Source organism: Bradyrhizobium sp. USDA 4011, from assembly GCF_054063415.1.
In genome coordinates this window covers 114,936-332,193 of sequence record NZ_JBSSGG010000001.1, presented here as the reverse complement: position 1 = coordinate 332,193, position 217,258 = coordinate 114,936, and the positions used below count along the sequence as shown (strand labels likewise).

General features: G+C 63.3%; 248 protein-coding genes, 2 tRNA genes and 5 pseudogenes (1 of these 255 running past the window's edge). 137 read left to right on the top strand and 118 right to left on the bottom strand.

Features of this window, described 5'->3' with window-relative positions; translation table 11 throughout:
• Window positions 1-91: 91 nt before the first annotated feature.
• Window positions 92-985: a dihydrodipicolinate synthase family protein gene (locus ACVW1C_RS01770; protein ID WP_456756905.1), complete on the top strand. Its 894-nt coding sequence runs from the start codon at window positions 92-94 to the stop codon at window positions 983-985.
• Window positions 986-1,120: 135 nt separating this feature from the next.
• Window positions 1,121-1,543: a chorismate mutase gene (locus tag ACVW1C_RS01765; RefSeq protein WP_456756904.1), complete on the top strand. Its 423-nt coding sequence runs from the start codon at window positions 1,121-1,123 to the stop codon at window positions 1,541-1,543.
• 249 nt (window positions 1,544-1,792) lie between these two features.
• Here ACVW1C_RS01765 and ACVW1C_RS01760 read toward each other — a convergent pair whose 3' ends face one another.
• The gene (locus ACVW1C_RS01760; RefSeq protein ID WP_456756903.1) at window positions 1,793-3,370 is read right to left on the bottom strand and encodes a M23 family peptidase; all 1,578 of its coding nucleotides are present in this window, start codon (window positions 3,368-3,370) and stop codon (window positions 1,793-1,795) included.
• 157 nt (window positions 3,371-3,527) lie between these two features.
• Window positions 3,528-4,094, bottom strand: a complete 567-nt coding sequence (gene efp, locus ACVW1C_RS01755; protein ID WP_456756902.1) for an elongation factor P — start codon at window positions 4,092-4,094, stop codon at window positions 3,528-3,530.
• A 539-nt stretch (window positions 4,095-4,633) separates the two neighbouring features.
• Here efp and epmA point away from each other — a divergent pair.
• From epmA to ACVW1C_RS01735, 4 genes are read left to right on the top strand one after another with little or no spacing between them, the layout of a single operon-like run.
• Entirely contained in the window at window positions 4,634-5,686 is a 1,053-nt protein-coding gene (epmA, locus tag ACVW1C_RS01750; RefSeq protein ID WP_456756901.1) for an EF-P lysine aminoacylase EpmA, read from the top strand.
• Window positions 5,683-6,774 (top strand): lysine-2,3-aminomutase-like protein, encoded by a 1,092-nt coding sequence (locus tag ACVW1C_RS01745; RefSeq protein ID WP_456756900.1) that lies wholly within the window; start codon window positions 5,683-5,685, stop codon window positions 6,772-6,774. The genes epmA and ACVW1C_RS01745 overlap by 4 nt, the downstream gene beginning before the upstream one ends.
• Before the next feature lie 7 nt (window positions 6,775-6,781).
• Window positions 6,782-6,994 carry a hypothetical protein gene (locus ACVW1C_RS01740; RefSeq protein WP_456756899.1) on the top strand — a complete coding sequence of 71 codons (213 nt, stop codon included), beginning with the start codon at window positions 6,782-6,784 and terminating at the stop codon, window positions 6,992-6,994.
• 22 nt (window positions 6,995-7,016) lie between these two features.
• Window positions 7,017-7,277: a hypothetical protein gene (locus tag ACVW1C_RS01735; protein WP_456756898.1), complete on the top strand. Its 261-nt coding sequence runs from the start codon at window positions 7,017-7,019 to the stop codon at window positions 7,275-7,277.
• Window positions 7,278-7,343: 66 nt separating this feature from the next.
• On the opposite strand, the gene ACVW1C_RS01730 is transcribed toward ACVW1C_RS01735, so the two are convergent.
• From ACVW1C_RS01730 to ACVW1C_RS01720, 3 genes are all read right to left on the bottom strand, one after another.
• Window positions 7,344-8,429: a 3-deoxy-7-phosphoheptulonate synthase gene (locus tag ACVW1C_RS01730; RefSeq protein WP_456756897.1), complete on the bottom strand. Its 1,086-nt coding sequence runs from the start codon at window positions 8,427-8,429 to the stop codon at window positions 7,344-7,346.
• A 235-nt stretch (window positions 8,430-8,664) separates the two neighbouring features.
• Window positions 8,665-9,237, bottom strand: a complete 573-nt coding sequence (locus ACVW1C_RS01725; RefSeq protein ID WP_092113902.1) for an HdeD family acid-resistance protein — start codon at window positions 9,235-9,237, stop codon at window positions 8,665-8,667.
• A gap of 65 nt (window positions 9,238-9,302) precedes the next feature.
• Window positions 9,303-10,340: a PrsW family glutamic-type intramembrane protease gene (locus tag ACVW1C_RS01720; protein ID WP_456756896.1), complete on the bottom strand. Its 1,038-nt coding sequence runs from the start codon at window positions 10,338-10,340 to the stop codon at window positions 9,303-9,305.
• A gap of 491 nt (window positions 10,341-10,831) precedes the next feature.
• On the opposite strand from ACVW1C_RS01720, the gene ACVW1C_RS01715 reads away from it, so the two are divergent.
• On the top strand, window positions 10,832-11,776 hold the full coding sequence (locus tag ACVW1C_RS01715; RefSeq protein WP_456756895.1) for a sulfite exporter TauE/SafE family protein: 945 nt from the start codon (window positions 10,832-10,834) through the stop codon (window positions 11,774-11,776).
• A gap of 552 nt (window positions 11,777-12,328) precedes the next feature.
• Here ACVW1C_RS01715 and ACVW1C_RS01710 read toward each other — a convergent pair.
• Window positions 12,329-12,817: a YciE/YciF ferroxidase family protein gene (locus ACVW1C_RS01710; RefSeq protein ID WP_173643407.1), complete on the bottom strand. Its 489-nt coding sequence runs from the start codon at window positions 12,815-12,817 to the stop codon at window positions 12,329-12,331.
• Between the two features lie 95 nt (window positions 12,818-12,912).
• The gene (locus ACVW1C_RS01705) at window positions 12,913-14,136 is read right to left on the bottom strand and encodes a hydantoinase/carbamoylase family amidase (protein ID WP_456756894.1); all 1,224 of its coding nucleotides are present in this window, start codon (window positions 14,134-14,136) and stop codon (window positions 12,913-12,915) included.
• Window positions 14,137-14,319: 183 nt separating this feature from the next.
• Here ACVW1C_RS01705 and ACVW1C_RS01700 point away from each other — a divergent pair, with 183 nt between their 5' ends.
• From ACVW1C_RS01700 to ACVW1C_RS01680, 5 genes are all read left to right on the top strand, one after another.
• Window positions 14,320-14,670 (top strand): hypothetical protein, encoded by a 351-nt coding sequence (locus ACVW1C_RS01700; protein WP_456756893.1) that lies wholly within the window; start codon window positions 14,320-14,322, stop codon window positions 14,668-14,670.
• 72 nt (window positions 14,671-14,742) lie between these two features.
• Window positions 14,743-14,892 carry a hypothetical protein gene (locus ACVW1C_RS01695; RefSeq protein WP_456756892.1) on the top strand — a complete coding sequence of 50 codons (150 nt, stop codon included), beginning with the start codon at window positions 14,743-14,745 and terminating at the stop codon, window positions 14,890-14,892.
• A 158-nt stretch (window positions 14,893-15,050) separates the two neighbouring features.
• A tRNA-Glu gene (locus ACVW1C_RS01690) sits at window positions 15,051-15,125 on the top strand.
• A gap of 169 nt (window positions 15,126-15,294) precedes the next feature.
• Window positions 15,295-15,552 carry a PilZ domain-containing protein gene (locus ACVW1C_RS01685; RefSeq protein WP_176531167.1) on the top strand — a complete coding sequence of 86 codons (258 nt, stop codon included), beginning with the start codon at window positions 15,295-15,297 and terminating at the stop codon, window positions 15,550-15,552.
• 31 nt (window positions 15,553-15,583) lie between these two features.
• Complete coding sequence (locus ACVW1C_RS01680; RefSeq protein ID WP_456756891.1) at window positions 15,584-15,829, top strand: hypothetical protein; 246 nt, start codon at window positions 15,584-15,586, stop codon at window positions 15,827-15,829.
• Window positions 15,830-15,841: 12 nt separating this feature from the next.
• Here the strand turns inward: ACVW1C_RS01680 and ACVW1C_RS01675 are convergent, their stop codons facing one another.
• From ACVW1C_RS01675 to ACVW1C_RS01665, 3 genes are all read right to left on the bottom strand, one after another.
• Complete coding sequence (locus ACVW1C_RS01675) at window positions 15,842-16,483, bottom strand: glutathione S-transferase family protein (protein WP_456756890.1); 642 nt, start codon at window positions 16,481-16,483, stop codon at window positions 15,842-15,844.
• Between the two features lie 347 nt (window positions 16,484-16,830).
• Window positions 16,831-17,283 carry a VOC family protein gene (locus tag ACVW1C_RS01670; protein WP_456756889.1) on the bottom strand — a complete coding sequence of 151 codons (453 nt, stop codon included), beginning with the start codon at window positions 17,281-17,283 and terminating at the stop codon, window positions 16,831-16,833.
• Window positions 17,284-18,055: 772 nt separating this feature from the next.
• A complete protein-coding gene (locus ACVW1C_RS01665) occupies window positions 18,056-18,229 on the bottom strand; it encodes a hypothetical protein (RefSeq protein WP_375783207.1) in 174 nt (57 codons plus the stop codon).
• 170 nt (window positions 18,230-18,399) lie between these two features.
• On the opposite strand from ACVW1C_RS01665, the gene ACVW1C_RS01660 reads away from it, so the two are divergent.
• Both ACVW1C_RS01660 and ACVW1C_RS01655 read left to right on the top strand, forming a co-directional pair.
• Window positions 18,400-18,747, top strand: a complete 348-nt coding sequence (locus ACVW1C_RS01660; protein WP_456756888.1) for a GrlR family regulatory protein — start codon at window positions 18,400-18,402, stop codon at window positions 18,745-18,747.
• 241 nt (window positions 18,748-18,988) lie between these two features.
• Complete coding sequence (locus tag ACVW1C_RS01655) at window positions 18,989-19,174, top strand: hypothetical protein (RefSeq protein WP_298363392.1); 186 nt, start codon at window positions 18,989-18,991, stop codon at window positions 19,172-19,174.
• A gap of 122 nt (window positions 19,175-19,296) precedes the next feature.
• On the opposite strand, the gene ACVW1C_RS01650 is transcribed toward ACVW1C_RS01655, so the two are convergent.
• Window positions 19,297-20,382 carry an IS5 family transposase gene (locus tag ACVW1C_RS01650; protein WP_456756887.1) on the bottom strand — a complete coding sequence of 362 codons (1,086 nt, stop codon included), beginning with the start codon at window positions 20,380-20,382 and terminating at the stop codon, window positions 19,297-19,299.
• A 408-nt stretch (window positions 20,383-20,790) separates the two neighbouring features.
• Here ACVW1C_RS01650 and ACVW1C_RS01645 point away from each other — a divergent pair, with 408 nt between their 5' ends.
• On the top strand, window positions 20,791-21,069 hold the full coding sequence (locus ACVW1C_RS01645) for a hypothetical protein (protein ID WP_456756886.1): 279 nt from the start codon (window positions 20,791-20,793) through the stop codon (window positions 21,067-21,069).
• A 115-nt stretch (window positions 21,070-21,184) separates the two neighbouring features.
• On the opposite strand, the gene ACVW1C_RS01640 is transcribed toward ACVW1C_RS01645, so the two are convergent.
• Window positions 21,185-21,346 (bottom strand): hypothetical protein, encoded by a 162-nt coding sequence (locus ACVW1C_RS01640; RefSeq protein WP_456756885.1) that lies wholly within the window; start codon window positions 21,344-21,346, stop codon window positions 21,185-21,187.
• On the opposite strand from ACVW1C_RS01640, the gene ACVW1C_RS01635 reads away from it, so the two are divergent.
• From ACVW1C_RS01635 to ACVW1C_RS01605, 7 genes are all read left to right on the top strand, one after another.
• On the top strand, window positions 21,346-21,477 hold the full coding sequence (locus ACVW1C_RS01635; protein ID WP_456756884.1) for a hypothetical protein: 132 nt from the start codon (window positions 21,346-21,348) through the stop codon (window positions 21,475-21,477). The two genes, ACVW1C_RS01640 and ACVW1C_RS01635, sit on opposite strands and share 1 nt — an antisense overlap.
• Before the next feature lie 135 nt (window positions 21,478-21,612).
• Window positions 21,613-22,374 (top strand): SIR2 family NAD-dependent protein deacylase, encoded by a 762-nt coding sequence (locus ACVW1C_RS01630; protein WP_456756883.1) that lies wholly within the window; start codon window positions 21,613-21,615, stop codon window positions 22,372-22,374.
• Window positions 22,375-22,586: 212 nt separating this feature from the next.
• On the top strand, window positions 22,587-23,249 hold the full coding sequence (locus ACVW1C_RS01625) for a cold-shock protein (protein WP_456756882.1): 663 nt from the start codon (window positions 22,587-22,589) through the stop codon (window positions 23,247-23,249).
• Between the two features lie 122 nt (window positions 23,250-23,371).
• The gene (locus ACVW1C_RS01620; protein WP_456756881.1) at window positions 23,372-23,851 is read left to right on the top strand and encodes a DUF192 domain-containing protein; all 480 of its coding nucleotides are present in this window, start codon (window positions 23,372-23,374) and stop codon (window positions 23,849-23,851) included.
• A gap of 122 nt (window positions 23,852-23,973) precedes the next feature.
• Window positions 23,974-24,050, top strand: a tRNA-Pro gene (locus tag ACVW1C_RS01615).
• 89 nt (window positions 24,051-24,139) lie between these two features.
• Window positions 24,140-24,364: a hypothetical protein gene (locus ACVW1C_RS01610; RefSeq protein ID WP_456756880.1), complete on the top strand. Its 225-nt coding sequence runs from the start codon at window positions 24,140-24,142 to the stop codon at window positions 24,362-24,364.
• Between the two features lie 580 nt (window positions 24,365-24,944).
• The gene (locus ACVW1C_RS01605; protein WP_456756879.1) at window positions 24,945-25,721 is read left to right on the top strand and encodes a cyclase family protein; all 777 of its coding nucleotides are present in this window, start codon (window positions 24,945-24,947) and stop codon (window positions 25,719-25,721) included.
• 383 nt (window positions 25,722-26,104) lie between these two features.
• Here the strand turns inward: ACVW1C_RS01605 and ACVW1C_RS01600 are convergent, their stop codons facing one another.
• A complete protein-coding gene (locus tag ACVW1C_RS01600) occupies window positions 26,105-26,371 on the bottom strand; it encodes a hypothetical protein (protein WP_173643424.1) in 267 nt (88 codons plus the stop codon).
• A 365-nt stretch (window positions 26,372-26,736) separates the two neighbouring features.
• On the opposite strand from ACVW1C_RS01600, the gene ACVW1C_RS01595 reads away from it, so the two are divergent.
• Window positions 26,737-28,557 carry a carbamoyltransferase family protein gene (locus tag ACVW1C_RS01595; RefSeq protein WP_456756878.1) on the top strand — a complete coding sequence of 607 codons (1,821 nt, stop codon included), beginning with the start codon at window positions 26,737-26,739 and terminating at the stop codon, window positions 28,555-28,557.
• 6 nt (window positions 28,558-28,563) lie between these two features.
• Here the strand turns inward: ACVW1C_RS01595 and ACVW1C_RS01590 are convergent, their stop codons facing one another.
• The gene (locus ACVW1C_RS01590) at window positions 28,564-29,727 is read right to left on the bottom strand and encodes an OpgC domain-containing protein (protein WP_456756877.1); all 1,164 of its coding nucleotides are present in this window, start codon (window positions 29,725-29,727) and stop codon (window positions 28,564-28,566) included.
• A 242-nt stretch (window positions 29,728-29,969) separates the two neighbouring features.
• On the opposite strand from ACVW1C_RS01590, the gene ACVW1C_RS01585 reads away from it, so the two are divergent.
• A complete protein-coding gene (locus ACVW1C_RS01585) occupies window positions 29,970-30,275 on the top strand; it encodes an ETC complex I subunit (RefSeq protein ID WP_456756876.1) in 306 nt (101 codons plus the stop codon).
• Between the two features lie 142 nt (window positions 30,276-30,417).
• On the opposite strand, the gene ACVW1C_RS01580 is transcribed toward ACVW1C_RS01585, so the two are convergent.
• Together ACVW1C_RS01580 and ACVW1C_RS01575 are read right to left on the bottom strand one after the other, a co-directional pair.
• Window positions 30,418-30,915 carry an Lrp/AsnC family transcriptional regulator gene (locus ACVW1C_RS01580; protein ID WP_456762979.1) on the bottom strand — a complete coding sequence of 166 codons (498 nt, stop codon included), beginning with the start codon at window positions 30,913-30,915 and terminating at the stop codon, window positions 30,418-30,420.
• Between the two features lie 2 nt (window positions 30,916-30,917).
• Window positions 30,918-31,571 carry a TetR/AcrR family transcriptional regulator gene (locus ACVW1C_RS01575; protein ID WP_456756875.1) on the bottom strand — a complete coding sequence of 218 codons (654 nt, stop codon included), beginning with the start codon at window positions 31,569-31,571 and terminating at the stop codon, window positions 30,918-30,920.
• A gap of 192 nt (window positions 31,572-31,763) precedes the next feature.
• On the opposite strand from ACVW1C_RS01575, the gene ACVW1C_RS01570 reads away from it, so the two are divergent.
• The 8 genes from ACVW1C_RS01570 to ACVW1C_RS01535 all read left to right on the top strand — a co-directional run bounded on the left by ACVW1C_RS01570 (window position 31,764) and on the right by ACVW1C_RS01535 (window position 42,458).
• Complete coding sequence (locus tag ACVW1C_RS01570; protein ID WP_456756874.1) at window positions 31,764-32,936, top strand: isovaleryl-CoA dehydrogenase; 1,173 nt, start codon at window positions 31,764-31,766, stop codon at window positions 32,934-32,936.
• A gap of 126 nt (window positions 32,937-33,062) precedes the next feature.
• Entirely contained in the window at window positions 33,063-34,667 is a 1,605-nt protein-coding gene (locus tag ACVW1C_RS01565; protein ID WP_456756873.1) for a carboxyl transferase domain-containing protein, read from the top strand.
• Between the two features lie 14 nt (window positions 34,668-34,681).
• On the top strand, window positions 34,682-36,691 hold the full coding sequence (locus ACVW1C_RS01560) for an acetyl/propionyl/methylcrotonyl-CoA carboxylase subunit alpha (RefSeq protein WP_456756872.1): 2,010 nt from the start codon (window positions 34,682-34,684) through the stop codon (window positions 36,689-36,691).
• On the top strand, window positions 36,688-37,614 hold the full coding sequence (locus tag ACVW1C_RS01555; RefSeq protein WP_456756871.1) for a hydroxymethylglutaryl-CoA lyase: 927 nt from the start codon (window positions 36,688-36,690) through the stop codon (window positions 37,612-37,614). The genes ACVW1C_RS01560 and ACVW1C_RS01555 overlap by 4 nt, the downstream gene beginning before the upstream one ends.
• Before the next feature lie 205 nt (window positions 37,615-37,819).
• Window positions 37,820-38,563 (top strand): PAS-domain containing protein, encoded by a 744-nt coding sequence (locus ACVW1C_RS01550; RefSeq protein WP_456762978.1) that lies wholly within the window; start codon window positions 37,820-37,822, stop codon window positions 38,561-38,563.
• Window positions 38,460-39,221 carry a GGDEF domain-containing protein gene (locus ACVW1C_RS01545; RefSeq protein ID WP_456762977.1) on the top strand — a complete coding sequence of 254 codons (762 nt, stop codon included), beginning with the start codon at window positions 38,460-38,462 and terminating at the stop codon, window positions 39,219-39,221. Before ACVW1C_RS01550 ends, ACVW1C_RS01545 begins: the two co-directional genes overlap by 104 nt.
• Window positions 39,222-39,910: 689 nt before the next feature.
• Window positions 39,911-41,635, top strand: a complete 1,725-nt coding sequence (gene ilvD, locus ACVW1C_RS01540) for a dihydroxy-acid dehydratase (protein ID WP_456762976.1) — start codon at window positions 39,911-39,913, stop codon at window positions 41,633-41,635.
• On the top strand, window positions 41,622-42,458 hold the full coding sequence (locus tag ACVW1C_RS01535; RefSeq protein WP_171947562.1) for a tetratricopeptide repeat protein: 837 nt from the start codon (window positions 41,622-41,624) through the stop codon (window positions 42,456-42,458). Before ilvD ends, ACVW1C_RS01535 begins: the two co-directional genes overlap by 14 nt.
• Before the next feature lie 37 nt (window positions 42,459-42,495).
• Here the strand turns inward: ACVW1C_RS01535 and xth are convergent, their stop codons facing one another.
• Window positions 42,496-43,287, bottom strand: a complete 792-nt coding sequence (xth, locus tag ACVW1C_RS01530; RefSeq protein WP_173643439.1) for an exodeoxyribonuclease III — start codon at window positions 43,285-43,287, stop codon at window positions 42,496-42,498.
• Window positions 43,288-43,461: 174 nt separating this feature from the next.
• On the opposite strand from xth, the pseudogene ACVW1C_RS01525 reads away from it, so the two are divergent.
• Window positions 43,462-44,118, top strand: a pseudogene (locus ACVW1C_RS01525) (efflux RND transporter permease subunit); the annotation flags it as partial.
• Between the two features lie 62 nt (window positions 44,119-44,180).
• Here ACVW1C_RS01525 and erpA read toward each other — a convergent pair.
• Window positions 44,181-44,510 (bottom strand): iron-sulfur cluster insertion protein ErpA, encoded by a 330-nt coding sequence (gene erpA / locus ACVW1C_RS01520; RefSeq protein ID WP_456756870.1) that lies wholly within the window; start codon window positions 44,508-44,510, stop codon window positions 44,181-44,183.
• 137 nt (window positions 44,511-44,647) lie between these two features.
• Here erpA and ACVW1C_RS01515 point away from each other — a divergent pair, with 137 nt between their 5' ends.
• From ACVW1C_RS01515 to surE, 12 genes and pseudogenes are all read left to right on the top strand, one after another.
• The gene (locus ACVW1C_RS01515) at window positions 44,648-45,856 is read left to right on the top strand and encodes a deoxyguanosinetriphosphate triphosphohydrolase (RefSeq protein ID WP_456756869.1); all 1,209 of its coding nucleotides are present in this window, start codon (window positions 44,648-44,650) and stop codon (window positions 45,854-45,856) included.
• 9 nt (window positions 45,857-45,865) lie between these two features.
• Window positions 45,866-47,662: an arginine--tRNA ligase gene (gene argS / locus ACVW1C_RS01510; RefSeq protein WP_456756868.1), complete on the top strand. Its 1,797-nt coding sequence runs from the start codon at window positions 45,866-45,868 to the stop codon at window positions 47,660-47,662.
• A 118-nt stretch (window positions 47,663-47,780) separates the two neighbouring features.
• Window positions 47,781-49,244 (top strand): SPOR domain-containing protein, encoded by a 1,464-nt coding sequence (locus tag ACVW1C_RS01505; RefSeq protein WP_456756867.1) that lies wholly within the window; start codon window positions 47,781-47,783, stop codon window positions 49,242-49,244.
• A 46-nt stretch (window positions 49,245-49,290) separates the two neighbouring features.
• A complete protein-coding gene (gene nagZ / locus ACVW1C_RS01500) occupies window positions 49,291-50,313 on the top strand; it encodes a beta-N-acetylhexosaminidase (protein ID WP_456756866.1) in 1,023 nt (340 codons plus the stop codon).
• The gene (locus ACVW1C_RS01495) at window positions 50,310-51,131 is read left to right on the top strand and encodes a segregation and condensation protein A (RefSeq protein WP_092113984.1); all 822 of its coding nucleotides are present in this window, start codon (window positions 50,310-50,312) and stop codon (window positions 51,129-51,131) included. The genes nagZ and ACVW1C_RS01495 overlap by 4 nt, the downstream gene beginning before the upstream one ends.
• 22 nt (window positions 51,132-51,153) lie before the next feature.
• A pseudogene (gene scpB / locus ACVW1C_RS01490) lies at window positions 51,154-51,874 on the top strand (SMC-Scp complex subunit ScpB); the annotation flags it as partial.
• 335 nt (window positions 51,875-52,209) lie between these two features.
• On the top strand, window positions 52,210-52,443 hold the full coding sequence (locus tag ACVW1C_RS01485; protein ID WP_050400528.1) for a twin-arginine translocase TatA/TatE family subunit: 234 nt from the start codon (window positions 52,210-52,212) through the stop codon (window positions 52,441-52,443).
• Between the two features lie 160 nt (window positions 52,444-52,603).
• Window positions 52,604-53,107, top strand: a complete 504-nt coding sequence (tatB, locus tag ACVW1C_RS01480) for a Sec-independent protein translocase protein TatB (RefSeq protein WP_456756865.1) — start codon at window positions 52,604-52,606, stop codon at window positions 53,105-53,107.
• Window positions 53,104-53,898: a twin-arginine translocase subunit TatC gene (gene tatC / locus ACVW1C_RS01475; RefSeq protein WP_456756864.1), complete on the top strand. Its 795-nt coding sequence runs from the start codon at window positions 53,104-53,106 to the stop codon at window positions 53,896-53,898. Before tatB ends, tatC begins: the two co-directional genes overlap by 4 nt.
• 187 nt (window positions 53,899-54,085) lie before the next feature.
• Window positions 54,086-55,417 (top strand): serine--tRNA ligase, encoded by a 1,332-nt coding sequence (serS, locus tag ACVW1C_RS01470; protein WP_456756863.1) that lies wholly within the window; start codon window positions 54,086-54,088, stop codon window positions 55,415-55,417.
• A 13-nt stretch (window positions 55,418-55,430) separates the two neighbouring features.
• Window positions 55,431-56,345, top strand: a complete 915-nt coding sequence (locus ACVW1C_RS01465) for a hypothetical protein (protein ID WP_456756862.1) — start codon at window positions 55,431-55,433, stop codon at window positions 56,343-56,345.
• Window positions 56,346-56,424: 79 nt separating this feature from the next.
• Window positions 56,425-57,193 (top strand): annotated as a pseudogene (gene surE, locus ACVW1C_RS01460) (5'/3'-nucleotidase SurE).
• A 63-nt stretch (window positions 57,194-57,256) separates the two neighbouring features.
• On the opposite strand, the gene ACVW1C_RS01455 reads toward surE, so the two are convergent.
• Window positions 57,257-57,634 carry a response regulator gene (locus tag ACVW1C_RS01455; RefSeq protein ID WP_456756861.1) on the bottom strand — a complete coding sequence of 126 codons (378 nt, stop codon included), beginning with the start codon at window positions 57,632-57,634 and terminating at the stop codon, window positions 57,257-57,259.
• Between the two features lie 326 nt (window positions 57,635-57,960).
• Between ACVW1C_RS01455 and ACVW1C_RS01450 the strand changes: the two genes are divergently transcribed.
• Window positions 57,961-58,617 carry a protein-L-isoaspartate(D-aspartate) O-methyltransferase gene (locus tag ACVW1C_RS01450; RefSeq protein WP_456756860.1) on the top strand — a complete coding sequence of 219 codons (657 nt, stop codon included), beginning with the start codon at window positions 57,961-57,963 and terminating at the stop codon, window positions 58,615-58,617.
• Between the two features lie 109 nt (window positions 58,618-58,726).
• Complete coding sequence (locus tag ACVW1C_RS01445; protein ID WP_456756859.1) at window positions 58,727-60,103, top strand: peptidoglycan DD-metalloendopeptidase family protein; 1,377 nt, start codon at window positions 58,727-58,729, stop codon at window positions 60,101-60,103.
• A 90-nt stretch (window positions 60,104-60,193) separates the two neighbouring features.
• On the opposite strand, the gene ACVW1C_RS01440 is transcribed toward ACVW1C_RS01445, so the two are convergent.
• Window positions 60,194-61,177, bottom strand: a complete 984-nt coding sequence (locus ACVW1C_RS01440) for an ATP-binding protein (RefSeq protein WP_456756858.1) — start codon at window positions 61,175-61,177, stop codon at window positions 60,194-60,196.
• A 190-nt stretch (window positions 61,178-61,367) separates the two neighbouring features.
• Here ACVW1C_RS01440 and yajC point away from each other — a divergent pair, with 190 nt between their 5' ends.
• From yajC to ACVW1C_RS01415, 5 genes are read left to right on the top strand one after another with little or no spacing between them, the layout of a single operon-like run.
• Entirely contained in the window at window positions 61,368-61,724 is a 357-nt protein-coding gene (yajC, locus tag ACVW1C_RS01435) for a preprotein translocase subunit YajC (RefSeq protein WP_166295821.1), read from the top strand.
• Window positions 61,725-61,764: 40 nt separating this feature from the next.
• Window positions 61,765-63,360, top strand: coding sequence for a protein translocase subunit SecD (gene secD / locus ACVW1C_RS01430; RefSeq protein ID WP_456756857.1), 1,596 nt, complete (start codon window positions 61,765-61,767; stop codon window positions 63,358-63,360).
• Between the two features lie 10 nt (window positions 63,361-63,370).
• Window positions 63,371-64,399, top strand: coding sequence for a protein translocase subunit SecF (gene secF, locus ACVW1C_RS01425; RefSeq protein WP_456756856.1), 1,029 nt, complete (start codon window positions 63,371-63,373; stop codon window positions 64,397-64,399).
• Window positions 64,400-64,405: 6 nt separating this feature from the next.
• The gene (locus tag ACVW1C_RS01420) at window positions 64,406-64,789 is read left to right on the top strand and encodes an Mth938-like domain-containing protein (RefSeq protein WP_456756855.1); all 384 of its coding nucleotides are present in this window, start codon (window positions 64,406-64,408) and stop codon (window positions 64,787-64,789) included.
• Window positions 64,786-65,649, top strand: a complete 864-nt coding sequence (locus ACVW1C_RS01415) for a phytoene/squalene synthase family protein (RefSeq protein WP_456756854.1) — start codon at window positions 64,786-64,788, stop codon at window positions 65,647-65,649. The genes ACVW1C_RS01420 and ACVW1C_RS01415 overlap by 4 nt, the downstream gene beginning before the upstream one ends.
• Here ACVW1C_RS01415 and ACVW1C_RS01410 read toward each other — a convergent pair.
• From ACVW1C_RS01410 to ACVW1C_RS01395, 4 genes are all read right to left on the bottom strand, one after another.
• On the bottom strand, window positions 65,646-65,930 hold the full coding sequence (locus tag ACVW1C_RS01410; RefSeq protein WP_456756853.1) for a DUF1488 family protein: 285 nt from the start codon (window positions 65,928-65,930) through the stop codon (window positions 65,646-65,648). The genes ACVW1C_RS01415 and ACVW1C_RS01410 overlap by 4 nt on opposite strands.
• 75 nt (window positions 65,931-66,005) lie before the next feature.
• Entirely contained in the window at window positions 66,006-67,109 is a 1,104-nt protein-coding gene (locus ACVW1C_RS01405; RefSeq protein ID WP_456756852.1) for a serine/threonine protein kinase, read from the bottom strand.
• Window positions 67,110-67,114: 5 nt separating this feature from the next.
• Window positions 67,115-68,548, bottom strand: coding sequence for a methylenetetrahydrofolate--tRNA-(uracil(54)-C(5))-methyltransferase (FADH(2)-oxidizing) TrmFO (gene trmFO / locus ACVW1C_RS01400; protein ID WP_456756851.1), 1,434 nt, complete (start codon window positions 68,546-68,548; stop codon window positions 67,115-67,117).
• Window positions 68,549-68,658: 110 nt separating this feature from the next.
• Window positions 68,659-68,811, bottom strand: a complete 153-nt coding sequence (locus ACVW1C_RS01395) for a DUF1127 domain-containing protein (RefSeq protein ID WP_016846063.1) — start codon at window positions 68,809-68,811, stop codon at window positions 68,659-68,661.
• 734 nt (window positions 68,812-69,545) lie between these two features.
• Between ACVW1C_RS01395 and ACVW1C_RS01390 the strand changes: the two genes are divergently transcribed.
• Window positions 69,546-69,833, top strand: a complete 288-nt coding sequence (locus tag ACVW1C_RS01390; RefSeq protein WP_456756850.1) for a hypothetical protein — start codon at window positions 69,546-69,548, stop codon at window positions 69,831-69,833.
• Between the two features lie 131 nt (window positions 69,834-69,964).
• Here ACVW1C_RS01390 and ACVW1C_RS01385 read toward each other — a convergent pair whose 3' ends face one another.
• Entirely contained in the window at window positions 69,965-70,780 is an 816-nt protein-coding gene (locus ACVW1C_RS01385) for a lytic murein transglycosylase (RefSeq protein ID WP_456756849.1), read from the bottom strand.
• Window positions 70,781-71,012: 232 nt separating this feature from the next.
• Window positions 71,013-71,924, bottom strand: coding sequence for a DUF2189 domain-containing protein (locus ACVW1C_RS01380; protein WP_456756848.1), 912 nt, complete (start codon window positions 71,922-71,924; stop codon window positions 71,013-71,015).
• Window positions 71,925-72,211: 287 nt separating this feature from the next.
• Here ACVW1C_RS01380 and ACVW1C_RS01375 point away from each other — a divergent pair, with 287 nt between their 5' ends.
• Complete coding sequence (locus ACVW1C_RS01375; RefSeq protein WP_092114034.1) at window positions 72,212-72,625, top strand: DUF3597 domain-containing protein; 414 nt, start codon at window positions 72,212-72,214, stop codon at window positions 72,623-72,625.
• A gap of 102 nt (window positions 72,626-72,727) precedes the next feature.
• Window positions 72,728-73,543, top strand: coding sequence for a fumarylacetoacetate hydrolase family protein (locus ACVW1C_RS01370; RefSeq protein WP_456756847.1), 816 nt, complete (start codon window positions 72,728-72,730; stop codon window positions 73,541-73,543).
• An 11-nt stretch (window positions 73,544-73,554) separates the two neighbouring features.
• Here ACVW1C_RS01370 and ACVW1C_RS01365 read toward each other — a convergent pair whose 3' ends face one another.
• Window positions 73,555-73,776, bottom strand: coding sequence for a GNAT family N-acetyltransferase (locus ACVW1C_RS01365; protein ID WP_456756846.1), 222 nt, complete (start codon window positions 73,774-73,776; stop codon window positions 73,555-73,557).
• A 78-nt stretch (window positions 73,777-73,854) separates the two neighbouring features.
• On the opposite strand from ACVW1C_RS01365, the gene ACVW1C_RS01360 reads away from it, so the two are divergent.
• The 4 genes from ACVW1C_RS01360 (at window position 73,855) to ACVW1C_RS01345 (ending at window position 78,131) form a co-directional block, all read left to right on the top strand.
• The gene (locus ACVW1C_RS01360) at window positions 73,855-74,799 is read left to right on the top strand and encodes a tetratricopeptide repeat protein (protein WP_456756845.1); all 945 of its coding nucleotides are present in this window, start codon (window positions 73,855-73,857) and stop codon (window positions 74,797-74,799) included.
• Window positions 74,800-74,983: 184 nt separating this feature from the next.
• Window positions 74,984-75,385: an SPW repeat protein gene (locus tag ACVW1C_RS01355; RefSeq protein ID WP_456756844.1), complete on the top strand. Its 402-nt coding sequence runs from the start codon at window positions 74,984-74,986 to the stop codon at window positions 75,383-75,385.
• A 225-nt stretch (window positions 75,386-75,610) separates the two neighbouring features.
• Window positions 75,611-77,251: an acyl-CoA synthetase gene (locus ACVW1C_RS01350; protein ID WP_456756843.1), complete on the top strand. Its 1,641-nt coding sequence runs from the start codon at window positions 75,611-75,613 to the stop codon at window positions 77,249-77,251.
• Between the two features lie 4 nt (window positions 77,252-77,255).
• Entirely contained in the window at window positions 77,256-78,131 is an 876-nt protein-coding gene (locus ACVW1C_RS01345) for a PCC domain-containing protein (RefSeq protein ID WP_456756842.1), read from the top strand.
• 315 nt (window positions 78,132-78,446) lie between these two features.
• Here the strand turns inward: ACVW1C_RS01345 and ACVW1C_RS01340 are convergent, their stop codons facing one another.
• Both ACVW1C_RS01340 and ACVW1C_RS01335 read right to left on the bottom strand, forming a co-directional pair.
• The gene (locus ACVW1C_RS01340; protein WP_456756841.1) at window positions 78,447-79,532 is read right to left on the bottom strand and encodes an IS4 family transposase; all 1,086 of its coding nucleotides are present in this window, start codon (window positions 79,530-79,532) and stop codon (window positions 78,447-78,449) included.
• 155 nt (window positions 79,533-79,687) lie between these two features.
• Window positions 79,688-80,011 carry a hypothetical protein gene (locus tag ACVW1C_RS01335; protein ID WP_456756840.1) on the bottom strand — a complete coding sequence of 108 codons (324 nt, stop codon included), beginning with the start codon at window positions 80,009-80,011 and terminating at the stop codon, window positions 79,688-79,690.
• Window positions 80,012-80,094: 83 nt separating this feature from the next.
• Between ACVW1C_RS01335 and ACVW1C_RS01330 the strand changes: the two genes are divergently transcribed.
• From ACVW1C_RS01330 to ACVW1C_RS01320, 3 genes are all read left to right on the top strand, one after another.
• On the top strand, window positions 80,095-80,862 hold the full coding sequence (locus ACVW1C_RS01330; protein ID WP_456756839.1) for an AAA family ATPase: 768 nt from the start codon (window positions 80,095-80,097) through the stop codon (window positions 80,860-80,862).
• 156 nt (window positions 80,863-81,018) lie between these two features.
• On the top strand, window positions 81,019-81,558 hold the full coding sequence (locus ACVW1C_RS01325) for an SRPBCC family protein (RefSeq protein ID WP_456756838.1): 540 nt from the start codon (window positions 81,019-81,021) through the stop codon (window positions 81,556-81,558).
• 2 nt (window positions 81,559-81,560) lie between these two features.
• Window positions 81,561-82,499: a YVTN family beta-propeller repeat protein gene (locus ACVW1C_RS01320; protein ID WP_456756837.1), complete on the top strand. Its 939-nt coding sequence runs from the start codon at window positions 81,561-81,563 to the stop codon at window positions 82,497-82,499.
• Between the two features lie 67 nt (window positions 82,500-82,566).
• Here ACVW1C_RS01320 and ACVW1C_RS01315 read toward each other — a convergent pair whose 3' ends face one another.
• Window positions 82,567-82,878, bottom strand: a complete 312-nt coding sequence (locus tag ACVW1C_RS01315; RefSeq protein WP_456762975.1) for a c-type cytochrome — start codon at window positions 82,876-82,878, stop codon at window positions 82,567-82,569.
• A gap of 167 nt (window positions 82,879-83,045) precedes the next feature.
• Window positions 83,046-83,609: a hemerythrin domain-containing protein gene (locus ACVW1C_RS01310; RefSeq protein ID WP_456756836.1), complete on the bottom strand. Its 564-nt coding sequence runs from the start codon at window positions 83,607-83,609 to the stop codon at window positions 83,046-83,048.
• Window positions 83,610-83,884: 275 nt separating this feature from the next.
• On the opposite strand from ACVW1C_RS01310, the gene ACVW1C_RS01305 reads away from it, so the two are divergent.
• Complete coding sequence (locus ACVW1C_RS01305; protein ID WP_456655766.1) at window positions 83,885-84,217, top strand: PRC-barrel domain-containing protein; 333 nt, start codon at window positions 83,885-83,887, stop codon at window positions 84,215-84,217.
• A gap of 156 nt (window positions 84,218-84,373) precedes the next feature.
• Window positions 84,374-84,742: a VOC family protein gene (locus ACVW1C_RS01300; RefSeq protein ID WP_456756835.1), complete on the top strand. Its 369-nt coding sequence runs from the start codon at window positions 84,374-84,376 to the stop codon at window positions 84,740-84,742.
• Window positions 84,743-84,835: 93 nt separating this feature from the next.
• Here the strand turns inward: ACVW1C_RS01300 and ACVW1C_RS01295 are convergent, their stop codons facing one another.
• The 6 genes from ACVW1C_RS01295 to ACVW1C_RS01270 all read right to left on the bottom strand — a co-directional run bounded on the left by ACVW1C_RS01295 (window position 84,836) and on the right by ACVW1C_RS01270 (window position 92,763).
• A complete protein-coding gene (locus tag ACVW1C_RS01295) occupies window positions 84,836-85,888 on the bottom strand; it encodes a hypothetical protein (protein ID WP_456756834.1) in 1,053 nt (350 codons plus the stop codon).
• Window positions 85,888-86,235: a co-chaperone GroES gene (locus tag ACVW1C_RS01290; RefSeq protein WP_456756833.1), complete on the bottom strand. Its 348-nt coding sequence runs from the start codon at window positions 86,233-86,235 to the stop codon at window positions 85,888-85,890. The genes ACVW1C_RS01295 and ACVW1C_RS01290 overlap by 1 nt, the downstream gene beginning before the upstream one ends.
• A 117-nt stretch (window positions 86,236-86,352) precedes the next feature.
• Window positions 86,353-89,328, bottom strand: a complete 2,976-nt coding sequence (gene uvrA / locus ACVW1C_RS01285; RefSeq protein WP_456756832.1) for an excinuclease ABC subunit UvrA — start codon at window positions 89,326-89,328, stop codon at window positions 86,353-86,355.
• Between the two features lie 357 nt (window positions 89,329-89,685).
• Window positions 89,686-90,315 (bottom strand): outer membrane protein, encoded by a 630-nt coding sequence (locus ACVW1C_RS01280; protein WP_456756831.1) that lies wholly within the window; start codon window positions 90,313-90,315, stop codon window positions 89,686-89,688.
• Window positions 90,316-90,509: 194 nt separating this feature from the next.
• On the bottom strand, window positions 90,510-91,595 hold the full coding sequence (locus ACVW1C_RS01275) for an IS4 family transposase (protein WP_456756830.1): 1,086 nt from the start codon (window positions 91,593-91,595) through the stop codon (window positions 90,510-90,512).
• Between the two features lie 424 nt (window positions 91,596-92,019).
• Window positions 92,020-92,763: an outer membrane protein gene (locus tag ACVW1C_RS01270; RefSeq protein ID WP_456756829.1), complete on the bottom strand. Its 744-nt coding sequence runs from the start codon at window positions 92,761-92,763 to the stop codon at window positions 92,020-92,022.
• 443 nt (window positions 92,764-93,206) lie between these two features.
• Here ACVW1C_RS01270 and ACVW1C_RS01265 point away from each other — a divergent pair, with 443 nt between their 5' ends.
• From ACVW1C_RS01265 to gyrA, 3 genes are all read left to right on the top strand, one after another.
• Entirely contained in the window at window positions 93,207-93,701 is a 495-nt protein-coding gene (locus ACVW1C_RS01265) for a single-stranded DNA-binding protein (protein WP_097672149.1), read from the top strand.
• A gap of 256 nt (window positions 93,702-93,957) precedes the next feature.
• A complete protein-coding gene (locus ACVW1C_RS01260) occupies window positions 93,958-94,356 on the top strand; it encodes a DUF2306 domain-containing protein (protein ID WP_207840954.1) in 399 nt (132 codons plus the stop codon).
• A gap of 236 nt (window positions 94,357-94,592) precedes the next feature.
• Window positions 94,593-97,319 (top strand): DNA gyrase subunit A, encoded by a 2,727-nt coding sequence (gene gyrA / locus ACVW1C_RS01255; RefSeq protein ID WP_456756828.1) that lies wholly within the window; start codon window positions 94,593-94,595, stop codon window positions 97,317-97,319.
• Between the two features lie 408 nt (window positions 97,320-97,727).
• Here gyrA and ACVW1C_RS01250 read toward each other — a convergent pair whose 3' ends face one another.
• Window positions 97,728-97,907: a hypothetical protein gene (locus ACVW1C_RS01250; protein WP_092114072.1), complete on the bottom strand. Its 180-nt coding sequence runs from the start codon at window positions 97,905-97,907 to the stop codon at window positions 97,728-97,730.
• Window positions 97,908-98,168: 261 nt separating this feature from the next.
• Between ACVW1C_RS01250 and ACVW1C_RS01245 the strand changes: the two genes are divergently transcribed.
• Window positions 98,169-98,978, top strand: coding sequence for a transglutaminase-like domain-containing protein (locus ACVW1C_RS01245; RefSeq protein ID WP_456756827.1), 810 nt, complete (start codon window positions 98,169-98,171; stop codon window positions 98,976-98,978).
• Between the two features lie 123 nt (window positions 98,979-99,101).
• Here the strand turns inward: ACVW1C_RS01245 and ACVW1C_RS01240 are convergent, their stop codons facing one another.
• Window positions 99,102-99,581: a hypothetical protein gene (locus ACVW1C_RS01240; protein WP_456756826.1), complete on the bottom strand. Its 480-nt coding sequence runs from the start codon at window positions 99,579-99,581 to the stop codon at window positions 99,102-99,104.
• Window positions 99,581-99,778 carry a hypothetical protein gene (locus ACVW1C_RS01235; protein WP_456756825.1) on the bottom strand — a complete coding sequence of 66 codons (198 nt, stop codon included), beginning with the start codon at window positions 99,776-99,778 and terminating at the stop codon, window positions 99,581-99,583. Before ACVW1C_RS01235 ends, ACVW1C_RS01240 begins: the two co-directional genes overlap by 1 nt.
• A 119-nt stretch (window positions 99,779-99,897) precedes the next feature.
• Between ACVW1C_RS01235 and ACVW1C_RS01230 the strand changes: the two genes are divergently transcribed.
• Window positions 99,898-102,969 (top strand): hypothetical protein, encoded by a 3,072-nt coding sequence (locus ACVW1C_RS01230; protein ID WP_456756824.1) that lies wholly within the window; start codon window positions 99,898-99,900, stop codon window positions 102,967-102,969.
• Between the two features lie 98 nt (window positions 102,970-103,067).
• Here ACVW1C_RS01230 and ACVW1C_RS01225 read toward each other — a convergent pair whose 3' ends face one another.
• Both ACVW1C_RS01225 and ACVW1C_RS01220 read right to left on the bottom strand, forming a co-directional pair.
• The gene (locus ACVW1C_RS01225; protein WP_456762974.1) at window positions 103,068-104,966 is read right to left on the bottom strand and encodes a potassium transporter Kup; all 1,899 of its coding nucleotides are present in this window, start codon (window positions 104,964-104,966) and stop codon (window positions 103,068-103,070) included.
• Window positions 104,967-105,120: 154 nt separating this feature from the next.
• Window positions 105,121-105,378: a hypothetical protein gene (locus ACVW1C_RS01220; protein WP_456756823.1), complete on the bottom strand. Its 258-nt coding sequence runs from the start codon at window positions 105,376-105,378 to the stop codon at window positions 105,121-105,123.
• Between the two features lie 267 nt (window positions 105,379-105,645).
• Between ACVW1C_RS01220 and coaD the strand changes: the two genes are divergently transcribed.
• The 5 genes from coaD (at window position 105,646) to queA (ending at window position 108,788) form a co-directional block, all read left to right on the top strand.
• The gene (gene coaD / locus ACVW1C_RS01215) at window positions 105,646-106,143 is read left to right on the top strand and encodes a pantetheine-phosphate adenylyltransferase (RefSeq protein ID WP_456756822.1); all 498 of its coding nucleotides are present in this window, start codon (window positions 105,646-105,648) and stop codon (window positions 106,141-106,143) included.
• Between the two features lie 47 nt (window positions 106,144-106,190).
• Window positions 106,191-106,754 (top strand): peptidylprolyl isomerase, encoded by a 564-nt coding sequence (locus ACVW1C_RS01210; RefSeq protein WP_456756821.1) that lies wholly within the window; start codon window positions 106,191-106,193, stop codon window positions 106,752-106,754.
• 6 nt (window positions 106,755-106,760) lie between these two features.
• Window positions 106,761-107,201, top strand: coding sequence for a hypothetical protein (locus ACVW1C_RS01205; protein WP_456756820.1), 441 nt, complete (start codon window positions 106,761-106,763; stop codon window positions 107,199-107,201).
• Complete coding sequence (locus tag ACVW1C_RS01200) at window positions 107,177-107,641, top strand: peptidylprolyl isomerase (RefSeq protein ID WP_016846097.1); 465 nt, start codon at window positions 107,177-107,179, stop codon at window positions 107,639-107,641. Before ACVW1C_RS01205 ends, ACVW1C_RS01200 begins: the two co-directional genes overlap by 25 nt.
• A 70-nt stretch (window positions 107,642-107,711) precedes the next feature.
• Window positions 107,712-108,788 (top strand): tRNA preQ1(34) S-adenosylmethionine ribosyltransferase-isomerase QueA, encoded by a 1,077-nt coding sequence (gene queA, locus ACVW1C_RS01195; RefSeq protein WP_456756819.1) that lies wholly within the window; start codon window positions 107,712-107,714, stop codon window positions 108,786-108,788.
• 174 nt (window positions 108,789-108,962) lie between these two features.
• Here queA and ACVW1C_RS01190 read toward each other — a convergent pair whose 3' ends face one another.
• From ACVW1C_RS01190 to ACVW1C_RS01175, 4 genes and pseudogenes are all read right to left on the bottom strand, one after another.
• On the bottom strand, window positions 108,963-110,000 hold the full coding sequence (locus tag ACVW1C_RS01190; RefSeq protein ID WP_456756818.1) for an aspartate-semialdehyde dehydrogenase: 1,038 nt from the start codon (window positions 109,998-110,000) through the stop codon (window positions 108,963-108,965).
• Window positions 110,001-110,249: 249 nt separating this feature from the next.
• A complete protein-coding gene (locus ACVW1C_RS01185; RefSeq protein ID WP_456756817.1) occupies window positions 110,250-110,852 on the bottom strand; it encodes a PepSY domain-containing protein in 603 nt (200 codons plus the stop codon).
• A 305-nt stretch (window positions 110,853-111,157) separates the two neighbouring features.
• Complete coding sequence (locus tag ACVW1C_RS01180) at window positions 111,158-111,895, bottom strand: TetR/AcrR family transcriptional regulator (RefSeq protein WP_456756816.1); 738 nt, start codon at window positions 111,893-111,895, stop codon at window positions 111,158-111,160.
• A 96-nt stretch (window positions 111,896-111,991) separates the two neighbouring features.
• A pseudogene (locus ACVW1C_RS01175) lies at window positions 111,992-113,126 on the bottom strand (patatin-like phospholipase family protein).
• A 254-nt stretch (window positions 113,127-113,380) separates the two neighbouring features.
• Between ACVW1C_RS01175 and tgt the strand changes: the two are divergent.
• Window positions 113,381-114,514: a tRNA guanosine(34) transglycosylase Tgt gene (gene tgt, locus ACVW1C_RS01170; RefSeq protein WP_456756815.1), complete on the top strand. Its 1,134-nt coding sequence runs from the start codon at window positions 113,381-113,383 to the stop codon at window positions 114,512-114,514.
• 9 nt (window positions 114,515-114,523) lie between these two features.
• Here tgt and ACVW1C_RS01165 read toward each other — a convergent pair whose 3' ends face one another.
• Entirely contained in the window at window positions 114,524-114,739 is a 216-nt protein-coding gene (locus tag ACVW1C_RS01165) for a hypothetical protein (RefSeq protein WP_092114096.1), read from the bottom strand.
• A 227-nt stretch (window positions 114,740-114,966) separates the two neighbouring features.
• Between ACVW1C_RS01165 and cysK the strand changes: the two genes are divergently transcribed.
• Window positions 114,967-115,941, top strand: coding sequence for a cysteine synthase A (gene cysK / locus ACVW1C_RS01160; protein WP_456756814.1), 975 nt, complete (start codon window positions 114,967-114,969; stop codon window positions 115,939-115,941).
• A 3-nt stretch (window positions 115,942-115,944) separates the two neighbouring features.
• Window positions 115,945-116,190 (top strand): BrnA antitoxin family protein, encoded by a 246-nt coding sequence (locus tag ACVW1C_RS01155; RefSeq protein WP_456756813.1) that lies wholly within the window; start codon window positions 115,945-115,947, stop codon window positions 116,188-116,190.
• Window positions 116,191-116,263: 73 nt separating this feature from the next.
• Here the strand turns inward: ACVW1C_RS01155 and ACVW1C_RS01150 are convergent, their stop codons facing one another.
• A complete protein-coding gene (locus ACVW1C_RS01150) occupies window positions 116,264-117,139 on the bottom strand; it encodes a DMT family transporter (RefSeq protein WP_456655746.1) in 876 nt (291 codons plus the stop codon).
• A gap of 142 nt (window positions 117,140-117,281) precedes the next feature.
• On the opposite strand from ACVW1C_RS01150, the gene ACVW1C_RS01145 reads away from it, so the two are divergent.
• Window positions 117,282-117,680, top strand: coding sequence for a RidA family protein (locus ACVW1C_RS01145; protein ID WP_456756812.1), 399 nt, complete (start codon window positions 117,282-117,284; stop codon window positions 117,678-117,680).
• Window positions 117,681-117,771: 91 nt separating this feature from the next.
• On the opposite strand, the gene ACVW1C_RS01140 is transcribed toward ACVW1C_RS01145, so the two are convergent.
• The 6 genes and pseudogenes from ACVW1C_RS01140 to ACVW1C_RS01115 form a co-directional block, all read right to left on the bottom strand.
• Window positions 117,772-118,326, bottom strand: a complete 555-nt coding sequence (locus tag ACVW1C_RS01140) for a hypothetical protein (RefSeq protein ID WP_456756811.1) — start codon at window positions 118,324-118,326, stop codon at window positions 117,772-117,774.
• Window positions 118,271-118,631 (bottom strand): annotated as a pseudogene (locus ACVW1C_RS01135) (hypothetical protein). Before ACVW1C_RS01135 ends, ACVW1C_RS01140 begins: the two are co-directional and overlap by 56 nt.
• 194 nt (window positions 118,632-118,825) lie before the next feature.
• Window positions 118,826-119,425 (bottom strand): formyltransferase family protein, encoded by a 600-nt coding sequence (locus ACVW1C_RS01130; protein ID WP_456756810.1) that lies wholly within the window; start codon window positions 119,423-119,425, stop codon window positions 118,826-118,828.
• A 119-nt stretch (window positions 119,426-119,544) separates the two neighbouring features.
• Entirely contained in the window at window positions 119,545-120,834 is a 1,290-nt protein-coding gene (locus tag ACVW1C_RS01125; RefSeq protein ID WP_456756809.1) for a hemolysin family protein, read from the bottom strand.
• Between the two features lie 202 nt (window positions 120,835-121,036).
• Window positions 121,037-121,294 (bottom strand): hypothetical protein, encoded by a 258-nt coding sequence (locus ACVW1C_RS01120; protein WP_456756808.1) that lies wholly within the window; start codon window positions 121,292-121,294, stop codon window positions 121,037-121,039.
• 129 nt (window positions 121,295-121,423) lie between these two features.
• Entirely contained in the window at window positions 121,424-121,639 is a 216-nt protein-coding gene (locus ACVW1C_RS01115) for a hypothetical protein (protein WP_456756807.1), read from the bottom strand.
• 529 nt (window positions 121,640-122,168) lie between these two features.
• On the opposite strand from ACVW1C_RS01115, the gene ACVW1C_RS01110 reads away from it, so the two are divergent.
• The 5 genes from ACVW1C_RS01110 (at window position 122,169) to ACVW1C_RS01090 (ending at window position 124,669) form a co-directional block, all read left to right on the top strand.
• Window positions 122,169-122,360 carry a hypothetical protein gene (locus tag ACVW1C_RS01110; protein WP_456756806.1) on the top strand — a complete coding sequence of 64 codons (192 nt, stop codon included), beginning with the start codon at window positions 122,169-122,171 and terminating at the stop codon, window positions 122,358-122,360.
• 51 nt (window positions 122,361-122,411) lie between these two features.
• Complete coding sequence (locus ACVW1C_RS01105; protein WP_456756805.1) at window positions 122,412-123,350, top strand: 3-hydroxybutyryl-CoA dehydrogenase; 939 nt, start codon at window positions 122,412-122,414, stop codon at window positions 123,348-123,350.
• Window positions 123,351-123,648: 298 nt separating this feature from the next.
• Window positions 123,649-123,909, top strand: a complete 261-nt coding sequence (locus ACVW1C_RS01100) for a DUF3551 domain-containing protein (protein WP_456756804.1) — start codon at window positions 123,649-123,651, stop codon at window positions 123,907-123,909.
• An 87-nt stretch (window positions 123,910-123,996) separates the two neighbouring features.
• On the top strand, window positions 123,997-124,161 hold the full coding sequence (locus ACVW1C_RS01095) for a hypothetical protein (protein ID WP_173643509.1): 165 nt from the start codon (window positions 123,997-123,999) through the stop codon (window positions 124,159-124,161).
• 37 nt (window positions 124,162-124,198) lie between these two features.
• The gene (locus ACVW1C_RS01090) at window positions 124,199-124,669 is read left to right on the top strand and encodes a hypothetical protein (RefSeq protein ID WP_456756803.1); all 471 of its coding nucleotides are present in this window, start codon (window positions 124,199-124,201) and stop codon (window positions 124,667-124,669) included.
• 39 nt (window positions 124,670-124,708) lie between these two features.
• Here ACVW1C_RS01090 and ACVW1C_RS01085 read toward each other — a convergent pair whose 3' ends face one another.
• Window positions 124,709-125,008, bottom strand: coding sequence for a hypothetical protein (locus ACVW1C_RS01085; RefSeq protein WP_456756802.1), 300 nt, complete (start codon window positions 125,006-125,008; stop codon window positions 124,709-124,711).
• 268 nt (window positions 125,009-125,276) lie between these two features.
• Between ACVW1C_RS01085 and ACVW1C_RS01080 the strand changes: the two genes are divergently transcribed.
• From ACVW1C_RS01080 to ACVW1C_RS01070, 3 genes are all read left to right on the top strand, one after another.
• Window positions 125,277-125,471 carry a hypothetical protein gene (locus tag ACVW1C_RS01080; protein WP_456756801.1) on the top strand — a complete coding sequence of 65 codons (195 nt, stop codon included), beginning with the start codon at window positions 125,277-125,279 and terminating at the stop codon, window positions 125,469-125,471.
• A gap of 354 nt (window positions 125,472-125,825) precedes the next feature.
• Complete coding sequence (locus ACVW1C_RS01075) at window positions 125,826-128,063, top strand: NF038122 family metalloprotease (RefSeq protein WP_456756800.1); 2,238 nt, start codon at window positions 125,826-125,828, stop codon at window positions 128,061-128,063.
• A gap of 81 nt (window positions 128,064-128,144) precedes the next feature.
• A complete protein-coding gene (locus ACVW1C_RS01070; protein WP_456756799.1) occupies window positions 128,145-128,390 on the top strand; it encodes a hypothetical protein in 246 nt (81 codons plus the stop codon).
• Window positions 128,391-128,677: 287 nt separating this feature from the next.
• Here ACVW1C_RS01070 and ACVW1C_RS01065 read toward each other — a convergent pair whose 3' ends face one another.
• Genes ACVW1C_RS01065 through ACVW1C_RS01055 form a run of 3 tightly spaced genes read right to left on the bottom strand, consistent with a single transcriptional unit; the run spans window position 128,678 to window position 131,452 of the window.
• Complete coding sequence (locus ACVW1C_RS01065; protein ID WP_456756798.1) at window positions 128,678-129,388, bottom strand: class I SAM-dependent methyltransferase; 711 nt, start codon at window positions 129,386-129,388, stop codon at window positions 128,678-128,680.
• Between the two features lie 6 nt (window positions 129,389-129,394).
• The gene (rfbF, locus tag ACVW1C_RS01060) at window positions 129,395-130,165 is read right to left on the bottom strand and encodes a glucose-1-phosphate cytidylyltransferase (RefSeq protein WP_456756797.1); all 771 of its coding nucleotides are present in this window, start codon (window positions 130,163-130,165) and stop codon (window positions 129,395-129,397) included.
• Window positions 130,166-130,216: 51 nt separating this feature from the next.
• Complete coding sequence (locus ACVW1C_RS01055) at window positions 130,217-131,452, bottom strand: class I SAM-dependent methyltransferase (RefSeq protein WP_456756796.1); 1,236 nt, start codon at window positions 131,450-131,452, stop codon at window positions 130,217-130,219.
• A 209-nt stretch (window positions 131,453-131,661) separates the two neighbouring features.
• Between ACVW1C_RS01055 and ACVW1C_RS01050 the strand changes: the two genes are divergently transcribed.
• A complete protein-coding gene (locus ACVW1C_RS01050; protein WP_456756795.1) occupies window positions 131,662-132,801 on the top strand; it encodes a Gfo/Idh/MocA family oxidoreductase in 1,140 nt (379 codons plus the stop codon).
• On the opposite strand, the gene rfbG is transcribed toward ACVW1C_RS01050, so the two are convergent.
• The 33 genes from rfbG to ACVW1C_RS00885 all read right to left on the bottom strand — a co-directional run bounded on the left by rfbG (window position 132,798) and on the right by ACVW1C_RS00885 (window position 156,506).
• Window positions 132,798-133,838, bottom strand: coding sequence for a CDP-glucose 4,6-dehydratase (rfbG, locus tag ACVW1C_RS01045; protein ID WP_456756794.1), 1,041 nt, complete (start codon window positions 133,836-133,838; stop codon window positions 132,798-132,800). The genes ACVW1C_RS01050 and rfbG overlap by 4 nt on opposite strands.
• 46 nt (window positions 133,839-133,884) lie before the next feature.
• On the bottom strand, window positions 133,885-134,886 hold the full coding sequence (locus tag ACVW1C_RS01040; protein WP_456756793.1) for a glycosyltransferase family 2 protein: 1,002 nt from the start codon (window positions 134,884-134,886) through the stop codon (window positions 133,885-133,887).
• A gap of 181 nt (window positions 134,887-135,067) precedes the next feature.
• Complete coding sequence (locus tag ACVW1C_RS01035) at window positions 135,068-136,927, bottom strand: glycosyltransferase family 39 protein (protein WP_456756792.1); 1,860 nt, start codon at window positions 136,925-136,927, stop codon at window positions 135,068-135,070.
• A gap of 853 nt (window positions 136,928-137,780) precedes the next feature.
• Window positions 137,781-138,995: an integrase gene (locus ACVW1C_RS01030; RefSeq protein WP_456756791.1), complete on the bottom strand. Its 1,215-nt coding sequence runs from the start codon at window positions 138,993-138,995 to the stop codon at window positions 137,781-137,783.
• Window positions 138,982-139,350, bottom strand: coding sequence for a hypothetical protein (locus tag ACVW1C_RS01025; RefSeq protein ID WP_092114168.1), 369 nt, complete (start codon window positions 139,348-139,350; stop codon window positions 138,982-138,984). Before ACVW1C_RS01025 ends, ACVW1C_RS01030 begins: the two co-directional genes overlap by 14 nt.
• 18 nt (window positions 139,351-139,368) lie before the next feature.
• Window positions 139,369-141,072: an ATP-binding protein gene (locus tag ACVW1C_RS01020; protein WP_456756790.1), complete on the bottom strand. Its 1,704-nt coding sequence runs from the start codon at window positions 141,070-141,072 to the stop codon at window positions 139,369-139,371.
• Window positions 141,069-141,647: a DUF1643 domain-containing protein gene (locus ACVW1C_RS01015; RefSeq protein ID WP_456756789.1), complete on the bottom strand. Its 579-nt coding sequence runs from the start codon at window positions 141,645-141,647 to the stop codon at window positions 141,069-141,071. The genes ACVW1C_RS01020 and ACVW1C_RS01015 overlap by 4 nt, the downstream gene beginning before the upstream one ends.
• The gene (locus ACVW1C_RS01010) at window positions 141,644-142,552 is read right to left on the bottom strand and encodes an exonuclease domain-containing protein (RefSeq protein ID WP_456756788.1); all 909 of its coding nucleotides are present in this window, start codon (window positions 142,550-142,552) and stop codon (window positions 141,644-141,646) included. The genes ACVW1C_RS01015 and ACVW1C_RS01010 overlap by 4 nt, the downstream gene beginning before the upstream one ends.
• Window positions 142,549-143,292: a DNA N-6-adenine-methyltransferase gene (locus tag ACVW1C_RS01005; protein WP_456756787.1), complete on the bottom strand. Its 744-nt coding sequence runs from the start codon at window positions 143,290-143,292 to the stop codon at window positions 142,549-142,551. Before ACVW1C_RS01005 ends, ACVW1C_RS01010 begins: the two co-directional genes overlap by 4 nt.
• Window positions 143,285-143,653 carry a hypothetical protein gene (locus tag ACVW1C_RS01000; protein ID WP_456756786.1) on the bottom strand — a complete coding sequence of 123 codons (369 nt, stop codon included), beginning with the start codon at window positions 143,651-143,653 and terminating at the stop codon, window positions 143,285-143,287. The genes ACVW1C_RS01005 and ACVW1C_RS01000 overlap by 8 nt, the downstream gene beginning before the upstream one ends.
• Entirely contained in the window at window positions 143,650-144,480 is an 831-nt protein-coding gene (locus tag ACVW1C_RS00995) for a hypothetical protein (protein WP_456756785.1), read from the bottom strand. The genes ACVW1C_RS01000 and ACVW1C_RS00995 overlap by 4 nt, the downstream gene beginning before the upstream one ends.
• 16 nt (window positions 144,481-144,496) lie before the next feature.
• Window positions 144,497-144,898 (bottom strand): hypothetical protein, encoded by a 402-nt coding sequence (locus tag ACVW1C_RS00990; protein WP_456756784.1) that lies wholly within the window; start codon window positions 144,896-144,898, stop codon window positions 144,497-144,499.
• A complete protein-coding gene (locus ACVW1C_RS00985; RefSeq protein WP_456756783.1) occupies window positions 144,891-145,385 on the bottom strand; it encodes a zinc-finger-containing protein in 495 nt (164 codons plus the stop codon). Before ACVW1C_RS00985 ends, ACVW1C_RS00990 begins: the two co-directional genes overlap by 8 nt.
• Window positions 145,382-145,981: a hypothetical protein gene (locus tag ACVW1C_RS00980; protein WP_456756782.1), complete on the bottom strand. Its 600-nt coding sequence runs from the start codon at window positions 145,979-145,981 to the stop codon at window positions 145,382-145,384. The genes ACVW1C_RS00985 and ACVW1C_RS00980 overlap by 4 nt, the downstream gene beginning before the upstream one ends.
• Window positions 145,978-146,619, bottom strand: a complete 642-nt coding sequence (locus ACVW1C_RS00975; RefSeq protein ID WP_456756781.1) for a phosphoribosylanthranilate isomerase — start codon at window positions 146,617-146,619, stop codon at window positions 145,978-145,980. The genes ACVW1C_RS00980 and ACVW1C_RS00975 overlap by 4 nt, the downstream gene beginning before the upstream one ends.
• Entirely contained in the window at window positions 146,616-147,674 is a 1,059-nt protein-coding gene (locus tag ACVW1C_RS00970) for a phage Gp37/Gp68 family protein (protein ID WP_456756780.1), read from the bottom strand. The genes ACVW1C_RS00975 and ACVW1C_RS00970 overlap by 4 nt, the downstream gene beginning before the upstream one ends.
• The gene (locus ACVW1C_RS00965; RefSeq protein ID WP_456756779.1) at window positions 147,671-148,003 is read right to left on the bottom strand and encodes a hypothetical protein; all 333 of its coding nucleotides are present in this window, start codon (window positions 148,001-148,003) and stop codon (window positions 147,671-147,673) included. The genes ACVW1C_RS00970 and ACVW1C_RS00965 overlap by 4 nt, the downstream gene beginning before the upstream one ends.
• The gene (locus tag ACVW1C_RS00960; RefSeq protein WP_456762973.1) at window positions 148,000-148,452 is read right to left on the bottom strand and encodes a helix-turn-helix domain-containing protein; all 453 of its coding nucleotides are present in this window, start codon (window positions 148,450-148,452) and stop codon (window positions 148,000-148,002) included. The genes ACVW1C_RS00965 and ACVW1C_RS00960 overlap by 4 nt, the downstream gene beginning before the upstream one ends.
• Before the next feature lie 131 nt (window positions 148,453-148,583).
• The gene (locus tag ACVW1C_RS00955; RefSeq protein WP_456756778.1) at window positions 148,584-149,057 is read right to left on the bottom strand and encodes a hypothetical protein; all 474 of its coding nucleotides are present in this window, start codon (window positions 149,055-149,057) and stop codon (window positions 148,584-148,586) included.
• Window positions 149,054-150,487, bottom strand: a complete 1,434-nt coding sequence (locus ACVW1C_RS00950; protein WP_456756777.1) for a hypothetical protein — start codon at window positions 150,485-150,487, stop codon at window positions 149,054-149,056. The genes ACVW1C_RS00955 and ACVW1C_RS00950 overlap by 4 nt, the downstream gene beginning before the upstream one ends.
• A gap of 8 nt (window positions 150,488-150,495) precedes the next feature.
• Window positions 150,496-151,608, bottom strand: coding sequence for a PD-(D/E)XK nuclease-like domain-containing protein (locus ACVW1C_RS00945; RefSeq protein WP_456756776.1), 1,113 nt, complete (start codon window positions 151,606-151,608; stop codon window positions 150,496-150,498).
• A complete protein-coding gene (locus ACVW1C_RS00940) occupies window positions 151,605-151,928 on the bottom strand; it encodes a hypothetical protein (protein ID WP_456756775.1) in 324 nt (107 codons plus the stop codon). The genes ACVW1C_RS00945 and ACVW1C_RS00940 overlap by 4 nt, the downstream gene beginning before the upstream one ends.
• 88 nt (window positions 151,929-152,016) lie before the next feature.
• The gene (locus ACVW1C_RS00935; protein WP_456756774.1) at window positions 152,017-152,490 is read right to left on the bottom strand and encodes a hypothetical protein; all 474 of its coding nucleotides are present in this window, start codon (window positions 152,488-152,490) and stop codon (window positions 152,017-152,019) included.
• Window positions 152,491-152,497: 7 nt separating this feature from the next.
• Window positions 152,498-153,850 (bottom strand): AAA family ATPase, encoded by a 1,353-nt coding sequence (locus tag ACVW1C_RS00930; protein ID WP_456756773.1) that lies wholly within the window; start codon window positions 153,848-153,850, stop codon window positions 152,498-152,500.
• Window positions 153,847-154,434, bottom strand: coding sequence for a hypothetical protein (locus tag ACVW1C_RS00925; RefSeq protein ID WP_456756772.1), 588 nt, complete (start codon window positions 154,432-154,434; stop codon window positions 153,847-153,849). Before ACVW1C_RS00925 ends, ACVW1C_RS00930 begins: the two co-directional genes overlap by 4 nt.
• Before the next feature lie 99 nt (window positions 154,435-154,533).
• Window positions 154,534-154,707 (bottom strand): hypothetical protein, encoded by a 174-nt coding sequence (locus tag ACVW1C_RS00920; protein WP_456756771.1) that lies wholly within the window; start codon window positions 154,705-154,707, stop codon window positions 154,534-154,536.
• Window positions 154,704-154,958 carry a hypothetical protein gene (locus ACVW1C_RS00915; RefSeq protein WP_092114203.1) on the bottom strand — a complete coding sequence of 85 codons (255 nt, stop codon included), beginning with the start codon at window positions 154,956-154,958 and terminating at the stop codon, window positions 154,704-154,706. Before ACVW1C_RS00915 ends, ACVW1C_RS00920 begins: the two co-directional genes overlap by 4 nt.
• A gap of 2 nt (window positions 154,959-154,960) precedes the next feature.
• Window positions 154,961-155,185: a hypothetical protein gene (locus ACVW1C_RS00910; RefSeq protein WP_456756770.1), complete on the bottom strand. Its 225-nt coding sequence runs from the start codon at window positions 155,183-155,185 to the stop codon at window positions 154,961-154,963.
• Window positions 155,182-155,454, bottom strand: a complete 273-nt coding sequence (locus ACVW1C_RS00905; RefSeq protein WP_456756769.1) for a hypothetical protein — start codon at window positions 155,452-155,454, stop codon at window positions 155,182-155,184. The genes ACVW1C_RS00910 and ACVW1C_RS00905 overlap by 4 nt, the downstream gene beginning before the upstream one ends.
• On the bottom strand, window positions 155,451-155,768 hold the full coding sequence (locus ACVW1C_RS00900) for a hypothetical protein (protein ID WP_456756768.1): 318 nt from the start codon (window positions 155,766-155,768) through the stop codon (window positions 155,451-155,453). Before ACVW1C_RS00900 ends, ACVW1C_RS00905 begins: the two co-directional genes overlap by 4 nt.
• Window positions 155,765-156,097, bottom strand: a complete 333-nt coding sequence (locus ACVW1C_RS00895) for a hypothetical protein (RefSeq protein ID WP_456756767.1) — start codon at window positions 156,095-156,097, stop codon at window positions 155,765-155,767. Before ACVW1C_RS00895 ends, ACVW1C_RS00900 begins: the two co-directional genes overlap by 4 nt.
• Window positions 156,091-156,318, bottom strand: a complete 228-nt coding sequence (locus ACVW1C_RS00890) for a hypothetical protein (RefSeq protein WP_456756766.1) — start codon at window positions 156,316-156,318, stop codon at window positions 156,091-156,093. Before ACVW1C_RS00890 ends, ACVW1C_RS00895 begins: the two co-directional genes overlap by 7 nt.
• On the bottom strand, window positions 156,315-156,506 hold the full coding sequence (locus tag ACVW1C_RS00885) for a hypothetical protein (protein WP_456756765.1): 192 nt from the start codon (window positions 156,504-156,506) through the stop codon (window positions 156,315-156,317). The genes ACVW1C_RS00890 and ACVW1C_RS00885 overlap by 4 nt, the downstream gene beginning before the upstream one ends.
• A 138-nt stretch (window positions 156,507-156,644) precedes the next feature.
• Between ACVW1C_RS00885 and ACVW1C_RS00880 the strand changes: the two genes are divergently transcribed.
• From ACVW1C_RS00880 to ACVW1C_RS00870, 3 genes are all read left to right on the top strand, one after another.
• Window positions 156,645-157,268: an HNH endonuclease gene (locus ACVW1C_RS00880; protein WP_456756764.1), complete on the top strand. Its 624-nt coding sequence runs from the start codon at window positions 156,645-156,647 to the stop codon at window positions 157,266-157,268.
• A complete protein-coding gene (locus tag ACVW1C_RS00875) occupies window positions 157,265-158,158 on the top strand; it encodes a DUF1376 domain-containing protein (RefSeq protein ID WP_456756763.1) in 894 nt (297 codons plus the stop codon). The genes ACVW1C_RS00880 and ACVW1C_RS00875 overlap by 4 nt, the downstream gene beginning before the upstream one ends.
• A gap of 124 nt (window positions 158,159-158,282) precedes the next feature.
• Entirely contained in the window at window positions 158,283-158,714 is a 432-nt protein-coding gene (locus ACVW1C_RS00870) for a hypothetical protein (RefSeq protein WP_456756762.1), read from the top strand.
• A gap of 36 nt (window positions 158,715-158,750) precedes the next feature.
• Here ACVW1C_RS00870 and ACVW1C_RS00865 read toward each other — a convergent pair whose 3' ends face one another.
• A complete protein-coding gene (locus ACVW1C_RS00865) occupies window positions 158,751-160,328 on the bottom strand; it encodes a winged helix-turn-helix domain-containing tetratricopeptide repeat protein (RefSeq protein ID WP_456756761.1) in 1,578 nt (525 codons plus the stop codon).
• A gap of 169 nt (window positions 160,329-160,497) precedes the next feature.
• Between ACVW1C_RS00865 and ACVW1C_RS00860 the strand changes: the two genes are divergently transcribed.
• The 4 genes from ACVW1C_RS00860 to ACVW1C_RS00845 all read left to right on the top strand — a co-directional run bounded on the left by ACVW1C_RS00860 (window position 160,498) and on the right by ACVW1C_RS00845 (window position 164,972).
• Window positions 160,498-161,094 carry an MBL fold metallo-hydrolase gene (locus ACVW1C_RS00860; protein WP_456756760.1) on the top strand — a complete coding sequence of 199 codons (597 nt, stop codon included), beginning with the start codon at window positions 160,498-160,500 and terminating at the stop codon, window positions 161,092-161,094.
• Window positions 161,004-161,726, top strand: coding sequence for an MBL fold metallo-hydrolase (locus ACVW1C_RS00855; protein ID WP_456756759.1), 723 nt, complete (start codon window positions 161,004-161,006; stop codon window positions 161,724-161,726). The genes ACVW1C_RS00860 and ACVW1C_RS00855 overlap by 91 nt, the downstream gene beginning before the upstream one ends.
• 274 nt (window positions 161,727-162,000) lie before the next feature.
• On the top strand, window positions 162,001-163,464 hold the full coding sequence (locus ACVW1C_RS00850; RefSeq protein ID WP_456756758.1) for an adenylate/guanylate cyclase domain-containing protein: 1,464 nt from the start codon (window positions 162,001-162,003) through the stop codon (window positions 163,462-163,464).
• Between the two features lie 506 nt (window positions 163,465-163,970).
• Window positions 163,971-164,972 (top strand): PAS domain S-box protein, encoded by a 1,002-nt coding sequence (locus ACVW1C_RS00845; RefSeq protein WP_456756757.1) that lies wholly within the window; start codon window positions 163,971-163,973, stop codon window positions 164,970-164,972.
• 695 nt (window positions 164,973-165,667) lie between these two features.
• Here the strand turns inward: ACVW1C_RS00845 and ACVW1C_RS00840 are convergent.
• The 3 genes from ACVW1C_RS00840 to ACVW1C_RS00830 form a co-directional block, all read right to left on the bottom strand.
• Entirely contained in the window at window positions 165,668-166,486 is an 819-nt protein-coding gene (locus tag ACVW1C_RS00840; RefSeq protein ID WP_456756756.1) for an alpha/beta fold hydrolase, read from the bottom strand.
• 133 nt (window positions 166,487-166,619) lie between these two features.
• Complete coding sequence (locus tag ACVW1C_RS00835; RefSeq protein WP_456756755.1) at window positions 166,620-167,090, bottom strand: hypothetical protein; 471 nt, start codon at window positions 167,088-167,090, stop codon at window positions 166,620-166,622.
• Window positions 167,091-167,302: 212 nt separating this feature from the next.
• Window positions 167,303-168,052 (bottom strand): S24 family peptidase, encoded by a 750-nt coding sequence (locus ACVW1C_RS00830; protein ID WP_456756754.1) that lies wholly within the window; start codon window positions 168,050-168,052, stop codon window positions 167,303-167,305.
• A 117-nt stretch (window positions 168,053-168,169) separates the two neighbouring features.
• Here ACVW1C_RS00830 and ACVW1C_RS00825 point away from each other — a divergent pair, with 117 nt between their 5' ends.
• Complete coding sequence (locus ACVW1C_RS00825) at window positions 168,170-168,430, top strand: hypothetical protein (RefSeq protein ID WP_456756753.1); 261 nt, start codon at window positions 168,170-168,172, stop codon at window positions 168,428-168,430.
• Between the two features lie 8 nt (window positions 168,431-168,438).
• On the opposite strand, the gene ACVW1C_RS00820 is transcribed toward ACVW1C_RS00825, so the two are convergent.
• Window positions 168,439-168,888 carry a hypothetical protein gene (locus ACVW1C_RS00820; protein ID WP_456756752.1) on the bottom strand — a complete coding sequence of 150 codons (450 nt, stop codon included), beginning with the start codon at window positions 168,886-168,888 and terminating at the stop codon, window positions 168,439-168,441.
• On the opposite strand from ACVW1C_RS00820, the gene ACVW1C_RS00815 reads away from it, so the two are divergent.
• The 24 genes from ACVW1C_RS00815 to ACVW1C_RS00700 all read left to right on the top strand — a co-directional run bounded on the left by ACVW1C_RS00815 (window position 168,872) and on the right by ACVW1C_RS00700 (window position 186,296).
• Window positions 168,872-169,228, top strand: coding sequence for a hypothetical protein (locus ACVW1C_RS00815; RefSeq protein ID WP_456756751.1), 357 nt, complete (start codon window positions 168,872-168,874; stop codon window positions 169,226-169,228). The two genes, ACVW1C_RS00820 and ACVW1C_RS00815, sit on opposite strands and share 17 nt — an antisense overlap.
• Before the next feature lie 242 nt (window positions 169,229-169,470).
• A complete protein-coding gene (locus ACVW1C_RS00810) occupies window positions 169,471-170,082 on the top strand; it encodes a GIY-YIG nuclease family protein (RefSeq protein WP_456756750.1) in 612 nt (203 codons plus the stop codon).
• Window positions 170,079-170,678, top strand: coding sequence for a GcrA family cell cycle regulator (locus tag ACVW1C_RS00805; RefSeq protein ID WP_456756749.1), 600 nt, complete (start codon window positions 170,079-170,081; stop codon window positions 170,676-170,678). The genes ACVW1C_RS00810 and ACVW1C_RS00805 overlap by 4 nt, the downstream gene beginning before the upstream one ends.
• Before the next feature lie 20 nt (window positions 170,679-170,698).
• Window positions 170,699-170,914 carry a hypothetical protein gene (locus tag ACVW1C_RS00800; protein WP_456756748.1) on the top strand — a complete coding sequence of 72 codons (216 nt, stop codon included), beginning with the start codon at window positions 170,699-170,701 and terminating at the stop codon, window positions 170,912-170,914.
• A complete protein-coding gene (locus ACVW1C_RS00795; RefSeq protein ID WP_456756747.1) occupies window positions 170,911-171,267 on the top strand; it encodes a LexA family protein in 357 nt (118 codons plus the stop codon). Before ACVW1C_RS00800 ends, ACVW1C_RS00795 begins: the two co-directional genes overlap by 4 nt.
• Window positions 171,264-171,887 carry an MT-A70 family methyltransferase gene (locus ACVW1C_RS00790; protein WP_456756746.1) on the top strand — a complete coding sequence of 208 codons (624 nt, stop codon included), beginning with the start codon at window positions 171,264-171,266 and terminating at the stop codon, window positions 171,885-171,887. The genes ACVW1C_RS00795 and ACVW1C_RS00790 overlap by 4 nt, the downstream gene beginning before the upstream one ends.
• 26 nt (window positions 171,888-171,913) lie before the next feature.
• Window positions 171,914-172,765 (top strand): GP88 family protein, encoded by an 852-nt coding sequence (locus ACVW1C_RS00785; RefSeq protein WP_456756745.1) that lies wholly within the window; start codon window positions 171,914-171,916, stop codon window positions 172,763-172,765.
• A gap of 17 nt (window positions 172,766-172,782) precedes the next feature.
• Complete coding sequence (locus ACVW1C_RS00780) at window positions 172,783-173,343, top strand: hypothetical protein (protein ID WP_456756744.1); 561 nt, start codon at window positions 172,783-172,785, stop codon at window positions 173,341-173,343.
• A gap of 45 nt (window positions 173,344-173,388) precedes the next feature.
• Complete coding sequence (locus tag ACVW1C_RS00775) at window positions 173,389-173,577, top strand: hypothetical protein (RefSeq protein ID WP_173642664.1); 189 nt, start codon at window positions 173,389-173,391, stop codon at window positions 173,575-173,577.
• Between the two features lie 5 nt (window positions 173,578-173,582).
• Window positions 173,583-174,155 carry a hypothetical protein gene (locus ACVW1C_RS00770; protein WP_456756743.1) on the top strand — a complete coding sequence of 191 codons (573 nt, stop codon included), beginning with the start codon at window positions 173,583-173,585 and terminating at the stop codon, window positions 174,153-174,155.
• Window positions 174,152-175,264 (top strand): DNA polymerase III subunit beta, encoded by a 1,113-nt coding sequence (gene dnaN / locus ACVW1C_RS00765; RefSeq protein ID WP_456756742.1) that lies wholly within the window; start codon window positions 174,152-174,154, stop codon window positions 175,262-175,264. The genes ACVW1C_RS00770 and dnaN overlap by 4 nt, the downstream gene beginning before the upstream one ends.
• Window positions 175,265-175,267: 3 nt before the next feature.
• The gene (locus ACVW1C_RS00760) at window positions 175,268-175,477 is read left to right on the top strand and encodes a hypothetical protein (protein ID WP_456756741.1); all 210 of its coding nucleotides are present in this window, start codon (window positions 175,268-175,270) and stop codon (window positions 175,475-175,477) included.
• Window positions 175,474-175,923 (top strand): hypothetical protein, encoded by a 450-nt coding sequence (locus tag ACVW1C_RS00755; RefSeq protein ID WP_456756740.1) that lies wholly within the window; start codon window positions 175,474-175,476, stop codon window positions 175,921-175,923. The genes ACVW1C_RS00760 and ACVW1C_RS00755 overlap by 4 nt, the downstream gene beginning before the upstream one ends.
• 69 nt (window positions 175,924-175,992) lie before the next feature.
• Window positions 175,993-177,084 (top strand): DUF7146 domain-containing protein, encoded by a 1,092-nt coding sequence (locus tag ACVW1C_RS00750; protein ID WP_456756739.1) that lies wholly within the window; start codon window positions 175,993-175,995, stop codon window positions 177,082-177,084.
• A gap of 11 nt (window positions 177,085-177,095) precedes the next feature.
• Window positions 177,096-177,689 (top strand): endonuclease domain-containing protein, encoded by a 594-nt coding sequence (locus ACVW1C_RS00745; RefSeq protein WP_456762972.1) that lies wholly within the window; start codon window positions 177,096-177,098, stop codon window positions 177,687-177,689.
• Entirely contained in the window at window positions 177,686-179,005 is a 1,320-nt protein-coding gene (locus ACVW1C_RS00740; protein ID WP_456756738.1) for a DNA-methyltransferase, read from the top strand. Before ACVW1C_RS00745 ends, ACVW1C_RS00740 begins: the two co-directional genes overlap by 4 nt.
• Complete coding sequence (locus ACVW1C_RS00735) at window positions 179,002-180,429, top strand: DnaB-like helicase C-terminal domain-containing protein (protein WP_456762971.1); 1,428 nt, start codon at window positions 179,002-179,004, stop codon at window positions 180,427-180,429. The genes ACVW1C_RS00740 and ACVW1C_RS00735 overlap by 4 nt, the downstream gene beginning before the upstream one ends.
• Before the next feature lie 153 nt (window positions 180,430-180,582).
• Window positions 180,583-181,893, top strand: a complete 1,311-nt coding sequence (locus ACVW1C_RS00730) for a hypothetical protein (RefSeq protein ID WP_456756737.1) — start codon at window positions 180,583-180,585, stop codon at window positions 181,891-181,893.
• Window positions 181,894-182,038: 145 nt separating this feature from the next.
• Window positions 182,039-182,755, top strand: a complete 717-nt coding sequence (locus ACVW1C_RS00725) for a hypothetical protein (RefSeq protein WP_456756736.1) — start codon at window positions 182,039-182,041, stop codon at window positions 182,753-182,755.
• 283 nt (window positions 182,756-183,038) lie between these two features.
• Window positions 183,039-183,938: a hypothetical protein gene (locus ACVW1C_RS00720; protein ID WP_456756735.1), complete on the top strand. Its 900-nt coding sequence runs from the start codon at window positions 183,039-183,041 to the stop codon at window positions 183,936-183,938.
• Window positions 183,939-184,195: 257 nt separating this feature from the next.
• Window positions 184,196-184,480 carry an HNH endonuclease gene (locus ACVW1C_RS00715; protein ID WP_456756734.1) on the top strand — a complete coding sequence of 95 codons (285 nt, stop codon included), beginning with the start codon at window positions 184,196-184,198 and terminating at the stop codon, window positions 184,478-184,480.
• A 742-nt stretch (window positions 184,481-185,222) separates the two neighbouring features.
• Window positions 185,223-185,459 carry a hypothetical protein gene (locus ACVW1C_RS00710; RefSeq protein ID WP_456756733.1) on the top strand — a complete coding sequence of 79 codons (237 nt, stop codon included), beginning with the start codon at window positions 185,223-185,225 and terminating at the stop codon, window positions 185,457-185,459.
• Between the two features lie 2 nt (window positions 185,460-185,461).
• Window positions 185,462-185,893, top strand: coding sequence for a hypothetical protein (locus tag ACVW1C_RS00705; protein ID WP_456756732.1), 432 nt, complete (start codon window positions 185,462-185,464; stop codon window positions 185,891-185,893).
• A gap of 4 nt (window positions 185,894-185,897) precedes the next feature.
• Window positions 185,898-186,296: a DUF4326 domain-containing protein gene (locus ACVW1C_RS00700; protein ID WP_456756731.1), complete on the top strand. Its 399-nt coding sequence runs from the start codon at window positions 185,898-185,900 to the stop codon at window positions 186,294-186,296.
• Window positions 186,297-186,513: 217 nt separating this feature from the next.
• Here the strand turns inward: ACVW1C_RS00700 and ACVW1C_RS00695 are convergent, their stop codons facing one another.
• From ACVW1C_RS00695 to ACVW1C_RS00590, 22 genes are all read right to left on the bottom strand, one after another.
• Window positions 186,514-186,837 (bottom strand): hypothetical protein, encoded by a 324-nt coding sequence (locus tag ACVW1C_RS00695; protein WP_456756730.1) that lies wholly within the window; start codon window positions 186,835-186,837, stop codon window positions 186,514-186,516.
• Between the two features lie 94 nt (window positions 186,838-186,931).
• Window positions 186,932-187,144: a hypothetical protein gene (locus ACVW1C_RS00690; RefSeq protein ID WP_456756729.1), complete on the bottom strand. Its 213-nt coding sequence runs from the start codon at window positions 187,142-187,144 to the stop codon at window positions 186,932-186,934.
• A 194-nt stretch (window positions 187,145-187,338) separates the two neighbouring features.
• Window positions 187,339-187,614 carry a hypothetical protein gene (locus ACVW1C_RS00685; RefSeq protein WP_456756728.1) on the bottom strand — a complete coding sequence of 92 codons (276 nt, stop codon included), beginning with the start codon at window positions 187,612-187,614 and terminating at the stop codon, window positions 187,339-187,341.
• The gene (locus tag ACVW1C_RS00680) at window positions 187,611-187,805 is read right to left on the bottom strand and encodes a hypothetical protein (protein WP_456756727.1); all 195 of its coding nucleotides are present in this window, start codon (window positions 187,803-187,805) and stop codon (window positions 187,611-187,613) included. The genes ACVW1C_RS00685 and ACVW1C_RS00680 overlap by 4 nt, the downstream gene beginning before the upstream one ends.
• Window positions 187,802-188,299, bottom strand: a complete 498-nt coding sequence (locus ACVW1C_RS00675; RefSeq protein WP_456756726.1) for a hypothetical protein — start codon at window positions 188,297-188,299, stop codon at window positions 187,802-187,804. The genes ACVW1C_RS00680 and ACVW1C_RS00675 overlap by 4 nt, the downstream gene beginning before the upstream one ends.
• Window positions 188,300-188,376: 77 nt before the next feature.
• Window positions 188,377-190,737 (bottom strand): DUF3560 domain-containing protein, encoded by a 2,361-nt coding sequence (locus ACVW1C_RS00670; RefSeq protein WP_456756725.1) that lies wholly within the window; start codon window positions 190,735-190,737, stop codon window positions 188,377-188,379.
• A gap of 328 nt (window positions 190,738-191,065) precedes the next feature.
• Entirely contained in the window at window positions 191,066-191,968 is a 903-nt protein-coding gene (locus tag ACVW1C_RS00665) for a hypothetical protein (protein WP_456756724.1), read from the bottom strand.
• Between the two features lie 44 nt (window positions 191,969-192,012).
• Window positions 192,013-192,363 (bottom strand): hypothetical protein, encoded by a 351-nt coding sequence (locus tag ACVW1C_RS00660; RefSeq protein WP_456756723.1) that lies wholly within the window; start codon window positions 192,361-192,363, stop codon window positions 192,013-192,015.
• A gap of 140 nt (window positions 192,364-192,503) precedes the next feature.
• Window positions 192,504-192,911, bottom strand: coding sequence for a hypothetical protein (locus tag ACVW1C_RS00655; protein WP_456756722.1), 408 nt, complete (start codon window positions 192,909-192,911; stop codon window positions 192,504-192,506).
• Between the two features lie 47 nt (window positions 192,912-192,958).
• A complete protein-coding gene (locus ACVW1C_RS00650) occupies window positions 192,959-193,225 on the bottom strand; it encodes a hypothetical protein (RefSeq protein WP_456756721.1) in 267 nt (88 codons plus the stop codon).
• An 87-nt stretch (window positions 193,226-193,312) separates the two neighbouring features.
• The gene (locus ACVW1C_RS00645; protein ID WP_456756720.1) at window positions 193,313-193,726 is read right to left on the bottom strand and encodes an ArdC-like ssDNA-binding domain-containing protein; all 414 of its coding nucleotides are present in this window, start codon (window positions 193,724-193,726) and stop codon (window positions 193,313-193,315) included.
• A 283-nt stretch (window positions 193,727-194,009) separates the two neighbouring features.
• Window positions 194,010-195,107 carry a hypothetical protein gene (locus ACVW1C_RS00640; protein WP_456756719.1) on the bottom strand — a complete coding sequence of 366 codons (1,098 nt, stop codon included), beginning with the start codon at window positions 195,105-195,107 and terminating at the stop codon, window positions 194,010-194,012.
• A gap of 64 nt (window positions 195,108-195,171) precedes the next feature.
• Window positions 195,172-195,471: a hypothetical protein gene (locus ACVW1C_RS00635; protein ID WP_456756718.1), complete on the bottom strand. Its 300-nt coding sequence runs from the start codon at window positions 195,469-195,471 to the stop codon at window positions 195,172-195,174.
• Between the two features lie 8 nt (window positions 195,472-195,479).
• A complete protein-coding gene (locus tag ACVW1C_RS00630) occupies window positions 195,480-195,668 on the bottom strand; it encodes a hypothetical protein (protein WP_456756717.1) in 189 nt (62 codons plus the stop codon).
• Window positions 195,669-195,733: 65 nt separating this feature from the next.
• Window positions 195,734-195,874 (bottom strand): hypothetical protein, encoded by a 141-nt coding sequence (locus tag ACVW1C_RS00625; protein WP_173642692.1) that lies wholly within the window; start codon window positions 195,872-195,874, stop codon window positions 195,734-195,736.
• Between the two features lie 4 nt (window positions 195,875-195,878).
• Window positions 195,879-196,217: a hypothetical protein gene (locus ACVW1C_RS00620; RefSeq protein ID WP_456756716.1), complete on the bottom strand. Its 339-nt coding sequence runs from the start codon at window positions 196,215-196,217 to the stop codon at window positions 195,879-195,881.
• Window positions 196,218-196,230: 13 nt separating this feature from the next.
• On the bottom strand, window positions 196,231-196,560 hold the full coding sequence (locus tag ACVW1C_RS00615; RefSeq protein WP_456756715.1) for a hypothetical protein: 330 nt from the start codon (window positions 196,558-196,560) through the stop codon (window positions 196,231-196,233).
• The gene (locus ACVW1C_RS00610; protein ID WP_456756714.1) at window positions 196,557-196,961 is read right to left on the bottom strand and encodes a hypothetical protein; all 405 of its coding nucleotides are present in this window, start codon (window positions 196,959-196,961) and stop codon (window positions 196,557-196,559) included. The genes ACVW1C_RS00615 and ACVW1C_RS00610 overlap by 4 nt, the downstream gene beginning before the upstream one ends.
• 38 nt (window positions 196,962-196,999) lie before the next feature.
• Window positions 197,000-197,242, bottom strand: a complete 243-nt coding sequence (locus ACVW1C_RS00605) for a hypothetical protein (RefSeq protein ID WP_456756713.1) — start codon at window positions 197,240-197,242, stop codon at window positions 197,000-197,002.
• Window positions 197,243-197,336: 94 nt separating this feature from the next.
• Window positions 197,337-197,648 carry a hypothetical protein gene (locus ACVW1C_RS00600; protein WP_456756712.1) on the bottom strand — a complete coding sequence of 104 codons (312 nt, stop codon included), beginning with the start codon at window positions 197,646-197,648 and terminating at the stop codon, window positions 197,337-197,339.
• A gap of 207 nt (window positions 197,649-197,855) precedes the next feature.
• Window positions 197,856-198,164, bottom strand: a complete 309-nt coding sequence (locus tag ACVW1C_RS00595) for a hypothetical protein (protein WP_456756711.1) — start codon at window positions 198,162-198,164, stop codon at window positions 197,856-197,858.
• A 13-nt stretch (window positions 198,165-198,177) separates the two neighbouring features.
• Window positions 198,178-198,363, bottom strand: a complete 186-nt coding sequence (locus tag ACVW1C_RS00590; RefSeq protein WP_456756710.1) for a hypothetical protein — start codon at window positions 198,361-198,363, stop codon at window positions 198,178-198,180.
• A 721-nt stretch (window positions 198,364-199,084) separates the two neighbouring features.
• Between ACVW1C_RS00590 and ACVW1C_RS00585 the strand changes: the two genes are divergently transcribed.
• From ACVW1C_RS00585 to ACVW1C_RS00500, 18 genes are all read left to right on the top strand, one after another.
• Window positions 199,085-200,284: an IS256 family transposase gene (locus tag ACVW1C_RS00585; RefSeq protein ID WP_456724903.1), complete on the top strand. Its 1,200-nt coding sequence runs from the start codon at window positions 199,085-199,087 to the stop codon at window positions 200,282-200,284.
• Window positions 200,285-201,069: 785 nt separating this feature from the next.
• On the top strand, window positions 201,070-201,477 hold the full coding sequence (locus tag ACVW1C_RS00580) for a hypothetical protein (protein ID WP_456756709.1): 408 nt from the start codon (window positions 201,070-201,072) through the stop codon (window positions 201,475-201,477).
• Window positions 201,478-201,725: 248 nt separating this feature from the next.
• On the top strand, window positions 201,726-203,411 hold the full coding sequence (locus tag ACVW1C_RS00575; RefSeq protein ID WP_092114320.1) for a terminase large subunit: 1,686 nt from the start codon (window positions 201,726-201,728) through the stop codon (window positions 203,409-203,411).
• Between the two features lie 8 nt (window positions 203,412-203,419).
• Entirely contained in the window at window positions 203,420-204,712 is a 1,293-nt protein-coding gene (locus tag ACVW1C_RS00570) for a phage portal protein (RefSeq protein ID WP_456756708.1), read from the top strand.
• A 399-nt stretch (window positions 204,713-205,111) separates the two neighbouring features.
• Window positions 205,112-206,131: a head maturation protease, ClpP-related gene (locus tag ACVW1C_RS00565; RefSeq protein ID WP_456756707.1), complete on the top strand. Its 1,020-nt coding sequence runs from the start codon at window positions 205,112-205,114 to the stop codon at window positions 206,129-206,131.
• A 36-nt stretch (window positions 206,132-206,167) separates the two neighbouring features.
• Window positions 206,168-207,226, top strand: coding sequence for a phage major capsid protein (locus ACVW1C_RS00560; RefSeq protein ID WP_456756706.1), 1,059 nt, complete (start codon window positions 206,168-206,170; stop codon window positions 207,224-207,226).
• Window positions 207,202-207,588 (top strand): phage major capsid protein, encoded by a 387-nt coding sequence (locus tag ACVW1C_RS00555; RefSeq protein ID WP_456756705.1) that lies wholly within the window; start codon window positions 207,202-207,204, stop codon window positions 207,586-207,588. Before ACVW1C_RS00560 ends, ACVW1C_RS00555 begins: the two co-directional genes overlap by 25 nt.
• Window positions 207,589-207,743: 155 nt before the next feature.
• A complete protein-coding gene (locus ACVW1C_RS00550; protein ID WP_210285379.1) occupies window positions 207,744-208,079 on the top strand; it encodes a hypothetical protein in 336 nt (111 codons plus the stop codon).
• Between the two features lie 87 nt (window positions 208,080-208,166).
• Window positions 208,167-208,670: a hypothetical protein gene (locus ACVW1C_RS00545; protein WP_456756704.1), complete on the top strand. Its 504-nt coding sequence runs from the start codon at window positions 208,167-208,169 to the stop codon at window positions 208,668-208,670.
• A gap of 32 nt (window positions 208,671-208,702) precedes the next feature.
• Entirely contained in the window at window positions 208,703-209,362 is a 660-nt protein-coding gene (locus ACVW1C_RS00540; RefSeq protein ID WP_456756703.1) for a hypothetical protein, read from the top strand.
• A gap of 122 nt (window positions 209,363-209,484) precedes the next feature.
• Window positions 209,485-209,739 (top strand): hypothetical protein, encoded by a 255-nt coding sequence (locus ACVW1C_RS00535; protein ID WP_173642706.1) that lies wholly within the window; start codon window positions 209,485-209,487, stop codon window positions 209,737-209,739.
• A gap of 2 nt (window positions 209,740-209,741) precedes the next feature.
• Complete coding sequence (locus ACVW1C_RS00530; protein WP_456756702.1) at window positions 209,742-210,395, top strand: hypothetical protein; 654 nt, start codon at window positions 209,742-209,744, stop codon at window positions 210,393-210,395.
• The gene (locus ACVW1C_RS00525; protein WP_173642708.1) at window positions 210,395-210,868 is read left to right on the top strand and encodes a phage tail terminator-like protein; all 474 of its coding nucleotides are present in this window, start codon (window positions 210,395-210,397) and stop codon (window positions 210,866-210,868) included. The genes ACVW1C_RS00530 and ACVW1C_RS00525 overlap by 1 nt, the downstream gene beginning before the upstream one ends.
• A gap of 9 nt (window positions 210,869-210,877) precedes the next feature.
• Window positions 210,878-211,126 carry a hypothetical protein gene (locus ACVW1C_RS00520; RefSeq protein WP_092114341.1) on the top strand — a complete coding sequence of 83 codons (249 nt, stop codon included), beginning with the start codon at window positions 210,878-210,880 and terminating at the stop codon, window positions 211,124-211,126.
• Between the two features lie 68 nt (window positions 211,127-211,194).
• Window positions 211,195-212,676, top strand: coding sequence for a phage tail tube protein (locus ACVW1C_RS00515; RefSeq protein ID WP_456756701.1), 1,482 nt, complete (start codon window positions 211,195-211,197; stop codon window positions 212,674-212,676).
• A 171-nt stretch (window positions 212,677-212,847) separates the two neighbouring features.
• Entirely contained in the window at window positions 212,848-213,261 is a 414-nt protein-coding gene (locus ACVW1C_RS00510) for a hypothetical protein (protein WP_456756700.1), read from the top strand.
• Window positions 213,186-213,695 (top strand): phage tail assembly chaperone, encoded by a 510-nt coding sequence (locus ACVW1C_RS00505; RefSeq protein WP_456756699.1) that lies wholly within the window; start codon window positions 213,186-213,188, stop codon window positions 213,693-213,695. The genes ACVW1C_RS00510 and ACVW1C_RS00505 overlap by 76 nt, the downstream gene beginning before the upstream one ends.
• Window positions 213,655-217,258 carry the 5' portion of a phage tail length tape measure family protein gene (locus ACVW1C_RS00500; protein WP_456756698.1) on the top strand. 230 nt of this gene lie beyond the right edge of the window, so 3,604 of the gene's 3,834 nt are visible here — the first part of the coding sequence; the start codon lies at window positions 213,655-213,657; its stop codon lies off the right edge, out of view. The genes ACVW1C_RS00505 and ACVW1C_RS00500 overlap by 41 nt, the downstream gene beginning before the upstream one ends.

The following is a 217,258-nucleotide window of genomic DNA, read 5'->3' as shown; positions in this document are numbered from 1 at the left end:
GCGGAATTGGGCGCGGTGATTGATGGCGCGGCAGTGACGATCGCAATGCGATCGCGCCGCTCGCGCGGCGGTCAACGAACAGGAGCAACCGATGGTCAATCTCAAGGGGCTTTCCGCCTTCCCGATCACGCCCTCGAATCGAGATGGGCAGGTCGATGCGGGAGCGCTTCGCGCATTGCTGGAGCCCATGATCGCGGCGAAGGTGGATTCGATCGGGCTGCTCGGAAGCACCGGCTCATATCCGTATTTCAGCCGCGATGAGCGGCGGCGTGCCGTGCAGGCGGCGGCGGCCCTGGCAGGTGGCAAGACGCCGATCCTGGTCGGCGTCGGCGCGCTGCGCACCGATGATGCGGTGAAGCTGGCGCAGGATGCACGCGATGCCGGCGCGGCGGCAGGCCTGCTGGCGCCGGTTTCCTACACGCCGCTCACCGATGATGAGGTCTTCGAGCACTTTCAAACGGTGGCGCGCGAAAGCGGATTGCCGATCTGTATCTACGACAATCCGGGCACGACGCATTTTCGATTCACGCCGGCCCTGGTCGGTCGCCTCAGTCGCCTCGAAGGGATAATCGCCGTGAAAAGCCCGGCGTTGGATGCTTCGACGGTGCCGGGCCACATTGCCGAATTGCGGGCTGTCGTGCCGAGCGGCTTCTCATTGGGTTACAGCGCCGACTGGAATTGCACCGAGGCGCTGCTCGCGGGTGGCGAGACCTGGTACAGCGTTCTCGCGGGAATTCTCCCCAAGGTCTGCGTCGACATCGTCCGCGCCGTGGAAAGTGGAGATGCGGCCCGGGCACGGCAGCTCGACGCGCGGCTGCAACCGGTCTGGCAGTTGTTCAAGACATTTTCGAGCCTGCGGGTCGCTTACGCGATCGCCAATCTCAGGGGGATCTGTAGGGCCGAGCCTCCGCGTCCGATCCTGCCACTGCCGCCGGAGGCCCAAAAGAAGGTCGGTGAGGTCCTGGCCGGAATGGAGATCGGTTGATTGCATCGCGGTGTGTGACGTCGCGCATCGATCGATTTCGAATGGAACCCGCGGTCGTCCCGTCAGCGGCGTGGCTTCCATCGGCGCGCAAAATCGGCATAACAATCGCAAAGCGTGCTCGCTGGGAGGCGTTCGATGCGATTGCCGGTGTTTCTGTTGACGCTTCTGGTTCCTGCAATGGCCTGGGCCGAGGAGCCTGTGACCGACGCGCCGGCGTTGTGGGGCAGTCCCACCGTCGACCACGGCGCCTGCTGCAAGACGCTTGGCGAGGTGCGCAGCAATATCGACCGGCTCGACCGCGAGATCGTGCGCCTGATGGCCGAGCGCGGCCGCTACGTCCATGAGGCCGCCCGCTTCAAGGCCAACCCCGCGCAGGTCGAGGCACCCGAGCGTGCCGAGGCGGTGGTGAAGAAGGCGATGGCGCTGGCGGAAGCGGACGGCCTGTCGCCCAAGGTTGCGGAAGCCGCCTATCGCGCGATGGTGCGCGCCTTCATCGATTACGAGCAGGGCATCTTCGCGGCCGCCGCGTCACGCGGCGATGCCCCCTGGAAGAAGTAGGCGGCCTATCGCACCACAATGCAGCTTCCCAATCCGCGCAATGACAATGACGCGGCCGATGTGGCGCGGAGCGCCACGGCCCCAAGGGCGAACGGCGTTTGCACGATTTCGGAATAATGGAATAGTGCCGCTGATTTGCCCGACGTGTCAAGTTGTCGTGCCTGATGCCGGCAGCCGCCGGCTACTTTGCATGGGGTTGTTTTCGATATTTTGGCCGTGCGCCTCGAACCAGTGTCCGCGTCGCTCGCCCTAATTGCCGCCGCCTTCCTGGATGTCGATGCGATGCACGACGTCGTCGGGCAGGGCGTGGGCCACGGCGGCCGCAGGTCCGGGCTCCGGTCCAATCTCGCGGCCGCGGCCGCGGATCAGCCGCTCATAGGCCGACACCAGCGTGGTGTAGGGATTGACCCAGAGCCAGCCGTCGCGCGTGAACACCTGCACGTCGAAATGCAGATGCCGTGACGTGCCGTTGGGATGGTCGAGATAGTTCGAGGCCACGCCGATCTTCTCGCCCTCGCTGAGGCGGCGTCCGTTGAGCAGGCCGTCGGCATCCATCACGGACGGGTTCATGTGCATGTAGCGGAAGCGGACATGCTCGGTGCGGGTGTTGACCTGCAATGTCGCGGCCTGCTGCTGCGCCGAGCGGATCACGATACTGTCGCGCACCGCAACGACGGCCTGCCGCCTGGGGTCGCAGCCATCCGTGCTGTCGGGCGGGCAGCCACCCGGCCTGATGTCCTGGCCCTGATGCCCGTAGCCGCTGGCGCATTGCCCGACCTCGAAGCTGCGCGCCTCGCAGAAATTGTCCTGCCAGGGATACTCGTCGACCCGCCCGCGCTTCGGAAAGGACTGCGAGTGCGCGAAGGCCGGCGCCTTCTCCAGCGGAAAGCGGATCTGCGAATACACCGTGAAGTCGGCGTGCCCGCCGTGCGGTCTGCGGCCGCCGCTGCCGGCGATGATGTCGCCGCTCGGGCGATAGGTGAAGGCGGCCGACGGCGTGACCGGGCGCTCGGCGATATCGGAGGCGATGTCGCTGCGCGGCCGCGACGGTTGCCCGCCGGCGATGCGCAACGCCTTCAGGAACCGCTCGGCCACCGGATAGGCCTCGCGGCAGGCGAGCCGCTTCGGCCGCGGCGCGCTGTCGAGGCACTGGATCGAGACGACATAGGGAATCCCGAAGCGGGTGAAAGCGTAGCGCACGTAGCCTTCGCGGATGACGCGGCGCAGGTTCGGAAACTGCGCGGCCAGCGTCTTGACCGGTTCGCCCTTGGCGCCGAGCCGGTCGGCGAGGTCGTAGACCAGGATCGAGCCCGAGATCTGCACCTCGACCGGTTTGGCAAAGGTCCGCGGCGGCATGCCGTCGCCTGCGCCCGGGTCGAGCGAGAACACCGCGTCATAGCCGGACGCGCCGGCATGGAAGACATCGGCCGCGCGGAAGTCGGCCTGGTAGCGTGCGACCGGCTGGCCGTCCGGCGCGCCGTTCTGTCGTGCGTCGAGATAGCTTGCGGGGTCGAAAGGCAGCAGCACCGGGATCGGACTGCGCGCGATGCCGGGGAAGAGCGGCGATGTCACCGCATTCAGCTGCACCAGCGCGGGCGTCGCGCGCGGATCGGTGGCGGGAACGCGGCGCTGTCCGGCGAATGTGAAGCCGGAGACGATGGCCGGGCGGGTGGTGATCTCTTGCCGGAGCTGGTCGAGCACCGAGCGCCATTCGACCCGCATGGCCGAGATCGAAGGCGTCCGGAATTCGTCGGCATGAGCGCCGGGAGGAGGCAAGAGCAGGGCTGCCAGCCAGCAACTGAAGAAGCTGACGACCTTCCTGTTCACTGCACTCCCCGGGTCATGTCCGATCGCGAGAGATTAGAGCAAGTTTCGGAAAAGTGTGTAGCAGTTTTCCGGAAAGTTTGAGGTTAAACAACGACCTGATGCGCGGTGATGATTCATTACGACCGTCACCGCGCTTGGCCCCTCAATCCTCGGCCGCTCAATCCTTGGCGCGTTCAACGTAGGAGCCGTCCTCGGTCATCACGACGATGCGCGTGCCGGCGGAAACGTGCGGCGGCACGCCGGTGCGGATGCCGTTGGACAGCATCGCGGGCTTGTACGACGACGAGGCGGTCTGCCCCTTGGTGACGGGCTCGGTCTCCACCACTTCGAGCGTCACGCGCTGGGGCAGCTGGATCGCGACCGGATTGCCCTCGTGCATCGACAGCTTCACGGTCATGTTCTCCTGCAAATACGGCGCAGACGAACCGACGATCTCCTTGGAGACCTGGACCTGATCGTAGTTGTCGTTGTTCATGAAGTGGAAGCCGTCGGCGTCCTCATAGAGGTAGTTGTAGTTGTGATCCTCGACGGTGGCCTTCTCGACCTGGTCGGTGGTCTTGTAGCGCTCCGACACCTTCACGCCGTCGCCGATGCGGCGCATTTCGATCTGGCTGACGGGGGTGCCCTTGCCGGGATGAATGTTTTCGGCGGAGAGGACCACATAGAGCTTGCCATCCTGCTCGATGATGTTGCCCTTGCGGATGGAACTGGCGATGACTTTCAAAGGTGTTTTCCTGAATTTGAGAAGCGGGGGCGCAAACCGGACCGGCAGCCCCTCGGCCGTGGCGGCGATTTCGGCTGCAACATACTGATTTGTCCCTGAGATGCCAGTCTTTTGCGGCCGAATTCGGCAGTTTGCCAACCGCCGGCAACAGCCCTGGGGCGACGCTAATGAGGGTCCTTGCCGGGGAATTTTCGGGCCTTCTCGTTATGTTCGGCGAGGCTTGATCTTCGGCAAGACTTGCCGGAACCGAGAAGGTGCCCGTCTTCAGGTCGTAGAGGCAGCAACCAGCCGACCGTGGCGACATCCCACTTCCGCGGAACTGGCGATGGGACGCGCGAGCCGGCGTTCGGGTTCAGCTGTGGCGACGCATGGACAATGCCGGCATCTTTCGACAAGAAAGGACTCACTTCGCCGCGTTCCGCTGCGATTAAGGCCGTGTCGACCATGTATTTGTATGGAATCAATGATTTGTGCCCGCCTCTTAAATCGGGGCGGTGGCTTGCTGATGTTGAATCCGTAACCGTTGGATCGACCGGCCGATGACAGCCCATGACCAGCCGTCGCCCTGGTGGACGCCGTCACGCTACGCCGATCGCAGGCCGTTCCTGCAGGCGCGGACCGCGATCACACGGGCGCTCCGGGCGTGGTTCGAGGAGCAGGGCTTTGCCGAGGTCGAGACCGCCATCCTGCAGATCTCGCCGGGCAACGAGACCCATTTGCACGCCCCCCGTACCGAGCTCAGGCAGGCCGACGGCGCGCCGGTGCCACGCTATCTGCGCACCTCACCGGAGTTCGCCTGCAAGAAGCTGCTCGCGGCGGGTGAGCCCAGGATCTACGAGTTCGCGCGGGTGTTCCGCGATCGCGAGCGCGGCGACCTGCATTTGCCCGAATTCACCATGCTGGAATGGTACCGCGCCAATGCCGGTTACGACGCCATCATGGCCGACACGATCGTCGTGATCGCCCATGCAGCGCAGGCGACCGGGATCGGGCGGTTTTCATTCCATGGCAGGATCGCCGACCCCTTTGCCGAGCCGGAGTTGATGACGGTTGCCGCGGGTTTCGAGCGCTTCGCCGGCATCGACCTGCTGGCGACGATCTCGGGCGGCGAGGGCGATCGCGCGGCGCTGGCGTCAGCCGCGCGCGAGCGGGTGCGGATCGCGGACGACGACACCTGGTCGGACATCTTCAGCAAGGTGCTGGTCGAGCATGTCGAGCCCAATCTCGGACAGGGCCGCCTGACGGTGCTGTTCGAGTACCCGTCGCCGGAGGCCGCGCTGGCACGCACCAAGGCGGGCGAGCCTCGCGTCGCCGAGCGCTTCGAGGTCTATGCCTGCGGGGTCGAGCTCGCCAACGGCTTTGGCGAGTTGACCGACGCAGTCGAGCAACGCCATCGTTTGACCGCGGCCATGGACGAGAAGGCCCGCCGTTACGGCGAGCGCTATCCGCTCGACGACGACTTCCTTGCCGCGGTCGGCCAGATGCCCGAGGCGAGCGGCGTTGCGCTCGGCTTCGACCGGCTGGTGATGCTGGCGAGCGGCGCGCCACGAATTGACCAGGTGATCTGGACGCCGCCTGCAGGAGAGCCATGAACAGGATCGATCCGAAACTGGCGGCAACGCTGCGCCAGCCGCGCGAGCTGGCCGATGCCGGCCTCGTGCCGGTCGCAGCCCTTGCCGCGCTCGAACAGGTGGCTGCGCGCTACGCGGTCGCGGTGACACCGGAGCTCGCGGCGCTGATCGATCCGGCCGATTCCGCCGACCCGATCGCGCGGCAGTTCATCCCGAGCGCTGACGAGCTCGTCGAGCAGCCGGGCGAGAACGCCGATCCGATCGGCGACGATGCGCATTCGCCGGTCGCCGGGATCGTGCATCGCTATCCGGACCGGGTGTTGTTCAAGCTCGTCCATGTCTGCGCGGTCTATTGCCGGTTCTGTTTCCGGCGCGAAATGGTCGGGCCGGGCAAGGCCTCGGCCTTGTCCGACGATGCCTACCGCGGGGCACTGGAGTACATCCGTACCCATCAAGAAGTCTGGGAAGTCATCCTGACCGGCGGCGATCCCTTGATGCTATCGTCGCGCAGGCTGTCCGAGATCATGGCCGATCTCGCTGGCATCGATCATGTGAAGATTATCCGCCTGCACAGCCGTGTTCCCATCGCCGATCCCGAACGGATCAATTCCGACATGGTCGCGGCGCTGCGGGTCGACGGGGCGACGACCTGGATCGCAATCCACGCCAACCATCCGCGCGAGCTGGGCGCCAATGCCCGTGCCGCGTGCGCCCGCCTTGCCGACGCCGGCATCCCATTGGTCAGCCAGTCCGTCCTGCTGCGCGGCGTCAATGACGATGCCGCGATGCTCGCGGCGCTGATGCGCGCCTTCGTCGAGTGCCGGATCAAGCCCTATTATCTGCACCACGGCGACCTTGCACCCGGCACCGCGCATTTGCGCACCACGATCGAAGCCGGGCAGGAATTGATGCGGGCGTTGCGCGGGCGCGTCTCCGGACTGTGTCAGCCGGATTATGTGCTCGACATCCCTGGGGGCTACGGCAAGGCGCCGATTGGCCCGACCTATTTGTCGCAGTCAGCTTCCCGCGAACATGAAGATCCGCCGGAACGGCGGTACCGTATCGTCGATTATTGCGGTGACGTTCATCTTTACCCGCCGCAACCCTGAGCCTGCGATGAGCGGGGCCGGAGACGGACGGCCGGAGCCGCCCGAGGACGAGGGCCGTCGCGGCGTCGAAAATGCTGTGGTGTTCGGCTTCTTTGTGGTGCCGGTCGCGGCGGGAATCTGGCTCCTTGGCACGATGGCCGATATACGGAAGGTTCAGGATTGCGCAGCGCAGGGGCGCCGCAACTGTGCTACCGTCGAGGTGCCGGAACGGGCGCAATAGGGTTGAGAAGCGGAGACGCGAGATGCGGAAGACTGTTTTGTTGATGGCTCTGATAATGGTTGGAGCGCCCCAGGTTGGAACGTCCCAGGCATGGGCGCAGCAACAGGGCGGATCGTCCTCCATGCAGAAGAACGCGCCGCTGCCGGAGGCGCCGGTCGGACATCGTCAGCCACGCCGCGGCGACGTTCCCAATGAAAAGAATATCAGCGATCCGAACAACACCGCGAACAAGGAAGACGCTGCGCTCGACAAGAAGATCAAGAGCATCTGCCGCGGCTGCTAAGCCGCGGAAGAGACCGGCGGAGCGCGATATCCGCCCCGCCGGCAACGCTCAATCCGTTCGACCGTCTCAGGCCGAACGCTCTTGGAGGCCATCACGCCGCACGCTGCGCCTGGCGTCGACGGCATCGGCCAGCTGCTTCAAGACGTCAGCCGTCGCCGCGAGGTCGATGCAGCCGTCCGTGATGCTCTGGCCGTAGGTCAGCGGCTTGCCCGGTACGACGTCCTGGCGGCCGGCGACCAGATTGCTCTCGATCATCACGCCGATGATGCGCTGTTCGCCGCTTGCAACCTGCTGTGCGATGTCGGCGGCAACCAGCGGCTGGTTCTCCGGCTTCTTGCTGCTGTTGGCGTGGCTGGTGTCGATCATCAGCCGCGGCGCGACGCCGGCGTGGCCGAGCTCGGCGGCGGCCGCATCGACGCTCGCTGCATCATAGTTCGGCACCCGCCCGCCGCGCAGGATGACGTGGCAGTCCTCGTTGCCGCTGGTCGCGGCGATCGCCGAACGGCCGCCTTTGGTGACCGCCATGAAATGATGCGGGTGCGAGGCCGACTTCACCGCGTCCGCCGCGATCCGCACGCCACCGTCGGTGCTGTTCTTGAAGCCGACCGGGCAGGACAGGCCGGACGCCAGCTCGCGATGAATCTGGCTCTCGGTGGTGCGCGCGCCGATCGCGGCCCACGAGACCAGATCGGCGATGTATTGCGGCGTCGTCATGTCGAGGAATTCGGTGCCGGCCGGCAGGCCGAGATTGTTCACGGCCGACAGCACGTTGCGTGCAAGGCGCAGGCCCTTGTTGATGTCGAAGCTGCCGTCGAGATCGGGATCGTTGATCAGGCCCTTCCAGCCGACGGTGGTGCGCGGCTTCTCGAAATAGACCCGCATCACGATCTCGAGGCGGTCGGCGAGCTGTTCGCGCAGGCTGGCGAGACGCTCGGCGTAGTCGACGGCCGCCGCGGGATCGTGGATGGAGCAAGGGCCGACGACGACCAGCAGGCGGTCATCGGTGCCGTTGAGGATCGCGTGGATGGCGTTGCGGGCGCCCATCACGACGCGGGTCGCCGTCAGGGTGCGCGGGACCTCCCGCATCACCTCTTCGGGCGTACTCAGCTCTTTCAGTTCCTTGATGCGAAGATCGTCTGTCGTACTCAACACGGCTGGCTCCTTTGGAGTTCGGGACCTGCCGGCAAACAAAAAAGCCGCCAGGTCTGGCGGCTTGTTTTGGACGTTTGCTGCAATTCTTCAGATTGAGCGCGATCCTCCTGCCGCCAGCGAGCTGTCGTAGCTAAAGTACCAAAAATAGCTGGTGGCGACGGTGATCATGGCGGGCTCTATACCCGACGGATATCGGCCTGTCACCCCCCAAATCCGCGGGTGAGCCGCTTCGTCGTCAGGTGTTGCGCGCCGCCAACGCCATACCTATCAGCGTCGCGCCGCCGAACATCAGATTGAGGCCGACGAGGAGGCCGATCGCCCATTCCGCCGAGCCCGGCAGGCCCGCGATGATGAAGAAGGCGATCACGATATCCATCAGGCCGGCGATCAGGAGCCACGACCAGCGTCCCGACAATTCGCGGCGGTGCTCCAGCGCATACATGATGGTGGCGACGCCCTCGGCGACGAAATAGGCGCCGATGACGATGGTCAGCGTCAGCACGCCCTGCATTGGACGGGCCAGCAGCACCATGCCGGCCAGCACGGCGAGCGCGGCCGAGATCAGCGACCACCAGAAGCCCGGCATGTTGCGCGCCCAGAAGGTCACGATCAGTCCGCCGATGCCTGAGATCAGGAACATCCAGCCGAGGAAGATGGTGACGGCGAGGCTCGCGAAGGTCGGCACGATCATCGCCGCGATGCCGAGGATCACGAGCAGGATGCCTTCGAACAGGAAAGCCTTCCAGTGTTGCTTGACCGCGGCCTTCATCTCCGATCGCAGTCTGTCGAGATCGTTGGACAGGGTCATCGCGGCTCTCCAAATCTGCAACGGAAAAGTCTGCAACGGTCAAGTCTGCGAGCGTGCGGCGTATCCTAGCCCTGGCCCGGCGTGGACGGAAAGCCCTCCGCGGCGGTCCGCATCCGGTTGCGGCCGAGGAAATAGACAGCGGTGGTCGCGATCAGCAGCGCCAGTCCGATCAGGATCGAGGTGAAGCCGATCGGGACCAGGATGAACGAGGCATTGCGCTCGGGATTGACGTACCAGTGATGCAGCGAGGTGAGCAGGAAGGAGACCCCGGCAAAGCCGGTGCCGCCGCCGACCAGCAGCAGTGCCCACATTCGCCGCAGCTGGCTCAGCCGCTCGCGCGCAACGTCGGTGCGCGGCGCATGATGCCTGCCGAGGCGGCGCACCAGGCGGATTGCAAAACCGATCGAGGAGAAGCCGATCAGCACGCTGGCCGAACCGAGCAGGAGCCGCGCGGTCGGGCCGAGATCGGGAATGCGCTGCAGCGCGAGCAGTGGAAAATCGAACGCTGCATGCAGCGCGACCGGTGCGACCAGCACCAGCGACCAGTTCGTGATGCGGGCCCAGTCGCGGTGGCCCCGGTAGGCGCCGAGCGCACCACCGGAGCGCGCGATCGCAAGGTAGGCGCCGGCGATGATGCCGAGCGCACCGTGAAACGGCACCGTCAGCACGCTGCGCAACGCCGCGAGCGCCCGCCACATGTCCTTGTGCTGGACGAGATAGGCGAGGTTCTCGTAGGCCGCAAATCCGAGGCCGGCGGCCGCGCCATAGACCACCGTATCCATCGGATCGGCGAAGGCACGGCGGCGCGTCGAGATGGCGACGATGACGAGAACCTTGACGATCTCCTCCGGCGCCGCGACGCCGAACGCCGCGCGGACCGCCTGGGTCGCCCAGGGATTGTCGGGAATGGCGAGCAGCGCATTGAAGGGAATGCGCGCCAGGCCGAGCAGCGAGATGCTGGCCGCGCCGAGCACGAAGGCGAGCCACACCTGCACCGGCGGTCCGGGGCGCTCGTCGGCGGCAATCACCAGCCACAGCACCAGCAGCGCGGGCGCGATGGCGGCGGCGCCAATCACAGTCGGAAGCGACTCAAGCAACAACATGAGCCGGACGGCCCCTTTTATGGCACCAAAGCGATGCGGACCGAAGAAATGGCAGCAAGTTCAGCGGATTGCAAATCGAGCATTTGGCGGAATCGGCTCGACTGAAGCCGCTCTTGTGTCCGATATGCCACGGTTGCCGGCGAAAGCGCGGCGCGGGCCTCTATCGGCTCAAAGCAGAGGGTGACCACCGGCTGCCGGGCAGTTCCTGGCAGCCAAACGCCCCCGTGCGGCGTTCTTCAGTATCCGAACTGTGATCGGGTGACGATCTGTGGGTCCAACCAGTTTGCCTGAATGTCGCGAGCCGCGCGGCGCCGGCGTATCGGAGCGAGATCGGGGGCGCATCGACAATGCGGCTCACGCTATGACCAGATCGCCGACCCGCAGATGGGGCGAACGGCGCGCGGCTGTGGCGGCGGCAAGTTTCGGCACCGCGTTCCTTTCCGTGGGCTATAATGTCGCGGGCAAAGCGACTGATCCGGTAAGAGCCAAAGATGTCTTCGATCGATTCTGCTGTGATCGTTCTTGCCGTGATCGCCCTGTTTGCGGCGTTTGTAAACGGTGCGCTGGGTTACGGGTTTTCCTCGCTCACCGTGCCGGTCGCGCTTGTCTTCTACACCAACCGCGTTCTCAATCCCGCGGTCGTCATCGTCGAAGTCTTCGTCAATCTGTATGTTCTGTGCATCAATCTGAGCGGCGTTCCGGCCGTGTGGCGGCGCGTGCTGCCTATTCTCATCGGCATGCTGCCCGGCATCGCGCTCGGAGCCTTTGCTCTGACGTCACTTCAACCCGGCTGGACCAAATTCGCCACCTATTCGATTATTCTGCCGCTTATCCTGCTGCAGGCGGCCGGTTGGCGAAAGCCGATCCAGTCGAAATGGCTTGTCGGTCTGCCCTTTGGAACGGCGCTCGGGGTCCTGTACTCGGTCACGACCATCTCGGGACCGCCGCTGGCAATCCTTTTCAACAATCAGGGCCTTGTCAAAGACGAGTTTCGGGCCGGTCTCGCACTGGTTCGGGTGACAGAGTCCGGCTTGACTGCGATCGCGTATTACAAGCTCGGTCTGTTCATCGAAGAGAGCCGGAGCATCTTGTTCGTGCTCGTTCCCTGCGTGGTCGTCGGCATACCGTTCGGTGCCTGGCTGATCCGGCGGCTGGATGCCGAGACGTTTCGCCGGATCTGCATGAGCTTTGATGCGTGGGTCGTGGGATTCGGCCTGTCGCGCGTGTTGATCGAAGTGAAGCTGATGGAAAGCCCGTGGGCCTACAGCGTCATGGCTGGCACGTTCCTGATCGACGTCTGCTTGTTGTATGTGTTCTTCACCGCGCGGAGAGGGACCGGGCAGAGTTCGCACGCGTTGGCTCCGCTGAGATCTGGAATCGGGCCGGCCCAACCTGATGGCGACAATGCCGCAGGGCGGCGTTCGCAAGGTGGTTAACCTGCCAGCAGGCACCGGCAGGTTTCGACGAACACCTCGGCGCCGGTGACAATATCGGCGTCGTCGGTGTTCTGGATTGAAAACAGTGTTCACGCTGTTGGGCAATTCTGAACGGCGGGAGCGTCGCAGGACATTGACGAATTGGTTCGTCGGCTCATTGCCGCGGCTGAAGGTCGGGGCCTCCGCCGTCTCTGCGAACAGCTACTTCGGAGCCGGAGCCCCGGAAGGCCGTAACCAATCCGCCATCTGTACCGCGGTTTCCGCCTGGCGAGCTCTTCGGATCAACCGCTCGCGCTCAACGCCAGGATAGGTGCCTTGTGCTTCGTTCCGGAGACGCTCAGCCTGATCGCCAAGGCGAATTTCGAGAGAATCGGTCTGCTTGAACCGGCGACGCTGCATGGAACGCTGCTCCATCTTGTTGGGAGGGCGGGACCGCGTGATAGCGTTCTCGTCACCGATAGATGCTGCGTGCGGGGCGATGACGATGACCAACGGCCCGCACGGCATATGTTCCTGCAATGGGAACAATCCCCGGGCGGGCCGAGGCACAGCTCAGGCTGCTTCAGCGTTGATGGCCGCGACGGCCAGTTTGGTCAGCGCGTCGTCGGTCTTCTTCTCCTCAGCCAGGGTCTGATCGAGAAGCTTGACCGCGTCGTTCATGCTCAGCCTGCTGGCCCATGCCTTGAGCGTGCCATAGCGGGAGATTTCGTAGTGCTCGACCGCCTGTGCGGCGGCAAGCAGGCCAGGATCGAGCGCCGGCGTGTCGGCGTATTCGTCCATGATCTCCTTGCCCTCGTCGATGATCCCCTCGATCGCGTCGCATTTCTTGCCGCGCGCTGGCTTTCCCAACAACTCGAAGATCTTCTCGAGCCGGTCGATCTGGCCCTCGGTCTCCTCGTGATGCTTCTCGAAGGCTGCGCGCAATTTATCCGATGACGCTGCCTTGGCCATCTTCGGCAGCGCCTTATAGATCTGCTTCTCGGCGTAGTAGATGTCCTTCAAGGTGTCGAGGAACAGGGCGCTGAGGTCTTTCTCCGGCATCGACTTTCTCCATCGCAACGGTTGATTTCGCGATCCCAACCCGCGCGCAGATGCGATGTTCCTATTTGTGGTGGCTGGAGCTTGAGCTGAACCGATCATTGCGTCAGCAGGCGCCGGCAGGTTTCGACGAACACCTCGGCGCCCGTGACGATGTCGGCGTCGTCGGTGTTCTCGCTCCAGTGATGGCTGATGCCGCCGATCGACGGCACGAACAGCATCGCCGCCGGCATGATGGTGGCGAGGACCTGGGCGTCATGGCCGGCACCGCTCGGCATGCGGATTGATTTGCCGCCGGCGCAGGCGGCGCTCGCGGCTTCGATCGCATCCTGGAAGGCAGGCGTCATCATCGCGGGAACGCCGGTGCGGATCCGCTCGACCTTCACGCCGCAGCGGCCCTGTGCGGCGGCCATGCGATGCAGGTGTTCTTCGAGACGTGCGATCACCTCGGGATTGTCGTCGCGGATCTGGAACAGCATGTCGGCGTGGCCTGGGATGATGCTCGGCGCGCCCGGGTCCAGCGTGATGCGGCCGGTGGTCCAGACCGTGCGCGGTCCGCACAGCGCAGGGAAGCTGTCGTCGATGGCGACGCAGAACCGCGCCAGCGCCAGGCCGGCATCCCTGCGCACCGCCATCCGCGTGGTGCCGGCATGGTTCTGCTCGCCGGTGAACGTGATGCGATATTGCCAGATGCCGACGATGGAGGTGACGACGCCGATCTTGAGCCGGCCAGCTTCCAGCGTGTCGCCTTGCTCGATATGGGCTTCGAGGTAGCCGATATGGCGGCCAGATTCGGCGGTGAGGCGCGGGCGGCCGGCGAAGCCCGCATCGCGCAATGCCTGTCGCAGGGTGCGATCGCTGGAGCGGTCGCGCGCCGCATCGATGTCGGCTTCGGTCACGGCGCCGGTGAACGACCGGCTGCCGAGGAAACTGCCGAAATGCCCTTCCTCGTCGCACCATGCCGCGACCTCGACCGCGCCGTTGATGCCGGGATCGCCATTGATGACGCGCGCGGCTTCGAGCGCATAGATCACGCCGAGCGGCCCATCGAGCCAGCCTGCTTGGTTCTGGCTTTCGAGATGCGAGCCCGCAAGCAGCTTCGGTCCTGCTTTCGCACTTGTGCCGAACACATTGCCGATGCCGTCGATCGTCGCGGTGAGTTCGGCATCGGGCAGGTGGGCTGCAAGCCAGTCCAGCGAGCGCAGATGCGGCTCCGAGAATGTCGGCTTGTGCACGCCGCTCTTGTAGGCGCCGATCGCGCGCAGCGCGTTGAGATCGGCGAGCACGCGCTTGCCGTCGAAGCGACCGTTGATGCCTGGCATGGTTGGACTCCGGATGAGTTTGAGTCTTGATCTACGCCTTGATCTACGTCTTGGCGCCTCAATCCCGTCTTGATGCCGTCGCGGTTGGATGCGACGGAACAATCAGGGTGAACGATTTCTTAGCGGTTCTGCTCTTAGGTCGCAGGACTGATGTCGCGGTACGAATAGCGTGTGAGTGTGATCATGTCTGCATTCAGGAACTGGGCTCGCAAGGCCGCTGTGCTGTTTCTGCCGATCGCGCTCGGCGCCTGCGCGCAATACTCGCAACAATACAGCATGACGACCCCGCCGCCGGCAACCGGTCCGCTGGCCTGGGACGGCGCCGGGCAAGATCCGAATCAGCCGCAACCGCGACGGCATGCGCGGAATGCGTCGCCGGCGGTGGCGGAGACGCAACTGTCGGAAGCGGATGCCGACGACCGGCTGGCGCGCAAGCTCGTGATCTGCAGCACCTGCATCAAGCAGACGCCGGTGGCGGCGGCCGCGGGGCAGCCGACCAATCGTCAGGACGTCGCGAGCGTGACCAATCACTAGCGCGCTGACGCCCGAGATCGATCCGGCCTGCAGGCCTTAGTTAGGCCACGATGTCGTTCGATGCGCAGGCCCATGCCGTTCCGTAGCCTCATTGTTCCCGTCGTCGTCATCGCGCTTGCGGCCGCCATCCTGATTCATGGGGGTGGTTCGCGGGCCCATGCGCATGCGCCGTCGCATTGCGGCTTCTGGACCTCGATCGAGGCCGGATTGTCGTGCAGGTAATCTCCCGCCGGTGGCCTGGGCGGCAGTCCGGGAAAAGCGTGTCTCGACGCTTGCCCGTCCGGCCAATCGCCACTATACGTTCGCCCGTCGCGGCCGTTCGCCGGTAGCGGCCAGTACGGCACATCTCACGTCTAACGTATTGATTTGCCGGGAGTTTTGCTCCCTTCGTCTATCGGTTAGGACGCCACCCTTTCACGGTGGAGAGAGCGGTTCGATTCCGCTAGGGAGCGCCATCGGCGCCAAACCGGAAATCCAGCAGACTCAACGAATTATCGCGCAGGCGAACGCCTTGCCATGCGGTTCGGCTCGCTGTGAACAACGGCACAATCGCTGCAATCCGCCGGTTCTTCGCAACCCTTTGTAAAGCCCGCAGCGATAGGCGTGAGGCCCGGGGATGATGTGATGGCTTTAGGGTCCAAGAAGCGCGAAACGCGCAAATCGCTGCGCCAATCCGGGTGGATCACGCTCGACGGCGGATTCGCCGCACGGCCGTGCGTGGTCGAGGACATGTCCTCGTCGGGCGCAAAAATCACCGTGCAGGACAACAACACGCTGCCGGCCAAGCTGCGGCTGGCGTTTTCGCGCGACGCCCGCACCGGGCGCGCCTGCGAAGTGGTCTGGCGCGAGGGCAAGACGTTCGGCGTCAGATTCGTGCGCTAGCCTGATCCGGCCGCGCGCGATAGAAGGCCGGATGCGCAAGACCTGCTTCGCCGTCATCGCCGTCCTGCTGCCCGCCGCTGCGTTCGCGCAAGCCGGCGACCGCCGCAATTTCCAGACGCCGCGCGATGCCGGCAAAACCCTGCCGTCGAAATCCGCGACGCGGAGCAATCCCTGCTCCTCGTACGGACCGGGCTTCGTCAAGGTCGAGGGCTCCGACACCTGCGTGAGGTTAGGTGGCGCCATCAGTGTCGGTGCGGGGGTATCCGGCGGCCGCTGAGCGGCTTGCCGCTCACGACATCGGCGGCGCGACGATGCGAACGAAGGCCGGCCGCTGCGCGATCTCGCCGAACCAGCGTTCGAGATGGGGCAGCTTCGGCTTCGTGACGCCCTCGACACCGAACCAGCGCCGCGCAAAGGCGCCGAGTGCGATGTCGGCGATCGTGAACTGATCGCCCTCGACGTAGCGGCGGGTCTCAAGCTGCGCCTCGACGACGCGCCACACCACGCCCGCGGCATCGGCGTCCTTCTGGAGCTGGACCATGTCGCGCTTATCCGGTGCCGTGCGCACCAGTCCCCAGAACAGCGGGCGCTCGACCGGTTGCAGCGTCGACAGCGTCCAGTCGAGCCAGCGGTCAACGGCGGCGCGCGCCTTCGGCGCCTGCGGATAGACCGGCGAGCTCTGGCCGTAGGCCATGCAGAGATAGCGCATCACCGAATTGGATTCCCACAGCACATAGTCGCCGTCGACCAGCGTCGGGACGCGGCCATTCGGATTCATCGCGAGATAGTCCGCCTGATCGTTCTTGCCGAACTGCATGCCGGCATCGATGCGCTGATAGGGCAGGTCGAGCTCGGCGAGACACCAGAGCACTTTCTGTACATTGACCGAATTTGGCCGGCCCCAGATCGTCAGTTGCGGCTTGCTGTCCATGACGCGCTTTCTTTCCGCTGTTGTGCTTTGCGCGCGTTCTTAGCCGAACCATCGGGGAAAAGCGCGTGGTGAATTGTACCGAGCGCAAAAAAAGAGGCTCCGCCGCGATGCGGCAGAGCCTCGCCGATATCAGTCAAAGCGCGGTCAGTGACCGAACAGCAACCACAGCACGATGATCACCGGGATCGGCACACCCAACAGCCAAAGCAAAAGTCCTTTTCCCATCTCCTCGCCTCCTCGCATTCGTGTGAGGAGGCAACGTCAACTGCTGCGTCATGTTCCTCGCGATCGCTCCGCGTTTCGCCGATGGAGAAGCGCGGATAGGAACGTGTGCGCCGGCGCGGCGTTTACCAGTGCCCGGTGTTCGGCATCGAGGCCCATGGTTCGGCCGGCGCCTTCGGATCGCCCTTCTGCAGGAGCTCGATCGAGTGCAGGTCGGGCGAACGCACGAACGCCATGTTGCCGTCGCGCGGCGGACGGTTGATGGTGACGCCCATCTTCATCAGCTTCTCACAGGTCGCGTAGATGTCGTCGACCTCGTAGGCGAGATGGCCGAAATGGCGGTCCTCTCCGTATTTCTCCTCGTCCCAATTATAGGTCAGTTCGACCAGCGGCGCGCCGCGGCTTTGCGGCAGCGACTTGAGCAGATGGAGGTCTTCCTCCGCGCAGAGAAACACCAGCGTGAAGCGGCCCTTGTCATTGTCGATGCGGCGCACTTCCTTCAGCCCGAGCGCGTCCCGATAGAATTTCATCGCGACATCGAGATTGCGGACGCGCAGCATGGTGTGCAGATAGCGCATTTTCTTGTCCTCCTGGGAATTCAGAGATTTTGTTTCGGCTTGGGCGAGACGGGCGAAGAAATAGCAGCAAAACGCGGCGCGGGGCAGGGGCCTGCACGACTTTTGCGACCGCTCCGGACAACTGCGTTCTCAAGCTTTCGCGAGCTTTCGCACTGAGCGACCTGCGACATGCTCATGCCGCGCGATACGGGAAAGCTCCGCCCAGGAAAATTCTGGAACGGGGCTTTCGTGGTCGAGCCTTGGAGGCACGGTCCTCTATCTCATCGAATGCCCATCACTGCCAATCAAGGACGCGCGAGGTTTGACCTCCTCTAAAAGCAAACCCCGCGAGTGGGCTCGCGGAGTCTGATGCCGGCCGGCCTTGGGGAGATCGTGCCGGCAACCAGCCAGCTAACGGCGTTCGGACGGGCAGGTTCCAGGATCCCCAAAATAGAAAGCCCCGCAGGCTGGATGCGGGGCTTTCCCAGTTGACGGACTGGGGATCTCTCAGGGCGTGAGCCGTCAACTGTTGGGGCCAAACTTAAGGTTGAATTTATAAAATGCAACAGCGCCGCGTAGACGGAATATCCTCGTCCCACAGCGCTGCGCCAAACGCTGGGCCCTGAAATCCCCAGCGCATTTTTGTCTTGGCGCTGCGAAAAAGGTTCAAAGGAAAAACCCGGCGAGGGGGCATTTGCGGGGGCGTTCAGGGCCTGGGGGGCCGGATCACGCGCGACATGCGCGGCGCGCGCCGCCGCGCGCGCGATGCGAACGCCGTTGGCCGGTTGCGATCTCACACCTTGATGTCGAGAAGCGTCTCGACGGCATCGCGGTCGGCCTTGTTCTTGGCGGCGAAGACGTCGAGCACATCCTCGCTGATGATGCGCGGCTGCTCCTTCGCCGTTTGATCGACGACGAGCTGCACCCTGGCTTGCGTCACTTCGACAGGTACGGGGTAAACGAGCATGGCTCTCTCCCTCCGGCCGTCGAACCCTGTCAGGGCTTTCTTAACGATTTGTAAGCGCCTGAGCTCCGCGCTTTCGGTTCGAATCGGCGGCCCGGGCGGTATCGGCCCCGCTCGCCTGCCGCCCTGCTTGGCGCCATACTGCGGGCCCTTGGGACCGGACGGCGCGATCGATGAGGAACGGGCTCTATTCGATCCATATCCATATGATGGACGGCGTACGGGGCCGCGACAGTGGCGTTCTGATCCTGCGCGATGGTCTGCTGATCGGCGGCGGGCCGCATTTCTGGTCGATCGGCGCCTACACGACCGGCGAGGGCACCTGCAAGGGGCATCTCAGGACCAACCAGCATTCCCCGTTTTCCGACCCGTTCGCCCGACCGCTGTTCGCCGGCCAGGAGGTGACGAGCGGCTTCTCCGGCGCTTTCAGCAGTGACGAGGCCGAAGTGTTCGGGACCGTGCTGGTCGGAACCCGCAGCCTGAGCTTCCGGGCCACCTTGAAAAGGCTGGCCGACGCCTGATTGCGGCAAAGCTGTGGACGAGTGCGCAGCAAGCCTCGCATTCTGTTTGGCAAATCGACCTGTGGCGGTTGTGGATTTGCTGCGGACAAGCGCGGGATATCGTTGTGGATGATGCTGCTGCGGCTTCAGGCATCCCAACGGCACCTTACCGGGCCACCGCTAACCCTACCGGGTTAGGTTAAGGGCAATATCGCGTTGTCACCACCTGCGATTGCAGTAGGGATGGTTGCAGGTGACAGCCATGACGCCATCGTTCCATAGCGCTGACAGACCGACCCACCGGCGCGTGATGGTGGTGGGCTTGCTGCTCTGTTCCGCCTTTGTCGCGATCAGCTTCTGGCTTCGGCCGCAGCCGGAGAGCGGCAAGGTGCTCGTGAAAGCGGACCGGCTGGTCCGCACGGCAGGAGAGGCGCGGAAATCAAACTAGCAGTCTGCTGAAAAACCTTGAAATGGAGAGCTTTCTTGTTGTTGCGGCCGTTGTTGGGTCGGCGCGGTGGAGTTGGTTATAGTTTTCCAGGCTGGTGTTGGGTGTACCCTGACGCGGGGTGGCTAGGCGGCAAGCAGTTTGGGAATGCGGATCAGGTTATAGGCGATCAGATTGAGCAGGAAATCGGCGGCGACGCGGCCGATGCCACGATGTTTGGTCTTGCGCATGGTGCCGTGCTGCTTGCCCCATCCGAAGATGCACTCGACCATCGCCCGGCGTGATTGCGACATGCCATATCCCGGATGCCGCGTGGTTCGTTCGTCGATGGCGCTGTTGCGGGTCTTGCCGGTTTTGGTGACGGCCTGGTTCTGCGTCACATGCGGCGTCACGCCGATGGCGCGAAGATTGGCGACATGATCGACGGTATCGTACGCCTTGTCCTCACCGGCGGTGATACGGCGGCCTGCGGCTTTGCGTCTCGCCCTCAGCATGGTCTCCGAAGCCCGGCGTTCGGCGGTGCCATCGGCATGTGTGACCCTGCCGGCCACCGCCAGCCCATGCCGATTCTCCATGGTGACGTGGCCCATATAGCAAAGCTTGGCCTCCCGTCCGGCCGCCTTGCGATAAAGCCTGCTGTCCGGATCGCTGGTGCTCGCATGGGTGTCGTTCTTGCGCTTCTGGCCGTGGAAGTTGGCGCCGTCCTCATCGTCGCCGCTGCCGTCCTTGGGGCGAAAGCTCTTCTGTGAAGCCCAGGCTTCGATCAGCGTTCCATCCACCGAGAAGTGCTCGTCCGACAGCAGCGGTTTGACCTGCGGATGGTTCAGAAGCCTGGTCATGAACTTCGTGAACACATCGCCGTTCTGCAGCCGCTCCCGGTTCTTGGTGAAGGTGGTCGGGTCCCACACCGGATCGTCCGGCGACAGTCCCACGAACCAGCGGTACAAAAGATTGTAGTCCAGTTGCTCCATCAACTGGCGTTCCGAGCGGATGCCGTAGAACACCTGCAGCAGCAAGGCGCTCAACAATTGCTCTGGAGGGATCGAAGGGCGTCCCTCGCTGGCGTAGAGCCTCCCAAGGCTGCGGTTCAAATCACTCAAAACGTCCCGGACAAGTTCCCGAACCTGCCGCAGCGGATGGTTCGCTGGCACACGCTTATCCGGCGCAATGTACGAAAACAGGCCGCCCTGATCCGTAAACCTGCCGCGCATCATCATCTCCACCGAATCGAGATGATAAAGTGAATCATCAAGCCCCCTCCGTGGCGAGGGGTTCTTCAGCAGACTGCTAGAGCCGAAATCAAACTAGGGTCGTCAAGCCGCGCTCCGGCGCTCAGTCCGGCAGCTTCCCGTTCGGATGCTTGTGATACATGGCGATGCCGATAAAGCCGGCAAAGCCCATCACATTCAGCAGCAATTCCATCCATGCCGGCATCGATCCCAACCTCGCTCACCGCCAAGCTAATCTCTGAGGTTGTGTTTTTGTTCCCGCGCTAACCGATGGTAGCTTTGCGCATTAGCATGGCTGCGGAACCGGAACGCCGGGCTCCGGGACCGCCATCGCTGCAACCATCCCATTGGGCCGGCGTTACCCTTGCGGACTTACGTGAGGAGGTTGCGATGAGAAAGGTATTGGCAGTTTTGGCAACGGTCACGACGGTCGGCGCAACGATGATCAGTGCGCCGGCACAGGCGCGTCATATCGGCCCCGGTCTGGCTTTCGGTCTGGCTGCCGGCGCACTCGCCGCGGGCGCTGCCGCCGCCTATGGGCCCTACTACTACGGACCCGGCTACTATCCCGGCTATTACTACGGCCCGCGTTACTATGGCTACTACGGCCCTGGTCCCTACGCCTACTATCGCCCGTACTATCGGCACCACTACTATCGCTATTGGTGATGGCGGCGAGCCCGGAGCAGAGCGCTCCGGGCTTTCTCAATCGTGCGTCATGGTGTGATCGCGCGGAAGTGCGTTCGGGTGGTCGCTCCGGTGGGCGCACGCGATCGGCGCGACATCAAGCGCTCTTGCGCTGCAATCCACTCCAGACATTGCCAAGCGTGGTGTCGTAATATTCCTGGCGATCGCGCTCGAACTTCTGCTGCGTCGCGCGGAAGCTGGCAACGCGGGCGACGATCTCTTCGCGCTCGCGCGCGGCACTGTCCTTCTGATCGGCCATTGCCCATCCTCTTCGTCATGGTCCTATCCCCGCCGCGCATTGGCATCGGTGAATTGGGCGTCAATGCGGAGCAGACTTTGCAGGATTGTGATGAAGCCAAGGCAGCCGAAAAGGCAGCGGACGAGCAGTGAGCCTGACGCGCCAGCGGAGCAAGTCGCCAACCTAATCCGATCACGGCGGCCTCACCGCCGATCGCTCGCGTGATGGTTGCGCTCGCAATCGCGCCGACCATGCTATAGTCGCGGCGGCCAACCGGATCATTCCCAGTGATTGCAAAAGATCTGCGCAGTGGCGTCGAGCGACTCGGCAACATGATTGCCGAGGCCTCATCGATCGTGCCCTTCACCGGGGCGGGTATCTCCACCGAGTGCGGCATTCCCGACTTCCGCTCGCCTGGCGGGTTGTGGGCGCGCAACCGGCCGATCCCGTTCGACGAGTTCGTGGCCAGTCAGGAAGCGCGCGACGAGTCATGGCGTCGGCGCTTCGCGATGGAACCGACATTTGCGGCCGCCAAGCCGGGGCGCGGGCATCGTGCGCTCGCGTCACTCTACCGGGCAGGCAAGGTTCCCGGCATCATCACCCAAAACATCGACAATCTGCATCAGGCGTCGGGTTTCAAGGCCGATGACGTCATCGAGCTGCACGGTAACACCACCTACGCCCGCTGCATCGGTTGCGACAAGGATTACGACCTCGCGTGGGTGAAACTGCACTTCGACAAGACCGGTGCTGCGCCCGACTGCTTGGAGTGTGGCGATCCGGTCAAGACCGCGACAATCTCGTTCGGGCAGTCGATGCCCGAGGATGCGATGCGTCGCGCGGCGGAACTCTCTCGGCACTGCGACCTGTTCCTGGCGATCGGCTCATCGCTGGTGGTGTGGCCCGCCGCAGGCTTTCCGATGATGGCGAAGGAGAGCGGCGCGCGGCTCGTGATCATCAACAACGAGCCGACCGATCAGGACGACATCGCCGACCTGGTGATCCGGCACGACATCGGCGACACGCTTGGTCCATTCGTAGGCAATTGACGCCTGATTGATTCGCGGCTGTGCAAGCCTGTTCATAGTTCCCGCAAGAATCGTTTTTTAGCTATGCCCGGCAAGCGGGAGTGTTATCTTTTGGTTGAGAGATTCGCGCAGCGTCCAGATGATTTGTCCAAGTGAGTTGGTCATGGAGAGCAGCGTGTACAGGGTGCGCCGCAACGTCGGCGCTCTGCATTTGATGTGTGGGGTCCGGGGTCATGGGGTCGGACGGATTTGAGTCCAAGAAGCTCGGCGGACCGCCGATCGGCGGAGTTGGGCAAAGCAGGATTGCACAAGGCGAGTATGGCAGCGCGCCGCGCGATCCGGCGATGGATGCCTTCTCCGGTCTCGGCGACGCCGCGGCCAACCTCGTCGAAGTCTCCGGCGTCATCAAATGGTTCGACGCCTCGAAAGGCTACGGCTTCATCGTCCCCGACAATGGCTGGCCCGACATCCTGCTCCACGTGACGGTGCTGCGGCGCGACGGCCATCAGACCGCCTATGAGGGCGCGCGGCTCGTCGTCGAGTGCGTGCAGCGCGCGAAGGGCTACCAGGCCTTCCGCATCGTCTCGATGGACGAGTCGACTGCGATCCATCCGGCGCAGATGCTGCCGCCGCGAACCCATGTCACGGTAACCCCGACCAGTGGGCTCGAGCGTGCACAGGTCAAGTGGTTCAACCGGCTGCGCGGCTTCGGCTTCGTGACCTGCGGGGAGGGCACGCCCGACATCTTCGTGCACATGGAGACGCTGCGCCGCTTCGGCATGACCGAGCTGCGCCCCGGCCAGTACGTGCTGGTGCGGTTCGGGCCCGGCTCCAAGGGCATGATGGCCGCCGAGATCCACCCGGAGACCGGTCCGTCGGCGCTGTCGTCGCACTGAGCCCCGCGCTGGACTCCCTGACGGAAACGTGAGCCGCCGGCGAGCCGCCAAGGCTCTGGCATTTGCCGCAATCATCGGGTTAGGGTCCGCCGGAAAATCTTCCCCGGTGTGAGTATTTGTTGATGGATTTCGATCGCATGGTTGGGCGGCTTCGCCCATGGCTCGTGGCCTCCCTCATCATGATGTTCGGCGCGCTGCTGGCCCCGGCCGCGCAGGCTGCCAGCGTCCAGCCGCTCGAGATCGTCACCAAGTCAGGCGTGCACGTCTTCTCCGTCGAAATGGCGACCACCGAGCAGGAGAAGGAGACCGGCCTGATGTACCGGAAGGAGCTCGCGGACGGCAAAGGTATGCTGTTCGACTTCACGCCGGAGCAGGAAGTGTCGATGTGGATGAAGAACACCTACATCTCGCTCGACATGATCTTCATCCGCGCCGATGGGCGCATCCTGCGGATCGCCGAAAACACCGAGCCGATGTCGACCAAGATCATTCCGTCGCGGGGGCTCGCCAGGGGCGTCCTCGAGGTGATTGCCGGCACCGCGCAGAAATACGGCATCCAGCCCGGCGACCGGGTCGGCCACCCGTTGTTCGGCGGCCACTAGCTCTCTGTTCCCTTGCGGGTTTCAGGGCGGAAAACCGCCGCCGATGTCCCAGCCGGAAGTCCCGCACCGGCGCCTTGCTGGCGCTGGCTGAAGCGTGTATCCACGGGGCTTCTCGGAAATGTCGGGGTATAGCGCAGCCTGGTAGCGCGGCAGTTTTGGGTACTGCAGGTCGTTGGTTCGAATCCAGCTGCCCCGACCATTTAATTCAAGGACTTGATAGGTTTTTCGAGGCCTTTTACGTCCCAGATTTTGGGTCTGGGAAGAGCATGGAAGGAAGAGGGCGGCGTCTTGGACAAGCCCGTCGAACTTACCGATCCGGCCACCGAACTCGCCGATCTTGTTGAGCAGCTGCGATCGACGAAGCGAATGCCGACTGGATTAGAAGCAATCGCTGGCGTCATGGTCGCTCAAAACGATGCGATCTTTGTTGATCTGCTGCCGAAGCCCCGCGCTCCGCTCGTCGCAACTTCAGCCGCCCGAGCGCTGACAGATCAACGAGCCGGCGGGTTGTAGCGATCCAAGATCACGGTTCTTGAGCCGCTCTCGGACGGTCGCGGGATGGCGTCGTCGAATTTGTGATAGCGGTCAAACTGCTGCTGCTCATCGCGCAGATGTGGCGCTTCGGCGGGCGCGTAAGCTCTATTTGCACCGTTCCAGTGATCAAATCCCGACACGACGCAACCCCGTCTTGATTCAGATGCAGGTGGGTTAGCATCGTTGTAAGGGTATCTCTGTATCGCCGTGGCAACACCACCAGCAATCCGCCCGACATGAGGACACGGATTGTTTCTGTGGCTCTCTGTGCGTGAACAGGCACGGGTAACCACGCTTCGGCCGGGATGTCTTGCCTGACGCAACAACGCCGCCTGGACGGAATATGGGTCGTCCAGACGGCGTCGCCGAATACTGGGCCCTGAAATCCCCAGTGCCCATGGGTCGTCCTCGCGTGAAATAGGTTCAACGTCGCGGCGCCTTGCCGCTGTCGCCCGAGGGGCGGACCGAAACCCGATCTCGAGCGGATGTGGCTTGCCGATGGTGCGCGCGGGCTGGCAGGTTGGCTCAGCCTGACAAGACCAATCCGCGAGGAGGCACCATGGCGCGCAGACTGATCGATATCTCCGTTCCCCTGCAGAACGACGTTCCGGCCGATCCGCCGGGCAATCACCCGACCATCCAGTATATCGACCACCAGCAAGGGCTGCCGCGCATGCTGCAGTTTTTCGATGGGCTGAAGGCTGCGGATCTGCCGGACGGGCAGGGCTGGGCCGTCGAGCAGGTCTCGCTCTCCACGCACAACGGCACGCATCTCGACGCGCCCTGGCATTTCCATCCGACCATGAACGGCGGCGAGCGCTCCTGGACCATCGACGAGGTGCCGCTGGAGTGGTGCTTCCAGCCCGGCGTGAAGCTCGACTTCCGCCATCTGCCTGACGGCTACGTCGCGACCGCAGGCGATGTCGAAGCCGAGCTGAAGCGGATCGGCCATACGCTGTCGCCGCTCGAGATCGTCGTCGTCAACACCAGTGCCGGCGCCAAATACGGCCAGCCGGATTACGTCAATTCGGGTTGCGGTATGGGCTATGAGGCGACGATGTATCTGCTCGAGCGCGGTGTGCGGCTGACCGGCATCGACGGCTGGAGCTGGGATGCGCCGTTCGTCTTCACTGCGAAGCGATACGCCGAGACCAGGGACGCCAGCCTGATCTGGGAAGGCCACAAGGCCGGACGCCACATCGGCTACTGCCACATCGAGAAGCTGCACAATCTCGAGCAACTGCCGTCGACCGGGTTCATGGTGTCGTGCTTCCCGGTGAAGATCGAGCGCGCGTCGGCGGGATGGACGAGGGCCGTTGCGATCCTTGATAGCTAGAGCGTTTCAGAACCGAACCTGCTCAAGCCGTTTCGGGGTTTTTCGCCAGGTGCGGGAACCGGTGGACAAGCCCATCATTCCAGCTGGTTGTTGCGGCAAGGCTACAGCCTGAGGCAGCCGAATCTGCTCTGATACACGTCGTAGATGCATTGGGTGATCGGGCCGGCGGCTCGTCCTCGCGTCCCGATTTCTGAAGCGTTCTCTCCCGTGACTAGAGCCCCGGCGTCTCCCGGGGCTCTTTCTTGCGTGCCGGAGACGAGCCACGCCCCAGCCGGTAAACCAGTCCCAGCAGGACAACCAAGCCGCAAAAAGAAAATCAGGTGCGCCGGGACCGACGCACCTGATTCATGTCTTCAATATCGCTTGTGTCGGCCGAGCGGTTGCTACCACCGGCAAACGCGAACACCACGTGGGGTCCACCAGCAACGGGGCCCGACATAACCGCCGTAGTAGCCATAGCCGCGGCCATAGCCCCAACCGCGGCCGCGACCCCAGCCGCCGCGATAGCCATAGCCACGTCCGCCGCCGCGCCAGGCTTGCGCAGGCGAGGTGGTGGCGCCGACCAAGATGGCAGAGGTGCTTGCGACATAGACGAACAACAAAGCGACTGCTGCGAGGCAACGAGTCAGGATATTGTAGCGTTTAGTCATTCTGAAGATCTCCAGTCACTTCCAAACATCTGAACTGATGCTGGCTGTCTCGCTCAGACGCGCGAGACCGGCGTCCGGTTCGAGCATGCTAAGACAATATTTTCACTAAGGTTCTTGCGAGCTCTAACGACTCTATTGAGACCAAAAGGTAAGGTCAAGTTACAGTCCCGCCTGCAAAGGATGATGAGGTTGCTGCGCTCGTCTTGTCGTTCATCCGCCGTTCATTCTGTTCATCTTGCATTGCGCCGATATGATTGTGCATCGCAGAAGCAGAGATTTGCGAGCCGCGGAAAATGCCGTCGAGAACTTGAAGTCGACACGATCATGTTCTCTGAGCGTTTCAGAATCCTCCCTGAAGAGTGCCCATGCCGAAACAACACACCTATGTCCTAGGTCTCAACGTCTACGACCATGACGTGAGCGCCTGCCTGCTGCGTGACGGCGCGATCGCCTATGCGATCTCCAAGGAGCGCATCACCCGTGAGAAGCACGCCTCCGGCTTCTACAAGGAAGTCATCGACTACTGCCTGTCCGCCGAGGGCATCACGCTCGACGACGTCGATCTCGTGGTGCGCAACAGCTACATCCTGCCGGTGCCCGAGATGGAGGAGCGGATGCTCCACCAGGACATGCCGGGCTTCCTGCCGATCGCCGAGCGCAACGAGGCAATCAAGCATCCGCTGTTTCGAGCGAAGTCCGACAAGGTGGTGTCGATCTCGCATCACCTGGCGCATGCCTATAGCGCGTTCGCGGTGTCGCCGTTCAAGGACGGCGTCGTGATGATCGTCGACGGTGTCGGCAACTATCAGGCCGACGCGATGGAAACCTATCCGCAGGATGGGGCATCACCGCTCGCCCGCGAGTCCGAGAGTTACTACAGGTTCGACGACACCAGGCTCGAATGCCTGAAGAAGGTCTTTATGGAGCCCGCGCGCGGTCTCTTGTCGGACGAGTTCTACAACATGCCGGGTTTAGGGGCGCTGTACAGTCGGGTCTCGACCTATGTGTTCGGTGACTGGAACAAGTGCGGCGAGTTGATGGGGCTTGCGCCCTATGGCCGCCATGAGCAAGTCGGCCATCTGCTCGAGATGAAGGACGGCAGGCTGCACGTGCCGTTCTGGGGCGAGGAGAACCGGCAGCCCTTCGTGCTCGACAGCGGCAGCTGGGAGAAGAATCCCGCGATGCGGCACTGGGAGGACATCGCCTGGCGGGTGCAGGACGACACCGAGAACGTGCTGCTGGCGCGGGCGCGCTGGCTGCGCGAGACCACCGGCGCGAAGAACCTCTGCATCGCCGGCGGCGTCGCGCTGAACTGCGTGGCCAACGGGCGCATCGCGCGCGAGGCCGGCTTCGACAACGTCTGGATCCAGCCCGCCGCCGGCGACGACGGCATCGCCATCGGCTGCGCTTATTACGGCTGGCTGAAGATCCTCAAGCAGCGCCGCTCGTTCGTGATGGACCACGCCTATGTCGGCCGGCGCTACAGCGACGCCGAGGTCGCGGCCGCGCTGCAAAGCTTCCTGGTCCGCATCCAGGTCGACGCGAAGCGCAGCGACAATATCTGTCGCGATACCGCGAAGCTGCTCGCCGACCAGCGCGTGATCGGCTGGTTTCAGGGGGCCTCTGAATTCGGTCCGCGCGCGCTCGGCAACCGCAGCCTGATCGCCGACCCGCGCAAGGCCGAGATGAAGAACATCCTCAACAGCCGTGTCAAGCACCGCCAGGCCTTCCGCCCGTTCGCGCCAATCGTGCTGGCCGAGCGGATGAAGGAGATCTTCGAGGGCGAGGAGGACTCCCCCTACATGCTAATCGCCAAGCCGGTGCGGCCGGAGTGGCGCGACAAGATCCCGGCGATCGTGCATGTCGACGGTTCGGCGCGGGTGCAGAGCGTGCGGGAGGAAACCAACCCGGTGCTCTATCGCCTGCTGAAGGAGTTCGAGGCGCTGACCGGCGTGCCGGTGCTGATCAACACCTCGTTCAACGTCAAGGGCGAGCCGATCATCGAGACGCCGCAGGATGCGGTGAGCTGCTTCCTCACCACCGGGATCGACAACCTCGTGCTGCACGACACGCTGGTGTCGAAGACCGCCATGCACAAGGTCGTCACGCCCGTGATGACGACGTTCGGCGACGTCGCCACCATCGTCTCCTCGACGACGCAGGACGGCAGCCGCGGCGGCGGCTGAAGTTCGTCAGGCAGCCTTTGCGGGTGCTGCGGGCTTCTGCGCCGGCGGCTTGATCGGCTTGTCCTGCCGCTTCGACCACGAGATGTAATAGGCCACGATCGTCATGATCGCGATGCCGGAGATGCTGACGAAGATCTGCGCGAACAGCGAGCCCGAGCTCATCGAGAGCTCGAAATGTCCGACAAAGGACAGGAACACACCGACGCAGAACACCGCGAGCGACTGCTGGCCGCAGACGATCAGCGGATCGAACATCTTCCACTCCAGCGCCGACCAGTCCTTCGGGACGAAGCGGATCACCAGCACCGTGATCACCACGAAGTGCAGGAAGCGATAGGGCGCGAGGTTGGTCTTGTCGTTCGGGTTGAAGGTCGAATACAGCCAGTCCGGGAACATCGCGCCGAAGTCCGGAAATCGGCCGGCCATCGTCATGATCAGGGCGAAGATCATATAGGCGATGCAGAACCACAGCGTATAGCGCGAATTGATGATGTGCATGTTCGCGCGCGCTCCGCCCATCGCGCACCACGAGCCGAACACGAACAGCACCTGCCAGGCGAATGGATTGAAGTACCAGGTTCCGGCCGGGTAGGCGGGCAGGTTCCAGCCCATGTGCCGCGCCACCAGCCACAGCGCGAGCGAGGCCAGCATGGTCCAGTTCGGCTGTCGGAGCATGAACCACAGCACCGGCGGGAACAGGCCCATCAGCACGATGTAGAGCGGCAGCACGTCGAGATTGACCGGCTTGAACTTCAGGAACAGGCCCTGTCGCAGCGTCTCGGTGGCGTTGTCGACGAGGCCGGCGACATTGAACTCGTTGATGATCTCGGAATCGCCGAAGCGCAGCGCCAGATAGCTGATCGAAGCGATGTAGATCACGAACAGGATGATGTGGGCGACATAGAGCTGCCAGACCCGCTTGGTCAGCCTTGTGGCGCCGACGATGAAGCCGCGCTCGAGCATCATGCGGGCATAGACGAAGGATGCGGTGTAGCCGGAGATGAAGACGAACAGGTCCGCGGCATCGCTGAAGCCGTAATTCCGGGTCGTGATCCAGTTCACGATATTGTCGGGGATGTGATCGAGATAGATCGCCCAGTTCGCGATCCCGCGGAACAGGTCGAGCCGGAGGTCACGTCCTTTGTCGGGCAGGTGAGCGTGGATTTCCATGGGGCGCCACTTCCTCGAGATGATGCTGTCGAGAAGGCCGCGCCGCAGGCCCAAGGGGCTCCAAACGGAAGCCTCCCGGGGCCAGATTGTCACAGCGCGGTAGAATGACTATACCGGTCCGGCGAAGGCTCCCTCCGAGATCGAGGAATCACCGTTCGGATCGTTGAACGGTGTCTCTATACTATCCCGGCGGTTTCCTTCAAATCGCTTCCATATCGCACATCCCACGGGGCCGACCATCCATGACCGCACGCATTTTTAAGCCCGCCAAAAACGCGATGCAATCGGGACGTGCCAAGACCAAAGAGTGGCAGCTGGATTACGAACCGGAGCAGCCGCGCACCGTGGAGCCCTTGATGGGCTGGACCTCATCCACCGACATGAAGCAGCAGCTCACGCTGCGGTTCGAGACCAAGGAGGAGGCGGTCGCCTATTGCGAGCGCAAGGGCATCGCCTACCAGGTGATCGAGCCGAAGGATTCGGCGCACCGCCAGATCGCCTATGCCGACAATTTCGCGTTCCGCCGCTGGGAGCCGTGGACGCATTAGGCCAAACCGTTTCAAGACGAGTTCAATTCCGTCATGGCCGGGCTTGTCCCGGCCATAAACGTCTTTGCTGCCTGAATGAAGAAACGATGTGGATGCCTGACACGAGGCGGGGCATGACGAGTCTGGCGGAAGGGGCACCGGGTCAGTCCGCGGGGCTTGGCGCGGCGAGGGCACCCGGGATCGGCAGCGGCGCATCCTTGGAGACGCCGAGCACCGGAAAGCTTCGAATTTTGCGCACGTTGGGCAGACCCGCGAACTGCAGCAGCTGCTGACGCATGTCGTCGACGCTGGGCGCGACGCATCTCAGCATGAAATCCGCATCGCCCGAGATCCGCCAGCATTGCAGGAAGCGCGGCACGGCGGCGACCGCCGCCTCGAACGCCTCGATCGCAACCAGGTTCTGGCTGTCGAGCTGGATCAGGACGAAAGTCGTCACCTCGTAGCCCAATAGCCGTTCGTCCAGCGTGGCGCGGATCGCCTGCACCACACCGCGGCTGCGCAAGGCGCGGACCCGGCGCAGACAGGGCGGGGCGGTGATGCCGACGCGTTCGGCGAGCTCGTTGATCCTGATCCGGCCGTCCCGCTGCAATTCGGACAGGATCCGCAGATCGATGTCATCGAGCTGTGGGCTCTCTGTCACAGTCACGAGCCCGCTACCGCAGTCCGCGGGCTCTTGCTGCCGCTGCCGACCCGACCGAGCGCGGCCTGCGGTGCGACGCCCGACAGCACCAGCTTCTCATGCGCTGCGATGATGGCGTCGCGGGTCAGCCGGCCGCCGGGGCGGTACCAGGTGCAAAGACCCGTCAGCAGCGCAATGATGGCGAAGGTCGCGACCTGGATATCGCCGACTTCGAACACGCCGTCCGAGACCCCCTCGGTGAGAATCCGCGCCAGCCGCTGCTCATAGGCACCGCGCAACGCCACCACGACGTCGTAGTTCTTGGCATCGAGGCTGCGCAGTTCCGAATTGGCGATGAAGACCTCGCGCTTGCGGGTCATGTGATAGCTGACGTGGAAGGCGACGAACGCGCGCAGCCTTTCGACCGGATCGGCCTTGCCCTCCAGCGCGAGATCGAGCTCGCGCAGCAAATCGTTGATATGCTCCTGCACCAGATCGAACAGCAGGTCCTGCTTGGTTGAGATATGGTTGTAGAGTGAGCCGGCCTGGATGCCGACCTCGGCGGCGAGCTGGCGCAGGCTCATCGCCTCGTAGCCGCGCTCGAAGATCAGGCGCACGCCGGCCTTGCGGATCGCCTCCAGCGTCGTGGGGCCATGTGAGCCGATCGTGCGTGCCATCGGGGCCTCGGAGGGATGTTGGCTTGTCAGGGAGCGCCGGAAACAAGCAAACGACCGTATGTATATCGCACGAAATCCCAGTAAATTCAACGAACTGCGGATTTCACATGCGAACCATAGCACAGTCGCTTGCGAAGCCAAGAAAAAAACGTATGATCGTTTAATTGCGAGATGAATCTCATGGGAGGGATCATGGCCTCGAACCGGGCGGCAATCTTCAATTTTGACCTTGGCGAGACCGCGGATGCGATCCGCGAGACGGTGCATGACTTCTCGACCAACGAGATCGCGCCGCGCGCCGCCGAGATTGATCGCTCCAACACCTTTCCGCGCGACCTCTGGCCGAAAATCGGCGCGCTCGGCCTGCACGGCATCACGGTCGAGGAGGAGTACGGCGGATCGGGCCTCGGCTATCTCGAGCACTGCATCGCGGTCGAGGAGATCTCGCGCGCGTCGGCTTCGATCGGGCTGGCTTACGGCGCGCATTCCAACCTCTGCGTCAACCAGATCCGCCGCAACGGCAACGAGGCGCAGAAGCGCAAATATCTGCCCAAGCTGATCTCCGGCGAGCATGTCGGGTCGCTGGCGATGTCCGAGCCGTCGGCCGGCTCCGACGTGGTCTCGATGAAGACCCGCGCCGAGAAGAAGGGCGACCGCTTCGTGCTCAACGGCAACAAGATGTGGATCACCAACGGTCCCCACGCCGAGACGCTGGTGGTCTATGCCAAGACCGATGCCAATGCCGGCCCGCGCGGCATCACCGCCTTCATTATCGAAAAGGGCATGAAGGGATTTTCCACCGCGCAGAAGCTCGACAAGCTCGGCATGCGCGGTTCCGACACCTGCGAACTGGTGTTCGAGGATTGCGAGGTGCCGGAAGAGAACGTGCTCTCCGAGGTCGGCCGCGGCGTCAACGTCTTGATGTCCGGTCTCGACTATGAGCGCGCGGTGCTGGCGGCGGGACCGATCGGCATCATGCAGGCCTGCATGGACGTCGTGCTGCCCTACGTCCACGAGCGCAAGCAGTTCGGCGAGCCGATCGGCTCGTTCCAGCTGGTGCAGGGCAAGATCGCCGACATGTACACCACGATGAACGCCTCGCGCGCCTATGTTTACGCGGTGGCGAAGGCCTGCGACCGCGGCGAGACCACGCGCGAGGACGCCGCCGGCGCCATCCTCTATGCCGCCGAGAAGGCCACCCAATGCGCGCTGGACGCGATCCAGCTCTTGGGCGGCAACGGCTACATCAACGACTATCCGACCGGCCGGCTGCTGCGCGATGCCAAGCTCTACGAGATCGGCGCCGGCACCAGCGAGATCCGCCGCATGCTGATCGGCCGCGAGCTGTTCGCGAAGACGGCCTAGAGTCTTCTCCCTCGCCCCGCTCTTGCGGGGAGTGGGGTGGGGTGAGGGGCTGTCACCGCGTCGGTGGTGAAAGATAACCCTCCGCTCATCGTCCTACCGTGTCCTCCAACGAAACGTGCAACAGCGATGCCGCTTCATTCGACGATCGATCCCACATCCTCTGAGTTCGCCCGCAACGCCGATGTGATGCGCAGCCTGGTCGCGGAGCTCCGCGACAAGCTCAAGCAGGTCGCCGGCGGCGGCGGCGAGACCTCGCGCAAGCGGCACACCTCGCGCGGCAAGATGCTGGCGCGCGATCGCGTCGATCTGCTGATCGATCCCGGCACCGCATTCCTCGAACTGTCGCCGCTCGCCGCCAACGGGCTGTACGGCGGCGACGTCCATTCGGCCAGCGTCATCACCGGCGTCGGACGCATCTCCGGGCGCGAATGTATCATCGTCGCCAATGATGCCACCATCAAGGGCGGCACCTACTACCCGCTGACGGTGAAGAAGCATCTGCGCGCCCAGGACATCGCGCGGCAGAACAATCTGCCCTGCGTCTACATGGTGGATTCCGGCGGCGCCTTCCTGCCGCTGCAGGACGAGATCTTTCCCGACGAGCGGCATTTCGGCCGCATCTTCTACAACCAGGCCCAGATGTCGTCGCAGGGCATCCCGCAGATTGCCATCGTGATGGGCTCCTGCACCGCGGGCGGCGCCTATGTGCCTGCGATGTCGGACGAGAGCATCATCGTGCGCAACCAGGGCACGATCTTCCTCGGTGGTCCGCCGCTGGTGAAGGCTGCGACCGGCGAGGTCGTCACCGCCGAAGAGCTCGGCGGCGCCGACGTCCACTCCCGGCAGTCGGGTGTGACCGATCATTACGCGCAGAACGACGCCCATGCGATCGGCATCGCGCGGCGCATCGTCGGCACGCTGAAGCAGCCGGCCAAGGCGCCGCTCAACATGAAGGCGCCGCAGGAGCCGCTGTTTCCCGCCGAGGAGATCTATGGCGTGGTCTCCGCCGACGGCCGCAAGCCGTTCGACGTGCATGACATCATCGCGCGGATCGTCGACGGCTCCGAATTCGACGAATTCAAGAAGCTCTACGGCACCACGCTGATCTGCGGCTTCGCCCATATCTGGGGCTATCCGGTCGGCATCATCGCCAACAACGGCATCCTGTTCAGCGAGAGCTCGCTGAAGGGCGCGCATTTCATCGAGCTGTGCTGCCAGCGCGGCATTCCCCTGGTGTTCCTGCAGAACATCACCGGCTTCATGGTCGGCAAGAAGTACGAGGCCGGCGGCATCGCGCGCGACGGCGCCAAGCTGGTGACCGCGGTTGCGACCGCCGGCGTGCCGAAATTCACCGTCGTGATCGGCGGCTCCTACGGCGCCGGCAATTACGGCATGTGCGGCCGCGCCTACAGCCCGCGCTTCCTCTGGCTGTGGCCGAACGCCCGCATCTCGGTGATGGGCGGCGAGCAGGCCTCGATGGTGCTGAGCCAGGTGCGCCGCGACGGCATCGAGGCCAAGGGCGAGAGCTGGTCGGCGGAAGAGGAAGACAAATTCCGCGAGCCGATCCGTGCGCAATACGAGAAGCAGGGCAATCCCTACTACGCGACCGCGCGGCTCTGGGACGACGGCGTGATCGATCCCGCCGATACCCGCCTGGTGCTCGGGCTCGGCCTGTCGGCCGCCGCCAACGCGCCGATCGAGCCGACGAAGTTCGGCCTGTTCAGGATGTGACCCAGGATCTGATCATGGACCGCTCAAAACTCTATCGGCGTTTCCGCACGCTTCTGGTCGCCAACCGCGGCGAGATCGCCTGCCGCGTCATCCGCTCGGCGCGCGCCATGGGGCTGCGCACGGTCGCGGTCTATTCGGAGGCCGACCGCGAAGCGATGCACGTCGCGCTCGCCGACGAGGCCGTGCTGCTCGGGCCCGCCCGGGCGCGCGACAGCTATCTCAACATCGAACGGGTCATCGCAGCCGCAAAACAGACCGGCGCCGAGGCCGTGCATCCCGGCTACGGCTTCCTGTCCGAAAATGCCGAGTTCGCGCAGGCCTGTCTCGATGCTGGTCTGGTGTTCGTCGGCCCGACCGCCGCGATGATGACCGCGATGGGCTCGAAATCCGGCTCGAAGGCGCTGATGGAGAAGGCCGGCGTGCCGCTGGTGCCCGGCTATCACGGCGAGGCGCAGGACGAGGCGATCCTGGCGGAGGCCGCCAACCGGATCGGCTTCCCGGTGCTGGTCAAGGCGTCGGCCGGCGGCGGCGGTCGCGGCATGCGCGTGGTCAATTCGGCGGGCGAGCTGTCGGCCGCGATCACCAGCGCCAAGCGCGAGGCCAAGGCGGCGTTCGGTGACGACCGCATGCTGATCGAGAAGTACGTGCAGAACCCGCGTCATATAGAGGTGCAGATCATCGGCGACAGCCACGGCAATCTGCTCTCGTTGTGGGAGCGCGAATGCACGCTGCAACGCCGGCACCAGAAGGTGATCGAGGAAGCGCCGTCGCCGACGCTCAACGCCGCGCAGCGCGACACGGTCTGCGAAGCCGCGCGAAAGGCGGCCGGCGCGGTCAATTATGTCGGCGCCGGCACGATCGAGTTCGTTTCTGACGGCAAGGATGTGTTCTTCATCGAGATGAACACCCGTTTGCAGGTCGAGCATCCCGTCACCGAGCTGATCACCGGCGTCGATCTCGTCGAGTGGCAGCTGCGCGTCGCGTTCGGCGAGGCGCTGCCGCTGAAGCAGGACGAGATCGGGCTGAACGGACACGCGATCGAGGCGCGCGTCTACGCGGAAAATCCGCAGAAGAACTTCATGCCCTCGGTCGGCCGCATCAAGACCTGGCGGACGCCGCCGGAAGGCGACGGCCTGCGCATCGATGCCGGCTATCGCAGCGGCGACAACGTCTCGCCGTATTACGACGCGATGCTCGCGAAGGTGATCGCCTGGGCGCCGACGCGCGAAGGTGCGATCGAGAAGCTCAATCGCGGGCTGCAAGAGACCGATGTCCGCGGCATCGTCACCAACATCCCGTTCCTGTCGGCGCTGGTGACGCATCCGAAGACGCGCGCCAACGCGATCGATACCGGCTTCATCGAGCGCGAGCTGAAGAACCTGACATCAGGCACCGGTGCTGCCGGTGAGTTCGAGCTCTGCGCGGCGGTGGCCGCGATCGTCAACGACGAGCAGAAGGCGGCGCGCCGCGAGGCCAACTCGCCCTGGCAGACGTTCGGCTGGATGCCGGTCGGCCGCCGTCAGCGGGTGTTCTCGTTCCGGCAGGGCCACGAGGCGCCGCACACCATCACGTTGCACTATGGCAATGGACCGTCGACGATCTCCGTCGGCGGGCGCGAGCTTGCCTTTGCCATCTCGTCACCCGGCGATGATGGCTTCGACCTGACGCTCGACGGCCTCAAGTCGCGTGTCGCTTCGGTCATCGAGGGCCACGAGCTTTACTTGCGCACCCGCAACGGCCGTTTCGACCTGCACTGGGTCGACCCGTTCGGCGGCGAGAGCGAGGAGCAGGTCGGCGAAGACAAGATCGTGGCGCCCTTGCCGGGCACCGTGGTCGCGCTGCTGGCCGAGGAGGGCGCGACGCTGGAGAAGGGCGCGCCGATCCTCACGCTCGAGGTGATGAAGATGGAGCAGACCCTGCGCGCGCCCTATGCCGGGGTGCTGAAGAAGCTCAAATGCAAGGTCGGCGACATCGTCGGCGAGGGCGTCGAGCTTGCCGAAGTCGAGCCCGCGGCCGCGTCATGAGCGATCAGATCCACATCGTCGAGATGGGGCCGCGCGACGGCCTGCAAAACGAGAAGACGCCGGTCAGCATCGAGGCGCGCATCGCCTTCGTCGAGGCGCTGGTGGCGGCGGGGCTTAAGACGGTCGAGGTCGGCGCCTTCGTGTCGCCGAAAGCGATCCCGCAGATGGCAAGCTCCGACCAGGTGCTGCGCGGCGTCAGCCAAATCAAGGACAAGGTCAAGGACGCCGAATTCCACGTGCTGGTGCCGAACGAGAAGGGCTATGACGCCGCGCGCGCGGCCGGTGCCCAGGTCGTCTCGGTGTTCGCGGCGGCCTCCGAAGGCTTCTCGCGCGCCAATATCAATTGCTCGATCGCGGAATCGATCGAGCGCTTCAAGCCGGTACTGGCGCGCGCCAAGGCCGATGGCGTCAAGGTGCGCGGCTATATCTCCTGCGTGCTCGGCTGTCCGTTCGACGGCGAGATCAAGCCAAAGGCGGTCGCCGATCTCGCGATGACCCTGTGGGATCTCGGCTGCTACGAAATCTCGCTCGGCGACACCATTGGCGTCGGCACGCCGCTCAAGGCCAGGGAGATGCTGCGCGCGGTCGGCGCCGAGCTTCCGGTCGGCAACCTCGCGATGCACTTCCACGACACCTATGGCCAGGCGCTCGCCAATCTCTATGCCGGCATGGAGGAGGGCGTGCGCGTCATCGATGCCGCCACCGGCGGCCTCGGCGGCTGCCCCTATGCGCCCGGCGCCACCGGCAACGTCGCGACCGAGGATGTCGTCTACATGCTCGAGGGCATGGGCGTCAAAACCGGTGTCGACATGGAGAAGCTGCTGTCTGCGACGAACGAGGTCGCCGGCTTGCTCGGCCGTCCGCCGGCCAGCCGCGTCGCCTCCGCGCTGAACGCGAAACGGAAGCGGCAGAGCGGATCGTAGTCCTCCACCGCAAGGGTTCCATGAGCTGCAAGCTGGAACCCGTTTTGCAGCGCACACCTCCTTCGTTCTCTGCTCTGGGTCAAAACCCCTCGAAAGCGTTCATGGCTTGGTGACTCAAACATGCTGAGGTGAGGGGGGCTCGCAATTGCTCCAGGTGCGTCTCGCCATGTCCGGACAGGTGTCAGCTTCCCGCGGCCGAACGTTTTTGGCCGGAAAGATCGTCTTCAATTTCGGTCGGTCGGCCTTCGATTGCACGGTCCGGCAGCTCACCGATACGGGAGCGACCGTGGAACTCGAAAGCATCATTGGCATTCCCGACCAGGTCCAACTCTTGGTTGTCGGCACCAATCAGGTCAGGCCATGCAAACGGTTGTGGCAATCGGACCGCCAACTCGGCCTGGTGTTCGAGGCGCAGCAGGCGAACCCTGCGGCTCCCGCGCCTGCAGCTGTCGTGCCTGCCGCTCCTGCGCCATCAGCCGTTCCGGAGCGGCGCAGCGGCGATATTCTGCGTGGGCACATGCTGGCGCTGCGCTCAGCGCTCGATCAGATCCCGGTCGGCATCCTGCTTTTGGACGCAGAGCTGAAAGCCCTGTTCATCAACCGCGCGTTCCGGACCATGTGGCAGCTTCCGGACGCGGTGGCCGACCGCAATCCCAGCTTCACCGATCTGATGCATCACGGCTGCAAGACCATGGCCTGTGAGCTGCCGGCCGAGCAGCTTCAAGCCTATGTTGCCGAACGGGTCCGCCTCGTGAGCGCCGGCGACGCAAATCCGATCGATCTCAGGCGCAGCAATGGTGATGTGGTTCGGTGCCAGGTGCACGCCGCTGCCCGGCGGCGGCCGGATGGTGAGCTACACGCCCGTGACCGACATCGTGCGCGCATCGGACAAGTTGAAGGTGCTGACCGGCGCGCTCGAGAACGTGGAGGACGGCGTCGTCCTGCTTGATCGCGAGCTCAATGTGACTTTCCTCAACCGGCGCATGCGAGAATTCTGGGAGGTAAGCGAGGAGGAGGTTGCGCGGCATCCGGCGTACGTCGCGCTTCTCACGCGCAGCCGCCGGGCAGTTCCGACCGGCTCGTCCCCGGAGCAAGTCAGAGCCCTTCCGGCGAAGCGGATCGCGGAGATCAAGGCAGGCGATCACAAGCGCGACGTCCAGACGCCTGATGGCCGCAACATCAGGATCCATTGCTCGACCATGGCAAACGGCGGCCGGATGCTGACCTTTGTCGACGTGACCGATCTTGTCGGTAACGCGCGCCAGCTCGAGGTGCTTGCGACCACCGATCCGCTCACCGGCCTGTTCAACCGCAGGCACTTCCTGACGACGCTGGACGCGGAGTGGAGCCGGTTCCAGCGCTACTATCGCTCCGTCTCCGTCCTGATGGTCGATATCGACTACTTCAAGAGCATCAATGACCGGCTCGGTCATGCGGCCGGCGACGAGGCAATCAAGGCCGTCGCCGAGATTTGCATTCGCGGCAAGCGCAAGTCCGACGTTGTCGGCCGTGTCGGAGGCGAGGAGTTCGCGGTTCTGCTGCCGGAAACGACATTGTCGCGCGCCCGGACCGCGTTGCCGAGGCCCTCACCAGCATGCCCGGGATAGACGCGCTGATGAAAGCCGCCGATGCGGCGCTCTACCAGGCCAAGGAGCGTGGCCGGAATCGTGTCGGTTGCTGGGCGCCTCCGGCGCCGCCGAAGCTGGCGGCTGAGTAGCAACGTCTCTCCATCGTCATTCCGGGGCGTGCGAAGCACGAGCCCGGAATCCATTGTGCCGCATTATTGGTGGTGGAATGGCTTCGGGCTCTCGCTTCGCGAGCCGTCCGGTGCGCAATTGCGGGCTGAGGAATGACGGGAGGATAGCGGCGCGGCCCCATACATCTGAGTTGCCCGACGGTGCATGCCCCGCGGCAAGAAATTTCTCTTCATCCGAATTGCAACTGCGTGCGTGCGATCGGCGCCCCGGCTTTCCCTGCGCCCTCTGTCCAAGAGAGGGCGGCAATCCAATCCCCAACTCGGGCGAGTTTCGTCGCGAGACAGCAACTGCACATCTATTTGGTCAGGTACGTGTCAGGTTCCCATAAGGACCGATAATACATGGTTGCCCGAGAGCCACGATTGTTGCGTCACCGCAACAGTGAATCGACATTTAACCCTAAACACAGGCGGTCAGTAGTCGCGCCGCTTTTTGGCCACACCCTGACATGAAAGGATATTTACCTAGCTGAATAGCCAGCGCTCGCGACGACGGGACTTTTGATCGGTTCCGGCGTTGTTGAAGGGAACAGGGTCGCGATGGACGCCAAAACGAACATCAAAGGCAGGCTGCCGAGCCGCCACGTGACGGAAGGGCCCCAGCGCGCACCGCATCGGTCCTATCTTTATGCGATGGGGCTGACGACAACCCAGATTCATCAACCATTTGTCGGCGTTGCTTCATGTTGGAATGAAGCGGCCCCCTGCAACATCTCGCTGATGCGCCAAGCGCAGGCGGTGAAGAAGGGCGTGGCGTCCGCCGGCGGCACGCCGCGCGAGTTCTGCACCATCACCGTGACCGACGGCATCGCGATGGGCCATGACGGCATGCGCTCGTCGCTGCCGTCGCGGGAATGCATCGCCGATTCGGTCGAGCTGACCGTCCGCGGTCACTCCTATGATGCGCTGGTCGGGCTCGCTGGCTGCGACAAGTCGCTGCCGGGCATGATGATGGCGATGGTCCGGCTCAACGTGCCCTCGATCTTCATCTATGGCGGCTCGATTTTGCCCGGCAACTTCCGCGGGCAGCCGGTGACCGTGCAGGACATGTTCGAGGCGGTCGGCAAGCACTCGGTCGGCGCCATGTCGGACGAGGAGCTCGACGAGATCGAGCGGGTCGCGTGCCCGTCGGCCGGCGCCTGCGGCGCCCAGTTCACCGCCAACACCATGGCGACCGTGTCCGAGGCGATCGGCCTCGCGCTTCCGTATTCGGCCGGGGCCCCGGCACCTTACGAGATCCGTGACGCCTTCTGCGCCGCCGCCGGCGAGAAGGTGATGGAGCTGATCGAGAAAAACATCCGGCCCCGCGACATCGTCACCCGGGAAGCCCTTGAAAATGCTGCGGCCGTGGTTGCAGCCTCAGGTGGTTCGACCAATGCTGCGCTGCACCTGCCGGCGATCGCCCATGAGTGCGGCATTAAATTCAATTTGTTCGACGTTGCCGAAATCTTCAAAAAGACTCCTTACGTCGCTGATTTGAAGCCGGGCGGCCGTTATGTTGCCAAAGACATGTTCGAGGTTGGCGGCATTCCGCTGCTGATGAAAACGCTGCTCGACAATGGCCACCTGCACGGGAATTGCCTGACCGTCACTGGCCGAACGATCGCCGAAAACCTCAAAAGCGTGAAATGGAATCCGCACCAGGACGTGGTGCGGTCCGCCGACAATCCGATCACCGTGACAGGTGGCGTTGTCGGACTGCAGGGTAATCTCGCTCCGGAGGGTGCGATCGTGAAGGTCGCGGGAATGTCCAACCTGAAGTTTACCGGTCCGGCCCGGTGCTTCGACCGCGAGGAAGACGCCTTCGAGGCGGTGCAGAAGCGCACCTACAAGGAAGGCGAAGTGATTGTGATCCGCTACGAGGGGCCGAAGGGCGGTCCCGGGATGCGGGAGATGCTGGCGACCACGGCGGCGCTGACCGGGCAGGGGATGGGCGGCAAGATTGCCCTGATCACCGATGGCCGGTTCTCCGGCGCTACCCGTGGCTTCTGCATCGGACATATTGGACCCGAAGCGGCCGTCGGCGGGCCGATCGGGTTGTTGCAAGACGGCGACATCATCGAGATCGATGCGGTCGCCGGCACCCTTAACGTAAATTTGAGCGACGCCGAACTCGCAAATCGTAAGACCAAATGGGCCCCTCGCGCGACGAACCATACATCTGGTGCGCTGTGGAAGTACGCCGAGCAAGTGGGGCCGGCGGTGGATGGCGCAGTCACCCATCCGGGTGGCGCGTACGAGAAACAGTGTTATGCGGACGTTTAAGCGTGCGATATTTGCGTTTGCGTTAGGGGCCATCCCGGTGGCGGGCCCCGGATTCGGATTCGACGGCGCCCCGGTCAGCCCCCAGGATACCGTGCTTCCGGTGGTCGCTCCGCAGCCCGGCTCAGCCGCTGCGCTGAAGCGGGCCGCCACGCCGGTTGCCCCTGCGGCGACCTCGCCGACCTCTTCCTTCAGCACGCTGCAGTACCAGGCCGAGGGCGGTCACCCCGTGGCGCAGTGGAAGCTCGGCAAGATGTACGCCGAGGGCGACGGCGTCATCCAGGACGACATGCGCGCCTTTGAGTATTTCAGCCGGATCGCCAATGCGCATGCCGAGGATTCGCCGTCGGCGCCGCAGGCCTCGATCGTGGCCAACGCCTTCGTAGCGCTCGGCCGCTATTATCTGAGCGGCATTCCCAATTCCAAGGTCAAGGCGGACACCGAACGGGCGCGGGAGATGTTCTCCTATGCCGCGTCCTATTTCGGCAATGCCGATGCCCAGTACGACCTTGCCCGGCTGTACCTGAAGACGCCGGACGCCTCGCGGGACGATTTCCGCTATGGCGCACGCTGGCTCGGGCTTGCCGCGCAGAAGGGCCAGCACCAGGCCCAGGCGCTGCTCGGCCAGATGCTGTTCAACGGCGACCGGCTGCCGCCGCAGCGGGCCCGTGGCCTGATGTGGCTGACCCTGGCGCGCGACAGCGCGACGCCGGAAGAGGCCTGGATCAAGGAAAGTTACAACCGGGCAATCGCCAAGGCGTCCGAAGACGACCGCGCGATGGCGCTGCAGATGCTCGAGCATTGGGTGCAGGGTCGTCGCGATTAGAGGCCGCCGGGATTGATATCCCCCGCGACCGACGGGTTCAGGCGGTCTCGAAATCGAGATCGGCCCAGACCGGAACATGGTCGGATGGTTTCTCCCAAGCGCGGACATAGCTGTCGATCCCGACGTCGATCAGCCGATCGCTGGCCTGTGGCGACATCAGGAGATGATCGATGCGCAGGCCCCAGTTCTTCTGCCAGGCGCCGGCCTGGTAGTCCCAGAAGGTGTACTGGCCGGGCTCGTCGTTGACCGCGCGCAGCGCATCAGTGAGGCCGAGGCCGAGCAGCGACTGGAAGGCCTCGCGGGTCGCCGGGCGGAACAGGGCATCGTCGGTCCAGGCGGCCGGATTGTAGACGTCGCGGGCCGCCGGAATGACGTTGAAGTCGCCGGCCAGGATCAGCGGCTCCTCGGCCTTAAGCCGTTCCCGCGTGTACTCAAGAAGCCGCGACATCCATTTGAGTTTGTACGGATATTTGTCGGTGTTGGCCGGGTTGCCGTTGGGCAGGTAGAGACACGCGACCCGCACCACGCCCTGCTTCAGCGTGACGACGCCTTCGAGGAAGCGGGCGTGGGCGTCCTCGTCGTCGCCGGCGAGGCCCGACTTGGTCTCGTCGAACGGCAGCTTGGAGAGCAGCGCCACGCCGTTGAAGGTCTTCTGGCCGTGGGTGACGACATTATACCCGAGCGCCTCGACCTCGAGCCGCGGAAACGCGTCGTCGACGCATTTGATCTCCTGCAGGCAAACGATGTCGGGGGAACACTCTTTCAGCCAGGCGACCAGAAGTTCGATCCGTTGCCGGACCGAGTTGACGTTCCACGTAGCGATGCGCATGCAAATGACCGGGATTGAAGCCGCAGGATTTTACGTAAGGTCGCATACCATGGGTGATCCGCCTGTGCTAACCCTCTCCAGAAACAAGGCGTAACAATTGCCGATGGGGAGTTGCGAAGCGTCCCGGCCCTGGCGCACGTGCAAGACTTATGAAGAAACGGAATTTGGTTCTGACTCGCCGGCATCATCGAGCGCCAGCTCTCGACCATTGCCGGCATCTCCTCGATGTCCTCGAACTCCTCGCAGGGCACCAGCGTCATCACCATCCAGTTCGACCTCAACCGCAACATCGATGCCGCCGCGCTCGACTTGCAGACGGCGTTGACGATCGCGCAGCGTCGGCTGCCGATCGAGATGACGATCCCGCCGAGCTTCCGGAAGGTGAACCCGGCGGACTTCCCGGTGCTGTTCGTCTCGCTGGGCTCGGCGACGCTGCCGCTGTCGGCAGTCAATGAATATGGCGACATCACGATCGGGCAGGCGCTGTCGCAGCTGCCCGGCGTCGCCCAGGTCTTGATCTACGGCGCGCAGAAATTCGCGATCCGCGAGGCGGCGCTGCTGCGCTTCCGTCCGATCATGATGACGACGTTCGCGGCGATCTTCGGCACGCTGCCGATCGCGCTTGGTGCCGGCGCCGGCGCAGAGTTGCGTCAGCCGCTCGGCGTCGCGGTGGTCGGCGGCCTCTGCGTGTCGCAGCTGCTGACGCTGTTCATTACGCCTGTGATCTACATCTATCTTGACCGCATCGACCGCAGGCTGCGCCGCAAGCTCGATCCGCAGGCGGAGGTGGGTGGCGACGTCGAGCGGCCGCAGGTGGTCGCGGCAGAATAGTTGGCATCTCCGGCGAACCGGTCAACGGTTGGCGTCGAGAAGCTACGTCAGGCGAGGAAGCGTCAGATCGAGAAGCTGGTGCCGCAGCCGCAGGACGCGGTGGCGTTCGGATTGACGACGCGGAACGAGGCGCCGATCAGGTCGTCGACGAAGTCGACTTCCGAACCCGCGAGGAACGGGACCGAGGCGGGGTCGATCAGCACCACCGCGCTGTCGCGCTCGATCACGAGGTCGTCATCGGCCTGGCTGCGCTCGACGTCGAATTTGTACTGGAAACCGGAGCAGCCGCCGCCCTCGACCGAAATGCGCAGCTTGGCGCCTTGGCCTTCCTTGCTGAGGATCTGCCCGATCCGGCGGGCGGCCCGTTCGCTGACGGTGATGGCAGCAGTCATATCGGTCTCCGAAACCCTATTTGAGCATGGTTTGATCGGATCATGCTCGGCGTCATGCCCAATTCATTTGGTCAGCCGCCTCAGGCATAGTTAAGTGCATCGGACCATGGAATCAAATGGATAAGGACTAAAATACCGTGTCGGTCGGAATGGCTGCCCCCCGTGCGCCTTATGCCTGCGACCCCGACCGCAGCCGTGGCCGCTTGGTCGCGGAGCCGCCGAGCCGGACCCGCAGCCCGTTCCGGCGCGACTGTGACCGGGTGATCCATTCCACCGCGTTCCGCCGCCTCAAGCACAAGACCCAGGTCTTCGTCTTCCACGAGGGCGATCACTACCGCACCCGGCTGACCCATTCGCTCGAGGTCGCGCAGATCGCCCGCGCGCTGGCGCGCCAGCTTGGGCTCGACGAGGATCTGACCGAGACGCTGGCGCTGGCGCACGATCTCGGCCATCCGCCGTTCGGGCATGCCGGGGAGCGGGCGCTCGACGACTGCCTCAAGGGTGACGGCGGCTTCGACCACAATGCGCAGGCGCTGCGGGTCGTCACCTCGCTGGAGCATCGCTATCCAGAGTTCGGCGGGCTGAACCTGACTTGGGAATCGCTCGAGGGTATCGTCAAGCACAACGGCCCGCTCACCGAACGCAACGGCGCGCCGGCCGGGCGCTATCTCGACAGCGGCATTCCGGTCGGGATCGCCGACTACAACAAGACCTACGATCTCGAGCTCTGGAGCTATGCCTCGCTCGAGGCGCAGATCGCGGCCTTCGCCGACGACATCGCCTATGATGCTCACGATATCGACGACGGTCTGCGCGCCGGCCTGTTTGCGGTCGACGACCTCAAGGAGATGCCGCTGACATCAGAGATCATCGCCGAGATCGACCGCCATTACCCCGGGCTCGACGAGGTCCGGCGCGGCGCCGAACTGGTGCGTGAGCTGATCTCACATTTCATCAGCGCGGTCTTCAACGAGGCGACCCGGCGCCTCGCCGTTGCGCAGCCGCAATCGGCCCAGGATGTGCGCCACCACAATGCGCCGCTGATCGCGTTTCCGCCCGAGGTGGCCGAGCAGGAGGCGGCGATCAAGGCGTTCCTGTTCCGGCGGATGTATCGCCACCCGCGGGTGATGCTGGTCATGCGGGAGGCGGAGCAGGTGGTCCGCAATCTCTATGAGCGCTACCGGCAATCGCCGGGCGACCTGCCGGCGGAATGGATCGAGGGGAGCGTGCAGGAGACCGGCAGCGCGCGGAACAGGCGGATCGGCAATTTCATTGCCGGAATGACCGACCGTTTCGCCCTGATCGAGCACCAAAGGCTTTTTGACTCGACCCCGGATTTGCGTTAGCGCCCTGCCATGGCCGACACCCCTGCGACACCACACCTTTTTGCCGACCTGCTGGCGCGCGTGCACGCGATTTGTGCCGCTGTCGCTGCCGAGGATAATTGGCCCGCTGGCATCGATCTGTCCCGCGTCGTGGTCGAGCCGCCGCGCGATGCCAGCCACGGCGACATGGCGACCAATGCCGCGATGGTGCTCGCCAAGGAGGCCAAGGCCAAGCCGCGCGAGCTCGCCGACAAGATCGCCGAGCGGTTGCGTGCCGATGCGCTGGTGGCGTCCGTCGATGTCGCCGGGCCCGGTTTCATCAACCTGACCTTGAAGCCGCAGGTCTGGGCGGACGCGCTGCGCGCCGTGCTGGCCGCCGGCTCGGCCTACGGGCGCAGCGACATCGGCAAGGCCGAGAAGGTCAATGTCGAATACGTCTCGGCCAACCCGACCGGGCCGATGCATGTCGGCCACTGCCGCGGCGCCGTGTTCGGCGATGCGCTGTGCAGCCTGCTGCAATTCGCGGGCTTCGACGTCTGCCGCGAATATTACATCAACGATGCCGGCGCCCAGGTCGACGTGCTCGCACGCTCGGCATTCCTGCGTTACCGCGAAGCGTTGGGTCAGGATATCGGCGCGATTCCGGAGGGGCTCTATCCCGGCGACTACCTCGTGCCGGTCGGCGAGGCGCTCGCCAAGGAATACGGCGAGAAGCTGCTCGACATGAGCGAAGCCGCGTGGCTGCCGATTGTGCGCGACAAGGCGATCGCCATGATGATGGAGATGATCAAGGGCGATCTCGCCGCGCTCAACATCCATCACGACGTGTTCTTCTCCGAACGCTCGCTGATTGCATCAGGCAACAACAAGGTCGCCGAGACGATCGATTTCCTGCGCGCGAAGGGCGACATCTACGAAGGCCGCCTGCCGCCGCCGAAGGGCAAGCCGGTCGAGGATTATGAAGACCGCGAGCAGTCGCTGTTCCACGCCACCGCTTACGGCGATGACGTCGATCGTCCGCTGATCAAGTCGGACGGCTCGTACACCTATTTCGCGTCCGACATCGCCAACCACCGCAACAAGTTCGAGCGCGGCTTCACCAACCTGATCGACGTGTTCGGCGCCGACCACGGCGGCTACATCAAGCGGATGCAGGCGGCGGTGAAGGCGGTGACTGCGGGCAAAGCGACGCTCGACGTCAAGATCGTGCAACTCGTCAAGCTGCTGCGCGACGGCGAGCCGGTAAAGATGTCGAAACGGTCCGGCGAATTCGTCACGCTGCGCGAGGTGGTCGACGAAGTCGGCTCGGACGCGGTCCGGTTCATGATGCTGTTCCGCAAGAACGACGCGGTGCTCGATTTCGACCTCGCCAAGGTGATCGAGCAGTCGAAGGACAACGCCGTCTTCTACGTCCAGTACGGCCACGCCCGCGGCCATTCGATCTTCCGCAATGCGCGGGAGGAGGCGGTTCCCGATCTGCCCGGGACCGACGAGGCCCGGCTGGCATATCTGCGGAACGCCGCGGTCGAGCGGCTGACCGACCCGGCCGAGCTCGATTTGCTCAAGCGGCTTGCGCTCTATCCCCGGATGATCGAAGCCGCCGCGGTGGCACACGAGCCGCACCGAATCGCTTTTTATCTATATGATTTGGCCAGTGAATTTCATGCGCTGTGGACCAAGGGGCGCGATTTGCCCTATTTACGCTTCATTATCAATAATGATGCAGAGATCACGAGGGCGCGACTGGCAATGGTTCAGGGCGTCGTCTCGGTTCTGGCATCGGGCTTAGCTGTTCTGGGCGTCCAGGCTCCAACCGAGATGCGGTAGGCAGGGGCATTAGGCTCTCACGAGTGGGGATTTGTGAGGGCATCTGGCAGGGGCCAACTCGTTCGGACCGGCTGTGCCGGCGATCTTGGCGCTGTCCCGAAGGGGATGCATCATCACGATGGCTGATCGATATCAGGACCGACTTTTTTCCACCGACGCGGCACCCAAGGCCGAGAGCGATCCGCTCGCCGAACTGGCCCGACTGATCGGCCAGACGGATCCATTCGGCGCCGCGAACAAGCCGCCGCCGCGTCCGCTGCAGTCGCGCGCCAATGCGCGGCCGCAACAATATGATCCGCAGGCCGAGGACGAGGATGCGCCGTCCGCGGGCCCGCCGCCCTGGATGCAGCGCGCGCGGCAGGAGACCGTCGCTCCGCCGCCTGTGCAGCACACCGAGTACGAAGAGCCCGAACAGGACTACCAGCCGAAGCCGGTGCATCCGTTGCACCGCTATGCGGCCCAGCGGGCGCAGCCGCCCGCGCCCGAACCGGTCGCAACCTATCGGCCGGTCGAGCCTCCGAGGCAGCCCGAGGCCTTTGACGCCGAGCCCTATCAGAGTGGCGGCCAGGACCACGATCCGTCGCGCTATGACGACGCGCTTTACGGTCAGCTGGAAGCCGGCGAACAGGACCTGCAGCGCGAACCGGCTTACCCGGACGATCCCTATGCGTATGAGGCCGACGAGGAAGAGCCTGAACCGCGCCGGCGGAGTAGCGGCTTGATGACGGTCGCCGCGGTGCTGGCGCTTGGCGTGTTCGGTGTCGGTGGCGCGTACGCCTACCGGACCTATGTCGGCTCGCCCCGCAGCGGTGAGCCGCCGATCATCAAGGCCGACAACACGCCGACCAAAGTGATCCCGGCCCAGGCCGATGCGCCGGCCAAGACGCCGGATCGCATGGCAGCGGGTGACGGCACCGAGAAGATCGTGTCGCGTGAGGAGACGCCGGTCGACGTCAATTCGAAGACCGCCGGACCGCGCGTCGTGTTTCCGCCGCTGAACGCCAATGCGAATCCGCCGCCGGCATCAACCGTGCAGACGGCGCAGCCCGCGCCCGCGCCGATCACCGCGAACGGGACGCTGCCGAACAACGAGCCGCGCAAGATCCGCACGCTCGCCGTCAAGGGCGATTCGCCCGATGGCGCGCAGGCCGCGGCCGCCGTGCCGGCCAAGCCTGCGGCCGCTACGAAGCTTCCAGTGTCGCGCGGTAACCCGGCTGCGGCCAATGCCAGCGTGAACGCCCCAATGTCGCTGGTTCCTGGTCAGGCTGAGGCGGCTTCGGCCGCGCCTCCGACCCGGGTTGCGTCGAACACGACCGCCTCCGTTGGTGGCGGTGGATACCTGGTTCAGGTGTCGTCGCAGAAAAACGAGGCGGACGCGCAATCGTCCTATCGGACGCTGCAGGGCAAATATCGCAACGTGCTCGGTTCGCAGCCTTTGGTGGTGAAGCGCGTCGATCTCGGCGAGAAGGGCGTCTACTACCGCGCCTTTGCCGGCCCGTTCGCGTCGTCGGAAGAGGCGAGCCAGTTGTGCCGGAGCTTGATGTCGGCCGGTGGGCCGCAGTGCCTCATCCAAAGAAATTAAAGGCCGTTTCCTTGACCCGTGAGCTGCATGCGGCCTAATCGGCCGAATGACGAACCGCGCATTCATCACGGGCGTATCCGGGCTGATCCTCAACGACGCTGAACGCGAATTCATTCGCGCCGAGCGGCCATGGGGCTTCATCCTGTTCAAGCGCAACATCGAGAGTCCTGCCCAAGTGGCCGCTCTTGTTGAGGAACTCAGGTCAGCGGCCGGCCTGGCCGATGCGCCGGTCCTGATTGACCAGGAGGGCGGGCGGGTGCAGCGGCTCGGGCCGCCGCATTGGCCGGTCTATCCGCCCGGCGCGAGCTTCAGCGCGCTCTACGACATCGACCCGAAGCTTGGACTTGCGGCGGCCCGGCTCAGCTCACGGCTGATTGCGGCCGACCTGATCGATCTCGGAATTACCGTCGATTGCCTGCCGTTGGCCGACGTTCCGGTGGCAGGCGCAGATGCGGTGATCGGCAACCGGGCCTATGGAACCGAGCCGGACAAGGTCGCGGCAATCGCCCGCGCGGTCACGGACGGGCTGGAACAAGGCGGCGTGCTGCCGGTTCTCAAGCATATTCCCGGCCATGGCCGCGCTACCGCGGACAGCCATTTTCGCCTCCCGACGGTCGATACCGCCAGAGAGGAGCTGGAACGGACCGATTTTGCCGCGTTCCGGCCGCTGGCGGACCTGCCGATGGCGATGACTGCACATGTTGTGTTTAGCGCGCTGGACCCCGTCCATCCGGCAACGACTTCTGCGACAATCATCGAACAGGTGATTCGCGGCCTGATCGGGTTCCAGGGTTTGTTGATGAGTGATGACGTGTCGATGAATGCGCTGGCCGGAACAATTGCCGAGCGGACCCGCGCCATCGTCAGCGCCGGTTGCGACATGGTTCTGCACTGTAACGGCAATATCGACGAAATGCGCGAGGTCGCGCGGGAAACGCCGGAACTGGCCGGCAATGCGCTTGAGCGGGCCAAGGCGACGCTCGCCGCGCGCAAGCAGCCTGAGCCGCTCGACCGGCAGGCGGCACGGGCTGAACTGGATGCGTTGTTGAATCGGGTAGGGACGGCATGACCGCTGAAATTCTATCGTTTGAGACCGGTCGGCCGGCCGACCTCGCCGAGGGCGAACCGGCGCTGGTGGTCGACGTTGAGGGCTATGAGGGCCCGCTCGACCTGCTGTTGACGCTGGCGCGGCAGCAAAAGGTCGACTTGTCGAAGATTTCGATCCTTGCGCTCGCCGACCAATATCTTTCGTTCATCGAGGCGGCGCGAAAGATTCGCCTCGAACTCGCGGCCGACTATCTGGTGATGGCGGCCTGGCTTGCGTTCCTGAAATCGCGGCTCTTGCTGCCCGAGCCGCCGAGCGCGGAGGGGCCCAGCGCCGAGGAAATGGCGACCGCGCTTGCCAACCGGCTGCGCCGTCTGGAAGCGATCCGCGAGGCGGCGAACCGGCTGATGAACCGCCCGCAGTTCCAGCGCGATATCTTCCCGCGCGGCAATCCGGAATCGATCGCCGAGATCAAGCATCCGAAGTTCACCGCGACCCTGTACGACCTGCTGTCGGCCTATGCGACGCAGCGCGCGTCGCGCGTACTGACTTCAGTGCATCTGGCGAAGCGGACGGTGTGGTCGCTGGCCGAGGCTCGCGCCTCGCTGGAGCGGTTGGTCGGCCTCGCCGAGGACTGGAGCTGCCTCGACGAGTACCTGATGAACTACGTCGCCGATCCCAAGCAGAAGGCCACGGTGTTCGCATCGAGCTTCGCTGCTGCCCTCGAACTGGTTCGCGAGGGCGAGATGGAAATCAACCAGAAGCAGGCGTTCGCGCCGATCTATTTCCGAAAGCGTCAAGCGCAGGCCGCAATGGCTGCGCCGGACCTTTCGGTTGAGTAAGTGGAAGAAGGAGAGCAAGCCCATGGCAAGCTTGGCGGAAGTGCGCAGAGACGAGCCCGAGGAGGAGGTTTCTCCTATGGATCATCCGGTAGCGCGTCCTGAGGAATTGCGGCTCCTTGAAGCCCTGTTGTTCGCATCGGCCGAGCCGATCGATCAGGCAACGCTGGCAAAGCGGATGCCCGACGGCGTCGATATCAAGGTGGCGCTCGCGCAGTTGCAGGCGGAATATGCGCCGCGCGGCGTCAACCTGGTTCGGGTCGCCAACAAGTGGACGTTCCGTACCGCCGGCGATCTGTCGTGGCTGATGACGCGCGAGAGCACCGAGACCCGGAAGCTGTCGCGTGCAGCGATCGAGGTGCTGGCGATCATTGCCTATCACCAGCCGGTGACCCGCGCCGAGATCGAAGAGATTCGCGGCGTGGTCACGTCGAAGGGAACCATCGACGTGCTGCTGGAGACCGGCTGGATCCGGCCGCGCGGCCGCCGCAAGACGCCGGGGCGTCCGTTGACCTTCGGAACCACCGACGCCTTCCTGTCGCAGTTCAGCCTGGAAGCGCTCGGCGACCTGCCGGGACTCGAAGAGCTGAAAGGCACCGGTCTGCTCGACTCGCGCCTGCCGACCGGCTTTTCCGTTCCCTCGCCATCGGATGATGCGACGCTGCGGGAGGACGAGGAGCCGCTCGAGCCCGGCGATACGCTGGAACTGCTGCTCGCGCCGGCCGTCGAGCCGGAAGCCGAGGAACCGAAGACCGAGAGCGAAACGGCTGCCGAGGTTGGGACTGCCGAGGTCGAAACGACAGCCGAGGCCGAAACCGACCTCGAAGCGGAAGTTGCCACCGAGGTGGACGCGGCCGAACCTGACGCTGGTGAGCCGGACGAGCGCATCGACCACGCGGGCGATGACGACGGCGCCGAGGAGAAGGGCGAATAGCCCGGAATATTCCCGGTTAAGCCTAGCAATATTACGTAGCCGCGACAGCGATTTGCCGCGGCCGAGGTCCTTGTTTTTGACACCCCGCGGGCCTAACTTCCGGCAGAGTTCAGGCCGGTCCGCCGGCCATTTCTGGAGGGTTGCAGGATGGGTTCGCTTAGCATTTGGCACTGGATCGTCGTGATCGCAGTGGTCCTGCTGCTGTTCGGACGCGGCAAGATTTCGGACCTGATGGGTGACGTCGCCCAAGGCATCAAGGCCTTCAAGAAAGGCATGCAGGACGACGACAAGGTCGCGGACAAGCCGGAGTCCACCAAGGCGATCGACCACAATGCGGCGCCGTCGGCCGCGCGCCAGGACGTCGGCAGCAAGGCCGTCTAACGCGCCTGCACTGACGCATATTTCGACGTTTTTCTTTGCGCGAAACGGTGACGTCGTCGCAGAGACGCGCTATGGACGCCGATTGAGAAAAGGCGCCGGCAGCCCCGGATCCTGTCAGGACCGATGGGGCCGATGGCGGCGCGCTTAGGCGGAACAATTCATGTTCGATATCGGGTGGAGTGAACTGGTCGTCATCGCGGTCGTCGCGCTGATCGCCATCGGCCCGAAAGAGCTGCCGGGCGTGCTGCGCATGGTCGGGCAATGGATGGGCAAGGCCCGCAAAATGGCCGCCGAATTCCAGGGCCAGTTCCAGGAGGCCATGCGCGAGGCCGAGATGGCCGACCTCAAGAAAAGTTTTGACGAGGTCAGGGAAGCCGCAACCGGCATCACCAGCGGCAACATCATGACCTCGCTGCACAAGGATGTCAGCGACGCCCTGCAGATCGACAAGCCGGTTGATACGCAGGTCGCCTCCGCAATCGACGCACCGGTCACTCCGACAACACCCGCACCGCCGACACCGGAAACCTTCGTCGAGGCCGAGACGCACGCTGCCGCCGGCGAGCCGCTCGCCATCACCAGCGAGGTGAAGCCCGAGCCGGCGCCTGCGCAGGACGAGACGCCGCCACAGCCTGACGTGCTCAAGGACGCGAGGGCGTCATGAGCGCCGAAGATATCGAGGCCAGCAAGGCCCCCTTGATGGATCATTTGATCGAGCTGCGCTCGCGGCTGATCAAGGCGCTGCTCGGCTTCGGCGTGGCCTTCATCATCTGCTTCTTCTTCGCCAAGCAGATATTCAACGTCCTGGTCTGGCCCTTCATCTGGGTGGCAGGGCCGGAAAATTCCAAATTCATCTATACCGCGCTGCTCGAATATTTTCTGACGCAGCTCAAGCTCGCGTTGTTCGGCGCCGGCTTCATCTCGTTTCCGATCGTCGCGACGCAGATCTACAAGTTCGTGGCGCCCGGGCTCTACAAGCACGAGCGCAACGCGTTCCTGCCTTATCTGATCGCGACGCCGGTGTTCTTCGTGTTTGGCGCGATGATGGTCTATTTCGTGGTCTTCCCGATGCTGACCCGCTTCTCGCTCGGCATGCAGCAGGCTGCGGGCACGGAGACGGCGCAGATCCAGTTGCTGCCCAAGGTCGGCGAGTATCTCTCGCTGATGATGTCGCTGATCTTCGCCTTCGGCATCGCGTTCCAGCTGCCGGTGATCCTGACACTGCTCGGCCGCATCGGCATCGTCACCTCGAAGATGCTGAAGGAGAAGCGGCGCTACTTCATCGTGATCGCCTTCATCATCGCCGCCGTGCTGACGCCGCCCGATGTGCTGAGCCAGGCCTCGCTCGCGATCCCGCTGCTCTTGCTCTACGAGGGCGCCATCATAGCGGTCGGGATCGTGGAGAAGAAGGCCACTACCTCGAGCGCGCCGTCGGCGACCAATCCGGCCGAGTAGGGCCGCCTTCGCCTCACCCTCGGTGTCATACCCCGCGAAGGCGGGGTATCCAGTACCCCGCGGCTTCTCGGTGATACGCCGACGCCTCTGGAATACTGGATCACCCGCTTTCGCGGGTGATGACGGTCGTGGTAGTGGAGCTACATGACCGTAGTTTACCTACGCGTAGCCCTGCCAGGACTGACCCATGCACGACATCAAAGCGATCCGCGACAACCCGACAGCCTTTGACGCCGGCCTGAAACGCCGCGGACTTGGGGCCCTGTCGCCGTCGCTGCTGGCGATCGACGAGAAGCGGCGTGCGGCGATCCTGGCGTCCGAGCAGGCCCAGGCGCGACGCAATGCGGCCTCGAAGGAGATCGGCGACGCCAAGAAGGCAAAGGACGAGGCGCGCGCGGCCAAGCTGATGGCCGAGGTCGCCGAGCTCAAGACCACGATGCCGGAGCTCGAGGCCGCCGCGAAATCGTTTGACGACGAGCTGACGAAAGAGCTGTCGTCGATTCCAAACTTGCCGCTCGACGAGGTGCCGGACGGCACCGACGAGCACGGCAACGTCCAGCACCATGTGTTCGGCAAGAAGCGTGATTACGGCTTTGCGCCGAAGCCGCACGACGATCTCGGCACCGCGCTCGGCTATATGGATTTCGAGGCGGCTGCGAAATTGTCCGGCGCTCGTTTCGTCGTGCTGAAGAAGGGACTGGCGCGGCTCGAGCGCGCGATCGGGCAGTTCATGCTCGATTTGCACACTGGCGAGCACGGCTATGCCGAGATCAATCCGCCGCTGCTGGTGCGCGACGCCGTGATGTTCGGCACCGGCCAGTTGCCGAAATTCGAGGATGATCAGTTCTGGGCGATCAAGGGCGAATTGCTCTCGGCGCCGAATGCCGATCTGCGCAGCGAGCGCCTCGGCCTGATTCCGACCGCGGAAGTCTCGCTGACCAACCTCGCCCGCGAATCCATCCTCGACGAAAAAGAGCTGCCGATGCGGCTCACCGCGCTGACGCCGTGCTTCCGCGCCGAAGCTGGAGCCGCGGGACGCGATACGCGCGGCATGATCCGGCAGCACCAGTTCACGAAGGTCGAATTGGTGTCGATCACGACGCCGGAAGCCAGCAAGGACGAGCTCGAGCGCATGCTGTCCTGCGCCGAACAGGTGCTGCAGAAGCTCGATTTGTATTATCGCGTGATGACGCTGTGCGCCGGCGACATGGGTTTCTCCGCGCAGAAGACCTACGACATCGAGGTGTGGATGCCGGGGCAGGGCGATGGCGGCGCCTATCGCGAGATTTCGAGCTGCTCGGTGTGCGGGGATTTCCAGGCGCGACGCATGGACGCGCGCTATCGCGGCCCCGACGGCAAGCCGCGCTTCGTGCATACGCTGAACGGCTCCGGCACGGCGGTCGGGCGCGCCCTGATCGCCGTCATGGAGACCTATCAGCAGCAGGATGGCTCGATCGCGGTGCCCGACGTGCTGCAGCCCTATATGGGCGGGCTCAAGGTCATCGAGCACGGCATGTGAGGCGAGGGCCAGTGTGATGCCGCTCCACCGTGACATCCATTGGCTTGGTCGACAATGGGCCGTCACGGGGCACGGTCTGCAGCTGATCAATCAGAAGCAGATGGGCTATTACGACATCGAGGCCGCGCGCCTGTGGGAAGCCCGCGTGACCGAGGTGCAATCGAAGGCCTGGATCGACAGGCCCGATTTCGACAAGGCGCTGGAGATCGCGCGCGGCAAGTTCGTCCACTTGGCGCCGGCCGATCAACCCGCGCCGGCAGCCGTCGCGTTGCCGCCGCCTCCGGTCCGGGCCATGCCGCCGGCCGCGCCGCGGGCTCCGCTTGACGCGGAATCGGTGCCCTCGATCGAGGAGCTGCTGGCGAGGCTGAAATCGAAATCGGTTGCGGCCGTGCCCGTCGTAAAGCCGGCCGAAGAGGCGCCCGCGCCATCGCCAAAGCCCGAACCGCCCAAACTCGAGACGCCCAAGTCTGATGCGCCGAAGCTTGAGCCTCGCAAGGTTGAACCCATCAGATCCGAGCTCCCTAAATCGGCGCTTCCGAAGGCTCCGAGGCCCGAGCTTCTCCAGGCGGCTCCGGTCACTCCCGAGCCGCGCAAACCTGAATCTCGGAGGGGTGAACCGCCCAAGGTTGAACCGCCCAGGGCCGAAGCTCCCAAACCTGAAGCTGCCAAGGTCGAACCTGCCAAAGCTGAACCTGCGAAGACGGAGCCGCTCAAATCCGAGCCCCACACGTCCGAGATGCGACAGGCCGCGCCGGTTAAGAAACTCGAAGCGCCAGTGCTGGCGCCGGTCGTTACGGTTGTCCGGCGGCCAGCCCGACCGGCCTGGCCGGTGTTCGACCGCAAGATCGCCGGCAGCGGTCGATTCGTGCATCCATGGCGCGTCACGTCGGCGGGATGGCACGGGCCGCGTTTGCCTCCGCGGCCCTAGCCGGTTAAGACGGCAATCAGCTCAAGGCCCCGCAACTCAAGAAACCCGCGTCGTATCGGAACAAGAGGCACTTTGACGGATGCGAATTCTCTGCACCAATGATGACGGCATCCACCGCCCCCGGCCTGCAGGTCGTCGAGCAGATCGCACGCTCATTGTCCGACGACGTCTGGATCGTCGCCCCCGAGCTCGACCAGTCCGGCGTCTCGCATTCGCTGTCGCTCAACGATCCGCTGCGTCTGCGCGAAGTGGGCCCGCGTCACTTCGCGGTGCGCGGCACGCCGACCGATTGCGTCATCATGGGCGCGCGCCACATTCTCGGAGACAAGCTGCCCGATCTCGTGCTGAGCGGCGTCAACAAGGGCCGCAACGTCGCCGAGGACGTGGTCTATTCCGGCACCATCGCCGGCGCGCTGGAAGGCACCATACTGGGCTTTCCGTCGTTTGCGTTGTCGCAGGAGTTTTCGATCGAGACGCGCAACGCGCCGCTGTGGGACACCGCGCTGAAATTCGGACCCGACATCATCAGCAAGGTGATCGACGCAGGCGTTCCCCGCAACACCGTCATCAATGTCAACTTCCCGTCCTGCATGCCCGATGACGTCAAGGGCATCCGGATCACACGGCAGGGCAAGCGCAATCAAGGTTTCCTGAAGATCGATCGCCGTCACGACGGACGCGGCAATCCGTATTTCTGGATCGGCTTCGAGCGCGCGGCGATGATGGATGCGCCGGCCGAAGGCACCGATCTCGCCGCGCTTGCCGCGCGCTACGTCTCAGTGACGCCGCTGCGGCTCGACCGCACCGATGAGACATTTTCGGAAGCGCTGACCGCGACGTTGAAGTGATGCAGGGGAATCTGTAGCCCGGATTTCGCTTCGCTGCGTCCGGGCTACGAATGCCGGTGAGGTTTAAACCGGCGCGCCCCTCATCGCGCTGGAGATTGCCTGCGCCAGCGTTTCCAGCTGAAAGGGCTTTTGCAGCGCCGGACGATCGCGATACTCCGGGGGTAGGCCGGACGAACCATAACCGGTCGCGAAGATGAAGGGGCGGTTGCGGGCGTTGATCAGCTCGGCGACCGGGGTGATCACCTTGCCATTGACATTGACGTCCAGGATCGCGAGGTCGAATTCGGTCGATTGCGCGAGCTTGACCGCTTCGCCGATCTCGCCGGCCTCGGCCGCGACGCTGTGGCCGAGCTCTTCCAGCATATCGGCGACCATCATCCGGATCATGACCTCGTCCTCCACGAGGAAAACTGAACAGCCCGCCGGCCGTGTCGCTGTCATGATGGAATCCCTGCCCGTCCCTGAAATAGGCTCGCAAATAACACTATAAGGCGCAATGCAAACGTTTGGGAATTAGCCGGTTTTTGGCGCGCGCCGCGTCGCCGGATCGCCCTGACTGACGCGTTGCGTGGGATTCGTCTAGTCTCCGGCCGGGTGCGTCGCTATCGACTATATTGGAAGCTGCTGCATGGGCGCCAACACGAAATCGGGCTGCCGGTTCCTGGTCGGGAACAAAAGGTGACGGGAAATTTTTCCTTAACGCGGCATTTCGGATTTCAATGGCATCAAGCCAGAGCAAGATTCCGCGCTGCCGCCCAGAGACGCTGATGAACATGGCCGTGAAGCCCGATCCGACCGAGAAAATGATGTTTCAGCTCACCCTGCGGCGGCGAGGGGTGAGCGATCAGGCGGTATTGCGCACCATGGAGGAGGTGCCGCGCGAGGTGTTCGTCGATCCGCGCGATCGCAACGAGGCCTATCGCGACAGCGCGCTTGGGATCGCCTGCGGGCAGACCATCAGCCAGCCTTTCGTCGTCGCCTATATGACCGAGCAGCTGCAGCTGCAGAAGGACCACCGCGTGCTCGAGATCGGCACCGGCTCGGGCTACCAGGCGGCCGTGCTGTCCCGGCTGTGCAAGCAGGTTCTGACCATCGAGCGCTACCGGACGCTGGCCGACGGCGCTCGCAAGCGCCTCGAAAAGCTCGGCTATTACAACATCGAGGTGCTGCTCGGCGACGGCTTCGACGTCCCGGCCGGGGCCGGCGATTTCGACCGCATCATCGTCACCGCGGCGATGGAGCAGATCCCGGAGAAGCTGCTGGAGCGGCTCAATCCGGGCGGCATCCTGATCGCCCCGGTCGGGCCGCATCAGGGTACCCAGACCCTGGTCCGCGTGGTGCGGACGCAGGGCGGCTTCGACCGCAAGGAATTGGTCGACGTCCGCTTTGTGCCGGCGCTGCCGGGAATCGCCCGCGAATTGTAATTTCGCGATTTGCTGGTTGGCGCCAACGCCTTATTCGCAGGGTTAAGCGGTTATTTACTCGCGACGTGTTTACTCAAAACAGTCTTTTGTTGCGTACGAGTGAGTAACCATGTCTGGGGTTGTTGAGTTGCTTCGCTCGCGTCGCGTACCGCAGGCTGCGGTGCTGGCGCTGATGTCCATGGCTTTTGCCGGTTGCAGCGCCGACATGTCGTCGCGCTTCTCGCAAAACTCCTACTCGCAAAATCCGTTTGCGTTTGATCCGCAGCCGACCGGCACCGTGCAGGCACAGCCGCCGCGCGAGCTGCCGCAATACGCGCGACCGCGAACGCAACCGCAATATTCGCAGTACCAGTCACAGCCGTTGCCGCCGCCGGTTGCGGCACCGCAGTCCTACCCGGTCGCCAACGCTGGCGTCTCCGGAGGAGGGCGCGGGCTTTCGTCCTACACGCCGCCGCCTGTGCGCCCGCAAATCGAAGCCACCGGCACCGTTCCGCATTCGGTCGCCGCCGCGCATGCCGGACATAGCGGCACCACCATCATCGTCGGCACCAGCGATACGCTCGAAGTGCTGGCGCGCCGCTACAACGTCTCGACCGCCGACATCTTGCGCGCCAATGGCTACAAGGGACCGCGCGTGCTGTCGCCCGGCCAGCAGCTGGTCATTCCGCGCCCGGTGGCCGCCGCGGCAGCACCGGCGATGGCCGCGCCGGCGACGCGGCCCGTTGCCGTGGCTGCGGCGCCCGTTGGCGTCCACTACGTCAATCGCGGCGACACGCTGCACAGCATCGCGCGCCAGCACCACATTCCCGTGGCCGAGCTTGCCCGCGCCAACAATCTCGATCAGTCGGCCCGGCTCAGCCTCGGCATGAAGCTGGTGGTGCCTGGCGCCAAGACTGCGATGGCGGCTCCGGCGCCGGTCGCGCAGGGCGTTGCTGCCGCACCGGTTGCGGTCGCTCCGGCACCCGCCATGGCGGCCCCGAAGGTCGTCGCCACGGCGCTGCCGCAGCAGAGCGCGCGGCTGGTTCAGCCGACCGCGACCGTCGAACAGCCGGCGGCCGCCGCAGAAGCGCCCGTTGTCACCAAGTCCAGCGAAGCCACCGGCGCATTGCCGACGTTCCGCTGGCCGGTGCGCGGCAAGGTCATCACGGCCTACGGCTCGAAGACCAACGGCAAGGTCAACGACGGCATCAACGTCGCGGTGCCCGAAGGCACGCCGGTCAAGGCGGCCGAAGACGGCGTCGTCGCCTATTCGGGCAATGAGCTGAAGGGCTACGGCAATCTCGTGCTGGTTCGCCATTCCAACGGCTATGTCACCGCCTATGCCCACACGAGCGAAATCCTGGTGAAGCGCGGCGATACCATCAAGCGCGGCCAGGTGATCGCCAAGTCGGGCCAGTCGGGCGAGGCCAGCTCGCCGCAGCTCCACTTCGAGATTCGCAAGGGATCGTCTCCGGTCGATCCGCTCCAGTTCCTCAACGGCGCGTAGGTTCCGCGCCGGGACTTCCAAGTCTCACAACAAAGACAACGGGGGAGGCGCAAGCCTCCCCCGTTTTGTTTTGCGCAAATGCTGCCGCGATCAGTTCCCGCTCAGCCGCACGCCGAGCCGGCCGGCGAGTTCCTGCGTGTACTGCCAGGCGACGCGGCCGGAACGCGATCCGCGGGTGGTCGACCACTCGAGCGCCTCGCGCTCGAGTTCGTCCTCGGCGATCTTGATGCCGTAATGGTCGCAATAGCCCTTCACCATCGCAAGGTACTCGTCCTGGCTGCAGCGATGGAAGCCGAGCCAGAGGCCGAAGCGATCCGACAGCGACACCTTCTCCTCGACCGCTTCGCCCGGATTGATCGCGGTCGAGCGCTCGTTCTCGATCATCTCGCGTGCCAAGAGATGCCGCCGGTTCGAGGTCGCGTAGAGGATGACGTTCTCGGGGCGTCCCTCGATACCGCCTTCCAGCACCGCCTTGAGCGATTTGTACGAGGCGTCGTTGCCGTCGAAGGAGAGGTCGTCGCAGAACACGATGAAGCGGAACGAGGAGCTGCGCAGCAGCTCCATCAGGCCGGGCAGGCTCTCGATGTCCTCGCGGTGGATCTCGATCAGCTTCAGCCGGTCGGCCGGCTTGCGATCGACATTGAGGCTGGCATGCGTCGCCTTGACCAGCGACGACTTGCCCATGCCGCGGGCGCCCCACAGCAGCGCATTGTTGGCGGGCAGCCCGTTGGCGAAGCGCTCGGTATTCTCCATCAGGATGTCGCGCATCCGGTCGACGCCCCTGAGCAGGCCGATCTCGACGCGGCTGACGCGCGGCACCGGGGCGAGGCGTCCGTCCGGATGCCAGACAAAGGCGTCAGCGGCGCCGAACGACTCGGCCGGATCAGGGGCCGGGGAGGCGGCCGCAAGGCGGCTCGCAATGGTCTCCAGGGCGTTCGCGATCCGCTCGGCAGTGATGCCGTCGAGCGGCATTACCGGGCGTTTTGTCGCGGCGTTTGCGGCACGCTTGGCCGCAGCTTGAGGGGTGGTTTTGCGGGCTGATTTACTGGGAGTTTTCTTGGCTTTTTTCGGCATTTGTCCAGTTCCTGACTGCGCAGCCTTATCGGGCTGGCGGCGGTCCCGCAAGCGCCCTAAATGAAGGTCCGTTAACGTTGCAATTGGGACCGCGGCCGCTATAGTCCGCGCGAATTTGTCCGGACCGCCATACCGCCCCGAACCCGAGGGCGCTGCCGGTTCTTTCCCGTCTTATCCGAGGATCGTCCGAATGCTGATTACTCCTGCGTTTGCTCAGGCTGGAGCTGGCACTGATACCAACAGCATGTTGATGTCGCTGCTGCCATTCGCGCTGATCTTCGTCATCATGTACTTCCTGATTCTGCGCCCGCAGCAGAAGAAGGTGCGCGATCATGCCGACCTCGTGAAGAATATCCGCCGCGGCGACACCGTGGTGACCTCGGGCGGCCTCGTCGGCAAGGTGACCAAGGTGGTCGACGACGACCAGATCGAGTTCGAGATTTCGGACGGCGTTCGCGTGCGGCAGATGCGCCAGATGATCTCGGGCGTGCGGACCAAGGGTGAGCCGGCGAAGGGCGACGCCAAGGACGAGGCCTCCGCGAGCTGATTGCCGCGGAGCCTTTTGTTGAATCTGACAGGTCAACTCGATGTTGTATTTCACGCGGTGGCGAGCGCTGGGGATTATCCTGACAGCGCTGGTGGTCTGCCTGTGCGCCGTGCCCAATTTCTTCCCCGAGGCGCAGGTCAAGACCTGGCCGGCCTGGGCGCAGCGGCGCCTCGTCCTCGGTCTCGATTTGCAAGGCGGCTCGTATCTGCTGCTCGAGGTCGACGCCAATTATGTGAAGAAGGAAAAGCTCGAACAGGTTCGCGACGACACAAGGAAGGCGCTGCGTGACGCCCGGATCGGCTTCATCGGGGGCGTGCAAATCCGCAACGATGGCGTCGAGGCCCGGATCGCGAAGGAAAGCGATGTTCCGGCAGCGCTGGCCAAGCTTCGCGAGATCGCGCAACCGATCGGCGGCTTGCTCGGCTCCGGCGGCCAGCGCGACGTCGATGTGACAGATGCGGGGGGCGGCCTGATCCGCCTGACCGTGTCGCAGCCAGCGATGATCGAGCGGATGCGCAAGACCATCGAGCAGTCGATCCAGATCGTCGAGCGCCGCGTCAACGAGCTCGGCACCGTCGAGCCCTTGATCCAGCGTCAGGGCACCGACCGCATCCTGGTGCAGGTGCCGGGCCTGCAGGACCCGACCCATCTGAAGGAGCTGCTCGGCAAGACCGCGAAGATGGAATTCCGCATGGTCGACACCACGGCATCGCCCGATCAGGCCACGGTGCCCGCGGACTCGGAGCGGCTCATGAGCGCATCGCCGCCACCGGTTCCGTACATTGTGAAGAAGCAGGTCCTGGTTTCCGGAAGTGAACTCTCCGATGCCCAACCCGGCTTCGACCAGCGTACCGGCGAGGCGATCGTCAGCTTCAAATTCAATACCTCGGGCGCGCGCAAATTCGCTCAGGCGACCGCCGATAATGTCGGCCAGCCGTTTGCGATCGTGCTCGACAACAAGGTGATTTCGGCCCCCGTGATTCGCGAGCCGATCACCGGCGGACAGGGCCAGATCTCCGGCAGCTTCACGGTGCAGTCGGCCAACGATCTGGCGATCCTGATGCGCGCCGGCGCGCTGCCGGCACCGCTGACGGTGGTCGAGGAGCGCACGGTCGGTCCCGGCCTAGGGCAGGACTCGATCGAAAAGGGCGAGCTTGCGGCCTATGTCGGCTCGATCCTGGTCATCGTGTTCATGCTGATCACCTACCGGCTGTTCGGGGTGTTCGCCAACATCGCGGTGGCCATCAACGTCGCCATGATCTTCGGGCTGCTGTCGCTGCTCAACGCCACGCTGACCTTGCCCGGCATCGCCGGCATCGTGCTGACGGTCGGCATCGCGGTTGACTCCAACGTGCTGATCTACGAGCGCATCCGCGAGGAATTGCGCGGCGGCCGCAACGCGATCTCGGCGATCGACGCCGGCTTCAAGCGGGCGCTGGCGACCATCCTCGATTCCAACATCACCACCTTCATCGCTGCCGCCGTGCTGTTCTACATCGGCACCGGACCGGTGCGCGGCTTTGCCGTGACGCTCGGCATCGGCATCATCACCACGGTGTTCACCGCCTTTACCTTGACGCGCCTGATCGTCGCGACATGGGTGCGGTGGAAGCGGCCGCAAACCGTGCCGATCTGAGAGGCCTATTGTGACTCATACTGTTCTCATTGGCCTTGGCATCCTGATCGCCGTGCTGACCGTGGTCGCGGCGCTCGGGCTGATGCCGGCGCTGCGCATCGTGCCCGACGACACGCATTTCGACTTCACGCGCTTTCGCCGCATCAGCTTCCCGATCTCGGCGCTGCTCTCGATCCTTGCGATCACGCTGTTCTTCACCCACGGCCTGAATTTCGGCATCGACTTCAAGGGCGGTACACTGCTGGAGGTACGGGCCAAGTCCGGCACCGCCGACATTGCCGCGATGCGCACGACCTTGAACGACCTTGGTCTCGGCGAGGTGCAGTTGCAGCAGTTCGGAGGTCCGGCCGAAGTCCTGATCCGCGTCGCCGAGCAACCCGGCGGCGATCAGGCGCAACAGGACGCGGTGACGAAGGTCCGCGGCGCGCTCGGCGATTCCGTCGACTACCGCCGCGTCGAAGTGGTGGGACCGCGCGTCTCCGGCGAATTGCTTGCCTACGGCATGCTCGGCCTGATGCTCGCGATCGTCGGCATCCTGATCTATCTCTGGTTCCGGTTCGAGTGGCAGTTCGCGCTCGGCGCCATGATCGCCAACGTCCACGACATCGTGCTCACGATCGGCTTCATGTCGATCACCCAGGTCGACTTCGATCTCACCAGCATCGCGGCACTGCTGACGATTCTCGGCTACTCGCTCAACGACACCGTCGTCATCTACGACCGTATCCGCGAGATGCTGCGGCGCTACAAGAAGATGCCGATGCCGCAGCTGCTCAACGAATCGATCAACTCGACGCTGTCGCGCTCGATCATCACCCACGTCACCGTGACCCTGGCGCTGCTCGCGCTGCTGCTGTTCGGCGGCCAGGCGATTCACAGCTTCACCGCCGTCATGATGTTCGGCGTGGTGCTGGTTGGCACCTACACCTCGATCTTCATCGCGGCACCGATCCTGATCTATCTCGGCGTCGGCACCACGAGGCGCGACGCCGCCGACGATCAATCGGAGAAGAAGCCGAACGCGGCAGCCAAGAAGTAGCCGGTCATGAGCAATTCCTCGGACGCTCCCCATCTTCCGAGGTCGGCGCCGATCGAGGCCTACGGCAAGGGCGGCTTCGTGTTTGCCGATATGTCGCACCGCGGCTCGCTGCTGTGCCTGCCCGATGCGATCTGGGCCTGGGCGGTGACCAGGCCGCAGGAGATCGACGAATACGCGCTGCAAAAGGTATTCGCGGCCGCCAACGCGATCGATACGCTGATCGTCGGCACCGGCACCGAGGTCTGGGTGCCGCCAAGGGGTTTGCGCGAGGCCCTGCGCGCGGTGCGGGTGGTGCTCGACCCGATGCAGACGGGCCCCGCGATCCGCACCTACAACATCATGCTGGGCGAGCGGCGTCGCGTCGCGGCGGCGCTGATCGCGGTGCCATGAGCGCGACGGAGGCGCCGACCGACGGCGCGGCGTTCTGCGCCGATCTGGTGCGGACCCATGACTTCGTGCGCTACGCGTCGACCTTGTTCATGCCGGGTCCGGAGCGCCGGGCGCTGCTCGCGATCTACGCCTTCAACATCGAGGTCTCGCGCGTGCACGAGCAGGTCAGCCAGCCGCTGCCCGGCGAGATGCGGCTGCAATGGTGGACCGACATGCTGGCCGGCGCCGGACACGGCGGCGTCGAGGGCAATCCGGTCGCCGCGGAGCTGCTGTATGCGATCCGCAATCACCGCCTGCCGGTCTCGCCGTTCTCGCTCCTGGTCGAGGAGCATCAGTTCGATCTCTACAACGACCCGATGCCGTCGCTGGCCGCCCTCGAGGGCTACCTCGACGCCACGGCAGCGGCGCTGTTCGCGCAGGCCACGCGCGTGGTGGCGCGGCCATCGGAGGCGATCGATCATCTGGCCCGTCATGCCGGCCTCGCGCAGGGCATGGCGCAGGTCATCTTGGCGCTGGGCCGCGACGCCTCGCGGCAGCAGCTGTTTCTGCCGCTGCCGCTGCTGCAGCAGCACGGCAGCAGCAAGGAGGAGGTGTTTGCCGGCAAGTCGACGCCGAACATCCGTGCTGCGATCGATCAGCTTGCTGACGAGGCTCAGGGTCATCTCAAGACCGCATTCGGGCTGCTTGCCGATGTGCCGTCCGGCGTGAGGCCGATCTTCCTGCCGCTCGCTCACGTCAGGCGCGAGCTGAAGCGGGTGAGAAGGGCTGACTACGATCCGTTCCTGCCGAAGCCAGCGTCGCGCCTGCGCACGCTCTGGACGTTGTGGCGGGCTGCGCGCACCGAAGAGTTCGGTCGCTAGCTCTGTTCCTTCGAGATGTGCTTGGTGAAGATCCGGATCGTCGCGCCTTTGACCACCGGGCCGCTGTCAAAGATGTCGGATGCGATCATCTCGATCGCGTCGCGCAGCGCAATGAACTGCGCCTGCCGGGCCAGGCTCGGTGTTCCGCGCGTGCCGGCCAATTCGTCCATTGCGGCGTCGCTGATCTGACATTCAATTTCCTGATCGCCGTGCATCATGGTGAATCCGAACGCCAAGCGTTCGGAATTATATCCCCCGATACGGCCACGGGTGAGTGGCATTAAGCTTGTCCCTTGAGTGCGCTAGCTCTCACAAGATTGGCGCTTCGAGCTGCATTTGTCGAGAGTGCGCGCGCTTCAGCGCACCGGCCGATCCATCTCGGCAACTTCGAAGTTGAAGCGGTCGCGCAGATTCTTGCGTTGCTCGAGGATGTCCTTGAGGAACTTGCGATCGGCGTCGCTGCGCATCATCGGCTCGATCAAGTCGATCTGGTTCATGGCGACGAGCTGCAGGATTTCGGTGCGCGGCTTGCCGGCCGCATCGCGCGGCAATGCATGCACGATCTGGATGTGTTCGGGCGGCTTGACGCCCTTGGCGGCGGCAAGCTCGTTGCGCAGCGTCTTTTCCAATGCGGACTGGTCGGCCTCGACGAAAGCGTAGAGACCGACGCCGACGCGCCTGTCGGCAAAGGCGACGATCGCGGTGTCGCGCACATCTGGATTCCTGCGGATCAGATCGACCAGCACCGGCGCGTCGTTGACCAGCCGCCGGCCGCCGCCCTCGCGGTCGGTGAAATTGAAGATGCCGCGGGTGATCGCCTGATAGACCTTCTTGCCGGTCTTGAGCCAGACGCTGGCGACCGCGGACTTCTTCGCAAGCACCTTGCGCTCCTTCGGCGTCAATGCCTCCGGCGCGTAGCTGCGCTTGTGCTTCAACAGATGCCGCAGATCCTCATAGGCTGCGATGCGGAACAGCCGGCTTCGGCTCTTGAAGCAGGCAGCAAGCTGGAAGTCGGTGAGGTAGGCGCGGCCGTCGCGGCCGACCAGCCAGTTCTGCTCCTTGGCGAGGTCGTTGTGGCAGATGCCGGCGCGATGCAGCTTGCGCAACGCGGCCTTGGCTGAGCGGAAATAGGCGACGTCGCCATGCGGCTTCGCCAGATGCAGCGCCGCGCCGTCGATGAAGCCGCGCACCAGTGCGCGCCTGCCTGCCCACAACAGCTTGGGGCCGACGTCGAGATCGCGCGCCAGGGTCAGCGCGCGGCGTTCGCGCGAGAACAGATGCAGCGCCACGGCGAACGACCAGAACGGCACCTGATCGAGCCGGCGCAGCACGCCCTCGACCTCGCCGTCATCGGTCCGGAAACGGCCGCGCTCGACCGTCGAGAACACGTCGCGCTTAAGCAGCACGCCCTGGCTCCAGCGCGCCGACAGGGTGGCGTCGTCGTCTTCCGGCAAGCTCATGACTGTCAGGCCGCCGCCGCAACGCGCAGGTGCTCTGCGATCCAGTGGTCGAGGTCGGCGAGTGCCCGCGCGCTGATCGCCTGCTTCTTGGCGACCGTCTTCTCGTTACCGCGCAGCCGCGAGCCGTCCGGCTTCTTGGTCGGAGGGCTGGCCAGCGGCGGGAACAGACCGAAATTGATGTTCATCGGCTGGAACGAGCGCGAACCGGCGTCGATCGTCTCGATATGGCCACCGGTGATGTGGCCGAGCAGCGCACCGAGCGCGGTGGTGGCGGGCGGTGGCGTCAGCGCCACGCCGCGCATGTCGGCGGCAGCGCAGAGGCCCGCAATCAACCCGATGCTGGCCGACTCGACATAACCCTCGCAGCCCGTCATCTGGCCAGCAAAACGCAGCCGCGGCTGCGCGCGCAGGCGCAGCTGGCTATCGAGCAGTTTCGGCGAATTCAGGAAGGTGTTGCGATGCAGGCCGCCGAGGCGGGCGAACTCCGCGTTCTCGAGGCCCGGGATGGTGCGGAACACGCGTAGCTGCGCGCCATGCTTCAGCTTGGTCTGGAAACCGACGATGTTGTAGAGCGTGCCGAGCTTGTTGTCCTGCCGCAGCTGGACGATCGCATATGCCTTGACCGTCGGATTGTGCGGATTGGTCAATCCCACCGGCTTCATCGGCCCGTGGCGCAGCGTCTCCTGACCGCGCTCGGCCATCACCTCGACCGGCAGGCAGCCGTCGAAATAGGGCGTGTTGGTCTCCCAATCCTTGAAGTCGACCTTCTCGCCGTCGAGCAGCGCCGCGACAAAGGCGTCATATTGCTCCTTGGTCATCGGGCAGTTGATGTAGTCGGCGCCGGTGCCGCCGGGACCGACCTTGTCGTAGCGCGACTGAAACCAGGCCACCGACATGTCGATGGAATCCTTGTGCACGATCGGTGCGATCGCGTCGAAGAACGCCAGCGCATTCTCGTCGGTGAGCTGCCTGATGGCCTCGGCGAGCGGCGCCGAGGTGAGGGGACCGGTGGCGACGATCACGTTGCTCCAGTCGGCGGGCGGCAGGCCTGCGACTTCCTCGCGGCTGATCTCGATCAGCGGATGTTCGTTCAGCGCATTGGTGACGGCAGCGGAAAAGCCGTCGCGGTCGACCGCCAGCGCGCCGCCGGCGGGCACCTGGTTGGCATCGGCCGCTCGCATGATGAGGGAGCCCAGCCGCCGCATTTCGGCATGCAGCAGCCCGACCGCGTTGTTGGCGGCATCGTCGGAACGGAAGGAATTCGAGCAGACCAGTTCGGCGCAGCCTTCGGTCCGATGCGCCTCGGTCATCCGATGCGGGCGCATTTCATGCAGGACGGCACGGACGCCGGAATTGGCAACCTGCCAGGCGGCTTCCGAGCCAGCGAGCCCCGCGCCCACGATGTGCACGGGTTGGGAAGAGGATTGATGCGGTGTCATCGCGCAGCGTTAGCGCGTTTCGAGATCGTATGCATCTGAAACCGCACCAGAAACGAGAACGCCCGCTGTGGAAGCGGGCGTTATCCGTTCGTCAGATGGCTTACGGCCGATTAGCCGTTGTAGGTACCGGCGGCAACGCGCGGAATGTCCGAGCGGTCGAGGCCGATATCGGCCAGTTCACGATCGCTGAGCTGGGACAATTCGCTGACATTGCGCTGATAATCCCGGAAAGCCTGGATCATGCGGATGAGCGAGAGCAACATGGTAGTCTCCTAGTAATTCAGATTCAGCTTTTCCTAAGCCTCATCGTTGAAGTGAATATAGATGATATGGTGCGGCGCGGTAGTTCCAATGGTGCGATGCAGCTAGACCCAAAACGCATGGCGCCGGTAAGTTTCGATTAATTGTTTGGCGCTTGGCGAGCGGGCCCGTAAACGAAGCTTCCGTCGACACAAGGCGAATCGCTAAAATATTTATGTAATCAATTGGTTGTTGGAATTTTTGGAAGCTAGATCAGGTCGGGTATGTGGTAATTTAAGACCGCCAAATCAAGTTTTTTCGCGCCCTCGATTGCCGGATCACGTCGGTGTGTTCCATGCGTGATTCGCATGCAACAAGATGGCGTTAGAATGATTAATGGTTCATATTTTGATGCGGGCGCCCCCTGAACGGGCGGAGCGTCAATCAGTCGCATTGACGTGAGAGGTAATTCGGTCCTCTCCGCCGTGCGGATCTCCGTCGCGTCCGGCGTGTCGCGCGGAATGTGCTGAGGATTATCGGAAGTGCATTTCGATTGAAGTGAACGTTGGCAGCGGAGCTAATGCGGCGCCGCTTCCTTACCGACGTGTAATCGAAACACTATGCAACGTATGCGCGATCCGCGTGCCGCGCCGATCACATTCGTATCGCGCGAAGTTCATTCTGAATGGTGCCGGGAACAGCGAATAATTGCGCTGCAGATTCCGCAATCACGCAGGGATCTGTCCAAGAACAAGAGATGGATCATCCCATGATTAAAACATTCATCGCCGCAGCCTCCATGGCTGCCATTGCGTATGCTGTCGCTGCTCCAGCCCAGGCGGCTCATCGTCATCATATGGGCGTCGGCTGCAGCGGTGCCAATTTCGGCAAGACTGAAGCTGCCGTCGAAGCGATGGGCGATAATGAGGTCAAATTCGCGGCGGAGAAGGAAGTCTCGCTCGCCCAGGACGCGATGCTGAACAACAAGTGGGGCGCATGCGGCGCGCACCTCAGCAAGGCCGCCGAAGAGAGCATGGCGAAGTAAGCTTTTGATCATGGCGATAAGGGCCGATTGCCTGGGGCAATCGGCCCTTTTTGATTCAGCCGGAGCAGGAGCAGCGTTGATCGAAGCAGAGCCGACGTGCGGGCTTCCTGCCGCCACGTAACTCCGCCGTGCTACGGAGCCTTGGCGAGCTGGGCGGCGAAGTAGCCGATCGTCTTGGCGTATACCTCGCTCTTGTTCCATTGCTGGATGACCGCGAAATTCTCGCTGCCGGGCTCCCAGCCCTTGCCCTTCTTCCAGCCGTAGCTCTTCAGGAAGTTCGCGGTCGAGGCCAGTACGTCAGGCACGTTATGCAAGAGGTCGCGCTTGCCGTTGCCGTCGAAGTCGACCGCGAACTTGATGTAGGACGACGGCATGAACTGGGTCTGGCCGATCTCGCCGGCCCAGGCGCCGCGCATCTCCTGCGGCGCGAGATCACCACGCTCGACGATGCGCAACGCATCCGTCAGTTCGGCCTTGAACATGTCGGAGCGGCGGCAATCATAGGCCAGCGTCGCCAGCGAGCGCATAGTCGGAAACTTGCCGGTGTTGACGCCGAAATCGGTCTCCAGCCCCCAGATCGCGACCAGGATTTCACCGGGCACCCCGTAGGCCTCCTCGATTCGCGACAGCACCGATCCGTAGCGCTTCATCATGTCGGAGCCGCGATTGAGGCGCGGCGGCACCATCCGACCCGAGAACTGCTCGAAGGTCTGGCTGAACACCTGCTGCGAATGGTCGCGCGCCAGGATGGCCTTGTCCTGCGTGACGCCATTCAACCCGGCCTGGATCGCGTTCTGCGAAATGCCCTTCGTCACAGCCTCTTTCTTGAAATCGTCGAGCCAGGACTCGAACGTGCCCGTGCCGCATTGGGCGGCGAGCGCAGATACGGTCGAGGTCAACAGCCACGCCCCGACGGCGAGCGTGTGAAAGGAAAAGCGCGAGGTCATTGGCAATTTCACTCCGGAGTCTGCGATATCATCGATTGGTCGCGAAACCCGGCGGGTATGTTCGCGGCAACAGCGGCCAAAACATGGCTCGTGATCGAGCCGTTTATCTCAAGCAGTGCTGCAAATGCCACGCCAACTTCACACCCATTTGACGATCCGGAACGACAAACCGCCGGCCGATATAATCGGCCGGCGGTTGCTTTGGCGTTTACGCGTTCGGGTTAACCGGCGCTTATTCGCGATCGCTGCGCCGCCACGGGAACAGGTTGGCCGGGAAGTCGGCGGCGGGCTTGCGCTCACGCGGCTCGGGGATCACCGGCCGAGCGTTCGGGTCCTTGACGATGACCTCGCGATAGAGATGCCAGGTGGCGTGACCGAGCAGGGGGATCACGACGGCAAGCCCGAGGAAGAACGGGATCGTGCCGAGCACCAGCAACACCGCGACGATCAGACCCCAGGCCGCCATCGGCACCGGGTTCTGTGCGACGGCGCGCATCGACGTCACCATGGCTTCGCCGGCGGTCGCCTGGCGGTCGAGCATTATGGGGAAGGCGACCACGCTGATGCACAGCGCGACGAGCGCGAACAGAAAGCCGACGCTGCAGCCGACCACGATCAACCACCAGCCTAGCGGGGTGGTCAGCACGCGCGCGGCAAAATCGGGAATGTCGGCCGCGATCTGATAGCCGAACACCGCGGTGTAGATCGCCTGCGCGGTCGCGATCCAGGTCACGAACAGTGCGAACAGCAACGTTCCGACCCCGAGCATCGCGCCGAATGACGGCGAGCGGAATACCTGCATGGCGTCCCATGCGGATGCCTCACCGCCGTCCTCGCGCCGACGGCTCATTTCGTAGAGGCCGATCGCGGCGAACGGGCCGAGCAGGGCAAAGCCCGCGGCCAGCGGAAACAGCAGAGGCAGCACGGAATAGCCGTGCACGGTGCGCGCAAGCACGATGCCGAGCACGGGATAGATCAGACACAGGATGATGGCGTGACTTGGTACTGCCTTGAAGTCTTCCCAGCCGAGACGCAGCGCTTGATGCAAATCGGACAGGCCGATGGTGCGGATAACCGGCGCAGATGCGGGGCCTTGTCCGCTCTGCGTCATCGATGTGACATTGCCTTGGTATGGAGTGGCCATGGTCGTTGTCTCCCTCTGGGCGGCGCATTCTGCGCCCGCCGCGCGGGCACAAACGTACCGCCTCTCGAAGCGATCACGAGCAAGCCAGACGCGAAAGACAGAGCAGGGAACTGGCCGTGTCGCGAACTGTTGAGTGAGGGTACTCCCAAACCCCGCCAAAAGCACTCACGCTTAAGTGAATGTCGCATTGGCAAGGTACTGGGGGGGCGATACACTTGAACTGCGACCTCGGTCAGCCGGTGCGTTGCCGTGTGGCCTTCACATCTTAACTCTCTTGGGAGCGAACGATGAGCATTTTCGGAAAAATCATGGGCGCGATCTTCGGCAGCAGCGCCAGCGCCGCGCCGGCCGGCGGAACGGCCACAAGCGCAGCTCCCGCCGGTGGATCCGGTAGCGCATCGCCGTCGCCTGCCGCGGTACCCGCCGGTGCGGCGCCTGCGCAGTCCGTTGACGTCGCCCCGATCCTCGACAAGGCGGTAGCCGCGAAGGGCGAGAAGCTCGAGTGGCGGACCTCGATCGTCGACCTGATGAAGGCGCTCGACATCGACTCCAGCCTGTCGGCGCGCAAGGAGCTCGCCAAGGAGCTCGGTTACACCGGCGACACCAACGATTCCGCCAGCATGAACATCTGGCTGCACAAGCAGGTGATGACGAAGCTTGCGGCCAATGGCGGCAAGTTGCCCCCGGATATCAAGCACTGACGGGATAGTCATCCCGCACACGGCCAGGGCCCGCACCAGCGCGGGCCCTTTTTTATGGACCGGCGAGCATCTATAGATCGGCCGACAAGAAGGAGAACGCCCATGAAAACTCCCACGAAAACTCCGACGACTGATCTCGATCGCCGGACGATGCTTGCGACCGGCGCCCTCGCGCTGGCCGGCGCCGCCGCGCGATCTGTGCCGGCCCACGCCGAGGCTGCGCCGAAGGCGATGTTTGCGGTCCCGGCCGTGACGATCCCGATCGTCGGCGCCACCGAGGTGTTCCAGGTCCGCCGCATCTACTGCATCGGCCGCAACTACGCCGCGCATGCGATCGAGCGCGGCTCCGATCCGAGCCGCGAGCCGCCGTTCTTCTTCCAGAAGCCGACGGATGCGATCCAGAATGTCGCGATCGGCACGGTCGCCGATCATCCCTATCCGTCGTTGACCAAGAACTATCACCATGAGGTCGAACTGGTCGCCGCGCTGAAGTCCGGCGGCACCAACATCCCCGCCGACAAGGCGCTCGATCACGTCTATGGCTACGCGCTCGGCCTCGACATGACGCGGCGCGATTTGCAGAACGGCATGGCCGCGGAGAAGAAGCCGTGGGAGATCGGCAAGAGCTTTGACCATGCGGCGGTGCTCGGGCCCATCCACCCGGCTGATAAGACCGGCCATTTCACGCGGGGCGCGATCTCGCTCGCGGTCAACGGCACGGTCCGGCAGAGCTCGGATCTGAAGAACATGATCTGGAGCGTCGCCGAGCAGATCGCAAAGCTGTCCGAGGCCTTCGAGTTGAAGGCCGGCGACATCATCTATTCCGGAACGCCGGAGAATGTCGGCCCGGTCGTCAAGGGCGACGTGCTGCTCTGCAAGCTTGAGGGCCTGCCCGACATGTCGATCAAGATCGTCTGACGAACGCGGCGCTAGCCCGCTAGATCCGCGTATTCCGGATGCTTGTCGAGGTAGTCCACCACGAAGCTGCAGCCGGCGATCACCTTGTGGCCGTCGGCACGGATCAACTCCAGCGCGCCCTTGACCAGCTCCGATGCGATGCCGCGCCCGCGCAGGGCGCGCGGTGTCTCGGTATCGCCTCTTGGCCTTGTTGTCCGCGGACGGCAGCCATCGCAAAATCCCGGTTGCTTCACAGGCCTTGATCTAAGCCCGTGAACCCGCCGGTGCAAAGCCGCGACCAACCCGCAAATTGACATTTGTGGATTGACGAGATGCGCATTTTGGCCTGCCTGACCGCCGCATTGCTCGGCGCCGCGTTGACGCTCCCAAATCCTTCGCAAGCCGCCGCTGGCGATGATCCGAGCTGGCAGGCCTGCGTCGGCCTGACGACGGCGCCCGGCGACCGCGTGGCCGCCTGCACCACGGTGATCGACGGCAAGACCGAAACCGGCAGGCGGCTGGCCGGCGCCTATTGCAACCGCGGTCACGGGCTGACCGAGAAGCGCGAACTCGACGCCGCGCTTGCCGACCTCAACGAGGCGATCAAGCTCGATCCCGCCTATGCCTGCGCCTACACCAATCGCGGCCGGGTTTACGCCTTCAAGCGCGATCTCGATCATGCGATCGCCGATTACGACGAGGCGATCCGCATCGATCCGGCCTTCGCGCTGGCTTACAACAATCGCGGCGATGCCTGGCTCAACAAGGGCGATCTCGACCGCGCGCTGGCCGATCTCAGCCTCGCCATCAAATACAACCCGCAGCTCGCAGCGGCCTATGGCAATCGCGGCTTCGTCTATTACCGCAAGCGCGACGCGGCGCATGCGATCGCCGACTACACGACCGAGATCAAGCTCGAGCCCAACGCGCTTGCCTACATCAACCGCGGCAATGTCTATCGCGATGCCGAGCAGCTCGATCGCGCTGCCGCCGATTACGGCGAGGCGGCGAAGATTGCGCCGACCGATGCGCGCGGCTGGCGCAACCGCGGCATGATCCCGCTCTTTCAGGGCGACAACAAGGGCGGGCTCGCCGACTACGACAAGGCGCTGCAATACGATCCCGCCGACGTCTATTCCTGGAACAACCGCGGCCAGGCCAAGCTGCGGCTCGGCGACAGCAAAGGCGCGGCGGCCGATTTTCGCAAGGCGCTGGAACTGCAGCCCGATCTGAAGTCCGCCAGGAAGGCACTGGCCCGGCTCGGCGGGGTACGCTAACGCGCGGTGCCGGGCGCCCTCGATCCTGCCGCATCGCACACACGCCGATCAGGCCTTGCGGGCCGATGCAATTCGATTAGGCTTGTTCCCAGACATACGCCCCCGGATGCGGCCCAAAGGTCGTTTGGTACCGAGTGGTGAGGCCGGCCGCTGACGTATGCCCCTTGTCGCAAGGAGGTTCGTCATGTCGGACAATCGTTTCTTCGGCACACACCGCCCCTGGGAGGACTGGCTCGGCATGCTGCTCGGCGTGCTGATCATGGTCTCGCCCTGGTTTCCGATCCAGGTCAGCGACGTCGTCGATGTCGAGCGCAGCCACCTGGTGCTCAACTGCTTCGTGGTCGGCATGCTTGTGCTGGGCCTCGCCCAACTCGAATATGTCGCGCTGCATCGCTGGGAGGAGGTGGCGAGCATCGGGCTCGGCCTCTGGCTGATCGCGTCGCCCAACATCTTCGGCTATTCGGAAGACCAGGCGCTACAGCTCTGGCACATCCTGCTCGGCGGGCTGGTCGCCCTGATCGGCGCTTTGCAGCTCTGGCAGGACTGGAACCTGAGCGAGCAGGACCTGGCCAAGCATCCGCAATAGCGGTCACCGGCCAGGTATTGTCGGGCCAAGCATTGTCGGGATGGCGGCCGCCGGCGCGGTATCATCGCGCCGCGTTCGGCGGGCCTTGCCGAGGCGCGCTGCTTGGCGATAAACCGGGCGGCATCAATCCCTTGCGGCGCTTAAAGACGCCCGGTTCTGACCGAGGAAACAGCCGATGACCGTCCTGACCATGCCCTGTCTGTTGTGCGTATCGGCGGGGCGGCAATGAGCGGGACCGAGGCGACCGCGCCGCGCGGCGGGATCGCGCGGGTGTCGCGCCGGGTGATGAACCTCGCCTACATTCTGACCCAGAACGCCCGCCGCCATGGCGATCGTCCCGGCTTCATCTGGAACGAGAAGGCCTGGTCCTGGCGCCATATCGACCAGAACGTCTCGGCGCTGGCGGCGGCGCTCGCCGCGCGCGGCATCAGCAAGGGCGACCGCATCCTGGTGCATTCCAAGAACTGCGACGAGATGTTCTGGTCGATGTTCGCGGCCTTCCGGCTCGGCGCGGTCTGGGTGCCGACCAATTTCCGCCTGATGCCCGACGAGGTCGCCTATCTGGCGGCGGCCTCCGGCGCCAAGGCGTTTCTGTGCCACGCCGATTTCGCCGAGCACGCCAAGGCGGCCGCCAATCCGGCGCTCGAATTCGTCTGGCGGATTGGCGAGGAGGGCACATTCGGCGAGGCGAGCGTCGGCGACGTCATCGCCAAGCACGCCGGTGCCGCGGTCGAGAACACACCGGTCGAGTACGACGATCCCTGCTGGTTCTTCTTCACCTCCGGCACCACCGGGCGATCCAAGGCCGCGGTCTTGACCCACGGCCAGATGGCCTTCGTGATCACCAACCATCTCGCCGATCTGATGCCCGGCACCACCGAAGACGACGCCTCGCTGGTGGTGGCGCCGCTGTCGCATGGCGCCGGCGTGCATCAGCTGGTGCAGACCGCGCGCGGCGTGCCGACCATCCTGCTGTCGTCGGAGAAATTCGACATAGCCGAGGCGTACCGGCTGATCGCCAAATACCGCGTCAGCAACATGTTCACGGTGCCGACCATCCTGAAGATGATGGTCGAGCATCCCGCCGCCGACCAGCATGACCACTCCTCGCTGCGCTACATCATCTACGCCGGCGCGCCGATGTATCGCGAGGACCAGAAGGCGGCGCTGCACAAGCTCGGCTGTGTGCTGGTGCAGTATTTCGGCCTCGGCGAGGTCACCGGCAACATCACGGTGCTGCCGCCCGGATTGCACGATCCCGAGGACGGACCGCATGCGCGGATCGGCACCTGCGGCTTCGAACGCACCGGCATGCAGGTCTCGATCCAGGGCGACGACGGCCGCGAGCTGAAGCCGCTCGAGACCGGCGAGATCTGCGTGATCGGGCCCGGTGTGTTCGCCGGCTATTACGACAACCCCGAGGCCAATGCGAAGGCGTTCCGCGACGGCTGGTTTCGCACCGGCGACCTCGGCCACATGGACGAGGAGGGCTTCGTCTACATCACCGGCCGCGCCTCCGACATGTACATCTCCGGCGGCTCCAACATCTATCCGCGCGAGATCGAGGAGAAGCTCTTGACCCATCCCGCGGTCGGCGAGGTCGCCGTGCTCGGCGTGCCCGATCCGTTCTGGGGCGAAGTCGGTGTCGCCGTCTGCGTCGCGCGGGAGGGCACCGAGGCGGTCGCGGAGGCGGAGCTTGCGGCGTACCTCGCGCCGAAGGTGCCGCGCTACAAGATGCCAAAACGCTTCTTTTTCTGGGAGGCGCTGCCGAAGTCCGGCTACGGCAAGGTGCCGAAGCGGCTGATCCGCGACGAGCTCGAGGCGCGCGGGCTGCTCGAGGAGATCGCCAAATCGACAGGCGCGTGAGGCGATGCGCAGCATCGCCCAGCCTGGCGCTCCCATACCCGAGCGCATCCAATGGGTCGCCGCGCGCGGCCGCGCCTTTTCCTTCGTGCTGCAGGCCGGCATTCCCTTGCTCGAAGCCGTGCGCCGCGGCTTTGCGGCGGAGGGATTTGCCGGCGGCGTGCTGAACGCGACGGGTGGCGCGCTTGGGCCGTTCGCCTATGTGATGCCGGCGCTGTCGAAGGACGGCGTCAACGCTGCGTTCTACAGCGACACGTTCCGTCCCGACGGCGTGACACGGCTCAAGCTCGCGGCGCTGACCTTCGGCGAACGCGACGGCACACCGTTCTTCCATTGCCACGGGTTGTGGACCGAGGCCGACGGCCGCTTCAACGGCGGACACATGCTGCCGGATGAAACCATCGTCGCCGAGCCGTTCGAGGTCAGCGCGTTCGGCATCGACGGCGCGACGTTTGTGGCCGAGCCCGACAGCGAGACCAATTTCAAGCTGTTCGGTCCGGTCGCCAGCGCGCCGCGCGGGGCGAAGACCACGCGCCATGCCTTCGCGTTGCGGCTGCGGCCGAACCAGGATTTCGCCTGTGCGCTGGAAGGCTTCTGTCGTCAGCACGGCATCCTACGCGCGCGGCTGCATGGCGGCGTCGGCTCGACCATCGGCGCGGTCTTCAGCGATGGCCACAGCGTGGTGCCGTTCGCGACCGAGCTCGCGGTGACCGCGGGGCAGATCGCGCCTGACGCCAATCGTCGATTGCGCGCCAGTCTCGACGTCGCGCTGGTCGACTATCTCGGCGGCATCGCCGAGGGACGCCTGGTGCGCGGCGACAATCCCGTGCTGATGACGATGGAGCTGGTGCTGGAAGTGCTGGACGAGGCGGAGCAGCCGTAGTTGCAGGCTCAACCCCCATCGTCGTCCCGGCGAAGGCAGGGACCCATACGCCGCGGCCGGCGTTGTAGGCGGGGCTCGTCGTTCCAGCATCGCGTAACAATTTGCATTTGGGGTAATGGGTCCCGGCCTTCGCCCATAGGCGCTAAGATAGTTTGATCATTGCCTGATAGCGGCGCTTGCGTCTGGGGGGCTCGCGCAGATGTCGCCGGAGAGCACGGCTTGCTCTGCGCAGACAAGCGATCGTGGGTTGGGGAATGACGGCTTGGAGCCATGAGGCGATGAGCTGACGTAGCAGGCGCCATGCGGAAGGTCTGGTCAGGCGGCTTCGTCCAAGCGGGGAGAGTCCTCGAGTTCGTCGACCAGCGGCTCGAGCAGTAGAGTGATCAGCAGGTGAGCGAGGATATGGGGTTTAGCGGACCGCTGGTCAGTTCCGGGAGGTCCCTTCAAGCCAATCAAGCTCTTCAGCCGCTTGAAGCCGAGCTCAATCCGCCATCGCAACCGGTAGAGGGCAATGACGTCAGCAGCCGTGAAGTCCTCGCCCTTGAGCGAGGTCGCCAGGATTACCCAATCTGCGGCCTCAAGCGTTTGCCTGGAGAGTTGATGGCCTCCCTTCTGGGCTGTCCTGCGTGCCTTGCGTCGCGCCTCCGCGGCCGCATGCGCCGGCTTTTTGACCGCGACCAAGCGCACAGCAAGCGGTTGCGCACCGGACTTGCGCTCTATCCAGATCGGTCGATCGATCATGCCGCCTGCCAAGGCCTTGCGCAGCTCTGCGATGAGATCGACAAGGTTGCCGTTGCGATCCAGCCAACGCGCGCTCTTCCAGCCCGCGCGGATCACGAAGTCCGCGCCGGCATCGACCAGATGCGCCATGCGCTCTGGTTGCAGGTAGGCACGGTCGGCAAGACGGATCTCGCCGGCAGTCACGGGTATCCGATCCAGTGTCTCGCCTGCGCCCTCATCGGTCAGCTCGAAGTGCCCAAAGCGCTCTTGCGGAAGATCGAACGCACTGTGGATACGCCACACTGCGTTGTTTTGCCTGCCCTCGGTTCCGGCTTTGGGGACCGTCGTGGCGTCAACGATGCGGATCAGCCGACCGCGGCTTGCCTTCGGCGCACCACTCGCAAGTGCCTGACCTATCAGTTGCGCCAGCCAATCTCCGGACTGACGCAAGCGATACAACAGAGCCACGTTGGAGATGTCGACAAGGCCCACCGACGTCGCCCACGCCGCCGTCAGCCGCAAACCCCGCGTGCCCAGACAATACGCAAGGATCAGCCGCAGCAAATCAACCGCATTGGTGATCTCGCGCGGACGAACAAACGCCTTCGTCTCGCGCGCGCCAACCTCCAGAGCCTTAGCCCCACCAAGCCGAGCAACAACACGCGCCCAGTCTTCGTTCACAAGCGATTCGTGTCTCATCCCTTCTTGGAATCACATACAAATTCAACGCGCAAATCCTATTTTAGCGCCTATGGGCCTTCGCCGGGACGACACCCAGCGTGTTGCGCGGTCGGTGAGGGCCTCGCGCCGTCGGCCAAATCAGAGATACCGGCCGCTCATCGCCGCTTGCGGACATGGATGTTGATGTCGAGGTCGATCGCGCTGACACAGGTCTGCTCGGTGCGGTGCGAGCCGCCCTCGTGCCAGCGGCCCTTGCGCAAGCTGATCGCGCTGACCCGGGCAAGCCGCAGGCAGCGCCATTGCGGCAGCTTGCCCGAACTTTCGCCGGAGAACTGCCACGCCAGCACGACCTCTTCACCGCTCTTGTTGTGGCCGATGATATGCGGGCAGAGCTCGCGCGGCCGGCCGTCATAGATGCAAACCACTTGCTGCTCGGTGAGGATCGCCTCGCGGAAGCGGGCGTAAGCTTTGCTAGGCATGGGACATCGGGCCATCTAGGATTGCGGCGTGCTCCTATCATATAGGCTGGGCCACCTGCCGTTGTTTCCCCGGATCCGCGCCGATGGCCAGAGCACGACACCGCCCGATCAACATGCCCGCGCCGTATCTGAGGCGGGTCTGGCTCGATCCCGGGCGCATTCCCGATCGCAACGCATATCCGTTCGTGCTGCCGCTGCTGCGCGACGAATTCGAACTCAGCTTCGACCGGGCGATCACCATCATCGTCGGCGAGAACGGCACCGGCAAGTCGACGCTGCTGGAAGGCATCGCCGTGATGGCCGGCTATGACGATGCCGGCGGCGGCAAGGGCTATCGGCCGGTCGACCATGGTCGTGCGCTGGAGAAAATGGGCGGCTCGCTGGCGTCAGCGCTGCGCGCGAGCTGGCTGCCCAAAATCACCAACGGCTGGTTCTTCCGCGCCGAGAGCTTCTTCTCGGTGGCAAGGTATCTGGACGAGGCAGCGCAGGACGCAGGCAAGCTGCCGCCGGACTTCCTGTCGCATTCCCACGGAGAGGGTTTCCTGCGCTTCTTCGAGGAGCGCTGCCAGCGGCAGGGCATCTTCATTTTCGACGAGCCGGAATCCGCGCTGTCGCCGTCACGGCAGATCGAATTCCTGAAGCTGCTGCACCGGATGAACGGTACCGGCCACTGCCAGGTGATCATGGCCACGCATGCGCCGGTCCTGATGGCCTATCCCGACGCGACGCTGCTGCGGCTGAGCAAATACGGGCTCGAGCCGGTCAGCCTGCGGGAGACCGATCATTACCGGCTGATGCGCGAGTTCTGCGACGACCCGAAGGGGTTCGTCGAGGCGGCGATCGAGGACTGACGCTGATGCCCGGCAGGCTTGCCTCCCGGGGAAGCCGGCGGCCGCGACTTCGCTCTGGTGCAAGAAGCAGGTCGCCGACCTGATCTAAAACCCCAATCATAAACTGTGGCATGCGCCGGAAGGCGCATGGCCGGCAGACATCGGGAGAGACCAAGGATGAGGCTGACGATCGCGAAGGCCGGCGTGGTGGTGGTGGCATTGGCCGTGTTGGGAGCCGCATGGGCCCATGGGCCGACCCGCCAGAAGGTGCGGGAATCGATCGAGATCGATGCGCCGCAGGCCAAGGTGTGGGCCGTGATCGGCAATTTCCAGGACATGAGCTGGCTTGCCGGTGTCGCCAAGACCGAGGGCGAGAAGGGCAACGAGATCGGCGCCACGCGGCGGCTGACACTGGCGCCCGGCATTACCATCGACGAGGAGCTCTACAAATACGAGCCCGAGATGATGAGCTATTCGTACCGGATCACCGCTGTCGACGTGAAGGTGCTGCCGGTCACCAATTACTCCTCGACGCTGTCGGTGTCGCCGGCGCCTGGCGGCAAGGCGAAGCTGGAATGGGCCGGTGCGTTCTATCGCGGCTTTCCGAACAACGATCCGCCGCCGGAGCTGAACGACGAGGCCGCGGTGAAGGCGGTGAGCGAGCTCTACAGAGGCGGGCTGGCGGCGCTGAAGAAGAAGATCGAGAGCGGAAGCTGAGCATGCGCGCGATCGCGCTGCTGGCGCTGCTCGCCGGCTTCAGCGGCGCGCGCGCCGAGGAGGCGTTCGTCACCAACCAGCTCAGCGACGATCTCACAATCGTCGATCTTTCGACCTCGAAGCCGGTTGCGACCATCCCGATCGGCGGCAAGCCCGCGGGCGTCGCCGTCAGCCATGACGGCCGCTTCGCCTATGTGACGAGCCCGGATGCCAAGGCGGTCACGGTGGTCGACGCGTCGGCGCGCAAGGTGGTCGGCCGGGTCGACGTCGGCGGCGGGCCGCTCGGCATCGCGGTGGCACCCGACGGCGCGACCGTCTATGTCGCCGACTGGTTCGCCGCCGCGGTGCGGGTGATCGATGCCGGGGAGCGGCGGGTCGTCGCCAGTCTTGCGGTCGGCGCTTCGCCGTCCGGGCTTGCTGTGACGCCGGACGGGCGGCTGTTGCTCTCGGCCGATCGCGACGACGACAGCGTGTCGATCACAGACATTTCCGCGCACGAGCGGCGAGGGATCGTTAAGGTCGGGACCCGTCCGTTCGGCGTCATCATCGATGCCGAAGGCAAGCGCGCCTACACTGCCAATGTCGGCTCCAACGACATCTCCGTGATCGACATCGCGGCCGCGCGCGAGATCGGCCGCGTCCATGCCGGCCTGCGCCCCTATGCCGTGGCGCTGGCGCAGGGCCGCGGTTTCGTCACCGACCAGTATGACGGCAAGGTCAGCGTGTTCGACCTCGCGACTTTGCAGCCCGTGAAGCGGATCACGGTCGGCGATTACCCGGAAGGCACCGAGGCGACGGCCGACGGCAAGCGGATCGTGGTCGCGAACTGGGAGAGCAACACGCTGAGTGTGATCGATGCCGCCGAGCTGAAGGTGGTCGGCGAGGTCAAGGTCGGCGACGGCCCAAGGGCGTTCGGGGCTTTTCTGAGGCGGACGAAGTAGGTGCGGCCGGTAGCCCGCCTGAGCGAAGCGACATGCGGGCTCCTTCGTCGCACATGCGCTGCGAGTTTCAGCGCGCGGTCTTCAGATAGGCAATGACGTCGGCGCGATCATGGGCGTCGGGCAGCCCCTTGAAGAACATCTTCGCACCGTGAACGTCGCCGCGGGGATCGGCAAGGTAGGTATCCAGCGCCGCCGCGTCCCAAGGCGTCTTGTTGCCCCGCATGGCGTCCGAATAGTCGAAGCCCTGGACCGACGCCGGCTGGCGGCCAACGACGTGCCACAGGCTCGGGCCGACCTTGTTCACGCCGACATCGAGCGAATGGCAGTTCACGCAGGTGCGCTGGAAGATGGCCTGGCCCGCGATCGGGTCACCGTCCATCGCCCGGACCGGCGCTGGAGATGTCGCGAGCAAGGCGGCGGCGAGCGCGACGCTGCCGGCAGAGCAGGCGGCGCCGAATTTCATTCCCATCATGAGAGTCTCCGGAAGTCGATTGGATTGTGATCGGCGAGATGTGGGTCGATGTGCCGGCAGCCGGCGGGATGTGGCTAGTGCCGCTCGGCTTCCGCCTCCTTCTCCAGCTCGATGATATGGTCGCGCAGGACGTCGAACCGCGCTTCGGTCGCATCGCTGAACAGCGGATCCTTGTGTTGGGAAGGGGTGGACGCGATTTCGGCCCAGTCCTGCGCCGTCAATGCCTTGACCGCGGTCGGGAAGAAATCGCGGTCTTCCATCATGATGTGCCGCCGCTCGTGCGCCAGGAAATCGCGGATGATGGCGTCGACATTCTCGCGCGGAATTTCGGCCCCGGCGCGCACATTGGCGACGGCATGCGCGACGCGGTGCAGGCGATCGGAGCCCTTTTGATGCTCGCGCGCAAGATCGCCGATTTTCGCGGCAGCGACCGGATCGCGGAGCTGGAGCTTGGCGAAAATCAGATCTTCCTGCCGGTGATGATAGAGTTCTGTGTAGACCTCGAAATAAGCGATGACGCTGCCGATCACCTCGTAGTCCGGCCGGCCGGCGTGATCGAAGATGTCCAGCTCATGCTCAAGAACGGTAAGCAGCCGTTCGATATTGCGGTGTTCCCGGGACAGAATGTCGATGATCATGGCAGTGATCCACGCAGAAGATTTGAGGAATCAGTAGACGAAAAGACCGTCCCGGACTTTGCGCTGGATCAAGGCGCCGCCGAATTTGCTTGACGGCTCAAGGTCGGGAATCGCCGCGAAGGCATCGCGGCGGCCGCTAACGGATTGCCTGCGGTGGGTGAAGTCGCGGCGGTGAGCAGGCGGGTTTGGCGCGCCGCGATGGATGCGATCTCTGCACATCCGGCGTGCTCTGGTGCTATAATGTCAATTGAACCAGGGAAAATAGGGAGGATGCCATGCATCATACCTTGGTACCCAGCGACCGCGTCGAGCATGTCTGCGTGTTCGGGCGCGACGGCACGAAGCTCGGTTCGATCGAGCGGCTGATGCTCGACAAGGTGAGCGGAACGGTGGCCTACGCCGTGATCAAGACCGGTGGCGTGCTCAGCAGCCACCACCATTATCCGGTCAGGTGGACGGCCTTGAAATTCGATCCCGAGCGCCAGGCCTTCGAGGCCGAGGTGACGCTGGACGATCTGCGCACCGGCCCGTCCGAGTTCGACGGCGACGAATTCGACTGGGGCGACCGCTCACACGCATACACGCACCCGAATTATTGGGCGGTGTAGCGCGGAGGTGAGTGGCAGTTGTTGTAGCCCGCATGAGCGAAGCGATATGCGGGACGGTCGTCGGCGGCTGCCAGAGCCCCCCGGATGTCGCTTCGCTCATGCGGGCTACTGCTCTGATCCACGACGCATCGTCGTGGCCTAGTCAAAGGCAGACAGATGACTCGATTCAAGCCCGTCGGCTGGCCTTCCGTCATACCGCGAATTGTCTCGCGCGACCTCACTGGCTTGGCGGGATTCCTGAGAGACGTTTTCAAAGCGGAGGGCGAAGTTCGGTCCGGAGCGCCAACGGAAATTCGCATTGGAGACTCGATCATCCTGATCAGCGATGGCGGAGGCACACGCGAGGCAATGCCAGCATTTCTCTATGTCTACGTTGAGAACGCGGACGAGACCTATCGGCGGGCGATTACCGCAGGCGCTGAATCGATCGAGACACCTACGGATACGCCTTATGGCGATAGACGTGCGACGGTCCGCGACGCCTGGGGAAATGTCTGGCAGATAGCCACTTGCCGCGGGATTTGAGACAGGCGACCTTGCCGAAAGCGGTCAATGTCCGCCGCTTCACCAGTCGGCGGCATACTTCCTGTCCGGCGACGCGATCCATCGCTCGGGCACTCAGTCCGCATCCCCGTCGTCTTGCTCGCCGTCGCTAGCCTTGTCGGCGCCTCCGTCTCCGTTGCTTCCACCCGAGCCGGCGGCCGGCGCCTTTGAGGCTGCCGGGAACGATGAAGGCTCCATCGGCACTTGATAGAGCGCCATCAGGCTGAAAGCAGTCCAGAATTCTCGGCGTTCCTTGCCGGCCTTGGGTAATTCGTAGCCAAGGGTGTTCGCTAGTTTGGGTAGGCCGAGATCGAACGTCGTCTTGACGCATTCGCCCCAGGCGACGGCGCGCCAGACTGCGCCGTTGTAGGCGAGCCAGCTGGTCGCTGCGCAAAGCGCAGTGCACGCCAGAAGAGCCCGTTGTGGCCGGGAATAATGGGCGAGCCAGACGGCATAGATGTCCGAGAGGCTGCACAGAAACTGGCCGAGCGCGATCAACGCCAAGGCCATGCTCAAGACGAACACATTTAGGAAGAAGTCGACCTCGGCGCGCGCGTCGGCGGTCATCGAGGCGAGCGGTTTCGGTGCAAGGGCAGCTAACCGGCCCCACGCCGGGATGGAGTCAACGCCATAGACGACTAGCGCATAAGCCTCGAAGGCGCGAATTGCATTTCCAAAGCGGGTCGGAAGAACGGGGAAGTTCAGGGGAGGAAAATCCTTGGCGAGAATCAGGTCGATGGCGTCAATACGCTTGTTGAGCCGGGCCTGTGCCTGTTCGACGGTCGCGCGTTCGACCTCGGCAATCAGTGTCTGCCGCTCTCGCGACAACGTTTCCCTCCGCTTGCAGAGGCGGCTGTTCCCCAGCCATGCCATTGGAGCTGTGTAGCCCTCAACGATGCGGTAGATGAGGTGATTGACGAGCATAAGCACGACCGAGAACACCCACACGCCCAGCGCAAAGACCGTGATTTCCTCCCACTTCTTCTCCTTCCAGACGGCTTCATAAACCTGCTGGGCACCGTCGCTGTCTCGGAACAGCCACAGCACCACAAGCGCTGCGAGCAGTGCAGGTACGAAAAAGCCAATGATGAAGTTGCGGTCGGCGAGCTTCGGAAGGCTCGACAGCATTATTTCAGGCCGCGAGGCTTCTTGATCAACGGATCGCCAGGCAGCGAGCTCGCGGACATCCCGAGCACGCCCATGATATCGGACTCCTTCATGATCAGGAGTTCCTCACCGTCGATCTTGAGTTCAGTGCCTGACCATTTTCCAAACAGCACTGAATCGCCGACCTTGATATCGAGGGGAACCAGCTTGCCGAAGTCGTCGCGGCCACCCGGTCCAACTGCAATCACCTCGCCCTGAGCTGGCTTTTCCTTGGCCGCATCAGGGATGAGGATGCCTCCGGCGGTCTTCTCTTCGGCGTTGACCCGGCGAATGACAACCTGATCGCGAAGTGGGCGGAATCTGACCATCTCTACATGCCCTCCCCATGGGCCGACGAAAAATAAAGACGTGATACAGAAAACTACAGGAAAGTTTGCGCCGAATTTCGGTCCGAGACAAGGTTCATAACGAGGCAGGCGGAGAGGCTACTCCGCCGCCTCGCTCGCTGAGCTCTTCCTCGGCTTGCTGTTCGCCTTCTTCAGCACCGGCGCCAAAAACTTGCCGGTGTAGCTGCGCGGCGCCTTGACGATATCCTCGGGCGGGCCCCAGGCGACGATCTCGCCGCCGCCGTCGCCGCCTTCGGGGCCGAGGTCGATGACCCAGTCGGCGGTCTTGATGACCTCGAGATTGTGCTCGATCACCACCACCGTGTTGCCCTGCGCGACCAACTCGTGCAGCACCTCGAGCAGTTTTGCGACGTCATGGAAGTGCAGACCGGTGGTCGGCTCGTCCAGGATGTAGAGCGTGCGGCCGGTGGCGCGCTTGGACAGTTCCTTCGCCAGCTTGACGCGCTGGGCCTCGCCGCCCGACAGCGTGGTGGCCTGCTGCCCGACATGGATGTAGTCGAGGCCGACGCGGTGCAGGGTCTGAAACGTCTCGCGCACCCGCGGCACAGCCTTGAAGAACTCGGCGGCTTCCTCGACCGTCATGTCGAGCACGTCGGCGATGCTCTTGCCCTTGAACAGCACCTCCAGCGTCTCGCGGTTGTAGCGCTTGCCCTTGCAGGTGTCGCAGGTGACGTAGACGTCGGGCAGGAAGTGCATCTCGATCTTGATGACGCCGTCGCCCTGGCAGGCCTCGCAGCGGCCGCCCTTGACGTTGAAGGAGAACCGCCCGGGCTCGTAGCCGCGCGCCTTCGCCTCGGGAAGGCCGGCGAACCATTCGCGGATCGGCGTGAAGGCGCCGGTATAGGTCGCGGGATTCGAACGTGGCGTGCGGCCGATCGGCGACTGGTCGATGTCGATGATCTTGTCGATGTGCTCGAGGCCCTCGATGCGGTCGTGCGGCGCTGCGCCTTCGCTGGCATTGTTCAGCTTGCGTGCGATCGATTTGTAGAGCGTGTCGATCAGCAGGGTCGACTTGCCGCCGCCGGAGACTCCGGTGACGCAGGTGAACAGGCCGAGCGGGATCTCGGCCGAGACGTTCTTCAGATTGTTGCCGCGGGCATTGATGACCTTGATGGTGCGCCGGTGGTTGGGCGGCCGCCGCTCGGGCACCGGGACCGAAAGCTCGCCGGTGAGGTATTTGCCGGTCAGCGATTTCGGGTTGCGCATGATCTGGTCGGGCGTGCCTTCGGCGACGATGTGGCCGCCGTGCATGCCGGCGCCCGGCCCGATATCGAGCACATAATCCGCCAAGCGAATGGCGTCCTCGTCATGCTCGACCACGACCACGGTGTTGCCGAGGTCGCGGAGCCGCTTCAGCGTGTCGAGCAGGCGGGCATTGTCGCGCTGGTGCAGGCCGATCGACGGCTCGTCCAGCACGTAGAGCACGCCGGTCAGCCCCGAGCCGATCTGCGAGGCCAGGCGGATGCGCTGGCTCTCGCCGCCGGACAGCGTGCCTGAGGAGCGCGACAGCGTCAGGTAATTCAGGCCGACGTCGAGCAGGAAGGTCAGGCGCTCGCGGATCTCCTTCAGGATGCGCGTCGCGATCTCGTTCTGCTGCGCATTCAGCGCTTCCGGCACGGTCTCGAACCATTCGCCGGCGCGCCTGACCGAGAGCTCGGAAATCTCGCCGATGTGCTTGCCGCCGATCTTGACGCACAGCGCCTCCGGCTTCAGCCGGTAGCCGTTGCAGCCGGCGCAGGGCACGTCGGAGAAATACTTGCCGAGTTCCTCGCGCGCCCATTCGCTTTCGGTCTCGCGGTAGCGGCGGTTGATGTTGGTGACGACGCCCTCGAACGGCTTCTTGGTGTCGTAGGAGCGGACGCCGTCCTCATAGGAGAACTTGATCTCGTCGTCGCCGGAGCCGTGCAGCAGCGCGGCCTGCACCTTCTTGGTCAGGTCCTTCCACTTGGTATCGAGCGTGAACTTGTAGTGCTTGCCGAGCGCGGTCAGGGTCTGGATGTAATAGGGCGAGGACGATTTCGCCCACGGCGCGATCGCGCCCTTGCGCAAGGTCAGCTCCTTGTCGGGGATGACCAGGTCCTCGTCGATATGCTGCTCGACGCCGAGGCCGCCGCACGCGGGACACGCGCCATAGGGGTTGTTGAACGAAAAGAGCCTGGGCTCGATCTCGGGGATCGTGAAGCCGGAGACCGGGCAGGCGAACTTCTCCGAGAACAGGATGCGCTCGGGCCCGCTCTTGTCGTGGATCTTTGCGGTCTTCTTCTTGTCCTCGGCCGGTGCCGCCGCCGGCGCGTCGGCGTATTCGATCACGGCGAGGCCCTCGGCGAGCTTCAGCGCGGTCTCGAAACTTTCCGCGAGGCGCTGGGAGAGGTCGGGGCGCACCACGATGCGGTCGACCACGACGTCGATGTCGTGCGGGAATTTCTTGTCGAGCGCGGGCGCCTCGGAGAGCTCATGGAAGGTGCCGTCGATCTTGACGCGCTGAAAGCCCTTCTTGAGGTACTCGGCGAGCTCCTTCTTGTACTCGCCCTTGCGGCCGCGCACGACCGGCGCCAGCAGATAGAGGCGGGTGCCTTCCGGCAGCGCCAGCACGCGGTCGACCATCTGCGAGACGATCTGGCTCTCGATCGGCAGGCCGGTGGCCGGCGAATAGGGCACGCCGACGCGCGCCCACAGCAGGCGCATGTAGTCGTAGATCTCGGTGACGGTGCCGACGGTGGAGCGCGGGTTCTTCGACGTCGTCTTCTGCTCGATCGAGATCGCCGGCGACAGGCCGTCGATCTGGTCGACATCCGGCTTCTGCATCATCTCGAGGAACTGGCGCGCATAGGCCGACAGCGACTCGACGTAGCGGCGCTGGCCCTCGGCATAGATCGTGTCGAATGCGAGCGATGACTTGCCGGAGCCGGACAGGCCGGTGAACACCACGAGCTTGTCGCGCGGAATCTCGACGTCGATGTTCTTCAGATTGTGTTCGCGCGCGCCGCGGATCGTGATGGCGCGCGATGAGGAGCCGGCGTTCTGTTGGCGCTTCGCCTTGAGCACTTCATCCATAGCGACATTTCCGGGCGCATGATCGGGCGCCTTTTTTGGGCGCGCATCGCCGGTGCTACCGGGACCTTGCGCCGATGGGTGAGAAGACTGGAACGTAGGAAGAACGGCCGACAATTTCCAGTGCTGAGTCGCGTCCATCAACGGATAGTTTGCCTGATGGCAGCAGCCGTCAGCAGGGCCCGGTTCCGGCAGGGCCCGTTCCGATGGAATCGGAACGGGGCTCTGGATTTCTGTTTCGACGCGGTTTCCTTACGCGAACCGGGATCCGCTTCGGTCGAAAACGCTCTTACGCAAAAAGGCCGGCGCGAGGCCGGCCTTTCCGTGCGATCTGATCGCAGATCGGTCTCAGTACCTGGCTTAGTACTTGGCGACGATCGGGCCGCCGAAGTGATAGTTCACGCCGAACTGGACGCTGTGCAGGTTGAGGTCGGGGGAGCGAACGCCGAAGTAGGTCTCGCTGCCGAGGCTGCGATACAGGTACTCGCCCTTGACCGACCACTGCGGTGCGATGAACGCCTCGATGCCGGCGCCGACGGTCCAGCCGGAGTGGAAGTTGCTCTGTGAAGCGGTCACGCCGAGCGCGCTGACGCTGATCTTGTTGTCGACCCAGGCGTAGCCGCCGGTGCCGTAGAACAGCACCTTGTCGACGGCGAAGCCGATGCGGCCGCGCGCGGTGCCGAGCGCGTCGACCTTGCTCTTCACGGTGACGCCGAGCGTGCTCACCGAAGCGTCGACGTCAGCCCAGGCGCCGTCGGCCTCGAGGCCGTACACGATGTTACCGGCCTGCCAGTTGTAGCCGACGGTGCCGCCGGCAAAGCCGCCTTCCATCTTCGGGGTGCCGGATTCCTCGCTGGCATAGCCACCGAATCCGCCGATGTAGAAGCCAGTCCAGTTGTAGATCGCGGCCGGCGGCGGCGCCTTCACGTAAGGCGCGCGGGCCGCCATATCGGCGGCCATTGCCGGTGCAATTGCGCTGAGGGCAAACATGCCGGCCGATGCCCATAGGCGCTAAGATAGTTTGATCATTGCCTGATAGCGGCGCTTGCGTCTGGGGGGCTCGCGCAGATGTCGCCGGAGAGCACGGCTTGCTCTGCGCAGACAAGCGATCGTGGGTTGGGGAATGACGGCTTGGAGCAATGAGGCGATGAGCTGACGTAGCAGGCGCCATGCGGAAGGTCCGGTCAGGCGGCTTCGTCCAAGCGGGGAGAGTCCTCGAGTTCGTCGACCAACGGCTCGAGCAGTAGAGTGATCAGCAGGTGAGCGAGGATATGGGGTTTAGCGGACCGCTGGTCAGTTCCGGGAGGTCCCTTCAAGCCAATCAAGCTCTTCAGCCGCTTGAAGCCGAGCTCAATCCGCCATCGCAACCGGTAGAGGGCAATGACGTCAGCAGCCGTGAAGTCCTCGCCCTTGAGCGAGGTCGCCAGGATTACCCAATCTGCGGCCTCAAGCGTTTGCCTGGAGAGTTGATGGCCTCCCTTCTGGGCTGTCCTGCGTGCCTTGCGTCGCGCCTCCGCGGCCGCATGCGCCGGCTTTTTGACCGCGACCAAGCGCACAGCAAGCGGTTGCGCACCGGACTTGCGCTCTATCCAGATCGGTCGATCGATCATGCCGCCTGCCAAGGCCTTGCGCAGCTCTGCGATGAGATCGACAAGGTTGCCGTTGCGATCCAGCCAACGCGCGCTCTTCCAGCCCGCGCGGATCACGAAGTCCGCGCCGGCATCGACCAGATGCGCCATGCGCTCTGGTTGCAGGTAGGCACGGTCGGCAAGACGGATCTCGCCGGCAGTCACGGGTATCCGATCCAGTGTCTCGCCTGCGCCCTCATCGGTCAGCTCGAAGTGCCCAAAGCGCTCTTGCGGAAGATCGAACGCACTGTGGATACGCCACACTGCGTTGTTTTGCCTGCCCTCGGTTCCGGCTTTGGGGACCGTCGTGGCGTCAACGATGCGGATCAGCCGACCGCGGCTTGCCTTCGGCGCACCACTCGCAAGTGCCTGACCTATCAGTTGCGCCAGCCAATCTCCGGACTGACGCAAGCGATACAACAGAGCCACGTTGGAGATGTCGACAAGGCCCACCGACGTCGCCCACGCCGCCGTCAGCCGCAAACCCCGCGTGCCCAGACAATACGCAAGGATCAGCCGCAGCAAATCAACCGCATTGGTGATCTCGCGCGGACGAACAAACGCCTTCGTCTCGCGCGCGCCAACCTCCAGAGCCTCAGCCCCACCAAGCCGAGCAACAACACGCGCCCAGTCTTCGTTCACAAGCGATTCGTGTCTCATCCCTTCTTGGAATCACATACAAATTCAACGCGCAAATCCTATTTTAGCGCCTATGGGCCGATGCCAGCAAAACATTCCTGATTTTCAAAGTCCCAGTCCCATTTTCTTGTTGTCCCTTCAAACGTTGAAGGGAACGTCACAGCAGTGTCGTGTGACGCTCGCGTGTTTCTACATAGAAATCTTGGAAGTTGTGTATCCGTGAAACCACAATGCACGGAAAACGGCCCAGGCGAGGCTTGCGCTTGCTCGCAAGAAGAAAGCTGGCGCAAGACCGGCTCTTGTGTTCGACCACGTTTGATTTGTGGCGCTGGTCCAGTGCGCTCGGCTGCGCAAACAAACGGGCCGCGCAAACAAAAAGGCCGGCGCGAGGCCGGCCTTTCGTCTGGATCAAATCCTTGTCGCGCGATCAGTAGCGCGGAACCACCGGGCCGCCCCACTTGTAGTTCACGCGGACGGTGACGAGGTCGACGTCCTGGCGATCGCGGATGCTGCTGAACAGCGCGCCGGTCGGGGTGGTGAGGTTGTATGTCTTGTCCTGCATGAACAGGTGGTCGTATTCGACACCAGCGGTCCAGTTCGGCGCGAAGCCGACTTCGATGCCGGCGCCGATGGTGCCGCCCCAGCGGGTGTCGCTCGCGCTGCCGGCGAGGACGCCGGTCGGCGTGAAGTAGGTGTTGAAGCGGTTGTCGGTCAGCGCCGCACCGCCCTTGGCGTAGAGCAGCACGTTGTTGACGGCGTAGCCGATCTGGCCGGTGAACAGGCCGAACGCGTCGATCTTGCTCTGGTTGGTGAACAGGCCCGGGAAGATCGCGCTGTTGTTGCTGCCCTTCAGGTCAGCCCAGTCGCCCTGCGCTTCGAGGCCGAACACCCAGGTGCCCGCCTGCCAGCGATAGCCGATCTGGCCACCGGCAACGCCGCCGGTCGCATCATGGCAACCATCCGAGCCAAGCAGGACGCCGCCCGGGACCTGGTCCCAGCAATTGTGGCTCGAGCCCCAGCCGCCGTTGGCGCCGATGTAGAAGCCGCTCCAGTCATAGACGGCGGCGATCATCGGCGGCGCCTTGGTGTAGGGGCGCGCAGCCAGATCCGCAGCCGCGGCAGGCGCAGCGAACGCAATCAGGGCAACCGTGCCGAGCAAAAACTTCTTCATAATCAAACCCCCAGCTCCCAATCGGCTTCCAAAGGTCCCGAAGCGCGATCTCAGACGCGAGCGCCCGTCTGATACTGGTACCTATATCCTGATTCAACCGGAACCGCCGTCTCCCAAATGCAACACTCGCGGACGAAGTGTCGGCGAGGCAAGTCGTTGATTTAAATTACATTTTATTGAAATACCGAGCGCGATGGTGACCGGGACCGAAATCGGCGGCCGCGCCATCGCCATCGGTCGCTTCTACGGCTGGTTGTGGCGAACAAAACTGGAACGGTGTCGGCTGCGGTGCTATACTTTGATAATCGTGGATAACCGCGCGACGGCGAGGGCATCGAGCCGGCACCGGCCGTATAGGTCATTCGCGACGCCTGCAAGTAAGTGGCGATGGTTGAGAGTGGCGGCCGATGTCCGGCGCCCGGTTTTTGAGTGGAGATGATGCGATGGCAGGAAGCGTGAACAAGGTGATCCTGGTTGGAAACCTCGGCAAGGATCCGGAAATCCGGCGGACTCAGGACGGCCGTCCGATCGCCAATCTTTCCATCGCCACCTCGGAAACCTGGCGCGACAAGGGCACCGGCGAGCGCAAGGAAAAGACCGAGTGGCACCGCGTCGTGATCTTCAACGAAGGGCTCTGCAAGGTCGCCGAGCAGTATCTGAAGAAGGGCGCCAAGGTGTACATCGAGGGGCAGTTGCAGACCCGCAAATGGACCGACCAGAGCGGCGTCGAGAAGTACTCGACCGAGGTCGTGCTGCAGGGCTTCAACTCCAACCTCACCATGCTCGACGGGCGAGGCGGCGGAGGCGGCAGCTTCGCCGATGATGGCGGCGGCAGCGATTTCGGCTCGTCCGGTCCGGTCAGCTCGGCGCCGCGCCGTGCGGTTGCCGCCGGCGGCGGCAGCCGCAACAGCGACATGGACGACGACATCCCGTTCTGACCGCAGGTCGCGGTTTCCGCGATCCCGTCAGACGCCGTTCCGTGAAGATTCATTTCCCGGAACGGCGGTATGACGCGTGAGGCTAGGTCCTTGTGTGGATTATGAGGATAACCTCATATCCATCTGATCATATTTAACTAACATCCAGTGGGTCGCACAAGTTCCCTAGACTTTGACACAGGTCGATGTAAATGATATTTACATTGCCCTGCGGCACGTGACGTCTGGCCGCGAGCTTCACTCGAGGGCTGCCATCATGAGCCTCGCGCCTTTGCTCGACGCTGCGCCTGCGATCCCGCTCCATGCCTTTGCCGCGATGGCGGCCTTCGTGCTCGGCTCCATCCAGCTCGCCGCACCGAAGGGCACGCTGCCGCACCGGACGCTGGGCTGGATCTGGGTGATCCTGATGCTGCTGGTCGCCGGGAGCTCGTTCTGGATCCATCAGATCAAGCTGGTCGGCCCGTGGAGCCCGATCCATCTGCTGTCGATCTTCTCGCTGGTCATGCTGGTGCTCGGCGTGACGGCCGCGCGGAGCCACAACGTCCGCCGCCACAAGTTCACGATGATCGGCATTTTCTTCGGTGCGCTGGTCATTGCCGGCCTGTTCACCTTCATGCCCGGGCGGATCATGCACGCAGTGGTGTTCGGGCACTGAGGGAAGCGAAGTCGCGAATGGCGAGCGGCGAATAACGCACGGGGGAACCCGTGTTCCATGCGCAATTCGCCGCGCGCGATTCGCTGCCCGGGCCAAGCCGTGACCGAAGCCGCAAACAAGCCCGTAAGTGCATGAAAAAACGAAGGGAAAAACGGCTTGCCGGAGCCGCGCAAGGGTGGTTATCAGGCCTCCGATGGTCTATATGATTCCCCAGCAGAACTGACCGGATTTCCCCTTTGTCCGAACCCGAAGACGACAAGCCCGGCGAGCCGCCGGTGCCCTCAGATATTCGTCCCGTTTCCATTCTCGACGAGATGAAGAAGTCCTACCTCGATTACGCGATGAGCGTGATCGTGTCGCGTGCGTTGCCCGACGCGCGCGACGGGCTCAAGCCGGTGCACCGGCGCATCCTCTATTCGATGCATGAGCAGGGACACACGCCGGACAAGAAATACGTGAAGTCCGCGCGCGTCGTCGGCGACGTGATCGGTAAATATCATCCGCATGGCGACCAGTCGATTTACGACGCGATGGTCCGCATGGCGCAGGACTTCTCGCTGCGGGTGCCGCTGATCGACGGCCAGGGCAATTTCGGCTCGGTGGACGGCGATCCGCCGGCGGCCTATCGATATACCGAGGCACGGCTGACCAAGGCGGCTCTTGCCGTTCTGGCTGACATCGACATGGAGACCGTCGATTTCCAGCCGAACTACGACAATTCGGAGAAGGAGCCGTCGGTCCTGCCGGCCCGGTTCCCGAACCTCCTGGTCAATGGCGCGGGCGGCATCGCCGTCGGCATGGCGACCAACATCCCGCCGCACAATCTCGGCGAGGTGGTCGACGCCTGCGTGGCGCTGATCGACAATCCGGCGCTCACGATCGACGAACTGATCGACATCATTCCCGGACCGGACTTCCCGACCGGCGGCGTCATCCTGGGCCGCCAGGGCATCCGCTCGGCCTACCATCTCGGCCGCGGCTCGATCGTGATGCGCGGCAAGGTGGCGATCGACACCATCAGGAAAGATCGCGAAGCGATCATCATCACCGAGATTCCCTATCAGGTGAACAAGGCGACGATGGTCGAGCGCATCGCCGATCTCGTGAAAGAGAAGAAGATCGAGGGCATCGGGGACCTGCGCGACGAGTCCGACCGTGACGGCTATCGCGTCGTCATCGAGCTGAAGCGCGAAGCGGTACCCGACGTGGTGCTGAACCAGCTCTACCGGTTCACGCCGCTGCAGACGAACTTCCCGGCCAACATCCTGGCGCTCGATTCCGGCCGTCCGCAGACGATGAACCTGAAGGACCTGCTCACGATCTTCATCGCGTTCCGCGAGCAGGTGGTGACGCGGCGGACCAAGTTCCTGCTCGGCAAGGCGCGTGATCGCGCCCACATTTTGGTCGGCCTTGCGATCGCGGTCGCCAACATCGATGAGATCATCCGTGTCATCCGAACCTCGCCCGATCCGAACACCGCGCGCGAGGCCCTGATGTCGCGCGACTGGCCGGCGCGCGACGTCGAGGCGATGATCACGCTGATCGACGATCCCCGGCATCGCATCAACGATGACGGCACGCTCCGGCTGTCGATGGAGCAGGCCAGGGCCATCCTCGATCTCCGGCTGCAGCGCCTGACCGCACTGGGGCGGGACGAAATATCCGAGGAGCTCGACAAGCTCGCGGCCGAGATCGCCGATTATCTCGACATTCTGCGCTCGCGTGCCCGCGTGCAGGCCATCGTCAAGACCGAGCTCGCCGAGGTGAAGCAGCAGTTCGCCACCCCGCGCAAGACCGTGATCATCGAGCAGGAAGGCGAGGTCGAGGACGAGGACCTGATCCAGCGCGAGGACATGGTCGTCACCGTGTCGCATGCGGGCTACGTCAAGCGCGTACCGCTGTCGACCTACCGGGCGCAGCGCCGCGGCGGCAAGGGCCGCGCCGGCATGCAGACCCGCGACGAGGATTTCGTCTCGCGCCTGTTCGTGGCCTCGACCCACACGCCGGTGCTGTTCTTCTCGTCGCGCGGCCAGGTCTACAAGGAGAAGGTCTGGCGGCTGCCGATGGCAGCGCCAAACGCGCGCGGCAAGGCGCTGATCAACATCCTGCCGCTGGAGCAGGGCGAGCGCATCACCACGATCATGCCGCTGCCGGAGGATGAATCCTCCTGGGGCAATCTCGACGTGATGTTCGCGACCACCAGCGGCACCGTTCGCCGCAACAAGCTGTCCGATTTCGTCGACGTCCGCCGTTCCGGCATCATCGCCATGAAGCTCGGAGAAGGTGAGGCGATCGTCGACGTGCAGATATGCACCGAGCGCGACGACGTGCTGCTGACCGCCGCCGGCGGGCAATGCATCCGCTTCCCGGTCACCGATGTGCGCGTCTTCACCGGCCGTACCTCGATGGGTGTACGCGGTATCGCGCTGGCCGAGGCCGACAAGCTGATCTCGCTGGCGATCCTGCGCCATGTCGAGACCACCTCGGACGAGCGCTCGGCCTACCTGAAGATGCGCCGTGCGGTGGCCGGCGAGGCTGCAAGCGAAGAGCCGGCGGATGCCGAGGGCGAGGAGGCGACGAACGCGATCCAGCTGTCGCAGGAGCGCTACGCCGAGCTGTCGGCGGCCGAGCAGGTGGTGCTCACCGTCTCCGTCAACGGCTTCGGCAAACGGACCTCGTCCTACGAGTACCGCACCACCGGTCGCGGCGGCAAAGGCATCGTCGCGATGAGCGTCAACAACCGCAACGGCAACCTGGTGGCGTCGTTCCCGGTCGAGGACGCCGACCAGATCATGCTGGTCACCGACAAGGGGCAGCTGATCCGCTGCCCGGTGTCCGACATCCGCGTCGCCGGCCGCTCGACCCAGGGCGTGATCGTGTTCGACACCGCTGAGGACGAGCATGTCGTCTCGGTCGAGCACATTCCGGAGGAAGAGAACGGCGCGAACGGGAGCGGCGAGTAGGGCCGCTCCCGAACGTGGTTCGTTGCATGCGGCTCGAGGTTGGGCGCCACGCCTCGCCAGGTTGATCAATGCCTGATTGCTCGGGCATGCAGGGCTGCGCCCGGGGTCGTTTCGGCGGGCTTCGAGAACTTGCGTCGATGTTCGAAGGGCGACCCGTTCAGGGCGCCCGGGGGACAGACAGCATTGCGAACAGAACGCTATCGCCGTCCCGTTGCGCTGTTTCGCGTGACGTCGCGTAGCCGTGCACGAGCTCCAAACCGCCTTCGGAAACATGCCATTTCCAGCGAGTGGGCTCCTTCTGCGCACTCACGATAACCTCCAGGAGGCGAACGCGGGTTTGTTTGGCCATCTTGCCGACATGCGTCTGAGTTGGCATTTGCCCATGCGCCCAAATTGGCCACGCAGGAGTTACTTCTTCTTCCTCGGCGGGGGAGGATTGATCTCGGCGATCTTGCGCAGGCAATCGGCTTCGGTGTCATGCGGGCCGGTCACGAATGTTCCGCTGACTTTTGTGGAATACCAACCGGAAGTCACGCCGAGGCGCACGGACTCTTCGGTCTTGACGTGACGAGGCGAGAGATTTTGCATGAAGGTCTTTCGGTGAGTGCGTTCGCAGCTGCCCTGAACGCACGGAGGAGGCTTTAAACCATCCGACTGGAACATTGGTCGGGTTCGCCTCGCGCTGGCAAGCCGCGCCAGCCGGCAAGCGTCGTCGTTCCTGCGCGCGATTGCAGCGAATAGCCAGCACTTTCTCGCGCGATGCGGGTATTTGTCCGATCAGGAAGATCGTACCTTGTATTCGATCGCATCGTCGCCATGTCGGTAGGACAAACAGGGAATGTATTTCGAATGAAGCTTCGCGTCGGATTCGAAATGCACTACGAATTCCCCCAGCCGACGCCCATGATCATGGTGCTCGGCACGCATTTCACGCGCGCGTCCGATATCATCGTCCCTGACCACCTGACCACCACCCCCGCGGTGCCGATCACGCCGTACCGTGACGGATTCGGCAATTGGTGCAGCCGTATCGTCGCGCCGGCCGGTCCGATGCGGCTGGCGGCCGATGGCGTCGTGCGCGACAGCGGCGAGCCTGATCCGGTGTTTGCTTCGGCCGGCCAGCACGCGGTCGAGGACTTGCCGGCGGACACGCTGGTCTATCTGCTGGGCAGCCGCTATTGCGAGACCGACCGGCTTTCAGAAATCGCATGGAAGCTGTTCGAGGGCACGCCGCTGGGCTGGCCGCGGGTTCAGGCCATTTGCGACTTCGTCCATCGCCACATCGCTTTCGGCTACGAGCACGCCCGCGCCACCAAGACGGCGTGGGAGGTCTTCGACGAAGGCAAGGGCGTGTGCCGCGACTACGCGCATCTGGCTATTGCCTTCTGCCGCTGCATGAACATTCCGGCGCGCTATTGCACCGGCTATCTCAGCGACATCGGCACCCCCCTGCCTTGGGCGGCTGGTGATTTCGCCGGCTGGTTCGAGGCCTATATCGGTGGTCGCTGGCATATGTTCGATCCGCGCAACAACGTGCCAAGGATCGGCCGGGTTCTGATCGCGCAGGGACGGGATGCCTCCGACGTTCCGATCACTCAGACGTTTGGGCCAAACACGCTGATTTCGTTCAAGGTCTGGACCGACGAGGCCACTTCATGACGGATGATCCCCAAGCCCTCAGTTCGGACGAGTTCGCCTCCCTCGCCGAGGTCGGCAAGGGCGAAGCGCAACGGGAGATTCCCCAGTTGCACGGGGAGCGCCTTGTCGGTCTCGGCTACGCAGTCAGACGGCTCGGAGAACTCGGTCTGACCGCATCCGGCGTTCGTCGTCTCGCGACAGGCGAATAGACCGTCCAGGCCTTGGATGCCGCGTCCGATTTCGGTCAATAGGCCACGCCCCGGCCGGTGGAATTCTCGAGTTCTCTACTGAGACCGGCAAGCGCATCCGGCCGTCCGATCTGCGCCATCCAGCACCACAGCTCCAGTCGGGGCGGCGATGCCGGCCCGGAGCCGCTCGGCCAGCGCCGCGTCGCCGCCCCGGGAAAAACTCTGCCAACTTGCGCTCGAATTGGGCGGACATATAGGTGCGGTTGGTCTGGTGCGGCGTCCAGACCCCGTTCGGGCCGATATAGCCGAAACTGTCGAGCGTGATGTCGTTGATCCTGAGCAGCGCGGCGCCCATCTCGGCGAAGATCGCAAACTGCTCCTCATCGCTCAGCGCCGGATCGCGCCGGCTGAGCTCGATGCCGTTGAGTTTGCTCATCAGCACGAAGCTGAGGCGCCGATCACTGAGCGCGTGTCGTCGGCGAGGAGAATGCGGGGGACGGGGATATCGACGTCGCGCAGCGCGATGACGTCGCGCACGGTCGCGCCCGGCGCGGCGCGGTTGACGATCGCCTGCGCCTGGTCGATCGAGACCGACAGCCGTGGCTTCAGTTGGAGAGGCGCATCGCCTGACATTCCCTGACAGCACCCGTAGACCGGATCGAGCGAGATGAAATCCAGGCTCTCGCAATTCGCCGCAACATTTGATATCTCACTGTCATTGCCTCTACGGTTTAGACGGCAGGTACAGGTGCATGGCACTCATAATATTATCTAACGCGGTACAGACTTATTCAATTCTGGGAAGCCCGACACTGATCGCCGCCGATGGCGGCCCTGCCTGGCAGACGACGATCTCGGCATCACCCACGCTGGTGCAGAGTTACACGATCTCGACAAACGCCATCGCCGGTGTGCTTCTCATCCCCGACCCGGAATATGTCGACCACCTCAACGAAGCCGGCGTCAACGGGGTTTATACGCTCCTCCAATACAAGCCATTCGGCTCTATCCAGGGCAACGCCATCACGGTCGCACTCGAAGTCGGCGCATTCGCCTATTACAATAATTTGATCGCCGCGAACGTCCAGTTCGTATCGACGTTGAACGCCTACATCGCGAACGGCTACAGCGTTCAGAGCACCTTCGATGCAATCGAGCCGTTGGTCAATGCGCTGCTGCAACCAAACGGACAGTCCCCGCTCGCGCTTGGCTCACAACTTGCCAACGATGCAACCGAGCTGGCGAACGCAGGCTTCTCGGCGCTTGGCTCCGAGGTTCAGGCGCTGTCGCAGATCGCGACCGAATGGGACACGCCGGTCTATTTCCTGAACGGCCAGCCGGTTTCTCCGGGCGCGATCGACTTTGGCATCGTGCAGCTCGCCATCAACGGCGCGAGCTCGACCTGGGCCGTCAATGGCGCGTCCGGCGGCGTCACGGTCAGCGGCTTCACTGCCGTCAGCCGCTGGTCCGGGGATCCGTCGACAGGCGGGCACGGGTACTACAACATCCTGGACGCCGACACGGACGGAGCTCTGGACGTCTCCTCGTTCGGTTTCGCGCACGCCGGGAGCATGCCGCTGGCGAGCCTGGTGTCTGGGGGAGCCGCATCCGGGAGCGCCACAGTCACGCTCTACAATATCTGGGAGACCGGCAGCGGCGGCGCGAAGGTCACCGTCAACGGGGCAGTCCAACCGAACGGCGTAACGGTCGGCCTGACGGCTGCACAATTGGCGCAGGCCACTTATTTTGCGGGATCCGGTAGCGACACGTTCTGGGTCCAGTACGTTTACGGAAGCGTCACGGGCTCCTGGCAGGCCATTCAGATCACGGCCCCCGTGGATACGCCTAGTGTCGTGGGAGTCGCCAAGACTGCTACGCACAACCAAATCTTCAGCGCGGCGTCGCTGTTCAGCTACAGCGACTCGCTCGGCAGTGCCGCCACGGAATATGATTTCTGGAACACAGGATCCGGCGGCGGCTACTTCCAGCTGGGCGCTCTTGCGCCTTATGCGGGTGGTCAAGACATCATCATCAATGCTGGTCAGCTCTCCAGTCTGACGTACACGGCTGGCTCCGGCTCCGACACGCTGTGGGTCCGTGCGTTCGACGGGTACGTGTGGAGCTCCTGGTCGAATGCCTTCACGGTGGTCGGTCCGATCGATACCGGACCGGTGGAGGCAGTGGCGTCGATCCAGGCGGCGCACGGGCAGAGCTACGCGGCCAGCACGCTGTTCACCTACAGCGATCCGTTCGGGGTCGGCGCTACGCAGTATGATTTCTGGGACAGTGGCACCGGTGGCGGGCATTTCGTTCTGAACGGCGTGGCGCTGACCCCCAACACGGACAACATCATCACGGCCGCACAGCTCTCGCAGTTGGTCTACCAGTCGGGCTCCGGCGCGGACACGCTGTGGGTACGTGCCAATGACGGGACGTTGTGGGGTAGCTGGTCGGCCGCGTTCACGGTGACTGCCCCGCTCGACAGCGGCCCGGTCGAGACCGTCGCCAACCATGTGGCCGTTCATGCCCAGACCTATGCCGTGTCGTCGCTGTTCACCTACAGCGATCCGTTCGGAAGCGCCGCAGTCGCATACGATGTCTGGGACAGCGGCGTCACCGGCGGCCATTTTACGCTCAACGGCCTCGCGCTTCAGGCAGGCCGGGACAACTACATCACGGCCGCCCAACTCTCATCGCTCTCCTATCAATCCGGATCAGGCACCGATACGCTCTGGATACGGGCAAATGACGGGACCGTCTGGGGAGCCTGGTCGAACGCCTTTACCATCTCGGCTCCTGTCGATCCCGGTCCGGTCGAGATTGTGCAAAATCTGAACGCGACCCATGGGCAAAGCTATGCCGCGTCCTCGCTGTTTACCTACAGCGATCCGTTCGGAAGCGCGGCCACGCAGTATGACGTGTGGGACACCGGCGGCGGTGGCGGGCATTTCGTCTTCAACGGGCAGGCACTCCAGCCCAACGGCGACAATATTTTCACTGCTGCACAGCTTCCTTACCTGACCTACCAATCGGGATCCGGAGCCGACACGCTTTGGGTGCGGGCCAATGACGGGACGGTTTGGGGCGCATGGTCCAGTGCATTCACGGTCACCGCGCCGATCGACACCGGCCCGGTCGTCACGCCGGTCAATCCGACGGTGACATCCATCCAGGGCCAGATCTATCCCGGCTCAGTGCTCTTTACCTATTCTGACCCATTCGGGAGTGCGGCCACGCAGTATGACGTATGGGACGCCGGAGCCGGCGGTGGCGCGTTCTACCTCAATGGGCTCGCGCTGGCACCGAACCAGGACAACTATGTATCGGCGTCTCAACTTTCGCAGCTGACCTACAAGGTCGGCTCAAGCAGCGACACGCTCTGGATTCGCGCGTTCGATGGCACGGTCTGGGGAAACTGGTCGAGCCCGTTTACGGTTCAGGATCCCTCGACGATCGCGGCCGGACAAACGCTCGATCTGCCTTCGGCGAGCGCTGCCGATCTTTCCTTTGCGTCAGACAGCGGCACGCTGAAGCTGGATGACTCCCGGAGCTTCACCGGAACGGTTGCGGGAATGACGGGCAACGACGCGATCGATTTCGCGGACATCGCGTTTTCGAAGGCGGTCGTCCCGGGCTATTCGGGCGACAGCACGGGCGGGACGCTCCGTTTGACCGATGGCACACATGCCGCGGATATCGCGCTGCTGGGCAACTACATCGCGTCAACCTTCGTCGCCTCCAGCGACGGCCATGGAGGTACACTCGTCGTGAACCAGCCCGTCAGCCCCGCGATGGTGCTTGCGGCCCCGCCGCATGTTGCCTGATCGTTGGCCAGCGACGGCCTAGACTAGAACGAGGCTTGCTTTGCCGTCCGTAGCCCGGAATGCAACGCAGAGACATCCGGGCTACGTGAGCCGCTCGATCAAATCTCGATCTCGGTGCCGAACTCCACGACCTGACCGGTCGGCACGCCGAAGAAAGCCGCGGACCGCTCGGCGTTGCGCTGCAGGAAGGCGAACAGCGATTCACGCCATACCCACATGCCCGGAACGTCCTCGCGCGGGATGATGGTTTCACGGCCGATGTAGTAGGTCACGTCGGAGAGATCGATGCCGGGCAGCTTGCCCTGCCGGCAGGTGAGCTGCAGCCCTTCGTAGATCGTCGGGTACTGCATGAAGCCGTAGTGCAGGATGATTCGGGTGATGCCCGGGCTGATCTCGATCACGTCGGCGCGTTCCTCGTCGGGAATCCGCGGCCGCTCCTCGATCTGCACGGTGACCAACAGCACGCGCTGATGCAGCACGTGATTGTGCTTGACGAACTGGGTCAGCGCGAGCGGCACTCCCTTGGGGGCCGAGGCCAGGAACACCGCGGTGCCGGGCAGGCGGGCGCTGCACTTGTTGACCGCGGTCTCGATCAGATCCTCCTCGGGCTGGCGCAGCTTGGCGCGCGCCTTTTCGACCAGCTTGACGCCGCCGCGCCAGGTCATCATCAGGAACGCCACCGTGGCCGCAAGCAGCAGCGGGAACCAGCCGCCCTCGAGCAGTTTCTCGGTGTTCGCCGCAAAGAAGATCGCGTCGATGATGAAGAAGAACCCATTCACGGCGATCACGATGATCGGCGAATAGCCCCACTGGATCGCGACCAGCGCAGCGAGCAGCGTGGTGATCGCCATTAACAGCGACACGGCGATGCCGTAGGCGCCGGCGAGTGCGTCCGAGGTGCCGAAGGCGAGCACGGCGCCGAGCGTTGCCGCCGCGAGCAGCCAGTTCACCAGCGGCACGTAGATCTGCCCGATCGCATCGCTCGTGGTGTGCTGGATGTGCATGCGCGGCAGGAAGCCGAGCTGGATCGACTGCTGGGTCAGCGAGAACACACCCGAGATGATGGCCTGTGAGGCGATCACGGTGGCGACGGTCGCGAGCAGAACAAGCGGGTAATGCGCCCAGTCGGGCGAGAGCTGGAAAAACGGATTCTCGATCGCGGTCGGGTCGGTGATCAGCAGCCCGGCCTGGCCGAAATAGTTCAGCACCAGCGCGGGCAGGCAGATGGCGAACCAGGCGAGCCTGATCGGAAAGCGGCCGAAATGCCCCATGTCGGCATACATCGCCTCACCGCCGGTGACGGCGAGGAATGCGGCGCCGAGGATTGCAAAGCTGACGTGGAAATCCTGATGGATCAGGAAATCGAACGCATAGAACGGGCTCAGCGCGACCAGCACGCCGGGCGCCTTGACGATGCCGTGAATGCCGAGGGCCGCGAGCACCGCGAACCAGAACAGCATCACCGGGCCGAAGATCCTGCCGATGAAGCCGGTGCCCTGCTTCTGCATGAAGAACAAGCCGATCAGGATCACGACGGTGAGCGGCACCACCGCCGGCGCCAGCGAGGGCGCGTCGACCTTCAGGCCTTCGATCGCCGACAGCACGGAAATGGCCGGCGTGATCGCGCCGTCGCCATACAGCAGGGCGGCGCCGACCAGGCCGACAAGCAACAGATGCGCGCGCCAGGTGCCGGGCGCCGCGTTGCGTGCCGAGAGCAGCGCCAGCAGCGCGACGATGCCGCCTTCGCCGCGGTTGTCCGCGCGCAGGATCAGCATGGCGTATTTGACTGAAATGATGAGGATCAGCGCCCACAGGATCAGCGAGACCGTGCCCAGCACGGCAGTTTGGCTGAGTGGCCCGCCATGGGCGGCGGCCTTGGCTGCTTCCTTCAGGGCGTAGAGCGGGCTGGTGCCGATGTCGCCATAGACGACACCCAGGGCACCGAGCGTGACGGCAAACGAAATCGGGCTGGTTGGAGGATGGCCAGAAGAAACGATGGCGGGCGTACTGGTCACGGCAATCCCCCGATGGCTTGCGCCCGCCGGGTCATCCGGTCGGGCGCCTTAGACGATAGTCTGCGACGGGACGTCGCAAATTACCATTGGGTTTTGTGTGACGGTCGGAAGTGACGCCTTGACGGGTCAGAAGTGACTACGGCGTGCGGTCGGCGGTGACGAGGCGGGCTTCGCGAACCACCGTCTTGTCGCCGGCGCTGCGCAGGCAGGAGGCCTCGAAATTCGGCCAGGCCTGCTGCGAGCAGTCCTTGCCGACCGGGTGGATGTCGAGACGGTCGCTCTTGGCCAGCGGCTGCGGGGTGGACGCTGCGACCTGCGGCGCAAAGCCCGGCAGAACGGTGAGCGCGGCGGCAATGAACGCGGCAACGGCGATAGCGGAAAGTGCCTTGATCATGACGGTCCCCATATGATCGGGCCCCCCGGGCCCGTCGTTTCGTTGTCCAATGTCTACCGACCGCACGTTTCCTGGTGTCTTCGCCAGGGTGGAAAATGGTTTCATCGCCGGCCGGTTTTGTTTCGTCCGCCAACGGCCGACGAAACATTCACCCACGTAGACGCGGGAATCCCACAACTCGTTCACTGGACGAGCAGGGATTTATTTTGCGGGACAGGCGGAACCCGGGCGGCTTGCCGGGGAGAGCCGGGCGGGTTAGGAGGGACGATGTCCCGTATCGCGCTCTATCCTGGCTCCTTCGATCCCGTCACCAACGGCCATCTGGACGTGGTCCGGCAGGCCGTCTTTCTCTGTGACCGCCTGATCGTCGCCATCGGCGTCCATCCCGGCAAGAAGCCGCTGTTCTCCACCGAGGAACGGCTGGCCATGGTCCATGAGGTGTTCGGCCCCATCGCCCAGCAGGCGGGCTGCGCCTTCGAAAGTGCGACCTATGACAACCTCACGGTCGCGGCGGCGCGCTCGGCCAAGGCCACGCTGATGATTCGAGGCCTGCGCGACGGCACCGATCTCGACTACGAGATGCAGCTGGCCGGCATGAACGAGGCGATGGCGCCCGAGGTGCATACCGTGTTCGTTCCGGCGTCGGTCGCGGTCCGCCCGATCACCGCCACACTGGTGCGCCAAATCGCCCAGATGGGCGGCGACTTCTCTGCATTCGTGCCGTCATCAGTCGCCGCTAGCCTGAAGGCCAAGTTCGCCGGCTGATTGCCGGCGGCCTGCCACACCCAGAACGTCAAAGGTCCGGAGTTTCCATGATCCGCATTCTTGCATTCGTTGCCGCGCTGCTCTGCGTCGTGCCTGCGGTCGCGCAGCCGCTGCCTGCCAATCTCGACAAGGCCAATGCGATCGTGATCGACACCACCAAGGGCCGCATCGTCATCAAGCTGCGCACCGACATCGCGCCCCAGCATGCCGAGCGCATCAAGCAGCTGGCGCGCGAGGGCTTCTACAACAACGTGCCGTTCCATCGCGTGATGGACGGCTTCATGGCGCAGACCGGCGACGGCCAGAACTTCAACGGCACCGGCGGCTCGAAATATCCGAACCTGAAGCAGGAGTTCTCGCAGGTCCCGTTCAAGCGCGGCATCGTCGGCATGGCCCGGCGCGGCGACTCTGTCGACAGCGCCAATTCGCAGTTCTTCATCATGTTCGCCGACGGACCGAGCCTGAACGGCCAGTACACCGTGATCGGCGAGGTGGTGTCGGGCATGGACGTGGTCGACAAGCTGAAGAAGGCTTCCGCGGGCTCTCCCGGCGGCGCCGTCACCGATCCCGACAAGATGGTGAAGGTGCAGGTCGCATCCGACATCAAGTGATCGGCGATGGCGGCGCGCAGCAAGCCACTTGCCTGGTTCGCCGCGCCGCTGGTGCTGTGGCTCGCGCTGGCCGGATCGGTGGCGGCCGAGCCGGAGCAACTCAATACGATCAGGGACGTTGTTCTGGCGATCCATCGCTGCTGGCGACCGCCGCCGGCGGACAAGGCCGGCCCGATCGACATTACCGTCATTGTCAGCTTCAACCGAGAGGGCGCGATCCTCGGGCATCCCAGGATCAGCTATGAATCACAGGAGGCGACCGACAACGACCGGATCGCGTACCGGGTCGCGGTGATGGAGGCGTTGCAACGCTGCACGCCGTTGCCATTTACCGATAGTCTCGGCGGCGCGGTGGCTGGCCGCCCATTCGCGATCCCGTTCAGGAATAAGAAATATCCACCCCGAAGCCAGGAGAAGCGAGCATGGCTGCTACCGAAAATACTCTGATCCTCGAAACCACCCAGGGCCCGGTCACGATCGAAATGCGTCCGGATCTCGCGCCCGGCCACGTCGCGCGGATCAAGGAGCTGGTGCGCGAAGGCTTCTACGACGGCATCGTGTTCCATCGCGTGATCGACGGCTTCATGGCGCAGACCGGCTGCCCGCAGGGCACCGGCATGGGCGGCTCCGGCAAGAAGCTGAAGGCCGAGTTCAACAAGGAGCCGCACGTCCGCGGCACCGCCTCGATGGCCCGCGCCGCCAATCCGGATTCCGGCGACAGCCAGTTCTTCATCTGCTTCGACGACGCCTCGTTCCTCAACGGCCAGTACACGGTGTGGGGCAAGGTCACCGAGGGCATGGAGAACGTCGACAAGATCAAGCGCGGTGAGCCGGTGAAGGATCCGGACAAGATCGTCAAGGCGCGCATGGCCGCCGACGCGGCGTAGGCTATTAGCTGTCATTCCGGGCGTCGCGAAAGCGGCGAATCCGGAATGACAACGTTGCAGTAGTGGCGCCATGCGCACCGATCTCTTCGATTTCGAACTGCCGCCCGAGAGCATCGCGCTTCGGCCCGCGAGCCCGCGCGATTCCGCGCGGATGCTGGTGGTGCATCCGGACGGCGTGCTGCGCGACGCCACGATCGCGGACCTGCCGCATTGGCTGGAGGCGGGCGATCAGATCGTCGTCAACGACACCAAGGTGATCGCGGCTCAGCTCAAGGGCCGCCGGATCGGGCGCGAGACCGAGCCGAAGATCGAGGCGACCCTGATCAAGCGGCTCGACGGCTCGCGCTGGCAGGCGCTGGTGAAGCCGGCGAAGAAGCTTGTACCCGGCGACACCATCCGCTTCGGCAATGAAGGCAAGGTCTGCCTGCTCGGCAATCTCGATGCAGAGGTCGAGGCCAAGGGGCAGGAAGGCGAGGTGACGCTGTCATTCTCGTTCCATGGTCCGGTGCTTGACCAGGCCATCGCCGATGTCGGCGCCACGCCGCTGCCGCCCTACATCGCCTCCAAGCGCACGCCCGACGACCAGGACATCAGCGATTACCAGACCATGTTCGCCGCCAATGAAGGCGCGGTCGCAGCACCAACGGCGGGGCTACATTTCACGCCGGCGCTCGAGGCCACGCTGAAGAGCCGCGGCGTCGAACTGCATCGCCTGACGCTGCATGTCGGGGCAGGGACGTTCCTGCCCGTGAAGGCCGATGAGACCTCCGAACACAAGATGCATGCCGAATGGGGCTGCATCACCGCCGAGACCGCTGCTGCCTTGAACGCCGCGCGCGCAAGGGGTGGCCGGATCGTCGCGGTCGGCACCACATCGCTGCGGCTGCTGGAGAGTGCCGCAAATGCCGACGGCACCATCCAGCCGTTCGCGGCGGAAACCTCGATCTTCATCACGCCGGGCTATCGCTTCCGCGCGGTCGATATCCTGCTGACGAATTTCCATCTGCCGCGTTCGACGCTGTTCATGCTGGTCTCGGCCTTCTCCGGCCTGGAGACGATGCAGAGCGCCTACGCGCACGCGATCAGCGACGGCTACCGGTTCTATTCATACGGCGATGCCTGTTTGCTGTTCCGCGCGGGCGGGTAATTCAGCGAACTCAACTTTATCACCGTCACCCTGAGGCGGCCGCTCTTCAGCGGCCATCGAAGGGCGACGGCCCGACTGGGGCCGTGCATCCTTCGAGGCCCCGCTCTGCTCGCACCTCCAACGACAATGGCTACGCCATTGTGCGGGGATGACGGATTTGGTATCGCCGCGACCTCAAGCCATCGCGCGTTCGGGCAACAGCTCGGCGATCTGCACCGCGTTCAGCGCAGCACCCTTGAGCAGCTGATCGGCCGCGACGAACATCGAGATCGAGTGTCCGCTGGGGTCGCTGAGATCCTTGCGGATGCGGCCGACCAGCACGTCGTCCTGGCCGGACGCGTCGATCGGCATCGGGAAGTAGTTCTTCGCGCGATCGTCGATGATCTTGACGCCCGGCGCCTGCGCCATGATTGCGCGCACCTGATCCTCGGTGATCGGCTTCTCGCATTCGAAGGTGATCGCCTCGCAATGCGCGCGCAGCACAGGCACCCGCACGCAGGTGACGCCGACGGCGATCTTGTCGTCCTCGAAGATCTTGTGGGTCTCCTTGATGACCTTGGCCTCTTCGTCGTTGTAGCCGGTCTCCGGATCGATGGCCGTGTTGTGGTTGAACAGGTTGAAGGCGTAGGGGTACGGCATCACCTTCGGGGTGTAGACCTGTCCGTTGAGATTGGCGCGGGTGGATTCGACGAGCTCCTCCATCGCGGATGCTCCCGCGCCGCTCGCGGCCTGGTAAGTCGAGATGATCACGCGCTTGATGCGGTTCTTCCGGTGGATCGGCCACAGCGGCACCAGCGCGGTGATGGCGGCGCAGTTCGGGTTGGCGATGATGCCCTTGTGGTCGCGGATGCGGTTGGCGTTGATCTCGGGGATCACCAGCGGCACGTTCGGGTCCATCCGGAAGGCCGACGAATTGTCGACCACGACGGCGCCGGACTTCACCGCGACAGGCGCGAACTTCTTCGAGATGCCGCTGCCGGCCGAGAACAGCGCGATGTCGACGCCCTCGAAGGCGCGCTCGGTCAGCTCCTCGATCACGACCGGCTTGCCGCGGAAGCTGACGGTCTTGCCGGCCGAGCGGGCGCTCGCCAGCGCCTTCAGCTTGCCGACGCGGAAGCCGCGCTTGTCCATGGTGGCGATGAATTCGGCGCCGACTGCGCCGGTGACGCCGACAATCGCGACGACGGGATCGTTACTCACTTTGTCCTCCATTCGAATTTGAGCATGACGCGGGCAACAAAAAAGCCCCGGGCCTTCATCAGGCGGGGCTTCGGGTAGAGATGATGCTGTACGACCGACTACGCGCGCACGCCTCCCGAGGCCCCAGAGGGCTTGGTGGTTTTGGTCGTGCGTTTGGTCGCGGTGATCATGGTGCGGACTTATGCGGCAGAGATCGGCGTCCGTCAACGGCTTTTGGGCGAAAACTTGGCAAGGGAGAACCTGGCAGCGCCCGCGCCGCTCTCAGCGCCGGCGCGCGCCGGGCGGCTCGAGGATCACCTCTTTCAGGTCGCCGCCCGTCAGCACCACGATGACGAAATTGAGCTTGCCGTGTTCGCGCATCAAGCCGCCGCTGATCGCCTTGCCCGAGGTCGTGTGCTCGGCGACGCGCACCGCATCGGCGAGCCGATGCCGGAGCGCCCTGAGCACGACGAGGTTGTCGCGGTCTTCGGCGTCGAGGGAGGCCAGTGGCGAAGGCGGCTCGCCACCGACCACTTGGCCGGTCGAGGCGTCGATCGCATGCTGCCAGATGCGGTTCTGCTGCATGGTCTTGACCCGGTAGACCGCGGGATCCGACGCGCCGTCGAAGCTGATGTCGGCGGTGATCGAGCCTGAGTGCAGCGCCTCCGCAATCGCCATCGCCTTGCGCAGCGAGATCTGGGCGGCCTGGAAGCTGTCGAGCTCGCGGCGAACCGCATGCACATCGAGCGCGCTGTCACTATCCTGCGGAGTAAACGCGGCGGCAGCCGAGCTCGTGATCGCATGGGCCGGCGACGCGAAGGGCAGCGCCAGCAGAGCGGTTGCAAGCAGCCGCGCTCCCAATGCCCAATGCGTCAGTGCGTGCAATCGTCCTGTCCTCATCGTCGAACCTGTATTGAACATGTGCACGCGCATGACCCGCGTTCGCAGAGCGAGCGGCGGGCCGAGAAAGGTGCGGCCGACCTCTGTTAGTCAGAGGTCGGCCGCCGAACGTTCAGGCGGAGCGATGGCGGCAGCTCCGTCGTGACGATCGAAGTTACAAGGTGACGCAGAACCCTTGGGGGGCGATCCGGGCTGAGCGTCTCTTTGCAACTAAACAATACGGTTTCGTTCTGTTTATTCAAGACTCATCACGGCAACGTGTAAGACGACGAAACGATCCTATAAAACGGTCAGTGCGCCGGCCGGCGGCGTGCCTTGGCGGCGTCACGCAGCCGGTCCCGCGGTCCCACGGCACCGGCGAGGAACAGTCGGATCGAGACTTCCATCCGCGTCACCGCGGCTTTCATGTCGATCGGAATCCCGAATGTCGCCATCCGGTGGGTGTGGCCGACCACCATGTTGAGGAAGGTCTCGGCCGCGATCGTCGTATCCTCGAGGTCGAGGGCGCCGTTGTCGACCAGATGGTCGAAGAAATCAGCCGTCGTCGACACCGCCTTCGACCAGCCTTCGTCGACGGCAAGCTTGGCGACCTCGGGGAAATTGATCGCCTGCGCGGTCAGGATCCGGCTGAAGGCGATGGAGTCGGCGCTGCAGTTCAGCACCAGCAGCTGGCGCCCGAGCTCGATCAGCCGTTCCTCGACCGAACCATCGCAGCTACCGCCGGCCTGCGCTTCGGCCGCCGCGGCGGCGAGCGGGGCAAGCCACCGGGCAATTTCGCGCCTGAGCACCGCGGTGAACAGGCCGCGCTTGTCGCCGTACTGTCCGTAGACGGTGGGCTTGCTGACGCGGGCGGCCTCGGCCACGGCGTCGATCGACGTCGCATCGAAGCCGCGCTCGAGGAACAGGCGCGTGGCGACCTCGATCAGCCGCTGGTCGCGCTCGATCGCAGCATCCCGGGTCGGCCGGCCGCCACGTGACTTGATCACGCCGCGCTTGGCCACCTTGGCCTTGGTTGCCGTCAATCCCATTGCCCATTCATCTCGTTTGCGTTCGGACGGGTCTGTCCGGTCTATAACCCGCGCGGTGCGGATTCGTCCATTCGGTGGTACCGGGGGCTGGCCCGCTCAGGGCGGCGTCGCGGTCCAGGCCTGCCCCGCGGCGGCCTTCTCGTAGCCGTGCTGGTAGAGCGCGCGCATATAGGCGGTGTCGAAGCCCTGGGTTTCCGGCGCCGGATAGTCGCGCTCGATGTAGGACAGATGGAAGCCCAGCCGGTTGCGCCGGGCGAAATCATAGGTCGAGAGAATGACCGAGCGCGTCTGCGCCTGGGTGATCGCGGAAATGCTGCGTGAGGCGACGTCGATCGTCGAGTTCGACACCAGCTCGAAGTTGCCCTCGAGCTTCTTGTTGACGAGGATGTAGATGTTCATCCGGCCATCGGCGGGCCAGGCACGTTCGCGAAACAGCAGTGCGTCCGGCAGCGTCAGGACCGGCGCGGTCACGCCGCCGTCGACATGCATCTCCTGGAAGCGGCGACCCTGGCCCTCGGCGTCGATCATGATCGGGGGAAATACCAGCGGGATGCTGGCGGAGGCCCGCCATCACGTCGCGAAACAGCTGCAGCGCCTCGGGCGTTCCGACGGCGGCGATCCGTCCCATGTCCCAGATCACCGTGCGCTGGGTGTCGAGATCGGTGGTGACGATCAGGAGCTTGCGGCCCTTGGCGTTTTCGCGCGCCACCTCGCTCAGGACGTCCTGGCCGACGTAACGGGCCACCAGCTCGCGCAGTCGCTTGTTGCCGAACAGGCCGGAGCCGAACAGTACCCGCATCAGGCTCGGGTCCTGCAGCAGGCTTTCGGCGATCCCTGACGTATAGACCTCCCTCAGCGTATCGTCGTAGCGCGGGCCGAGGAATGCAAAGGGCGCGATCAGTCCGCCGGTGCTGACACCGGAGACGACCGAGAAGCTCGGGCGGTTGCCGGCCGCGGTCCAGCCGTTGAGGACGCCGACGCCATAGGCGCCGTCGGCGCCGCCGCCGGAGAGGGCGAGGTAGGTCTTGATCGGGGCGCGGTCGCTCTTCTCGAGCCGGAATTTGGACGCCGGCTCGTCGGCGTAGCGGCGCAGCCCGTCGAGATCGAGCACCCGCGAATTGGCGGCGTCTGCAGCCGTGTAAGGCATCCGCGGCAGCGAGCTGCAGGCCGCCAGCGCGAAGGCAAGCCCGTACAGCAGCACCGCTTGCCGGATCGCATGAGCGATAGTCATCCGATGGCGGACGCCGTCAGGCCGGGCGCTGCAGGGTGGGAACATCTCGGCCAGTCTGGTTTCACGCGGATTGCAGGCGCGGCGGGAACGATCCGCTGCCTTATTCTCGACATAAAACGATACGGTTTCGTTTTGTTTAACGGAAGGACCGTTGCGGGGCAAGCATCCGCCCGGCCGCCGCCGTTCACGAAGTCGCGCGGAGGCCGTTACCCGGCGGGTTGATCGGGCACCGGTGACACGCAATAAGCAGCCGCATGAATCTTCCCAATCATTTCGAACTGCTGGCCACTGATGGTGCCGCCCGCACCGGGCGCCTGACCACGCCGCATGGCGTCGTCCGGACGCCCGCATTCATGCCGGTCGGCACCGCCGGGGCGATGAAGGGCATGCATTGGCGCGAGGTGCGCGATGCCGGCGCCGATATCGTGCTCGGCAACACCTATCACCTGATGCTGCGGCCGGGCGCCGAGCGGATCGCTGGGCTCGGCGGCCTGCAGCGCTTCACCGGCTGGGGCGGCCCGATGCTGACGGATTCCGGCGGCTTCCAGGTGATGTCGCTCTCGGAGCTGCGCAAGGTGACCGAGAAGGCCGTGACCTTCCGCTCGCATATCGACGGCGCCAAGGTCGAGCTGTCGCCGGAGCGCTCGATCGAGGTGCAGCGGCTGCTCGGCTCCGATATCGCGATGCAGATGGACGAGTGCGTACGGCTGCCGGCTGAGCGCGCCGACATCGAGCGCGCGATGCAGCTCTCGCTGCGCTGGGCCGAGCGCTCCAAGCGTGCCTTCGAGAGCGCACCGGACGGTTACATGCTGTTCGGCATCGTCCAGGGCGGCGACATCCCCGATCTCCGCCACGTCAGCGCGCGCGGCCTGACGGGGATCGGCTTTCACGGCTACGCGATCGGCGGGCTGGCGGTCGGCGAGCCGCAGGCGGTGATGCTGTCGATGATCGAGGAGACCGCGCCGGTGCTGCCGTCCGATCGGCCGCGCTATCTGATGGGCGTCGGCACGCCGGAGGACATTCTGGAGGCGGTGGCGCGTGGCGTCGACATGTTCGACTGTGTGATGCCGACCCGGAACGGGCGCCACGGCATGGCGTTCACCCGGTTCGGGCAGATCAACCTGCGCAACGCCCGGCACATCGACGATCCGCGTCCGCTCGATGAAGAGAGCACGTGGCCGGCGGCGCGCAACACTTCGCGCGCTTATCTGCACCATCTGGTGCGTGCCGGCGAAACCCTTGGGGCAATGCTGCTGTCCGAAATCAACGTCGCCTATTACCAGGAGCTGATGCAGGGCATCCGCGACGCGGTGGCAAACGGCACCTTCGAGGATTTTAGAACGAAAACGCGCGCCGGTTGGGCGCGCGGTGACATCGCTCCGAGGTGAACTGTGTGATCAGTTGCACACGATCGGTTTCACCGTGTGCTTGGTCACGAACCCGTAACCGCAATTGTCGCAGGTCCAGAGATAGCTGATCAAATTGTCGAACAGGTAGGCGGACGCTTCTGCCGCTACCATGGAGTCAGCACACACAGGACAGGTCGGCAAATCGCTGCCGCGCGGATCGGGCCTGGACGCTGCGGTCGACAGAACTTCAGCGAGAGCTGGCATGTGACCTCCTTCGCGTTCTGAGCTGCACCTTACCAAAGTATATAGACGCATTTGTTTGACCTTGTCGCAACACAAATGCGTAGGTTTTACGTTATTTGCGCAGGTTCTAGTTTTTGCGATGCAACGAATTTGCGTCTCGGCGGTTTCTCACTTGCGCGTCATGATGCGCTGCTTCTAATGAGAGAAGACCGCATATTTCCAGCATATCCCGCAGCAGGAGCCGCTTGATGGACGCGCCGTCGACAACGAGTGCAGTGCAACCCGGACGCGGCCGCGTCTTTGACTCCATCGTCGATGCGATCGGCTCGACCCCGATCGTGCGGCTGCGCAGACTGCCGCAGGCAAGCGGCGTCAACGCGACGATCCTCGCCAAGCTGGAATACTTCAATCCGGCGGCCAGCGTGAAGGACCGCATCGGTGCGGCGATGATCGTGGCGATGGAGAAGGCCGGCATCATCAACGCCGACACCGTGCTGATCGAGCCGACCTCGGGCAATACCGGAATCGCGCTCGCCTATGTCGCGGCATCGCGCGGCTATCGGCTGAAGCTCGTGATGCCGGAGTCGATGTCGATCGAGCGGCGGCGGATGCTCGCCTTCCTCGGCGCAGAGATCGTGCTGACTCCGGCGGCGCAGGGCATGAAGGGCTCGATCGCGACCGCGGAAGAACTCGTGCGCACGACCCCCAACGCCGTCATGCCGCAGCAGTTCAAGAACCTCGCCAACCCCGAAATCCATCGCCGCACCACGGCGGAGGAGATCTGGAACGACACCGGCGGCAACATCGATTATTTCGTCGCCGGCGTCGGCACCGGCGGCACCATCACCGGCGTAGGGCAGGTGCTGAAGCCGCGCAAGCCATCATTGCGGGTTGTCGCCGTGGAGCCGGAGGAGAGCCCGGTGCTGTCGGGCGGCCAACATACGCCGCACAAGATCCAGGGCATCGGTGCGGGCTTCATCCCCGACATCCTCGACCGCTCGGTGATCGACGAGATCGTCAAGGTCAGCAGCGCCGCCGCGATCGAGACCGCGCGCGCGCTGGCCCGCAACGAAGGCATCCCCGGCGGCATCTCGTCAGGGGCGGCAATCGCGGCCGCCCTGCAGATCGGCAAGCGGCCGGAGGCCGCGGGCAAGACCATCCTGGCGATTGTGCCGTCGTTCTCGGAGCGCTATCTCTCGACGGTGCTGTTTGAAGGAATCTAGGACATGGCCGACCAGCCGAGACGACCGCGAACCCTGAACGATGCCCGCAGCGAAGCCGAGGCGGCGTTCAAACGGGCCACCACCAAGGTCGCGGATGCGCTGCCAAAGACTACGGCCGTCCCGGTCCCCGGCGTCCGGGAGCAGGTCACGCTGCGGATCGATCAGGATGTGCTGGCATATTTCCAGGAGGGCGGCCCTGGCTGGCAGGACCGCATCAATGCGGCGCTGCGCAAGGCCGCCGGGAAGTAGCACGCTTTCGAAGCGCCCGGGATGATCCCCGGGCTTTGTGGTCGAGCCGCAGCGGTGTAGCGCTGCGCGGCCGTCATCTTGCGCGCGCCGACACCTTTGCAGCGGGCTTCAGGTTCAGGAGGTTGCCGGCCAGGATCATGGCGGCGCCAAGCACCGTATAGGCGTCGAGCTGCTCGGCATAAATCAGCCACCCGACGATCGCGGTCAGCGGGACCCGGACGAAATCCATCGGGATCACGACGGTCGCGTCGGCGTGGAGCAGAGCGCGCGCCATGCAGTAATGCGAGAAGGTGCCGCAGAATGCGATCACGGCAAGCCAGCCCCAGGTGGAGAGCGGCGGCCAGGTCCAGACATAGAGCGCAGGCCCGATGCTGGCGAGCGACTGCACCACCAGCATCCAGAAGATGATCGTCAGCGCCTGCTCGGTCCGCGTCAGCGATTTGACCACGGCGATCGAGATCCCGAAGCCCATGGCCGCGGCGAGCGCGATCAGCTGGCCCGGATTGATCGCACCGGTCGCCGGCCGCACGATCACGATGACGCCGATGAGGCCGAGCACGATCGCGACGATCTTCCAGGATGTCATCCGTTCGCCCAGGAAGCCGGCCGCGAGGATCGCGGTCCAGATCGGCATGGTGAACTCGATCGCAACCACCTGGCCGATCGGGATCAGTGTCAGCGCATAGAACCAGCCAAGCTGCGCGCAGAAATGGATCAGGTTGCGCGCGATGTGCAGGTGCACGCGCGCGGTCTTCACGATCGCAAACCCGCCATGGATGTGGACCAGCGGATACAGCATCACGAAGCCGAGCACGCCGCGCACGGCCATCAGCTGAAAGACGTTGACCTCGCGCGTCGCCTCGCGGCCGGCCACCGCCACGATCAGCATCAGCGCGAGCCAACCGGACATCCATAGTGCTGCGCGGGTCTTTGAGGGCGTGCGATCCATGATGGGAATGAGATGTGGAGGGATTCCCGGTATCGGCGAGCCGACATGAATTTGCAACGCGCAATTCTGCCGATGCGTGGTGCGTGAACCACGTGATCTCTGCTAAGCAGGGCGGGAATAATCACATCAGGAGGATCTGCTCATGCGTGTCTTGCAACCGGCCGAGTGGTCGAAACCCCGCGGCTTCTCGCACGGCGTCGCGTTCGACGCGCCCGGCCAATGGATCGTGCTGGCGGGGCAGACCGGCGGCGACGAGAAGGGCGAGTACGCGCCCGAGATGGCTGCCCAGGTCGGCACGGCACTGAAGCGCATCATCAAGCTGTTGAGCGAAGCCGGCGCCGGCCCCGAGCACATCGTCCGCCTGACCTGGTACCTGACCAGCCGCAGCGAATACGAGGCCGCGGGCGCTGGTATCGGCGCGGCGTGGAAGGAGGCGCTCGGGCGTAATTTCCCGCCATCCACGCTGCTTTATATCGACGGGCTGGTCGATCAACGCGCCAAGGTCGAGATCGAGGTCACGGCGTTCGTGCCTGCCGCATAGAGCCGTCGAGACGCGCGCGGTGGTTGCCGCGCAGCCAGCAAAAAGCCCTCGGGGATGACCCGAGGGCTTTTCTCGTCGGCGTATCGATTGGTTACCTCGACAGCGTGATATTGGCGCCGCGGAACTGGCTGTCAGCCCTGATCGTGACGGACTGCCTGTTGCCGGCGGTGCGCATCGAGATGTCGGCGTTGAAGCCGGGCGCGCTGGCAACGACCTGGAAGTTGCCGCCGCCGCCGCGACCTCGCAGATCGCCGTTGACATTGCGGCTGGACTCGCTCCAGGAGCCCATGACCGCATTACCCTCGGCCTGCACATCGGCCGCCAAGTTGAACTTGTAGGCGTCGCTGGCGCAGGTGAGGCCCATGGTCATCCGGGGCCCGCCGACGTGGTAGGTCGCACGGCAGCGGATACGTTCGCTGGAACCGTCATCCAGGGTGACGGTGCCGGCGCCCGACCAGGTGCCAGCCATGCCGGCGAACGGGCTGGACTGGGCATGGCCCGCGCTGCTTGCCAATGCGGTCACGAAAAACGCGACGGCTGCAAATGCTGGCCGCCGCGCGATGGCGAAGAAACTCGATACGCTGGTGATCTTACTGACGGGATGCCTCCCATCGACCGCTGCACGGTACGCCAGCTGATGCCCCATTCCACTTCCCCGATCCGGAGTTGCCACTGAGTTGTCCGTTCGCATATGCACCATTGATCGAGACTCGCACAAGGCCCCCGCTGCCCACGGTTCCGGAGATCCCCGCACCCTGCGCTGAGATCTTTCCGTCGACGCACATTCACCGTTGAACTGGACGACGGCTCGCAGCTGCCGGTCTTGGTGACCACAGTGACGCTCCAGAGGCCATCATAGGGCTGCTGGGCGGACACGGGAGCAGCGGTGAGGGCAACGGCCGAAGCGACCGAGGTGACCAAAATCAGGTCGCGAATGCGGATCGAACGCATGAATCAAATCCCTGTAATTTCGTGTGATGACGCGGCTTATCCTGTCACAATGTGTTCAAAATTTGCTGCGTCGCGGGAGCCCCTGAATGTTCCTGTGAACTCAAACACATCATAGTGAATCCGGTTCCGGGTCAGGAACGAAGAATTTGTTCCATCGCTTGATTGGATGAGGTATCAAAATACCGAATTGCGAATTAGTGTTTGCCGGGGTTGAGGTTAGGCGCCTTTGTCGCAAACTGCTCGTCCTGGGGCTTGGCCGGCAGCGTCTTGAAGGCCTTCGCGTAGTCGATGACCTCCCCGAGCAGGCGCAGGCCGAGCGGTGCCAGCGCACGCTCCCACAATTCGCGTGCGGTCTCGCCCTTCTTGACGAACACCCAGTCCTGGGCGGCGATGGCACCGGCGTCCATGCGGTCGGCGAGGTGATAGATGCTGCCGCCGGCGATCGGATCGCCTTCCTTGATGGTCCATTCCACCGCCGCGATGCCGCGGTGGCGGGGCAGCAGCGACGGGTGGTAGCCGACGCCACCAAACTTGGTCGTGGCGAGGGCCTCCTTGCTGACCCGGGCGTGGCTGTGGGCCGTGACGATCAGGTCCGTGCCCGGCGCGATCTCGGCGGCCGTCACCAGCTTGGGATTGGCCTGGACCACGACCTCGATGCCAGCCGCTCGGGCCGCTGCCGCCAGCCGGTCCTCGCCGTCATGGACGACCACCCTGGCGATCTCGACGGCGTGCTCGCGCAGCATGTTCAAGGTCGTCACGCCGAAATGGCGGGAACCGACGAGGGTAAGGCGCATGGATCAATTCCGTGGGGGTTACGCGGGGATTTGGTTGGGTGGCCGCTATGCCGATAGCACACCGCGGCCGCCGGTTTCGTTGTCCTGCCCGTTATCAACAGGTCGGCCGGCTGGCAACCTCAGGCCGCCGGCTGCTTGCTCGCCAGCACCTTGTCGATGCGCCGGCCGTCCAGATCGACGATCTCGAAATCCCAGCCCTGCGCGCTGGTTTTGGCACCGGTATCGGGGATCGCGCCGAACGCATGCAGCAGGAAGCCGGCGGCGGTCTGGTACGGCCGCGGCGAGGGCAGCGCGATGCCGAGCAACTCGCTGAACTCGAGCGCCGGCATCCAGCCCGAGATCAGATAGGAGCCGTCGTCGCGCCTGACATAGGCGGGCTCGGCCGGGCCTTCCTCGGTATGGAAGGCGCCGACGATGGCCTCGAGGATGTCGGCGCTGGTCACGACGCCCTGGAAGGTGCCGTATTCGTCGTGCACCAGGCCGATATGCACCGCGGAGTCGCGCAGGATCGCGACCACGTCGCGAGCGTCGACGGTCTCCGGAATGATCGGCGCATCGCGCGTCAGCGCGCGGATGTCGGGGGTCTGGCCGGCGAGGTAGACGTCGAGCACGTCCTTGGCCTGCACGATGCCGAGCGCATGATCGCGGTTGCCGTCGAACACCACGCAGCGCGAATGACTGCTCTTTTGCAGCGTTGACAGGATCTCGGCCGCGGGCGCGGCGAGGTCGATCAGGCTGACCTCGTGGCGTGGCGTCATGACTGCGCCGACCGGCAGATCGCCAAGCCGCATCACGCCGGCGATCATCTCCTTTTCGCCGGGCTCCAGCACACCGGCGTTTTCGGCCTCCACCACCAGCGTCTTGATCTCGTCCTCGCTGACGCGGTCCTGCGCATCCTCGCGATGACCCAATAGCCACAGCAGCGACTTGCCGGAGCGGTCGAGCAGCCACACCACCGGCAGCGACAATTTTGCCATCACCGTCATCGCCGGCGCGGCCCGCACCGCGATCGCCTCGGGATCGCGCAGCGCGATCTGCTTCGGCACCAGCTCGCCGACGATCAGCGAGGCATAGGTAATTACGCCGACCACGATGCCGACACCGGCTGCGTCGGCGACGTTGGCCGGCACGCCAAGCTCGAACAGCCATTGCGAGAGGCGCTCGCCCAGCGTCGCGCCCGAGAAGGCGCCCGACAGCACGCCGATCAGCGTGATGCCGATCTGCACCGTGGAGAGGAATTTGCCGGGATCGGAGGCCAGCGCAAGCGCACGGCGCGAACCGCTGACGCCGCGTTCGACCAGCGCGGCGAGGCGCGCCGGACGGGAGGAGACGATCGCGAGCTCCGACATCGACAACAGACCGTTGACGACGATCAAGACCGCCACGATCGCAAGTTCCAGATATAACACGGGAGTCCCTGAGGTTTGGCGGCATGGGCCGCTCTGCGACGCCCTATATAGGCATACCGGGGCCGTTTTGCTGTGCCTTGTCGGACGCCCCTGCACAAGCAGAGGGTGCGTATGGCGCGCATGCAGCAGGAGATCGCGGCATTTTGGCGCGCTGGCGCTTGTGACACCGGCGCGTTTTCTTCACGCGAGCCGGAAAACGCTCCTAGGCGAGTATCCGCAGCTCGGGTCTGACGAACGTCTTGCCCGATGCAGAAGGCCGACTCAGCATTTGTTTTGAAGCGGCTTGCAGCTGCATGCGCAAATCGGCATCGCATTGCTTCATCTGGTTGCGCAGTTCGCGTCGGGAGAAGGCGGTGAGCGAGGGGTCCGCAAGCTGTTGCCAGGCGTTGCGGAGCCATTCCTGCAACTCGCGAATGTTCTGATCCAAAATCTTCTGATCCAGGACGCTGGGCTGGGTCATGCAGCCAAATCCCACGAAGTGATCAGTTGCAAAGTAACGCTGATTCGCGTCGCTCCACCTAGCGCTATGTTGCGCAGGCGCGTGTTCGGCAGGGGAGATCGGATGCGGCAGGCGCGGCCGTTGCCCGACTCAGCGCGCCTTGCCGGGGCCGGTGCATAGGAAATCCAGCGCGATCGGCAGCGCGAGGAACAACGCGGCCATCATCGAAAGATGACGCGTTTGCGTGGCGGTCAGCCCGAGATCGTATCGGGCGAGATAGGCGAGCATGATCGCCGTGTAGGCGGCGACGCAGATCGCGACGGCGATGCTCCCGAAATCGGTCTTGCTGTCGGTCTTATAGGTCACGGCCGCACCACTTCGTTGCGGGAGTGGTGTAGCGCGGCTCACCTGCACCAACTATGAGCTGGATCACGGGCGCGACACGGACGATCGGCTTCGCTCGTCGCGGGGAGCGATCAGACTGGCTCGCGGCACGAAGCCTAGCGAGGGGTCCTGCGTTCGGGCTGGCTTTCCTGCGGAAGCTTGATCGGGACGTGGGGCGATGTGCTCACCACACGCGGGCTGCCGTCGGAATGGGTCTGGCCGTTGAGCAATGTCTCGAGAACCAAAAAGAACTTTTCAGAAAGCATGGGCGTAGCCCTCGTCGTCTAATGTCCTTATGTCGCGGCGCCCGGTGAAAAATTCGATCAACTAATAGGGAGGCGCGCCGCAATGGCGATGCTGCGGCGCGGGGGCTTCTCTGTGCAATCCGGGAGATTACCGGCACTGAGCCTTCAGACTGCGCGCCGATGGTTGCCAAATTCCTAACGGTGGCTGGCGCAGCCCGTGATTGCGACACACCGTTCCTTCAAGGATCGGCGTTAACGAGAGCGGCATGGATCGGGACCAGGACATCGACGACGGATTGCGGTCGGCGCTGCGCCGCAGCTACGGCCGGCTCGCCTGGTGGATCGTGCGGCTCAACCGCGTGCTCGAGCCGTCGCGCGCGGCAGAGCCGCCGCGCACCCAATTGCCGCCGCGCGCCGCCGTCCCGCCACGGCGATCCATCCCGCCGCGCCCGGAGTAGGCCTCACCAGAATACCGTCGCCTCCTGTATCGGCCGTCCGGCCGGACTGCTATGCATGCGCCATCCGCGGACCCTGAGGTCCGCCGTTTTGACGATGCGGCCGCGAGGCGGCGCAAGCGACGAGAAGGGACAGACACAATGATCGAGACGGTTGGCATTATCGGCGCCGGAACCATGGGCAACGGTATCGCGCAAATCTGCGCGGCGGCGGGGCTTGCCGTGATCATGGTGGATATCTCGGACGCGGCGGTGCAACGCGGCCTGAAGACGGTCGGGTCCAGTCTCGACCGTCTGGTCGCCAAGGAGAAGATGACGGCGGCCGATCGCGATGCGACGCTCGCGCGGATCAACGCGACCACCGACAAGTCCAAACTTGTCGCCTGCAATCTCGTGATCGAGGCCGCCACCGAGAACGAGGAGCTGAAGGTGAAGATCCTCAGGGATCTCTGCGCCGGGCTGAAGCCGAGCGCGCTGGTCGCGACCAACACCTCGTCGATCTCGATCACCCGCCTTGCGGCCTCGACCGATCGTCCCGACCGCTTCATCGGGATGCACTTCTTCAATCCGGTCCCGGTGATGGCGCTGCTCGAACTGATCCGCGGCCTGCAGACCTCGGACGACACGGTCGCCAAGGCCGAAGCCTTTGCCAAGCGTGTCGGCAAGGTCGCGATCACCGCGAAGAACAGCCCGGGCTTTGCGGTGAACCGCATCCTGTGCCCGATGATCAACGAGGCGATCTTCGCGCTGCAGGAAGGCATTGCGACCGCGGAAGAGATCGACGCCGGCATGAAGCTCGGCTGCAACCATCCGATCGGCCCGCTCGCGCTTGCCGACCTGATCGGGCTCGACACCATGCTGTCGGTGATGGAGGTGTTCTACACCGGCTTCAACGATCCCAAATACCGGCCGGCGCCCCTGCTGAAGGAGATGGTCGATGCCGGCCTTCTCGGCCGCAAGACCGGACAGGGGTTCTACAGCTACAGCAAGTGAAATCTGCGCGCGCCTGACCCCCGTAGTCATCCGGGATGGATCGCGCGGGCAAGCTCGCGTAACCACAACGCCTGATCCGCCACTGAGGCGGGGGACATCAGATACGAGGCCCGGGCTCCTAGGCACACCGGGCCTCGTGTTTTTTGTGTGGTCCGGTGCCCATCCGGAGCGCCCTGGCTTCCGATGCACTCCCTCGCGCTCGGGTCACAGCTTCTTGAGGCGGTGAGCGGAAACCTCGCAGATCTTCCCGGCGTACCTAAATCAACGGCTGGCTGCCGATCGAGAAGGAAGCAGGATCATGCGCAGGTCGAATTGGGCAATTCTGGCGTTCGCGGCGCTCGGAACGAGCTGGATTGTCGGCTCCGCACAGCCGGCGGCGGCCGATCCCTACGATTATCCCTGGTGCATCCAGGGCAGGGATGAGGGATACCCCGGCTATTGCGGCTACCAGACCTACGAGCAATGCCAGGCGTCGGCGTCAGGCCGCGATGCCTATTGCGGCATCAATCCGCGTGTTGCGTTCAGCCAGCAGCGGATAGCGCCGCGGCGGATACGGTAACCGCCGCGAGCATGTCGGCCGGGCGGCCATCAGGCATGATGGTTGCATTGCCGATGGTCGGAGAATTCCCCCTGCGTTGGAGAGCACATGGGCGAGATCATCAGGTTCATCTCGAAATCGGAACGCGAGCGTGCGCGTCTGATTCGCGAGGCCCGGGCGAACTACGAGCGCATCTTTCCGTCAGCCGATTCGGCTGATGTCCAGGGCGCGGCGGTCGAGGGCGACGGCAGCGAGGCGTCGTCGAAGCCGTAGCCACCGGTATTGCGCTCGAGAGGATGCGGACGCTGCGATGTGGAAACGGAACTGGCAGCGGCTGTGGCAGACTTGGACGATCGACAAGCCGGCCGCGCTTGGCGACTGGCTCTGGCAGGTCCTGGTCGTTGAGCTCGCGGCCTTGCTGGATCGGCTGACGTTGCGGAAGCTGATTGCGCTGATCCCGGTCGTCATCGTGATCGGTGCCTATCTGCACCGGATTCCGCTTCCTCCCGAATTGATGCTGGTCGGCGATGTGCTGGCCTATATCGACGTGTTCTCGATGATCTTCCTGATCGGCCTGTTCACGCGCGTGGCGACCGTGATGGCCGTCGTGAGACAGGCCGTCGAGCTCGCTCAAAGCCTCGCGCGGCGTGTGCCGATGGCGCTACGCCGGTCGGACGCGCGTCATCGTCGCGCCAAGGACAGCCCGCGCCGCAGGCGTCTCACCGGTGCGAGGACCGACGATGATGATCCCGCTGTCGCCGCGGGCCTGGCGTGGGCTTAGATCGAGGCGATGCGGCGGTGAGGAACGCAATTGCGCCAATTATCGCGGCTGTCGGGCCTGTTGGTCGCTGTCGTCGGCCGCGGGCCGTGCAGGGTTACCCGCGGAAGAGCCTTCCTGAGAGCCGCGCTGGCCACGCCGGTGCGAGCTGGAGAGATCGGTTGCGCCCTGCCGGGAGCGATGAAACGCGATCCCTATCTGGAAGCTCCAGACGCCGAACAGCAGCGCGCCGGCCACACATGCGGCCACAAAGGCCCAATCGCGTTTCTTCATCGGGTTCAACGATGCCAACTCAAGGATGCGCCGGCCAAGGGCCTGCGCCAACGACTCCACCAGATGCATCGCCAGCGCAATCCGCGCGAAGATGCCCCAACACTGCGGTCAAGACGTTGCTGCGTCCCAAGCAAGACTCACGCACACTGATGCGATCGGACGTGCCTGTCGATCCGCGCAGCACGCACCCGCGCCGGTCACGGAGCGGTGATTATCAAATCGCACATCCAGAAACACTCCGACCAGATCATCCCGCGTCCGCAACAATCTTGCCAAACTTTCACTAGGCCGTTGGCGCACTGAGTTCGAAGATGCAGATGAAATCGGACGAATCGCAATGACCGAACTTGAGGAGCTTCGCTACTTCGAGCACCAGTGCCTGGAAATGGCCAAGCAGTCCACGCTGCCGGATGCTCGACGCGCGCTCCAGATCCTGGCGCGCAACTACGCCACGGCGGCCGAAATCCTCGAACGGCGCGCACAATCTGCCAACACGGCGCTGGCCCAACTGTTTCGATGCTTGGGGCTGTGACTGATTGAGGAGTGACACTGACGCGGCGCGACTGCGCAAGCGCCAATCTCGGTCCCGAAGATCGGCGAGTTCAAGCCGGCTGTTATGGTCTTGGCGGCCGGCGCGGAAGACCAGCACTGCCCCCCGGTCCGCGTCGCGATCGTTTCGACGGCCGGACCACCTTGGCGCTGGAACCTTTGCGCGGTCGCCAACTTTAGCTTCCACGGAATGTGTCCGGCCTGGTGGCGTGCACAGCATGAGAATATCAGCTTTAGGATCTGGTTAACGATGACCACGCATCTTCTGCTGGAACCTTGCCGAGGAAGCGGAAGGTCAGGATCCCCTCGGTAGGCCGATCCAAAGCTGGAGCGAGCGATGATATCCAGGCCTGCGTTACAACAGGATCAGGACGGTGGTGAGGTGCCTGCGCCATACAGCCCGCCGCCGACGCCTGTCGTCCTCCCTGATGAATCGGTTCAAGCGCAGGCTGCGGTGAGCGGCTCTGGTTCGGGCGGCGTAGGCTCTGTCGTCGCGGAGACCTCCGGCGGGCTCACGATCAACCTGATCTTCGACGCTGCCGCAATGGCAGCGCCCGCCAGCTTCCGACAAGGAATCGAGCAGGCGGCAGCGCTTTTGAGTGCAGCGATCACCGACAAGATCACGCTCAATTTCAATGTCGACTACAGCGGCACCGGTGGCGGCGCCGCGGGGGGGCCCGATAGTGGACAGTGGCTCGGCTATTCGACGGTCAGAGCTGACCTGGTGAACGATGCGTCTGCGGGTGACACGACTTTCAATGCGTTGCCGGCAGGAACTTCGATCCAGGGCCAGTCCTCGGTCGCGGTGTGGAACGCCCAGCTCAAGCTCTGGGGGGTGATCGGTGCGAACGACACGACGACCGATGACGGTAGCCTTACCTTTGCCACCGACATCGATCCCAGCCTTCTGGTTGGCGTCGCCCTTCACGAACTCACTCACGCCATCGGCCGCGTTCCCTACGGATCACAACCGGATATTTTCGATTTCTACCGCTTCACCAGCTCCGGTGTCCGGTTGTTCTCGAACAATATTCCCGCATCAGCGGCCTATTTCTCCCTGAACGGAGGCGGCACGAAGCTCGCGGACTACGGCCAGAATTCGGATCCGAGCGACTTCCTCAACAGCGGCGTGCAAGGGGCAAACGATCCCTTCAACGAATATTACACCGGCAGCACGCTGCAGCATCTTACTTCGGTCGATCTGCAGCAGCTCGATTCCCTGGGGTTTCACATCGGGGCATCGCACGCACCGGCGAGCACCCAGACCAACAGTGTTGCTGCGCAGCTGACGGATGGTCAGATCGATCTATTGCAATTCAGCTCCGGCAATCTGATTGGCTCGTCGCTGACCCCTCAAGGCTTTTGGAAAATTGTTGGCGATGTCGATTTCAACTCGACGGGCAGCACTCAATTCGTCACGCAATCCAATGGCCAGATCGACCTGCTTTGGTTTTCGGGAGGCAAACTCTCGGCATCGCTTCTGCTGGCCGGCAGCTATTTGGACATCGAGGGCGCGGGCCATTTCAGCGGAGAGACGAACCCCGGGTTCGTGACGCAGTGGAATGGCCAGATCGACTTTCTATGGTTCGATACCACTGGCCACCTGACTGCAAGCGCTCTCACCAATCAAGCATTTTGGAACGTCGTTGGAGTTGCAGACGTCAATGGTGACGGCCATTCCGACGTCATAACTCAATCTGCGACTGGCCAAATAGACATTCTGTACTTCGATCAAGGGAAGCTGATTGGAAGCAATTTGTTGGCGGGAAGCTACGATCCTGTTCACGACGTCAAGAACATGACGGCCGGAATCGCGGAGCTGATAACCCAGGGCAGTGCCGGTCAAATCACCGAACTCGCGTTCGATGGCAGCAAGGTCACCCAAGTTACGTCGGTTGGATATTCCGGAATTTCGTTGGTTCAAGCGGGTGCCGCATCCGACCAGTTCTTTGCGTCTGCAGCGCAGGTTCACGCGGTTCCTTCAGACCCCGCTCCGAATGCCGCTGCACCAACGACCTTCGACGGCACGACGTTGAACCTTCAACAGCCATCCACGTTCAGCGGCCAGATGATCGCGTTCAGCGGCGATGGCGGGCAGGGGCCCGATCAGATCGACTTGCACGGCATCACCTTCAACACCGTCCATTCCAGCTTCGACGCTGCCTCCGGGGAGCTCTCAGTGAGCGATGGCTCGCACACGGCCACGCTCCACTTCCTCGGGGTGTACGCGCAGGACAATTTCCGGTTCGCCAATGATGGGAATGGAGGAACATTGGTTGTCGCGGCAGCATCGCCGGGCCAGAGCGACAACCAGCTTTCCGATGCGGCAGCGCAGGACACATTCGTGTTCGCGGAAAACTTCGGCCATGTGACACTCACGCACTTTTCGCCCGCGACCGATACTCTTCAATTCAGCAACAGCGTTTTTGCGGATCTGAGCGCCCTGGTCGCAACGATCCATGACGACGCGTCCGGCAACGCCGTCATCATCGATGCCGCCCGCGACACGATCACGCTCCAGCATGTCTCAACGGCGCAGTTGCTCGAGCACCAGAGCGGCTTCCATATCGTTTAGACTTGGCTCGTCCGCGCGATCGGTGAAGCGCGAGCTCCGTGGCGGCCTTTTGCGTTCCGAGAGTGCTGAGGGAGACGACCGATGGACTACGGCGCCTTCACCAACGCCAGCTTGAGGATGATGTACGAAGCCGTCCGCGGCGCGCTCAAGGCCGACGATGATTTCGAGGCACACGGCGAAGAGCCAAAATTCCGGGTCCGCGCGACGCCCGAGTGGAAACGCCACGCCGGCAGCCTCGAGGCCGAGATGCTGAAGCGAGGGCTGCAGCTCGACATCATCGACTGGACGAGCGGCCAGGGCGAGCTGCCGCTGACGGTGGAGCCGTGAGCATATAGCGCAGAGAGCTTGGATCGGCGTTTCATTTCCGTCACTCATGGCATCGAGCGCGACGGTCTCAGGCGCAACCGGCGCAGTTGACGCGGATGCCGTCGGCGACGCCGTACTTCCCAATCGGACGCAAGCGCGGATCGCCCCAAGGTGGGTTAGCTGGATAGCTCTTGCGCAGCATTTGCGTTTGTTTGAATAGATGCGCCTCGGGAGTTCAGAATCAACTTCCGCTAGACTAGAGGATCTGCGAATCCCGCCAGAGAGCCGCTCGAAACCTTGGCAGCGCTCTAGCGGTTAGTACCCAGCGTATAATACTGCGCGCCGAACGGTAGCAACGAAAACAGCCGGTCAACTCTGCGGAGCAGGGGGCCGGCCGCCGGCACCGAAAAGATATATCGCGTGCTGATATCTTTGAAGCCGGCGCTATCGAGAAGTGCTTCGGAATCACGCCGTTTCAACAGCACCGCGTCCTTGTCGAATTCGCAGGTGTTGACGATGCGCCGGGTCACCGGATTGAATGGGTTGTGCTCGAAGATCGCGAACAATCCTCCGGGACGCAGTACACGGCGTACGTCGGCAACCAGCGCCGGCCGCTGTGCGACAGGGACGTGATGAAACACATTAATCGCGAACGCGCCGTCGAATGACTGGTTGTCAAACGGGAGATGAGCGCCGTCGAAGACTCTGTAGCGGATGCCGGGGTTGCGTTGACGCGCCACCGCGATACTGGCCCTCGAAACGTCAATTCCCGAAATCCCGCCGACCCGATCGATCAATTGCTTGTGGGCATTGGCAACGCCGCAGCCGACGTCAAGCAGTTCGGCTTTGGCTGCGCCACCCTGACGTGCGTCGAGGATATCGACCAGATAGTCATTTTTAACGCGCGCGAAGAAGTCGATATCGAGGCCCGAAAAATTCAAGGCCTTGTTGATCTCCTCATTGTAGTTCGCTGTGTACGCGTCGAACTCGGCACCGTTGATATCGTCGGGCTGTGTCATCGGTTCTCACCATAGCTTCCACGGTGCGGAGCCTGAGGCCCACATTTCTTCGAGTTCGCGCTTCTCTCGGAGCGTATCCATCGCCTTCCAGAAACCTGAATGGCGATAGGCCATCAATTGTCCATCGGCTGCCAGCCGTTCCAGCGGTCGGCGTTCCCAAACGGTTTCGTCGGCGTCGATATAGTCGAGGACGCGAGGTTCGAGGACGAAGAACCCGCCATTGATCCAGCCCATTTCGGCGTCTGGCTTTTCGTGGAAGCGCGATACGGCATCGTACTGGTCCATATCGAGAATGCCGAAACGGCCAGGTGAGGGGACTGACGTCACCGTGGCGAGCTTGCCATGGCTGCGATGGAATGCAATCACCTTGGTGATATCGAGATTGGCGACGCCATCGCCGTAGGTGAGACAGAAGGTTCCATTCAGGTACGGTGCAGCACGTTTGATGCGTCCGCCGGTCATAGTGTTCACGCCGGTATCGATGATCTTCACTGTCCAGTCATCAAGCGATTTGGGCGTGAGGTAGTGGACTTCGCGCGTGGCGGTGCGAATCTCGATGTCGTTGGTTTCGAGGAAGTAGCTGGCGAAATAGTGCTTGATCATCGAAGCCTTGTAGCCCGCGCAAATGACGAAATCATTCAGCCCGGCTGCCGCGTAGAGCTTCATCACGTGCCACAAAATAGGCCGCCCGCCGATTTCGACCAGCGGCTTGGGCACAAGGTCGGTTTCCTCGGAAAGACGTGTGCCGAACCCACCGGCGAGAATGACCGCTTTCATGTCTTGCCTTTCAGTTCGCCGCGTCGTGGCGGTTGAGTTGTATTGGGGGTCTCAGGAGCCAGGCTGAAAATCCTGCTGACTCACAATGTCGATCACCGGACCATCATAGCCAATGTCTTTGAGATAATTACGTATCTCGACTGGAATGTGCCATGCCAGATTGAGCAATGGATTGGCGCCCCGTGAGGCCTTCAGCAGATCATCGTCGGGACCGATCGGGATCCGCGTGCCCGGCAGGTAATGGCCGATCTTCATCGAACCAGGCTTTTCATGCACGATCGAGATCGAGTCATTGTCGAGTGCCAACAGCTTGATCAGGATGGCGGCGCGCCCCGGGAAGGCCTTGCCGCGAAGCGGTCCATTCTTCTGTACGAGAGTCCTCAACTCCTGACGCTTCTTGTCGCGCCACCGCGTCACGCCACTGCGGAGTGTTGCGAAGTCGAGCCCGAAGCGCGCCTCCTTAGCCTCGAGTTCCTCTATCCTTGCTAGGTCTAACGCGGACGCCAGCTTGCCTGCAAAAACACGAATGTTGCCGCCATAACGCGCGGGAAACTGCACGTCGATCAAATTGAGACCGAGCGCGCGGGCGATGAACACGAATGAGCGGTAGCTGTATGTGCGCGGATGCTCGTGATAGAAAGTGTCGAACTGATTGGTTAGTAAAACCGATCCGAGATAGTGGTTCTCGATGACCAGGATGGTCTTTTCGCCGATCAGGCGCTTCAGCGCTGCGATTACGCTGCCGAGGTCTTCGATGTGCGCGAACACGTTGGTGAAGGTGATGAAGTCCGGCTTGCCATGCGCGGCTACGATCTGCTCCGCCGTTGCTTCGGTGAAGAAATCATGGATGGTAAAGTGTCCTTTCGCCGTACAATCCTGCGCAGCCGAGGTCGGCTCAACGCCGATCGTGGTGGCACCCTTCTTACGGAAGAAATCGAGCAGGCTTCCGTCGTTGCAGCCGACATCGACGACCTTCTTGCCCGCAAGCAGTCCGAAGCGCTGCTCGCAGGAATCGGTAAGGTTCTTCATTCCGGAGAGCACGTCGGCAGTAAAGCGCGATCGGTAGTGATAGCTCTCGGGAAACAGCTCGCGTTTTGGAACCTGAAAGCGCTGGTGTGCGGTCCGGCAATCGTCGCAAAAGAGGATCTCGATCGGGTATTCGGCGCACGTCCGCGGGCTTCCGATCGCAACCAGATCGTCGCACATCGGGTGGGCCCCGAGATCCAACACGGAAGCGAGGGTATGGCCGCCGCACACTTCGCAATGATTGATCTGATTCGCCGGCACGATTGTCGAGTTCATTCGGGATCCATGTGACAAGTTATTACGGCACATATTGTAGTATCCGCCGTACCCTGAAATACGTGGTGACTTTGCGTATCGGGCTCCATTTGTCAAAGGTTGAGGCCGGCGGCTATCCCGACGGATCTTGTGGGTCGCAGCATCACGCTTTCGACGGATTGCCAGAACCTTCGCGGATGGTTAGGGCGATAACGATGAAGATATCGGTCATCGGCGGCGGGCGTTGGGCCCGAACGATCGCTTCGGTACTCTGCGGGCTCCCGGGCCGCGCGGATCGGATCACTATGCACTCGCCGAGCAATGCTGCGGGTCTCCGGGCGTGGGCTGTGCAATCGCAATTTGCCGGCCAGTTGAGCGCTTTGGACGCCTGGCCGACCTCTGGGCCTGGTCCGGAGCGGCCCGATGCCGTCATCGTCGCCAACCGTGCGGAAGACCATTTCGAGGCTGCGGCTGGCCTTCTGGCTGACGGTATCCCGGTGCTGGTGGAGAAACCCGTTGCCCTTTCGCGTGGCGATATCGAGGAACTCAACAGCATCGCAGGGGCCAAGGGTGCGGCGTTCGGGGCCAGTCACGTCTTCTTGTTCGCACGATATGTCGAGGCCTATGCGGCCTCCTTGGCCTCGCTCGGCCGCTTGCGGAGCATCCGGGCGATTTGGACCGACGGAGCTTCGGACGTCCGTCGCGGGGAAGCCAAGAGCTACGACCCCGCGGTGACGCTGTTCGATGATGTGCTGCCCCACATCGTGCCGGTCGTCGGCGAATTGCAGTTCCGCGATCTCGCACTCGTATCGCTGGATGTTCGACGCGGCGGCGCGTGTCTGGCGATCGAAGCGCAGGCCCATGGGCTGCCGGTTTCTTTGCTCATTGCACGCAACGATCAAGGTCGGCAGCGCCGAATCGAAGTCGAAACCGAAAAGGGCGTTGCGGTGCTCGATTTCGCCGATGAGCCAGGGGTCATCGATATCGCGGGAACGCGCGTGAACGGCGACCCGCAGTGGGCCACGGCGCTCCGGCCGCTAGGAACAATGCTCTCCGCGTTCATTGCCGTTGTCGAAGGCGCACCAATGGATCCGCGTTTGTCGCCGGAACGAGCCATCGCATCTGCCGCATTCGCCGATGCGATTCGCGGCCGCTACATCGCCCATCAGGCTGAATGGCTGGCGAAGCGCTTGGGCGAACCGCTCGATGCCGCGCTGCTTTATGCGCTTGCGGAATTCGGCAGCAGCGAAGCCGGAAACGCCGATAGCATCTCCAAGGCCTGGCCGGCGATTGCTGGTCAAGCTGAACTGAAGATGCTCTTGGCCAGAAGTCGGCTATTTTCCGAGGCGGGCTAGGTCCCGTAGCGGGATATCTGCGCACGCATAAGTTCGAGCGCGTCCTTGCCGTTCGCGAAATCCGCATACGTCCATGCAATGGTCTCGTCGACGTCGAGCCGCGGCCGCCATTCCAATGTCTTGGCAGCCAGCGAGCAGTCGATCCGCAGCGTCTGCTTTTCCGGTGGAAATGAGCCTGACGCCTGCTTCCAGGCCTGTCCATTGCCCAGCCCTTCGCCGATCGCCGCCGCCACCTCGGCGACCGACATCGTCTTATCCGTAAGCGGGCCAAAGTTCAGGGAGGGGGGATCGGCCCCACCTCTGTTGGCGAGGTATTCCGCAAAGCCAAGATAGCCGGCGAGGCAGTCGAGTACATGCTGCCAGGGCCTGGTCGCCGCAGGATATCGCAGTTCAACCGGCACGCCTTTGCGTGCGGCCCTGTAGAGGTCCGGAACGAGCCGGTCGCTGGAAAAATCGCCGCCACCAATCACGTTGCCGCCGCGCGCCGAGGCCAGAGGCACCCCGAGCGGCGCAAAGAAGCTCTCGGCGTAACTCCGGACCACGATTTCGGTCGCGCCCTTGGACGCGCTGTACGGATCTGAGCCGCCCAGCGGGGCGTTCTCGGGAAACGCCAAGCCGGTTTCCGCATTCGCATAGACCTTGTCACTGGTTACTGTCAGAACCGCCTGCAATCTTGGGCTGGTGCGCAGCGCTTCCAGCAAGTTCACCGTTCCCATAACATTGCTGGCGAAAGTACCGACCGGGTCGCGATAGCTTTCCCGAACCTGCGCCTGCGCGGCCATATGCAGAACGATTTCGGGTTCGGCGGTTTTGCAAATTTCGGTCACCGCCGGTATGTCGCGGAGATCGGCACGGCGGCTGTCGATCGCCACGCGCTGCCCGATGGTTTGCCAGAGATTAGGTTCGGTCTCGGGCTCCAAAGAAAACGCGGTTACTTTCGCGCCGAGATCGGCCAGTATCACACTGGCCCACGCGCCTTTGAAACCGGTATGTCCGGTTAAGAGAACGCGGCGGTCGTGCCAGAAGCTCGGGGTCAAATTCGCTTTTCCGAACGCAGGATACATACTGTGAAAATTGCTGACGTCATTGTTTGCTCTGTTCTGAGGAGATATTGGCGGTGGCTTCGACCGTCACCAGGGGTCTGAAGCGGACTTGCTGATATATCCGGCTCACATACTCGCCGATAATGCCAAGGAAGATTGCGTTCAGGCTGATGCCGAACAGCATAACAACGATGAGCGTTGCAAAGCCGCTCGGCCACGACTTGCCCCGAAGCAGAGCCTCGACGACGTAAAACAGCCCCAGCAGAAAAACGGCGATCGAGATCAGCAGGCCGGCATAGGACGCAAGCCGCAGCGGAAGAACCGAGTGCCCGATAATCCCGTCAAGGGCGAAGCCGACCAATTTCCGCACCGGGAATTTGCTGCGGCCGTGTATCCGCTGTGTCCGGTCGTAGGGAATGCCGGTCTCGCGCGCGGCAAACGAGGATATGACGCCGCGGACGTAAGGGTTGTAGTCGTTCAACTCCTTGAGGCGGTCGATCACGGAGCGGTCGACTAGGCGGAAATCGCCGGCGTCGCGGGTGACCTGATCATCGGAAATCCGGGTGAGCAGCGCGTAAAATGCACGGCGACAGAGGGTGAGCAGTTTTGCTTCCTCGCGGCGTCGGCGCAACCCCACGACTACATCATGGCCCTTTTCCCAAAGCGCAATGAATTGCGGGATCAATTGCGGTGGATCTTGAAGATCGCAATCGACCTGAATCGCAGCATCACCGGTTGCGTTTCGGTAAGCGGTCAGTAGCGAGCGCTGAAAACCGTAGTTGCGCGTGAAGCGGATCACCTTGACCCTGCTGTCGGCCTTGGCAAGTGCAGCAAGGTGCTCGAATGTTCGGTCCTCGCTGTGGTTGTCGGTGAAAACAAACTCCAGATCGTATTGGGGCAGGTCCTTGAAAATAGCCGTCAGCGCGGCGTAGGCGCGCTCGATATTGGCTTCTTCGTTGTAGACCGGCATAACGAGGGAGATCAGCCGTCTTCGCTTGTGCGGCGCTCCCTCCAGTGTTCCCGCATCGACGGCGCTGCTCATGTCGGCTCGTTGCTGTTGATTAATGCAATCGGAACTTCTAGGCAGGCCACTCAAGATATGCAACTCTTGGAACGCCCAGGAATGCCTATTTTGAACGGCCATCCGAGCGTCCGCCGGCGGATTGCTCAATATTGCATGGTGCCGCGGCGACAAGAGCACGCGTTAATTCTTGGACCTCAAGTCAATTCTGGTCGTCGGAAGGTCTGTCAGGCTTCCGTTTATAGATTCTGAGGGTCGGTCCAACGCGTGGTTTGTCGATCGGCTGCCAAATGCCCTTCAAGATAGCGAGCGAGGATCTCACCCGAAATTCAAGGCTTGGCCATGGTGTGAGAAGATAAATCGGCGCAGTGGCCGTCACTCCGCTGGAATCGGGGGCTATTTCTTTAACGAACGAGATTCCCTCTGCTGCTGTCGGGCCGGGCGTCGGCGTTGGAATCAGGGCTTGGTACATGCGCATTGAAAACGGACTGGGATCGTCGGCAGCGAGGCGTTGTGTCTCGATCAGCTTGGCGTAGTGCGGGCTTCCATACAGACTGCTCGAAAGAATGATATATTCGGGGTCGAGAGCATTGACGCCGCTCCACGTCAGCACGCCTCCATACATCTTGGCGTTCTTGAATATCTTTGGATCGAAGTAGCCAAGATCGTCGAAAACGATGCGGGCATTCGGCGGTATACCACCTTTGGCCGCCCAATCGTTCAGTGCCAACAAGGTGCTATCGCGATGGTGTAATTCGAGCGTGTGGTTAACCAGTGCGAAGACGCGGTCGGTGCCGAGGTATAGGCTTATAAGGAAAACAGCCGTGACTGCGATTGGACGCGCTATACGCCCGAGCGGCCTGGTAAGAAAAAACTGTAGCCAAGTCACGACGAAGTCAAAACTAAGGATCGCTATGAGAGGCAGCGCGACCAAAAGGTATCCAAGAATGACCCAAAGTTTGCCGAGAAGGGCGTAGTAAGCAATCTGAGACAATGAAAGTATTGCTGCCAGGAAGAGGGCGCGTTTTCGCGGCGTCGAGAAGCCGCCGATCAGCGCGTGCAGCAATCCCGCCACGGCCAACGCTGAACCAAGTGGGCCGACGTAGTCGTAGATGGCCTTTATCCAATCCCAAAACGTGAACGTTCCCAGGGGGCCACCTGAGCTGCCGACGATGCGCCATTGCGTGATCCACGACTGGAAGTAGTAGGGCGTGATGACGGCGTAAGGATTCGTACCGAGCCATCCCACCAAGGCGGCCGCTCCGAGGACGGCAACTCGCTGGGCAACGACCTTCTTGTCCCATTCGTGAGCGCCTGTCACTCGAATTCCCATCAACAACGCGGCCGTTGCTAGCGGCACCGTCCATGGTCCGCCAAACTTCGTCCCCTGCACCAAACCACACATCAACCCCAAAGCAGCGAGGCTTGAGAGGAGCCCGTCATTCGAATGACGCAATGCAAGTCCGAGTGCCAACAGCCCGAAATATATCTGAAGCGTGTCCGGATGAATTATCGTCGTGTAGTAGATAAAATAGCCATCCGTCAGCAACACAAAACAGGATAATATGCCGACAACAACTCCCACCTGCTTCCTCGCAAAATTATAGACGAAAAGCAGACTCATTAACGCGGCGAGCATCGATATCGTTCTGAGGATAACGGGAGCGGTTGGAAAGCCTGGGAGTCCAACCAAGCGCGCCGTCGCGTAGAAGGGAAAGGCGATATCGAACATCGCCGCGCCATAGTAGACAATATTGTTGTATCGAAGCGTTCCCCAATATGCCGGAATTTTCTTGAAGGCTTCCGCTGTCGGATCCAGGTAATTGGCCGGATTGCCAAAAGGCTTGGCGATCGTGCCATCGAGTGCCAACGTCATCCACGGTTCATCATTGGCGAAAGCTGCCAGCAATTGAGGGTTATCAGTGTTACGCGGAACGAGAGAACCAATACCGATCAAACATAAGAGAAGAATTGGTGCGATATATCGATCCACGCGAGCATAATCGCGAATAACCTGCAGTATGATCCGAATGGAAAGTACCCAGGCCAAAGTCTTTTGCAAAGCTTCTCTCCCCGACTCACTGATTGGCTACCGGAGCTTCTTTGCCATTCCGTTAGACATTCGCGCGCCTCATCCAATTGATGTCCAGTGTCACCTGATACGGGAATGCGTTGCAAAGACAAGTCACTGACAATTTCGGTGACTGCGGAAGGTCTCTTTTTCGTTCGGGTTGTAGCGATGGAAACACAGTAGCTCCTGGTTGTACCTCCGTCCCCGTATGAGCTCACGGACCAAAATGACCTACCGGCCGACACTCGACCAACTAGGAGCGAGGAATATGGCAGCGGTGACACATACCGACTGCGCTGCCGTTCGGCGCCAGTGACGACGGCATGACGGCCGGTTAGCCGATGGCGTGCTTCAATTCCAATGCCGCTGTGATCGCGCCGAGACGTTGTCAAAGAAAGAAAGGAACGTCGGTGCGGTCGCGTTCAGCCGCGCCGGTGATCCTTCTACGGATAATTCAGCGATGCCAAGGTGGTCAAAACGTTCGGCGATGTGCCGGATGATTTCAGCGCGTTGTAGCGAAGGGCGCGGACCACCTTGGTGTCGTAGTTGCACCGCAATTGTTGGTCGTGTTGTTGTTCCGAGGGCTTATCGCCGCAACGGGTCGACATCGGCTACCCGCCGAGCTACCCGGGAGATGTTGGTTTGATCTCAGAGAAGAATAAAAATCGTGCAATCTAATCATTGTCCTAGTTGGTGAGCGCGGAGGGACTCGAACCCTCGACCCCATGATTAAAAGTGAAGTATTCATGAGGTTTTTCCCAGCAAATTCAACGAAGCGAGTTTACAACGCTTCGCCTGATTTGTGCTCGAACGGGCGCTAAGAATCGGGGGTTTGTAAACCACTTCAGCCCTCCTTTTTCTTCGCCCCGAGGACGTGGACACGCTGCTCCGACCAGCGGCTTTCGAGGATCTGCATGGCACGCTTGGCCATCCGGAACTTGCTGACCTCCTTCGAATAGTGGTGCACCATCTGTGCGCTCATCCCGACGATCGCGCTGACTTCTTCCTCTGTGCAGCCGACCTCGAGGAGCATGTTGACGGCGTTCTTTCGGAGCCCATGGAAGACCAGCCGCTTCTCGCGGAACATGGCCATCGGCTTCTTGTCGAGCGCTCGGCCCCATGCCGTCTTGAAGCCCTCGTAGGACCACGGTTCGCCGTCCGCCCGGAGGTGCAGCCGCAGCTGCGGCTTGTCCTTGTCGGTGGGGGCGGCGTCGATGAGGCCCCGGTACTCAGAATGGATCTGGACCGGGATCCGGTCTTGGGTCTTCTGCGCGATCAGCGGGATGCCGGTGTCGGTCGACTTCGGCCTGAGCATATTGATGACGTCGACCTTGCGCTGGCCGGTGAACAGGCCGGAGTAGACGGCAAGGTGTAGGTCGACCCGGGCGTGCTCGAAGAACACATCGAATGCCTCCGGCGGCCACGGAGAGTACGTACCCTCGCTGTCGTAGCGCTCGGTGTGCTCGACCGGATTGTCCTTCCGGAAGCCGCGCGGGATGCCCCAGGATATGATCCGGCTCAGGGTCGATCGGAAGACACGGCCGGCCGATGGCGTATCGGCGAACCCCTTGTCGAGCACCCCTTGGATCGTGGTGGCTTCGAGGGTCTCGACGGGGTCGTCGCCCCAGGCCACATCGATCATCTCGATGTACCGGTCGTACTGCTCCCGGGTCCCTTCGGCGATGTCCTCGGTGTAGGCGCGGTGCTTCTTGAACTCAGCGATCAGGGCCCGGAAGGACCGCGTGTTGCCTGCCTGAACCTTGATGCCGATCGCCTCGGCCTTGTCCACGGCTTCCCAGAATGAACGATGGTCGGCTGGCGCGGGCAGGGGATGCCGGCGGCCGGTGACATCGGTGAAGAACCATGACCAGGCGCCCTCAGCGCTGACAGCGGCGAGCTTGTCCAGTTGGATGACGCGCTTGGCAAACTCTTCGGACAGCGGCTCTGCCGTGATCCGGACACGCGGCCACTCACGCCCAGTTCGACGAAATTTCGAGTAGTAATAATAGGTTCGTCCGTTCGGCTTCGATATCGAATGAACGTGTTCAGGAAGGGCCACGGTTCCCCCTCCCACTCTTGGCCTGCCGTTCTTTCGCATTGAGGAAGCGCTCGGTCATATCCAGTTGAGCCTGCGCCTCAGGCTGCGCGGGCCCCGGGTCCGTCGTCAATGGCTGTTCCCGGCCAAATCGCAGCTTTCTCCATTCGTCGATTTGGTCGAGATCGAACATACCGGTGTCGGGGTCGGCCGGCGGGAAGCCGCGCTTCAGCAGGTTGGGCAGCAGTTCGTTGAACCGGTCCAATGTCAGATGTAGCCGGCGAGCCGCCTTTTCCGGGGGCACGTCGCCCGGGTCGACCCGAAAGCGGATGTCGGCGCCGCGCAGCGCGTCTGCCCCTTCTCGGCGATCAGGGGTCATGGCGCTACCTCCCTTCCTTCAAGACGCAAAGAGCCAGTCCGCCGCGCGGACGTGGTCCTTCTCGGGATAGGTGATGAGATCCTTGGTGCGCAGCGCGCTCCGTGGGTTGGCGTAGCTGCTCGAGGTCGCCGAGTATTGCGCGCCTTCCGCGGCCTTCGCGTTCGGGATCGCTTTCGGATAATGCGCGGCGATCGCGCCCAAGATCCTACTCTCCGGGCCGCCCAGGTTGCCGAGGACAAAATCGAGCAGCGAGCCGGTCAGCTTGATCGGATTGGCCGCGGCGCGACCGGCCGGCGTGATCGTCAGGCAATCGGGGCGCGGATAATCGATTAGGCCTGCAGTCTTCAGCCCGCTTCGCGGATTCGCGTATGATGACGAAGTCGGGCTGTATCCCGCGAGCCATGCCACCTGCGCGTTGGCCGGGGCGTCGTGGCCCATCTTGGCCCAAGTCGCCAGCGAATTCAGGATACGCTGCTGGGGGCCCGGAAGGTTGCCGGTTGCGTTGGGGTTCTGCGGCTTCTGCGCGGGCGGTGAAGCGCGCGCCGGCGACACCGGGCTGACGGGCGTGTCAGTCTTAGCGAAGGTGTCCACGACTTCGATCCGGATCGTGCTGAGCGAAGTGATGAAGCGCCCCTCGAGTTCGTGCAGCGCGGCTTGAAACTCCATGCCCACATGGCCGATACGGGCGGCGAGATCTGCGCTCGCCTCTCGCCGCGCGCGCTCGAAGCCTTCCTCGCGCGCCGCAGCGATCGCCTGCGGCCCAGCCCCAGCGGCCGCGCCGAGTTGGGACTCGAGCCGCGCGATCTCGGCCCGCAGCCGCGGTACATCATTCTCCTCCGCCAGCCTGACAGCGTCTCCGATGATGGCGCGCAGCCGATCGCGATCGACCGCCGCGGTCTTCACCTGCAATTCGGCGTCGCCGTCCGTCGGTGTCGCGGAATTGTCGAAGCTGGAGATCTTCGGAAACTGCACCAGGTCGGCGACCTGCGCCTCACCGGAGCAAATCCAGCCGGTGCCCGTCTTCAGCGAGGCGAGGGACGACGAAACCCGCTCAAAGGTCGCCTTGTCGACGTTGGCCTTTAGCCATTTCTTGACTGGATCCTGATCGGCCGGTGCCGTGAGGCGGTGCGCGATCATGGTGTCGCAGCTGCCGAGCACGGCGTTGTGCAGCGCCTGGGTGCGCTGGGTCACCACCATTAGGCGGATACCCTTCGAACGGCCGGCAGTGGCCAGCTTCTTAGCGTTGTGGATCGCGAGGTTCTCGGCACCGATGCCGGCGCGCTCCTTCGGTGCGAATTCATGCGCTTCCTCGATCACGAGATAGACGACGCCGCGCATCCGCTTCATCAGGGCAGGGGCGAAGTCATTGAAGAATTTCTGGAGTCCGCCAGCGTTGAAGTCCGCCATGTCGATGATTGACAGCGGAAGATCGCCGGTGGCGACGAGCTCGCCGATCGCCTTGCCGGCAGAGTCATGCAGTGGGACATGACCGCGCGGACCGCCGAGGATGTAGAACGGCAGGCCGGGCCGTTGACCGTCGGCGCTCGACGTCATGCCCCACCAATCCGACTTGATGGGGTCGAGGACGCAGACTCGAGCGGCCGGGTTGGCGGTCAGGATCTGCTCGACCGCGAGCTTCGCCGTGGATGTCTTGCCCGAGCCCGTCTTGCCTAGGAACGCAGTGTGCTGCTCCAAAACGGCGCGCGGGAATACGAAAGTCATAGAGGAACCTCCTTAAAACGAATGAGGGGCGTGTCGCCTCTGACGTAGAGCGGGTGCTTTGGCGTGCCGCCTTTGTTAAGACCCAGACACCACATTTCGTGTCCGTCACGACGCAAAGCGTCTTCGGCATCCACCGCGAAATGCACGAGGTTGCGGTGAAGGTTGCCCCAGGCGCAGACGATCCTGGCGGCTTGCTTCGCGGTGTCGCGGATAAGCGGCAGATTGCCCTTGCTCCGCGGTGCTACACCGGGCTTGAGAAGCGCGGCGGGTTCGGTTGCGCGGTAGTCGCAGACGTTCATCATGGCGAGGCCGTCGAAACCCCACTCCATCGAGAAGTCGATCACCTTGTTCATGGTGGGGTCGTCGACGTTGGCATCGGCGGCCGACGGGTTCATGCCAATCCAAAGGACGAAGTTGTTCGGCAGCCTAGTGCCAGCAGTAAACAGGTTCACCCACTTGCGGGTCAGCATCGGCCGATAGCAATCGTTCTCGCCCCAGAACATGGCGTCACCGGCGACGCCATCGGCGAGCCGCAGCTTGACCTTGCCGCCCGGATTGTGGAGCGCCGCGTTCATGACGTCGCCCCGAATTGCGGCTGGCCGCCTTCGATCAGGGCCTTCTTCCGGGCCGCGCAGGCTTGGATCAGCGTGTCGTACTCGGGCGAGCCGATCAGGATGGCATGCTTGGCCAGATAGGGGCCCGACCCGTGGTACCAGTTCTCGAGATCGGCGACGGTGGCGGCGCCGGCGATCGCGGGCAGCAGGAGATCCAAGGCTTGTTTCCGCTTGACGGTACCGCGCCGCTCGATCTCGCGGCGAGCGTTCCAGCGCCAATCCTCTCCCATCTTGTGGTCTTTGTTGGCGAGCCAATCCATGTAGCCGTCATCGGCAGCCGATAGTGGCTTGCCGTCGAACTGCCCGAAGTCGAATTTCGTGAAGACAGCCGGTTCGTTGCTCCACTGCACCAGCGTTTCCACGGTCTGATGTTTCAGGAGTTCGAGCACCAGGAGCCCGCAGACATAGGCGTCCGGCGCGGCACGGTGCGGCGGCATCGCAAGCGTCGGGTCGGCGGGCTCCAGCTTGAGCGCATAGCGCAGCGCTTGGAGAGAGTGGCTGTCGAGATCGGGCCACTGTCGCAAGCTGCACTTCCATGTGCAGATCCAGTGCGCCTTGATGAGCGGGTCGAGGAATTGCCTCTCGTAGGACGCCATATGCGCCGCGAATTTCAGCTCCTCGCCATCATCCTCCATCTCGACGAGGATCCGCCAGGCGGTGTTCCACGCTGGCGCATCCGCGACGTCGGCGTCCGTGATGTGGTGAATGCCAGACGAGCTCGGCGGAATGGGCGCCGCCGGCTTCACGAAGGTACGTCGCGGCAGCGAATAGAGCTTGCCGTCGCGGATGTCGTGCGCGCCGATCTCGATCACTTCGGCTCGTTCGTCCAATCCGGTCGTTTCGACGTCGCAGGGGCGAATGATCATGTTGCGCTCCATTGTCCACGGCCGACCCGTACGCCGGCGCCCAGCTGGAGCACCTGCCGGATCTTGGCCTGGTAATTCGGGTTGGCCGCGGCCTTCGGGTGAGACGCGAATGCGCGGTAGATATCGGCGAGGGCAACGGGACCGCGTTGCGCGCGCAGCCAGTCCGCGATAACGTCGCGCCAGGTGGTCGCCAGCGCCAGGACGACCACGCTCCGCGGCAGCCGCAGCGGCACGAACTGACCGAAGGCGGGATCGACGGAAGCCAGCACCGCGGCATGTCGATCGCCATAGGCGCAGAGAACCGACGGCGCGCCGGAGTCGCCGGCGGTGCCACCATCTGGCGTGCAGAAGTCGATCCGGCCGCGCGGGAACAGAACCGCGGTGGCGCGCTCCCAGACGTAGCGGAAGAATGTCGTTGTCTCCGTCCTGGCGAAGATCAACGCGATGCCGCGGCCGTGCGCCGCCATTCGCGCCATGAAGCGGCCGAGCAGCCCGCGCAGATAGGGCGGGTTGAGCCAGACGTCGCCTTCCCAAGGCAGGAGCAGCCCGTTGTCGGCAATCGTGTAGTGGCGGCGGGCAGTCGGCCACGGCTGGTCGACCATCGCACTCGGATCCAAGTCGAAGGATTCCCAGCCGCCGAGCATGCGCAGCAGCCAAGGCGGAGTCAGCCAGTTGTCCGTGCGGCCGCGCCGCGGAGTTTGGTGGCCGCCGATGCCGGCAAAGAGAGGGGCGCTATGCATCCGCCGCCTCCTTCACTGCTCGCCGCTCGCGTCGATCAGTCCGCCGGCCGATCCTGAGAAAGCCGAACGGGAGATGGATCTCGATGTTCGGCGCTCCGAAACAGATGTGGAGCCCGAAAGAGAAATGGTCCCAACCGGTGCGCCAGAAGTAGCAGATCCAGCTTTCGCCATCCCAACCGAACAGTCGGGAGCGAAGCATTTCCTCCCACCGAGCCCAGTTCTCCTTTGCTCTCCGCGCTCTTTCTCTTTCCTCCGATGCAGCCATGAAAATGACGCCGTCGCTCACGCCGTCGCGATACGATGGGTCGCTAACGAACCGGTCGCGGTCGTAATCAGGCTCCTGCGAGCGAGACCTGCTCATGGCGACGCTCCAGACCGCTCCACCGACCAGCAGCGGCGCTCAGCCCATTTCAAGACGGCCGGCGTGAGCGCTGTAGACGGGACGGCGCAATCCCATGTCGCAACGTCCATCTTCTGATGGACCTCGCAGCATCGGACCGTCCATTGGAACGGCTTCTTGTAGTGACCCTGGCCAGATCGAGATTGATCGCCGCAATAGTGGCAGCGATCGCCGAGCGAGCCAAGGGCGAGGCTGTATTCAACCGCGGCGCGTTGGGCCTGCTCGAGCCGCCAGCGAAGAGCCGGCTCAACCCGTAGTTCGTCCGAAAACAGCCAGTCCTCGACTAAGTTGAGCAGTGCGGCGGCGCGCTCGCCGACAAGCTTCTCGCCAGGGATGTTCGGTTTCCAATCGCCGACGGAGCCAAAGGCGATGTTCTTGGGCTGTTGGTCCGGCTTCGTCACCCACAACGATCGGGTCGCGGCATCGTATTGCGTGGCCGTCGCCGCGCTGGACTTGCGATAGATCTCTTCGCCTACCGTGACCCACGGATGGTGCCAGCCGTGGCCTTGGATCGTCGTCTCCGTGAATCGCAGGAATACGTATCCGGTGCGCGCGCAGGTCCGGCACCACTCCTCGGTCTGGCCGTTGTACTGGCAGTAGAATTTTCTGGTTCCGAAGCAATTGTGGCACTTCGCCATCACGCCGACCGGCCGCGCATTAGCTTGGCCCACCGCAGCGTAGGTCATCGCCACGAGGCCCTTGTGATGGTAGATCGCGTCGCGCCCGCAGCCGTGGTCGCGGGCGTGGCAGTTGAGCAGGCTCAGGGCCGTGACGACCTCGCTTGGCACCAATGTCGATCTGCTTTCAGTCGTATTCATCGTAGTCGCCGTCGTCCCAAGGGAAGTCGTGTTCGTGCTGGCGCAATTCCTCCTGGATTGCCTCGTGCTGCTTCTGGTGGCAGGCGCCGCAGATGCGATAGACCGGTCCTGCGGAGCCCTCGTCGATGTCGCGGGCGTTGCGCAGGTCCGTTGCGCTCTGCTTGCACCAGTCACACCGACCGGACCGCGCCTCCGGCGATCGTGCATAAGAGCGGTGCGCCCCAAGGCATCCTTGGCAGAGATCATTCATCTCCGAGCCGAAGGAGTCGGTCTCGCCTTGAATGCGAGCGACAGCCGGCCGGTCTGAGTGCCGGTCGCACATAGTGCCGTCCGGCAGACGGTGCCCGGAGCCGGGAAGGGTGGAGATAGGCCCTGTGACGTCAGCCATGGGTGGTCTCCGCCTTGCTGTTCTGCTTGACCTGTGCGTAATGCCAATCCCGGACCGCTCGATAGGTCAGCCCGGTCAGGATCTCCGTCGCGCGCTTGCACTGTTCCAGCGTGAACATGCCGAAGTGGCAGGCATCGCGATCGATGCCGAGGTGGTGCGCGAGATAACGGTAGAGACGGGACCGCGCGGCCTTCTTGATCTTGTTCTCGGCCTGGTGGTCCTCCGGCGCGTATTGGCCGGACGCCAGCGCGCCCTTCCAGATCGGATCAAATACGTTATCGTGCAGGTTCGATCGCGCAGCGCGGGTGGCGGCGTTCGCCGGCGTGCCGAGACTCTTCGTGGTGCCGGGATGGCAGCCGCAATAGCTCTTGCAGTGGTCGCACTTGTAGAAGTGCTTCCAGTGCAGGTTGCGCCGGTGCGGATAGATCTCACTACCGGTCGTCAGGCGGGTGGCGGCGCCGCAACAGATTGGAGCGGTCTCGGTCATGCTGCGCGTGCCTCCAGGGCGTCGATGTTGGCCTTTATGACTTTGAAGGTGAGGGCGACGACTTCGGGGTTTGCGTTCCACGATCCGATGCCATGCAGTGTCCACCAAAGGGCGGAGAAGGCTGCGACCGCGTCGGTGCCGCGGTTCTCGCCGGCCCAGAAATCGCGCTCGCCGTGCTTCTGGACGCCCTCAGCAAGCGCATCGTCTTCGCTGATGCTCTGCAGCGGCTCGACCTTCGTGGCGGTCACGATGAGTGTGATGCGCGAAGCCCAGCGTGGCATGTGGATCGAGGGAATTCCGGGGACGTTGCTCGGCTCGTACTTTCGGTCTGCGAGGTAGAACACCTTCGCCTGCGGCATGTCTTTGGGCTTCATGCCGGCATAAAGCGAATGCGGCTTCCAGCTCTCGCGCACCCAGAGGCGGTCACCAATCTTCACGTCCTGCCATGGCGAACGGGCAAGATAGGTCAGGCTCTCTCCGAGCGCCGGCTTCCGCGTCTTGCGCTCCAAGTACGCGAGCCGGCGCGTCATCGTCTTGAGGTCGTCGAGCATGGCCCTGACCATGCCGCCGCTGAAAATGACCGGAATGTCCTTCATTTGCCGAACACCGCCTCGCAAACCGCGCGGCACTTCGCGATGTCGAACCGGTCGTCGGTGCGGACCCCGCTCTCCATATCGATCCAGTACCGACCCGGCATCTGCTCGAGCACCGTCATGACGCCGGTGATGTTGTCCGGGGAGATGCCGCCGGCATACCCGACGAGCCGATCGCCGCCGGGATGCATCGGCCAGGCTGTGGGAGCTGCGCCCGTGCCACCGCTGCGGTCGAACAGCCAGTCCACGGAGGTGTCGGTTGGGAAAGCGTCGACCCGCGTCTGCGCGATGCCACGCATCTTTCCCCAACCGTTCCGGAATTTGATGATGCGTGCCGGCTTTGGATCGGCGTGGTTGACCTGAATGCGCCTGAAATAGCCGAAGTCTACCGGCGGGCACTCGATCGGCTGGCCGTCCATGATGGCGTCGCTATAGGCACCACAGAGATGCGCGGAGAGCCGGAGGTTGCTCCACATGAATCGGGACAGCGCGTCGCCATCGGGGTAGCGGTGATCGTTCCCCTGGCGCTTCGGGCTGAACAAGATCCCGAATTCAACGGGATACTTCAGGGACAGCGTGTGGATGTCGTAGAGCTCGGTCCAGTTATCGATGCCAGTGAAGGTGATGAACTCGGGCTTCATGCTGCTCTCCTCGGCATTTCGCCGTGCGTGATGCCATCCAACAGTCGTCCAGCGCGCGCCTTGCCGAGGCGGGCCATCTCATAGTTGCCGGAGGGAGCCAGCTGCGATCGGTCGCGGCAGACGTGCCCATCCGGCCGCAGCAATGCTCCTGTGCTGCGGGCGTGCACCCAGTCGACCGGCGCCCAAGTCCCCCACTGCTTGAAGAAGAAGGCCACGCCGGTGGTGGTGCACTGATCACGCAGCGCACGCGCCCAATCCGGATGCATGGGTCTAGATTCCTTGCCGGACTCGCCGCCCACGATCACCCAGTCCAGCTTCGGACCATAGGATCCGCCGTAGCCGTTGGAGACGAAGCCATCCAAGGCATTGTCGACAAAGGCACCGTTGATGCCCTCGCGGATAATCTGCCGAAGGTCGATCGGGCCGAGAAGCGGCTCCGCCGAGATGAACCGAACGGCCGCCGGTGTAGCGAGCAGGTCGGGGATCCGCTCGTTTGCTTCTTCCTGCCGCTCCGTCGAAACGCCGAGCCAGACGTTCTTCAATGGTGAGCGCTTCGGATCGTCGATGCCAATCCTCCTGAGCTCCGGGCGCCAGGCACGCAGGGTATTGTCCGCGAAGAAGAGTATGCGGCGATAGAGGTCGGGGCGCTGGAAATACGCCCGCATCCGCGCCGATCGCTTCGTCAAGACCTGGAAAGTATGCTGCGGCGACAGCGCCATGACGGCGAAGACGAGGTCGATCCAGTCGTCGGGCATATCCTCATGGAAGAGGTCAGACATCGAGTTGACGAAATAGGTCGTGGGCTTCTTCCGCCGCAACGGCTCGAGGATGGTCTCCTCTGGGGCCTGCGCAAGCTTGCCGGTCCAGACGGCTCTGCCCCTGACCTTCTTGACGGTGCCCTTGTAGCGGTCCTGGCCCATGGCGATCAGGCGCCACGCCAACCTCATGGCATAACAATTGATGCAGCCCGGCGATTTGATCGTGCAACCGACCACCGGGTTCCAAGTCTTCCCCCGCGAGCCGTCGACGTTTTTTGCCCACTCGATATCGGTCATCGGACTTGCTCCTTCGGAGCGGCATCGTTCCATTCCTTGTCGCGCCGCCGCTGCTCCAGCAGATTCACGTAGGCGTCTCGGAAGGACGCGAAGTCTGTGAACTCCGGCGCCGGCTCGGTGCCGTCGCCCTTCAGGGTGAAGATCTCTTTGGACTTTCCTTCGTTCTTGCCGGTGCCGACCCAACTGGAGCGATACCCAATGACGTTCTGCTGCTCGTCGAGCATCTCGTCGCCGTATGTGGATCCCCCAGTTGCGCGAAGATGCATCACGCGTCGCCGCAGAATTCGCGGCTGTACGCTTGGCGTCGTCTGTTCAGCGGCCGCCATCATTGCTCGACCTCGATCGGGCAGGACTGGCCGTCGTACATTTCGGCTAGGACGTCCGTGACCAGCGGCAGAAACTTCCGGTAGGCATGCAGCACCGTGGTGTGGTCGCGACCGCCGAAGGAACGGCCGATCTCGTTGTGACTGGTCGGCGTCAGCATCTTCCCGAGACACATTGCGATCTGTCGGATGCGGGTGACGCCGTGCCGGCGAGAATGGTGGGTGAAGCCGTCCTGGCTGACCTTGAAAGCTTGGCCGACGGCCAGCTTCACCACGCCGATCCGACGTTCTGTTCGCGAAAGCCGACCGAGCAGGGCAAAATACCGGGCAATGGACCGGCGGACCGCGACACGCTCGGCCTCGGCACTCAGCCTGGCTACCTCAGCCGGAGCGCGATGGGACTGCGACGGGACGATATCCTCGACCGTCGCGAACGAGGTCGTCGCCGGCAGCATGAGGACGCCAGGCTGGGGCAGGGCCAGCAGATCCCGACGCCACTGCGGAATGACGACTGGCAGCCGGGCGCGGACCGCACGGTAGTGCGCCGTCATGTCGGCTGCGGTGTGGAATTCTAGCGTGGGAGAGTTCATCCAAATTTCCTCGATTGGCGCTTCGGGAACGACGACCGACCCATAAGTTTGCGTTTTGGCTTGCTCGGCTCGGGCCGCGGTTGCCCCGTGATCTTCGCCGTCATGACGTCCTGATGATCGGCGTGGCTGCGCGCGATGTTGCGCGTTCGAGCTCGTTCGCCGGTGTCGGAGCCGCGCGTCGTGATGCGCTTCGTGCCGCCGGGCCCGTTGGTCCGGACGTCGTGCTGCTTGAGCGTGATCGCGTCGATGTGCTCCGGATCGTTCGCCGGCGGGATCGTGTCCCACCTTTCCGTGTCGAACTTGCGCGCCTCCAGCGCCGGCCGGTGATCGAAATGAGTGTTCTCGACTGTGCCGAGACGCTCGTTGTTTATCTTGCTCCGGCCGCCCTGGTTGATCAGCACCTGCAGCTTGACCCTGCAAGGCGTCGTCGGGCGCTTCCAGTCCGGCGGCGGGCGATCGAGGATCGTCATCGGGCGATGATCTCCTCGACCTTCTTGTTGCAGGCCGCGACATCGATCGAGCCAGTCAGGCGCTCGGTATGAACCGCAAGAATGGACTTGGCCTTCGGGTGGCTGGCCTCATCGAACGCCGTGTCCTTGCCGTTCTTCTCGTACCAGGCGAGTGACATCTTCCCGAGTTTTGGCGGCCCGCCGTTCTCGATGGTGGCGAGAGCCTTGTGGTAGGAGCGAAGCTGATCGGGAGCGGACGCGATGCCATTGCCACGGGTCGCGCCCGCTCCGTCTGCCGCCGAGCCCTGGGGGAGACCCGGCTGCGGTTTGCCGTCCTGGGCGGAGGTTGGGTTGGACAGCAAATCAGGTTGGGACGAGCCACTGGCGGTGCGCTCCTGGCTCGTCCCTTCATCGGCGGGGGCTGGCTTCGCCGATGTCTGCGCCGTGGCGGCAGCGCTGTCCGATCCGGCCGCAGGTTGATGTCCTGCCGCATGGCGAGATGGATGCGCTGCCTCCGCCGCGGCGGAAGTCTGGGCCGGCTTGCCACCGGCCTGGTTTTTGTCTGATTGGTTCTCTTCGCCGCCGGCGGGCTCATTCGCGGCAGCACCCTGTTGCTGCTCGGGGCCGCCGGCGTCCTTCTTCACCAGTGGATTGAAGTTCGGGTCGAGTTCCTTTTCGCGCTTCGCGAACATGGACTCGACCGTCTCCTCTCCGTTCTTCAGGGCGGAGAACATGCCGCGCATGACCGTGATGTGCTCGAGCGTGATGTCGTCAACGCCGAGTACACCGATCGCCGTGAAGACCTGCTCCGGCTTCACGCCGTAGATTGCAAATGCCTTGATGGCCTTCTCGCGGTTCTCGGCCAGAGTCATAACGTCGCCAGAGATGACCTTGACGACAGCTTCATAGGCCGCACGCCAGACCGGCTTCGGCACGCCTTTGAGAATCGCTTCACGCATGGCAACCGACGACGCTGCGTTCGAGGTCACCATGATCATGTCGTCCGGAAATAGCCTTCCATTGCGGCCGGAGATGCGACGTCGATGCGGGATGCGGGTGACCGTATTTGTCTCGAGGTCGTGGAAGATGCCGACGGCTTCCACGTACTTCAGTTCTTTGTTGACCTCGCTGACCTCGACGCTTGCACGGCAGTTGCCCCACGCCTGCTTGACTGCTTCAGCGAAGCGGATCGATGGGCCCGTTACCGGCTTGCCGGCGCGGGGAAGGGCGTACATGGCTTCTTCTGCCGCTGCATCGTCCAAAGTGACGAGCTCGACCAGCGCTTTGCGAACCTGGCTCGGCCGGCGCGGATAGGCCCGCGCCGTGGAAATCTGCATATCGATTTCGGCACGCGCCACGGCGGTCATGCCGCCCGCCGTCATCATCAGCATGCCGGCGCTGTCGCCCGAGTCGAGGTTGCTGTCGTTGTTGGTGTCGACGATTTCGTTCATTGTTTACCTCACTGGAAAGCCCATGACGGGAAATCGGTATCGCCCCACATCTCGGCCGGGATCTCAGGCACCCAGTCCTGATCCAGGCCGAATTTCTCGACGTAGAGGCGGTAGTTCTTGATGGCGTCGTCGATATCGACGGCTGCTTGGCGGAAGATCATGCTGCCAAGATCGAATTCGGCGACGACGGGCTGCGGCGCGCCGGAGGCCTTGATCAAGACCCAGACCCATTTCAACGCCTCGGCCGAATGCGGATCGCGCTCGGCGACGGCCAGAGATGCAAACACCGACCGAAGAAAATCGGGTGGGTAGGGGCAATTGAACACCTTGTCCTCGGCGTACAGTTTGGCCGCGGCCCTCAACGCGCGGACATACGCCGCAGCCTGAAGGTCGTACCGCATGCGCGAGATCGCCTTCTTCGCCGCCTCCCTCAGCCGCTCCTGAAGAAACGGACGGAACGACTTCAAGTCGACGACGGCATGGGCAAGTAGATGGTCGATGCGCGCTTTGAGCCGGACGCCGTTGTCGACATAGAAGATTGAGACCTCGGAGGCGCCGGCGGTGAAGGTGCCGTCCTCCATGACAGGCGCCAGTTTCGGCTCCCGCTGCATCCATTCCACGGCACGCTCGATGTGCTCGATCGCTTCACGCGGGATGATAGTCTTGCCGGCATGCTCGGTTTCGAACCGCGCCATGATCTCGTCCCAGATCGGGATGGTTTGATCAAACTCGCGGATGGCGGTGGCGACCCAAGCCTTGGTGTTGCCGACCTTGGTCAGGCCGAGCTTCTTAGCGTGCTCGCGCAGGTGATCCATTGTCACGAGCGCATTGGGATAGTCGGCCAGGGATGGAGCGATCGGGAAGCGCTCGCACAGGAACTGCTTTCCCTCGAGCGCGCGGCAGTGGATCGCGCGGCCCCATTTCAGCTGGAACGTCTCTTTCTGCTCGGCGCCGTGCAGGCGGCTGTGCTGGTACTCAATCGGATCAATGACGAGCTCTTTCAGCTTCGTAGATCCGAGGGATTCGTCGGCGTGGTACTGATCCTCCGGCACACCGAAGTGAATGCCTGGCTCGAAGCGGGTCACGTTGTCGCCGATCGGCGCCGTAACGAGAGCGCTCATGACCGCCCCCCGACGACCTTCGCCGACCTGGCTGCCATCCATTCCTTGACGTCGGTTGGAGCTCCGTCGCGGATCCACGCCTCAACTTCGGAGACTGACATCGTGATCTCTGCGCCGGAATGCTTCTTGGCGATATGCACTAGGACGACAAGCGCGAAGATCGTGGCCAGCACCTCAACGATAAACGAGCCGCCGAGGTATAGACGCGAGACCGCAATTGATCCGATCAGAAGCACCCAAAAGAGGATCTGACAGAGCAGGTTGAGGACGCGATTTGACGGCCTCGTCTCGACGTGAATTTCGACCTTGGTGAGGGGCACGCGGGAATCTCGCAATCAGGAATGGCCTGGAAAGGGGGCCGCGCGAGCTCAAACCCGCGCGGCAAGTTGGGGAGGAGCCGTCTTCCGGTCAGGAACCGGAGTTGTCGGCGGTCGGCGGCGCCGCGTCCGGCGCGGTGACGGGCGGAACGTCGATCGACGGCGGCGCGACATCGGCCTGAGTGCCGCCGGTATCGACCGAGGGGGAATTTGCCGGCGGCGCAACGGTGGTCGCGGCGGGAATCGCGGCGGTCAGAGCGGCGGCATCCAGCGCCATCTTCTGGGAGACGCCCTGGATGTTGGCGATCTGCTGAATGATCGCGGCGTTTCCGTTGGCGTTGTCGGCAATGATCTGCAGAGCCGGCACGAGCGCGGTATGCAGGTCATTGTAGCCGTTCACGAGTACGCCGACGGCGGCGTTGAGGTCTTGCTGCGCAGACATCTGTTGGTCCTCTTTGGTCAAAACTCGCTCCAGCATGTGCTTCAGTTGCAGCGCCCAGGGCGGAGCAGAATCCCAGGGCGAAGAGCGGGAAGGGCGGAAGAAACGGAGAAGCGTGTCGAACATGGTCTGGTCACTCCGCGGCTTGCTGTCTGGCGCCGCGGACGTGGCCGTCTTCGATGACCACGGCTGTCGGCCGGTTGGAATTGACGGTCTCCGCGATCACGAGCAGATCCTGCTCGTCGGCGAGCCGCGCGAGAGCTGCCCAGGACTCGTCATCCAGCAGCGCGGCATGCTTGGTCGTCAGGAAGCGGAGCCGCGGCTGCAGCTTCATCGCGATCGCGACGGCGAGACTGAGCTTCTGTGCCTGGCTGGCCTGTGCGAGCGGGTGGCCATCCAGCAGGATGACGCCGTCGCCGAACGTCAAGCCCGGCACCGGCATCTCGGCGCGCGCAACCGCCTCCTGCTTCTCAGCCTCGCGGGCGGCGATCGCTTTGCTCAGCGCATCGGACTTCGCCTCGAGGTCCGCGGCCTCGCTGGTCAAGCGTTCCTTCTCGGTCCGAGCGCGGGCTGCCGCCGCCACCTTGGCGTTGGTGTCGCGCGCTGCCGTGATCTGAGCCTGCAGATCGTTCGTGTCGGCGGACGGCGGCTCATCACCGGCCTCGCTGATCTCGAGGCGCAGTTCGCTTGCCACGTTTTCGGCCAGGTCGGCCTGCTCGGTCAGCTTTGCGATCTCGGATTGGAGTTCGCTGATCCGACGCCGGGCGGCATCCGCCATGGTGTCGTGCTGTTCCGCCTGAGCCCTGCGCCCGGCCAGAGCCGCACGGAAACGCTGCACAGCGCCGTTCTTGTCGGCGGCCTGGGCGAGTTCCTGCACCAATGCGGCTTCGTTCACCGTCGCGGTTGGCGCGGTCTCGTCGATGACGATGGCATCAGCGCGCGTCCGCAGCGCCTTGGCGTCGCGGTTGACGCGCGTCCGCTCGTCGAAGTCTGTATCGTTGGCCTTCGCGATGGCCTCGAAATCGACGCCGGCAACGAAGGTCTTGAGAAGGTCAAACTGCTCCTTCGGCTTCTTATTGATGAAGTCGAGCGGGTCGCAGCTGAGAGCGCCGATCAAGGTGTTCAGGATCTGCTGAGGCTTGTCGGACCGGAAGCCATCCTCGTTCTCGATCGTGAGGCTCGTCGACCAGTCGCCGTCATCCTTCTTCTTGATCCGGCGAGTGACGCGATACTTCAGGCCCGAAGGGTCGCCGATATCGACGATGACAGTGCCCATCTTGGCGCCGTCGTGCACCGGGTCCGCCGGAATCATCTTCTCGCCGCCGAGCGCGGCCCAGAGCGCGTCGATGACGCTGCTTTTTCCCTGGCGGTTGCGTCCGGTAAGCTCGAGAACATTGCCATCCGGCTTGATGCGTACTGCGCGGACGCGCAGCATGTTCTCGACGTCGAGCGAAAGGATCTTGAGCGGCGACGTTTGAGCGGTCATGCGAAACCTACCGTGGGAAGTGGGGTTCTGAGGAATTCGGGTTTGCCTGGCGGCAGGCCGGTGCCGTCGTCCTCGGCGTCGGCCGCCAACTTCTCGCGGCGAACATCTTCCAGCGTGCGTGAACGCGCTTGAGCCGGCTGGGTCGGGGCCGAGACCGTCGGCGCCGCGACCACAGTGGGCCGCGGCGCCGTGGTGCCGTCGGCGCGCACCGGGAACGCGCCAATCGGCGCCCCCGCGGGCGCGTGGCGCGCGACATCGACGGCAGACTCGGCCAGCGACTTCATGCTGTCACCGACATTGTGAGCTGTCTCGAATAGGCGCTGGGTGTGAGCCTCGAGGAAGGCATTGCGCTGGAGCAACTGTCGAACTTCGGAGCGGCTTGCAGTGAGCTCGGCCAGAAGGTTCGATGCACGATCATCCGCCTGGTCGAGCTCGCGCTTCAGCATCTGGATCTGATCGCGCGCCGTGTTCAATTCATCGACGTCGGCCTGCCATGCATGGCCGATCGTCTCCATGTTGGCGCCGAGCCGGGTCAGCACCGATGGATCAAGCTCGACCCGCCGTTCCTGCTCAGCCATGGCCAACCCCCATCGCCGACGCCGCCGTGACGATGCAGCCGAAGATCATCGCCGCGATCGCGAGGAACGCCGCAACTTCACGCGCGAATGTTCGCACAGCACTCATCACGAGGTCGGCTCCTTGTTCGGACGATCAGTGACAAAGGCGGCGCCGACGGGAGCGCCAAGCACAAGGCCGACGAGCAGCCCGATGCCAAAGCCCTCAACCGTGTTGCCGCCGGCGAGCAGGGCAATTACGAAGGCCAGCAGAATTAGAATGACCGCGCGCTCCAGCGTCATGCCGCCACCGCGCTCAGGTCGATGGGGCCGTCGCGACGCGCGAGTGCGATCGCCGTGGCCAGCCGTGGTTTGACCTGGGAATACGGACGGCCTTCGGCCGGCTTCCACAGGATCTGGAAAGCGCGAGCCTCGACTTCGTCGACTGTCCCCTCGAACGTCATGCCGTAGGCGCGAAGGATCACAGCAAAGGCGCCTGTGAGATCAAGGTCGAAGGTGTCCGGCGTGCACCGGGTCATTCCTGGATGCGCCATGGCTATCCCCAATCCTGATTTTCAGCGGCGAGGGCGGTGTCGAGGCGGTCATCGGCCGCCACGTCCTCGGGGATCTCGTGCCGGAAGCCAAAATCTTCGGGGTTCGCCATCAGCCGCTTGACGAAGTCGTCGTAGGCGGCTCGCTCCTCCGGTGGGGCCGCGGCGCGTTCCGCCGCCGGCGCGAAGATCAGGCGGGTCCAAGTCGGTGGGAGGGATGCCACGATCATGACTCCCCCCGTTCAACTCGATCGAGGCGGTCCAGCAGGGCTTCGAGGAGTTCAAAGAGGTCGTAAGACGGAGCGCGTGCTCCGCCATGCCGCGGAACGGACTCCGCGCCGCTCACGATGACGGTGGGCCTGCCAGGTTGCTCCCGCGTCTCAATCGGTCTGACGCCGAGACGCTCGGCAATCTTGGCGACACCGTGCCAAGGATTGATGGTCTCCGTTTCGAACGCGGCCGGCATAATGCGCACGATGTATGCTGGGCTCTCCGTCATGACGGCAGGGCCTCCGGCTTTGCTTCCGCCGCTGGCGCTGGAAATTGCAGGATCTTCGCGCACACCTTCGGCTCGGCCGCGGCGTGACGAGCGGCCATCCGGGCAGCCGCGCCAACCTGGAGCGCGGCGAGTCCCTTGTGCGTGTCGATGGCGAGCCCGGCGATCGCCAGGCGCAATTCATCAGCCGTAGCGCCACCGCGCGCGGCAAGTGCTCTCAGCCGCTCAATGGTCTGGATATGCGCCCGCTCGAGATACCCCGCCCGGAATGCGAGATCGTCGATGATGGTGGTCGGATCCAGCGAAAGATCGGTCATGTCGGCGCTCCCTTCCGGGCATTGCGGTGCTGGAGCGCGATATTTCGAATGGCGCGGCGATCGCGTTTGGTCTGCGCCGCCGCCCTGGCATCGTCAGGGCTCCAGCGGCGGCTGCCGACGATCTGGACGGCTCCATCCTCGCGGATGGTTTTGTAGCGGTAGCCGTCCTCGATCAGCCGGCCGGCCTCGTCGCGCATGTAGCGAATGACGTAGCCAGCCTCATCGTCCGCCTCGATCACGTCGATGACGGTTCGTCCATCGACAGTGATGGCCGGCGCTTCGAAGAAGAACTTCCGCCAATCGCTTTTGCCTGAGACGCGGATCAGCATGCCGACGTCTCCTGAATTCGCTTGGCAACTCCGAAGGCCTGAGCGGCTTCCTCGGCGCGGCCGGCTGCCCTCAGCGAGGACCCGGCATTGAACAGGGCGAGCAGCAGGTCGCCGCGGTCGCGGACCGCATCCCAGTAAGGGCGAGTGAAAAAGGTCGCGCTGACGACAAAGCCGACCCCGGTGAAGGCAATGGCGGTGCCTACGTAGGCGAGCTCCGTCATGGCCGGCGCTCCTCGCCGCAGACGTCGCAAGCCAGATGAGCCTCAGTGCAGGCGGGGCAGGGCGGCGCGATGTGACAGGCGAAGTCGCCTTCGCGGACCAGCACGACGGTGCCGTCGCAGCCGTTAACAGGGCAGCGCTCTCCGTCCTCGAGGGCAACCGGATCGGCGTTTGGTGTCGTGATCTGCAAGACAAGTCTCTCGTGGCATCTGGAAGATAATTCCAGAGAAAGAGGCGTGTCAATAAAAAACTGGAAATAAATTCCAGATCAGATTATCAGTTCGGGCCGACCGCGGCTCAGCGTGGTCGCCGACTAGGAATCCCCCAATTGGACGAACCACTGTTCATCAACATCCCACGTGACCTGATCACCGCTCCGTTTTTCCGACGAGACGGCGAGTTCGGGGAGCGGGAGGCCTGGATTTGGTTGGTAGCAGCAGCGGCTGTTCGATGCGGTACAGGCCCGTTCGGACGGCCTGTTCAACGGAGCGAAATCGATCTCGATCGCCGGAAGTTGGCGGAGCAGTGGGGGTGGACGTCGCGGCATCTCGACAGTTTTTTGAGTCGTTTGGCCGGCGTTGGCTTCATCGAGCGAGATGCAGACATCATCAGAATTGTCGATTTCGACGCGATGACGGTGCCGGAAAGCGACGAGCCCGCCGGCACAACCATCGAGCTATCCAGTCCATCGGAATTGCGCGCGATGGGCGTTCGTATGCGTAGCCGAGAGAGCTCGCACATCCCCGCCGCCGTTCGGCGTGAGGTCGTACTCCGTGACGGGTGGATCTGCCAGTATTGCTACGCAACTGACGGCCGGTTCCATTTCGACCATGTGTTCCCGCGCTCGCGCGGCGGAGCTGACACAGCGGCAAATATCAAAATCGCCTGCGAAACCTGCAATCTGCGTAAGGGCGCTCGTACTCCGGAGGAGTGGCGGGCGGCAACATCATGACCGAACCCCTGACCCCCATCGACCTGGATCTCCGCGACTTCGGCTTCATGCCTTTGGAGGTCGTTCGGCTCCGCGATTCCGACCTTGCGGCGCTGGCGACAGGCGACGAATTTCGCGCCGCCGTGTTGCTGTGGTGCGCCGCGTGGCACCAAGTGCCTGCAGCATCGCTTCCGGCCGACGACCGCCTTTTGGCCAAGTTGGCGGGCTTCGGCCGCGACCTGAAAGGGTGGAACGGCGTCAAGAAGGAAGCCTTGCGGGGCTTCTTGGAATGCTCGGATGGGCGCCTCTATCATCCTGTAATTGCTGACATTGCGATCGAAGCCGGCACAAAAAAGAAGAAGCAGTCGGGCAAGACGGCAAAGGCAACGGAGGCTCGGATACGGAAAGCCGAGGAGGCTCGTAACGCTAAACGTGGCGATGATCGTGACGATGACCGTGACGGTCAACGTAACGATCACCAAGGGATAGGAAGAGAAAGGAATGGAGAGGAAGGGATAGACCCGCCCGGCCAAGCGGCCGAGCGCGATCAACTATTCCCTCTGGGTCAGGTTGGCCCTGCAGAGCGCCAAGCGACGAAGCGACGTTCCAATGCCAGAACGGCCATCGATCCCAACTGGCAGCTATCCGAGGAAGGCCGCGAATACGCGCGGAAGCGGGGCTGGCCGGAACGGCAGATCGATCTCCAGTTTGAGAAATTCAAGAATTTCCATGCGGCCAAAGGAAACTTGATGGCGGACTGGTTGGCCGCCTGGCGCACCTGGGTCGGTAACGATTACGACCGGCAACCGCCTCGAGGTGGTCCGCCGCAGGCACCGAGCCGGGCCGACACCGCGATCGAGGGCATGATGGCCGGTCTAACCGAGGAGGATTTCCATGCGCGATCTCGTTGAGCGACCGAGCGGAGCGCCGCCGGCGCCGCCGTCATTTGCGGGGCTTGAGCCGGTACTGCGCGAATTGGCCGCAGTTCGCGAAGCTTCTGCGCTTGCCGATGGACCGAGCGCCGAGCTCCTAGGCATGGTCGACCGCGCTATCGAGACGCACGCGAAGCACAGAGCGGCATTCGGCAAGGCCATCGCGCCCATACCCGCCGCCGGCGCCGTAGCCTATCTGGGCCTGCTGATGAAGGCATTTCCCAACGCCGGCAGCCAGGATGCCGGGATATTCGGCCAGTTCCTGCGGGAAGACGTCATGTCGCTGGATCCGTCGTTCGGCGCCGTTGAGATGGCGTGCCGCAGGTGGCGCCAGAAGTCCAGATTTCTGCCGGCGATCGCCGAGATGATGGTGGAGGTGAGGGCAGCCCGCGACGAACTCGCAGGGGTTGCCGAGTTCGTTGACCGCCTTCCGGCAATCCGCAACGCGATCGCTGCGAAGCTAGACCGCGCTGGCACGCCCGCGCTCAGGGGCAAACCAGACATGCGACCTAACGTCAGGGATATCGCCTTGTGACCCAAAGCAGTCCTTCCCGCGTGGTACTAAGTTGGGCTATTTCTCAGGCAGGCCCGCCTTGCGAAGGCCATCAAGAAAATGCTCGACATCTTCCGTGCGCTTGAACAGTGCCAGTTGTCTCTGCGTGCCGTCGATGGTGTACTTCGGATCGATCCGCAGGATCTCGGCGGCCTCTGCGTGGGCCTCATCGAGCTGCCCGAGCTGCGCCAGGTTGGCGGCCAGGAAGACGTGACCTTGCCTCATGTTTGGGACCCGCAACGTAAGTTCGCGGAGAGGAGGCAGCGCCTTCGAATACTCCTTCAGCGTATAGTGGGCGAGCCCCAGCTGGCCCAGCGCCCACGGTGAACAAAACGGATCATAGCGCATGTGCGTCTCGATGACCGTGACGGCCCTCGCAGGCTCGCCCGCGCGCAGTAGCGCCATGCCAAACCACCAATCCGTAAAATTGGGGTTCAGTGCAACGGCCTTCTCGAACTCGGCGATGGCTTGCTCATGCTGGCCCTCGAAGGTCAGCACTCCTCCGAGCTGGGCATGTGCGATCGACAGGTCAGGGCCAAGCTGAACGGACTTTCGAGCGAAGCGATGCGCGTGTTCGAGCGCGGCAGGGTTCAAGTGGTCTTCATCCAGGGGCTGGATCCATGCAGCCAGATGGGTCTGCGAAAGCATGGCATAGGCGCGAGCGTAGTTCGGGTCGAGGGAGATGGAGTGATCGAGGAGACGTCGCGCTTCGTAGAGAAGAGGCCGCGCTTCGTGAAGGTCGGCCGCGTTTCGCGCAGACCAAACATCCGAAGCGCGCATCAGGAAATCGTGTGCTTGCCAGGTCGCTGGCGGCTTCAAAAGCGTGCGCTCGGCCTCCGCCTTGTTTACATGGACCACCAGGATCGAGACGATGGTACGGGAAACCTCGTCCTGGACAGCGAAGACGTCCTTCAATTCACGGTCGTAGTGCTCTCCCCAACGCTGCGCGCCGGTAACGGCATCGATGAGCTGAGCGCCGATGCGGACGCGATCGCCCGCGCGACGGATGCTTCCCTGGAGGACGTAGCGCACGCCGAGCTCACGGCCGACCTGACGTATGTCCGGTGATTTGCCCTTGAACCGGAAGCTCGAGTTCCGGGCGATTACGAACAGCTCGGAGAACCGGGATAGCTCGGTGATGATATCCTCGGTAATTCCGTCGCTGAAATACTCCTGCCCCGGTTCCCCACTCATGTTGGTAAAGGCGAGAACGGCGATCGAGGGCTTGTCCGGCAGGGCGAGGTAGGGCGTCGACGGTCGCGGGCCGATCTCGGTCCCACCGGCCTCTCCCTCCAGCACGGTGCCTATGAAGCGGATGCCTTTCCGAGGCACGGTCTTGATGAGGCGCTGCGCCTTGCCGCTGTCGGCAATCGCACATCGTGCTGCGTTGATGCGGGTCGTCACGGCCGAGTCTGAGACGATCCGCCCCGCCCAGACACAGGCGATCAAGTCGTCCCTGCTGACCAGTCGCCCGCGATTTTGGATCAGGTACTCCAGAAGATCAAAGGCTTGCGGCTCGATCCGCACAACTTCGCCGCGTCGGCACAATTCCCGCCGGTCCGTGTCAAGCGCATAGTCCTCGAACAGGAAGCGCATTTGCTGTTCCGACAGTCGCGGCGACCTCGCCATCGAAGTTAGCACACGCGTCGGCGCGGAAAACAAGATGGCGGTAAGGAAAAAGAAGCTCTTCTGAAGGGTGCGTACCACCTCCCAGGCGTATCCTCACGCAGTTCCGGGCACGAGGCCTTATCGAGAGGATGGTGCAATGTGCAACCTGATCGGACTTGCCGTTCGACACGCGCTCACGCGCCGTGGCTTCGTCGCGGGAAGCGCCGCTGGAGCGAGCCTGATCGCGCCCATGATGTGCTCCGCGATCGCAGGCGACGGCAGACTGGACACACGAATTCGGCTCGCTCAATCGTCCGGAGACGCCGCGAATTCGTGGACCAGACTTCTGTTGTTAGGCACTGCAGGCGGTCCCACGTGGTGGCCCAATTCTGACCAGTGCGGCATCTCGTCGGCCGTGGCGGTTGGAGATGCCTATTATCTCGTGGACTGCGGCGAGGGGGTCGGAAGACGCCTTCAGCAAGCGGTATCGCCGGCCAGTAGCCGTACCGTTACGGGCCCTAGCTTGAGAGCGGTCTTTCTGACCCATCTCCATTCCGATCATACCGTCGATTATCCAAATCTGCTGCTGTTCGGACTGTTTACCGGGCTCGACCGTGCCGCGCCTCGCCCCTCAAGGTCTTTGGTCCGGGCCGACGAGGCGAAATGGCGCCTGTCTTTTCACTACGCGGCGCTGCTACCCCGGCTGTTCCAATTATCAATCCCGATAATCCCACGCCGGGTACCAAAGATCTGACAGGCTACATCTACCAGGCTTTCGCGACAGATTTGAACGACCGAATGCGCGACAACGGAAGACGGAGCCTCGAAGCGTTAGTCGAGGTGCATGACATCGATATCCCACAGATTGCCGGGTTCAAATCGGCCAATGAGACCCCTTCTCCTCCGATGGAGCCGTTCAAGGTGTTCGAGGACGATCGCGTTCGTGTTTCGGCAACCCTGGTGGCGCACGCTCCAGTCTGGCCTGCATTCGCCTTCCGCTTCGACACTGACGATGGGTCTATCGTGTTCTCCGGCGACACGGCGCGCAGTGAGAACCTGATCAAGCTTGCAAAAGGCGCGGACATTCTCGTTCATGAGGTCATCGTGACGAGATGGGTCAATGGTCTCTTTCCGACGCCGCGTTCGGTCGCCGAAGAAGGCTTGCTGCAACATCTGCTGAGCGGCCATACGCTGGTTGAAGAGGTTGGCGGGATAGCCGAAGTGGCAGGCGTGAAGAAGCTTGTCCTTAGCCACATTGTGCCTGGCAACGCAACGCGAGAACAGCTGTTGCCTGCAGGCAAGGGCTTTTCGGGCGAACTCGTGATTGGCCGAGACTTGATGCAGATTGGTGTCGGCCAAGCAGCGGCGTCCGCTCGAAAGGGGTAATCTCGCAGGGCTTCATTTTCCTTCGTACCGTTGCATCAGGAGTCGCAGACCGAGCACCAAATGGGATGCCCACTGTTGGCCCCTTTCGGACCTCATCGCGCGGCCCACGGATGACTGCTCACCGGGGACCAGCGGACTTCGGCGGAAGGCCGCGCGACTTCCGAGTTTGATCCATAAGCGACATGGCAGGATTGAAAGTCCTGCCCTACAATGTCCTGTGGGCATCGGTTGCTCAAGACGGCCCGGCGCAAATTGCATCACCAGGAGCTGATCAATGACATTGATTGACGAACGGCTTCTCGAAAGCAAGATGACCCAGATCGAGCAGGCCCGCAGTTGGAGCCCGCGCGTCATCTCCAAGTTCGAAACGCTGATCCGCAGCGGTGACGAGGTCAGCCTGTACCGTGCCAATCCGCTGGCGTTCGCCCGCGACCGCAGCGTGGCTGAGCCGGAGTCGATCGATCTGTTTCTCCACGCCGCTCGTGTCGGGCTGGTCGACATGCATTGGGACGTTCTCTGCCCCCACTCGGGCCTGGTGCTGGAGAGCTTTGGGAGGCTCCGTGCGCTCCGGAGCCATTTTGTCTGCGGGCTGTGCGATATCGAGGGTCAGACGGAGCTGGACGACTTCATCGAGGTTTCTTTCTCCGTCTCGCCGCAAGTCCGGCCCCTCGCTTTGTACGACGTCGATAATCTTTCGATTGAAGATCTGCACTGGAAGCTCAAGTTCGCCAACAGCGGGCGTCTGCCTGGCGGACAAACCCGATTTGTCGATCTCCTGCGCGGCCTCCTCCGCGGAATGACTTATCTGCCATCCGGCCTGACGACCACGCTGCAGGCCGAGATCGGGCCGGGCGCACTCTCCGGCGTCAACGTCCAGACGCAGGCGGGCTTCATGCTTCCGGTCATGCTCGCTCCCTCCGCCGAGCAGATTCCGAAGACTCCGACGGTCGTTCGCATCGCCTATGACGGGCAACGGTTCACGCCAGCCGTTTCGGCCCTCGCTTCGGGTCCCGTGGTCTTCGAGATCAGCAATACCGGTCCCAGGCGCGGTTCGCTGCTCCTGATCAACTGGCCGCCTGAAATCCTAGCTATGCCTGAAAAGCCGACGCTTCAATTCGATCCCTACGTCTCGGGTGGCATGCTGCTGACGCGCCAGACGTTCCGCAAGCTCTTCCGTTCGGAGCGCGTCGATGAAGAGGAGGGCCTCGGCGTCCGGCAGGTGACGTTCCTGTTCACGGACTTGAAGGGGTCGACCGCGCTCTACGAACGTCTCGGGGATCTCAATGCCTATGCCTTGGTCCGCGAACATTTCGCTCTCCTAGATGCAATCGCTCATCAGCATGCCGGTGCCATTGTGAAGACCATCGGCGACGCCGTCATGGCTGCGTTCTTCCAACCGGCGGATGCCGTGGCGGCGGCGCTCCAAATTCTGCAGGACATCCAACGGTTCAACCAGGGGCACGGCCAGCCGGCGATCATTCTCAAGATGGGCGCCCACTGCGGGCCCTCTATCGCCGTGACCCTCAATGAGAACCTCGACTATTTCGGCCAGACCGTGAATATCGCAGCTCGGGTGCAATCATTCGCCGACGCCGGCGAAATTTGTCTCACGGAAGCGCTCTATACGGCCCCCGCCGTTCGCCAACTGCTGACGGGTTACGGTGTTGAGGAGTTCGACGCGCCGCTGCGTGGCGTCGAGGGCGAGGCGCGAGTCTATCGGGTCACTGGCCGATCGTAGCTTAGCTACGCGTTTCCACCTGTATTGCTCGAAGGACAGCGGTGTTGCGAGCGTCAAAGAGAGGGGCCTCCTCAACCGTGCAAATGTGGCCTTCTGGCCCGGGACGGACATTCCGGCCGCTCAATTCCTGCGTTAGTATCAGCCCACCGGTGAGTACCAAAAAGGGCAGAGCATTGGAGGGAAGCCGCCGCAGACCTTCAAGGCAGGCGAGGCACACGCGGAGATGCCGGGCGAGGTCCACAACTTTAGAAATGCGAGCTCGACACAGCCGGCCAAGGCTCTCGGTTTCCAATACGCTAACAAAGGCCAGCCACTCCAAACCAATGCCCTCTGAACGGGTCTGAGAGGGAGGTTTTGGACTCGCTTGGAGGCGCGTTGCGCCCGCGCGAAAGAGTCATCGAATGGAGGGTATGTCGCCTGTTGGCCCAAAACAGGCATCCGAATTCCATCACTAGGCCAAAACAAGTGCTATAGTGTTGCCTCAGGGGCCGCGTCTAGGGACGGTGATGACGCAGAAGAACAATCTGAGAATTGCGCCTACGCCTGGGGCGATCGAAGCGGCCCTTCGCGAAAGCGAGCAGCAGTTGCGTTGGCTGGCTTCCATAATTGATTCCAGCGATGACGCGATTGTTAGCAAAAATCTCGATGGCGTCATTAGAAGCTGGAATAGCGGTGCAGAGCGCATCTTCGGCTACTCTGCCAGCGAGGCCATTGGTCAGCCCATTACGCTAGTGATCCCTCAAGATCGGCTCAGCGAAGAACGTGAGATTTTAACGCGCATCCGACGAGGTGAGCGCATCGACCATTTTGAGACCGTTCGGCAACGCAAGAACGGCAGCTTGATCGTCGTGTCGCTGACCGTTTCTCCTGTCAAGGATGCAAACGGAAAAATCGTCGGCGCATCAAAGATTGCGAGAGACATTACCGAGCAGAAGAAAAATCAGGAGCTGATCGTGACCTTGGCGCGAGAGGCCGAGCACCGCAGCAAGAACTTGCTTGCGAATGCCATGGCAACGGTCAATCTTTCTCAGTCGAGCTCGCCAGAAGGTCTCAAAGAGATAATCACTGGACGTATCCAGGCGCTTGCAAATGTTTGCTCGCTTTTCGCGGCAACGCGTTGGATCGGTGCGGAGCTATCGGCGATTGCGGCGCAGGAACTAGCTCCTTATTTCGATGGGAAGCGAACGTTGATAGACGGTCCACAAACCCTATTAGCGCCGGACGCCGCTCAGGCAATTGCAGTAACGTTGCACGAGTTGGCGACCAACGCAGCGAAATACGGTGCTTTGTCCAAGCCCGACGGCCAAGTCCGCCTGGAATGGTCACACGCAGCTGGCGGTTCATTGCGGCTACGCTGGATGGAGACGGGGGGACCGGTCGCGCAGAAACCTACGCGAAAGGGACTCGGGAGCCGTATCATCGAACAAATGATCGTCCAGCAAAAGGGCGAAGTCCGCTTTGACTGGGGCAAAGACGGGCTTGTTTGCGAAATCACGCTGCCGGTATAACGATGTCTGCGGTTGGAACCGGCCCTGAGGGCGGCTCCTGGATGATCTTTGCCCGCGGGCCGCAACCGTCCGCTCCCTCTCTCCTCAGCTTCGCGTCCGCGAGCGGCGCGCCCACCAACGCGTCATCGGCCTCGAGACGTTTGGCTGCGACTGGCCCTCCACGTGGCGGAGGCGATCGATTTGTAATCTGAGGTTGGTCGGCAACTCCGGGTCTTGTCTTAACGATGTCCGCAGTTTTTCGCCAATTTCTTGAAGAATGGCGCGGCTATGTGAAGAGTCAATCTGGATGGGGTTTCGCATGACGGAAATCTCCCTCGACGCCGTTGTCGATGGCTTCCTACGCCTCTACGACACCCCTCGTGCATTCGATGCACGATAGCGATCCAAGATAGAGGCCGAGACCGCCTTTGGCTATCCTGCGCGAGCGCTTGTTCTTGACAGCTGGTCCGAAATCGAACCTTTGGCTATCCGCGATACGCGCCGTCATTGACGGCGAGCGACGGTCTCGTTCTGCTAAATCGCGCCTGAGGTTTTCGTTCCGATTTTTGTTCACGCGGCCGAGGTTTTCTTCGAAATGGGGAACCGCAGAGTTCCAAGGCGGTCGGCTCGTTCGCGTCCTTTCCACCTGAAGTCGCTTAATGGCCCAAGGCGGACGTAACGCACTCCTGCCTGATGCCCCCACGTTACGTTTGATCTCACGCAGCTTGCAGTATCAAGTCGCTCACACGATCGGGCGCATCGAGCATGACCATGTGGCCAACGTCCGGCAGCTCGAACGTGGCCCAAGACTTGTCGCTCTTGCAATCCGACAATGCCTTATCAAAGGCCGGCTGTGGAAATTTTGGGAGGCGAACGTATGTCTTCTTCGCCACCTTTTGAAGCGCACCGGAAATCTTGATCGGCTGGAGATAGGTGCCGACTGGATGGGGAGTCACTTTAGACTCGGCGAATGCCCGATCGCGTTCGGCAACAACACTGGCTGGGTAATGCGCCGACCCGCGAACTCCTGCCTCGCCCTTATCGATGGCCGCTTGGATGCCTTTACGGACCGGCTCGGCTGCATAGTCCGCTACCCTTTGTCCGTCGGCCGGAATGAAGGCATCGAGCCAGACAACCGATGAGACGCGATCGCCGACGCTTTCCAGTGCGCCCGAGCCTACAAAGCCTGCATAGGACCACGGCACAAGGCAGACGTTCTCGAGACTTTCCCATTTGATCAAGTTGACGACGTCGGCGATATGTGTGTCCAGATCGACGTCCTTGCTCAGCAAATGCGAGCGATCAGCCAACCCTGTGAGTGACTGAGCGAAGACCGTGTGGCCGGCTTTTTCAAGCCGGTCAGTGACCCGGCGCCATATCCAGCCGCCGCAAAAAGCCCCGCTCACCAAGACAATGGTCCTTCGTGCCGATTGGGCGCGAGCGGCACCAATCGCTCCGGAGGCCGTTGCTGCCACGAGACCACTGGTTGCAGCACTGCGAAGGATGCGACGGCGGGTAATTCCACTATTGGTCATGACAAAATTCCTATGCGGTTTAAGGAAGATCAGGACTGAAGCGATAACCAAGCGCGCCTCTTTTGTCAGCTTCTGAGGGAAGTGCGGACGTCGTTCGGCGGCGGATCTATGGGACCACGCCCTAGCGAGCGCGCTAACGGTTTGAGGCTGCCTTCAAGGCATCGCTGACGGCCTGGCGAAGCTGCCGATCGACGCTCTCGACATAGGTTGAATCCGTCGACTGGCCGGTAGCGCGGAACGCGCGCTGGATATCGCCAAGCTCTTCCTGCTCAGCGATCAGCTTGTCGACGGTTCGCTTCCCGCCGAACTCGGTCTGGTATTTGACGAACGCCGATTTGCAAGCCTGCCTCACCGCCTGGTTCAGCGATGTGCGATCGGTGCATTCCGCGAAGTAGTTCAGTAGCGATCGCAGTTCAGGTTCGCTCATGCGAGCAATCTCGGTGCGAGCGGCGCGGATCGACTCTTCGGACGGCTGCGCGGCTTCAACCCGCGCGGCGGCGCCAAGACTGATCAGGATAATCGCGGCGAGGGTGTATTTCGAGGTTGAACCCGCGGCCGCCCTGGCGACGGCACCGCGAGCAGAACAGGCGCTGCCCAAGCTCATCGATTGTGGTCTCTGATGGAATCCGGAAGTGCTGGAGATCTTCGCAGGTCCAGACGACGGCGTGACCGCAGTCTGAACACAGGATTTGAAGGAAAGGCTCGGAAGTGACGGATTTTGCAGTGTTTTGACGCCGCATCGCTCTCGCTCGTGACGATGTATGTCGGCATCATTGAATCTTTCCGAGCGCGAGTCGATTCCACAAGATGTGGTGGTTAGTTGAACTCGACGCCTACAATGCGATGGATGCTTTCAACCAGGTCCGCGGCAAAACGCATCTGCCTGGCAGGGTTCAACTGCTCAAGGACCAGTTCTTTCTTCGAGAACGACACGAACTTCTTCGCATAGCCATCGAATTCGCCCTCAACTTCCGTACGGATCTGCACGACAACGAAATGTCCGCGCCGATACGGCAGCTTTGGATTGACGTACAGCTTGTAGCCATCCTCGATGGCGGGCGACATTGAATCTCCACTCTGCTCCACGCAGTAAGCCTCGGCGACAGCCTCGAGGCTCGGCGGGCGGAGAATCTCCCCAACCTTTTCCCCGTTCAAAACGAACTTCCCTTCGCGCCCTCCAGCGGCTCGCCCATAGATCGGTAGAGGAGACCGTGGGTATTTTATTTCTGATTGTTCGCTCGTAACGTTTGCGGGCACAGGGTTTTCGTCAAGACCTCCTAAGGTCGCTGAAACTTTATGGTTACCGCTAGTTGCGTCGCCATCGCGCAGCCACTGCACCGTCACGCCGAGAGCGTTGGCCAATTGCGCCATCGTTTGACCGCGGGGCTGTTCCACCGGCTTCTGCTTGGTTGAGATCTTCTCGTAGCTGTAGATGCGCTCACGCATCACGGCGATCGCATCGGCGTCATCGCCGACGATCAATCGAGCGAGCTGCGGGACCGAATAGCCCTTCGCTCGGCGAGCCGATTTTAGCCTGTGGTTCCAGAGCATGGGGGTGGCGTTCAAGCTAACTCTCTCAGCCGAAGGGATTCTTTCCCCGCCAGCATAGGAACTGGAATTATTTTCGGAATGGAATTCGGATGCCTTGTGTCCGGAATTAAATTCCAGTAAATTCCAGAGGCCATGACAGATGCTTCCGCAGACACTCCGGCCACCGTTCGTCCCAAGACGGTTCCCGAAATCATCAAGTACGCCGGCGGTGCCGCGGAGATCGCGAAGGCGTCCGATGGGGCCGTCACGATCGAGGCCGTCTACAAATGGCCCAAGATCGGCATCCCGGACCGCCATTGGGGCGTGATCCGTGGGCTGTGCGACGTCACAGCTGAGGAACTCTACGCCGCCAACGTTGCCGCTCGGACCCCCGCCGAAGCGGCCGGCCGGTGAGGGCGTCGTCATGACACACCGCCTATCACAGTTTTCAGCTTGGCGGCTTTCGTCGACAACCTCGCCGCTTGATCGATCAGTTCGGGCACCCGGATTGCCCAGTGCGTTTCTGAGCGTCCTGACGCGTGCAGTAACAGTCGCTCCGAAAGGCGGTCGAGCATGACCGCGGCGCAAGTCCGGTGCGCGAGCCCGGCATCGATCAGCATCTGCAGCATCGCATCGAAGCATTCTTCCGCAATCAACATTCGTGTTCCGGCCAGGGCGGCACGCGCCCAGTCGTCATCTTTGTCAGGCGTCGGCACGACGGCGACGCTGGAATTGTGTTTGTGAAAATAGGGAGCATTCATCATGGGAACAGCATCGCTTGCCGCTTCGATCAATGCAAACATCCACGCTGCACGTTCGGACAGTTCGAAATGCACAAACGTGCGGTCGATGAAAATGACCGCCGAAATCATTCGTATTTCGCAGAATGGCGCCAATCGCGGCAGTATGCGGAAGCTGCTTGCCGAGCTCGCGCACTGCTCGCTGCGGACCATCGACAACTGGATCTCGAAGGATCGCTCGATCCAGTTCGAGCAGTTCTTCAATTTGAAGGATCGGACTGAGAGCGCTGAGGGTACCGCATACTTCGAAGCGATGTGGCAGCAAGTGCCTCAGCGTGTCCGCGATCGATTTTTCGAAGCCGAGGCGCTGCGCCGCACTCTCGCGGATCGCCAGCGCCAGCGTGAGATCGAGGATCGTGACGCCCAGGCGCGTTTGCGCCAACTCAACATGGACCTCAACGCCTCGAAGTGACGGTACGGGCCGCGCGGGACCGCGGCATCCATCTCAATCTTGGAATTCCTCGTGACCAACCTTCTATCCATCACGGCCGTGGCTATAGCTCGCGCGTGCATCAAGCTCTCCGATTTCCATCGCGTCCGTCGGGACGTTTGGATCGACCACGCCGAGTTCTGGTCTGACTTTAACAGGTGGCTGCGCCTCGGCGGAGCCAAGCCGTTCGCCGATATCCGCACTGACCGGAAGGCGAGGGACTCATGATCGGACGTGTTTACTTCGTGGAGTCCAACGGTCGCATCAAGATCGGGTATTCACGGAATGTCGAGGGGCGCGTCCGCGAGATGCAGGTGGGTTCTCCCGCCCGCCTGAACCTCCTGTGTGACGTATCCGGCAGTCGGTCGTTCGAGCGCGCCGTCCATCTCTCGCTAGCAGCGCACAGAAAGAAGGGAGAGTGGTTCGACGATTGCAAGGAGGTTCGCGACACAATTGCGAACATCCAGCAGTCTGGTTACGCAGCAATCGGGTTTACCGACGAGCCGGATGTCAACGAGGCCTCACTGAGTGCGGCGAAGAAGGTCACTCGCGCCATCGTCAGGCAGGCTAAGGTCTTCAGGACGAGAAAGGAGTTCGCTGACGCGGTTGGCTGTGCAAAGAGCACGGTAGACAATTGGAAGTCCGGAAAGCGCTCGATCGATATCGGTGCCGTCATGCGGTTATTCGATACCGAGCACGATGTCGAGTTTTTCGAGGCGCTCTGGAATTGCTTGCCCGAGCGGTTACGCGAGCGGTGGCTAGCTCGGCACCGTGCCAATCCAGATTACGAGGGCATCTATGTCCGCCGCACCGAGCTTCAGGTGCCAGCGCGATGACAGTATCTCCCACCTGGTCTGAAGATCGCGTTGAACGGCTCAAGAACCTTTGGGCCACCGGCATGTCATGTTCGCAGATTGCTGCCGAACTCGGCAATGTCACCCGCAATGCAGTGATCGGAAAGGTCCATCGCCTCGGACTGCCTGGCAGGGCAGACGACCGAAGGGCGAAGGCCATCGAGGCGAAGTGCGCACCGCGAATGGGTTCGCCGACGCCCAAGCGCACTAAGGTTTTGCGGGCTGTTCTTTCCAACCCGAGTTATTCCGCGGAGGCAAAGGAACCCCTGGAGGACCCCACCGCCGGCTACGCGAGCGCATTCGACGCCAGCGTTGCAGTGGATCGCCGCAAGGGGCTGCTCGACCTTCGTGACGGCGATTGTAAATGGCCGATCGGCGATCCCACGACGCCGGACTTCTTCTTTTGCGGTGATCCGGCTGTGTCGGAACTACCGTACTGCGGTCCACATTGTCGCGCGGCCTATCAGAGCGCTGGTCAGCGCGAGATCCGCATCACGCCCGAGGAGCGCGCCCGGCGTGTCGCCTTGGGACAGCGTATGGCCGCGATGAACCGCGCGAAGAGGGCGGCCGCGTCATGAATCACGGCGCTCCCACTATCATGAAAGACTACGCCCGCAAGGAGTGCATCGTCTCCTTGATGACGGTCGAGCATGCCGGCGGCAAGGATGTCGCCGCGATGGTGATCGACGCACATCTGCAGGCCATTGCCGCATACCTGGTCGGGTCGTTCGGGCGGCAGAGGGCGTTCGCTGTCTTTTCACAGTACGCCGACGAGGTGATCAAGCCGACGCTGCCGACGGGAGGACGGCCGTGACCGGACTCACCAGTGTGCAGGCCCAATGCGTCGAGTTCGTCGGACACCACATTGAACAGTTCGGTGCCTCGCCATCTTATCGGGAGATCGCCGATCATCTCGGGATCCGCGGACGCGGCACGATCTCGCATTTGATCGACAGCATCGTCGAGCGCGGCGCACTTCTGCGCGAGCCGGGTAAAGCGCGGACCCTGAGCATTCCGGAGCCCGGGATCGCCGGCGGACTGGTCGTCCATCCTCTCCCCGATGTTCGGCGCGCGATCAAGGCCTACGCACGCCAGCACCGCATCTCGGAACGGACCGCGGCTGAGGAAGCGCTGCGCGCCTACTTCATGGAGCCCACTTCACCATGAAGAACTTCTTCTTCGACCCACTCCCGATGTTTGGCTTCGATATCTGCATCGTCGATCCGCCGACGGAATTCGAGCTCTATTCCTCAAAGGGAAACAAGAAGTCGGCGTCCGCTCAGTACGACATCTTGTCGTGGGACGAGCTTGGACAATTGCCGGTTGGCCACCTGGTCCGCAGCAATGGCGTCGTGGGCTTATGGGCTTGTCCGCCGACCCTCGATAAATCGATGTGGCTGCTGAAGCGTTGGGGCGCGCTCTACAAAACCGAACTGGTTTGGCCGAAAGGACGGGTCGGTACCGGATACCGCGCCCGCGGCATGCACGAGTCCGTGTTGGTCGGGGTCTTCGGAAACGGAGAGCAGATCCACGATCCATTCTGGGGTGTGATCAAGGGCAAGGCCCGCGGCCACAGCCAGAAGCCGCGCGAATTCTACGAAATGATCCGCGAGCGCACGCCTGGATTGGCGCGCTGCGACCTTTTCTCGCGCGAGACGCATGAAGGGTTTGTCGCCTGGGGCAACGAGGTCGGCAAATACGACGACGGCCGCCGGCCCGAGCGCCGGCAGAAGGAAAAGCTAATCGCCCCGACGCCGCTGTTCGACATGCTCGAGGTCGCGGCATGAGGGCGCGCACTATCGACCACGACCAGGTGAGGGCGCTGCACGCGGAGAACCTGACCGTTCCGCAGATCAAGGCACGCGTCGGCGGATCGCCTGCCTATCTCCGCCTCATCATCAAGGGGAAGGTCGGCATCAAACCGACGAACATTTCGCGGCAGTCCGCACTGTCGCTGGCCGGTCGACCCGCGAAGATCCCAGCCTTTGACACTCCCGCGATCGTGGAGGGGCGGACGGTCTATCGTTCGACCGTGGTCGACCCGGGGTCATACGGTTTTGACGTCCTCAAGAGCGGCTTCAATAGCTCGAAGATCGGCAAGGTCGTCACCAAGGGCCGCTGGAAAGGCTTCCCGATCTACACCCTGACGCTCGAGGAGCGCGCGACGTGCCCGCTATCCTGCCGGCATTGGCGTTCCTGCTACGGCAATTCAATGCAGCACGCGCACCGACTCGCCCGCGGCGCCGCGCTGGAAGCCCGGCTGGAGCAGGAGGTCCGAGCGCTCGGCCGCAGGCATCGCCGCGGTTTCGTGGTGCGGCTTCACGTCCTGGGTGACTTCTATTCGGTTGCGTATGTCGCGCTTTGGCAGCGTCTCCTCGCCGAAGTGCCGCAGTTGCACGTCTTCGGTTTCTCTGCGCGCTGGGATGCCGAGCGCGATCCTATCGCCGCGGCGCTCGTACGCCTGGTGTTGGCGAAATGGATTCGCTTTGCCATCCGTTTCTCCGATGCCCCGATCGACGAATGCTCGACCGTATCGGTTGAGACGCCGCTGCAGGCACCAGCGGAAGCGATCGTTTGCCCTCAGCAGCTCGGCCGGACCGAGGCATGCGCGACTTGCGGCCTCTGCTGGCAATCGAAAAGGCCCGTCGCCTTCATCACCCACTGACAACAAGAGGAACCCCAATGTCGAAGCCCAACGAACCTGCCCAAGCCGCCCTCGATTCCGCGAACCTTTCACGTATTCGCAACGCGCAGGCAGAAGCTGCCGCGCAGAACGAGGTCAATAACACCGCGAAGAACAAGTTGCGCGGGACATACGCCCAGACCCAGGCGCAAGGCCTGCATAACGAAGCTGCCAAGCTGGCGCTGGAGCTCGTCGAGGGCGGTGACGAAGCCATCGACGCGTTCTGCGAGAAGGTCAGCAAGGCCGGCGTTTACGTCGGGTACCTCGGCAAGGTGCTCAGCCCGAGGCAGTTCGAACTGTTCGGCATGGCCGGCGTCGGCCCGACGCCCGAGGACGAGAGGGCAAAGCTCGAGGGCCGCGCCGCCGGCTTCCGTCTCGATAGCGAGCCCGGCTCCAAGGAAACCGACAACCCGTACGAAATCGGCTCGCTCAAGGGGCAGGCATGGCTTTCAGCGTTCCGCGATGCGCGCTCTGAGCGCGATCACGTCCTGTCGATGCCGGCGCCGGTGACCGAAGGCGAGAGAGCCAGAAGCGGCGATGACGAAGAAGGCAAAGCCTAATCGAGACCCGCAGCAATTCCGCTGCCGGAAACAAGAGGACAGAGAATGAAGCGCAAACCGTTTCTCTACGAACTGAGCAATGCCGTGAAGATGGTCGAAAGCAACGAAGAGGGCACCGTCATCGGCCGTGCCGAGTATCAGGACCACATCAATAGTTACTTGGTCCGGTACCGCGCCGGCGACGGCCGCCAGGTCGAGAACTGGTTCGACGAAACCGCGATCAAGGCTGCCTGATCGCGATGAAGATCCTGGGCTTAGATATCGCGACGACAACGGGCATCGCGCTGCTCGACGGCGATCGCTATGTCTTTGCCCGGGCCTTCCATTGGGAAGGCAAGAATTCGGGGCAGGTGTTCCGGCATTTCCGGAAGACGCTCTACCAGATCATCAAGGACAACGCGGTCAAGTACGTGGCCGCGGAAGAACCGCTCCGCACCGACATCGAGCTCAAGGGCAAGCCGACCGAGGAGAACCCGGAGCCGGAGTCGACCCGGCCGCCGATGAAGACGTTCCTGCGGATCTACGGACTGTGCGCGATCGCCCAGGAGACCTGCGCCGCCCATGACGTCCCATTCATCTACGTCAATCAGGGGACTTGGCGAAAGGCCTTCACCGGCTCCGGGCGGGCGACGAAGGACACGTCGCTCGGCTTTGCCCAACTGATCGACAAGACCATCACCTCTTACGACGCTGCCGAAAGCCTCGGTGTGGCCTGGTGGCTTCGCGGCCACCTCGATCCGCGCTTCGCCGCGCCGCGTGGCGATCTCTTCGAACCGACACTCACCCCATCTCGAAAGGAGACCCCGTTTTGAAAGCCGTCATGGAACAAGCCGCGCTCGCAAAGCTGCTCGGCCGCGTCGCGCGCGCCGTTGAACAGCGCAACACCATTCCAATCTTGAGCAACGTCCTGATCGATATCAGTCAGGATAAGTTGAGCGTCAAGGCCACCGACCTTGACCTCGAGGTCATCGACTCTATCAGTGCCGAGGTGGCTGAGAAAGGCAGCACGACGGTACCGGCCAGGCTCTTCCATGACATCGTCCGGAAGATGCCCTCCGGCTCGCAGGTGGTGCTGGAGCAGACAGGGGACTCTATCGCAGTCGTCAAGTCGGGCCGCTCTCGGTTCACGCTGCAGACCTTGCCGGTGAGCGATTATCCGAACCTTTCGGCCGATGACCTCAATGTCAGTTTCGCCGTCGCCGGGAAGGATCTGCGGCGGCTGGTTGATCGGGCAGCGTTCGCGATCTCGACGGAAGAGACCCGCTTCTACCTCAACGGCATCTATCTGCATGCCGTGAAACAGGGAAATGTCGCGACACTGCGAGCGGTCGCCACCGACGGTCACCGCCTCGCCCAGGTCGAGTATCCCTTGCCGGAGGGAGCCGCGGACCTGAAGGGGATCATCCTGCCCCGGAAAACGGTCGGCGAAATCACGCGTCTCTTTGACGCTGGCGAGAACGAAATCCTCGTCGAGGCCTCCAGCAGCAAGATCCGAGTCTCAGCCGGCGACCTGGTGCTGACATCGAAGCTGATCGACGGCACTTTCCCGGACTACGGTCGTGTTATCCCGGTCAACAACGACAAGAAGATCGCGGTCGTCTGCAAGGACATGCTCGCCGCCACCGATCGCGTCGCAACGATCTCTAGCGAGAAGGGCCGCGCAGTGAAGCTGACGCTTGGTGCCGGCAAGATCACCCTGAGCTGTCAAAACCCGGACGCCGGCACAGCCACCGACGAGCTTGAAGCAGAGTACGCGGGGGAGGGAATGGATATCGGTTTCAACAGCCGGTACCTGCACGACATTTTCACGCAGATCCCAGGCGACACCGTCAAGCTGGATCTCGGCGACCCGGGGTCACCCGCGCTGCTGCGCGGCGCCGACGAGTCGATCCTGTACGTCCTCATGCCGATGAGGGTGTAGACGATGCAGATCAACGCCAAGAAAATCGAGACTGTGCTTCCCGAGGTTCTCCGGAGGCACGGCATCCGCACCACCGACTATCACGGCGTCCAATACGTCGGCATGTCGGAGACGATCGCGCTGGAAACTGGCGTAAAGGTTCCGAGCCTACCGGAGTCGAAAGTCGTCTCGCTCGCGGATCTTGCCCAGGACATTGCGGAGGCGCTGAATTGAAAGCCATCGACCCCATCATGCTGGCTTGGGCCGCCGGAATTATTGAAGGCGAGGGCAGCATCTACTCGAATGTGCGAACGCAACTCCCGACGCGCGGGCGGAACATGCATCATCGAGTTCGCGTGGTCATGTCGGACCGCGACGTCGTGACCAGATTGCGGGACGTGTTCGATATCGGCCGGGTTGTCCCTTATTCGAATACCCAAGGACTCGGGAAGAAGCAACTTTATCGTTGGGAAGCGGCCCGTCGCGCTGACGTAGTTGCCGTGTGCGACGAAATCTATCCATTCATGGGAGAGAGGCGGCGAGCGCAGATCGATAGGCTGCGCGCCTTGCTACTTGCGAATCCAGCCGTCCCCGCCGCCGAGCGGGTAAGGCGGACATGGATTTCGCGGCAAGCGACAGCCGCTCGGTCGTGGGAAGCCGAGACGGGAATCAGTCAATGAAGCGAAAGATATGGTGATCAACGCGGCATTAGGCGCCGATGATGCGCCGGGCCGGCCAAAGGTCGAGGCATGACGCGCGAAGACACCGCCGAGATCAAGAAGCGGCTGAACGAGCAGTTGGAGCGTGTCCTTGACCACTTCTGGAAGGGGTACAAGACGCGCGGCAAGATCGCGTATCCCGCTCCCGGCGTCAAAGGCGACCTCGGATCGTTTCAGGTCTATCTGGCGACGGTCGGCAAGTACACGCGCGGCTCATGGGTGCGCAGCTCGGCCCGCATTGGCGGCGACGAGATCAATCTCTTCGCCTACGGTATGACCGGAAGTCACAAGGCCGATGCGGAGGTATTCGACAGCGCGCGGGAGTTTGTCGGGCTCGATCGCGCTCGGGAGGAGACGCCGGAGGAGCGGCGACGGCGCGAGGACTGGGCGGCCGAAGCCGCAGCGAAGCGGGCGGCGGACGACCAGCGTGCCGCGGAGCACGTCCAGGCCCGTCAGCGGAGCGCCGCCGAGATCTGGCAGGAGGCCGTGCCGATCGTCGGGACGCACGCCGAGGCCTATCTCCTCGCCCGCGGCATTCCTGCGCCGCCCGGCGGCTGGGATGACTGTCTCCGGTTTCACGGGCGCGTGCTGTACGACCTTGATGACCGGTTGGCCTTTCCTACGCTGGTCGCCCGCGTCGACGACGTCTTCGGGGACCTAACCGCCATCTGGAAAGTCCACCTTGATCCGGCGAAGGCCGCAAAGGCGCCAGTCGATAAGGCCAAGATTGGCGCTGGCGCGGCCGCTGGCGGTGCCGTGCGGATCGGCGGCGTCGCGGCTCATATAGGTCTCGGGGAGGGGCTGGAAACCTGTCTCGCCGCGCGCGCGCTGATCAAGTATCGGCGCCCGGTCTGGGCCGGCCTCAGCACCAGCGGCGTTGCAGGACTCGAGCCGCCGATCGAGGTGGAGAGGATCACGTCTTTCCCGGACGGCGACAAGCCGTGGCGGCGTCAGGACGGTGAGCTCATCCTAGCCGAGCCCGCCGGTCGCGTCGCGGTGCGGAAGCTTCATGAACGTATGGTCGCGATCGGCAAGCTTCACGACAGCCAGCCCGAGCCGCGTATGCGGACGGATTACCTCGACATCTGGAATGCGCGGCAGCGCGTGGAGGCCTCAGCTTGACTGCACAACTAATGACCGACTCCGTCGGGCGAAAATACGTGAGCCGGAAGCGGACTAAGATCTGCGCAAACTGTGGAGCGCCATTCCACAGGAAGGGAACGGCAACCCGCTTCTGCTCCAGGCGCTGCTATGGCCTATCAAAAGCGGGAAATCCGATCGCGAACCGTCAATCCCCCCCGCGGCTCGGTTCGTGTATCGAGTGCACAAATTGCGGTGATGCAGTTTGGCGCAAACCGAGCGCGATCAGGTCGAACGTCTTTTGTTCGCGAAGCTGCAGCAACAGCCACAATCTCAATCTCTTCTCGACCAGATCTGCTTCCGCCCCGACGTCCCTCGAGCGAATTCTATATGACGCGTTGAGCACATTAGGGCTGACGTTCGAGCGGCAGCGACGGATCGGCAGATTCGTCGTCGACGCATATCTGCCGACCGAAGGTGTCGCGATCGAGGTGGACGGAGAGTATTGGCATTCGCGCCCTGAGAACATCGAGCGGGATAAGCGCAAGGACGACGCTTTTCGGGGCTACAACATCCCTCTGGTCCGGATATCTGAGGCGCAAGCGCGGTCGGGCATCATCGAAGCCGTGAAGGCGGCATTGCCATGACAGTGAGAATCCTGAATGGCGACGCGCGTTCGGTTGTCCGGCTCCTGCCTTCCAACTCGGTGCATGCCTGCGTCTGCTCGCCACCGTATTTCCGCCTGCGCGATTACAAGATGGCTGGCCAGATCGGGCTCGAGAACTCGCCCGAGGCCTATATCACGGAGCTCGTCGACCTCTTCCGGGAGATCCGGCGCGTTCTGCGGGATGACGGTTCGCTCTGGATCAATATCGGCGACTGCTACGCGGGATCCGGCCGCGGCGGCAATCCTGCCGCGGCGTCCTCGACGCTGCTCGGTACGCTGCAGTCACAGGAAGCGTCCATGGTGGTGCGCCAGAACTGGGAGATCGGCGCGAGTGCAAGGATCGCGGCGCAGACCGAGCGCGGCAGCCGGTTGCCGGCGGGCAACCATGCGAAGGCCCAGGGCGACGGAGCGATCGGCCGCGCCTGGGAGCCGCCGGCGGCTGGGCTTAAGCAGAAGGATCTCATTGGAATCCCGTGGATGCTGGCCTTCGCGCTCCGCGCCGACGGCTGGTGGCTGCGCAAAGACAACATCTGGGCGAAGCCGAACGGTATGCCGGAAAGTACGCGGGATCGGTCGACGAGCGCGCACGAATACGTCTTCCACCTCACGAAGTCGGAGACCTACTACCATGGTTATGAAGACGTCAGGCTGCCGGCGGCGCCGGAGTCGGTAAGCCGATTGGCGCGCGCGATGCGGGACAAACTCGGCAGCGAGGGCGCGCTTGTCGTGAGTGGCGACGGCTATGCGCCGGAAGGGCAGCCGCCGCACTCCGGCGCCCGCAAACGCGATCGACGGCGCGGCCACGGCCGGCGTCATGCCGGCTTCAACGATCGCTGGGACGGAATGTCGGTGGCGGAGCAGCGCGCCAACGGCGCGGCGCTGCGGTCCGTATGGTGGGTCGCGCCCGGCGGCTTCAACGACGAGTTTTGCACCAATTGCCGCAGGTTCTACCCGAGTGCCGAACTGGGCCGTCTCCGAACCGAAAAGATCGAACGCGAGGGCCGCAAGCTAACGCTCCGCTATTGCGAATGCGGCTCCCACCACGATTGGCTTAACCATTTTGCCGTGATGCCGCCGGAGGTCGCCGCGGTTTGCATCCTGGCCGGCGTGCCGCCGGGTGGAACCGTGCTCGATCCCTTCGCCGGCGCCGGCACCACCGGACTGGTCGCGGACCGGCTCCAACGCGACGCCATCCTGATCGAATTGAACGCGGACTACGCCGAGATGGCGGCCAAGCGGATCAGCGCCAGCCATCCGATGCTAACCGCGGTCGAGCTCGAGGCGGTGCCGGCATGAGCAAGCGCCCCGCCGCAACGCCCAATAGGCCGACCCAAAACGTTCGGGCTGAGGAAGCCATCATCGGAAAAATTTTGGGCTCGGCCGAGACTTTCTGGGCCGTCTCGGATCGAGTGTCGGCGGACCAGTTCACGCTGCACCACCACCGCCTGATCTTCTCCGCGATCGAGGAATGCTGCCTCAACGGCGCGGGCCCCACACTGTCGCTGCTCGAGTCAAAACTTCCGACCGAGTTTGAAGGAGTCGGCGATACCGAGGCCGTTCTCCAGATCCTGATCGAGAAGGCCGCCGACGTCAGCAGTGCGCTTGATTTCGTCGACGACATCATTCTGGCGTGGCGGGAACGCGCCCGCATACAACTCGGGAAGATCGCCACGGCGCCCGACAAGACCTTCGATCAAACGCGCCAAGAACTGGACGACATGCTCCGCTTGGTCGACGACCACGATCGAGTGCGACATGCCGTTGCACTCGGTGACGCTGCCGGCAATGCGATGGCCAAAGCAGGCGAGGCCTACGAGCATCAGGGCAAGCGCGCGGTCGGCGTGCTCACCAAGATCCCGGAATTGGATGAGGTTCTCGGGCCGATCGTCGGCGGAACGACTGTCACGCTGGCCGCGCCATCTGGCCACGGCAAATCGGCCTTGATGGCGCAGATCCTCCGCGACAACGCCGGGCCATCGCTGGACGAGACGAGCATTTTCCCGGGCTTCTCACTCAGCCTCGAAATGTCCGCGGAGCAGATAGCCTATCGCGACATCGCTTCGTTGTCCGGCGTCTCGGTCAAGAAGCAGATCAGCGGCGACTTCAACCAGAAAGAATTCCTCGATATCCGGCGGGCAAAGGAACAGCTCGAGTCGATCAAGGTCTGGGTCCAGGACCGCAGCCGGATGACCATCAAGCAGATCGGCAACGAATTCCGGAAGGCGAAGCGCCGGTACGGCGTGAAGCAGTTCTGCATCGACCACCTGAAGCTGGTCGAGCCCGAGCAGGAGCATTGGAATGTCGTCCGTACGGTCGAATACGCCTCGGCCTACACCAAGGATCTCGCCAAGGAACTTGATGGCGTCGTGTGGCAGCTCGCCCAACTGACCCGCGAAGGGCAACGCGCGCCCAGTTGGAAGTTCGGCAGCGGCGATATCTACGGCGGCGGCCTCATCGTCGAGAACAGCGACATCATCATCGGCTTGACCATTCCCAAGATTTGGCTCCGCGGCAACGAGCCGGAACCGGCATCGGAAGACAATCTGAGGGGCCGGGAGCAGCGCGATCGCTGGCTGAGGGAATACGACATCTGGAAGGAGAAGGCAGCTTTCGCGGTCTTCAAGAACCGCAGCGGCACCCGCAGCAAATGGAAAGAGATCGACTTCAACGGACCGCGGATGCTGTTTGGAAGCACCGACAGAGAGGAGATACCGTTCTAAGCCGACTGTTCGCGCTTGTTTTTGCTAAACAAGCCATTCGCAGCAAGTCGACGTAACTCGCACTGAAGCCCCTCTTTGTAGTTGGCGTCACGCCCAGGTTGTGGTATATAGTCGATCATTACTCTTACTATTTTGTTTTTATAGGAGGCTACAATGCTTCCAAAGACCAACCTCGTTTTGTTTTGGTTACGCCACTTAGCTCTGATAACGATCACTACACTCGCTTCTGCGCAGTTCGCCGAGGCGCAGTTTACTCAACAAGGTTCGGAGTTGGTCGGCTCTGACGTTCTTGCGCCATGCATCGTTGGCACCCCCGCTCCATGCCCGAACCAAGGCGGAGCTACCGCGCTGTCCGCGGATGGCAATACCCTTATTATGGGTGGTCCATACGACGCTGGCGGGATAGGAGCAGCGTGGGTGTTCGTTCGTAGCGGCTCCGCTTGGACCCAGCAAGCTAAGCTCGTCGGCACCGGCTATACCGCTGCCCCATATGTTTTCCAAGGCATGTCCGTCGGACTATCGGGCGACGGTAATACCGCAATTGTCGGCGGGCCCTTTGACAACAAAAGGCTTGGAGCAGCATGGATTTTCGTCCGCAACAACGGCACCTGGAGTCAACAATCCTTGCTGGTCGGCGACCACTACATTGGTGCCGAAGTCCATCAGGGCAGAGCCGTAGCACTATCCTACGACGGCAATACTGCCATGATCGGAGCAGACGCCGATAACAAATTCATTGGAGCGGTGTGGGTTTTCACTCGCAAAGGTACAACGTGGAGCGATCAAGGACGAAAGCTTGTGCCTAATGACAGGCAAGGTGCTCCCTCCTTTGGCTGGTCGCTGGCTTTGTCGAATGACGGCAATACTGCGATAATAGGTGGACTGGACGACAACAATGACTCCGGTGCTGCGTGGATTTTCACACGAACCGATGATTGGGACGAACAAGGATATAAGCTAGTTGGCAATGGCGCTGTCAACGCATCGTCGCAAGGTGGTTCGGTCGCACTATCTGCCGACGGTAATACCGCGGTTATTGGAGGTCATACCGATAACAAAGCCGTTGGAGCGGCGTGGATTTTCAGAAGATCGGGTGGGGCATGGACTCAAGACGGACTGAAACTCGTTGGGACCGGCTACGTGCCCGTTTCGACATTTGGCGTTCAACAGGGAGAATCAGTTGCAATTTCTGGTGATGCCAGCACTGTCGCGCTTGGGGGGCCATTAGATAACAACTACACAGGGGCAGCATGGGTATTTACCTACGCCAACGGAAAATGGTCGCAGTTGGGAGCCAAGCTTGTTGGCTCGGGCGCGGTCGGCCGCACAATTGGCCATTCGGTTGCACTGTCGAGTGACGGCAAAACTCTTGTCGAGGGGAATCCGGCTGACTGGTTATGGGAGGCCCCGCGCGGACGAACAGCCGCGAGCCAATCCGGCGCATGGGTCTTCGTCAGACCTTAGAGCCATACTTATGGAGAGACCGGGAATCTCAGTGCGGAGGGGGCCGCTTCCGCATGTCTTTGCCTGAGAATCAGGCCGCGACAATGCCTGATCAACACGGTAGCGGAGTGTGCCCAAAATTGCCCCTTTGTGGAGAGCAAGTCATATGACGTGCGCAGAGAAAAACGGAAAACCATTCGCCACGAGGGCCGCCGAAATCACAGAACAAGTGCGGGCTGCAAATGAGAATCTGGCGCGGCTCGTCGAAAAATCGTCCGTCGATCCTTTCGGCTCGGCTACGCGGTCTGTTATCGATAAGCTAATGCTTGTCTCCACGATTGGCGCTGTCATTGCAACCGTCGGAATAGTCAAGGAAGTCGATCTAGGGCCGTTCAAGATTGACGTTCATGTTGTGAAGTTCATCCCAGTTTTTATAGCAATCACCATTGTATTCTACGGCGCGAGCCTCCACTCCCTTGCTACGACCGACATTCGAAAATGGTGGGCGACCAACCGGCTAAGCGCTACGTCACTGCAGCCCGTGTCAGCAATGATACTCGCGCTCATGGCGGAAAATGAGAGGATATTTAGAGAGCAAGCAGAGCTTTTCAGAGAGATGATCGCAGCTGGTGAAGATATAGGCGAGCTGGATGAGGATGAGGTACCTCTGATCGTCAAGAAAGCAGCTGCGGAAGCCGACGCCCGCTCTGAAGTTCTAAAACGCGAACATGCGAAGTTGCTTCAACCTGTAGAACGAGAGCGCAAGCAGTTCGCGATCGGCTTGGCCATCTTTGTGATCCTGCCGCTTATGTTCGGTGGATTATCTATTTGCCTTCTCATTTACTCGATGATCCGCGGCTTACCTGTTCTGTCGTCTATTTGACTTTTGCGACCGCGGCAGCTTCGAGCATGGAGAGAAAACTGCAAAGTTGCGGATGGTCAGTTCTTTGTTCGGTTGCTTGTCGAGGCGGGTCAAAAGCTGACCACGGCGATCCGCTTGACCTAGTCGGCCGCCCTTCCCAAAGCGGACGTTGCAGCCGTCCGTTGGATTAGCTGACTTCGAACAAAGGTCTGCTTTGGCGGTGGATGAGCCGTCAACTTTGCGCTTGCAATTATAGACAAATCACCTCCGCAGAACCTATTCGGGATTCTGCGTGGAGGATGGAATGTCTCAGTCCCAAATTATGGATGTCGCGACGGTACACGTCGACAAGGAACGCGATCGTCGCGCTCGAGCATTCATGCGCGAAATTCGCCGGGCACGGCCCATGGAGTCGTACAAGGGGCTGACTTACGAAGGACAACTCCTTTTCGAGCAGGCGCGCAGCCGGCAACGCATCGTCCAGGAGTTTGTGGTCGAGTACCTGATGGATCGCGACACCGAGGGTGCGCGCCGGGTTCAGGAAGCGTTGCGCCGGAACAAGCTATTTCAGCAGGGCTTCCGCAGCGGTGCGATCGACTCCACCGACCCGCTGAATCTCTGGGGCAAGCAGCTGACAAAGAAGGAGCAGAAGGCGGCTGCTGAAGCAGAGCGCCTGGCCAGCGGCAAGCGGAAGCATACCATTCCGGACCCAGACAACCCGTCGCTCAACGTCCTGGTCGACACGGTTCGGGCGTCGCATCTCAACCTCGCCGAGGCGCGGAAACGTGGTGCCGGAGATCCCGAGGACAAGCTGCGACAGAGCGCGGCGGATCGCTTCCGGCGGGACTTCGACTTGGCCACATTTCATGGGTCGCGCGGCTTCGCGCTACAGGAAAAGGTCGACGGCGGCGGGGGCGGCTCGCCGTCGCACACCATTGCCCTCGAGGCCAGCGCGCGCCTTAACGAGATCAAGCGCCGGCTGGGCGAGCGGCAGTTCGATCTCCTCGTCGTCAGAATCGGGCTCGAGCACAGCAGCGAGGACGTCCGTCTGAGCGGCGGCGAGGAGCACCGCACCAACAATTCCGACTTCCGGATAGCGCTGAACGCGCTCGTGAATCACTACGACGGCGTCGAGATCATCGACCGGACATGGGATGCGGTGCGGCGGCTGAAGATTGCCGCCGGCATGGGCTTCAAGAAGTAGGTTCCGCGCATGTCACTCGGTCGGTTTGCTCCGAACACGCGCGAGACGCCTCTCGAGACCAAGCAGCGGGTTTGGAGGGAGTACGGGCTTTTGCTCGTTGATGTCGACAAGGACCAATTGACCTGGGACCAACGTGAGATACTGCGCGCGATAGGCCGGCGTATGTTCGGGCCGCGACGGGGGGAAAAGAGATGAGGCCGAGGAAAGCCCGTATTCCCTCGCTAGCACCCAGAGTTCCGACACTCGACACCAGGAAGGTGAAGCCGCCGCCGAAGCGTGCGGATCCGCACTATCAGACCATCGAGCACAAGGACTGGGCCAGGAAGGTCAAGGACCGCGCCGGCTGGCGTTGTGAGCACGTCGAGGACGGCCGCCGGTGCGAGCGGAGCCGGGCCAATGGCGACCAGGTCTATGCCGACCACGTCATCGAGATCCGGGACGATCGATCGCGCGCCCTGGATCTGGACAACGGTGCCTGCAAATGCGCCGAACACAACGTTCGGAAGGGCGTCCAGGCTCGAGCAAACCGCATGAGATCGTAGGAGGGAGGCATGTCGAGAGAACCGTCACCGCGCGCCGACGCGCTGGGCAAGCAACGGGGTTTCAGCGCATGCAGGCGGAGAAGAGGCGACGCGACGCGCTGGATGCCGCCGCAGCGGCGCCTGCAGCCGCGCCCTGAAGCACTATGTTCGCCGAGGACGCCGCCTTTGCCGGCCGCTTGGCAGCAAGGCGGGAGCGCGCTACCGGAGATGAAGTGCTCGAGATAGGGGCCGATCTGTGGATAAATCACCGTGGAAGCGCGTCGTCGATCGAGATTCCGCGACACGTTGGGGACATGTGAACTTTCAACCCGCTGCGATTCCGCAAGGTGAATGGGACCGCGGCACGTCCTATGATTCCTTCTCCCGTGAGATGTGCATCCGCGGGATATTGATCAAGGAAGGTCCGGAAACCCACAGGAATTATTCCGGCAAGGTCTGATCGATCAACAGACTGAGCACCTGAGCTACAGCGTGCTGAACTGTCCTTCCCGCACAGGAACGTCGTCTGGCGGCTCGAGTCCGTCGGGTCCGCTTCGTTGTACCCGTTTTCCGAAGGCGTTCCAACCAGGGGGGTAGGCGACCCGGTTGCCTTCAACCAGCGATCCGCCGCGGCGTCCAGCCTCATCCCCTTCGATCTGCCCCCGACTTTCAGACTGTTGTTCGGAGAGGTCGATGTGCCTATGGAAGGATTGATGATGGGCCAGCAACTCAGCTGGATGACGGGTAAACCTGGGGAATGACAATGAAGAAATTCGTAATTTTGGTCGCGACGGCGATTGCCACACCGGCTCTCGCCTGCGCTCCAGCTCCTTCGTGCTGGATCTCGGAGGGTCCTGCCTACCTGCGAGATATCTGCCGGAACTATGCGAAGGCTCACCGCACTGTCGCTGACATCAAGGGCTTCCTCGACGAGCCTGAGAAAATCGGTGACTTCGTTGCGGCCTGCAAGAAACAAGGCGTTGCCTTTAAGGATAAGTGAGAATGAACAAGATCCTGATACTGGTCGCTGCTCTCTGCTGCACTACGATTACCCATGCCGCCCCGCTAAAGCAGATGCCCATCGACTTCGTCGGCGAGTGGTGCAACGGCGAGGCCTACGGCGGCGAGACCAACTGGAAGCTACCGAGCTGGGTCGACGAAAGCGAGAACGGCGGGAAGTGTGGAAACATCCTGAGTGTCTCGAAGTACGAGTTCTCGATGACGATGGGGAAGGAAGACTTCAGCTGCACCCCCGACTCGTACCAGGTGAAAGGGGACACCGCCCCCTCCGGAACGACCTATGTCGCACTGATCCAAAGCCACTGCCACACGGCGAAAGCCGGCGCCCAATCTATGGATATGGTCGGGCGCGGTCTGCCGGTGACCTTCCAGTTCAAGCGGTACAAGGGCAATATCTACGTGACGATCAAGTAAGGCGATGCCAGCTCCTCGGCTCTACAACATCCATCACGGTGATGCGCACGCAGACGCGGTCTACATCGGCCGCGGCTCGCCCTATGGCAACCGGTTCGTCATCAGGGCGCACGGCGACCGTGACCAGGTCTGCAACCTGTTCGACTGCGAGCAGCTGCCAGACATGGACGTCTCGGCTCTGACCGGCCGGAAGTTGAAGTGCTACTGCGCGCCGCATCGGTGTCATGGGGACTCGATCCTGCTGAAGGCGAACTTCCGCGTGGTCGTGTTCGGTGGTCGCGACTATCGCGATAAAAGCACCTTGTATCGCGTTCTGGACGCCGTCCATGAGCGCAGCAAGATCTCATGCATTGTCGAAGGGGGAGATGTCAGGAGCAGATCTGCTGGCTCGCCAGTGGGCTGAGGACCGCGACATTTCCGTAGATCCATATCCGGCTGTCCGTGAACAGCGAGACTCCCGCCTGGGTCGCAGGCGTGATGGAGACGATCCTCGCCGGCCTCAAGGCGCGACGCAAAACCTAAACCAATTCAGGAACTGACATAATGAAACTGCACGCACTCGCTGCATCGGCGATGGCGCTCGCCCTCACTTCTCCTGCAAAGGCCGGGGTAACCGGGCCTCAGTCCTCGATGTCGGCATCCGCCGGCATCTGCCGAAGCTTCTGATAGGGGAATTCGCCGAGGTCAGGATGCAGCCGGTCCTGCTGGATCATCGCAGCCGCAGCCATTCGCGCCGTCCCGTGCGCGTTCGGCAGCGTCATCATGGTCAGCGCGATCGGCACCCAGGTTGGGATGTCGTTCCCGCCGTTGGCCCATTTCGTGACCGTCGTGAGGTTCTGGCACCAGATCCTGGCGAATGCCGACACGGACATGCCCTGCTTGGCCAACTCGGCCTTGAAGTCCTCGGCCGAGATCTTGCGATGAACAAATCGGGGTGGGGACATCTGAAAATTCCTTTCCGGTTGGGCACAATCGCCCGGAATCGGCCGTAGCCGAGGGGGTAGCACAAAATCGATCGTAGCCGGGAGTCCCGGCCGATCAGGTGTAATCGAGCGGATGGACCTGGCGCTTGCCGACGGTCATCACCGGCGGGATGACGGCTCCTCGCTTGATCGCAGCCAGCCACTGCGCCTCCGTTCCCGTGAAGCCGGGCGCGGCCTCCACATGGTGGTCGGCCAGCCACTTGGCCAAGGCCTCGGGTGACGGGCAGGGCGGAGAAACCGGCGTCCCGGCGCTGGTGGTCTCGTACAACTGCCAATGTGTCCGCTCCGCCGCCGGCCATGCCGGCATGCAGCGGTCAGAATCGGGCGAGGGCGCAACCGGGGCGGACTCGAGCAGCGGCGCGTATCGCCCCCAGGAGTTGCGAGGGTGCTGCCAACCGGCGGGCACACGTCGGACGGTTCTGGACATCGACATCTCCTTTCAAAATCGATCGTATGCGGGGGTTAGAACAGTGAGCCTTGCGCTGGCGGCGCGGTCGGCTCAGGTTTGAGCCGTCCCAGGTGTTCCACCGTCTCGCCAATGATCTGTTCGCGGTCGTCGTCGATCAGTAGCCAGCCGTCATCACCGCCGGCTGGATCGTAAACCACGAAGTCGCCGCCCCAGCGTTTGAAGAGGCGATCGGCCACCTGGCGCACGCCGGCGGGCACGTCGGTTGCGGCGTCGAACTCGGCGCGGGTCACGATCCTGATGCCGGCCGCCGCCAAAATCTGCTCGGTCATTGGCGTTGTCCCTCCGCTCGCTCAAGCGCGGCCTGGACCTCCCAAGCCTCATAGATCGCCGCCCGCGCTGCGCAGATCTTCTGCCGTACCTCGGGCATCAATCGTCGGTCATTCGAGTCCATCACGCGCGTCAGCGCATCCAGTAGCCTGTTATAGGTGTCCCAGTGGAACGGGTGCTTGCGCTCGCTCATGGCCGAGCCCTCGCGGCTGAATGAACCATGCTTGCCAGGCCGTCGCGGATCGCGCGGCCGACGTCAGAGTCTTCCATGGCGGTTAGCCAAAGGCGTTCATCGTCCTGGACGACGGCCGCCGCAGCTTCCTCCAGCGTCTTGCCGGCCATGACGTGCGGCGCCATGCGAGCGATGAAGGCCTTCTCATCGTCCGTCAGGTGGTGACCCAGAGGCGGCGGAGAAACCGGCAGCCTTGCGAGCGCGCCGCCCAGCGCCTCGAGGATGCCTGCGCGCGCGCCTTCGATGGGACCGGAGAATGCCGCGCCTGGGTTGATCCTGGCCAGTTCGTCGCGGCCCGCCGTCGTGATCTCGATCATGCCGGGATCGACGCGGCGCGCCAAAGCGCGATTGACGAGCACGCGTTCAGGAGTGCAGTCGCGATCAGTCTGCTGACCTTGGGCTAGGTGGGCGAGCAACATCCGCTCTTCCGAGGTGTATTCGAAGCGGTCGGGCATGGTGTGTTCCTTTCAAAATCAATCGTAGCCGGGAGGGGCTGGGGAAATCGGTCGTAAGCGGGAGGGCACAGCCGGGGCTATCCCGGGGGTGGCCCGTCGATGACGACCAACGCCGTGTTGACCATCGTGCCGGCGGCCTTGAAGGATCCGACGGGCAGGGCGCGGTACTCCGCGGCGATCGGTTCGAGTTTCGCCCGCTGGCGCGGACCGTCGGCACAGATCGCGACCAGCCGGCCGCCAGGCTTCAAGAATTTGCGGGCGTGCACGATATGCTTGATGTCGGCGCCGTTCTCAAAGGGCGGGTTCATCAAGACAATGTCGAAACGCTCGGCCGGCGGGTCGAAGTCCAGAAAGTCGCCGCAGTGGACGAACGCGCCGGAGAACCGTTCGGACAGCGCTCGGCACAGCTTGGTGTTGATCTCGACCGCCACCACCTGGAGGCCATCGGCGCAGTTGCGCGCGGCCTCGATCAGCGCGCCCGTTCCGGCGCTCGGCTCCAAGATGCGCTGCCCGGGTCGGATGTCGGCGGCCTCGGCGACATCCGAGGCGAGTTCGCTCGAGGTCGGGAAGAGCTGAGGCGCAACGACGACTTGCACGCCGCCGCCTTTCAGCATCGCCCGCATGGCCTCGAAACTGTCTGCCGCCGTCCGCGCGGGCAAATCGGCCGTATCCGGGACCGGGGCGAGAACGCGCGGACGAAGGTCCGCCGGCACGGTCTCGGCCTCGAACGGCACGCCAGCCAGCCCGCAGAACTGCCGCCAGGCGGTCGCCTCATCGTCGCACCAATCTGTAACGTGCTGGCCGAGGCCAACACGGAATTGGCCGAGTCCGGTGATGATCTCGGCGCCAGCGCGCTGCGCCTCCGCCTTGGCATCGCCGAGGCGCCGCGGCTCTTCCGCGGGCGCAACCGGGACCAGCGCCGCCACGGCCTCGGGCTCGTCCTGGGCCTCCCTCTCGACCGGTGCGCCCATGATCTCGCCGACCGTTGCCAGCATGGCGTCAAGATCAACCGCGGGCGGCGCGACATACTCGGCGACGAATTCGGCCGGCTCAGTTCGCTCCAGTGCTGGCGCGATCTTGGGCGGATCGACCCGCTTTGCATCCGTGATGTAAACTTGGACCTTCTTCCAATATTCACCGGGCTTCGGCATCTGGCGGACGCGGTGCGCGCTGTGGGTCTCGGTCTCCTTCACTTTGCCGATATAGGGGAAATCCGAGAACTGCGGGCGCGCCTTCCATTCGGCCTCCGTCATCTCGCGGAATCCTTCGCCGGGATAGTTGCAGATCGGCGGGAGCTTGGCGGCGGACTTCGCCGCGGCGACGTTCTCCGCGCTCGGCGGCCGATAATCGCTGATGCTCTCCACGCTCCATTGCGCGCGCTTGGAGCGCGAGCCAGTCGGCGCAGTCGTCGTCATGCTGGAAACCGAACCGTTGGCGCCCTTGTTGACCTTCAGCACGGTAAGCCACTCGTCGCAGCGGCTCGTCTGCACCTGACCGCCGACCGCGAAGGCGAAGCGGTCGGCAAGCGGGTTGGCGGTCGCCTCCGCTCCGATCTGCTCGGCCAGCATCGCCCGTTCATAGGCCAGCCGGTTGTCATAGTGCGCAATCCAGCGGGCGCGCCGAGGCCCGGAGCGCTCCAGGCTCGGAATCGCAATCGCGGCGGCCTGCGCGGCGGTGATGACGTTCCCATCAATCGCCGACCAAAGGCCCATTGGCCCCTCATACTGCGAGGCCGGCGGGTCGCGCGGATAATCGGCCAGCGGAAACGACATCGACCAATAACCGCCGACATTGGCCACGGCCAAGCCGGCCGCGCGCTGCTTCTCGGGGTCATTGATGCCGGCGACGATTTGCCAGGCCTTCAGCTGCCTTTGGGTCTCCGCCTGCTGGCGCTCCACCTTCCGCTTGTCGGACTCAATACCCTTGATGCGGCGATGACGCACCGCCGGCAGTTCCTTGTATTTCGCATGAGCGATTGCGCCGGCCGCGCGCGCAGTCCAATAATTCGAGGTGTCCCAGAGCCTGACCGCCTTGCGCATGTTGCTGTGTATGCGCTCTTGATCTTTGCGGGCACGCTTCTCGCTGTGGTGCCCAACCAAAATAGGCTGCCCCCCATAGAAGCGCTCGGCGATCTCATCGGACACTTTCCGCGCGCTCTCGGCTTCCGCCAAGCGCTTTTCGCTATACCCCTCGAAGCGGTCGGCGCGCTGCTCGGCGCGGTCGGTCAGCGTGGTGTCTTCGTCGCCGATCTCACCACACATCTCAATCAGCAAGTCTTCGGCGCCGGGGCTCCAGGTTGGTTTGACGAACAGTTCTTGACGCGGCGCCCACTTGAAGCCGGCGGCCTTCACGCGCGCGTAATCCTCGGCGTCGAGCCGGTGCGCCGGATAAAGGCGCAGCTTGTTGTCATCGGGCGAATAGGTGGCGGAATGCCGCATGTGTTTTCATCCTTTCAACTTGCGCACAATCGCGCGGGGTGTGTTCAATGAGTCAGATTGCAGGCGGTGTCAAGTGGCTAGCGCTTGCACGCTCGCACCAGGGCGAGCGCTTTGCGGAGCTTCGCCGCGCGGCTCCGATCATCTCGCGCGGTTTGACGCGCGTCGTTTTCGCGGGCGTGCTCGGCGTCCGCTTCAGCCCAGCGGATTAGTTCCTCTATCTGGGTTGAGACCTCCGCCAGCTTTCCGTTTGTCGTCTCGCTCAAGTGCATGTGTTCTGCTCCTCAAAATCGGCCGTAGCTCGGGGGTGGAAAATCGATCGTAGCCGGGACTACTGCGCAGTGCCGACGCGCAGGAGTGCCAAGGCGTGATACTCGCTGCCCTCGGCGGCCTTGGCCTTTACGAATGCCTCGGCCTCGTCGTCGCGGCTCACGCCGTCGCGCACAAATATTGAAGACCCGGCGTCCGCCTGAATCTCAAGCGTGCCGGTGTCGCTGTTCTCGAACAGGCCCCATCCTTCCGCGCATGCGCGGTCATCCTGCCCGATGAATTGCGCTGCGGGCGCAGCCGGAAGGCTGGCGGCCGCTCGGCGATAGGTCTCGGCCGCCTCGTCAGCGTCGGAGACCGCTTCCGCAATCGTGCCGTCCTCGTCGCTGAACATGCCGCGCATCTGGTCAATCTGATGGGTGCAGGCGTCGAGCGCCCCGGCCAGGTCGCGGGCGATCCGGCGCCAGTCCTGCGCAGGCGCAACCGGGACTGTGCCGCCGACAATCTCCAATTCCTCGACCCGAAAAAAGTCGCCGCGCATTTCGCCGACGCGCTCAAAATAGGCTTCCGCCAGCTCGTCAGGATCGGCCGGCTTGTCCTCGTCCATCCGTGCGGCCCAATTCTCGGCCGCGATCTCACGGCGCCAGGCGCGCGCCGTGTCGCTGTTAGGATAGAGGCGCGTTTCGTCGCCGTGCCGGGTTTCATGGATAGCCACGGCGAGCGGCGGCAGCGTCACGGTCTGCTCTTCGATGATGCAGGGGCCGTCAACGGCAGCTTCCCATAGCTCGCTGATATTGTCCGCCGTCGCGGCCTCGACCGCGGCCAGGCGCTCGGGGGTCCGCTTGAGGATGTCGCGCAAGCTCGTGCGGACATATTCCACCGCCTCGGACTGCGTGGCGTGCACCGTGGTTTCGGTCCCGCAGTTGTCGCCCTCAGTGGTACAAGTCCAAATCGTGATTGTGCTCATTGTGATGATCTCCTTTCAAAAACAACCGTAGCCAAGGGGTGGAATCAGTCGCGGGCGGGGGGATTGGTGCGGGTTTCGAGGCCGCGCGCGTGGCGCTGGGCGCCCTCAACGGACTTCAGCGCGCGCGCCACGTAATTCGCAGCACTGTTGGCGTCGGCGATCCGCAGATGATTGCGCGCAGTGCGGATCAACTGCGCGGCAAGCCGGACACGCTCCAGGCGGGAGGCCGGCGGCGTTTCCAACAGCGTCAACTGCGCGTCACGCTTCTGCAGGCGTTCAATCTCGGCCAGCGCCAAGTCAGCTTGTGCGCTCGGGCTGTCGCTGTCCTCGTCCGGAACGTCAACATTCAGCGCGTCAAGAATCGAGTCGGTAAAATCGGTGCAGGTGTAAGTCATTTGGCTTTCGTCCTTTCGTTTTGCGCACTATCGCGCAGATGGTGGAGCGAGCGCGGCCGGGTGCGCGCGTCATCCACCGCGCAAAATCGGCCGTAGTCGGGAGGTGCGCCGCCGGCCGGGGAATCAGCCGGCGCCGGAGGTTACTCGGCGAGTTCTTCCAGGGTGACGCCGTCCTCGGCCGCATACTGAGCAATCAAATCAAGCGCCCAATCTTCCGCCGCCCCGATCATTTCGCCGTCGCCGCCGCCGTGCTTCGAGTTGACGCGCGCGCAGGCATCCGCGGTCCATCGCTGAATGCCGGGAACGTTGCCGAAAAGGTCGCGCGCGCGATCCAAAACGGATTCCTCGGACAAGCACGCAAGGCCGTAAATCCCGGCGATGTGCTCGGCGTCGTAAAGCAGCGTCAATCCGTCATCGCGGGTTGAGCGCTGGCGCGCGTAGCGCCAGGCTACGCCGTAGCGCTGCAGTGCGGACCGGACGCGCCATCGATACTTTGTCGCCTCGTTAACGAGCGTGGCGAGCGGCGAGCGGGGCAAGGTGAGATGCATAACGGTTCCTTTGTTCTGTGATGGGAAATCGGCCGGCGGCGGGACTGTTAGCAATTCACTTCGTGAAAGCCGCGCGCGCCGTTCAAGACCTTGAAGCCCGGCGGGGAACGATCGCCCTTGCCAATCCGCATAGTGGCAACCGCCGGCTTTCCTGTTGCCGCCAGGTCCGCGCAGTAGTCCTCTGCATCGGCCGCGCGCTTAATCTCGACCTCGCGCCGTGGGAGCGGGCTTTTGTCCTCTCCGATGCAAAGCGCCACGCTAACGAATGCGCCGTTACGTTCCGCCGCGTAGCTATTCAAGATCAGTTTCGCCATGTCGTTGAACTCCTTTCGAATTGCGCACCATTGCGCCGAGAAAATCGGCCGTAGCCGAGGGATTGGGGAAATCGGCCGCAACCGGGACTAGGCCGCGGCGGCTTGCTCGGCCGGCTTTTCGTCGGTCTGCGAAACGTCGAAAACCGGGACCAGGATAAACCGCACCGACTCCGCCACGGCCTCGGCCGCGGCGCCGTCCGCGCTCGGCGCCGTTGAGGCCTCGGCCGTTGCGCGCCGGCCGGACGGCGCAAAGATGTAGATTGCGGACTCGCCTTTCCGGACTGCGCGGCCGGCGGCAAGCCATTGATTGAAGCCGCCCAGCATAGTTGCGCCTTCGCATTGCATCGCCGCTAGCAGGTGATTTTTTCCGGATATCGGCCGCGCGTCCGCGGTGAGGATCGGCGCGCGCTGCAGCCAAAGCGCCTTCTGCTCTTCCGTCATGTTGGCAATCTGGCGCGCCAGTTGCGCGGCCTTTTCTTTGTTGGGATTCGGTCTTCGCATGGTCTGTTTTCCTTTCCGTTTGCGCACAATCGCGCGTGTTGCATTCCGAGAGGCCGAGGCGCGCCGCGGCTTAGTGCAATTCCCAAGCGCGCAATTCGACGCTTGAACGCTTGCCGCGCTTGAATTCGTCGCAGCGGCGCGCGTATTCCTCGGCCTCGGCCGCGGTATCAAACCGCCGCGATAGTTCGCCCCAATTGTTGAATTCGCAGCGATCAATCAGGCGAAACTTTCCGCTATCGGGCAAGATATCGAATCCATAGGCTCGCATTGCTGGCGAATCCGACTAGCTGGCGCGGATCGCGCAGAAAGGCGCAACCGGGAGGGATGGCCGAGGCGCGCCGAGCGATGACGAGGCCAGGAAGCGCGCGGCGCGGAAAGGCGCAACCGGGATAGGCGGGGCCGAGTTGAGCGCGGGCGCAAGCGGGAGGGAGTCGGCCGTAACCGGGAGGGAAGCCGCCGCGGTTTCGACGCTGGCGGGACTGTCCGCCACAAGCCGCAACTGCGGCGCCTCGGCCTCGGCCTTGGCTGCAGCTGCGCGCACCTCGGCCTCTTGCTCGGCGCGCCGGCCGGCCTCGGCCTCGGCCTTTGCCGCGGCTTTGGCCTCGGCCTGGGCCGCGCGAACGATGGCGCGGCGCCGCGCTTCAATTTCTAGCCATGCCATACCGCCGAGGCGCGACCGATAGTCTGCGATCTGCGCGCCGAGCTCGGCCGCGCGATCGTCGTCGGGGCCGGCCAAAATCTCGGCCTCGGCCGAGGCAATGAGATAGTGCCCGCGGTAGAAGTCGGCGCGCGTCAACCCGTCGACCTCGGCGGTTTCCGGCAAGGCCGAGGCCTCGGCGGAAAGCGCGACATGATCGAAACGGCCGCGACGATATTCGGCCGTCCGTGCGTTGCATTCCTCGGCCGGATATTCGGTGCCGGTAGCGTCACAGATGGCGGAAACGATGGACGGGACCGCGACACAATCGGAACCGATGGCCGAGGCTTTCCCGAATTCCCGGGCAATGCGTGCACGGTAGAAGGCAAAGGCAACGCGCAGTCCGCGGCCGATATTTACCGGCTTGCCGGGAAGGGAAACGGCCGGCGCGCGTACCACGGCGCCGCAAGAGAACGTGACAACGATAATAGGCGATTTGCCTAGGCGTTTGGTCGCGCTTGCCGGGATGACATAATCCGCCCATGGATCCGCCGCGCCGTCCGGGATCTTGGCCGCGCCGGATCCGGCTTTCTGCGCCGGCAATGCGAGGCGCAGCAAATCGGCAATGCCGCGCCAGTTCGCGCCGTCGGGATTCGCGGTCGCGTTGTCATAGGCGAGGATCGCCAGCGCGCGCCGTTCCGTTGCCTTTGCGGCCTTGGCCGCGATCAAATCAACCTGTTGCATGGTCCATTGTCCTTTCTGATTTGCGCACGATTGCGCCGAGAATTGAGGGAAGGCCGAGGCCAGGTTAGGCCGTAGCTTTGGCGCGGCGCCGCGCGTCAATCGCGGCGCGTATCTCTTTCTTGAACCCCGGCGCATAACGGCCGTTGAATGCACGCAATTCAGAAAAGGCGATATCGGCCGCGGCCTTGGCAATCCGGTATCGCGGATCGAATTTAATTCGGTCCGGAGTCAGTCCCATCGGGCCGCGCGCCGGAATCCCCATTTCGGCCGCAAGGCCTTCTGTCACGGCGCCGAGGCGCGCGCCGGCCTCTTTCATCCGGTTATCCAACTCGGCCGCGGCGGCTTGGAATGCTGCAAAATCCATCGGTGCACCTAGACGCTTTCGTCAAAGCGCGCGGCCTCAAAGTCGCGGCCTGCCTGTTCTGCCTCGGCGCCGGTAAGCATGCGGCGGCTTGTCGGATAATAGAACGCGCGCGTTCCTACCGGGATGAAATGGCCGTTGCGGTCATTGGCCGGATATTTGGTAATGATCCATCGCGGATCGCCGCCATAGCGTGCCATTGTAGTCTGTCCTTTCCAGTTTGCGCACAATCGCGCGGGAGACAAATTCGACGGCCGAGGCCGAGCTATTCCAGCATGTCCGCAATGAACCGGACCGCGGCCGGATATCGGCAGAAACTGCGCAGCAACGCGACGATTCCGCGCGCCGTGTAGTAACCCGCCGGGATACCGTGCAAGTTATCGGGAATGAAGGTTTCGCGGTCCATTGGCCTAGTATCCTGCAGCCTCGGCGGAATAGTCGCGCCGGCCAGTCTCGGCGGTTTGCCAGTCCGGAAAGCGCGCGCCGTTTTCGGTATCGTTGTAACCCGCCGAGAGCCTATCGGCCGCGCAGCTGCAAACGCCATCGCGGGTTATGCGTCCATCGCAGTCCGCGCCATCGTTGCACCATTCGTTAGTCACGGTTTGCCCGTCGAAAGAAAAGATGTTGGACTCGCGCGTCCATCCTTCGTCCGTTCTGGCGCCGTGCGAATGGTGCAACGTTTGGCCAGTCCGCAACGCGATACGGACAAGGCCGGATTTGTGATAGTGCCAAAAGCGCGCTGTTTTCATGGTGCGGTATCCCTCACGGAAGGCGGTTGAAAACGGAATGATAGGCCGAGGCCTCGGCGATGCATTCCCGCGCGGCCTCTAGATTGCGAGCGCGCGCCATGGGCGAGTTTTTCGCGGCGCGCCGATAGTAAGCCGCCCAGTGCAACGCCTCGGCCGCAAGCGCGCGGCGAGGCCGGCAAGATAGGCGAGATGTACGCAAGGCAACCGGACCGGCCGCGCGTTCTGCGCGCGCCGTGAATTCGATTCCGTTGCAGACAATCCAGAACGTTGCGACGTTGTGGCGCCGGCCGCGCGCCTCGGCGCGTAGCGCGGAAATGGTGCGGCGGAATGCATCCCGGTTCATGCTGCTCGCTCCAGTTCGCAAACCGCGGTCCATCCGGTTGCGTGATCATAGGAGGCCGCGCGCGCTACCATCGGCGGCTTGCGCAATTCGTCATCCGGCGGAATCACGCCATAGCGTTCCGGCGCAGCGTCAAGTTTCGCCATGGCTGCAGCATGCTCGGCCGCGCGCCACACATTGAAGGCCGCGACGATATGCGCCGGTAGCGGTTCAGCGTATCGGACAAGCATGCCGATTCCGGTCCGCATGGCGCGGCGGACGTCATCGCCATTTGCTATCGATAATTCATAGTCGGAAACCGAATGACGGATGGAAGCCTCATAGGTTCCGGTTTCATCCGTGACGCGATAGTAAACGGTCCCCATATAGGAGCACGTCCAAGCGAATTGCGGTTTGCGGTTCATAGTCGAAAGCCTCTTTCGATTGCGCACAATCGCGCGGGTTAGTTGGCCAGGTTCCTAGCTTCACGGTTAAGCGCGGAAACCTCGCGACGAAACGCCGTGATTCCCTTTTCTCCGATATCCAGCTTCCCGCCGGTCGGAGTCGGCAGATATCCGACATAACCGCGCATGTTGAAATACAGCTGGCCAGTCCGTGCGCCGTTCAAGAGAACGTCATAGCGCGGCGTCTTTTCCAGCGTTTGGCAACCGCGGCGGGTTTCCTGCAATTCCAATTTCCAAGGCATTGGCCGTTGTCCTTTTCGAGTTTGCGCACAATCGCGCTTTGGTCCGCTTTGGCGTTCCGTTGTACGGCGCTGCGCGGCGCCGTACAGGGGAAAGTCAGAAGGCGGCTTGATTGGGCGGCTTAGGCAATCCGGAAAGCGCGCTTAACGCTTGCGCAACAGACTGCGCGGCCTCGGCCGTCGGGCAATCGGTAATTGCTTCGCAACCGCCGGCTTTGAGATGGGCGTAAACGGTCCAAAACTCGGCCTCGGAATCCGGGATTCCGCCATTGGTGAACGTTAACCCAGTTTCGTCCGTTTCCGTGTTGCATCCGCCGACTTCGAGCCAATCAAATGGCGACCAATCCGGCGCCGCGTTGCCAGTGCAGCAATTGAAATAGACAGCGCCGTCAAGTGACTCTGCAGGCATTGCCCTAGCTCCTCAAAGGCAAGAATTCAGGAAGGCGCGCTTTCCGTTGCGGACCGCGTCGCGCCGAGTCCGCTTGTCGCTCGGCCGGCGGTCCGAATCATGCTTGCGATACTTCATGGCCTTTTTCCTTTTCGAGTTGCGCACAATTGCGCGGTTTCGGCGGGTTGCCGGTTATGCCGTGACGCGCACGGCATAGGCTGCAAACCGTTAGCGGCGATCCTGCAGCGCGCTGGCGATGGTATCGCCAAAGCCCAGCAGGATCGAAACGGAATCGGATTGGGCCAGGTCGGCGCCAGTTTCGCAGCGAATGACGGCCGGCGCGGTCCCGCGCCATCCGCGGTGAATGATCGAATTTGCGAAACGATGGTGCGCATAGTCGGGATTCGAGAGGAGCACGGCGCAATGTGCTGCGCGCTGCATTGTCCGCCTATCAGCTGCAGCCATCCAAGCAAAATCGAATGCATCGCGTAAGGCATGGCGCGCCGTGTCAAGTGCATTAGGGTTTCCGATTTGCATTGTCGCGCGCTCCTCAATTCGCGATTGCGAGCGCAAGCCGCGCGGTGCGGATATGGCCGAGGCGGTCCGCGGGAATGGCGCGATCGGCCGAGGCCAGGGTTTCGGCATTGGACACAAGCCGCAATGCGAGTGTGAGGTTTCCGAGGCGGATCGCCGCGGCCGCATGATGCAACAGGCTTCTAACGGTTGAGTTTGTCACTGCTCTTGCCTTCAAGTTTGCGCACAATCGCGCGGGTTGAGCCGGACCGGGTTAGCGGCGCGGCGGACTGGAACGGCGCGCGCGGCGCCGGATCATGAGGCGCCGAGGCTTTGCCGGCGCGTAAAGGAAGGGAGCTAGGCCCATCCAGCAAAGGGAATAGATCGATGCAAAGATGCAACCGGCCAAAGCCGGATTCGCGATGCATGAGGAAATGAAGAGGTTCATTTCGCGGCCTTTTGATTTGCGCACAATCGCGCCTCACAAGCCGCACATGCCTATACTCGGCCGGCGGCGTCAATAGGCAAAACGCAAAAGTGCGAAAAAAAGTTAGATTAATCCGGTCGAGTATCGCAATATTGAGGCTTTAGGCGTCAAGCGCGGCATTGATCCGCCCCAATAGCTCGGCGCGTTGCCTGCCAGTATCTGGCCTAATCCCTGCAATGATCGCCCAAATCTGCCGCGCGACGTCCGGACCGGCGCCGTTAGCCCGATACTGCGCCAGTGTGTTTTCCGACACGTAGAGAAGCCGCGCAGCTGCAGCATTCGAGAGGCCGGCGGCTTCCTGGGTCGTGTCCCCGGTGGTGGTGTAGCTCGGTAGAGCAAAGCCGCCCGGACGCGCGCCTCAACTAGCGCCGTAGCGGGCGGGCGGCTTTGCGGTGGTCACCGGCGGTTCTCCGGTAGGATCGGGTTGCGACACGCCAACGCAACCGAGGAACCACCGATGACCGACGACATGATGAACCTGCGCACGCTCGTGGAGAAGACCCCTGATGCCGATCTGTTGCGCGAGATGATCGGCTTTGCTGCCCAGCGGCTGATGGAGCTGGAAGTCGAAGGCCAAACCGGTGCAGCCTACGGCGAGAAGAACCCCGAACGGCTGGCCCAGCGCAACGGCTACCGCGACCGGACCTGGGAGACCCGGGCCGGCACGGTCGAGCTTCGCATCCCCAAGCTGCGCAAGGGCTCCTACTTCCCGGGTTTCCTGGAGCCGCGCCGGATGGCCGAGAAGGCGCTCACCGCCGTAGTTCAGGAAGCCTATGTGCAGGGCGTCTCGACCCGCTCGGTCGACGATCTGGTCCAGGCGATGGGGATGAGCGGCATCTCCAAGAGCCAGGTGAGCCGGCTCTGCGCGGAGATCGACGACAAGGTGAAGGCGTTCCTCGCCCGGCCGATCGAGGGCGACTGGCCATATCTGTGGATCGACGCCACCTACGTGAAGGTGCGCCAGCAGGGGCGCATCGTGTCGGTCGCAGTGATCGTCGCTGTTGGCGTCAACAGCGACGGCCGGCGCGAAGTTCTCGGCATGGATATTGGCCCTTCCGAGGCCGAGACGTTCTGGACGGCGTTCCTGCGCAAGCTCGCTCGCCGGGGCTTGCGTGGCGTCAAGTTGGTCGTCTCCGACGCCCATGAGGGCATCAAGGCCACCGTCGCCAAGGTGCTCAATGCCAGCTGGCAACGCTGCCGCGTGCACTTCATGCGCAATGCATTGGCCCATGCCGGCAAGAGCGGCCGCCGCGTCGTCTCCGCCTTCATTGCCACGGCGTTCGCCCAGGACGATGCCGAGGCCGCACAAGCACAGTGGCGGAAGGTCGCCGACCAGCTTCGTCCCAAGCTGCCCAAGCTTGCCGGCTTCCTCGACGAGGCCGAGACCGATGTGCTCGCTTATATGGCGTTCCCGCCGCAACACCGGACCAAGCTGCACTCGACCAACCCGATCGAGCGCCTCAACGGCGAGATCAAGCGCCGCACCGAGGTCGTCGGCATCTTCCCCAATGAAGACGCCATCGTCCGCCTCATCGGCGCGATCCTGCTCGAGCAAAATGATGAATGGGCCGTCCAGCGCGCTCGCTATATGACGCTGGAAACCATCGCGCCGTTGAGCGATGATCCCACTGTCAGCCTTCCGGCGATCGCCAGCTGACCTGCCCGGCTCTTGCCGGTGAACGCGGTCTCCCGCCGCCAGCTACACCACGCAACGGGACACGATCGCTTCCTGCCAAGCCACGAATTCGGCCGCGCTGATTCTAAGTGACGTGTCCGCCGAGGCGAAAGCCCGGCTTGCCGGCTTGCGCGCAGTCTTTGCCTTTCCCGTCATTGTCCCGCCCATTGGTCGCCTCACAATTGAGTAATGCCGCAGTCATCCAGCCCGGCAAGTATCACGGAATTGAGATGCATCAAGCGCGCTTGGCGCCGTCATCCACCGCGCAGCACTGCAACAGCGATTTGACAACCGACTCAAGTTACGATTCAGAACAGGCATTCGGCGCAATGTCGCTGCAATCCAAACCCGCCGCGGGAAGCCCGGCGGGTTTCGCATTTCTGGCCTCGGCGCCACGGCCTCGGCGGATCGCCGCAAGTCCGCAACGTCAACCGCACCACGCCACTAGGTCGAGCTAGTCGAGAGGGAAGCGCGGGAGGTTACCGCGCGCGGCGCGGGCGCCAGCGGCACCCATGCGTTAGGCCAGCGCGGCAAGGCCAGGTCGCTCCGATTGACGCGCAACGCGCCAGCGCCCGCCGCATGACGCGCGCAGCACCACGCCAGCCATCCGGACCGGCCAGCGCCTCGAGGCCAAGGGGTATGGGGTCGGAAAGTCTAGGAATCGCCGGGACCCCCTACCGCACGGGGGCTCATTCGCACAATTTTTTTTGGTCGACCGGAAATTTCATCCAGTTCGCCCAAAACGGCAAAGAAATTGGAGTTTCGGCATGGACCGAGGTCGGCCGGCGTTCAAACCGACGAAAGCGCAGCGCACGAAGGTCGAGGAGTGGATCGCGTGCGGAATGTCCCAGGATGAATGCGCTCGAGTGCTCGGGATCTCGACGCCGACGCTGGTGAAGTCCTTCCCCGAGGAGATCGCGACCGGTGTGGCCAAGAAGCGGGCCGAGGTTGTCGGGATGCTCTTCAAGCAGGCGAAGAAGGGCAACGCCACCTGCATCAAGAAACTCGAGGAGATGACCCGGGTATCGGCCGCTGCTCAGGCGGTCGCCGATCTCGGCAACGCCGGTGTCGAGGTTCCGGCTGCACCACGTGCACCAGAGAAGGTTGGGAAAAAGGCGGAGCGAAAGGCCGCGGCCGAAAGAGTTGCGGCATCGGGAGCGTTTTCAGCCCCCTGAGCCGCCAAAGATTGGCCTGGTGATCGACAATACCGCGGTTAACGAGTAGCCGGCATGCGCGGGCGGCAGTCCTATGAAGAGCGCCCGGGTCGCCGCATCATCACCATGCGGATCATGCGTCGCCTGCCGCACTGTCCCCTTGATCGGGCCGTCGGCATCCTATCGCGGTGTGGCAAGCGGCGCGCTGAGCCTCTCGTGACCGGCCGGCACAAGGGGTTTCGCCTGCGTCATAGGTCCACGCGATCGCAATGACCACTCCGGTTTGGTCAACCGCGTGCATCGACTGGGAACGGAGGATAGTTGCGGGTGAGGGGCTGATCGCGTTCGAGCCGCTGTTCCCGAGCGAGGCCGATGCCGCCCTCGAGGTGTTCAAGTCGCTCCGGATCTACGATCTGCCGCGGCAGCCCACCTTCGGCGAGGTCTGCGAGCCCTGGGTATTCGACTTTGTCCGCGCGATCTTCGGCGCCTATGACCACGGGCAGGCGAAGCGGCTGATCCGCGAGTTCTTGCTGCTGATCAGCAAGAAAAACACGAAGTCGACGATTGCCGCCGGCATCATGGTTACCGCGCTGGTGCGGAATTGGCGGCACGGCGCCGAACTGCTGATCTTGGCACCGACGATCGAGATCGCCAACAACTCGTTCGTGCCTGCGGCAGCCATGGTCAGGCTGCACCCCAAGCTGAGGGAACTGCTGCACGTCCAGGACAACTACCGGCAGATCACGCATCTGACCACGGATGCTGTTCTGAAGGTCGTCGCCGCCGATACCGATGTGGTCGGCGGCAAGAAAGCAGCCTTCGTCCTGGTCGACGAGCTCTGGATATTCGGCAAGCGTGCGAACGCCTCGGCGATGCTGCAGGAGGCGCTCGGCGGCCTAGTCTCGAGGCCGGAAGGTTTCGTCATTTTCCTGACGACCCAGTCAGATGCTCCCCCGACCGGCGTGTTCAAGGAGAAGCTGGACTACTTCCGCGATGTCCGGGACGGAAAGATCGTGGATCCGACCAGCCTCGGCGTGCTGTACGAATTCCCTGCGGCGATAATCGCAGCGAAGGCCTATCTCGATCCGTCAAATTGGCGGATCACCAACCCCAACCTCGACAAGTCCGTCAGCACGGAATGGCTGCTGAGCGAATTGATCAAGGCCCAGCGCGGGAACGAGGACGCGCTCCGGACCTTCCTCGCCAAGCATCTCAACGTCGAGATCGGCATGAACCTCCGGGCCAATCGTTGGCCTGGCGCAACGCATTGGCAGAAGCGCGGCGATCAGAAGATCACGCTGCGCTACCTGTTCAAGGTCTGCGACGTCATCGTGCCCGGTATAGACGGCGGCGGGCTCGACGACCTCTTTGGGCTCAGCTTGCTGGGCCGGCACAAGATCACGAAGGACTGGCTCCTCTGGGTGCATGCGTGGTGCCACCGCGGCGTGCTCGATCTGCGGCAGTCGATCGCACCGCGCCTGCTGCAATTCGAAAAGGAGGGCGATCTCACGATCGTCGATGACGAACTCGAGGACATCTCGAAGATCGTTCGCATCATCAAGTTGGTGAAGAAGAAGCGGCTCCTGGGCGGTGTTTCGGTCGACCCTGCCGGCCTCGGCGAATTCGTTGACGCCTTGGCCGACAAGGAAATCGACATCACGGTCGAGAACAAGCTGCTCATCGGCGCCCCGCAGGGCTTCGGCATGATGAACAGCATCAAGACCTGCGAACGCAAGCTGGTCAAAGGAACGCTGCGGCACGCGCCGAGTCCGATGATGGATTGGTGCGTCAGCAATCTGAAGATCGAGCCTACTGCCACGGCAATCAGGGCAACGAAGCAGACCGCGGGCGATGCCAAGATCGACCCCGCGATTGCGATGTTCAATTCAGCCTACCTGATGGCGACCAATCCAAAGGCTCATGGCCACGCGAAGCCGAGGGCCATGGTTCTTTGAGGGTCTGAATGGGCATCTTCGATATCTTCAGATCCCGTGGCGGCGTTCCGGTGGAGCAGCGGCGCGAGCCGCGGGTCATGGCCTCCGCCGAGGTTTCGTCGATCGCGGACCTCGATGATCCGCGTATCCAGGAATATCTGCGCGGCCGCGGTTTCGGCAGCGAGGCCGGCGCGCCGGTGAACCCGCACTCCGCGTTGAAGGTGGCCACCGCTTTTCGGTGCGCGGCCATCATCAATGGTGCCATCGCGACGCTGCCGATGGACATCAAGCGGCGGACCGGCAACACCCGCGTCGATGCCAACGATGCCATCATCTGGGACGTGCTGAAGACGAAGCCGAACCCCTGGCAGACGCCGAGCGAATTCAAGCGCCTCATGCAGATGATGGTGCTGATGCGCGGCAATGGCCATGCGCTGATCGTGAGAGGAGCGTTTGGCAAGATCAAGTGGCTGATCCCGCTGGTCGGCGCGATGCAGGTCAAGCAGAACACCGACTTCACGCTGACCTATACGTACAATCGGCCGGATGGTGCGCAGATCACGATTGCGCAAGAAGACATCCTTCACCTCCGCGGCATGTCGTTGGACGGCATCAACGGGCTTTCGGTTCTCGGTTTCGCTCGCGAGACGATCGGCATCTCGATCCAGTCGGAGAAGCACCTGGCCAAGGTGTTCAAGAACGGCACTTCCGTGGGGACCGTTCTCTCAACCGCCGGCGAGGTTGACGACAGGGAAAGGTTGAAGGCTGATCTTGAGGAGTACCGTGGTGCGGAGAACGCGCACAAGACCCTCATCCTCGAGGGTGGTCTGAAATGGGAGAAGGTCGACCTCAGCAACCTTGATCTCCAGTTCATCCAGAACCGTGAGATCACGGCGACCGAGATCTGCATGTTCTTCGGAGTGCCGCCGTTCATGGTCGGTCTGACCACGAAGCAAACGTCGTGGGGCTCCGGCGTTGAACAGATGGGCATCGGATTCGTCGCCTATACGCTTCAGGACTGGTTCACGATGTGGCAGGACGCGATCAAGCGCGATCTGCAGCCGCCGGATGACCCAACCCTTTACGTGCGGATCAATCCGTCGGGATTGTTGCGGGCCGACATCAAGACGCGAGTGCTGTCGTATGCCGTCGGTCGCCAATGGGGCTGGTGGTCTGCTGACGACGTGCGCGAGATGGAAGACGAGAACCCGCTGCCCGACGGCATCGGCCAGACATACCTGCAGGCGGTCAACATGCAGGACGCCAGCAAGGCGACGGCCGATCTGGCCGCGCACGATCCAAACGCTCCGACATCCAAGTAATTGACGAGAGGGCACATGGCTGATCTCAATCGCGCCGGCCGCGCGTTCGCGCGTGACCTTATCGCCGGTGACAACATCGATCGGGACTCGGCGTGGTCGCTCACTGCCGATGATGGCAATACGCTGCTCGGCGACGCTGGCTCCGACTGGGCGAATTACGGCAAGCATCATCTCGGTATCGACACGACCGAGAACTTCGACACCAAAGACCATTGGAAGTACCCGTTCGCCAAAGACGGCAAGATCTATCGGAGCGCCCTGGTCGCGATCCGGCAGCGGTCGAGCTCGCAAAAGGACAAGGTAGTCTATGATGCAGCCGGCGCGCTCCTCGACGAGATCGACGGCGACACTGACTCGAGCCAGGCTATTGCCGGCAAGGGCCCGAACGCCGGAGGTGGCGTGATCACCGTAGCGAACCGGCCCCCGCGCATTGAAGTGCAGCCGCGCTCGGACCTCGCGTCGTCGGCGCCAGCGAGTCCTGATTGCTTCTCGCGCTGGAATCCCGGCATCCGCGCCGCGACCGCAGACGAACCGAACGTCATCGAGATGTTCGACGTGATTGGATACGACTTCTGGAGCGGCGGCGGGATCACCGCGGAGTCCGTTTCCAGCCAGTTGAAGAGCTTCAGCGGCCAGCCGGTCGAGGTGCAGATCAATTCGCCCGGTGGCGATATGTTCGAAGGCATCGCGATCTACAACCTGCTGAATCAGTATCCCGGCAAGGTTACGGTCAAAGTGATGGCCCTCGCGGCAAGCGCGGCCTCGGTGATCGCCATGGCCGGCGATGACGTCCAGATCGGGCAGGGCGCCTTCATCATGATCCACAACTGCTGGGTCATGGCGATTGGCAACCGCAACGATATGCGTGAAGTCGCGGACTATCTCGAGCCGTTTGACCAGGCGCTGCGCGACATCTACGTCGCCCGGACCGGCATGAAGGCGAACGACGTCGCCACCTATATGGACGACGAGACGTTCATCGGCGCGCGGCAGGCGATCGACGAGGGCTTTGCAGACACCCTCCTGTCGCAGGAGAAGATCAAGGAAGACAAGAAGGCCGCCGCAAGCTCGAAGTCCAAGATTGCTGCCCTTCACATTGAAGCTGCCTTGGTCCGCCGGGGGCACGTCCCGGCGGCACAGGCGCGCAGCATGATTGTGAATGCGGCCGGTGCCGGCGCCGACGGTACGCCGGCAGTTCGTGAGATCGAGAAGATCCTGACCCGGAACGATGGCGAGCATGAAGGCATGTCTCGCGGCACGTTCCGTGCGCTCATCCGAGATTTGAAGAGCGGCACGCCTGCGGCGGCCGCCAATCAAAGTGACGTCATGCCTGGCGCTGACGTCGGGTCCAAGCCTGGCGCTGGACAAGCCGAACTGCTGACGGCGATCGCCGCCTTCAAGCAGGTCGCGAAGTCGTAACGCTCAACGCAATCCATCCAATCGGAGAATTTGGCCATGACGCGCCATTTCGCGCCGCGCAGCCTGCTGTCTGCTGCGCCTCGTGCACTCATGCTCCCGGGAGTCCGCGCCGACGTAAGTCCGGCCGAGCTCGTCCAGGGGCTCACCAAGGATCTGGGCGACTTCAAGTCGGCTCAGGTCGAAGCCATGAAGCAGCTCGAGAAGGTCGTGAACGACTTCCGTGCTGCCAACGACACGTCTTTGAAGGCGAAGGTCGACGATGCCGTGATGACCGAGCAGGTCAACCGCATCAACGCCGCGATCGACGAGGGCGTGAAGCAGCAGAAGGACATCGGCGCCAAGATCGACAAGATCACCGCTGAGATCGAGAAGCTGACCGAGAAGCAGGCGTCCCTGACCGTTCTGGGCAATGGCACCAAGGCGAGCAAGGATCCGCGCACGTCGAACCCGAACTTGCCGGAGTACGCGAAGGCGTTTAACCGGTACTTCCGCCGCGGCGAAAATGCCGTGGAAGGTGGCGCCTCGGCGCTGCGCGACCTCGAGGTGAAGGCCGCGATGTCCGTCGGCTCCGATCCGGATGGTGGCTACACCGTCCTGCCGGAGATCGAACAGACCATCGACGAGGTCGTCCAGCAGATCTCGCCGATGCGCGATCTCGCGACCGTCATGACGATCGGCACCTCGGAGTACCGCAAGCTGGTCAACCAGCACGGCACCGCCTCGGGCTGGGTCGGTGAGGTGGACTCGCGTCCGCAGACTGCCGGCTCGAACCTGAGCGAGCTGAAGTTCCCGATCATGGAGATGTATGCCATGCCGGCAGCGTCCCAGAGCCTGCTCGACGACTCGTTCGTTGACATCGGTGCATGGATCGCCGGTGAGGTGCAGCTCGAGTTCGCCCGCCAGGAAGGCAACGCCTTCGTGGTCGGCGACGGCCAGAACAAGCCGAATGGCATCGTCGGTGGCTACCAGACCGTGGCCAACAACGCCTATACCTGGGGCAAGATCGGCTTCGTGACCACCGGCGCGCCGCGCCTTCGCGCGCCTTCGCGAACGCCAACCCGGCCGACTGCTTGGTCGACCTCCTGCACTCGGTGAAGAGCCCGTACCGCATCAATTCGACCTTCGTGGCGAACCGCGGCACGCTCGGCGCGATCCGGAAGCTGAAGGACGGCCAGGGCAACTACCTCCTGAACATGGTCCTTCGTCAGGAGGGCTTCATCGAGGAGATCCTCGGTCGTCCCGCGGTCGAGATGCCTGACATGCCGGACATGGGCGCGAACTCGCTCTCGGTCGCTTACGGCGATTTCAAGCGCGCCTATCTGATCATCGACCGGATCGGCATCCGCGTCCTGCGCGACCCGTACACCGCTAAGCCCTACGTGCTGTTCTACACGACCAAGCGCGTCGGCGGTGGCGTGCAGAACTTCGAGGCGTTCAAGCTCCTGAAGTTCGCGTAAGCGCACTCCGAGCCACGTTCGCAAGCGCGGCTCGGCCAACGCCGGGCCGCGGCACCTTCCCCCAATTTCCTCAACCTTCAGAAGGGACCTGCGCTATGAAGCGTGATCTCCGGAGCAACGTTGACGTTGCTCAGACTCTTGCGCCGGCGGCCCGTGTGAACGGCACCGCAAACGGCGTAACCGTCGACCTCCAGGGCTACGAGAGCGCGATGTTTGCGTTCGAGGCCGGTGCATGGACCGACGGCTCGCACACCCCGTCGATCCAGCACAGCGATGACGGCACGACCTTCGTTGCCGCCGCCGCCCCGGACATCCAGGGCGCATTCGCTCCGGTTACCAGCGGAGCCGGCCAGAATGCCGTGCAGCGCGTCGGCTATGTCGGCAGCAAGCGCTACGTCCGCGGATCGGTCCTCACGTCCGGCGCGACCACCGGCCTGGTGCAGTCGATGGCCGTCGTCCGCTCGCGGGCCCGTGTGTCGCCGCTTCCGTAACCGAACGCGGAGTGATCAGGTGCGGCGCCGTATCCATGACGGCGCCGCAGCCTGTGAGCCGGTGTTCAACATTTAGGGAGACCTGCCATGAGCGCAGTAGTCGTGACGCCGTTTCCTGGCGTCAAGGATGGCGAGACCAATCCAACCCATTTCGTCGAGGGAGACGTGATTGATGGGGACCTCGCTGAGACCGCCTTGAGGTATGGCCTCGCGGTTCAGGAGGGTAGCGAAGGGGCCGATACCGCCGGTGCTGGCGATGGCGGCGGAAAGGTGATCGTCGTCGACGGCCAGGTCGAGATCCCGGAGAACTGGCCGAAACTGAAATGGTTTGCCCTGAAGGCCTTGGCCGAGAAGATCCTCGGCAAGCCCGTGGCAGGAACCGATGAGGCCCGCAACATCGTGCAGGCGGAGGTCGACCGGCGCGCGAATCCCGAGACGTCGGAAGCGGGCGCGGCTGGTGCTGGCGACGATGTGGCGCCGGTCGGTCAAAAGGAAGGTGGTGAAAGCCAAGCTGGTGCCGGAAGCGCGCAGGCCGATGCCGGTGGCAAGCCTGTCGCCGGCACGGATGCCGGCGCTGCCACGGCCGGCTGATATCTGGATCGGCTGCGACGGCGGAGGCGTAGATGCTCAGCACCATCGTTCGCGCCGTCGCGGCGACCACAACAGGCTTGACCACGCGAGACCGCGTCAAGAGCGACCTCAAAATCACCGGAACAGTCGAGGACGCATATATTGACGAGGCGATCGCGCGCGTTTCGGCGCTGATCTGCTCGTACCTCAAGGTTCCGATGGCCGATGACGGATCCCGCACCCTAGCGTCCGAGGATCTCGTCCAGACCTTTCGGTTTCGCCACCACGACCATCATCGGGAGAGCTTGGTCCTGGCCCGCAAGCCAGTCACCGCGGTGGCGTACGTCAAGATCAACGATGTCGAGATCGACCAGGACGACTATGAACTGATCGGCCGAAGCGGCATCCTTTATCGGCTTCGCTTCGGACATCCAAGTCATTGGCCGTGCCGCGGCAAGGTCGAGGTACGCAGCACCGCCGGTTGGCTCCTGCCCGACGACACCGGACAGTCGACATTGCCGTCGGATATCGAGGGCGTCGGTGTGGATCTGATCAAGGCAGCGCGCGAGGCGCGGACACGGGATCCGATGGTCAAGTCGGTTGCGGTGGTCGATGTCGACCAAGTCGACTACTGGGTCGGCAATATCGGGCAGGGGCCATTCCCGCCGGATATCGAGGCCAAGCTCGAAGCCTACAGGTATCGATCACTGTGAGCGAATACACCGATCGGCAGGATGCATCCCTCGCGGCTCGAGGCGAAAACATCCTTTTGCGCCGAACCATCGGCGCGAGTAGGGATGAGGTCGGGGTTCGAGCGCACGTCCGCAGCTATCGGATGAATGCCGACGAACTCGCCAGGGGAATCTACAAGCAGCCGTACGTCGTCATTATAACGCTGACGCAGATCACGGCCGCGGGGTGGCCGGAGCATGCATCGGCTGCTGCCGCGGCACCATTCGATGTCGACCCACGCATTCCAGTGATCGGCGACGTCACCATCATCAAGGGCGGCGCCAAAACAGTGAAGGCAGTCGATCCGGTTGCGGTCGACGACGAAGTCGTCCGCGTCAAGATGATCGTCGATGGTTAGAGATGGCCCGCATCTCGACCTTCGAGCGCGATCTGAAACTCGCCACGGCGGGGATGGCGCCAGAGAACATCGCAAAGGAGTTGGCCGCATTCGCGAGGCAGGAACTGGCGGCCGTCATTCAATCCGGAGAGGGATCTGAGCGCTACGATCGCTACGTGAACGGAAGTCTCGGCGCCGCGGAGGAAACAGTCGTTCCGCCGGGCCCGATCCTCTACGTCTTCCATTGGTGGCGTGAGATCGTCGAGTTCGCGCTGCAAACCGCGGTCGAGCGGTCGCCTGAGAAGTCGGGCCGTTACAAGCGGGCTTGGTTCATCATGACGCCAGGTGGCGTCGTGAAGAGCTTCGACGAGATACCGATCAACTCGACGGTCATCCTCACCAACAACCAGCCCTACAGCCGGAAAATCGACGTCGGTCACATGCGGATGTCGGTGCCGCCCGGTGTTGTTGAAGATGTCCGCAAGGCGGTTATGGCGAGATTTGGCAACTTCATCACGGCGAAGCGCACGATGATCACGTTGCCAGGTGGCTACATCCTCAAGGGGCACTTTCGCCGCGGCTATCGACCGTTCGCGCGGACAAAGCTGCGGAAAGACACTATGGCGGGAGCGCAGATGACGTATCCGGCGCTCGTTCTGACGATGAAGGTCTCCTGATGGATCTGCCGTACGACGAGGTATTCGACGCCATTCGTGACTATCTCGGCTACGTCGATGTCGATACCAACGCTCCGGTCATTGGCAACTGGGATTTCAGCGTTGCGCCGCTGGTCTATGAAAACGAAGGGGATGGCTCTCCCAGCGGAGAGATCAAGAGCTGGGTCCTCGTCATCCTGAACAGCCAGCTTTACGGCCAGCAGTCGATAGGCGGCGGCATCGACGCCGGCGACAACCGCTGGGATGAAGACGGCACCATCTGGTTTCACGTCTTCACGCCTCGCGGCATCGGCTCGCGTGAGGCGCGGCGCATCGCGAAGGGCCTTGCCAATATGTTCCGCGGCAAGACGATGCTCAATGACCGGCTCGAGTTCTTGGATGCCGACATGGGCGCGGGCGATCCCGGTGCGGAGAACGCGAACTATTACCTGATGTCCGTCAGCATCGAATGGCGCCTGATCGAGGCGGAATAGGAGACTCGAATGGACGAGCACGACGTTCTCAAGCCCTTCAATACCGTGAACCGGCGCTTCAGGCCCGATGACGAGCGCTGCAACGTGGTGCGCTCCGATGATCATCTCGAGCCGCACTCGATCGAGACACTGAAGGCCCGCGGCTTCATTAAGGAGCGCGGCGAGGCTGTAGCGCTGCCGACGTCTGTGGCGGCGGAGGTGCCCCCGAACAAGCTTGAGGTGAGCCGGCCGGCCACCCCAGCGACCTCCGAGAAGTAACTCACCCCATCCATCGCTGACCTCACGCAAGGCGCCTCATCGGGCGCCTTTTTCATTGGGAGAACGCCGTGACCTCATCCAACCGTACGCAACTCGCTCTCGTTCGGGAGATCACGCCCGGCGTCACCCCGACGACGCCGCGCATGCGCAAGGTCAGGATGACCGGCGAGTCCCTTTCGTTGGCGCCTGTCTACGTTGACTCGGAAGAGATCCGCGATGACCGCATGCTCGGCGACGCGATCAAGACGAACGAGACGACCAACGGCGGCATCAATGGCGAGATCTCCTTCCCCGACGATCTCTCGCCGCTGTCTGAGCTCATCATGTCGGCGTTCGAGAATGGCTGGGTCAACACCCCGGTGTTCTTCAATGATGGCACCCCGGACAGCGTCATCACCGACGCCGGCACGACGCCGGCCACGTACGCCGTGGTCGCCAACGGTACCGACGTCAAGGCCGGCATGCTGGTTCGGGCGAACGGCTTCGGCCAGGCCGCTAACAACCAGGTGTTCAAGGCGACGGCTTCGACCGGCACCACGATCGGTGGCGGCACCGGCATGGTCGCCGAAGCTGCTCCTCCCGCCACAGCGCGCTTGAAGGTCGTCGGCTTCGCTGGTGCGGCCGGCGACATCACGGCGCTCGTGGATGGTCTGGGTTCGACGGCTCTCGACTTCACGACGCTCAATCTTACCGTGGGGCAGTGGGTCAAGGTCGGTGGCGGCGCGGACACCACGACTTTTGCGTTCCTGGTGGCAGCCGGCGCCAAGCCGCGCGCCGCGGCTTATGCCCGCATCAGCGCGATCGCCGCCAACAAGCTGACGCTGGACAACCTGCCGTCGGGGTGGGCGGCCGATGCCGGTGCCGGCAAGACGGTCTGGGTCTTCGTCGGCGACCAGATCAAGAACGGCGTTACGCCCAACTCGATGACGATCGAGAAGGGGTTCCTCGGCATGCAGACGCCGGCGTTCATCAAGTACCTCGGCATGCGCGTGAACACCTTCAACGTGGACATGCAGAGCGGCGACAAACTGAAGTGGTCCGCGGATTTCTTGGGTCTCGGCGGTGACGAGGATACCGTCACGCTCGACGCGTCTCCGGATCCCGTGAGCACCGGCGTCGTGATGGCGGCGAATGCCAACGTCGGCCGTCTTGGCGTCAATCAGGCGCAACTCGGATCGCCGAACTGGGCGAAGGGCTTTTCGGTGCAGATCAACAACAATCTGCAGGCGCTGGATGCCGTCGACTCGGACGCACCGGTTGCGATCGACGACGGCGAATGCACCGTCACCGGCAAGCTGACCACCTATTTCGGCAGCCTGGCCGAGGTGCAGGCCTTCCGCAACGGCACCCCGCGCAACATCAACTCGCGGGCTCAGAAGAACGGCCAAGCGCTGATATGGCAAGTGCCGCGGGCTCTTTACCGCGGTGGCGGCAACCCGCAGGCCACGGCCAAGAACACGCAGGTCATGGCCGACTTCGACTACCAGGCCTCGCAGGACATCGCGACCAACGCGCACATCCTGCTCGATCGCTTCGAGTACGTCGAATAGCGCCAACCGCACGCCGATTTACCAATCAACAACGTCGCGCGTGCGCGCGGCGTCCCCGAGATATCAGCGATCAGGACCGGTCGGTGCCGGTAGAGGATTGGTGTCCTCATGATCGCTGGTTCACCCCCTGGCACCCCGCCAGGCTTCCCTTGCTCACCAAGGTGACACCAAATGACATCCCCCAAGAAGGTAGTAGTTCTCGAGTCCCTGGCCGCAGATCGTCAGAAGGAGCACGAAGGCGACTGGATCAAAGCGAAGGATCTCGACCCCAACATCCGCTGGTTCGTACGGTCCACGAACTTCCCCGAGTTCAAGACTGCGCGCGACGCCGAGGTCAGGGAACTGAGCGCGAAGTACGACGGCGATCCGATTCCGGAAGACGTGAATGCTGAGGTGATGGGACGGCTCGCCGTCGAGCACCTGCTCATGGGCTGGGACGGCCTCGACGTGCCATTTAGCCAAGAGACCGCGCAGAAGATCCTGACTGACGAGGATTTCCGAAAGGTGCGGTGGTCGGTTTATCTGGCGGCAAGCCAAGTCGGTGTCCGCGAAGTCCGATACACGACGGTCGCCGCAAAAAACTGAGGGCCGCCCTTCGCTACGATCTTGAGCAGAAGGGCGTAGACGAGTGGCTCGTCGAGCTCGCCGAAGAAGACCGTGACGCCGAAGAGCTCGTCGCGCAGGCGCGGCGGCCGCGCGACGCAAAATGGCCCGCCTGGTCCGAGACCTATCTCCGGGCATGGCGGGCACTTCAATACGATCGGCAATACGGCGCCATGGGCGGCCAGTCGCCGATCTCCTTCCTCTCCATCGATACCTATGCGCGCCGCTACAAGGTCAGCGGCATGGAGTTCGAGCTCTTCCTGGCATTCGTGACTGCCTTGGACGAGGAATATCTCGAGCACGTCCAGCGCAAGGCCGATCAGGAGAAGGAAGCAGAGGAAGAACGTAAGCGGATCAGAGAGGGAGGACACGCATATGGCGGGAGTAGCGCTGTCGTCACTCCGGGTCAGTTCTGACTTCGACGCCTCGGGCTATGTCCGGGGCGCGCAGCAGAAGGTCGACGCCGACAACAAGATGATTGCGAGCGACAAGGCTCGCAATGCGGCTCTGGCGCAGTCGGACGCCGCGCTGGCCAAGATCCCGGGCGGCATGACCTCGGTCAGCAAGGCGCTGCTGGATGGTTACGGCGCAGGCGCCCAGTTCGAGGCAATCATTCGCCGGATCGGCAACGCCGCAGACCGCGGCATGGGTCTCGATCGCGTCAATCTGCTCCTGGACGCGGCTTATCAGAAATTCGGCCTCACCGCCGATGCCGCGTCGCTCGCTGAGAAGGGTTTCGTCTCGATTTCGGGCGCCGTCGGCCGGCTGAACGGGCAATATTCAGTCCATGCCGAGGTCGCGGCGCGCGCGGCTGCAGCGATCGAGCAATTGACGGTGGCTCAGCGGTCCCAGGCGGCGATCAACTCGCAGTTTGGCATCGGTGGCGAGACCAAATCAGCGCAGGAAAGCGCTGACGCCTTCCTTGCCCAGTACGGCGGCCTCGAAGGCATCGCGCGGAGCAAGGCGGCGGAAGCCGGAGCGGCGTTCTCGCAGGATCTCGACCGGCTCATGATCGCCGGTACCGCGAAATCGGCGAAGGACGCCGCGGGCGTGTTCGACGCCAACCTGCGGCAGCTGGAGGACGTCGCGCGGATGCGCGCGGAGCAGGCCGGCTCCAATTTCCAGCGCAGTTTGACGGAGGCGCTTGGTGGCGGCGGCGCCCCGGCAACGTCGAAGGGCGCGACCTATGAGGCGCTTGCCGCACAGGTGCAGCGGCTCGACCAGATCGAGCAGGCTCGGGCTGCCCATATCGCTGCAAGCACCCAGCAGTCGGTCGCGCAGACCTATGGCTACGACCAGGTCACCAAATCGGCCCGGGAGTCGGCCGCCGCGTTCATGGAGATCGACGCCGCCGGCGCCGCCATGGCCGCCGAGTTCGATGAGGCTATCGCGGCCGAGCAGAAGATGACCGCCGCCGCGGAGCAACTGCGCGCCAAGATCGCGCCGCTCGAGACCGAGTTCCAGCGCCTCGGCGCCGAGATGGCTTCGTACAAGAAGCTGCTGGCCGACGGATACATCTCGACCGGAGAGTACGAGCAGGCGCAGGTGATGCTGGCGAAGCGTCTCACCGACGTCCAGCAGCAGCTGAAGAACGCGAGCACCACCGGCCGTGTCGCCTCTGGCGAACTCGTCAATCTGTCCTATCAACTGAACGACGTTCTCACCGGCCTCGCGCTCGGTCAGTCGCCGTTCATGATCCTGGCGCAGCAGGGCGGCCAGGTCTTCCAGATATTCCAGTCGTCCAAGGCGAGCATCACGGACTTCGCCGGCGTAATCGGTTCGAAGTTCCTCGGCCTGCTCAGCGTCGGCCGGGTCGTCTGGGGCGGCATCGCCGGCGCGATCGGGCTTGGCGTCGCGGCGCTGATCTCGTTTCAGGACAAGCAGTCGGAGGTAAACCGATCGCTCCTCGGCGCCGGGCGCGCCAGCGGAGCCACGCCGGGCAGCATCAACTCGATCGCTAGCGCCGGCGCGTCGAGATCTGGGTTTTCCGAAGCGGAGGCACGGTCGTTCGCCGCAGCGCTGGCGCAGACCGGCAAGATCGCCAACGACAACATCTTGCCGATCGTCAAGATGGGCAAAGACATCGCGACGATCTACGGCACAGACGCCACGGAAGCGGCGAAGATGCTTGCCGACGCCTTCTCCGATCCGGTGAAGGGGGCGGAAGACCTCAATCAGCGCCTCGGCTTCTTGGATGCCGCGACGAAGCAGAACATCTCGGATCTCGTCGCCCAGAACAAGGCTTATGCCGCCCAGCAGGTGCTGGCCACCGCTGTCAAATCGAGCCTGGTCGATGTTGCGAACACCGTTTCGACGACACGGACCGCATGGACGGCACTCGGTAACGCTGTTTCGAACGCCTGGGACTCGATCGGCAAGAGCATCTACAACGTCCTGAACCCGATACAGGGCCTCGACGCGCAACTGGATGCCGCCAAGCGCAAGCTCGACCTCCTTCAGAAGACCGGAGGGCGAACTGTCGACCCGGATACCGGTTTGCTGCAGGGGTATATCGCGGATCCCGCTGCAATTGCCGCCGCCCAGGCGCAGGTCGACAAGCTCACCGCCGCGCTCCAGCGCCAGAAGACGGCTGCGGAGGATGCCCGGAATGCACAGCAGTCGCTGGCGCAGCAGCAGGCCATCCGGACCGCGCTGCCGATCATCGGCCAGACGCAGGATCTCGAGAACCAACTGAAACTGCTCCAGGACCTGGCCGCGGCTCCGGACGTCGACCAAAAGCTGGCCAAGGTCGGCCAGAGCATGGATCAGTTGCAGCGCTCGATCGCGGCGACCAGCGCCGCGCTTGCGGCCTTGCCGAAGAACGCCCTGGTCGACTTCCTTGGCGCCGCGGCAAGCCCAGCCGAGCGCCTCGCCGCCGGCCTCGAGCAGATCCGCGCCAAGTCCGCCCAGATCAACGCTTCGCCGGCGGATACCGGCCGCGCGACGTCGGCTCTGCAACTCAATATCGCCTCCAGCGTCCAGTCGGCGCGCATGTCGGCGCTGGGCCAGTCCGCCAGCGTGCTCGACAGCGTCCGGCAGAAGACGCTCGAACTCCAGCGCGCCCAAGAAGCCGGCGCCGGCCTGACGGCGAAGCAGATCAAGGATCAGTTGGATCTCGCCCGCGCGCAGGCCGACGGGTCGCTCCAGATCAAGGCGCAGGCCGACGCGCTTACGATCCAGACGGCGACCATCGGCATGTCCGCCGGTGCTGCGACCGAGTACGCGGCCAGGATGACGGCCCTGACCGATGCCGTTCGCAACCACAAGGATCTGACCGAACAGGACAAGGCGGCGATTGACGCCCAAGCCAAGGCCATTGGGGCGACGGCGCGGGCGAATGCCCTGAAGCAGATCCAGAACGACATCCGCTTCGGTTCCCAGACCTCGCTTTTGTCGCCCGACGACGTCCAGATCGCGCAGCAACTGAAGACGCTCTATCCGGATGTCGCGACGGCACTGGGCTCGGTCGAAGCCGCAGCTCTCCGCACCAACGCGGCGTTTGCATCGGTCTCCTCGACCGTCTCCAGCGATCTCGTAACCGGCATCACCGACGCGCTCGACGGGACCAAGAGCTTCGGCCAGGCGTTCTCCGACACGTCGAAGCTGGTGATCCGCGCGATCGAGGAGATGATCGTCAAGCTGCTGGTGGTCGGCCCGCTGATGCGGAGCCTGCAGAGCTCGTTCGGCGGCCTGACCGGCGGCGGTCTTAATTTCCGCTCGCTCCTAGGCTCGAGCGGTGTCACTTACGGCACCCCAGGCGCCGGCGGCAGCAACCTGTTTGGCCCGCTGGCGCCAAGCGCGCGGGGCAACATCTTCGCCGGCGGCAACATCATCCCGTTCGCGCGTGGTGGCGTCGTGACTCGACCAACCCTGTTCCCGATGGCGAACGGCGGCACCGGTCTGATGGGCGAGGCTGGCGAGGAGGCCGTCATGCCGCTGCGCCGTGGTCGCGACGGCCGTCTCGGGGTCTCAGCAGGCG

Bases quoted from the DNA above. Each gene is read 5' to 3' on its own strand.
- ACVW1C_RS01770 (WP_456756905.1), top strand. From the start codon at position 92: ATGGTCAATCTCAAGGGGCTTTCCGCCTTCCCGATCACGCCCTCGAAT.
- ACVW1C_RS01765 (WP_456756904.1), top strand. From the start codon at position 1,121: ATGCGATTGCCGGTGTTTCTGTTGACGCTTCTGGTTCCTGCAATGGCC.
- epmA (WP_456756901.1), top strand. From the start codon at position 4,634: ATGACAGCCCATGACCAGCCGTCGCCCTGGTGGACGCCGTCACGCTAC.
- ACVW1C_RS01745 (WP_456756900.1), top strand. From the start codon at position 5,683: ATGAACAGGATCGATCCGAAACTGGCGGCAACGCTGCGCCAGCCGCGC.
- ACVW1C_RS01740 (WP_456756899.1), top strand. From the start codon at position 6,782: ATGAGCGGGGCCGGAGACGGACGGCCGGAGCCGCCCGAGGACGAGGGC.
- ACVW1C_RS01735 (WP_456756898.1), top strand. From the start codon at position 7,017: ATGCGGAAGACTGTTTTGTTGATGGCTCTGATAATGGTTGGAGCGCCC.
- ACVW1C_RS01725 (WP_092113902.1), bottom strand. From the start codon at position 9,237: ATGACCCTGTCCAACGATCTCGACAGACTGCGATCGGAGATGAAGGCC.
- ACVW1C_RS01720 (WP_456756896.1), bottom strand. From the start codon at position 10,340: ATGTTGTTGCTTGAGTCGCTTCCGACTGTGATTGGCGCCGCCGCCATC.
- ACVW1C_RS01715 (WP_456756895.1), top strand. From the start codon at position 10,832: ATGTCTTCGATCGATTCTGCTGTGATCGTTCTTGCCGTGATCGCCCTG.
- ACVW1C_RS01710 (WP_173643407.1), bottom strand. From the start codon at position 12,817: ATGCCGGAGAAAGACCTCAGCGCCCTGTTCCTCGACACCTTGAAGGAC.
- ACVW1C_RS01705 (WP_456756894.1), bottom strand. From the start codon at position 14,136: ATGCCAGGCATCAACGGTCGCTTCGACGGCAAGCGCGTGCTCGCCGAT.
- ACVW1C_RS01700 (WP_456756893.1), top strand. From the start codon at position 14,320: ATGTCTGCATTCAGGAACTGGGCTCGCAAGGCCGCTGTGCTGTTTCTG.
- ACVW1C_RS01695 (WP_456756892.1), top strand. From the start codon at position 14,743: ATGCCGTTCCGTAGCCTCATTGTTCCCGTCGTCGTCATCGCGCTTGCG.
- ACVW1C_RS01685 (WP_176531167.1), top strand. From the start codon at position 15,295: ATGGCTTTAGGGTCCAAGAAGCGCGAAACGCGCAAATCGCTGCGCCAA.
- ACVW1C_RS01680 (WP_456756891.1), top strand. From the start codon at position 15,584: ATGCGCAAGACCTGCTTCGCCGTCATCGCCGTCCTGCTGCCCGCCGCT.
- ACVW1C_RS01675 (WP_456756890.1), bottom strand. From the start codon at position 16,483: ATGGACAGCAAGCCGCAACTGACGATCTGGGGCCGGCCAAATTCGGTC.
- ACVW1C_RS01670 (WP_456756889.1), bottom strand. From the start codon at position 17,283: ATGCGCTATCTGCACACCATGCTGCGCGTCCGCAATCTCGATGTCGCG.
- ACVW1C_RS01665 (WP_375783207.1), bottom strand. From the start codon at position 18,229: ATGCTCGTTTACCCCGTACCTGTCGAAGTGACGCAAGCCAGGGTGCAG.
- ACVW1C_RS01660 (WP_456756888.1), top strand. From the start codon at position 18,400: ATGAGGAACGGGCTCTATTCGATCCATATCCATATGATGGACGGCGTA.
- ACVW1C_RS01655 (WP_298363392.1), top strand. From the start codon at position 18,989: ATGACGCCATCGTTCCATAGCGCTGACAGACCGACCCACCGGCGCGTG.
- ACVW1C_RS01650 (WP_456756887.1), bottom strand. From the start codon at position 20,382: ATGCGCGGCAGGTTTACGGATCAGGGCGGCCTGTTTTCGTACATTGCG.
- ACVW1C_RS01645 (WP_456756886.1), top strand. From the start codon at position 20,791: ATGAGAAAGGTATTGGCAGTTTTGGCAACGGTCACGACGGTCGGCGCA.
- ACVW1C_RS01640 (WP_456756885.1), bottom strand. From the start codon at position 21,346: ATGGCCGATCAGAAGGACAGTGCCGCGCGCGAGCGCGAAGAGATCGTC.
- ACVW1C_RS01625 (WP_456756882.1), top strand. From the start codon at position 22,587: ATGGGGTCGGACGGATTTGAGTCCAAGAAGCTCGGCGGACCGCCGATC.
- ACVW1C_RS01620 (WP_456756881.1), top strand. From the start codon at position 23,372: ATGGATTTCGATCGCATGGTTGGGCGGCTTCGCCCATGGCTCGTGGCC.
- ACVW1C_RS01605 (WP_456756879.1), top strand. From the start codon at position 24,945: ATGGCGCGCAGACTGATCGATATCTCCGTTCCCCTGCAGAACGACGTT.
- ACVW1C_RS01600 (WP_173643424.1), bottom strand. From the start codon at position 26,371: ATGACTAAACGCTACAATATCCTGACTCGTTGCCTCGCAGCAGTCGCT.
- ACVW1C_RS01595 (WP_456756878.1), top strand. From the start codon at position 26,737: ATGCCGAAACAACACACCTATGTCCTAGGTCTCAACGTCTACGACCAT.
- ACVW1C_RS01590 (WP_456756877.1), bottom strand. From the start codon at position 29,727: ATGGAAATCCACGCTCACCTGCCCGACAAAGGACGTGACCTCCGGCTC.
- ACVW1C_RS01585 (WP_456756876.1), top strand. From the start codon at position 29,970: ATGACCGCACGCATTTTTAAGCCCGCCAAAAACGCGATGCAATCGGGA.
- ACVW1C_RS01575 (WP_456756875.1), bottom strand. From the start codon at position 31,571: ATGGCACGCACGATCGGCTCACATGGCCCCACGACGCTGGAGGCGATC.
- ACVW1C_RS01570 (WP_456756874.1), top strand. From the start codon at position 31,764: ATGGCCTCGAACCGGGCGGCAATCTTCAATTTTGACCTTGGCGAGACC.
- ACVW1C_RS01565 (WP_456756873.1), top strand. From the start codon at position 33,063: ATGCCGCTTCATTCGACGATCGATCCCACATCCTCTGAGTTCGCCCGC.
- ACVW1C_RS01560 (WP_456756872.1), top strand. From the start codon at position 34,682: ATGGACCGCTCAAAACTCTATCGGCGTTTCCGCACGCTTCTGGTCGCC.
- ACVW1C_RS01555 (WP_456756871.1), top strand. From the start codon at position 36,688: ATGAGCGATCAGATCCACATCGTCGAGATGGGGCCGCGCGACGGCCTG.
- ACVW1C_RS01545 (WP_456762977.1), top strand. From the start codon at position 38,460: ATGGTGAGCTACACGCCCGTGACCGACATCGTGCGCGCATCGGACAAG.
- ilvD (WP_456762976.1), top strand. From the start codon at position 39,911: ATGGACGCCAAAACGAACATCAAAGGCAGGCTGCCGAGCCGCCACGTG.
- ACVW1C_RS01535 (WP_171947562.1), top strand. From the start codon at position 41,622: ATGCGGACGTTTAAGCGTGCGATATTTGCGTTTGCGTTAGGGGCCATC.
- xth (WP_173643439.1), bottom strand. From the start codon at position 43,287: ATGCGCATCGCTACGTGGAACGTCAACTCGGTCCGGCAACGGATCGAA.
- erpA (WP_456756870.1), bottom strand. From the start codon at position 44,510: ATGACTGCTGCCATCACCGTCAGCGAACGGGCCGCCCGCCGGATCGGG.
- argS (WP_456756868.1), top strand. From the start codon at position 45,866: ATGGCCGACACCCCTGCGACACCACACCTTTTTGCCGACCTGCTGGCG.
- ACVW1C_RS01505 (WP_456756867.1), top strand. From the start codon at position 47,781: ATGGCTGATCGATATCAGGACCGACTTTTTTCCACCGACGCGGCACCC.
- nagZ (WP_456756866.1), top strand. From the start codon at position 49,291: ATGACGAACCGCGCATTCATCACGGGCGTATCCGGGCTGATCCTCAAC.
- ACVW1C_RS01495 (WP_092113984.1), top strand. From the start codon at position 50,310: ATGACCGCTGAAATTCTATCGTTTGAGACCGGTCGGCCGGCCGACCTC.
- ACVW1C_RS01485 (WP_050400528.1), top strand. From the start codon at position 52,210: ATGGGTTCGCTTAGCATTTGGCACTGGATCGTCGTGATCGCAGTGGTC.
- tatB (WP_456756865.1), top strand. From the start codon at position 52,604: ATGTTCGATATCGGGTGGAGTGAACTGGTCGTCATCGCGGTCGTCGCG.
- tatC (WP_456756864.1), top strand. From the start codon at position 53,104: ATGAGCGCCGAAGATATCGAGGCCAGCAAGGCCCCCTTGATGGATCAT.
- serS (WP_456756863.1), top strand. From the start codon at position 54,086: ATGCACGACATCAAAGCGATCCGCGACAACCCGACAGCCTTTGACGCC.
- ACVW1C_RS01455 (WP_456756861.1), bottom strand. From the start codon at position 57,634: ATGACAGCGACACGGCCGGCGGGCTGTTCAGTTTTCCTCGTGGAGGAC.
- ACVW1C_RS01450 (WP_456756860.1), top strand. From the start codon at position 57,961: ATGAACATGGCCGTGAAGCCCGATCCGACCGAGAAAATGATGTTTCAG.
- ACVW1C_RS01445 (WP_456756859.1), top strand. From the start codon at position 58,727: ATGTCTGGGGTTGTTGAGTTGCTTCGCTCGCGTCGCGTACCGCAGGCT.
- ACVW1C_RS01440 (WP_456756858.1), bottom strand. From the start codon at position 61,177: ATGCCGAAAAAAGCCAAGAAAACTCCCAGTAAATCAGCCCGCAAAACC.
- yajC (WP_166295821.1), top strand. From the start codon at position 61,368: ATGCTGATTACTCCTGCGTTTGCTCAGGCTGGAGCTGGCACTGATACC.
- secD (WP_456756857.1), top strand. From the start codon at position 61,765: ATGTTGTATTTCACGCGGTGGCGAGCGCTGGGGATTATCCTGACAGCG.
- ACVW1C_RS01420 (WP_456756855.1), top strand. From the start codon at position 64,406: ATGAGCAATTCCTCGGACGCTCCCCATCTTCCGAGGTCGGCGCCGATC.
- ACVW1C_RS01415 (WP_456756854.1), top strand. From the start codon at position 64,786: ATGAGCGCGACGGAGGCGCCGACCGACGGCGCGGCGTTCTGCGCCGAT.
- ACVW1C_RS01410 (WP_456756853.1), bottom strand. From the start codon at position 65,930: ATGCCACTCACCCGTGGCCGTATCGGGGGATATAATTCCGAACGCTTG.
- ACVW1C_RS01405 (WP_456756852.1), bottom strand. From the start codon at position 67,109: ATGAGCTTGCCGGAAGACGACGACGCCACCCTGTCGGCGCGCTGGAGC.
- trmFO (WP_456756851.1), bottom strand. From the start codon at position 68,548: ATGACACCGCATCAATCCTCTTCCCAACCCGTGCACATCGTGGGCGCG.
- ACVW1C_RS01395 (WP_016846063.1), bottom strand. From the start codon at position 68,811: ATGTTGCTCTCGCTCATCCGCATGATCCAGGCTTTCCGGGATTATCAG.
- ACVW1C_RS01390 (WP_456756850.1), top strand. From the start codon at position 69,546: ATGGATCATCCCATGATTAAAACATTCATCGCCGCAGCCTCCATGGCT.
- ACVW1C_RS01385 (WP_456756849.1), bottom strand. From the start codon at position 70,780: ATGACCTCGCGCTTTTCCTTTCACACGCTCGCCGTCGGGGCGTGGCTG.
- ACVW1C_RS01380 (WP_456756848.1), bottom strand. From the start codon at position 71,924: ATGGCCACTCCATACCAAGGCAATGTCACATCGATGACGCAGAGCGGA.
- ACVW1C_RS01375 (WP_092114034.1), top strand. From the start codon at position 72,212: ATGAGCATTTTCGGAAAAATCATGGGCGCGATCTTCGGCAGCAGCGCC.
- ACVW1C_RS01370 (WP_456756847.1), top strand. From the start codon at position 72,728: ATGAAAACTCCCACGAAAACTCCGACGACTGATCTCGATCGCCGGACG.
- ACVW1C_RS01360 (WP_456756845.1), top strand. From the start codon at position 73,855: ATGCGCATTTTGGCCTGCCTGACCGCCGCATTGCTCGGCGCCGCGTTG.
- ACVW1C_RS01355 (WP_456756844.1), top strand. From the start codon at position 74,984: ATGTCGGACAATCGTTTCTTCGGCACACACCGCCCCTGGGAGGACTGG.
- ACVW1C_RS01350 (WP_456756843.1), top strand. From the start codon at position 75,611: ATGAGCGGGACCGAGGCGACCGCGCCGCGCGGCGGGATCGCGCGGGTG.
- ACVW1C_RS01345 (WP_456756842.1), top strand. From the start codon at position 77,256: ATGCGCAGCATCGCCCAGCCTGGCGCTCCCATACCCGAGCGCATCCAA.
- ACVW1C_RS01335 (WP_456756840.1), bottom strand. From the start codon at position 80,011: ATGCCTAGCAAAGCTTACGCCCGCTTCCGCGAGGCGATCCTCACCGAG.
- ACVW1C_RS01330 (WP_456756839.1), top strand. From the start codon at position 80,095: ATGGCCAGAGCACGACACCGCCCGATCAACATGCCCGCGCCGTATCTG.
- ACVW1C_RS01325 (WP_456756838.1), top strand. From the start codon at position 81,019: ATGAGGCTGACGATCGCGAAGGCCGGCGTGGTGGTGGTGGCATTGGCC.
- ACVW1C_RS01320 (WP_456756837.1), top strand. From the start codon at position 81,561: ATGCGCGCGATCGCGCTGCTGGCGCTGCTCGCCGGCTTCAGCGGCGCG.
- ACVW1C_RS01315 (WP_456762975.1), bottom strand. From the start codon at position 82,878: ATGGACGGTGACCCGATCGCGGGCCAGGCCATCTTCCAGCGCACCTGC.
- ACVW1C_RS01310 (WP_456756836.1), bottom strand. From the start codon at position 83,609: ATGATCATCGACATTCTGTCCCGGGAACACCGCAATATCGAACGGCTG.
- ACVW1C_RS01305 (WP_456655766.1), top strand. From the start codon at position 83,885: ATGCATCATACCTTGGTACCCAGCGACCGCGTCGAGCATGTCTGCGTG.
- ACVW1C_RS01300 (WP_456756835.1), top strand. From the start codon at position 84,374: ATGACTCGATTCAAGCCCGTCGGCTGGCCTTCCGTCATACCGCGAATT.
- ACVW1C_RS01295 (WP_456756834.1), bottom strand. From the start codon at position 85,888: ATGCTGTCGAGCCTTCCGAAGCTCGCCGACCGCAACTTCATCATTGGC.
- ACVW1C_RS01290 (WP_456756833.1), bottom strand. From the start codon at position 86,235: ATGGTCAGATTCCGCCCACTTCGCGATCAGGTTGTCATTCGCCGGGTC.
- uvrA (WP_456756832.1), bottom strand. From the start codon at position 89,328: ATGGATGAAGTGCTCAAGGCGAAGCGCCAACAGAACGCCGGCTCCTCA.
- ACVW1C_RS01280 (WP_456756831.1), bottom strand. From the start codon at position 90,315: ATGTTTGCCCTCAGCGCAATTGCACCGGCAATGGCCGCCGATATGGCG.
- ACVW1C_RS01270 (WP_456756829.1), bottom strand. From the start codon at position 92,763: ATGAAGAAGTTTTTGCTCGGCACGGTTGCCCTGATTGCGTTCGCTGCG.
- ACVW1C_RS01265 (WP_097672149.1), top strand. From the start codon at position 93,207: ATGGCAGGAAGCGTGAACAAGGTGATCCTGGTTGGAAACCTCGGCAAG.
- ACVW1C_RS01260 (WP_207840954.1), top strand. From the start codon at position 93,958: ATGAGCCTCGCGCCTTTGCTCGACGCTGCGCCTGCGATCCCGCTCCAT.
- ACVW1C_RS01250 (WP_092114072.1), bottom strand. From the start codon at position 97,907: ATGCAAAATCTCTCGCCTCGTCACGTCAAGACCGAAGAGTCCGTGCGC.
- ACVW1C_RS01245 (WP_456756827.1), top strand. From the start codon at position 98,169: ATGAAGCTTCGCGTCGGATTCGAAATGCACTACGAATTCCCCCAGCCG.
- ACVW1C_RS01240 (WP_456756826.1), bottom strand. From the start codon at position 99,581: ATGAGCAAACTCAACGGCATCGAGCTCAGCCGGCGCGATCCGGCGCTG.
- ACVW1C_RS01235 (WP_456756825.1), bottom strand. From the start codon at position 99,778: ATGTCAGGCGATGCGCCTCTCCAACTGAAGCCACGGCTGTCGGTCTCG.
- ACVW1C_RS01230 (WP_456756824.1), top strand. From the start codon at position 99,898: ATGGCACTCATAATATTATCTAACGCGGTACAGACTTATTCAATTCTG.
- ACVW1C_RS01220 (WP_456756823.1), bottom strand. From the start codon at position 105,378: ATGATCAAGGCACTTTCCGCTATCGCCGTTGCCGCGTTCATTGCCGCC.
- coaD (WP_456756822.1), top strand. From the start codon at position 105,646: ATGTCCCGTATCGCGCTCTATCCTGGCTCCTTCGATCCCGTCACCAAC.
- ACVW1C_RS01210 (WP_456756821.1), top strand. From the start codon at position 106,191: ATGATCCGCATTCTTGCATTCGTTGCCGCGCTGCTCTGCGTCGTGCCT.
- ACVW1C_RS01205 (WP_456756820.1), top strand. From the start codon at position 106,761: ATGGCGGCGCGCAGCAAGCCACTTGCCTGGTTCGCCGCGCCGCTGGTG.
- ACVW1C_RS01200 (WP_016846097.1), top strand. From the start codon at position 107,177: ATGGCTGCTACCGAAAATACTCTGATCCTCGAAACCACCCAGGGCCCG.
- queA (WP_456756819.1), top strand. From the start codon at position 107,712: ATGCGCACCGATCTCTTCGATTTCGAACTGCCGCCCGAGAGCATCGCG.
- ACVW1C_RS01190 (WP_456756818.1), bottom strand. From the start codon at position 110,000: ATGGAGGACAAAGTGAGTAACGATCCCGTCGTCGCGATTGTCGGCGTC.
- ACVW1C_RS01180 (WP_456756816.1), bottom strand. From the start codon at position 111,895: ATGGGATTGACGGCAACCAAGGCCAAGGTGGCCAAGCGCGGCGTGATC.
- tgt (WP_456756815.1), top strand. From the start codon at position 113,381: ATGAATCTTCCCAATCATTTCGAACTGCTGGCCACTGATGGTGCCGCC.
- ACVW1C_RS01165 (WP_092114096.1), bottom strand. From the start codon at position 114,739: ATGCCAGCTCTCGCTGAAGTTCTGTCGACCGCAGCGTCCAGGCCCGAT.
- cysK (WP_456756814.1), top strand. From the start codon at position 114,967: ATGGACGCGCCGTCGACAACGAGTGCAGTGCAACCCGGACGCGGCCGC.
- ACVW1C_RS01155 (WP_456756813.1), top strand. From the start codon at position 115,945: ATGGCCGACCAGCCGAGACGACCGCGAACCCTGAACGATGCCCGCAGC.
- ACVW1C_RS01150 (WP_456655746.1), bottom strand. From the start codon at position 117,139: ATGGATCGCACGCCCTCAAAGACCCGCGCAGCACTATGGATGTCCGGT.
- ACVW1C_RS01145 (WP_456756812.1), top strand. From the start codon at position 117,282: ATGCGTGTCTTGCAACCGGCCGAGTGGTCGAAACCCCGCGGCTTCTCG.
- ACVW1C_RS01140 (WP_456756811.1), bottom strand. From the start codon at position 118,326: ATGGGGCATCAGCTGGCGTACCGTGCAGCGGTCGATGGGAGGCATCCC.
- ACVW1C_RS01130 (WP_456756810.1), bottom strand. From the start codon at position 119,425: ATGCGCCTTACCCTCGTCGGTTCCCGCCATTTCGGCGTGACGACCTTG.
- ACVW1C_RS01120 (WP_456756808.1), bottom strand. From the start codon at position 121,294: ATGACCCAGCCCAGCGTCCTGGATCAGAAGATTTTGGATCAGAACATT.
- ACVW1C_RS01110 (WP_456756806.1), top strand. From the start codon at position 122,169: ATGGATCGGGACCAGGACATCGACGACGGATTGCGGTCGGCGCTGCGC.
- ACVW1C_RS01105 (WP_456756805.1), top strand. From the start codon at position 122,412: ATGCATGCGCCATCCGCGGACCCTGAGGTCCGCCGTTTTGACGATGCG.
- ACVW1C_RS01100 (WP_456756804.1), top strand. From the start codon at position 123,649: ATGCGCAGGTCGAATTGGGCAATTCTGGCGTTCGCGGCGCTCGGAACG.
- ACVW1C_RS01095 (WP_173643509.1), top strand. From the start codon at position 123,997: ATGGGCGAGATCATCAGGTTCATCTCGAAATCGGAACGCGAGCGTGCG.
- ACVW1C_RS01090 (WP_456756803.1), top strand. From the start codon at position 124,199: ATGTGGAAACGGAACTGGCAGCGGCTGTGGCAGACTTGGACGATCGAC.
- ACVW1C_RS01085 (WP_456756802.1), bottom strand. From the start codon at position 125,008: ATGCATCTGGTGGAGTCGTTGGCGCAGGCCCTTGGCCGGCGCATCCTT.
- ACVW1C_RS01080 (WP_456756801.1), top strand. From the start codon at position 125,277: ATGACCGAACTTGAGGAGCTTCGCTACTTCGAGCACCAGTGCCTGGAA.
- ACVW1C_RS01075 (WP_456756800.1), top strand. From the start codon at position 125,826: ATGATATCCAGGCCTGCGTTACAACAGGATCAGGACGGTGGTGAGGTG.
- ACVW1C_RS01070 (WP_456756799.1), top strand. From the start codon at position 128,145: ATGGACTACGGCGCCTTCACCAACGCCAGCTTGAGGATGATGTACGAA.
- ACVW1C_RS01065 (WP_456756798.1), bottom strand. From the start codon at position 129,388: ATGACACAGCCCGACGATATCAACGGTGCCGAGTTCGACGCGTACACA.
- rfbF (WP_456756797.1), bottom strand. From the start codon at position 130,165: ATGAAAGCGGTCATTCTCGCCGGTGGGTTCGGCACACGTCTTTCCGAG.
- ACVW1C_RS01050 (WP_456756795.1), top strand. From the start codon at position 131,662: ATGAAGATATCGGTCATCGGCGGCGGGCGTTGGGCCCGAACGATCGCT.
- ACVW1C_RS01040 (WP_456756793.1), bottom strand. From the start codon at position 134,886: ATGAGCAGCGCCGTCGATGCGGGAACACTGGAGGGAGCGCCGCACAAG.
- ACVW1C_RS01025 (WP_092114168.1), bottom strand. From the start codon at position 139,350: ATGACCCCTGATCGCCGAGAAGGGGCAGACGCGCTGCGCGGCGCCGAC.
- ACVW1C_RS01020 (WP_456756790.1), bottom strand. From the start codon at position 141,072: ATGACTTTCGTATTCCCGCGCGCCGTTTTGGAGCAGCACACTGCGTTC.
- ACVW1C_RS01015 (WP_456756789.1), bottom strand. From the start codon at position 141,647: ATGAACGCGGCGCTCCACAATCCGGGCGGCAAGGTCAAGCTGCGGCTC.
- ACVW1C_RS01010 (WP_456756788.1), bottom strand. From the start codon at position 142,552: ATGATCATTCGCCCCTGCGACGTCGAAACGACCGGATTGGACGAACGA.
- ACVW1C_RS01005 (WP_456756787.1), bottom strand. From the start codon at position 143,292: ATGCATAGCGCCCCTCTCTTTGCCGGCATCGGCGGCCACCAAACTCCG.
- ACVW1C_RS01000 (WP_456756786.1), bottom strand. From the start codon at position 143,653: ATGAGCAGGTCTCGCTCGCAGGAGCCTGATTACGACCGCGACCGGTTC.
- ACVW1C_RS00990 (WP_456756784.1), bottom strand. From the start codon at position 144,898: ATGGCTGACGTCACAGGGCCTATCTCCACCCTTCCCGGCTCCGGGCAC.
- ACVW1C_RS00985 (WP_456756783.1), bottom strand. From the start codon at position 145,385: ATGACCGAGACCGCTCCAATCTGTTGCGGCGCCGCCACCCGCCTGACG.
- ACVW1C_RS00980 (WP_456756782.1), bottom strand. From the start codon at position 145,981: ATGAAGGACATTCCGGTCATTTTCAGCGGCGGCATGGTCAGGGCCATG.
- ACVW1C_RS00975 (WP_456756781.1), bottom strand. From the start codon at position 146,619: ATGAAGCCCGAGTTCATCACCTTCACTGGCATCGATAACTGGACCGAG.
- ACVW1C_RS00970 (WP_456756780.1), bottom strand. From the start codon at position 147,674: ATGACCGATATCGAGTGGGCAAAAAACGTCGACGGCTCGCGGGGGAAG.
- ACVW1C_RS00965 (WP_456756779.1), bottom strand. From the start codon at position 148,003: ATGATGGCGGCCGCTGAACAGACGACGCCAAGCGTACAGCCGCGAATT.
- ACVW1C_RS00960 (WP_456762973.1), bottom strand. From the start codon at position 148,452: ATGCTGCCGGCGACGACCTCGTTCGCGACGGTCGAGGATATCGTCCCG.
- ACVW1C_RS00955 (WP_456756778.1), bottom strand. From the start codon at position 149,057: ATGACGATCCTCGATCGCCCGCCGCCGGACTGGAAGCGCCCGACGACG.
- ACVW1C_RS00950 (WP_456756777.1), bottom strand. From the start codon at position 150,487: ATGAACGAAATCGTCGACACCAACAACGACAGCAACCTCGACTCGGGC.
- ACVW1C_RS00945 (WP_456756776.1), bottom strand. From the start codon at position 151,608: ATGAGCGCTCTCGTTACGGCGCCGATCGGCGACAACGTGACCCGCTTC.
- ACVW1C_RS00935 (WP_456756774.1), bottom strand. From the start codon at position 152,490: ATGTTCGACACGCTTCTCCGTTTCTTCCGCCCTTCCCGCTCTTCGCCC.
- ACVW1C_RS00930 (WP_456756773.1), bottom strand. From the start codon at position 153,850: ATGACCGCTCAAACGTCGCCGCTCAAGATCCTTTCGCTCGACGTCGAG.
- ACVW1C_RS00920 (WP_456756771.1), bottom strand. From the start codon at position 154,707: ATGACGCTGGAGCGCGCGGTCATTCTAATTCTGCTGGCCTTCGTAATT.
- ACVW1C_RS00915 (WP_092114203.1), bottom strand. From the start codon at position 154,958: ATGGCGCATCCAGGAATGACCCGGTGCACGCCGGACACCTTCGACCTT.
- ACVW1C_RS00910 (WP_456756770.1), bottom strand. From the start codon at position 155,185: ATGATCGTGGCATCCCTCCCACCGACTTGGACCCGCCTGATCTTCGCG.
- ACVW1C_RS00905 (WP_456756769.1), bottom strand. From the start codon at position 155,454: ATGACGGAGAGCCCAGCATACATCGTGCGCATTATGCCGGCCGCGTTC.
- ACVW1C_RS00900 (WP_456756768.1), bottom strand. From the start codon at position 155,768: ATGACCGATCTTTCGCTGGATCCGACCACCATCATCGACGATCTCGCA.
- ACVW1C_RS00895 (WP_456756767.1), bottom strand. From the start codon at position 156,097: ATGCTGATCCGCGTCTCAGGCAAAAGCGATTGGCGGAAGTTCTTCTTC.
- ACVW1C_RS00890 (WP_456756766.1), bottom strand. From the start codon at position 156,318: ATGACGGAGCTCGCCTACGTAGGCACCGCCATTGCCTTCACCGGGGTC.
- ACVW1C_RS00875 (WP_456756763.1), top strand. From the start codon at position 157,265: ATGACCGAACCCCTGACCCCCATCGACCTGGATCTCCGCGACTTCGGC.
- ACVW1C_RS00870 (WP_456756762.1), top strand. From the start codon at position 158,283: ATGGTCGACCGCGCTATCGAGACGCACGCGAAGCACAGAGCGGCATTC.
- ACVW1C_RS00865 (WP_456756761.1), bottom strand. From the start codon at position 160,328: ATGCGCTTCCTGTTCGAGGACTATGCGCTTGACACGGACCGGCGGGAA.
- ACVW1C_RS00860 (WP_456756760.1), top strand. From the start codon at position 160,498: ATGTGCAACCTGATCGGACTTGCCGTTCGACACGCGCTCACGCGCCGT.
- ACVW1C_RS00855 (WP_456756759.1), top strand. From the start codon at position 161,004: ATGGCGCCTGTCTTTTCACTACGCGGCGCTGCTACCCCGGCTGTTCCA.
- ACVW1C_RS00850 (WP_456756758.1), top strand. From the start codon at position 162,001: ATGACATTGATTGACGAACGGCTTCTCGAAAGCAAGATGACCCAGATC.
- ACVW1C_RS00845 (WP_456756757.1), top strand. From the start codon at position 163,971: ATGACGCAGAAGAACAATCTGAGAATTGCGCCTACGCCTGGGGCGATC.
- ACVW1C_RS00840 (WP_456756756.1), bottom strand. From the start codon at position 166,486: ATGACCAATAGTGGAATTACCCGCCGTCGCATCCTTCGCAGTGCTGCA.
- ACVW1C_RS00835 (WP_456756755.1), bottom strand. From the start codon at position 167,090: ATGAGCTTGGGCAGCGCCTGTTCTGCTCGCGGTGCCGTCGCCAGGGCG.
- ACVW1C_RS00825 (WP_456756753.1), top strand. From the start codon at position 168,170: ATGACAGATGCTTCCGCAGACACTCCGGCCACCGTTCGTCCCAAGACG.
- ACVW1C_RS00815 (WP_456756751.1), top strand. From the start codon at position 168,872: ATGACCGCCGAAATCATTCGTATTTCGCAGAATGGCGCCAATCGCGGC.
- ACVW1C_RS00820 (WP_456756752.1), bottom strand. From the start codon at position 168,888: ATGATTTCGGCGGTCATTTTCATCGACCGCACGTTTGTGCATTTCGAA.
- ACVW1C_RS00810 (WP_456756750.1), top strand. From the start codon at position 169,471: ATGATCGGACGTGTTTACTTCGTGGAGTCCAACGGTCGCATCAAGATC.
- ACVW1C_RS00805 (WP_456756749.1), top strand. From the start codon at position 170,079: ATGACAGTATCTCCCACCTGGTCTGAAGATCGCGTTGAACGGCTCAAG.
- ACVW1C_RS00800 (WP_456756748.1), top strand. From the start codon at position 170,699: ATGAAAGACTACGCCCGCAAGGAGTGCATCGTCTCCTTGATGACGGTC.
- ACVW1C_RS00790 (WP_456756746.1), top strand. From the start codon at position 171,264: ATGAAGAACTTCTTCTTCGACCCACTCCCGATGTTTGGCTTCGATATC.
- ACVW1C_RS00780 (WP_456756744.1), top strand. From the start codon at position 172,783: ATGTCGAAGCCCAACGAACCTGCCCAAGCCGCCCTCGATTCCGCGAAC.
- ACVW1C_RS00775 (WP_173642664.1), top strand. From the start codon at position 173,389: ATGAAGCGCAAACCGTTTCTCTACGAACTGAGCAATGCCGTGAAGATG.
- ACVW1C_RS00770 (WP_456756743.1), top strand. From the start codon at position 173,583: ATGAAGATCCTGGGCTTAGATATCGCGACGACAACGGGCATCGCGCTG.
- ACVW1C_RS00760 (WP_456756741.1), top strand. From the start codon at position 175,268: ATGCAGATCAACGCCAAGAAAATCGAGACTGTGCTTCCCGAGGTTCTC.
- ACVW1C_RS00750 (WP_456756739.1), top strand. From the start codon at position 175,993: ATGACGCGCGAAGACACCGCCGAGATCAAGAAGCGGCTGAACGAGCAG.
- ACVW1C_RS00745 (WP_456762972.1), top strand. From the start codon at position 177,096: ATGACCGACTCCGTCGGGCGAAAATACGTGAGCCGGAAGCGGACTAAG.
- ACVW1C_RS00740 (WP_456756738.1), top strand. From the start codon at position 177,686: ATGACAGTGAGAATCCTGAATGGCGACGCGCGTTCGGTTGTCCGGCTC.
- ACVW1C_RS00735 (WP_456762971.1), top strand. From the start codon at position 179,002: ATGAGCAAGCGCCCCGCCGCAACGCCCAATAGGCCGACCCAAAACGTT.
- ACVW1C_RS00730 (WP_456756737.1), top strand. From the start codon at position 180,583: ATGCTTCCAAAGACCAACCTCGTTTTGTTTTGGTTACGCCACTTAGCT.
- ACVW1C_RS00725 (WP_456756736.1), top strand. From the start codon at position 182,039: ATGACGTGCGCAGAGAAAAACGGAAAACCATTCGCCACGAGGGCCGCC.
- ACVW1C_RS00720 (WP_456756735.1), top strand. From the start codon at position 183,039: ATGTCTCAGTCCCAAATTATGGATGTCGCGACGGTACACGTCGACAAG.
- ACVW1C_RS00710 (WP_456756733.1), top strand. From the start codon at position 185,223: ATGAAGAAATTCGTAATTTTGGTCGCGACGGCGATTGCCACACCGGCT.
- ACVW1C_RS00705 (WP_456756732.1), top strand. From the start codon at position 185,462: ATGAACAAGATCCTGATACTGGTCGCTGCTCTCTGCTGCACTACGATT.
- ACVW1C_RS00700 (WP_456756731.1), top strand. From the start codon at position 185,898: ATGCCAGCTCCTCGGCTCTACAACATCCATCACGGTGATGCGCACGCA.
- ACVW1C_RS00695 (WP_456756730.1), bottom strand. From the start codon at position 186,837: ATGTCCCCACCCCGATTTGTTCATCGCAAGATCTCGGCCGAGGACTTC.
- ACVW1C_RS00685 (WP_456756728.1), bottom strand. From the start codon at position 187,614: ATGACCGAGCAGATTTTGGCGGCGGCCGGCATCAGGATCGTGACCCGC.
- ACVW1C_RS00680 (WP_456756727.1), bottom strand. From the start codon at position 187,805: ATGAGCGAGCGCAAGCACCCGTTCCACTGGGACACCTATAACAGGCTA.
- ACVW1C_RS00675 (WP_456756726.1), bottom strand. From the start codon at position 188,299: ATGCCCGACCGCTTCGAATACACCTCGGAAGAGCGGATGTTGCTCGCC.
- ACVW1C_RS00670 (WP_456756725.1), bottom strand. From the start codon at position 190,737: ATGCGGCATTCCGCCACCTATTCGCCCGATGACAACAAGCTGCGCCTT.
- ACVW1C_RS00665 (WP_456756724.1), bottom strand. From the start codon at position 191,968: ATGAGCACAATCACGATTTGGACTTGTACCACTGAGGGCGACAACTGC.
- ACVW1C_RS00660 (WP_456756723.1), bottom strand. From the start codon at position 192,363: ATGACTTACACCTGCACCGATTTTACCGACTCGATTCTTGACGCGCTG.
- ACVW1C_RS00655 (WP_456756722.1), bottom strand. From the start codon at position 192,911: ATGCATCTCACCTTGCCCCGCTCGCCGCTCGCCACGCTCGTTAACGAG.
- ACVW1C_RS00650 (WP_456756721.1), bottom strand. From the start codon at position 193,225: ATGGCGAAACTGATCTTGAATAGCTACGCGGCGGAACGTAACGGCGCA.
- ACVW1C_RS00645 (WP_456756720.1), bottom strand. From the start codon at position 193,726: ATGCGAAGACCGAATCCCAACAAAGAAAAGGCCGCGCAACTGGCGCGC.
- ACVW1C_RS00640 (WP_456756719.1), bottom strand. From the start codon at position 195,107: ATGCAACAGGTTGATTTGATCGCGGCCAAGGCCGCAAAGGCAACGGAA.
- ACVW1C_RS00635 (WP_456756718.1), bottom strand. From the start codon at position 195,471: ATGGATTTTGCAGCATTCCAAGCCGCCGCGGCCGAGTTGGATAACCGG.
- ACVW1C_RS00630 (WP_456756717.1), bottom strand. From the start codon at position 195,668: ATGGCACGCTATGGCGGCGATCCGCGATGGATCATTACCAAATATCCG.
- ACVW1C_RS00625 (WP_173642692.1), bottom strand. From the start codon at position 195,874: ATGGACCGCGAAACCTTCATTCCCGATAACTTGCACGGTATCCCGGCG.
- ACVW1C_RS00620 (WP_456756716.1), bottom strand. From the start codon at position 196,217: ATGAAAACAGCGCGCTTTTGGCACTATCACAAATCCGGCCTTGTCCGT.
- ACVW1C_RS00615 (WP_456756715.1), bottom strand. From the start codon at position 196,560: ATGAACCGGGATGCATTCCGCCGCACCATTTCCGCGCTACGCGCCGAG.
- ACVW1C_RS00610 (WP_456756714.1), bottom strand. From the start codon at position 196,961: ATGAACCGCAAACCGCAATTCGCTTGGACGTGCTCCTATATGGGGACC.
- ACVW1C_RS00605 (WP_456756713.1), bottom strand. From the start codon at position 197,242: ATGCCTTGGAAATTGGAATTGCAGGAAACCCGCCGCGGTTGCCAAACG.
- ACVW1C_RS00600 (WP_456756712.1), bottom strand. From the start codon at position 197,648: ATGCCTGCAGAGTCACTTGACGGCGCTGTCTATTTCAATTGCTGCACT.
- ACVW1C_RS00595 (WP_456756711.1), bottom strand. From the start codon at position 198,164: ATGCAAATCGGAAACCCTAATGCACTTGACACGGCGCGCCATGCCTTA.
- ACVW1C_RS00585 (WP_456724903.1), top strand. From the start codon at position 199,085: ATGACCGACGACATGATGAACCTGCGCACGCTCGTGGAGAAGACCCCT.
- ACVW1C_RS00580 (WP_456756709.1), top strand. From the start codon at position 201,070: ATGGACCGAGGTCGGCCGGCGTTCAAACCGACGAAAGCGCAGCGCACG.
- ACVW1C_RS00575 (WP_092114320.1), top strand. From the start codon at position 201,726: ATGACCACTCCGGTTTGGTCAACCGCGTGCATCGACTGGGAACGGAGG.
- ACVW1C_RS00570 (WP_456756708.1), top strand. From the start codon at position 203,420: ATGGGCATCTTCGATATCTTCAGATCCCGTGGCGGCGTTCCGGTGGAG.
- ACVW1C_RS00560 (WP_456756706.1), top strand. From the start codon at position 206,168: ATGACGCGCCATTTCGCGCCGCGCAGCCTGCTGTCTGCTGCGCCTCGT.
- ACVW1C_RS00545 (WP_456756704.1), top strand. From the start codon at position 208,167: ATGAGCGCAGTAGTCGTGACGCCGTTTCCTGGCGTCAAGGATGGCGAG.
- ACVW1C_RS00540 (WP_456756703.1), top strand. From the start codon at position 208,703: ATGCTCAGCACCATCGTTCGCGCCGTCGCGGCGACCACAACAGGCTTG.
- ACVW1C_RS00535 (WP_173642706.1), top strand. From the start codon at position 209,485: ATGAATGCCGACGAACTCGCCAGGGGAATCTACAAGCAGCCGTACGTC.
- ACVW1C_RS00530 (WP_456756702.1), top strand. From the start codon at position 209,742: ATGGCCCGCATCTCGACCTTCGAGCGCGATCTGAAACTCGCCACGGCG.
- ACVW1C_RS00525 (WP_173642708.1), top strand. From the start codon at position 210,395: ATGGATCTGCCGTACGACGAGGTATTCGACGCCATTCGTGACTATCTC.
- ACVW1C_RS00520 (WP_092114341.1), top strand. From the start codon at position 210,878: ATGGACGAGCACGACGTTCTCAAGCCCTTCAATACCGTGAACCGGCGC.
- ACVW1C_RS00510 (WP_456756700.1), top strand. From the start codon at position 212,848: ATGACATCCCCCAAGAAGGTAGTAGTTCTCGAGTCCCTGGCCGCAGAT.